This window comes from Pantoea sp. GABEPS69, assembly GCF_045780835.1.
Taxonomy (GTDB): Bacteria; Pseudomonadota; Gammaproteobacteria; order Enterobacterales; family Enterobacteriaceae; genus Pantoea; species Pantoea septica.
This window is the reverse complement of record NZ_CP118618.1, coordinates 3,623,580-3,854,265: the sequence shown is the minus strand read 5'-3', so window position 1 is coordinate 3,854,265 and position 230,686 is coordinate 3,623,580. Positions and strand designations below refer to the sequence as shown.

At 59.1% G+C, this 230,686-nt stretch carries 190 protein-coding genes, 8 tRNA genes, 6 rRNA genes, 1 pseudogene and 2 riboswitches (1 of these 207 running past the window's edge); of the genes and pseudogenes, 135 read left to right on the top strand and 70 right to left on the bottom strand.

The genetic code is table 11. The features are described 5' to 3' along the window. Positions 1–297: 297 nt before the first annotated feature. The 8 genes from PVE98_RS18700 to corA all read left to right on the top strand — a co-directional run bounded on the left by PVE98_RS18700 (position 298) and on the right by corA (position 9,885). Positions 298–2,856, top strand: a complete 2,559-nt coding sequence (locus PVE98_RS18700; protein WP_407568529.1) for a class I adenylate cyclase — start codon at positions 298–300, stop codon at positions 2,854–2,856. A 131-nt stretch (positions 2,857–2,987) separates the two neighbouring features. After that, positions 2,988–3,206: an LPS translocon maturation chaperone LptM gene (gene lptM, locus PVE98_RS18695; RefSeq protein ID WP_033754710.1), complete on the top strand. Its 219-nt coding sequence runs from the start codon at positions 2,988–2,990 to the stop codon at positions 3,204–3,206. 29 nt (positions 3,207–3,235) lie between these two features. Beyond that, entirely contained in the window at positions 3,236–4,060 is an 825-nt protein-coding gene (gene dapF / locus PVE98_RS18690; protein WP_033754713.1) for a diaminopimelate epimerase, read from the top strand. Then, on the top strand, positions 4,057–4,761 hold the full coding sequence (locus PVE98_RS18685) for a DUF484 domain-containing protein (protein ID WP_033754581.1): 705 nt from the start codon (positions 4,057–4,059) through the stop codon (positions 4,759–4,761). The genes dapF and PVE98_RS18685 overlap by 4 nt, the downstream gene beginning before the upstream one ends. After that, complete coding sequence (gene xerC / locus PVE98_RS18680) at positions 4,758–5,660, top strand: tyrosine recombinase XerC (RefSeq protein WP_033754584.1); 903 nt, start codon at positions 4,758–4,760, stop codon at positions 5,658–5,660. The genes PVE98_RS18685 and xerC overlap by 4 nt, the downstream gene beginning before the upstream one ends. After that, a complete protein-coding gene (gene yigB / locus PVE98_RS18675) occupies positions 5,657–6,373 on the top strand; it encodes a 5-amino-6-(5-phospho-D-ribitylamino)uracil phosphatase YigB (RefSeq protein ID WP_096072385.1) in 717 nt (238 codons plus the stop codon). The genes xerC and yigB overlap by 4 nt, the downstream gene beginning before the upstream one ends. Positions 6,374–6,471: 98 nt before the next feature. Beyond that, positions 6,472–8,634 carry a DNA helicase II gene (gene uvrD, locus PVE98_RS18670; RefSeq protein WP_033754590.1) on the top strand — a complete coding sequence of 721 codons (2,163 nt, stop codon included), beginning with the start codon at positions 6,472–6,474 and terminating at the stop codon, positions 8,632–8,634. 297 nt (positions 8,635–8,931) lie between these two features. Then, positions 8,932–9,885, top strand: coding sequence for a magnesium/cobalt transporter CorA (corA, locus tag PVE98_RS18665; protein ID WP_033754593.1), 954 nt, complete (start codon positions 8,932–8,934; stop codon positions 9,883–9,885). A gap of 249 nt (positions 9,886–10,134) precedes the next feature. Here the strand turns inward: corA and rarD are convergent, their stop codons facing one another. Further along, positions 10,135–11,043, bottom strand: coding sequence for an EamA family transporter RarD (gene rarD / locus PVE98_RS18660; RefSeq protein WP_096072387.1), 909 nt, complete (start codon positions 11,041–11,043; stop codon positions 10,135–10,137). 47 nt (positions 11,044–11,090) lie between these two features. Further along, the gene (locus tag PVE98_RS18655; protein ID WP_096072388.1) at positions 11,091–11,561 is read right to left on the bottom strand and encodes a thioesterase family protein; all 471 of its coding nucleotides are present in this window, start codon (positions 11,559–11,561) and stop codon (positions 11,091–11,093) included. Positions 11,562–11,748: 187 nt separating this feature from the next. On the opposite strand from PVE98_RS18655, the gene pldA reads away from it, so the two are divergent. The 3 genes from pldA to rhtC are packed head-to-tail and all read left to right on the top strand — an operon-like array spanning position 11,749 to position 15,112. After that, positions 11,749–12,621 carry a phospholipase A gene (gene pldA / locus PVE98_RS18650; RefSeq protein ID WP_033754601.1) on the top strand — a complete coding sequence of 291 codons (873 nt, stop codon included), beginning with the start codon at positions 11,749–11,751 and terminating at the stop codon, positions 12,619–12,621. A gap of 25 nt (positions 12,622–12,646) precedes the next feature. Further along, positions 12,647–14,476 carry an ATP-dependent DNA helicase RecQ gene (recQ, locus tag PVE98_RS18645; protein WP_033793114.1) on the top strand — a complete coding sequence of 610 codons (1,830 nt, stop codon included), beginning with the start codon at positions 12,647–12,649 and terminating at the stop codon, positions 14,474–14,476. 12 nt (positions 14,477–14,488) lie between these two features. Continuing rightward, positions 14,489–15,112 (top strand): threonine export protein RhtC, encoded by a 624-nt coding sequence (gene rhtC, locus PVE98_RS18640; RefSeq protein ID WP_096072389.1) that lies wholly within the window; start codon positions 14,489–14,491, stop codon positions 15,110–15,112. Positions 15,113–15,324: 212 nt separating this feature from the next. Here rhtC and rhtB read toward each other — a convergent pair whose 3' ends face one another. Continuing rightward, complete coding sequence (gene rhtB / locus PVE98_RS18635) at positions 15,325–15,948, bottom strand: homoserine/homoserine lactone efflux protein (RefSeq protein ID WP_033754609.1); 624 nt, start codon at positions 15,946–15,948, stop codon at positions 15,325–15,327. Between the two features lie 115 nt (positions 15,949–16,063). Here rhtB and pldB point away from each other — a divergent pair, with 115 nt between their 5' ends. Both pldB and yigL read left to right on the top strand, forming a co-directional pair. After that, a complete protein-coding gene (gene pldB / locus PVE98_RS18630) occupies positions 16,064–17,047 on the top strand; it encodes a lysophospholipase L2 (protein ID WP_096072390.1) in 984 nt (327 codons plus the stop codon). Positions 17,048–17,098: 51 nt separating this feature from the next. Beyond that, entirely contained in the window at positions 17,099–17,899 is an 801-nt protein-coding gene (yigL, locus tag PVE98_RS18625; RefSeq protein WP_096072391.1) for a sugar/pyridoxal phosphate phosphatase YigL, read from the top strand. A gap of 33 nt (positions 17,900–17,932) precedes the next feature. Here yigL and glpT read toward each other — a convergent pair whose 3' ends face one another. Beyond that, positions 17,933–19,276: a glycerol-3-phosphate transporter gene (gene glpT, locus PVE98_RS18620; protein WP_033754617.1), complete on the bottom strand. Its 1,344-nt coding sequence runs from the start codon at positions 19,274–19,276 to the stop codon at positions 17,933–17,935. 318 nt (positions 19,277–19,594) lie between these two features. Between glpT and PVE98_RS18615 the strand changes: the two genes are divergently transcribed. Next, positions 19,595–20,449: a carboxylate/amino acid/amine transporter gene (locus PVE98_RS18615; RefSeq protein WP_033754621.1), complete on the top strand. Its 855-nt coding sequence runs from the start codon at positions 19,595–19,597 to the stop codon at positions 20,447–20,449. Positions 20,450–20,629: 180 nt separating this feature from the next. On the opposite strand, the pseudogene PVE98_RS18610 reads toward PVE98_RS18615, so the two are convergent. Both PVE98_RS18610 and metR read right to left on the bottom strand, forming a co-directional pair. Then, a pseudogene (locus PVE98_RS18610) lies at positions 20,630–21,094 on the bottom strand (DUF1456 family protein); the annotation flags it as partial. A gap of 56 nt (positions 21,095–21,150) precedes the next feature. Next, positions 21,151–22,077 (bottom strand): HTH-type transcriptional regulator MetR, encoded by a 927-nt coding sequence (gene metR, locus PVE98_RS18605; protein ID WP_096072393.1) that lies wholly within the window; start codon positions 22,075–22,077, stop codon positions 21,151–21,153. 142 nt (positions 22,078–22,219) lie between these two features. Between metR and metE the strand changes: the two genes are divergently transcribed. Continuing rightward, positions 22,220–24,490 carry a 5-methyltetrahydropteroyltriglutamate--homocysteine S-methyltransferase gene (gene metE, locus PVE98_RS18600; protein ID WP_096072394.1) on the top strand — a complete coding sequence of 757 codons (2,271 nt, stop codon included), beginning with the start codon at positions 22,220–22,222 and terminating at the stop codon, positions 24,488–24,490. Positions 24,491–24,553: 63 nt separating this feature from the next. On the opposite strand, the gene PVE98_RS18595 is transcribed toward metE, so the two are convergent. After that, on the bottom strand, positions 24,554–25,381 hold the full coding sequence (locus tag PVE98_RS18595) for a dienelactone hydrolase family protein (RefSeq protein WP_033754629.1): 828 nt from the start codon (positions 25,379–25,381) through the stop codon (positions 24,554–24,556). 302 nt (positions 25,382–25,683) lie between these two features. Between PVE98_RS18595 and udp the strand changes: the two genes are divergently transcribed. The 10 genes from udp to tatD all read left to right on the top strand — a co-directional run bounded on the left by udp (position 25,684) and on the right by tatD (position 35,004). Beyond that, a complete protein-coding gene (gene udp, locus PVE98_RS18590; RefSeq protein ID WP_033754632.1) occupies positions 25,684–26,439 on the top strand; it encodes a uridine phosphorylase in 756 nt (251 codons plus the stop codon). 63 nt (positions 26,440–26,502) lie between these two features. Continuing rightward, complete coding sequence (locus PVE98_RS18585; protein ID WP_096072395.1) at positions 26,503–27,771, top strand: lipopolysaccharide assembly protein LapB; 1,269 nt, start codon at positions 26,503–26,505, stop codon at positions 27,769–27,771. 95 nt (positions 27,772–27,866) lie between these two features. Then, a complete protein-coding gene (gene rmuC, locus PVE98_RS18580) occupies positions 27,867–29,366 on the top strand; it encodes a DNA recombination protein RmuC (protein WP_096072396.1) in 1,500 nt (499 codons plus the stop codon). A gap of 75 nt (positions 29,367–29,441) precedes the next feature. Continuing rightward, positions 29,442–30,200, top strand: coding sequence for a bifunctional demethylmenaquinone methyltransferase/2-methoxy-6-polyprenyl-1,4-benzoquinol methylase UbiE (ubiE, locus tag PVE98_RS18575; RefSeq protein ID WP_033754641.1), 759 nt, complete (start codon positions 29,442–29,444; stop codon positions 30,198–30,200). Positions 30,201–30,212: 12 nt separating this feature from the next. Next, on the top strand, positions 30,213–30,818 hold the full coding sequence (locus tag PVE98_RS18570) for an SCP2 domain-containing protein (RefSeq protein WP_033754644.1): 606 nt from the start codon (positions 30,213–30,215) through the stop codon (positions 30,816–30,818). Next, positions 30,815–32,452 carry a ubiquinone biosynthesis regulatory protein kinase UbiB gene (gene ubiB / locus PVE98_RS18565; RefSeq protein WP_033754646.1) on the top strand — a complete coding sequence of 546 codons (1,638 nt, stop codon included), beginning with the start codon at positions 30,815–30,817 and terminating at the stop codon, positions 32,450–32,452. Before PVE98_RS18570 ends, ubiB begins: the two co-directional genes overlap by 4 nt. Before the next feature lie 112 nt (positions 32,453–32,564). Continuing rightward, positions 32,565–32,819 (top strand): Sec-independent protein translocase subunit TatA, encoded by a 255-nt coding sequence (gene tatA, locus PVE98_RS18560; RefSeq protein ID WP_033754649.1) that lies wholly within the window; start codon positions 32,565–32,567, stop codon positions 32,817–32,819. Positions 32,820–32,822: 3 nt separating this feature from the next. Continuing rightward, entirely contained in the window at positions 32,823–33,365 is a 543-nt protein-coding gene (gene tatB, locus PVE98_RS18555) for a Sec-independent protein translocase protein TatB (RefSeq protein ID WP_096072397.1), read from the top strand. Between the two features lie 2 nt (positions 33,366–33,367). Continuing rightward, positions 33,368–34,126 carry a Sec-independent protein translocase subunit TatC gene (tatC, locus tag PVE98_RS18550; RefSeq protein WP_033754655.1) on the top strand — a complete coding sequence of 253 codons (759 nt, stop codon included), beginning with the start codon at positions 33,368–33,370 and terminating at the stop codon, positions 34,124–34,126. A gap of 95 nt (positions 34,127–34,221) precedes the next feature. Beyond that, positions 34,222–35,004, top strand: coding sequence for a 3'-5' ssDNA/RNA exonuclease TatD (gene tatD / locus PVE98_RS18545; RefSeq protein WP_096072398.1), 783 nt, complete (start codon positions 34,222–34,224; stop codon positions 35,002–35,004). Here tatD and rfaH read toward each other — a convergent pair. Continuing rightward, positions 35,001–35,489 (bottom strand): transcription/translation regulatory transformer protein RfaH, encoded by a 489-nt coding sequence (gene rfaH, locus PVE98_RS18540; protein ID WP_033754660.1) that lies wholly within the window; start codon positions 35,487–35,489, stop codon positions 35,001–35,003. The genes tatD and rfaH overlap by 4 nt on opposite strands. Positions 35,490–35,686: 197 nt before the next feature. On the opposite strand from rfaH, the gene pepE reads away from it, so the two are divergent. The 3 genes from pepE (at position 35,687) to fre (ending at position 38,719) form a co-directional block, all read left to right on the top strand. After that, positions 35,687–36,412 carry a dipeptidase PepE gene (gene pepE, locus PVE98_RS18535; protein WP_096072399.1) on the top strand — a complete coding sequence of 242 codons (726 nt, stop codon included), beginning with the start codon at positions 35,687–35,689 and terminating at the stop codon, positions 36,410–36,412. Between the two features lie 79 nt (positions 36,413–36,491). Further along, a complete protein-coding gene (gene ubiD / locus PVE98_RS18530; RefSeq protein ID WP_033754664.1) occupies positions 36,492–37,976 on the top strand; it encodes a 4-hydroxy-3-polyprenylbenzoate decarboxylase in 1,485 nt (494 codons plus the stop codon). Between the two features lie 41 nt (positions 37,977–38,017). Continuing rightward, positions 38,018–38,719, top strand: a complete 702-nt coding sequence (fre, locus tag PVE98_RS18525) for an NAD(P)H-flavin reductase (RefSeq protein WP_096072400.1) — start codon at positions 38,018–38,020, stop codon at positions 38,717–38,719. A gap of 64 nt (positions 38,720–38,783) precedes the next feature. Here fre and fadA read toward each other — a convergent pair whose 3' ends face one another. Continuing rightward, positions 38,784–39,947 (bottom strand): acetyl-CoA C-acyltransferase FadA, encoded by a 1,164-nt coding sequence (fadA, locus tag PVE98_RS18520; protein ID WP_048786990.1) that lies wholly within the window; start codon positions 39,945–39,947, stop codon positions 38,784–38,786. Positions 39,948–39,956: 9 nt separating this feature from the next. After that, positions 39,957–42,140 carry a fatty acid oxidation complex subunit alpha FadB gene (fadB, locus tag PVE98_RS18515; RefSeq protein ID WP_096072401.1) on the bottom strand — a complete coding sequence of 728 codons (2,184 nt, stop codon included), beginning with the start codon at positions 42,138–42,140 and terminating at the stop codon, positions 39,957–39,959. Between the two features lie 184 nt (positions 42,141–42,324). On the opposite strand from fadB, the gene pepQ reads away from it, so the two are divergent. The 10 genes from pepQ (at position 42,325) to birA (ending at position 53,900) form a co-directional block, all read left to right on the top strand. Next, the gene (pepQ, locus tag PVE98_RS18510; protein ID WP_096072402.1) at positions 42,325–43,656 is read left to right on the top strand and encodes a Xaa-Pro dipeptidase; all 1,332 of its coding nucleotides are present in this window, start codon (positions 42,325–42,327) and stop codon (positions 43,654–43,656) included. After that, positions 43,656–44,273: an IMPACT family protein gene (locus tag PVE98_RS18505; RefSeq protein WP_033754674.1), complete on the top strand. Its 618-nt coding sequence runs from the start codon at positions 43,656–43,658 to the stop codon at positions 44,271–44,273. Before pepQ ends, PVE98_RS18505 begins: the two co-directional genes overlap by 1 nt. Positions 44,274–44,298: 25 nt before the next feature. After that, positions 44,299–45,750, top strand: coding sequence for a Trk system potassium transporter TrkH (gene trkH / locus PVE98_RS18500; protein ID WP_033754677.1), 1,452 nt, complete (start codon positions 44,299–44,301; stop codon positions 45,748–45,750). Positions 45,751–45,768: 18 nt separating this feature from the next. Next, the gene (hemG, locus tag PVE98_RS18495) at positions 45,769–46,305 is read left to right on the top strand and encodes a menaquinone-dependent protoporphyrinogen IX dehydrogenase (protein ID WP_096072403.1); all 537 of its coding nucleotides are present in this window, start codon (positions 45,769–45,771) and stop codon (positions 46,303–46,305) included. 407 nt (positions 46,306–46,712) lie between these two features. Further along, a 16S ribosomal RNA gene (locus tag PVE98_RS18490) occupies positions 46,713–48,254 on the top strand. Positions 48,255–48,347: 93 nt separating this feature from the next. Then, positions 48,348–48,422, top strand: a tRNA-Glu gene (locus tag PVE98_RS18485). Positions 48,423–48,634: 212 nt separating this feature from the next. Beyond that, a 23S ribosomal RNA gene (locus tag PVE98_RS18480) occupies positions 48,635–51,541 on the top strand. Between the two features lie 91 nt (positions 51,542–51,632). Further along, positions 51,633–51,748: ribosomal RNA gene (gene rrf, locus PVE98_RS18475) — 5S ribosomal RNA — on the top strand. Together the 16S, 23S and 5S rRNA genes with 1 tRNA gene alongside form the textbook arrangement of a ribosomal RNA operon. Before the next feature lie 158 nt (positions 51,749–51,906). After that, positions 51,907–52,944 (top strand): UDP-N-acetylmuramate dehydrogenase, encoded by a 1,038-nt coding sequence (murB, locus tag PVE98_RS18470; protein WP_096072404.1) that lies wholly within the window; start codon positions 51,907–51,909, stop codon positions 52,942–52,944. Beyond that, positions 52,941–53,900 (top strand): bifunctional biotin--[acetyl-CoA-carboxylase] ligase/biotin operon repressor BirA, encoded by a 960-nt coding sequence (birA, locus tag PVE98_RS18465; RefSeq protein WP_033756005.1) that lies wholly within the window; start codon positions 52,941–52,943, stop codon positions 53,898–53,900. The genes murB and birA overlap by 4 nt, the downstream gene beginning before the upstream one ends. Positions 53,901–53,933: 33 nt before the next feature. Here birA and coaA read toward each other — a convergent pair whose 3' ends face one another. Then, positions 53,934–54,884, bottom strand: a complete 951-nt coding sequence (coaA, locus tag PVE98_RS18460) for a type I pantothenate kinase (protein WP_033756003.1) — start codon at positions 54,882–54,884, stop codon at positions 53,934–53,936. Between the two features lie 535 nt (positions 54,885–55,419). Between coaA and PVE98_RS18455 the strand changes: the two genes are divergently transcribed. The 13 genes from PVE98_RS18455 to rpoC all read left to right on the top strand — a co-directional run bounded on the left by PVE98_RS18455 (position 55,420) and on the right by rpoC (position 69,608). Further along, a tRNA-Thr gene (locus PVE98_RS18455) sits at positions 55,420–55,495 on the top strand. A gap of 7 nt (positions 55,496–55,502) precedes the next feature. Further along, positions 55,503–55,587 (top strand) — tRNA-Tyr (locus tag PVE98_RS18450). Between the two features lie 192 nt (positions 55,588–55,779). Beyond that, positions 55,780–55,854 (top strand) — tRNA-Gly (locus PVE98_RS18445). Between the two features lie 5 nt (positions 55,855–55,859). Beyond that, positions 55,860–55,935 (top strand) — tRNA-Thr (locus tag PVE98_RS18440). Between the two features lie 107 nt (positions 55,936–56,042). Further along, entirely contained in the window at positions 56,043–57,227 is a 1,185-nt protein-coding gene (gene tuf / locus PVE98_RS18435) for an elongation factor Tu (protein WP_033752981.1), read from the top strand. Positions 57,228–57,454: 227 nt separating this feature from the next. Continuing rightward, positions 57,455–57,838, top strand: coding sequence for a preprotein translocase subunit SecE (gene secE / locus PVE98_RS18430; protein WP_033755817.1), 384 nt, complete (start codon positions 57,455–57,457; stop codon positions 57,836–57,838). Position 57,839: 1 nt separating this feature from the next. Next, positions 57,840–58,385, top strand: a complete 546-nt coding sequence (nusG, locus tag PVE98_RS18425; RefSeq protein ID WP_012439920.1) for a transcription termination/antitermination protein NusG — start codon at positions 57,840–57,842, stop codon at positions 58,383–58,385. A gap of 147 nt (positions 58,386–58,532) precedes the next feature. Beyond that, positions 58,533–58,961, top strand: a complete 429-nt coding sequence (rplK, locus tag PVE98_RS18420; RefSeq protein ID WP_013507401.1) for a 50S ribosomal protein L11 — start codon at positions 58,533–58,535, stop codon at positions 58,959–58,961. Positions 58,962–58,964: 3 nt separating this feature from the next. Then, complete coding sequence (gene rplA / locus PVE98_RS18415; protein WP_033755823.1) at positions 58,965–59,669, top strand: 50S ribosomal protein L1; 705 nt, start codon at positions 58,965–58,967, stop codon at positions 59,667–59,669. A 352-nt stretch (positions 59,670–60,021) separates the two neighbouring features. Next, the gene (gene rplJ / locus PVE98_RS18410; RefSeq protein ID WP_011091858.1) at positions 60,022–60,519 is read left to right on the top strand and encodes a 50S ribosomal protein L10; all 498 of its coding nucleotides are present in this window, start codon (positions 60,022–60,024) and stop codon (positions 60,517–60,519) included. Positions 60,520–60,585: 66 nt separating this feature from the next. Continuing rightward, positions 60,586–60,948 carry a 50S ribosomal protein L7/L12 gene (gene rplL / locus PVE98_RS18405; RefSeq protein WP_033755825.1) on the top strand — a complete coding sequence of 121 codons (363 nt, stop codon included), beginning with the start codon at positions 60,586–60,588 and terminating at the stop codon, positions 60,946–60,948. Between the two features lie 328 nt (positions 60,949–61,276). Further along, entirely contained in the window at positions 61,277–65,305 is a 4,029-nt protein-coding gene (gene rpoB, locus PVE98_RS18400; RefSeq protein ID WP_033755827.1) for a DNA-directed RNA polymerase subunit beta, read from the top strand. 79 nt (positions 65,306–65,384) lie between these two features. Then, on the top strand, positions 65,385–69,608 hold the full coding sequence (gene rpoC / locus PVE98_RS18395) for a DNA-directed RNA polymerase subunit beta' (RefSeq protein WP_033755829.1): 4,224 nt from the start codon (positions 65,385–65,387) through the stop codon (positions 69,606–69,608). Positions 69,609–69,749: 141 nt separating this feature from the next. Here the strand turns inward: rpoC and PVE98_RS18390 are convergent, their stop codons facing one another. Then, positions 69,750–70,049, bottom strand: coding sequence for a hypothetical protein (locus PVE98_RS18390; RefSeq protein ID WP_127908362.1), 300 nt, complete (start codon positions 70,047–70,049; stop codon positions 69,750–69,752). An 85-nt stretch (positions 70,050–70,134) separates the two neighbouring features. Here PVE98_RS18390 and PVE98_RS18385 point away from each other — a divergent pair, with 85 nt between their 5' ends. Further along, the gene (locus PVE98_RS18385) at positions 70,135–71,070 is read left to right on the top strand and encodes a LysR family transcriptional regulator (protein WP_096072406.1); all 936 of its coding nucleotides are present in this window, start codon (positions 70,135–70,137) and stop codon (positions 71,068–71,070) included. A gap of 96 nt (positions 71,071–71,166) precedes the next feature. On the opposite strand, the gene PVE98_RS18380 is transcribed toward PVE98_RS18385, so the two are convergent. Beyond that, positions 71,167–71,445 (bottom strand): DUF1127 domain-containing protein, encoded by a 279-nt coding sequence (locus PVE98_RS18380; protein ID WP_227741466.1) that lies wholly within the window; start codon positions 71,443–71,445, stop codon positions 71,167–71,169. 86 nt (positions 71,446–71,531) lie between these two features. Between PVE98_RS18380 and PVE98_RS18375 the strand changes: the two genes are divergently transcribed. Next, positions 71,532–73,001: a PLP-dependent aminotransferase family protein gene (locus tag PVE98_RS18375; RefSeq protein ID WP_096072408.1), complete on the top strand. Its 1,470-nt coding sequence runs from the start codon at positions 71,532–71,534 to the stop codon at positions 72,999–73,001. 183 nt (positions 73,002–73,184) lie between these two features. Here the strand turns inward: PVE98_RS18375 and thiE are convergent, their stop codons facing one another. From thiE to PVE98_RS18360, 3 genes are all read right to left on the bottom strand, one after another. Continuing rightward, positions 73,185–73,817 (bottom strand): thiamine phosphate synthase, encoded by a 633-nt coding sequence (gene thiE, locus PVE98_RS18370; RefSeq protein ID WP_096072409.1) that lies wholly within the window; start codon positions 73,815–73,817, stop codon positions 73,185–73,187. Next, positions 73,814–75,739: a phosphomethylpyrimidine synthase ThiC gene (gene thiC / locus PVE98_RS18365; RefSeq protein ID WP_096072410.1), complete on the bottom strand. Its 1,926-nt coding sequence runs from the start codon at positions 75,737–75,739 to the stop codon at positions 73,814–73,816. Before thiC ends, thiE begins: the two co-directional genes overlap by 4 nt. An 86-nt stretch (positions 75,740–75,825) precedes the next feature. Continuing rightward, positions 75,826–75,925, bottom strand: a riboswitch (TPP riboswitch). 243 nt (positions 75,926–76,168) lie between these two features. Continuing rightward, entirely contained in the window at positions 76,169–76,678 is a 510-nt protein-coding gene (locus PVE98_RS18360; RefSeq protein WP_033755838.1) for an Rsd/AlgQ family anti-sigma factor, read from the bottom strand. Positions 76,679–76,830: 152 nt separating this feature from the next. Between PVE98_RS18360 and nudC the strand changes: the two genes are divergently transcribed. The 6 genes from nudC to PVE98_RS18330 all read left to right on the top strand — a co-directional run bounded on the left by nudC (position 76,831) and on the right by PVE98_RS18330 (position 81,226). Beyond that, positions 76,831–77,601, top strand: coding sequence for an NAD(+) diphosphatase (gene nudC, locus PVE98_RS18355; RefSeq protein ID WP_033755840.1), 771 nt, complete (start codon positions 76,831–76,833; stop codon positions 77,599–77,601). A 41-nt stretch (positions 77,602–77,642) separates the two neighbouring features. After that, complete coding sequence (gene hemE / locus PVE98_RS18350; RefSeq protein ID WP_033755842.1) at positions 77,643–78,710, top strand: uroporphyrinogen decarboxylase; 1,068 nt, start codon at positions 77,643–77,645, stop codon at positions 78,708–78,710. Positions 78,711–78,712: 2 nt separating this feature from the next. Continuing rightward, positions 78,713–79,381: a deoxyribonuclease V gene (gene nfi / locus PVE98_RS18345; protein WP_048786702.1), complete on the top strand. Its 669-nt coding sequence runs from the start codon at positions 78,713–78,715 to the stop codon at positions 79,379–79,381. Between the two features lie 62 nt (positions 79,382–79,443). Continuing rightward, positions 79,444–80,034, top strand: coding sequence for a YjaG family protein (locus PVE98_RS18340; protein WP_096072411.1), 591 nt, complete (start codon positions 79,444–79,446; stop codon positions 80,032–80,034). 188 nt (positions 80,035–80,222) lie between these two features. Further along, complete coding sequence (hupA, locus tag PVE98_RS18335) at positions 80,223–80,495, top strand: nucleoid-associated protein HU-alpha (protein WP_033755847.1); 273 nt, start codon at positions 80,223–80,225, stop codon at positions 80,493–80,495. Between the two features lie 68 nt (positions 80,496–80,563). Beyond that, positions 80,564–81,226 (top strand): DUF1481 domain-containing protein, encoded by a 663-nt coding sequence (locus tag PVE98_RS18330; RefSeq protein ID WP_033755849.1) that lies wholly within the window; start codon positions 80,564–80,566, stop codon positions 81,224–81,226. Positions 81,227–81,261: 35 nt separating this feature from the next. Here the strand turns inward: PVE98_RS18330 and purD are convergent, their stop codons facing one another. Both purD and purH read right to left on the bottom strand, forming a co-directional pair. After that, positions 81,262–82,542 carry a phosphoribosylamine--glycine ligase gene (gene purD / locus PVE98_RS18325; RefSeq protein WP_096072412.1) on the bottom strand — a complete coding sequence of 427 codons (1,281 nt, stop codon included), beginning with the start codon at positions 82,540–82,542 and terminating at the stop codon, positions 81,262–81,264. Positions 82,543–82,558: 16 nt separating this feature from the next. After that, entirely contained in the window at positions 82,559–84,148 is a 1,590-nt protein-coding gene (gene purH / locus PVE98_RS18320) for a bifunctional phosphoribosylaminoimidazolecarboxamide formyltransferase/IMP cyclohydrolase (RefSeq protein WP_096072413.1), read from the bottom strand. A 614-nt stretch (positions 84,149–84,762) separates the two neighbouring features. Here purH and PVE98_RS18315 point away from each other — a divergent pair. From PVE98_RS18315 to aceK, 9 genes are all read left to right on the top strand, one after another. Then, positions 84,763–86,304, top strand: a 16S ribosomal RNA gene (locus PVE98_RS18315). A 72-nt stretch (positions 86,305–86,376) separates the two neighbouring features. Beyond that, positions 86,377–86,453, top strand: a tRNA-Ile gene (locus PVE98_RS18310). A 143-nt stretch (positions 86,454–86,596) separates the two neighbouring features. Next, positions 86,597–86,672, top strand: a tRNA-Ala gene (locus PVE98_RS18305). A 194-nt stretch (positions 86,673–86,866) separates the two neighbouring features. Then, positions 86,867–89,773 (top strand): 23S ribosomal RNA (locus tag PVE98_RS18300). Positions 89,774–89,972: 199 nt separating this feature from the next. Further along, positions 89,973–90,088 (top strand): 5S ribosomal RNA (gene rrf / locus PVE98_RS18295). A 232-nt stretch (positions 90,089–90,320) separates the two neighbouring features. Then, a complete protein-coding gene (gene metA, locus PVE98_RS18290; RefSeq protein ID WP_048785049.1) occupies positions 90,321–91,250 on the top strand; it encodes a homoserine O-succinyltransferase in 930 nt (309 codons plus the stop codon). Positions 91,251–91,512: 262 nt separating this feature from the next. Then, on the top strand, positions 91,513–93,084 hold the full coding sequence (gene aceB / locus PVE98_RS18285; protein WP_096072414.1) for a malate synthase A: 1,572 nt from the start codon (positions 91,513–91,515) through the stop codon (positions 93,082–93,084). A gap of 16 nt (positions 93,085–93,100) precedes the next feature. Continuing rightward, positions 93,101–94,402 (top strand): isocitrate lyase, encoded by a 1,302-nt coding sequence (aceA, locus tag PVE98_RS18280; RefSeq protein ID WP_096072415.1) that lies wholly within the window; start codon positions 93,101–93,103, stop codon positions 94,400–94,402. 57 nt (positions 94,403–94,459) lie between these two features. Continuing rightward, positions 94,460–96,178, top strand: a complete 1,719-nt coding sequence (aceK, locus tag PVE98_RS18275; protein ID WP_096072416.1) for a bifunctional isocitrate dehydrogenase kinase/phosphatase — start codon at positions 94,460–94,462, stop codon at positions 96,176–96,178. On the opposite strand, the gene iclR is transcribed toward aceK, so the two are convergent. After that, complete coding sequence (gene iclR / locus PVE98_RS18270; RefSeq protein WP_096072417.1) at positions 96,175–97,002, bottom strand: glyoxylate bypass operon transcriptional repressor IclR; 828 nt, start codon at positions 97,000–97,002, stop codon at positions 96,175–96,177. The two genes, aceK and iclR, sit on opposite strands and share 4 nt — an antisense overlap. Positions 97,003–97,245: 243 nt before the next feature. Between iclR and metH the strand changes: the two genes are divergently transcribed. After that, the gene (metH, locus tag PVE98_RS18265; RefSeq protein WP_407568600.1) at positions 97,246–100,881 is read left to right on the top strand and encodes a methionine synthase; all 3,636 of its coding nucleotides are present in this window, start codon (positions 97,246–97,248) and stop codon (positions 100,879–100,881) included. A gap of 124 nt (positions 100,882–101,005) precedes the next feature. Here the strand turns inward: metH and PVE98_RS18260 are convergent, their stop codons facing one another. The 5 genes from PVE98_RS18260 to pgi form a co-directional block, all read right to left on the bottom strand. Further along, a complete protein-coding gene (locus PVE98_RS18260) occupies positions 101,006–103,096 on the bottom strand; it encodes a YjbH domain-containing protein (protein ID WP_096072419.1) in 2,091 nt (696 codons plus the stop codon). Beyond that, on the bottom strand, positions 103,096–103,833 hold the full coding sequence (locus PVE98_RS18255; RefSeq protein WP_033749133.1) for a capsule biosynthesis GfcC D2 domain-containing protein: 738 nt from the start codon (positions 103,831–103,833) through the stop codon (positions 103,096–103,098). The genes PVE98_RS18260 and PVE98_RS18255 overlap by 1 nt, the downstream gene beginning before the upstream one ends. After that, a complete protein-coding gene (locus PVE98_RS18250; RefSeq protein ID WP_096072420.1) occupies positions 103,830–104,477 on the bottom strand; it encodes a YjbF family lipoprotein in 648 nt (215 codons plus the stop codon). The genes PVE98_RS18255 and PVE98_RS18250 overlap by 4 nt, the downstream gene beginning before the upstream one ends. 73 nt (positions 104,478–104,550) lie before the next feature. After that, positions 104,551–104,799: an exopolysaccharide production protein YjbE gene (gene yjbE, locus PVE98_RS18245; protein WP_096072421.1), complete on the bottom strand. Its 249-nt coding sequence runs from the start codon at positions 104,797–104,799 to the stop codon at positions 104,551–104,553. A 513-nt stretch (positions 104,800–105,312) separates the two neighbouring features. After that, entirely contained in the window at positions 105,313–106,959 is a 1,647-nt protein-coding gene (gene pgi / locus PVE98_RS18240; RefSeq protein WP_096072422.1) for a glucose-6-phosphate isomerase, read from the bottom strand. A 363-nt stretch (positions 106,960–107,322) separates the two neighbouring features. Then, positions 107,323–107,515: riboswitch (Lysine riboswitch) on the top strand. Positions 107,516–107,625: 110 nt separating this feature from the next. Here pgi and lysC point away from each other — a divergent pair. Both lysC and panS read left to right on the top strand, forming a co-directional pair. Then, entirely contained in the window at positions 107,626–108,978 is a 1,353-nt protein-coding gene (lysC, locus tag PVE98_RS18235; protein ID WP_033749137.1) for a lysine-sensitive aspartokinase 3, read from the top strand. 240 nt (positions 108,979–109,218) lie between these two features. Continuing rightward, positions 109,219–110,136 (top strand): ketopantoate/pantoate/pantothenate transporter PanS, encoded by a 918-nt coding sequence (panS, locus tag PVE98_RS18230; RefSeq protein WP_096072423.1) that lies wholly within the window; start codon positions 109,219–109,221, stop codon positions 110,134–110,136. A 26-nt stretch (positions 110,137–110,162) separates the two neighbouring features. On the opposite strand, the gene PVE98_RS18225 is transcribed toward panS, so the two are convergent. Continuing rightward, positions 110,163–111,788 carry a Na/Pi cotransporter family protein gene (locus PVE98_RS18225; protein WP_096072424.1) on the bottom strand — a complete coding sequence of 542 codons (1,626 nt, stop codon included), beginning with the start codon at positions 111,786–111,788 and terminating at the stop codon, positions 110,163–110,165. A 288-nt stretch (positions 111,789–112,076) separates the two neighbouring features. Here PVE98_RS18225 and psiE point away from each other — a divergent pair, with 288 nt between their 5' ends. From psiE to ubiA, 3 genes are all read left to right on the top strand, one after another. Further along, a complete protein-coding gene (gene psiE, locus PVE98_RS18220) occupies positions 112,077–112,487 on the top strand; it encodes a phosphate-starvation-inducible protein PsiE (RefSeq protein ID WP_033749140.1) in 411 nt (136 codons plus the stop codon). A gap of 69 nt (positions 112,488–112,556) precedes the next feature. Next, entirely contained in the window at positions 112,557–113,069 is a 513-nt protein-coding gene (gene ubiC / locus PVE98_RS18215) for a chorismate lyase (protein WP_033749141.1), read from the top strand. A 30-nt stretch (positions 113,070–113,099) separates the two neighbouring features. Next, the gene (gene ubiA, locus PVE98_RS18210; RefSeq protein ID WP_179944787.1) at positions 113,100–113,966 is read left to right on the top strand and encodes a 4-hydroxybenzoate octaprenyltransferase; all 867 of its coding nucleotides are present in this window, start codon (positions 113,100–113,102) and stop codon (positions 113,964–113,966) included. 314 nt (positions 113,967–114,280) lie between these two features. On the opposite strand, the gene plsB is transcribed toward ubiA, so the two are convergent. After that, positions 114,281–116,704 (bottom strand): glycerol-3-phosphate 1-O-acyltransferase PlsB, encoded by a 2,424-nt coding sequence (plsB, locus tag PVE98_RS18205; protein ID WP_033749619.1) that lies wholly within the window; start codon positions 116,702–116,704, stop codon positions 114,281–114,283. A gap of 128 nt (positions 116,705–116,832) precedes the next feature. Here plsB and PVE98_RS18200 point away from each other — a divergent pair, with 128 nt between their 5' ends. The 4 genes from PVE98_RS18200 to PVE98_RS18185 all read left to right on the top strand — a co-directional run bounded on the left by PVE98_RS18200 (position 116,833) and on the right by PVE98_RS18185 (position 119,768). Then, complete coding sequence (locus PVE98_RS18200) at positions 116,833–117,201, top strand: diacylglycerol kinase (protein ID WP_096072425.1); 369 nt, start codon at positions 116,833–116,835, stop codon at positions 117,199–117,201. Positions 117,202–117,307: 106 nt separating this feature from the next. Next, the gene (lexA, locus tag PVE98_RS18195; protein ID WP_033749144.1) at positions 117,308–117,922 is read left to right on the top strand and encodes a transcriptional repressor LexA; all 615 of its coding nucleotides are present in this window, start codon (positions 117,308–117,310) and stop codon (positions 117,920–117,922) included. Between the two features lie 130 nt (positions 117,923–118,052). Then, entirely contained in the window at positions 118,053–119,375 is a 1,323-nt protein-coding gene (gene dinF, locus PVE98_RS18190; protein WP_033749145.1) for an MATE family efflux transporter DinF, read from the top strand. Positions 119,376–119,555: 180 nt separating this feature from the next. After that, on the top strand, positions 119,556–119,768 hold the full coding sequence (locus PVE98_RS18185; protein ID WP_033749146.1) for a CsbD family protein: 213 nt from the start codon (positions 119,556–119,558) through the stop codon (positions 119,766–119,768). Positions 119,769–119,816: 48 nt separating this feature from the next. Here PVE98_RS18185 and zur read toward each other — a convergent pair whose 3' ends face one another. Beyond that, entirely contained in the window at positions 119,817–120,338 is a 522-nt protein-coding gene (zur, locus tag PVE98_RS18180; RefSeq protein ID WP_096072426.1) for a zinc uptake transcriptional repressor Zur, read from the bottom strand. A 445-nt stretch (positions 120,339–120,783) separates the two neighbouring features. Here zur and PVE98_RS18175 point away from each other — a divergent pair, with 445 nt between their 5' ends. From PVE98_RS18175 to pspG, 3 genes are all read left to right on the top strand, one after another. Then, entirely contained in the window at positions 120,784–122,034 is a 1,251-nt protein-coding gene (locus PVE98_RS18175) for a conjugal transfer protein TraF (RefSeq protein ID WP_096072427.1), read from the top strand. A 111-nt stretch (positions 122,035–122,145) separates the two neighbouring features. Beyond that, the gene (gene dusA / locus PVE98_RS18170) at positions 122,146–123,141 is read left to right on the top strand and encodes a tRNA dihydrouridine(20/20a) synthase DusA (RefSeq protein ID WP_096072428.1); all 996 of its coding nucleotides are present in this window, start codon (positions 122,146–122,148) and stop codon (positions 123,139–123,141) included. A gap of 176 nt (positions 123,142–123,317) precedes the next feature. Beyond that, positions 123,318–123,584 (top strand): envelope stress response protein PspG, encoded by a 267-nt coding sequence (gene pspG, locus PVE98_RS18165; RefSeq protein WP_096072429.1) that lies wholly within the window; start codon positions 123,318–123,320, stop codon positions 123,582–123,584. A 189-nt stretch (positions 123,585–123,773) separates the two neighbouring features. Here pspG and PVE98_RS18160 read toward each other — a convergent pair whose 3' ends face one another. Beyond that, the gene (locus tag PVE98_RS18160; RefSeq protein ID WP_407568528.1) at positions 123,774–124,757 is read right to left on the bottom strand and encodes a quinone oxidoreductase; all 984 of its coding nucleotides are present in this window, start codon (positions 124,755–124,757) and stop codon (positions 123,774–123,776) included. 95 nt (positions 124,758–124,852) lie between these two features. Here PVE98_RS18160 and dnaB point away from each other — a divergent pair, with 95 nt between their 5' ends. From dnaB to PVE98_RS18130, 6 genes are all read left to right on the top strand, one after another. Then, a complete protein-coding gene (dnaB, locus tag PVE98_RS18155) occupies positions 124,853–126,259 on the top strand; it encodes a replicative DNA helicase (RefSeq protein WP_048781402.1) in 1,407 nt (468 codons plus the stop codon). A gap of 123 nt (positions 126,260–126,382) precedes the next feature. Next, the gene (locus PVE98_RS18150) at positions 126,383–126,874 is read left to right on the top strand and encodes an Lrp/AsnC family transcriptional regulator (RefSeq protein WP_033749153.1); all 492 of its coding nucleotides are present in this window, start codon (positions 126,383–126,385) and stop codon (positions 126,872–126,874) included. A gap of 240 nt (positions 126,875–127,114) precedes the next feature. Continuing rightward, positions 127,115–127,729, top strand: a complete 615-nt coding sequence (locus PVE98_RS18145; RefSeq protein WP_033749154.1) for a YitT family protein — start codon at positions 127,115–127,117, stop codon at positions 127,727–127,729. A 48-nt stretch (positions 127,730–127,777) separates the two neighbouring features. Next, complete coding sequence (locus tag PVE98_RS18140; protein WP_096073860.1) at positions 127,778–128,971, top strand: amino acid aminotransferase; 1,194 nt, start codon at positions 127,778–127,780, stop codon at positions 128,969–128,971. A 143-nt stretch (positions 128,972–129,114) separates the two neighbouring features. Further along, a complete protein-coding gene (locus PVE98_RS18135; RefSeq protein WP_033749156.1) occupies positions 129,115–129,537 on the top strand; it encodes a secondary thiamine-phosphate synthase enzyme YjbQ in 423 nt (140 codons plus the stop codon). Further along, complete coding sequence (locus tag PVE98_RS18130) at positions 129,534–129,869, top strand: MmcQ/YjbR family DNA-binding protein (protein ID WP_033749157.1); 336 nt, start codon at positions 129,534–129,536, stop codon at positions 129,867–129,869. The genes PVE98_RS18135 and PVE98_RS18130 overlap by 4 nt, the downstream gene beginning before the upstream one ends. A gap of 41 nt (positions 129,870–129,910) precedes the next feature. Here PVE98_RS18130 and PVE98_RS18125 read toward each other — a convergent pair whose 3' ends face one another. Both PVE98_RS18125 and uvrA read right to left on the bottom strand, forming a co-directional pair. Further along, positions 129,911–130,975 carry an NAD(P)-dependent alcohol dehydrogenase gene (locus tag PVE98_RS18125; RefSeq protein WP_033793196.1) on the bottom strand — a complete coding sequence of 355 codons (1,065 nt, stop codon included), beginning with the start codon at positions 130,973–130,975 and terminating at the stop codon, positions 129,911–129,913. A 275-nt stretch (positions 130,976–131,250) separates the two neighbouring features. Further along, positions 131,251–134,088 carry an excinuclease ABC subunit UvrA gene (gene uvrA / locus PVE98_RS18120; RefSeq protein WP_313619318.1) on the bottom strand — a complete coding sequence of 946 codons (2,838 nt, stop codon included), beginning with the start codon at positions 134,086–134,088 and terminating at the stop codon, positions 131,251–131,253. 226 nt (positions 134,089–134,314) lie between these two features. On the opposite strand from uvrA, the gene ssb1 reads away from it, so the two are divergent. The 3 genes from ssb1 to PVE98_RS18105 all read left to right on the top strand — a co-directional run bounded on the left by ssb1 (position 134,315) and on the right by PVE98_RS18105 (position 136,951). Beyond that, entirely contained in the window at positions 134,315–134,869 is a 555-nt protein-coding gene (gene ssb1, locus PVE98_RS18115; protein WP_033749160.1) for a single-stranded DNA-binding protein SSB1, read from the top strand. A gap of 214 nt (positions 134,870–135,083) precedes the next feature. Then, entirely contained in the window at positions 135,084–135,911 is an 828-nt protein-coding gene (locus tag PVE98_RS18110) for an AraC family transcriptional regulator (RefSeq protein ID WP_096073861.1), read from the top strand. A gap of 80 nt (positions 135,912–135,991) precedes the next feature. After that, complete coding sequence (locus tag PVE98_RS18105; RefSeq protein ID WP_033749161.1) at positions 135,992–136,951, top strand: DMT family transporter; 960 nt, start codon at positions 135,992–135,994, stop codon at positions 136,949–136,951. 924 nt (positions 136,952–137,875) lie between these two features. Here PVE98_RS18105 and PVE98_RS18100 read toward each other — a convergent pair. Further along, the gene (locus PVE98_RS18100) at positions 137,876–138,271 is read right to left on the bottom strand and encodes a transposase (RefSeq protein ID WP_033749162.1); all 396 of its coding nucleotides are present in this window, start codon (positions 138,269–138,271) and stop codon (positions 137,876–137,878) included. A 525-nt stretch (positions 138,272–138,796) separates the two neighbouring features. Here PVE98_RS18100 and PVE98_RS18095 point away from each other — a divergent pair. Beyond that, positions 138,797–140,053, top strand: coding sequence for a polysaccharide biosynthesis C-terminal domain-containing protein (locus PVE98_RS18095; RefSeq protein WP_033749163.1), 1,257 nt, complete (start codon positions 138,797–138,799; stop codon positions 140,051–140,053). 8 nt (positions 140,054–140,061) lie between these two features. Next, on the top strand, positions 140,062–141,012 hold the full coding sequence (locus PVE98_RS18090; protein ID WP_033749165.1) for an ATP-grasp fold amidoligase family protein: 951 nt from the start codon (positions 140,062–140,064) through the stop codon (positions 141,010–141,012). 236 nt (positions 141,013–141,248) lie between these two features. On the opposite strand, the gene PVE98_RS18085 is transcribed toward PVE98_RS18090, so the two are convergent. Both PVE98_RS18085 and soxS read right to left on the bottom strand, forming a co-directional pair. Continuing rightward, a complete protein-coding gene (locus tag PVE98_RS18085; RefSeq protein ID WP_033749166.1) occupies positions 141,249–141,530 on the bottom strand; it encodes a YjcB family protein in 282 nt (93 codons plus the stop codon). A 262-nt stretch (positions 141,531–141,792) separates the two neighbouring features. Next, positions 141,793–142,218, bottom strand: a complete 426-nt coding sequence (gene soxS, locus PVE98_RS18080) for a superoxide response transcriptional regulator SoxS (protein ID WP_033749167.1) — start codon at positions 142,216–142,218, stop codon at positions 141,793–141,795. Between the two features lie 83 nt (positions 142,219–142,301). On the opposite strand from soxS, the gene soxR reads away from it, so the two are divergent. The 4 genes from soxR to PVE98_RS18060 all read left to right on the top strand — a co-directional run bounded on the left by soxR (position 142,302) and on the right by PVE98_RS18060 (position 146,961). After that, on the top strand, positions 142,302–142,787 hold the full coding sequence (gene soxR, locus PVE98_RS18075; protein ID WP_033749168.1) for a redox-sensitive transcriptional activator SoxR: 486 nt from the start codon (positions 142,302–142,304) through the stop codon (positions 142,785–142,787). Between the two features lie 47 nt (positions 142,788–142,834). Beyond that, positions 142,835–143,500: a glutathione S-transferase family protein gene (locus PVE98_RS18070; RefSeq protein WP_096072431.1), complete on the top strand. Its 666-nt coding sequence runs from the start codon at positions 142,835–142,837 to the stop codon at positions 143,498–143,500. 311 nt (positions 143,501–143,811) lie between these two features. Continuing rightward, positions 143,812–145,161, top strand: coding sequence for an NCS2 family permease (locus tag PVE98_RS18065; protein ID WP_033749171.1), 1,350 nt, complete (start codon positions 143,812–143,814; stop codon positions 145,159–145,161). A gap of 150 nt (positions 145,162–145,311) precedes the next feature. Beyond that, the gene (locus tag PVE98_RS18060; protein WP_033749173.1) at positions 145,312–146,961 is read left to right on the top strand and encodes a Na+/H+ antiporter; all 1,650 of its coding nucleotides are present in this window, start codon (positions 145,312–145,314) and stop codon (positions 146,959–146,961) included. A gap of 14 nt (positions 146,962–146,975) precedes the next feature. Here the strand turns inward: PVE98_RS18060 and PVE98_RS18055 are convergent, their stop codons facing one another. After that, entirely contained in the window at positions 146,976–147,878 is a 903-nt protein-coding gene (locus tag PVE98_RS18055; protein WP_096072432.1) for a LysR family transcriptional regulator, read from the bottom strand. A gap of 103 nt (positions 147,879–147,981) precedes the next feature. Here PVE98_RS18055 and PVE98_RS18050 point away from each other — a divergent pair, with 103 nt between their 5' ends. The 3 genes from PVE98_RS18050 (at position 147,982) to PVE98_RS18040 (ending at position 149,759) form a co-directional block, all read left to right on the top strand. After that, positions 147,982–148,407, top strand: coding sequence for a CidA/LrgA family protein (locus tag PVE98_RS18050; protein ID WP_033749175.1), 426 nt, complete (start codon positions 147,982–147,984; stop codon positions 148,405–148,407). Continuing rightward, the gene (locus PVE98_RS18045; RefSeq protein ID WP_033749176.1) at positions 148,400–149,095 is read left to right on the top strand and encodes an LrgB family protein; all 696 of its coding nucleotides are present in this window, start codon (positions 148,400–148,402) and stop codon (positions 149,093–149,095) included. The genes PVE98_RS18050 and PVE98_RS18045 overlap by 8 nt, the downstream gene beginning before the upstream one ends. 118 nt (positions 149,096–149,213) lie before the next feature. Next, positions 149,214–149,759 carry a YfaZ family outer membrane protein gene (locus PVE98_RS18040; protein WP_033749177.1) on the top strand — a complete coding sequence of 182 codons (546 nt, stop codon included), beginning with the start codon at positions 149,214–149,216 and terminating at the stop codon, positions 149,757–149,759. Positions 149,760–149,820: 61 nt separating this feature from the next. Here the strand turns inward: PVE98_RS18040 and PVE98_RS18035 are convergent, their stop codons facing one another. The 3 genes from PVE98_RS18035 to acs form a co-directional block, all read right to left on the bottom strand. Further along, on the bottom strand, positions 149,821–151,470 hold the full coding sequence (locus PVE98_RS18035; protein WP_096072433.1) for a cation acetate symporter: 1,650 nt from the start codon (positions 151,468–151,470) through the stop codon (positions 149,821–149,823). Continuing rightward, complete coding sequence (locus PVE98_RS18030; RefSeq protein WP_033749179.1) at positions 151,467–151,796, bottom strand: DUF485 domain-containing protein; 330 nt, start codon at positions 151,794–151,796, stop codon at positions 151,467–151,469. The genes PVE98_RS18035 and PVE98_RS18030 overlap by 4 nt, the downstream gene beginning before the upstream one ends. Before the next feature lie 143 nt (positions 151,797–151,939). After that, a complete protein-coding gene (gene acs, locus PVE98_RS18025) occupies positions 151,940–153,895 on the bottom strand; it encodes an acetate--CoA ligase (RefSeq protein WP_096072434.1) in 1,956 nt (651 codons plus the stop codon). A 549-nt stretch (positions 153,896–154,444) separates the two neighbouring features. Here acs and gltP point away from each other — a divergent pair. The 3 genes from gltP (at position 154,445) to PVE98_RS18010 (ending at position 158,656) form a co-directional block, all read left to right on the top strand. Continuing rightward, entirely contained in the window at positions 154,445–155,746 is a 1,302-nt protein-coding gene (gltP, locus tag PVE98_RS18020; protein WP_033749181.1) for a glutamate/aspartate:proton symporter GltP, read from the top strand. A gap of 276 nt (positions 155,747–156,022) precedes the next feature. After that, the gene (murQ, locus tag PVE98_RS18015) at positions 156,023–156,922 is read left to right on the top strand and encodes an N-acetylmuramic acid 6-phosphate etherase (RefSeq protein ID WP_096072435.1); all 900 of its coding nucleotides are present in this window, start codon (positions 156,023–156,025) and stop codon (positions 156,920–156,922) included. Positions 156,923–157,111: 189 nt separating this feature from the next. Further along, positions 157,112–158,656: a PAS domain-containing methyl-accepting chemotaxis protein gene (locus PVE98_RS18010; RefSeq protein WP_096072436.1), complete on the top strand. Its 1,545-nt coding sequence runs from the start codon at positions 157,112–157,114 to the stop codon at positions 158,654–158,656. On the opposite strand, the gene PVE98_RS18005 is transcribed toward PVE98_RS18010, so the two are convergent. Then, the gene (locus tag PVE98_RS18005; protein WP_048783044.1) at positions 158,653–159,612 is read right to left on the bottom strand and encodes an AraC family transcriptional regulator; all 960 of its coding nucleotides are present in this window, start codon (positions 159,610–159,612) and stop codon (positions 158,653–158,655) included. The genes PVE98_RS18010 and PVE98_RS18005 overlap by 4 nt on opposite strands. Before the next feature lie 105 nt (positions 159,613–159,717). On the opposite strand from PVE98_RS18005, the gene PVE98_RS18000 reads away from it, so the two are divergent. The 4 genes from PVE98_RS18000 to PVE98_RS17985 all read left to right on the top strand — a co-directional run bounded on the left by PVE98_RS18000 (position 159,718) and on the right by PVE98_RS17985 (position 164,328). Next, positions 159,718–160,905: an MFS transporter gene (locus tag PVE98_RS18000; protein ID WP_096072437.1), complete on the top strand. Its 1,188-nt coding sequence runs from the start codon at positions 159,718–159,720 to the stop codon at positions 160,903–160,905. A 215-nt stretch (positions 160,906–161,120) separates the two neighbouring features. Further along, a complete protein-coding gene (locus PVE98_RS17995) occupies positions 161,121–161,330 on the top strand; it encodes a DUF1471 domain-containing protein (RefSeq protein WP_033749187.1) in 210 nt (69 codons plus the stop codon). A 209-nt stretch (positions 161,331–161,539) separates the two neighbouring features. After that, the gene (locus PVE98_RS17990; RefSeq protein ID WP_096072438.1) at positions 161,540–162,580 is read left to right on the top strand and encodes a YncE family protein; all 1,041 of its coding nucleotides are present in this window, start codon (positions 161,540–161,542) and stop codon (positions 162,578–162,580) included. Between the two features lie 107 nt (positions 162,581–162,687). Then, a complete protein-coding gene (locus tag PVE98_RS17985; protein ID WP_096072439.1) occupies positions 162,688–164,328 on the top strand; it encodes a dihydroxyacetone kinase subunit DhaK in 1,641 nt (546 codons plus the stop codon). A gap of 58 nt (positions 164,329–164,386) precedes the next feature. Here the strand turns inward: PVE98_RS17985 and PVE98_RS17980 are convergent, their stop codons facing one another. The 4 genes from PVE98_RS17980 to sbmA all read right to left on the bottom strand — a co-directional run bounded on the left by PVE98_RS17980 (position 164,387) and on the right by sbmA (position 169,195). Next, entirely contained in the window at positions 164,387–165,400 is a 1,014-nt protein-coding gene (locus PVE98_RS17980) for an aldose 1-epimerase family protein (protein ID WP_033749191.1), read from the bottom strand. Then, positions 165,397–166,722 (bottom strand): L-fucose:H+ symporter permease, encoded by a 1,326-nt coding sequence (gene fucP / locus PVE98_RS17975; protein ID WP_096072440.1) that lies wholly within the window; start codon positions 166,720–166,722, stop codon positions 165,397–165,399. Before fucP ends, PVE98_RS17980 begins: the two co-directional genes overlap by 4 nt. A gap of 9 nt (positions 166,723–166,731) precedes the next feature. Next, positions 166,732–167,649, bottom strand: coding sequence for a ribokinase (gene rbsK / locus PVE98_RS17970; RefSeq protein WP_096072441.1), 918 nt, complete (start codon positions 167,647–167,649; stop codon positions 166,732–166,734). Positions 167,650–167,953: 304 nt separating this feature from the next. Continuing rightward, positions 167,954–169,195, bottom strand: coding sequence for a peptide antibiotic transporter SbmA (gene sbmA / locus PVE98_RS17965; protein WP_033749194.1), 1,242 nt, complete (start codon positions 169,193–169,195; stop codon positions 167,954–167,956). A gap of 297 nt (positions 169,196–169,492) precedes the next feature. On the opposite strand from sbmA, the gene PVE98_RS17960 reads away from it, so the two are divergent. The 3 genes from PVE98_RS17960 to PVE98_RS17950 are packed head-to-tail and all read left to right on the top strand — an operon-like array spanning position 169,493 to position 173,338. After that, positions 169,493–170,224 (top strand): gluconate 2-dehydrogenase subunit 3 family protein, encoded by a 732-nt coding sequence (locus PVE98_RS17960; RefSeq protein WP_096072442.1) that lies wholly within the window; start codon positions 169,493–169,495, stop codon positions 170,222–170,224. Positions 170,225–170,226: 2 nt separating this feature from the next. After that, positions 170,227–172,011 carry a GMC family oxidoreductase gene (locus tag PVE98_RS17955; RefSeq protein WP_033749196.1) on the top strand — a complete coding sequence of 595 codons (1,785 nt, stop codon included), beginning with the start codon at positions 170,227–170,229 and terminating at the stop codon, positions 172,009–172,011. A 10-nt stretch (positions 172,012–172,021) separates the two neighbouring features. Further along, a complete protein-coding gene (locus PVE98_RS17950; RefSeq protein ID WP_096072443.1) occupies positions 172,022–173,338 on the top strand; it encodes a cytochrome c in 1,317 nt (438 codons plus the stop codon). 58 nt (positions 173,339–173,396) lie between these two features. Here the strand turns inward: PVE98_RS17950 and PVE98_RS17945 are convergent, their stop codons facing one another. The 4 genes from PVE98_RS17945 to PVE98_RS17930 all read right to left on the bottom strand — a co-directional run bounded on the left by PVE98_RS17945 (position 173,397) and on the right by PVE98_RS17930 (position 179,346). Next, complete coding sequence (locus PVE98_RS17945; RefSeq protein ID WP_096072444.1) at positions 173,397–174,809, bottom strand: MFS transporter; 1,413 nt, start codon at positions 174,807–174,809, stop codon at positions 173,397–173,399. Between the two features lie 186 nt (positions 174,810–174,995). Continuing rightward, the gene (gene abgT / locus PVE98_RS17940; RefSeq protein WP_096072445.1) at positions 174,996–176,516 is read right to left on the bottom strand and encodes a p-aminobenzoyl-glutamate transporter; all 1,521 of its coding nucleotides are present in this window, start codon (positions 176,514–176,516) and stop codon (positions 174,996–174,998) included. A 77-nt stretch (positions 176,517–176,593) separates the two neighbouring features. Beyond that, a complete protein-coding gene (locus PVE98_RS17935) occupies positions 176,594–178,036 on the bottom strand; it encodes a M20 family metallopeptidase (protein ID WP_096072446.1) in 1,443 nt (480 codons plus the stop codon). Next, on the bottom strand, positions 178,033–179,346 hold the full coding sequence (locus PVE98_RS17930; protein ID WP_096072447.1) for an amidohydrolase: 1,314 nt from the start codon (positions 179,344–179,346) through the stop codon (positions 178,033–178,035). The genes PVE98_RS17935 and PVE98_RS17930 overlap by 4 nt, the downstream gene beginning before the upstream one ends. A gap of 104 nt (positions 179,347–179,450) precedes the next feature. Between PVE98_RS17930 and PVE98_RS17925 the strand changes: the two genes are divergently transcribed. Together PVE98_RS17925 and yjdN are read left to right on the top strand one after the other, a co-directional pair. Next, positions 179,451–180,347: a LysR family transcriptional regulator gene (locus PVE98_RS17925; RefSeq protein WP_033749202.1), complete on the top strand. Its 897-nt coding sequence runs from the start codon at positions 179,451–179,453 to the stop codon at positions 180,345–180,347. Between the two features lie 74 nt (positions 180,348–180,421). Continuing rightward, complete coding sequence (gene yjdN / locus PVE98_RS17920; RefSeq protein WP_033749203.1) at positions 180,422–180,859, top strand: VOC family metalloprotein YjdN; 438 nt, start codon at positions 180,422–180,424, stop codon at positions 180,857–180,859. 242 nt (positions 180,860–181,101) lie between these two features. Here yjdN and PVE98_RS17915 read toward each other — a convergent pair whose 3' ends face one another. The 3 genes from PVE98_RS17915 to PVE98_RS17905 form a co-directional block, all read right to left on the bottom strand. Then, on the bottom strand, positions 181,102–181,968 hold the full coding sequence (locus tag PVE98_RS17915; RefSeq protein ID WP_033749621.1) for a nucleoside-specific channel-forming protein Tsx: 867 nt from the start codon (positions 181,966–181,968) through the stop codon (positions 181,102–181,104). Between the two features lie 275 nt (positions 181,969–182,243). Next, positions 182,244–183,599: an ATP-binding protein gene (locus PVE98_RS17910; RefSeq protein WP_333620887.1), complete on the bottom strand. Its 1,356-nt coding sequence runs from the start codon at positions 183,597–183,599 to the stop codon at positions 182,244–182,246. Next, entirely contained in the window at positions 183,596–184,255 is a 660-nt protein-coding gene (locus PVE98_RS17905; protein WP_333620889.1) for a response regulator, read from the bottom strand. The genes PVE98_RS17910 and PVE98_RS17905 overlap by 4 nt, the downstream gene beginning before the upstream one ends. 186 nt (positions 184,256–184,441) lie before the next feature. Here PVE98_RS17905 and PVE98_RS17900 point away from each other — a divergent pair, with 186 nt between their 5' ends. The 3 genes from PVE98_RS17900 to PVE98_RS17890 all read left to right on the top strand — a co-directional run bounded on the left by PVE98_RS17900 (position 184,442) and on the right by PVE98_RS17890 (position 187,079). Then, complete coding sequence (locus PVE98_RS17900; RefSeq protein WP_033749207.1) at positions 184,442–184,810, top strand: helix-turn-helix domain-containing protein; 369 nt, start codon at positions 184,442–184,444, stop codon at positions 184,808–184,810. Positions 184,811–184,878: 68 nt separating this feature from the next. Continuing rightward, a complete protein-coding gene (locus tag PVE98_RS17895; protein ID WP_096072449.1) occupies positions 184,879–185,769 on the top strand; it encodes a LysR family transcriptional regulator in 891 nt (296 codons plus the stop codon). Between the two features lie 107 nt (positions 185,770–185,876). Then, complete coding sequence (locus tag PVE98_RS17890) at positions 185,877–187,079, top strand: MFS transporter (RefSeq protein WP_096072450.1); 1,203 nt, start codon at positions 185,877–185,879, stop codon at positions 187,077–187,079. Positions 187,080–187,153: 74 nt separating this feature from the next. Here the strand turns inward: PVE98_RS17890 and PVE98_RS17885 are convergent, their stop codons facing one another. Beyond that, positions 187,154–189,544: a glucose/quinate/shikimate family membrane-bound PQQ-dependent dehydrogenase gene (locus PVE98_RS17885; RefSeq protein ID WP_033749622.1), complete on the bottom strand. Its 2,391-nt coding sequence runs from the start codon at positions 189,542–189,544 to the stop codon at positions 187,154–187,156. A 283-nt stretch (positions 189,545–189,827) separates the two neighbouring features. After that, positions 189,828–190,406, bottom strand: a complete 579-nt coding sequence (locus PVE98_RS17880) for a hypothetical protein (RefSeq protein ID WP_313619764.1) — start codon at positions 190,404–190,406, stop codon at positions 189,828–189,830. 400 nt (positions 190,407–190,806) lie between these two features. Here PVE98_RS17880 and PVE98_RS17875 point away from each other — a divergent pair, with 400 nt between their 5' ends. The 3 genes from PVE98_RS17875 (at position 190,807) to PVE98_RS17865 (ending at position 194,349) form a co-directional block, all read left to right on the top strand. Then, entirely contained in the window at positions 190,807–192,066 is a 1,260-nt protein-coding gene (locus tag PVE98_RS17875) for an MFS transporter (RefSeq protein ID WP_096072451.1), read from the top strand. Next, on the top strand, positions 192,063–192,917 hold the full coding sequence (locus tag PVE98_RS17870; protein ID WP_033749214.1) for a BadF/BadG/BcrA/BcrD ATPase family protein: 855 nt from the start codon (positions 192,063–192,065) through the stop codon (positions 192,915–192,917). The genes PVE98_RS17875 and PVE98_RS17870 overlap by 4 nt, the downstream gene beginning before the upstream one ends. A 103-nt stretch (positions 192,918–193,020) precedes the next feature. Then, positions 193,021–194,349 carry a glycoside hydrolase family 28 protein gene (locus tag PVE98_RS17865; protein WP_096072452.1) on the top strand — a complete coding sequence of 443 codons (1,329 nt, stop codon included), beginning with the start codon at positions 193,021–193,023 and terminating at the stop codon, positions 194,347–194,349. On the opposite strand, the gene PVE98_RS17860 is transcribed toward PVE98_RS17865, so the two are convergent. After that, the gene (locus PVE98_RS17860) at positions 194,346–195,422 is read right to left on the bottom strand and encodes a tartrate dehydrogenase (RefSeq protein ID WP_033749216.1); all 1,077 of its coding nucleotides are present in this window, start codon (positions 195,420–195,422) and stop codon (positions 194,346–194,348) included. The genes PVE98_RS17865 and PVE98_RS17860 overlap by 4 nt on opposite strands. Before the next feature lie 86 nt (positions 195,423–195,508). Here PVE98_RS17860 and PVE98_RS17855 point away from each other — a divergent pair, with 86 nt between their 5' ends. After that, positions 195,509–196,426 (top strand): LysR family transcriptional regulator, encoded by a 918-nt coding sequence (locus tag PVE98_RS17855; protein ID WP_033749217.1) that lies wholly within the window; start codon positions 195,509–195,511, stop codon positions 196,424–196,426. Positions 196,427–196,552: 126 nt separating this feature from the next. Further along, positions 196,553–197,644 carry a YncE family protein gene (locus PVE98_RS17850; RefSeq protein ID WP_096072453.1) on the top strand — a complete coding sequence of 364 codons (1,092 nt, stop codon included), beginning with the start codon at positions 196,553–196,555 and terminating at the stop codon, positions 197,642–197,644. A gap of 205 nt (positions 197,645–197,849) precedes the next feature. Here PVE98_RS17850 and PVE98_RS17845 read toward each other — a convergent pair whose 3' ends face one another. The 3 genes from PVE98_RS17845 to PVE98_RS17835 form a co-directional block, all read right to left on the bottom strand. Then, positions 197,850–198,143 (bottom strand): DUF1330 domain-containing protein, encoded by a 294-nt coding sequence (locus tag PVE98_RS17845; RefSeq protein WP_033749220.1) that lies wholly within the window; start codon positions 198,141–198,143, stop codon positions 197,850–197,852. 11 nt (positions 198,144–198,154) lie between these two features. Next, positions 198,155–199,021 (bottom strand): glutathione-dependent disulfide-bond oxidoreductase, encoded by an 867-nt coding sequence (gene yghU / locus PVE98_RS17840; RefSeq protein WP_048781794.1) that lies wholly within the window; start codon positions 199,019–199,021, stop codon positions 198,155–198,157. Positions 199,022–199,110: 89 nt separating this feature from the next. Further along, positions 199,111–200,130, bottom strand: a complete 1,020-nt coding sequence (locus PVE98_RS17835) for a LacI family DNA-binding transcriptional regulator (RefSeq protein WP_096072454.1) — start codon at positions 200,128–200,130, stop codon at positions 199,111–199,113. A 98-nt stretch (positions 200,131–200,228) separates the two neighbouring features. Between PVE98_RS17835 and PVE98_RS17830 the strand changes: the two genes are divergently transcribed. Then, positions 200,229–201,242, top strand: a complete 1,014-nt coding sequence (locus PVE98_RS17830) for a Gfo/Idh/MocA family oxidoreductase (RefSeq protein WP_096072455.1) — start codon at positions 200,229–200,231, stop codon at positions 201,240–201,242. Between the two features lie 4 nt (positions 201,243–201,246). Here the strand turns inward: PVE98_RS17830 and PVE98_RS17825 are convergent, their stop codons facing one another. Further along, complete coding sequence (locus tag PVE98_RS17825) at positions 201,247–202,131, bottom strand: sugar phosphate isomerase/epimerase family protein (RefSeq protein ID WP_096072456.1); 885 nt, start codon at positions 202,129–202,131, stop codon at positions 201,247–201,249. A gap of 21 nt (positions 202,132–202,152) precedes the next feature. Next, a complete protein-coding gene (locus tag PVE98_RS17820; protein ID WP_096072457.1) occupies positions 202,153–203,184 on the bottom strand; it encodes a Gfo/Idh/MocA family protein in 1,032 nt (343 codons plus the stop codon). A 340-nt stretch (positions 203,185–203,524) separates the two neighbouring features. On the opposite strand from PVE98_RS17820, the gene PVE98_RS17815 reads away from it, so the two are divergent. The 3 genes from PVE98_RS17815 to PVE98_RS17805 all read left to right on the top strand — a co-directional run bounded on the left by PVE98_RS17815 (position 203,525) and on the right by PVE98_RS17805 (position 206,805). After that, the gene (locus tag PVE98_RS17815) at positions 203,525–204,550 is read left to right on the top strand and encodes a LacI family DNA-binding transcriptional regulator (RefSeq protein WP_096072458.1); all 1,026 of its coding nucleotides are present in this window, start codon (positions 203,525–203,527) and stop codon (positions 204,548–204,550) included. Between the two features lie 151 nt (positions 204,551–204,701). Next, positions 204,702–205,625, top strand: coding sequence for a TIM barrel protein (locus tag PVE98_RS17810; protein ID WP_096072459.1), 924 nt, complete (start codon positions 204,702–204,704; stop codon positions 205,623–205,625). Between the two features lie 10 nt (positions 205,626–205,635). Continuing rightward, positions 205,636–206,805 (top strand): Gfo/Idh/MocA family protein, encoded by a 1,170-nt coding sequence (locus PVE98_RS17805; RefSeq protein WP_096072460.1) that lies wholly within the window; start codon positions 205,636–205,638, stop codon positions 206,803–206,805. Between the two features lie 75 nt (positions 206,806–206,880). Here PVE98_RS17805 and PVE98_RS17800 read toward each other — a convergent pair. The 6 genes from PVE98_RS17800 to aspA form a co-directional block, all read right to left on the bottom strand. Beyond that, a tRNA-Phe gene (locus tag PVE98_RS17800) sits at positions 206,881–206,956 on the bottom strand. A 107-nt stretch (positions 206,957–207,063) separates the two neighbouring features. Then, positions 207,064–207,645: a transcriptional regulator gene (locus PVE98_RS17795; protein WP_096072461.1), complete on the bottom strand. Its 582-nt coding sequence runs from the start codon at positions 207,643–207,645 to the stop codon at positions 207,064–207,066. A 53-nt stretch (positions 207,646–207,698) separates the two neighbouring features. After that, positions 207,699–209,399, bottom strand: coding sequence for a protein-disulfide reductase DsbD (locus PVE98_RS17790; RefSeq protein ID WP_096072462.1), 1,701 nt, complete (start codon positions 209,397–209,399; stop codon positions 207,699–207,701). Further along, positions 209,375–209,689: a divalent cation tolerance protein CutA gene (cutA, locus tag PVE98_RS17785; protein WP_033749239.1), complete on the bottom strand. Its 315-nt coding sequence runs from the start codon at positions 209,687–209,689 to the stop codon at positions 209,375–209,377. Before cutA ends, PVE98_RS17790 begins: the two co-directional genes overlap by 25 nt. A gap of 75 nt (positions 209,690–209,764) precedes the next feature. Then, a complete protein-coding gene (locus tag PVE98_RS17780) occupies positions 209,765–211,066 on the bottom strand; it encodes an anaerobic C4-dicarboxylate transporter (protein WP_096072463.1) in 1,302 nt (433 codons plus the stop codon). A gap of 102 nt (positions 211,067–211,168) precedes the next feature. Continuing rightward, positions 211,169–212,605 (bottom strand): aspartate ammonia-lyase, encoded by a 1,437-nt coding sequence (gene aspA, locus PVE98_RS17775; protein ID WP_033749629.1) that lies wholly within the window; start codon positions 212,603–212,605, stop codon positions 211,169–211,171. A 347-nt stretch (positions 212,606–212,952) separates the two neighbouring features. On the opposite strand from aspA, the gene PVE98_RS17770 reads away from it, so the two are divergent. From PVE98_RS17770 to PVE98_RS17755, 4 genes are all read left to right on the top strand, one after another. Further along, complete coding sequence (locus PVE98_RS17770) at positions 212,953–213,411, top strand: FxsA family protein (protein ID WP_033749241.1); 459 nt, start codon at positions 212,953–212,955, stop codon at positions 213,409–213,411. Between the two features lie 236 nt (positions 213,412–213,647). Continuing rightward, complete coding sequence (locus PVE98_RS17765; protein ID WP_033749242.1) at positions 213,648–213,941, top strand: co-chaperone GroES; 294 nt, start codon at positions 213,648–213,650, stop codon at positions 213,939–213,941. Between the two features lie 45 nt (positions 213,942–213,986). Further along, positions 213,987–215,636: a chaperonin GroEL gene (gene groL / locus PVE98_RS17760; protein ID WP_048784690.1), complete on the top strand. Its 1,650-nt coding sequence runs from the start codon at positions 213,987–213,989 to the stop codon at positions 215,634–215,636. 195 nt (positions 215,637–215,831) lie between these two features. Then, positions 215,832–216,188, top strand: a complete 357-nt coding sequence (locus tag PVE98_RS17755) for a DUF4156 domain-containing protein (RefSeq protein ID WP_033749244.1) — start codon at positions 215,832–215,834, stop codon at positions 216,186–216,188. Between the two features lie 73 nt (positions 216,189–216,261). Here PVE98_RS17755 and epmB read toward each other — a convergent pair whose 3' ends face one another. Continuing rightward, entirely contained in the window at positions 216,262–217,290 is a 1,029-nt protein-coding gene (epmB, locus tag PVE98_RS17750) for an EF-P beta-lysylation protein EpmB (RefSeq protein ID WP_096072464.1), read from the bottom strand. A gap of 41 nt (positions 217,291–217,331) precedes the next feature. On the opposite strand from epmB, the gene efp reads away from it, so the two are divergent. Then, positions 217,332–217,898, top strand: a complete 567-nt coding sequence (gene efp / locus PVE98_RS17745) for an elongation factor P (protein WP_033749246.1) — start codon at positions 217,332–217,334, stop codon at positions 217,896–217,898. A gap of 221 nt (positions 217,899–218,119) precedes the next feature. Further along, the gene (locus PVE98_RS17740) at positions 218,120–218,254 is read left to right on the top strand and encodes an entericidin A/B family lipoprotein (protein ID WP_033749247.1); all 135 of its coding nucleotides are present in this window, start codon (positions 218,120–218,122) and stop codon (positions 218,252–218,254) included. A 33-nt stretch (positions 218,255–218,287) separates the two neighbouring features. Here PVE98_RS17740 and PVE98_RS17735 read toward each other — a convergent pair whose 3' ends face one another. Then, positions 218,288–218,812 carry a lipocalin family protein gene (locus PVE98_RS17735; protein WP_033749248.1) on the bottom strand — a complete coding sequence of 175 codons (525 nt, stop codon included), beginning with the start codon at positions 218,810–218,812 and terminating at the stop codon, positions 218,288–218,290. Positions 218,813–218,946: 134 nt separating this feature from the next. On the opposite strand from PVE98_RS17735, the gene epmA reads away from it, so the two are divergent. After that, complete coding sequence (gene epmA / locus PVE98_RS17730; protein ID WP_096072465.1) at positions 218,947–219,924, top strand: elongation factor P--(R)-beta-lysine ligase; 978 nt, start codon at positions 218,947–218,949, stop codon at positions 219,922–219,924. A 179-nt stretch (positions 219,925–220,103) separates the two neighbouring features. On the opposite strand, the gene degS is transcribed toward epmA, so the two are convergent. From degS to zapG, 3 genes are all read right to left on the bottom strand, one after another. Beyond that, positions 220,104–221,171 carry an outer membrane-stress sensor serine endopeptidase DegS gene (gene degS / locus PVE98_RS17725; RefSeq protein WP_096072466.1) on the bottom strand — a complete coding sequence of 356 codons (1,068 nt, stop codon included), beginning with the start codon at positions 221,169–221,171 and terminating at the stop codon, positions 220,104–220,106. A gap of 92 nt (positions 221,172–221,263) precedes the next feature. After that, the gene (gene degQ, locus PVE98_RS17720; RefSeq protein ID WP_313620619.1) at positions 221,264–222,634 is read right to left on the bottom strand and encodes a serine endoprotease DegQ; all 1,371 of its coding nucleotides are present in this window, start codon (positions 222,632–222,634) and stop codon (positions 221,264–221,266) included. A gap of 110 nt (positions 222,635–222,744) precedes the next feature. After that, positions 222,745–223,146 carry a Z-ring associated protein ZapG gene (gene zapG, locus PVE98_RS17715; RefSeq protein WP_033749631.1) on the bottom strand — a complete coding sequence of 134 codons (402 nt, stop codon included), beginning with the start codon at positions 223,144–223,146 and terminating at the stop codon, positions 222,745–222,747. Positions 223,147–223,322: 176 nt separating this feature from the next. On the opposite strand from zapG, the gene zapE reads away from it, so the two are divergent. From zapE to sspB, 5 genes are all read left to right on the top strand, one after another. Beyond that, on the top strand, positions 223,323–224,450 hold the full coding sequence (gene zapE / locus PVE98_RS17710) for a cell division protein ZapE (RefSeq protein ID WP_096072468.1): 1,128 nt from the start codon (positions 223,323–223,325) through the stop codon (positions 224,448–224,450). 228 nt (positions 224,451–224,678) lie between these two features. Then, on the top strand, positions 224,679–225,107 hold the full coding sequence (gene rplM, locus PVE98_RS17705; RefSeq protein ID WP_033793286.1) for a 50S ribosomal protein L13: 429 nt from the start codon (positions 224,679–224,681) through the stop codon (positions 225,105–225,107). A 15-nt stretch (positions 225,108–225,122) separates the two neighbouring features. Continuing rightward, positions 225,123–225,515: a 30S ribosomal protein S9 gene (gene rpsI / locus PVE98_RS17700; protein ID WP_031375459.1), complete on the top strand. Its 393-nt coding sequence runs from the start codon at positions 225,123–225,125 to the stop codon at positions 225,513–225,515. A 327-nt stretch (positions 225,516–225,842) separates the two neighbouring features. Then, a complete protein-coding gene (gene sspA, locus PVE98_RS17695; protein WP_033749254.1) occupies positions 225,843–226,484 on the top strand; it encodes a stringent starvation protein SspA in 642 nt (213 codons plus the stop codon). A 3-nt stretch (positions 226,485–226,487) separates the two neighbouring features. Further along, a complete protein-coding gene (sspB, locus tag PVE98_RS17690) occupies positions 226,488–226,973 on the top strand; it encodes a ClpXP protease specificity-enhancing factor (protein WP_033749255.1) in 486 nt (161 codons plus the stop codon). Between the two features lie 51 nt (positions 226,974–227,024). Here the strand turns inward: sspB and PVE98_RS17685 are convergent, their stop codons facing one another. Both PVE98_RS17685 and gltB read right to left on the bottom strand, forming a co-directional pair. After that, on the bottom strand, positions 227,025–228,443 hold the full coding sequence (locus PVE98_RS17685) for a glutamate synthase small subunit (RefSeq protein ID WP_096072469.1): 1,419 nt from the start codon (positions 228,441–228,443) through the stop codon (positions 227,025–227,027). Positions 228,444–228,497: 54 nt separating this feature from the next. After that, a protein-coding gene (gltB, locus tag PVE98_RS17680; RefSeq protein WP_033749257.1) for a glutamate synthase large subunit crosses the window boundary here: on the bottom strand, positions 228,498–230,686 show its end. Its footprint extends 2,281 nt past the window's final position; only the last 2,189 of its 4,470 coding nucleotides appear in the window; its start codon lies beyond the right edge, outside the window; the stop codon is at positions 228,498–228,500.

The following is a 230,686-nucleotide window of genomic DNA, read 5'->3' as shown; positions in this document are numbered from 1 at the left end:
TCACCGAATATCCTATCATTGTCGGCTGATGGCTGACAGTTTCAACGAATTATTTGACCGGGCTGGCGGGAGGATTCGCCAGTGAAAAGAGGATGAAGCGGACCGCCGGTGTCCGAAAGCGCAGGAAGCGAACAGGAACGTGCTAAACTGTTAGGTAGCGCAACTTTCTTTACGGTCAATCTGCCAGGTGTTAGATTGATCACGTTTCCAGCAATAATTCGTCCAACTTTTTCGATTACTAAGCGGCGGATTGAGGAAACAGGTTGCTTAAACACTGGGACAATCAGGCGAAACGTCTTGTACCTCTACATTGAGACACTGAAACAGAGACTGGATGCCATTAATCAGCTGCGTGTCGATCGCGCGCTGGCTGCGATGGGACCTGCTTTCCAGCACGTATACAGTCTGCTGCCGACCTTATTACATTATCATCATCCGCTGATGCCGGGTTACTTCGACGGTAACGTTCCCCGCGGCATCAGTTTCTTCACGCCTGAAGAAAATCAGCTTCTGCTAATGCGCGAACTGGCGGGCAGCCGCGAGCTGACGCTGGACGTATCGCCCACCGGCGAAATGCCGATTACCGGCATCTACTCCATGGGCAGCACCTCATCGGTTGGTCAGAACAGCGTCTCCGACCTGGATATCTGGGTCTGCCATCAGTCATGGCTGGATAACGAAGAGCGCCTCAACCTGCAGCGCAAATGCACGCTGCTGCAGAAGTGGTGCGTGTCGATGGGCGTGGAGGTCAGCTTCTTCCTGATTGATGAAAACCGCTTCCGCCATAACGAAAGCGGCAGTCTTGGCGGAGAAGACTGCGGCTCGACGCAGCATATTTTGCTGCTCGACGAGTTCTATCGCACCGCCGTGCGCATGGCGGGCAAACGCATCCTGTGGAATATGGCGCCGTGCGAAGAAGAGCATCACTACGACGACTATGTGATGTCGCTTTACGCACAGGGCGTGCTGACGCCTAACGAGTGGCTCGATCTCGGCGGTCTGGGCACGCTGTCGGCGGAAGAGTACTTCGGCGCCAGCCTGTGGCAGCTCTATAAAAGCATCGACTCGCCCTATAAAGCGGTGCTGAAAACGCTGCTGCTGGAGGCCTACAGCTGGGAGTATCCCAACACCCAACTGCTGGCGATGGATATCAAACAGCGCCTGCACGACGGCGAAATCGTCAGCTTCGGCCTCGATCCCTACTGCATGATGCTGGAGCGTGTGACGCACTATCTGACCAGCGTGGACGATCGGCCGCGCCTCGACCTGGTGCGCCGCTGTTTCTACCTGAAAGTGTGCGAGAAGCTGAGCGCCGACGAAACCAGCAGCCGCTCGGGCTGGCGACGCGAGATCCTGTCGCAGCTGGTAAAAGAGTGGGGCTGGGACGAGGAAAAACTGGCGATTCTCGACAACCGCGGCGGCTGGAAAATCGAACGCGTGCGCGAGGCGCACAACGAACTGCTGGATGCGATGATGCAGAGCTATCGCAACCTGATCCGTTTTGCCCGTCGCAACAATTTAAGCGTCAGCGCGAGTCCGCAGGATATCGGCGTGCTGACGCGTAAACTGTACGCCGCTTTTGAAGCGCTGCCGGGCAAGGTCACGCTGGTCAATCCGCAGATTTCGCCTGACCTCTCGGAAGAGAACCTGACCTTTATTCACGTTCCGGCGGGCCGCGCCAACCGTTCAGGCTGGTATCTCTATAACCAGGCGCCGGACATGAGTTCGATCATCAGCCATCAGCCGCTGGAATATAACCGCTATCTGAATAAGCTGGTGGCCTGGGCGTGGTTCAACGGCCTGTTGACCAGCAAAACGCGGCTGCATATCAAAGGCAACGAGATCTGCGATCTGGCGCGCCTGCAGGAGCTGGTGAACGACGTCTCGTCGCACTTCCCGCTGCGCCTGCCTGCGCCGACGCCGAAAGCGCTCTACAACCCGTGCGAAATCCGCCATCTGGCGATTATCGTCAACCTTGAGCACGATCCGACCTCCGCTTTCCGCAATCAGGTGGTGCACTTCGATTTCCGCAAACTCGACGTCTTTAGCTTCGGCCAGCAGCAGCAGTGCCTGATCGGCAGCATCGATCTGCTCTACCGCAACTCGTGGAACGAAGTGCGCACGCTGCACTTCAGCGGCGAGCAGGCGATGATCGAGGCGTTGAAAACCATTCTGGGCAAAATGCATCAGGACGCTTCGCCGCCGGACACGGTAGAAGTCTTCTGCTACAGCCAGCATCTGCGCGGGCTGATCCGCACGCGCGTTCAGCAGCTGGTTTCCGAATGCATCGAGCTGCGTCTCTCCAGCACGCGTCAGGAGCCGGGCCGCTTTAAAGCGCTGCGCATGGCGGGCCAGACGTGGGGACTGTTCTTCGAGCGCATGAGCGTGTCGGTGCAGAAGCTGGAAAACGCGGTGGAGTTCTACGGTGCCATCTCCAACAACAAGCTGCACGGCCTGTCGATCAAAGTGGAATCGAACCAGACGCCGCTGCCGCCGGTGGTGAACGGCTACGCCAGCGAAGGCATTATTCAGTTCTTCTTCGAAGACACCACCGACGAGCAGGGTTTCAACATCTATATCCTGGATGAAACCAATCGCGTCGAGGTCTATCACCATTGCGAAGGCAGCAAAGAGGAGCTGGTGCGCGACGTCAGCCGCTTTTACTCCTCTTCGCACGATCGCTTTACCTACGGCTCCAGCTTTATCAACTTCAACCTGCCGCAGTTCTACCAGATCGTGAATACCGGCGACCGCTTCCAGGTGATCCCGTTCCGCAGCCAGACGCTGGCCCAGCTTTGCGCCACGCAGCCGGATAACGACAACGGCGACTATCAGCCGCGCTACCAGGTACACTGACGCCGCGCTCGCCGCGCGGCTCTTTCCTTAGAACGTCACCGCGCGCACGCGAATTGCGGGGATTTCCTGTTGCTTTTCCATCTTCAACTGCGATGATAAGCAACCAGGTTAAGGACAAAAGAGCAGAAGAGATGAAGAGAGTAAAAAGCCTGTTGGCAATGGCGCTGGCGCTGACGAGCCTGGCAGGCTGTGGACTAAAAGGACCGCTTTACTTCCCGCCCGCCGACCAGCCAAAAACGCAATCTCCACAGCAAGCTGAGCAGCAGAAAAAGCAGCAGCAACAGCGTGCGGCTCAGGCAGACACGCACGGACTGGTGAGCGGCGGCAACGCCAGCATGTCAGCAGAATAATTGTAATGGCGCACCCGGCGGAGCAAAAAATGCAGTTCTCCAAAATGCACGGACTCGGCAACGATTTCATGGTTGTGGATGCCGTGACGCAAAACGTCTTTTTCTCGCCGGAGCTGATTCGCCGGCTGGCGGATCGCCATCTGGGGATCGGTTTCGATCAGCTGCTGATCGTCGAGCCGCCTTACGATCCCGATCTCGATTTCCACTATCGTATCTTCAATGCCGACGGCAGCGAAGTGGCGCAGTGCGGCAACGGCGCGCGCTGCTTCGCCCGCTTCGTCAGGCTGAAAGGGCTGACCAACAAAAGCGAAATCCGCGTCAGCACGCAAACCGGACGCATGGTATTGAGCGTGACGCCGGACGAACTGGTGCGCGTCAATATGGGCGAGCCCAATTTCGAACCGCAGCAGGTGCCGTTCCGCGCCAATAAAGCGGAAAATCTCTATTTGCTGCGCGTCGCTGAACAGACCGTCATGTTCGGCGCGGTGTCGATGGGCAATCCGCACTGCGTGATCCAGGTCGACAGCGTGCAGACCGCCGCGGTCGAGACCGTCGGCCCGGCGCTGGAAAGCCACGAGCGCTTTCCCGAACGCGTCAACGTCGGCTTTATGGAAGTGGTGTCGGCGGAGCATATTCGCCTGCGCGTCTACGAGCGCGGAGCGGGCGAAACCCAGGCGTGCGGCAGCGGCGCGTGCGCCGCTGTAGCCTGCGGCGTTCAGCAGGGCATTCTGGCGCCGAAGGTGCGCGTCGATCTGCCGGGCGGCACGCTGCATATCGCCTGGAAAGGAGCTGGTCAGCCGCTGTTTATGACCGGACCCGCCACACACGTTTACGATGGGTTTATTCATCTATGAAAAATATCGAAGAGCAGGCTGACAATACGATCCTGCTGGACGATCAGGCCGTTAACGATTATCTGCAGCAAAATCCTGATTTCTTTATCCGCAACGCCCGCCAGGTTGAACAGATGGCGGTGCCGCATCCGGTGCGCGGCAGCGTGTCGCTGGTGGAGTGGCATATGGCGCGTCAGCGCAACCATATCCAGCGGCTGGAAGAGGAGATCACCCTGCTGATGGAGCAGGCCAGCGCCAACCATGAGCTGTTCGATCGGCTGCTGGCGCTGCAGGGCCATCTGGCGTCGGCCGATTCGCTGCAGGAGATGCTGAACCGCCTGCACCGCTGGGCGCGCGATCTCGGGCTGGCAGGCGCCAATCTGCGCCTTTTCGCCGACAAATGGCGGCTGGGCGCGCCCTCGGAATTCGTGCAGCTTAGCCTGTCGCGGCAGGCGTTCGAGCCGCTGCGCATCCAGCGCTTCGGCCAGCAGCACCATTTTCTTGGCAGCCTGAACGGCCCCGAACTGCTGCTGCTGCTGCCGCAGGCTAAAGCGATCGGTTCGGTGGCGATGTCGCTGATGGGCGAGCGCGGCGAGCTGGGCGTGCTGATCTTCAGTAGCCGAGACAGCCAGCACTATCAGGCCGGCATGGGCACGCTGCTGTTGCAGCATCTGGCGCAGATGATGCCGGAGCTGCTGTCGCGCTGGGTGGAACGCGCATGAGCGCGCTGCAGGCCGCCGTCGACGAATTCCTGCGCTACCTCCGGGTGGAGCGTCAGCTCAGCCCGCTGACGCAGGAAAACTACGCGCGCCAGCTGGCGACGCTGAGCGAAATGGCCGAAGAGATGAAGCTGGAGAGCTGGGCGCAGCTGGAGCCGGCTCAGGTGCGCAGCATGGCGTCGCGCAGCCGTCGCGCCGGATTAGGCGCCAGCAGCCTCGCGCTGCGTCTGTCGGCGCTGCGCAGCTTTCTCGACTGGCAGGTCAGCCAGGGCAAACTCTCCGCCAATCCCGCCAAAGGGATCACCACGCCGCGCAACGCGCGCCATCTGCCGAAGAACATCGACGTCGACGAAGTGAATCAGCTGCTGGAGATCGACCTTAACGATCCGCTGGCGGTGCGCGACCGCGCGATGCTGGAGGTGATGTACGGCGGCGGACTGCGCCTGTCGGAGCTGGTGAATATGGACTGCCGCCACGTCGATCTCGATGCGGGCGATGTCTGGGTAGTAGGCAAAGGCAGCAAAGAGCGCCGCGTGCCGATCGGACGCACCGCCGTCACCTGGCTGGAACAGTGGCTGCCGCTGCGCGCCGCTTTTGGCAGCGAGGATGACGCGCTGTTTCTCTCCAGCCGGGGACGCCGCATTTCGGCACGCAACGTGCAAAAGCGCTTCGCTGAATGGGGCGTGAAGCAGGGCGTCGCCAGCCATATTCATCCGCACAAGCTGCGTCACTCGTTCGCCACGCATCTGCTGGAGTCGAGCGGCGATCTGCGCGCGGTGCAGGAGCTGCTGGGCCACGCCAATCTCTCCACCACCCAGATCTATACCCATCTCGACTTCCAGCATCTGGCGACGGTGTATGACGCTGCGCATCCCCGCGCCAAACGAGGAAAGAACGAATGAAGTTTTACCGTCCGCTACGCGCCGTGAAGGCGATGACTTTCGATCTCGACGATACGCTTTACGACAACTATCCGGTGATCCGCAAAACCACCGCCGAATCGCATGCGGCGCTGCAGGCCTATCATCCGTCGCTGCGCGAATTTACGCCGCTCGATTATCAACGGCTGCGCGACGAACTGCTGGCGCGCGAGCCTGATATTTATCACGACGTATCGGAATGGCGTCGACGCTCGGTCGAGCTGGCGCTGCTGAACGCCGGTCTCTCCTTGCAGGAAGCGACGGCGGGCGCTGATGAAATCATGGGCGTCTTTCACCACTGGCGCAGCCAGGTCGAGATGCCGGAAGAGACGCATCAGACCCTGAAGGCGCTGGGCGAAAAAGTGCCGCTGGTGGCGATCACCAACGGTAACGCCCGCCCGGAACAGCTCGGCATCGCCGACTATTTCCAGTTCGCGCTGCGCGCCGGACCGGATGGCCGCGCGAAGCCTTATCAGGATATGTATCATCTCGCCGCGCAGCGGCTCGGCATCGCGCCGGAGCACATTCTGCACGTGGGCGACGACCTGACCACCGACGTGGCCGGCGCGCTGCGCTGCGGCCTGCAGGCGTGCTGGATTAACCTGCGCGGCGGCAACCTGATGCAGGTGGCCGATGCGCGGCTGGTGCCGCACGTAGAAATTTCGCGATTGGCATCCCTGACCTCACTGTTATAATGGCTGTAGATTTATCCAGTCGTGCCCTGAATCATGCCTCTTGCTGCAAGCCGAATGATTCAGGGTTCGCTTTTTGTTTTCTTTAGTGAACGGTGCCTATGGACGTTTCTGATCTGCTCAACGGTTTGAATGACAAACAGCGCGAAGCCGTGGCGGCGCCGCGCGGCAACCTGCTGGTGCTAGCAGGCGCGGGCAGCGGAAAAACGCGCGTCCTGGTGCACCGCATCGCCTGGCTGCTCTCGGTAGAGAACTGCTCGCCCTATTCAATTATGGCGGTGACCTTTACCAACAAAGCGGCGGCGGAGATGCGTCACCGTATCGAGCAGCTAATCGGCACCAGCCAGGGCGGCATGTGGATCGGCACCTTCCACGGCCTCGCCCATCGCCTGCTGCGCGCGCACCATCTTGACGCTGGCCTGCCGCAGGATTTCCAGATCCTCGACAGCGAAGATCAGCTGCGCCTGCTGAAGCGCCTGATCAAGGCGATGAACCTGGATGAGAAGCAGTGGCCTGCGCGTCAGGGCATGTGGTACATCAACGGCAAAAAAGATGAAGGGCTGCGCCCGAAACATATCGAAAGCTACGGCAATCCGGTGGAGCAGACCTGGCTGCGCATCTATCAGGCGTATCAGGAAGCGTGCGACCGCGCCGGACTGGTCGATTTCGCCGAGCTGCTGCTGCGCGCCCATGAGCTGTGGCTGCACAAGCCGCATATTCTCAACCACTATCGCGAACGCTTCAGCAATATTCTGGTGGATGAGTTTCAGGACACCAACAACATCCAGTACGCCTGGATCCGCATGCTGGCGGGCGACAGCGGTCGGGTAATCATCGTCGGCGACGACGATCAGTCGATCTACGGCTGGCGCGGCGCGCAGGTTGAGAACATTCAGCGCTTCCTGCAGGATTTTCCGGCGGCGGAAACTATTCGCCTTGAGCAGAACTACCGCTCTACCAACAATATCCTGAAGTCGGCCAACGCCCTGATCGCTAACAACAACGGCCGTCTCGGCAAAGAGCTGTGGACCGACGGCAGCGACGGCGATCCGATTTCGATCTATTGCGCCTTTAACGAGCTCGACGAAGCGCGCTTTGTGGTCAACCGCATCAAAACCTGGCAGGAGAACGGCAACGCCCTGCAGGATTGCGCCATTCTCTACCGTAGCAACGCCCAGTCGCGCGTGCTGGAAGAGGCGCTGCTGCAGAGCAGCATGCCCTATCGCATTTACGGCGGCATGCGCTTCTTCGAACGCCAGGAGATCAAAGACGCGCTCGCCTATCTGCGCCTGATCGCCAACCGCAACGACGATGCCGCCTTTGAGCGCGTGGTGAATACGCCGACGCGCGGCGTGGGCGATCGTACGCTCGACGTGGTGCGTCAGACCGCCCGCGAACGCCAGATGACGCTGTGGCAGGCGACACGCGAACTGCTGCAAACCAAAGCGCTGGCGGGGCGCGCGGCCTCTGCGCTCCAGCGCTTCTGCGAGCTGGTCGATTCGCTGGCGAGCGAAACTGCCGAGATGCCGCTGCATGTGCAGACCGACCGCGTCATCAAAGATTCCGGCCTGTGGGTGATGTATGAGCAGGAGAAAGGCGAAAAGGGCCAGGCGCGTATCGAAAACCTTGAGGAACTGGTGACGGCGACGCGCCAGTTCAGCTACCAGGACGAAGATGAAGATCTGATGCCGCTGCAGGCGTTCCTGTCGCATGCGGCGCTGGAAGCGGGCGAAGGCCAGGCCGATAAGTGGCAGGATGCGGTGCAGCTGATGACGCTGCACTCGGCGAAGGGTCTGGAGTTTAGCCAGGTCTTTATCGTCGGCATGGAAGAGGGGATGTTCCCAAGCCAGATGTCGATTGATGAAGGCGGCCGTCTGGAAGAGGAGCGGCGTCTTGCCTATGTCGGCGTGACGCGCGCCATGCTGAAGCTGACGCTGACCTACGCCGAGTCGCGGCGGCTCTACGGCAAAGAGGTTTATCATCGGCCGTCGCGCTTTATCGGCGAGCTGCCGGAAGAGTGCATCGAAGAGGTGCGCCTGCGCGCCAGCGTCAGCCGGCCGGTCAGCCATCAGCGCATGGGCGCGCCGATCTCGAAAAGCGACAGCGGTTTTTCGCTGGGCCAGCGCGTGAAGCATGCGAAATTCGGCGAAGGCACCATCATCAACCTGGAAGGCAGCGGCGAGCACAGCCGCGTGCAGGTGGCGTTTCAGGGCCAGGGCATCAAGTGGCTGGTGGCCGCCTATGCGAAGCTGGAAACCGCTTAGTCATCGGTTGACGACTTTTTCGTCTCAGCGTAACATGCGCGCACTATTATCAAGAGAGGACAACGCCTTGGATACGCCCAGTCGATGCTGGCTCAGTCACCTGGTTACCAGGAATAACATCTAAGGCTTCCTCTTTTAGCGGGTAGCCTTAGCGGTTATCAGCGACCTCCCTTTTTTATCCCGTCGCACGAGTCAGCACTGATTCACCTTTTGAACGAGCGTTTCCGTGTTCAGGCGTTGCCGTGGCCGATCGGCCAACGGCCTTGTCCCATTTAGTCTGCAATGGGGAGTATTGCTATGCTGAGCGCATTTAAACTGGATCGCAGCCGCCTGACGCGTCTGGAGCTGGAAGACGAAAACGACAAACTGACCACCTCGGTGTGGGTCGATCTGATTGAGCCGGAAGAGGGCGAGCGCGACCGCGTGCAGAGCGAGCTGGGGCAAAGCCTGGCGACGCGTCCCGAGCTGGAGGATATCGAAGCCTCGGCGCGTTTTTTCGAAGATGAAGACGGTCTGCATATTCACTCTTTCTTCTTTTATGAAGATGCAGAAGATCACGCCGGCAACTCTACCGTGGCTTTCACCATTCGCGAAGGGCGGCTTTATACCCTGCGCGAACGCGAGCTGCCCGCATTTCGCCTTTACCGCATGCGCGCCCGCAATCAAACGCTGATCGACGGCAACGCCTTTGAGCTGCTGCTGGATCTGTTCGAAACCAAAATCGAACAGCTGGCGGATGAGATCGAGAATATCTATAGCGCGCTGGAGAAGCTCAGCCGCGTGATTATGGAAGGGCAGCAGGGCGAAGAGTATGACCAGGCGCTGTCGCGTCTCGCCGAGCTGGAAGATATCGGCTGGAAGGTGCGGCTCTGCTTGATGGATACCCAGCGCGCGCTCAATTTCCTGGTGCGCAAGGCGCGGCTGCCGAACAACCAGCTGGAGCAGGCGCGCGAGATCCTGCGCGATATCGAGTCGTTGCTGCCGCATAACGAATCGCTGTTTCAGAAGGTGAACTTCCTGATGCAGGCGGCGATGGGCTTTATCAACATCGAGCAGAACCGCATTATCAAGATCTTCTCGGTGGTGTCGGTGGTGTTTCTGCCGCCAACGCTGGTGGCCTCCAGCTATGGGATGAACTTCGAGTTTATGCCGGAGCTGAAGTGGAGCTTTGGTTATCCGGCGGCGATTGGCTTGATGATCCTCGCCGGCCTGGCGCCTTATCTCTATTTCAAACGCAAAAACTGGCTGTAACGTCTCAAACCGCACGGCCTAATCTTACAGGCCGCAGAGACGTTAACTAGCGAATGGCATGGCCCGAAGAGCAAAGCGTCCCGCGACAAGGACAAAAACGCCGGGAGCGTTTTTGAACAACGCAAAGCGTTGGCCCGGACACGGGCGCACCTCAGGGATGAGGTGCGTATACGCGCGGGCCGAGCGAGCAGGGATGCCATGGACTTTGCGATCGGGCCAGGCCATGCGCGCAGGCACTAAACTAACAGACTAAGCAGTCCGCTTTATCGCGCATCGACTACGCAGCGTCGCCACCACCGCATCAAAAATAAACACCGCCAGCGCCAGCCAGATAAAAGCGAACGTCACCATCTTGTCGGGCGTAATAGTCTCGCCGTAAAACAGCACCGCTAGCAGGAACATCAGCGTCGGGCCGAGATACTGGAAAAAGCCGACGGTAGAGAGGCGCAGCCGCGTGCAGGCGGCGGCAAACAGCATCAGCGGAATCGTCGTCACGATGCCCGCCGCCACCAGCTTCAGGTTCAGGCTCAGCGGGTTGGCGCTCAGATGGCTGGTCGGCGTGTCGGCCACGCCAAAGAGATAGATCGCCGCCAGCGGAAACAGCCACAGCGTCTCAATCAGCATGCCGCTCTGCGCATCGACCTGAATCTTTTTGCGCACCAGTCCGTAAAAGGCGAAGCTCAGCGCCAGGCCGAGCGCGATCAGCGGCACCGAGCCGAACTGCCACAGCTGCACCAGCACGCCGATGGTCGCCAGCAGCACCGCCAGCCACTGCAGCCGTCGAAAGCGCTCGCGCAGAAACAGCATGCCGAGCACCACGTTAATCAGTGGGTTAATAAAGTAGCCGAGGCTCGCTTCGAGCATATGCTGGTTATTCACCGCCCAGATAAACAGCAGCCAGTTGCCGCCGATCGTCACGGCGGTCAGCGCCAGCAGCAGCACCTTCTTCGGCTGCGCCAGCACGCTGCGCACCTGTGACCAGCTGCGGCTCAGGCTAATCAGCACCAGCATAAAAAGCGCCGACCAGATAACGCGGTGCGTCATGATCTCCGTCGGCGGAACGGTTTTAACCAGCTTGAAATAGGCTGGGGCGATGCCCCAGATAAAGTAGGCACCGAGCGCGAAGCCAATGCCCTGGCGATTTTGTTGCGTATCCATAGAGAGAAAGCGTCCGGAAAAAGTCGATTTTCGCACGGCGTCCGCGATTAACCAATCAAATAGGTCGCCGTCGCCGTGGCAATATAGTCGCCCTGCTGGTTATGCAGCTCGACGCGCGCCACCGCCACCTTGTTTCCGGCGCGCAGCAGGCTGCTGGTGGCGGTAAAGCGCTCGCCGCGGCCGGGCCGCAGATAATCGACACGCATATCAATGGTGCCCATGCGCGACAGGCGCTGACGCAGCTCCTCCTCGCTGATGCTCTCCGCGCGCGTCAGGGCGTTGCTGACGCAGACCATCCCGGCGGCGACGTCCAGCACCGAGGCGATAACGCCGCCGTGCAGGATCTGCTGCGCCGTGTTGCCGACCAGCATAGTTTTGCTGGCGAAGCTGATTTCGGCATAGTCGCTCTCCAGCCGATCCAGCTCCAGGCCGAGCGCCTGATTGAAGGGCATATGGTAAACAAAAATTTCGCCCACCATCTGACGGGCTTCCTGCTGAGACAGCAGCAGTGATGACATAGCGGCAATCCTGCGAATACGCCTTTTAACGGCGCAAAATGTTAACGAGTTGTGTATTCTAAGCCGCGCGCGAGAGGGTTTCCAGTTTCGGAAATCAGCGCTCATCTTCACCGCCTTTTGCGTGTAGAATGGCCTCCTTTTTATGACTCCCCATTCATTTGACACGCAGCCTTCATCGGAGAAAGTTATGCGCAAGCATCGCGCCTTGTTAGCAGCCGCCCTGTTACTCCCTGCGCTCGCGCAGGCAGAGGAAGCCACCGTTAAAGAGGTCCACGATACGCCTCAGGTGCGCGGCAGCATTATCGCCAACCTGCTGGAGAAGCACGATAATCCGTTTGTGCTCTATCCGTATGAGAGCAACTATCTGCTCTATACCTACACCAGCGACATCAATAAAGAGGCGATCTCCTCCTATAACTGGGCGGACAACGCGCGCAAAGATGAAGTGAAATTTCAGCTCAGTCTGGCATTTCCGCTGTGGCGCGGTATTCTGGGTGACAACTCCGTGCTGGCCGCCTCCTATACGCAGCGTTCCTGGTGGCAGCTGTCGAACCGCGGCGAGTCGTCGCCGTTTCGCGAGACCAACTACGAGCCGCAGATTTTCCTTGGCTGGGCCACGGATTACGACTTCGCCGGCTGGACGCTGCGTGATGTGGAAGTGGGCTTTAACCACCAGTCCAACGGCCGCAGCGACCCGACTTCGCGCAGCTGGAACCGCGTCTATGCGCGCCTGATGGCGCAGAACGGCAACTTCCTCGCCGAAGTCAAACCCTGGTACCGCATACCGGACAGCGAAGACGATAACCCGGATATCACCAAATATATGGGCTATTACCGTCTGAAGCTGGGCTATGTCGCCGGCGAGAATATCTTCAGCGTGGAAGGCAACTACAACTGGAATACCGGCTTTGGCGGCGCGACGCTGGGCTGGAGCTATCCGATCAGCGAACACGTCCGTTTCTATACCCAGGTGTTTAGCGGTTATGGCGAGTCGCTTATCGACTATAACCATCGTCAGACGCGTCTTGGCGTCGGCGTCATGCTGAACGATCTGTTCTGACTCTCCGGAAAACAACAGGAATACAGTGGCAATCTCGGTAGTACATAATCAGGAAGCGCTGGCGCAGCAGGTATTGCAGGATACCTTCGGCTATCAGCATTTTCGTCCCGGTCAGCAAACCATCATCAATGCGGCGCTGAGCGGACGGGATTGTCTGGTCGTTATGCCCACCGGCGGCGGCAAATCGCTCTGTTATCAGATCCCCGCGCTGGTGCAGGAAGGCCTGACGCTGGTGGTATCGCCGCTGATTTCGCTGATGAAAGATCAGGTGGATCAGCTGCTGGCGAACGGCGTCGCGGCGGCGTGCCTCAACTCCACCATGACGCGCGAGCAGCAGCAGCAGGTGATGGCGGATTGCCGCACCGGCCGCGTCAGGCTGCTCTATATCGCGCCTGAACGTCTGATGATGGATAACTTCCTTGAGAGCCTGGCGCACTGGCAGCCTGCGATGCTGGCGGTCGACGAAGCGCACTGTATCTCGCAGTGGGGCCACGACTTCCGTCCCGAATATGGCGCGCTGGGCCAGCTGCGTCAGCGGTTCCCGCAGCTGCCGGTAATGGCGCTGACCGCCACCGCCGACGAAACCACGCGCAACGATATCGTTCACCTGCTGGATATGCAGGACCCGCTGATTCAGATCAGCAGCTTCGACCGTCCTAATATTCGCTATACGCTGGTGGAGAAGTTCAAGCCCACCGAGCAGCTGCTGCGCTACGTTCAGGATCAGCGCGGCAAAAGCGGCATTATCTACTGCAACAGCCGCGCCAAGGTGGAAGACACCGCCGCGCGTCTGCAGAGCCGCGGGCTGAGCGTCGGCGCCTATCACGCCGGTATCGACAGCGCGCAGCGTGCCCGGGTGCAGGAGGCGTTTCAGCGCGACGATCTGCAGATCGTGGTCGCGACGGTGGCGTTCGGCATGGGCATCAACAAGCCTAACGTGCGCTTCGTGGTGCACTTCGACATACCGCGCAATATCGAATCCTATTATCAGGAAACCGGTCGCGCCGGACGCGACGGGCTGCCGGCCGAAGCGATGATGCTCTACGACCCGGCGGATATGGCGTGGCTGCGCAAATGTCTGGAAGAGAAAGCGCCCGGCCCGCTGCAGGATATCGAACGCCATAAGCTCAACGCCATGGGCGCCTTCGCCGAAGCGCAAACCTGCCGACGTCTGGTGCTGCTGAACTATTTCGGCGAAGGACGTCAGCAGCCGTGCGACAACTGCGACATCTGTCTCGATCCGCCGAAGCGTTACGATGGCCTGGTGGAAGCGCAGAAAGCGCTCTCCTGCATCTATCGCGTCGGGCAGCGTTTCGGCATGGGCTATGTGGTCGAGGTGCTGCGCGGTGCCAACAACCAGCGCATCCGCGACCAGGGCCATGACAAACTGCCGGTTTACGGCATCGGCCGCGAGCAGAGCCACGAGCACTGGGTCAGCGTGCTGCGTCAGCTTATCCACCTTGGGCTGGTGACGCAGAATATCGCCATGCACTCCGCGCTGCAGCTGACGGAAGCGGCGCGTCCGGTGCTGCGCGGCGAAGTGCCGCTGATGCTGGCGGTACCGCGTCTTAATGCGGCGAAGCCAAAAAGCAGCAGCTCGCCGAAAATTTACGGCGGCAATTACGATCGCAAGCTGTTCGCCAAGCTGCGCAAGCTGCGTAAAGCGATTGCCGACGAAGAGAATATCCCGCCTTACGTGGTGTTTAACGACGCCACGCTGATTGAGATGGCGGAGCAGATGCCGGTAACGGCGTCGGAGATGCTGAGCGTCAACGGCGTCGGCCACCGCAAACTGGAGCGCTTTGGCAAACCCTTCCTGGTGATGATCAAAGAGCATCTTGATGATGAAGAGTAAAGGACACTACCTATGCTGATGTTATTTGCCACGGTCGCGCTGGTGCATCTGGTCGCGTTGATGAGTCCCGGCCCGGACTTCTTTTTTGTTTCGCAAACCGCCGCCAGCCGCTCGCGCAAAGAGGCGATGATGGGCGTGCTCGGCATTACGCTGGGGATCGTTATCTGGGCGGGCGTCGCGCTGATGGGGCTGCACCTGATTCTGGAGAAGATGGCGTGGCTGCATCAGATCATTATGGTCGGCGGCGGTCTCTATCTGCTGTGGATGGGCTGGCAGCTGCTCAGCTCGGCGCGTCAGCGCCATAAGCAGCCGGTACAGGATGCGCCGGTGGTAGAACTGCCGAAAAAGGGCAGAAGCTTTCTTAAAGGTTTTCTTACCAATCTCTCTAACCCGAAAGCGATTATCTATTTCGGCAGCGTCTTCTCGCTGTTCGTCGGCAACGACGTCGGCGCGCTGGAGCGTTGGGGCTTGTTTCTGCTGATCGTTGGCGAGACCTTTGCCTGGTTTACGCTGGTGGCGGCGATTTTCGCGCTGCCGTGGATACGCGATAAGTATCAGCGCGCGGCGAAGTGGGTCGATGGCGTGGCGGGAGTTTTATTCGCCGGTTTCGGCATCCACCTCATCATTTCTCGTTAAGGCCTGGTTTACTTGCCATTTCGGCACCGGGCAGTGCTCATCATCCTCACGTACTGTAGTACGCTCCGGTGACTGCGCGCTGGCCGGCACCGAACTGGCTGCGACACCGACGGCCTTAAGCATCGGTGCGCTTATTCTTTTTCGTTAGAGCGCACTGTCCGCCCGCAATCTGGCTGCGACACCGACGGCCTCAAGCATCGGCGCTTACTGCCTTAAGCGATTCTTCTGGCGCTGGCCAGTAGCGCGCCTACCGCCATAAACAATCCGCCAAAGATCCGGTTCAGCAGCTTCATCTGCTTTGGCCCTTTAATCCAGGCCGCAATGCGCGTCGCCAGCGTGGCGTAGCCGATCATCACGATAATATCGACGACAATAGTGGTGGCGCCCAGCACCAGGTACTGCATCGCCTGCGGCTGGTGCGGCAGGATAAACTGCGGAAACAGCGCGGCGAGAAACACGATGCTTTTCGGATTGGTCAGGTTCACCAGCACCGCGCGCTTGAACAGGCGGCGGCGCGGCGTTGCTTTGGCCACCGCATCGAGATCGATGGCGCCCGCAGAGCGCCACTGCTGAATGCCGAGCCACACCAGATAGGCCGCGCCCGCCCATTTCAACACTTCAAACGCCAGCAGCGACTGGGAAAAGAGCGCGCCCAGCCCGATCCCCACCAGCACGATATGGATCGCCAGGCCAAGCTGCAGGCCGCTGATCGAGGCCGCTGCGCCGCGATAGCCGTGGCTGATGCCGGTGCTCATGGTATTAATCGCGCCGGAACCGGGCGAAAGGCTGAGGATAGTGGTGGTGAGAAGGTAAGTCAGCCACCATTCAGTGGTCATGGGTTGCGCTCCCTGTCTGGGCGGAAATATGACACAATACGCCAGAAACAAGCGTGACGCTACGGGCCGCATGCGCGGCTCGCGACAGGCCTGTCGCGCGTCTGCAGGGGGATTGATGGAACGACATAAAGCGAGCTGGCTCAACCGGGAAAAAGCCTTTGCCGCCTTTGCGCACGGTCCGCTGCTCGACTTCTGGCACCGGCGCGAAGAGCGTGAATTCGTCGGCGTGGAAAACGTCACGCTGCGCTATGTGCGCTTCACCGCGCCGCACCATAAGCGCGTGATTCTTATCGTGCCTGGGCGCATCGAAAGCTACGTCAAATACCCCGAACTGGCGTACGACCTGTTTCACTGCGGCTTTGACGTGGTGATCCTCGACCATCGCGGGCAGGGACGATCCGACCGGCTGCTGCAGGATACCCATCGCGGTCATGTAGTAGAGTTCACGCACTACGTCGACGACTTAGAGACGCTCTATCTGAAAGAGATTGTCGGCGGGCACTACCAGCACCGCTACGCGCTGGCGCATTCGATGGGCGGCGCCATCCTGACGCTGTTTCTGGCGCGCCAGCCGCAGGCGTTTCATGCCGTGACGCTGGTGGCGCCGATGTTCGGCATCGCGCTGCCGATGCCCTCTTTCCTGGCGAACCGTATCCTCGACTGGGCGGAGAAGCGCCCGGCTATACGCGATGGCTATGCGCTCGGCACCGGACGCTGGCGCGCGCATCCGTTCGGCATCAATCGCCTGACGCACAGCGCGGAGCGCTATCGCCGCAGCCTGCGTTTTTACGCTGACGATCCCGCTATCCGCGTCGGCGGACCGACCTATCACTGGGTGCGCGAAGGCATTCACGCCGGGCGCAATATCCTGAGCCTGGCCAGCACCATTACCACGCCGCTTTTGCTGCTGCAGGCGGGCGAGGATCGCGTGGTGGACAACCGTTCGCAGGATCTTTTTTGCGCGGCGATGGCGCAGGCGGGCCATCCTTGCGAGACGCGCGTCATCAAAGAGGCGCGCCACGAAATTCTGTTTGAAAAAGATGGCATGCGCGCCGAAGCGCTGAATGCGCTGATCGATTTCTTCGAGGCGCATCCCTGATTCGAAAAATTATCTTACCGGCTACGGCCTATAACAATACCTGAGGTTTTCATGTTTCAAATCGTCGCATCCGATCTGGATGGCACGCTGCTCTCTCCTGAACATCGGCTAACGCCTTACGCCCACGATATTCTGCAACAGCTGGTGGCGCGCGAGATCCACTTTGTTTTCGCCACCGGCCGTCATTATATCGACGTAGGGCAGATGCGCGACAAGCTGGGCATTCCCGCTTATATGATCACCTCTAACGGCGCGCGCGTGCACAACGCCGAGGGCGAGCTGGTGTTCAGCCATAACCTCGACGAAGATATCGCGCTGGAGCTTTACGGGCTGCACTACGCTAATCCCGCCATCCTGACGCACGTCTATCGCGATGACGAATGGTTTATGAGCCGCACCCATCCGGCGGAGCAGGACTATTTCCGCGAGTCGGTATTCACATATCAGGTCTATGAGCCAGGCATGCTGCCGGGCGACAATATCAGCAAGGTCTTTTTCACCAGCGACGATCCCGAGGCGCTGATCCCGCTCGAACTGGCGCTGCAGGCGCGATGGGGCGATCGCGTGAACGTCAGCTTTTCGCTGCCGACCTGTCTGGAGGTGATGGCGGGCGGGGTGTCGAAGGGGCATGCGCTGGAAGCGGTGGCGAAACAGCTGGGGCACTCGCTCAAGGCGTGCATCGCCTTCGGCGACGGCATGAACGACGTAGAGATGCTGAGCATGGCGGGCAAGGGCTGCATTATGCGCAACGCCCACCAGCGGTTAAAGGATACGCTGCCGGATCTGGAAGTGATCGGCAGCAATGCGGATGATGCCGTGCCGCATACGCTGCGCACGCTGTTTTTATCCTGACGCAAGAGGCCGGCGCGATGCCGGCCTCTTTCTTTATGACGCCAGCTGCTGCTTGTGCTTGCGTTCGTTAATCATGGTCAACAGCAGCAGGATCACCGCCAGCACGCAGCCTACCACCATTACCAGAAAACCGCCGTTCCAGCCGAAGAAATCGACGGTATAGCCGACGATGGCGCTGGCTGCGACCGAACCGCCAAGATAGCCGAACAGGCCGGTAAAGCCTGCGGCGGTGCCCGCCGCTTTTTTCGGCGCCAGCTCCAGCGCATGCAGGCCGATCAGCATCACCGGACCGTAAATCAGAAAGCCGATGATAATCATGCAGGCCATATCCACGCCGGGATTGCCCGCCGGGTTAAACCAGTAGACTACCGTGGCGATGGTCACCAGCGTCATAAAGAAGACGCCGGTCGCGCCGCGATTCCCCTTAAACACCTTGTCCGACATCCAGCCGCACAGCAGCGTGCCGGGAATGCCGGCGTATTCGTACAGGAAGTAGGCCCAGGAAGATTTATCCAGCGTGAAGTGCTTCACCTCTTTCAGGTAGGTGGGCGACCAGTCGAGAATGCCGTAGCGCAGCAGGTAGACGAAGACGTTGGCCAGCGCGATATACCACAGTAGCTTGTTGGGCAGCACATACTGGGTGAAGATCTGCTTCGCCGTCAGCTCCTCTTCGTGCGTGGCGCTGTAGTCCGGCGGATAGTCGTGCTTGTACGCCTCAATAGGCGGCAATCCGCAGGACTGCGGCGTATCGCGCATCAGCGCGAAGGCGATCAGCGCCACGGCGATGGCGGCGAAAGCGGGCATATAGAGCGCCGCTTTCCAGTCGTTGAACCACGCCATGCCGAGCAGGAACAGCAGCGGCGGCAGGCCGCCGCCGACGTTATGCGCGCAGTTCCACACCGAAACGATGCCGCCGCGCTCTTTCTGCGACCACCAGTGCACCATGGTGCGCCCGCAGGGCGGCCAGCCCATGCCCTGAAACCAGCCGCAGGCAAACAGCAGCGCGAACATCACCATAATGCTGGAGGTTGCCCAGGGCACGAAGCCCATAAACAGCATTACCGCGGCGGCGAGGATCAGTCCGGCAGGCAGAAACACGCGCGGATTCGAGCGATCTGAGACCGAACCCATAATAAATTTTGAGAAGCCGTACGCAATCGAGATGCCGGAAAGCGCAAAGCCGAGGTCGCCGCGCGAAAAGCCCTGCTCGACCAGATAGGGCATCGCCAGCGCGAAATTTTTGCGTACCAGATAGTAGGCGGCGTAGCCAAAGAAGATACCGAAGAAGATCTGCCAGCGCAGGCGGCGATATAAAGGATCAACCTGATCTTCCGCCACCTGCGGTCGATGCGGTGCGGGTTTAAAGATGCTCAGCATAGCTGCCCTCCCAGGCGTATTGTCGTTGTAATGGAAATGCGCAGTGCGTTCCAGAGGTCGCCGCGATGTTCCTTTTCGCGTCTATTCTGGCGCTTTTCGCGCATGGCAGCTGTGATAGTTGACACATTTGTTACACTTTTATGACAATAACGGCAGGTTAATTTCACAAAATGGTGTTATTCGCGCATCGCTTATAAAATATCCACCCATGCCCGTACTGAGCGCTGATTTAGTGAGCGCTTGTCAACCAGAAAGCGCCGCGTCGCCGCAGCACATTGATTAAACTAGCCGCCTCTCTTTTTTTGCAGGATCGAAGCTGTGCTGTTACTGATCGTTACCACTATTCTTTGGGCGTTTTCCTTCAGCCTGATTGGAGAATATCTGGCGGGGCAGGTGGATTCCTGGTTCTCCGTTTTAATGCGTCTGGCGCTGGCGGCGCTGGTGTTTTTGCCTTTTCTGCGCTGGCGCGGCTATCGTCCATCGACGCTGCTGCTCTATATGCTGGTAGGGATGCTGCAGCTCGGCATCATGTACCTGATTAGCTTCGAAGCCTATCTCTACCTCAGCGTCTCGGAGTTCCTGCTATTCACCGTCATGACGCCGCTCTATGTCACCCTGATTTATGATGTGATCAGCAAGCGTCCGCTGCGCATCGGCTACGCCTTCAGCGCGCTGCTGGCGGTGGCGGGCGCGGCGATTATTCGCTACGACAAGGTCAGCGATCATTTCTGGTTCGGCCTGCTGCTGGTACAGCTGGCGAATATCTGCTTTGCCGTGGGCATGGTGGGCTATAAACGGCTGCAGGAAACCCGGCCGATGCCGCAGCACACCGCCTTTTCCTGGTTTTATCTCGGCGCGGTGCTGATTGCGATTATCGCCTGGTGCCTGTGGGGCAACCCGGCGAAACTGCCGACCACCTCGCTGCAGTGGGGCATTCTGGTCTGGCTGGGCGTGGCGGCGTCAGGGCTGGGCTACTTTATGTGGAACTACGGCGCCACCCAAGTGGATGCGGGCACGCTGGGCATTATGAACAATATGCATGTCCCGGCGGGGCTGCTGGTAAATCTGGCAATCTGGCAGCAGAAGCCGCACTGGCCCAGTTTTATCGCCGGCGCGCTGGTGATTTTCGCCTCGCTATACGTGCATAAGCGCTGGGTGATACGCAGTCGCTGAGGCGCATATAAGTCATCAGGGCGGCGATTGCCGCCCTGATGGCTGTCGCGCTAAGCGGCGCTACTATTTTCTGTCTTTCGGCGGCTGGGCCGGGCGAGGTTTCGCCGTCTTGGGCGCGGCGGATTTCGCTGCCTGAGTCGGGCTGGTTTTCGTGGCCTGCGACGGCGCGCTTTTCGCCGGCTGCGTCGGGCGCAGCGTCATGGTCAGGCCCTTTAAAAAGTTGCGCATAATCTGATCGCCGCATTCGCGGTAGTTTTTATGATCCGGCTTGCGGAAGATGGCGCCGATTTCCGCCTGAGAAACCGAAAAGTTCGCCTTTTCCAGCACCGCCGGAATATCGGTGGTTTTCAGATCGAACGCGATACGCAGTTTTTTCATAAAAATGTTGTTGTTCATGCGGCGCTCGATCGAGGGCGCTGGCATCTCTTCGCTTTTGCCGCGACGGAAGAAAATCAGGCCGTTGAGAAAATAGCCCATCAGCACGTCCGGCAGCGGTTTAAACGCGGCGTCGTCCTCTTTTTTCAGCCAGGCCTGCACGTCGCTCAGCGCGACTTCACAGTCGGTCAGTGCGAAAATCTCCACCACTTTGGCATCGCTTAAATTCAGCATAAAGCGCACGCTGCGCAAAATATCGTTATTGGTCATGGTGAGATTTTCTCATGGTCGTTTAACAGGCTGCGCATTATAGGGGAATTTGCGGTTCAGCGTTGCAAAATCGCGCCAGGAAGCGCCGCATCGCGCACGAAAGGCAGGTGTTCGCAGGCGTGCTGCCGCGCGAAGCGGGTAAAGGCTTCCAGCACCGGCTGACGCTGCTCGCCGTCGCGCACGGCGGCATAAAGGCGACTCCACAGCCCTTTGCCCAGGGTTTTCGTCACGATTAATCCCTGCTTTTCAAAGCTCTCTACTACCCAGTGCGGCAGCGCGGCGATGCCCATGCGCGCCGCCACCATCTGAATCAGCAGCAGCGTATTGTCCACGCTCTTCAGGGCCGGGCTGACGCCTGCCGGCTGAAGAAAGTGTCGCCAGATATCCAGTCGCTGGCGCTGCACCGGATAGATCATCAACACCTCCTGCGCCAGGTCCTCGGGCGTAATGTGTTCGACCTGCGCCAGCGGATGATCGGGCGCCAGCACCAGACGCACTTCAAAGTCGAACATCGGCGTGTAGTGCAGGCCGCTGCGCGGCAGGATATCGGAAGTCAGCACTACGTCCAGCTCGCCCTGCTGCAGCGCAGGCTGCGGATCGAAGGTCACGCCCGATTTAAAATCCATCACCACCTGCGGCCAGCTCTGACGAAAGTTGTCCAGTGCCGGCGTCAGCCACTGAATGCAGCTGTGGCACTCAATGGCGATGCGCAGCGTCGCCTGATAAGGCTCGTGGCATGCCTGCAGCGCCTGCTGGATTTGCGGCAGCACCTGCTCCGCCAACTGCAGCAGAATTTCGCCCTGCGGCGTGAAGCGCAGCGGCTGGCTTTTGCGTACGAACAGGCGGAATCCCAGCCGCTGCTCGAGATCGCTGAACTGATGCGACAACGCGGATTGCGTCTGATGAAGCTGCGCGGCGGCGGCGGCCAGCGAGCCGGTATTACGCAGAGCCTGAAGCGTCCGCAGGTGCTTAAGTTCGATCATGAGCGTCCTTCACATGGAGATTGAACAATTTGCGCTTGAGGAACATACACTACCCGCAGAATATAGCGGTGTAAACATCTGGACGGCTAAACATCTTTGGCTGCCAGACGAAGCCAAAGAGAAATTATCGGGAGAACAGCATATGACCATTCTGAACCACAGCCTCGGCTTTCCCCGCGTCGGCCTGCGTCGCGAACTGAAAAAGGCGCAGGAGAGCTACTGGGCGGGCAAAGCGACTCAGCAAGAGCTGCTGGCCGCCGGACGCGAACTGCGCGCCCGCCACTGGCAACAGCAGAAAGAGGCGGGCGTGGATCTGCTGCCGGTGGGCGACTTCGCCTGGTACGATCATGTGCTGACCACCAGCCTGATGCTGGGCAACGTTCCGGCGCGCCATCAGAATCAAGACGACACCGTCGACCTCGATACGCTGTTTCGCATTGCGCGCGGTCGGGCGCCGACCGGCGAACCGGCCGCCGCCGCCGAGATGACCAAATGGTTTAACACCAACTATCACTACATCGTGCCGGAGTTCACAAAAGGCCAGACATTTAAACTCGCCTGGACCCAGCTGCTGGACGAAGTGGACGAAGCGCTGGCGCTGGGCCACAAGGTGAAGCCGGTGCTGCTCGGCCCGGTGACCTATATCTGGCTGGGCAAAGTTAAAGGCGAGCCGTTCGACCGCCTGTCGCTGCTGAATGATATTCTGCCGGTTTACCAGCAGGTGCTGGCCGAGCTGAAAAAACGCGACGTCGAGTGGGTGCAGATTGACGAGCCGGCGCTGTCGCTGGAGCTGCCGCAGGCGTGGCGCGAAGCGTTCAGGCCCGCTTACCAGGCGCTGCAGGGCAACGTGAAGCTGCTGCTGACCACCTATTTCGACAGCATCGGCCAGAACCTTGATGTTATTCGCGCGCTGCCGGTGCAGGGGCTGCATGTCGATCTGGTGCACGGCCGCGACGACCTCGCGCAGCTACACCAGCAGTTGCCGGCGGCGTGGCTGCTGTCGCTTGGCGTTATCAACGGCCGCAACGTATGGCGCGCCGACCTGAGCCGCTGGTTCGAACGCCTACAGCCGTTGATTGGCCAGCGTCGCCTGCTGTGGGTCGGCACCTCTTGTTCGCTGCTGCATAGCCCGATCGATCTGCGCGCAGAGACCCGCCTCGATGACGAAGTAAAAAGCTGGTTCGCCTTCGCGCTGCAAAAATGCGGCGAACTGAAGCTGTTAAGCGACGCGCTCAACCATCACGACGCGGCCTCGCTGGAGGCCTGGAGCGCGCCAGTTCGCCATCGCGCCCACTCCAGCCGCGTGCACAACGCGGCGGTCGGCAGGCGTCTGGCGGCGATCTCCGCGCAGGATACCGAGCGCGCCAGTGCTTACGCCGTCCGCGCCCGCGCGCAGCGCAGCCGCTTTAATCTGCCGGCCTGGCCGACCACCACTATCGGCTCCTTCCCGCAGACCACCGAGATCCGCGGCCTGCGGCTCGATTTCAAAAAAGGCAATATCGACGGCGCCAGCTACCGCACCGGCATCGCGCAGCATATCAAACAGGCGATCGCCGAACAGGAGCGTCTGGGCCTCGACGTGCTGGTGCACGGCGAAGCGGAGCGTAACGACATGGTGGAGTATTTCGGCGAAAACCTGGAGGGTTTCGTCTTCACCCAGAACGGCTGGGTGCAGAGTTACGGCTCGCGCTGCGTCAAGCCGCCGGTGATTATCGGCGACGTCAGCCGCCCGCGGCCGATTACCCTGGAGTGGGCGACCTATGCGCAGTCGCTGACCAGCAAGCCGGTGAAAGGAATGCTGACCGGCCCGGTAACCATTCTCTGCTGGTCTTTCCCGCGCGAGGACGTGTCGCGCGAAACCATCGCGAAGCAAATCGCGCTGGCGCTGCGCGACGAGGTCGCGGATCTCGAAGCGGCCGGCATCGGCATTATCCAGATTGACGAGCCGGCGCTGCGCGAAGGCCTGCCGCTGCACCAGTCCGACTGGGCCGCCTACCTGAAGTGGGCGGTCGACGCCTTCCGCCTTAACGCCGCGGTGGCGAAAGACGACACCCAGATCCACACCCACATGTGCTATTGCGAATTCAACGACATCATGGCGTCCATCGCGGCGCTGGATGCCGACGTCATCACCATCGAAACCTCGCGTTCCGATATGGATCTGCTGGAAGCCTTTAAGGCATTTGAGTATCCGAACGAAATCGGCCCCGGCGTTTACGATATTCACTCGCCGAACGTGCCGAGCGTCGAGTGGATAGAGAATCTGCTGCGTAAAGCGGCGCAGCGCATCCCGGAAGCGCGTCTGTGGGTCAACCCGGACTGCGGCCTGAAAACGCGCGGCTGGACGGAAACCCGTCAGGCGCTGGCGAATATGGTGGAGGCGGCGAAGAAACTGCGCGGCGAAAAAGCCTGAGTTGAGGATGTGTTGCTATTGAGGATGGGGCGCTGCGGCGCCCCTTTTTTATTACGTGCGTAATCAGACGACGCCGAACTGCTTAAACCACGTCAGCATACGCGCCCAGCCATCCTGCGCCGATTCGGCGTGATAGCTCGGACGATAGTCGGCGTTGAAGGCGTGGCCCGCGTCGGGATAGACAACAATCTCCGCCTTGGCGTTAGCGGCGTGCAGCGCCTGACGCATCTGCTCCACGCTCTCCAGCGGAATGCCATCGTCCTGGCCGCCGTAGAGGCCCAGCACCGGCGCGCCTAAATCTACGGCGATATCGATCGGATGCTTTTGCTGCTTCATGGTTTTCTCGCCGATGAGGCGACCATACCAGGCGACGGCAGCGCGCAGCTGCGGATTGTGCGCGGCGTAAAGCCAGCTGATGCGGCCGCCCCAGCAGAAGCCGGTAATGCCCATGCGACGGATATCGCCGCCGTTGCGGCCGGCCCAGTTGGCGGCGTGGTCGAGATCGGAAAGCACCTGGCTGTCCGGCACTTTGCTGACCAGCTCGCTAAACAGGGTAGGGATATCGTTGTAATCATTCGGGTCGCCTTCGCGGAAATAGAGTTCCGGCGCCACGGCCAGATAGCCCTCCAGCGCCAGCCGACGGCAGATATCGCGAATATGCTCGTGCACGCCAAAGATCTCCTGCACCACCAGCACCACCGGCAGCGGACCGTTCGCCTCTTTCGGTCTGGCGTAGTAAGCGGGCATATTTTCGCCCTGGCTCGGCACCGAGGTTTCGCCCGCCTGAATATCCTGGCTGTCGGTATGAATCGTGGTTGAGGCGGTCGGCTGTACTGCAGGTGCAAAACCGCCCGTCGATGATTTTTGTGCCATATTGTCTTCGGTTTTCATTTTTTTCTCCGTGCTGGCAGTAGCGCAATCACGTAACTATAGCCTGGCCAGATGACGTCTGGACCAGAGACCGGGAACAGAGTAGGGAGCAAGCAAAAACACTCTCCTCTTTAACATTGCTGCGAAGCCCGACGCACACAGCTTGTAGCAATGGCGTTCTGAATGGCTTGGTTATGTGACCAAGATCGCATTGTTATCTATGTAAAATGTAACATTCATTTTTGATAGTGATTGTTATCACACAAATTTGCGCTGCGCTGACGTAGAGTGGCGCGCTTCACTTCCCTGTTCAGGAGTTTGCTATGTCTGACGTTTTCCACCTTGGCCTGACCAAAGCCGATCTGCAGGGCGCGACCCTGGCTATCGTTCCCGGCGACCCGGAGCGCGTAAAGAAAATTGCCGGACTGATGGCGGACGCTCAGCCGCTGGCGTCGCACCGGGAATTCACCTCATGGCTGGCGAAGCTGGACGGCAAGCCTGTCGTCGTTTGCTCTACCGGCATCGGCGGCCCGTCGACCTCTATCGCGGTAGAGGAGCTGGCGCAGCTTGGCGTGCGCACCTTCCTGCGCGTCGGCACCACCGGCGCTATTCAGCCGCATATTAACGTCGGCGACGTGCTGGTCACCACCGGCGCGGTGCGCCTCGACGGCGCCAGCCAGCACTTCGCGCCGCTGGAATTTCCCGCCGTAGCAGATTTCGCCTGCACCACTGCGCTGGTTGCAGCAGCAGAAGCGAGTGGCGCGACTACCCATATCGGCGTTACCGCGTCGTCCGACACCTTCTATCCAGGTCAGGAGCGTTACGACACCTTCTCCGGCCGCGTGGTCAGCCGCTTTCAGGGCTCGATGAAGGAGTGGCAGCAGATGGGCGTGCTTAACTATGAGATGGAGTCTGCCACGCTGCTGACGATGTGCGCCAGCCAGGGGCTGCGTGCGGGCATGGTAGCGGGCGTCATCGTCAACCGTACCCAGAAAGAGATCCCGGATGCGGCCGCCATGAAGCAGACCGAGAGCGATGCGGTAAAAATTGTGGTCGAAGCGGCGCGCCGTTTGTTATAACGCTTTCAGGCAGCGCCTCTGCGCGCTGCCTCTGCTCTTTACAGCAAAAGCGAGGATCGCCCGATGCGCCACACGCCGCCACGACAGAAATCCGCCTTAACCGCTTCTCCCGCCGCCATGCAGGCGCGCCTTGAAAACGCCGCCGCGCGCTTTCGCCAGCATATGTCACAGCAGGATTACGCCGCCGCCGCCAGCTGCTGCGAAGAGGTGCTGCGCATCATGCCAAATCAGATGCAGGTGCTGAGCGACTACGCGCTCTGTCTGCTGCGGCTCGGCCACTACAGCAAATCTTACCGCGTCTATCAGAAAATCTATCAGGCGCCGCCCGCCGTGCGCGCGACCGCTTCGGAAACCTGGCTGGATGGACTGGCGGAGCTGTGCGGCTGGATGGGCAAGCGAGAGGAGCTGGCGAAATATGGCCTGGAAGCGCTGAACGGCGCAGACGCGCGTTTTCGTCAGGGTCAGCGTTACCCCTTTCCGGCGGCGCGGCCGGAACCGATCGATCTGACGAAACCCGAACAGAACGTGATCGCCTTCAGCCTCTACGGCGGTCAGCCGCGCTACTGCGAAACCCTGATTAAAAACGTCGAGGTGGCGCAGCAACTCTATCCCGGCTGGCGCTGCCGTATTTATCTCGATCAGAGCGTGCCGCAGCACGTGTGGCAGCGTCTCAACCAGCCGCACGTCGAGCTGATCGATATGTCGCAGGAAAAGGCGATCTACCCGACGCTGTGGCGTTTTCTGGTGATGGACGATCCCGGCGTCAAACGCTTTATTATCCGCGACGCCGACTCGCTGCTGTCGGAGCGCGAAGCGGCGGCGGTCGACGCCTGGCTCGCCTCGCCGTACTGGTTCCACCATATGCGCGACTACTTTTCCCATACCGAGCTGCTGCTGGCGGGCATGTGGGGCGGCTGCAACGGCGTCTTTAGCAACATGGCGCAGGCGATGCGCGACTTTATCGCCCGCTACAGCGGCAACGCGCGCTTTACCGATCAATATTTCCTGAAGGCCGCGCTGTGGCCGACGGTGCGCGAAAGCCTGCTGAGCCACGATGAGATTTTTCATTTTCATCAGGCGCAGCCCTGGCCGCCGCACGCGCCGGTGCGCTGGCGCATGGAGAACTTCCACGTCGGCAGCAACGCCGGCTTCGCCAGCATGGCGGGCAAGGCGACGGTGAAAGAGGGGGAGACGCAGTCCGTGGAGCTCACCTGGGGCGGCAACGTCTTTGTTTATCCGGCGCGGGTAAAAGGGGATGAATGGCTAATGCCGATGCCGTTTTTTCTCACCGACGCGTGGAAAGCGGGCGAGCTGCAGGTCAAAGCGCTGTAGCGCCTGCTCTGGGTTGAAAACCGCCCTAAAATAGTCTGGACATTCATACAGGCCGACTTTACCTTTTCCCGAGCAATGCGCGTCGCGAGGGAATCATGGATCAGCAGATTATTATCAGCGCCTGTCTGGCGCTCGCCGGAGTGGGCATCGGCTGGATGCTGGCACAGCTGCGCGCCGGCCATCAGGCCGCCAGCTTTGCCACCGAACGGCGTTTGCAGCAGGAGACGCAGCAGCGTCAGCAGCAGCAGCTTGAACAGCTGCAGCAGCAGCTGCAGCAGCGCGAACAGGAGCTGCGCCAGCTGCACGGCGCGCTGAGCGGCGCGCAGGAGCGGCTGCAACAGCTCGATTACTGGCGCGGCGAATGCGAGCAGCTCAACCGCGAGCTGCGCAACCAGCTAGAGGTCAACAGCGCGCAGGAGGCCGAACTGCGCGAGGTAACCATCCGCCTTGAAGAGACGCGCTTCGCCGCCGAAGAGAAGCAGCGCCTGCTCACCAGCAGCGAGCAGCGCCTCAGCGCGCAGTTCGAAAATCTCGCCAACCGCATCTTCGAAAACAGCGGCCGCCGCGTCGACGAGCAGAACCGCCAGAGCCTGAACAGCCTGATCGCTCCGCTGCGTGAGCAGCTGGACGGTTTTCGCCGCCAGGTGCATGACAGCTTCGGCCAGGAGGCGCGCGAGCGTCACACGCTGGCGCACGAAATCCGCCAGCTACAGCAGCTGAATGCGCAGATGGCGCAGGAGGCGATCAACCTCACCAAAGCGCTGAAAGGCGACAATAAGATTCAGGGCAACTGGGGCGAAGTGGTGCTGAGCCGCGTGCTGGAGGCGTCAGGCCTGCGCGAAGGCCATGAGTATCAGACGCAGGTCAGTTTGCAGTCGGAACAGCAGGGTAGAATGCAACCGGATGTGATCGTACGTCTGCCGCAGGGCAAAGATGTGGTGGTCGACGCCAAGATGACGCTGGTGGCCTACGAGCGCTACTTCAACGCGGAAGATGACGTGACGCGCGAGCAGGCGCTTCAGGAGCATGTCGCCGCGGTGCGCAGCCATATACGCCTGCTGAGCCGTAAAGATTATCAACAACTGGCCGGTTTACGCTCGCTCGATTATGTGTTGATGTTCATTCCGGTCGAGCCGGCCTTTTTGCTGGCGATCGACCGCCAGCCGGAGTTGATCAGCGAGGCGCTGCAGCAGAACATCATGCTGGTGAGCCCGACGACGCTGCTGGTGGCGCTGCGCACCATCAACAACCTGTGGCGCTACGAGCATCAGAGCCGCAACGCGCAGCGCATCGCCGACCGCGCAGCGCGTCTCTATGACAAGATGCGGCTGTTCGTCGATGATATGAGCGGCATCGGCCATAATCTGGATAAGGCGCACAACAGCTACCGCGAGGCGATGAAAAAGCTGGCGGAAGGGCGCGGCAACCTGATCGCGCAGAGCGAGGCGTTTAAATCCCTGGGCGTTGAAGTTAAACGCTCAATCAATCCGCAGTTAGTCGAGCAGGCGATGCCGGAAAAGGCATGGGACGACGAGGAGACGCCTGACGACGTCGCCGACACCCTGGAGGCACGCGTGAGGCGGCTCCACGAATAAGCGGGTCGTCGCGTGCCTGACTACCCTGACTCTGATACACTTCGGGAAGTATTGTTTGTGGAACAGGTAAAACCGATGGCAGATGAATCACAGCAGGAAACTACCCATTTTGGCTTTCAGACGGTCGCCAAAAGCGAAAAAGCTGACAAAGTCGCGGACGTGTTTCACTCCGTAGCGGCGAAATATGACCTGATGAACGATCTGATGTCCTTTGGCATCCATCGCATCTGGAAGCGTTTTACCATCGACAGCAGCGGCGTGCGTCGCGGACAGCGCGTGCTGGATCTGGCGGGCGGCACCGGCGATTTGACGGCGAAATTTTCCCGTCTGGTCGGCGACACCGGTCAGGTGGTGCTGGCGGACATCAACAGCTCCATGCTGAAAATGGGCCGCGACAAGCTGCGCAATCTCGGCGTGGTCGGCAACGTCAGCTACGTACAGGCCAACGCCGAAGCGCTGCCCTTCCCGGATAACTATTTCGACTGCATCACCATCTCATTCGGCCTGCGCAACGTGACCGACAAAGAGAAGGCGCTGGCGTCGATGTTCCGCGTGCTTAAGCCGGGCGGACGCCTGCTGGTGCTGGAGTTCTCCAAACCGGTGCTCGATCCGCTCAGCAAGGCGTACGACGCCTATTCGTTCCATATTCTGCCGCGCGTCGGTCAGCTGGTGGCGCAGGACGCCGAAAGCTATCGCTATCTGGCTGAGTCGATTCGCATGCATCCCGATCAGGAGACCCTGAAGGCGATGATGAACGACGCCGGATTCGAGAACACCACTTATTACAACATGACCGGCGGCATCGTCGCGCTGCATCGTGGATTTAAGTTTTAACCGGATATGGTGATGCGCTTGACGCCCTTGATTACCGCCGGTCTTGAGACCGCGCTAAACCGCATGCTCTATCGCGATCGCAGCCTGAAAGCCGCGCGCCAGCGACTGGTGGGACAGGTGCTGACGCTGCGTCTCGAGGAGCTTTCCCATCCGCTGGTGCTGGTCTTCAGCGAACAGCAGCTCGACGTGCTGAGCGACTGGCAGGACAGCAGCGACTGCACCGTGATTACGCAGCTGAAAACCCTGCCGAAGCTGCGCGATCGCCAGCAGCTGACCAGCCTGATCCGCAGCGGCGAGCTGCAGGTCGAAGGCGATCTGCAGGTGGTACAGCGCTTTTCCGCGCTGATCGATCTGGCGGAGCTGGACCCCGCCGAATATCTCGCGCCCTGGATCGGCGATATCGCCGCGCAGGGCGTCAGCCAGGCGGCGCAGCGCGCCCTGCGGCTGCTACGCGGCGAGGTCGCGCGTCGTCAGGATTATCTGGGGCAGGCATTAACTGAAGAGTGGCGCGTCGCGCCGGGCGCGCTGGAACTGGCGTGGTTTTCTGAGGAGGTAGACGCGATGGAACGTTCGCTTGATGCGCTCACGGCGCGTTTAGCGCAGCTGGAGGCGAAATGACGTTTGGAGAGATTCGCCGTTTATATTTCATCATCAGGATCTTTTTGACTTACGGTCTTGATGAACTGATCCCCCGCATGCGCCTTACCATTCCGCTGCGCCTCTGGCGCCGCACGATTTTCTGGCTGCCTAACCGCCATAAAGACGAAGAGATCGGCGTGCGTATGCGCCTGGCGATGGAGCAGCTCGGTCCGGTCTGGATAAAGTTCGGGCAGATGCTCTCTACGCGTCGCGACCTTTTTCCGCCCGTGATCGCCGACCAGCTCGCTATCCTGCAGGATCGCGTCGCGCCCTTCGATGGCGTAAAGGCCAAAGAGCAGATTGAAAAATCGATCGGCGGCCCGGTAGAAACCTGGTTCGATGATTTCGATATCAAACCGCTGGCGTCGGCGTCGATCGCGCAGGTGCATACCGCCACCCTGAAGGCCACCGGCAAGAAGGTAGTGATTAAGGTGATTCGCCCTGACATTCTGCCGGTGATCCGCGCGGATATGAAGCTTATCTATCGCCTGGCGCGCTGGGTGCCGCGTCTGCTGCCGGACGGGCGTCGTCTGCGTCCCATGGAAGTGGTGCGCGACTACGAGAAGACCCTGATCGACGAGCTAAACCTGCTGCGCGAAGCGGCCAACGCCATTCAGCTGCGCCGTAACTTCGAAGACAGCCCCATGCTTTATGTGCCAGAGGTCTATTCGGACTACTGCAGCGAAACCATGCTGGTGATGGAGCGCATTTACGGCATTCCCATCTCCGATGTGGTCACGCTAGAGCAGCACGGCGTCAACATGAAACTGCTGGCCGAGCGCGGCGTGCAGGTCTTCTTTACCCAGGTGTTCCGCGACAGCTTCTTCCATGCCGATATGCATCCCGGCAATATCTTCGTCAGCTACGACCATCCGGAAGATCCGCAATATATCGGCATCGACTGCGGCATCGTCGGCTCGCTGAACAAAGAGGATAAACGCTATCTGGCGGAAAACTTTATCGCCTTCTTCAACCGCGACTACCGCAAAGTGGCGGAGCTGCATGTTGATTCAGGCTGGGTGCCGCCCGATACCAACGTCGAAGATTTCGAGTTCGCTATCCGTACCGTGTGCGAACCTATCTTCGAGAAGCCGCTGGCGGAGATCTCTTTCGGCCATGTGCTGCTTAACCTGTTCAGCACCGCGCGCCGCTTCAATATGGAAGTGCAGCCGCAGCTGGTGCTGCTGCAAAAAACGCTGCTCTACGTCGAAGGCATCGGCCGTCAGCTCTATCCTCAGCTCGATCTGTGGAAAACCGCTAAGCCGTTCCTGGAAGACTGGATCAAAGATCAGATTGGTCTGCCGGCTATCCTGCGCGCGGTGAAAGAAAAAGCGCCCTTCTGGGCGGAGAAGCTGCCGGAGCTGCCGGAGCTGTTTTATGAAAGCATGCGGCATCATAAACTTTTGCAGCACAGCGTCGATAAGCTGACTAAGGATATGCACGCCCAGCGGACGCAACATCATAAAGCGCGCTATCTGTTCGGCGTCGGCGCGACCCTGCTGCTCAGCGGCACTGCGGTATTGCTGAGCCGCCCGGACTGGGATTTCTTCCCGGCCCTGTTAATGGCGGCGGGTTTCGTCACCTGGCTAATCGGCTGGCGTAAGACAAACTAATTGTCAGCCACGCCTGAATCGCGGTAATGTCGCAGCCTTAAGCCCGGCGTCATCAGGGCTTTTGGCTGACATTACTCTTCTCAATCTCTCGCAACATCAGAGGCACTATCTCATGGGCGGTATCAGTATCTGGCAATTATTAATTATTGCCGTCATCGTTGTACTCCTGTTTGGCACTAATAAGTTAAAAAACCTGGGTTCCGATATCGGTTCCTCTATCAAGGGCTTTAAAAAAGCCATGAGCGATGAGGATGAGAAAAAGGATCATCCAAACCAGCAGGACGCTGATTTCAATGCCAAAACGCTGGCGGATAAACAGCAAACTTCGGCTAACAAAGAAGACGTCAAAAACGACAAGCAGGTGTAAACCGTGTTCGACATTGGTTTTAGTGAACTGGTACTGGTGTTCGTGATCGGGCTGATTGTTCTCGGCCCGCAGCGACTGCCGGTTGCGGTAAAAACCGTAGTGGGCTGGATTCGGGCGATGCGCTCGCTGGCCGCCAACGTACAGCACGAGCTGGCGCAGGAGCTGAAACTGCAGGAGCTGCAGGACAGCCTGAAAAAGGTGGAAGAGGCGAGCCGCGGCGCCATGTCGCCGGAGCTGAAGGAGTCAATGGAAGAGCTGCGCAAGACCGCCGATTCGATGAAGCGTTCGGTTCAGCAGAGCATCGACATCGAAAAAGCCGAGGACGAAGCCAATACCATTCATGCGCCGCAGCAGCGCGCGGCGGAATCTGTGACGCCAGCAACGGCCCACACGCAGGCCAGCGCGCCGGCGCAGGCGCCGGAAGCGGCGGCAGAGGCCGTTGAAACCGCTAAAACCGATGCGAACCCGCAAGCGGCGGTTGTTAATCCTGCGCCGGCCGCGCCGCGTAGTCCGGCAACAACCTCTTCTGCAAGTGATGAACGATAACCATGGCCGTTGAAGATACCCAACCGCTTATCAGCCACTTGATTGAGCTGCGTAAGCGTCTGCTTTACTGCATTGTCGCAGTGTTTGCGATTTTCATGGCGCTGATCTATTTCGCCAACGACATCTATCATATGGTCGCTTCGCCGCTGATCAGCCAGATGCCGGCCGGCGCCAGTATGATCGCCACCGACGTCGCCTCGCCGTTTTTTACGCCGATTAAGCTCACCATCATCGTGTCGGTATTTCTCGCGGTGCCGGTGATCCTCTATCAGGTGTGGGCTTTCGTCGCGCCGGCGCTCTATCGCCATGAACGCAGGCTGGTGATGCCGTTGCTGTTCTCCAGCACCCTGCTGTTTTACGTCGGCGTCGCCTTCGCTTACTTCATCGTCTTTCCGCTGGCGTTCGGCTTCTTCGCCAAAACCGCGCCGCAGGGCGTGACCATCGCAACCGATATCACCAACTATCTCGACTTCGTCATGACGCTGTTTATGGCGTTCGGCGTGGCGTTCGAGGTGCCGGTGGCGATCGTGCTGCTCTGCTGGACCGGCATCACTACACCGGAAGATCTGAAAAAGAAACGCCCCTATATTCTGGTCGGCGCGTTCGTTGTTGGGATGCTGCTCACACCGCCGGACGTTTTCTCGCAAACTTTGCTCGCTATTCCGATGTACTGCCTGTTTGAAGTCGGCGTATTCTTTTCCCGTTACTACGTCGGGAAGGGACGGCGGGCGCAGGAAGAGGAACAGCATACCGATTCCTGACCCGTTATCAGTACGTTTCCCGCGCCTGGCGGGTAGACCCTGTTACCGAACCGCCCATCTGGGCGGTTTTTGTTTAATAAGCTATGGGAAAGATTATGTTTGATATCGGTGTAAACCTGACCAGCACGCAGTTCGCCGCCGACCGCGACAAGGTGGTAAAGCGTGCGCGCGAAGCGGGCGTCACCGGCATGTTAATCACCGGGACCAATGCGCTGGAGAGCCAGCAGGCGCAGCGGCTGGCCGAGCGTCAGCCCGACTTCTGCTGGTCGACGGCGGGCGTGCATCCGCATCACGCCAGCGAATGGTCGAATGAGACGGCCAATACGCTGCGGCGCCTGGCAGAGCGGCCGCAGGTGGTGGCGATTGGCGAGTGCGGCCTCGATTTCAACCGCAACCTTGCCGCGCACGAGCAGCAGGAGTACGCCTTCGACGCGCAGCTGGCGCTGGCCGCCGAGCTGAATATGCCGGTCTTCCTTCACTGTCGCGAAGCGCACGACCGCTTTGCAGCGGTGCTGGCGCCGTGGCTGCCAAAGCTGCCGGGCGCAGTGGTGCACTGCTTTACCGGCACGCGCGACGAGCTGGAAGCCTGTCTGGCGATGGGGCTGTCGGTTGGCATTACCGGCTGGGTCTGCGATGAGCGTCGCGGTATGGCGCTGCGTGAGATGCTGCCGCTAATTCCGGCGGAGCGACTGTTGCTGGAGACGGACGCGCCCTATCTGCTGCCGCGCGATATGCATCCGCGGCCGACGTCGCGACGTAACGAACCCTGTTTTTTGCCGCATATCGTGCAGCAGGTGGCGAAATGGCGTGGAGAAGAGCAGGAGGCACTGGCAGAGCAGGTGGATCGTAACGCGCGCGCGCTGTTCCGACTGCCCTAAAGCTTGCGGAACTGCTTGTTGTCTACGCTGCGCATCACCTGTTTATTCAGCAGGTTAAGCAGCAGCATAGAGCGCGTTTCGCCATCGGGTTCGGCGAAAATGGCGCGCAGGCCTTCAAAGGTCCCTTCGGTGATGATGACCTCATCGCCGACCTGCGGCGTTTCCGGATCGATCAGCGTTTGCGGCACGTCGGTTTGCAGCGCTTCGATAACGGCGGAAGGCACCGTCGCAGGCAGCGTGCCGAAGCGCACGAAGTGGCTGACGCCGCGCGTGCTGCTGATGGTGGTGGTATGAATCGCTTCCGGATCGAATTCGATAAAGAGGTAGTTAGGAAACAGGGGCTCACTCACGGTGGTCCGTTTGCCGCGCACCACTTTTTCCAGAGCGATCATCGGGCTGAGGCAATGCACCTCCTGCCGCTCAAGATGCTCTTTCGCGCGCAACAGCTGTCCACGTTTGCAATAGAGTAAGTACCAGGATTCCATAAATGCTCCCATTGAATGGACGCTAAGAATAGCAAACCTGCTGCCAGAGTTATAGCGCATCGCAGCGTGGAAAGATGCCGAAGCGGACAAAGTGGCCGAGGTTTCCGCAAACTGCCCGACACAAGCGGGAAAATTGACGAGCGGCGGTGCGCTGGTTCAGACTCGGGACTCATAACGTTTGCGAAAAGGATCTGCTGATGGAACTGTTTTTATTAAGCAACGGCAAGCTGGCCGACGATGCGCCGCTGCTTGGCTACGCGCAGCCGCAGCTGCATGCGATGATCGCCCAGCGCGGCATCCGTTCGGCGGTGCTGGTGCCTTACGCCATTATTCGCGGTGACCATCAACAGCGCGCCGCCGAGCTGAGCGCGTCGCTGGGCGTTACCGTGCGCTGCGTACAGGATTTCGCGACGCCGGTGGCGGCCATTGAGCAGGCGGAGCTGATTCTGGTCAGCGGCGGCAATACCTGGCTGCTGAATCAGATGCTGCACGAAAGCGGTCTGATTGTGGCGATCCAGCGCGCCGTACGCGAACGGGCGGTGCCTTACGTCGGATGGAGCGCGGGCTGCAACGTAGCGACGCCCTCGATTCGCACCACCAACGATATGCCGGTGCGCAGCAGCGTAGTGTTGCCTGCGCTGGGCCTGTTTCCGGTTCAGATCAATCCGCACTACCTTGACGCGCACGCCAGCGGACATATGGGCGAAACCCGCGACGAACGCCTGGCGGAGTTTTGCGCCGTTAATCCCGAAGAGTCGGTGATTGCGCTGCGCGAAGGCAGTTTTCTGCATGTGCATGAAAACCAGCTCTCTTACTTCAGCGTGCGCGGCGAGGATTTTAAAGTATTCCGCCATAATCAGCCGATTCAGGCCTGCCGCGACGCCACGGCGCTGCAGGCGCTGGTTCCCTTTCGCTGCGACTGAGGTTGCTGCATAAAATCCAACACGCCTTAAGAATCGGCCCTATAATGGCCGATTCACTTTGGCTGGAAGCGAAGGCCGCATGAAATATCACGATTTACGAGACTTCCTCACGCTGCTGGAACAGCGCGGCGAGTTAAAGCGCATTAGCCACTCTATCGATCCTGAGCTGGAAATGACGGAAATTGCCGACCGCACGCTGCGCGCCGGCGGACCGGCGCTGCTGTTTGAAAATCCCAAAGGCTACGACATGCCGGTGCTGTGCAACCTGTTCGGCACGCCGAAACGCGTGGCGATGGGCATGGGTCAGGAAGAGGTCAGCGCGCTGCGCGAAGTCGGCAAGCTGCTGGCGTTTTTGAAAGAGCCGGAGCCGCCGAAAGGCTTTCGCGATCTGTTCGACAAGATGCCGCAGTTCAAACAGGTGCTGAACATGCCGACCAAACGGCTGCGCAACGCGCCCTGCCAGGAGGTGGTGTTCAGCGGCGATGAGGTCGACCTGTCGCGCATTCCGGTGATGAAGTGCTGGCCTGACGACGCCGCGCCGCTGATTACCTGGGGACTGACCGTCACGCGCGGGCCGCACAAAGAGCGGCAGAATCTGGGCATCTATCGCCAGCAGGTGATTGGCAAAAACCGCCTGATTATGCGCTGGCTCTCCCATCGCGGCGGCGCGCTCGACTATCAGGAGTGGTGCCAGACCCATCCTGGCGAACGCTTCCCGGTTTCCGTCGCTCTCGGCGCCGATCCCGCCACTATTCTCGGCGCGGTAACGCCGGTGCCGGATACGCTGTCGGAGTACGCCTTCGCCGGTCTGCTGCGCGGCAATAAAACCGAAGTGGTGAAGTGCCTCTCTAACGATCTGGAAGTACCCGCCAGCGCGGAGATCGTGCTGGAAGGTTACATCGAGCCGGGCGATATGGCGCCGGAAGGGCCCTATGGCGATCATACGGGCTACTACAATGAAGTGGATAACTTCCCGGTTTTCACCGTCACGCACGTTACGCAGCGGCAGAACGCCATCTATCACTCCACCTATACCGGCCGTCCGCCTGATGAGCCGGCGGTGCTGGGCGTCGCACTGAACGAAGTGCTGGTGCCGATCCTGATTAAGCAGTTCCCGGAGATTGTGGATTTCTATCTGCCGCCGGAGGGCTGCTCTTATCGCCTGGCGGTGGTGACGATGAAAAAACAGTACGCAGGACACGCAAAGCGCGTGATGTTCGGCGTCTGGTCATTCCTGCGGCAGTTCATGTACACCAAATTTGTTATTGTGTGTGACGACGATGTTAACGCACGCGACTGGAACGATGTGATCTGGGCCATTACCACCCGTATGGATCCGGCACGCGACACGGTGCTGGTGGAAAACACGCCTATCGACTATCTGGACTTCGCCTCGCCGGTTTCCGGCCTGGGTTCCAAGATGGGTCTGGACGCCACCAATAAATGGCCGGGCGAAACCCAGCGCGAGTGGGGACGACCGATCGTGAAAGATCCCGCCGTAACGGCGCGCATCGACGCGATCTGGGATGACTTAGGCATCTTTACTCAGCCGCCGCAGCGCTGACGGCGCGCACAACCCTAATGACGACCCGACAGAGGGAACGCATGACGATTTTAAGCTGTAAAGTAACTTCAGTTGAAGCGATTACCGATACCGTATATCGCGTCCGCCTGATACCCGAAGCGGATTTTACCTTTCGCGCCGGGCAGTATTTGATGGTGGTGATGGACGAGCGCGACAAGCGTCCGTTCTCGCTCGCCTCGACACCAATGGAAAAAGAGATTATCGAGCTGCATATCGGCGCCTCCGATCTCAATCTCTACGCCATGGCGGTAATGGATCGCATCCGCGACGACCGGCAGATCACCGTGGATATTCCGCACGGCGACGCCTGGCTGCGGGAAGAGAGCACGCGCCCGATCGTCCTGATCGCTGGCGGTACTGGCTTCTCCTATGCGCGCTCTATCCTGCTGACCGCGCTGGCGCAGCAGCCGGATCGCGAAATCGCTATTTACTGGGGCGGCCGCGAACTGCAGCACCTTTACGATCTTGACGAGCTCAATGCGCTGGCGGTGAAGCACCCTAATCTGCGCGTGGTGCCGGTGGTCGAACAGCCGGAAGAGGGCTGGCAGGGTCGCTCCGGCACGGTGCTGACGGCGGTGATGCAGGATTTCGCCACGCTGGCGGAGCATGATATCTATATCGCCGGCCGCTTTGAGATGGCGAAGATCGCTCGTGACCGCTTCTGCGCCGAGCGCGGCGCAAAAGAAGCGCAGATGTTCGGTGACGCGTTCGCCTTTATTTAAGGCGTCAGGCAGAAAAAACCCGCCCCTGACGGGCGGGAACTGACTTCCAACGTGATCCAACGTATTACAGACGCTCAAATACGGTTGCGATGCCCTGGCCTAAGCCGATGCACATGCTGGCCAGGCCGAACTGGGCATCGCGTCGTTCCATAATGTTCAGCAGCGTAGCGCTGATGCGCGCGCCGGAGCAGCCAAGCGGATGACCGAGCGCGATGGCGCCGCCGTTCAGGTTCACCTTATCGTCCAGCCGATCCAGCAAACCGAGATCTTTAATGCAGGGCAGGGTCTGCGCGGCGAACGCTTCGTTCAGCTCGAATATGTCGATATCCTCCACGCTTAATCCGGCGCGCTTCAGCGCCAGCTTGCTGGCGGGCACCGGACCGTAGCCCATAATCGACGGATCGCAGCCGATGACCGCCATGCTTCTGACGCGCGCGCGCGGCGTCAGCCCCAGTTCGCGCGCGCGGCTTTCGCTCATTACCAGCAACGCGGCGGCGCCGTCGGAGAGCGCCGAAGAGCTGCCCGCCGTGACCGTGCCGTTCACCGGATCGAACGCCGGCTTCAGCGCCGCCAGCCCTTCGAGGCTGGTCTCCTCGCGGATCACCTCGTCAAAATCGTAGCGCTTCAGCACGCCGTCGGCGTCGTGTCCGTAGGTCGGCACGATCTCCCGGCGAAAGTCGCCGCGCTGCGTCGCGGCCCAGGCGCGCTGATGAGAGCGCAGCGCAAAGGCGTCCTGCTGTTCGCGGCCGATATGGTGCATATGCGCCAGCATTTCGGCGGTCAGACCCATCATGCCCGCCGCTTTTGCGACCGTGCGGCCCAGTCCGGGATGAAAATCGACGCCGTGGCTCATCGGCACGTGACCCATATGTTCGACGCCGCCGACCAGGCAGGCGTGCGCGTCGCCGACCATAATGGCGCGCGCCGCATCGTGCAGCGCCTGCATCGACGATCCGCACAGGCGATTGACGGTGGTCGCCGGCACGCGATGGGGTATTTCCGCCAGCAGCGCGGCGTTGCGCGCGATATTAAAGCCCTGCTCCAGCGTCTGCTGCACGCAGCCCCACACGATGTCGTCCAGCGTGGCGGGATTTAGCGCCGGATGGCGGCTTAACAGCTCGCGCATCAGATGCGCAGAGAGATCTTCCGCGCGCACCTGACGAAAGGCGCCGCCTTTGGAACGGCCCATCGGCGTGCGGACCGCGTCAATAATCACCACATTTTCCATCTTCTGTCCTCAGGCGCTTTGCAGCGCCGCTTCGTCGATAGGTTGAACCGCCGGATACCAGCTTTCGCGCTGATGCGCCTTCTGCAGCAGCAGGTCAGGCAGCTGGTAGAGCGCGCCAAGATCGCCGTAGCGTCTGGCCTGATCCACCACGTTGCCGTTGCCGAGCGTGTCGAGATAGCGCAGCGCGCCGCCGCGGAACGGCGGAAAGCCGAGGCCGTAGACCAGCGCCATATCGGCTTCGGCCGGTGAGGCGACGATCTTCTCCTCCAGGCAGCGCACGACTTCGTTCAGCATCGGGATCATCATGCGATTGAGGATCTCTTCATCGCTGAAGACGCGCGTAGCGGCGCAAACAGGGTTAAGCAGCGCATCCACCTCGGGCTCGACCGCTTTTTTCGCTTTGCCTTTGCGATCCGTCTCCCAGCGGTAAAAGCCTTTGCCGTTCTTCTGGCCATAGCGTCCCGCATCGAACAGGACGTCGATAGCGTCGCGGTAATCTTTCTGCATGCGCGTCGGAAATCCTTCCGCCATGACGCGCTGCGCGTGATGCGCGGTATCGATGCCGACTACGTCCAGCAGCCACGCCGGGCCCATCGGCCAGCCGAACTGTTTCTCCATCACTTTATCGATCTGGCGGAAGTCCGCGCCGTCGCGCAGCAGCAGACCGAAGGCGGCGAAGTAGGGAAAGAGCACGCGGTTGACGAAGAAGCCGGGACAGTCATTGACGACGATCGGCGTCTTGCCCATTTTGCTCGCCCAGGCCACCACTTTGCCGATGGTGGCGTCGCTGCTCTTCTCGCCGCGCACCACCTCTACCAGCGGCATACGCGGCACCGGGTTGAAGAAGTGCATGCCGCAGAAATTTTCCGGACGCTGCAGCGCCTGAGCCAGCTGGCTGATGGGGATGGTCGAGGTATTGGAGGCGAGTACCGCATCCGCGCGCAGATGCTGTTCGGTTTCCGCCAGCACTTTCGCTTTAACCTGCGGATTTTCGACCACCGCTTCGACCACGATATCGGCGCGCTCGAAACCGGCATAGTCGAGCGTAGGCTGGATCATAGCGATGGTGCTGGCCAGCTTGCCGCCGTCGATCTTGCCGCGCTCCAGCTGTTTATTCAGCAGCTTGCTCGCCTCGTTCATGCCCAGCGTCAGCGCCTGCGGCTGAATATCCTTCATCTTCACCGGCACGCCTTTCCACGCCGACTGATAGCTGATGCCGCCGCCCATAATGCCCGCGCCCAGCACTGCCGCCTGTTCCGGCGCGCTGCTGGCGCTGGCGTACTTTTTCGCCAGCCCTTTGACATACTGATCGTTAAGGAAAATACCGACCAGCGCCCGCGCTTCATCGCTCTGCGCCAGCGGCACGAAGGCGGCGGTTTCCAGCTTCAGCGCATCGTCGCGCCCCAGCGCGGCGGCGGCCTCAATGGTTTTGACCGCAGCGAGCGGTGCGGGATAGTGTTTGCCTGCGGTTTGCAGCACGACGTTTTTAGCCACGGTAAAGCTCATGGCGGCTTCAATCGGGCTGAGGCGCAGCGGCGCCAGCTTCGGCGCGCGGCGCGCCTGCCAGTCGCCCTGCGCGATAGCCTCCTTCAGCATGGCGAGCGCGGCGGCGCGCAGCTTATCGCTGCTGACCACCGCATCGACCAGCCCGAGCTTAAGCGCGCTGGCGCCGTCGACATCTTTTCCGGCGGCGATAATCTCCAGCGCGGCGTCGGCGCCCAGCAGGCGCGGCAGGCGTACGCTGCCGCCGAAGCCCGGCATAATACCCAGCCGCGTTTCCGGCAGACCGATGCGCGCGCCAGGCGTAGCGACGCGCAGATCGGTCGCCAGAATGCATTCGCACCCGCCACCCAGCGCGTAGCCGTCTATCGCGGCGATGGTCGGCACCGGCAGATCTTCCAGCCGGTTAAAGATGCTGTTGGCGAAAGCGAGCCACTGGCTGAGCTTTTCCGTCGGCGCGTCGAACAGCGAGAGAAATTCGGTAATATCGGCGCCGACGATAAAGGCGGGCTTAGCCGAGCTTAGCAGTACGCCGCGCAGCGAGGTTTGCTGCTCCAGCACGCCAATCGCTTCGCCAAGGCTGGCGACGGTGCGGGTGTCGAGCTTATTGACTGAGCCGGGGGCGTCGAACTGCAGCTCAGCGACGCCGTCTTCGAGCCAGCGCAGGGAAAGGGTATCGCCTTGGTAGAGCATGTGCGTCTCCTGATCGCGAAAGGGGATCTGGTCATACCAGATGATCAGGAGTGTGGGATTCGTGTTAATTTTTTGCAAACCAAAGTTTGCTTATTTGCTAACAGGATCACAGCGTCGGGAACGCGGCGTTCAGGCGGCGGCTGTGCTACACTGCGGCGATTTTCGCGACACGGGAGAGCGAGCAATGGATTCACTGAAAACGCTGTATCAGACGCATATCGCCACGCTGCAACAGCGGGCGCAGCAGGTGCTGGCGCGCAATAAACTGGATGCGATGTTGATTCATTCCGGCGAACTACTGACGGTTTTTCTCGACGATCATGACTATCCCTTTAAGGTGAATCCTCAGTTCAAAGCCTGGGTGCCGGTCACGCAGGTGCCGAACTGCTGGCTCTGGATCGACGGCGTCAATAAGCCGAAACTCTGGTTCTACTCGCCGGTTGATTACTGGCATAACGTCGAGCCGCTGCCGAACAGCTTCTGGACCGAAGCCGTCGACGTGGTCGGGCTGAAAAGCGCCGACGAGATTGGGCAACTGCTGCCCGCGCAGCGCGAGAATGTCGCCTATATCGGGCCGGTGGTGCAGCGCGCCGCGCAGCTCGGCATCAGCGCCGACAACACTAACCCGAAAGCGGTGATCGATTTTCTTCACTACCACCGCAGCATTAAAACCGATTACGAGCTGGCCTGCATGCGCGAGGCGCAAAAGCTCGCCGTCGCCGGACACCGCGCCGCGAAAGAGGCCTTTTTCTCTGGCCTCAGCGAGTTCGACATCAATCAGGCTTACCTGACGGCGACCGGCCATCGCGATATCGACGTGCCCTACGGCAATATCGTCGCCCTTAACGAACATGCCGCCGTGCTGCACTACACCCGGCTTGATCACCAGCCGCCGGCGAAGCGTCATAGCTTCCTGATCGACGCGGGAGCGGAATACCTTGGCTACGCCGCCGATTTAACGCGCAGCTACGCAGCGCAGAAGGATTCGCTTTACGCCAGCCTGGTCGCGGCGATGAACAGCGAAGAGCTGGCGCTGATCGGCACGCTGAAAGCGGGCGTGCGCTACACCGACTACCATCTGCAGATGCATCAGCGCATCGCGAAGCTGCTGCTGAAGTTCGACCTGGCGCAAGGTGTAAGCGAAGAGGCGCTGGTGGCGGAGAACATTACCGGGCCCTTTATGCCGCACGGACTGGGCCACCCGCTCGGGTTGCAGGTTCATGACGTCGCGGGCTTTATGCAGGATGAAGCGGGCACCCATCTCGCGGCGCCGGCGCAGTATCCTTATCTGCGCTGCACGCGCGTGCTGGAACCGGGTATGGTGCTGACCATCGAGCCAGGCTTCTATATCATCGAGTCGCTGCTGGCGCCGCTGCGTGAAGGTCCGTTCAGCCAGTATCTTAACTGGCAGGCGATTGACGCGCTGAAACCTTACGGCGGCATCCGCATTGAAGACAACGTGGTGGTGCATGCCAACCGCATTGAGAACATGACGCGCGATCTGCACCTTGCCTGATGGACGCTTACGATATTCCCGCTGATGCCGTCAGCATCAGCGAGGAGACCATTAAGAAAAGCCGCTTTATTACGCTGCTGGCTCATACCGACGGCGTAGAGGCGGCGCGTGCCTTTGTTCAGCAGGTGAAAAGCGAGCATCCTGACGCGCGCCACCACTGCTGGGCCTGGGTCGCGGGCGCGCCGCACGATTCGCAGCAGCTGGGCTTCTCCGATGACGGCGAACCCTCCGGCACGGCGGGAAAACCGATGCTGGCGCAGCTGATGGGCGCGGATATTGGCGAGATCACCGCGGTGGTGGTGCGTTACTATGGCGGCATCATGCTCGGCACCGGCGGGCTGGTAAAAGCCTACGGCGGCGGCGTACAGCAAGGACTCAGGCAGCTGGCGCGCACGCGCAAAGTGCCGATGAAGCGCTATGCGCTAAAGTGCGACTATGCTCAACTCGGCGATATCGAACGTCTGCTGGGCAGGTTCGACGGCCGCATCGATGAGATTGTCTACCTTGACCACATCGCGCTGACGCTGGCGCTGCCCTATGCGCACATCGAGGCGTTCAAACAAACGCTTTCTGACTTTAGCCGGGGCGCGCTGAGCCTCGACCCATTAACACCCTGACAACTCTTTTCTAAGGAACGGCTGAATGCATTTTCGCGCCATTACTCGCATTGTCGGTCTGCTGGTAATCCTCTTTTCCGTCACCATGATTGTGCCGGGACTGGTGGCTTTGATTTATCGCGACGGCGCCGGGCGCGCGTTTAGCCAGACCTTTTTGATGGCGCTGGCGATTGGCTCGCTGCTGTGGTGGCCGAACCGCAAACAGCGTACCGAGCTGAAGCCGCGTGAAGGCTTCCTGATCGTAGTGCTGTTCTGGACGGTGCTCGGCAGCGTGGGGGCGATGCCTTTTATCTTCGCCGAGCAGCCACATCTCTCCGTGACCGACGCGTTCTTCGAATCCTTTTCCGGCCTGACTACCACCGGCGCGACCACGCTGGTGGGACTCGACAGCATGCCGAAAGCCATTCTCTTTTACCGGCAGATGCTGCAATGGCTGGGCGGGATGGGGATCATCGTGCTGGCAGTGGCGATCCTTCCTATTCTGGGCGTCGGCGGCATGCAGCTCTACCGCGCGGAAATGCCGGGACCGCTAAAAGACAATAAGATGCGCCCGCGAATTGCGGAAACCGCCAAAACGCTGTGGCTGATCTATGTGCTGCTGACGGTCGCCTGCGCGGTGGCGCTCTGGCTGGCGGGCATGCCGCTGTTCGATGCGATAGGGCACAGTTTCTCTACTATTGCCATCGGCGGATTTTCAACGCACGACGCCAGCATCGGCTATTTCAACAGCGGCACCATCAATACCATTATCGCTGTCTTTCTGCTGATCTCCGGCTGTAACTACGGCCTGCACTTTTCGCTGCTCAGCAATCGCAACCTGCGCGTCTACTGGCGCGACCCAGAATTTCGCACCTTTATCGGCGTGCAGCTGACGCTGGTGGTCATCTGCACGCTGGTGCTCTGGTTTCATAACGTTTACGCCAGCGGCTGGCAAACGCTTAATCAGGCTTTCTTCCAGGTGGTTTCGATGGCGACCACGGCGGGATTCACCACCGACAGCATTGCGCGCTGGCCGCTGTTCCTGCCTGTGCTGCTGCTCTGCTCCGCTTTTATCGGCGGCATGGCGGGCTCGACCGGCGGCGGCCTGAAAGTGATTCGCATTCTGCTGCTCTGCAAGCAGGGCTCGCGTGAGCTGAAGCGTCTGGTGCACCCGAACGCGGTCTATACCATTAAGCTCGGCAACCGCGCGCTGCCGGAGCGTATTCTGGAAGCGGTGTGGGGATTCTTCTCGGCCTATGCACTGGTGTTTCTGGTCAGCATGCTGGCGATTATCGCTACCGGCGTCGATGACTTCTCTGCCTTTGCGGCGGTTGCGGCAACGTTGAACAACCTGGGGCCTGGCCTGGGCGTAGTAGCGGATAACTTTACGTCGATGAATGACGTAGCGAAATGGATCTTGATCTCGACCATGCTGTTCGGGCGTCTTGAAGTCTTTACCTTATTAGTCCTCTTTACGCCGACCTTCTGGCGTGAATAAGCAAAACAGGAAGTCACGATGAAAGCGTTAATTCTCTTTTCCAGCCGCGACGGGCAAGCGCGCGAAATCGCCTCTTATATTGCCAATGAGATGAAAGCGCGGCAGGCGTGCGACGTCCTCAATATTTTGCATGCCGATTCGATTGACTGGGCGCAATACGATCGCGTGCTGATCGGCGCCTCAATCCGCTACGGCAATTTCCATCCGGCGGTGACGAAATTCGTTAAGACGCATCTGCGCGAATTGCAGATACGCATAAGCGGCTTCTTTTGCGTGAACCTGACCGCGCGCAAGCCGGAGAAGCGCTCGCCGCAGACCAATGCCTATACGCGCAAGTTTTTACAACAGTCGCCGTGGCAGCCTGACTGCTGCGCGGTGTTCGCCGGCGCGCTGCGCTATCCGCGCTACCGCTGGTTCGACCGGGTGATGATTCAGCTGATTATGCGCATGACCGGTGGGGAAACGGATAAGACGAAAGAGGTGGAGTATACCGACTGGCATCAGGTGGGGCGCTTTGCGCAGGAATTCGCTCAATTGCCCGCCAAATCGGCGTGATTAACAGCGATCTGCTGAAAATTAATGCGAACGAGAATTTTTTTTAAATTAGCACTTGTCAGCCCGGAAGAACTCCCTATAATGCGCCTCCACTGACACGGCACAACGGCTTACGGAATGCGGTGTTCAGGAGATTCGGTTCGCTGAGTCGCCGGATGAAATCCCTGAAGAAAGGGGTTGACTCCGAAGGAGAGTAGCGTAATATACGCCACCTCGCAGCAGCAGGCTCCGCCGCTGACTGCACCGCTCTTTAACAATTTATCAGACAATCTGTGTGGGCACTCGGGAGCAGATATCAAAGCCTTCGGGCTTAAAAAATATCAAGCCTCACGAGTGGACACATAATGACATTCATTATGACGTTTTACAGATGAGCACCGCTTAACTGGTTTAAGCAAATCAAACTTAAATTGAAGAGTTTGATCATGGCTCAGATTGAACGCTGGCGGCAGGCCTAACACATGCAAGTCGAACGGCAGCACAGAAGAGCTTGCTCTTTGGGTGGCGAGTGGCGGACGGGTGAGTAATGTCTGGGAAACTGCCCGATGGAGGGGGATAACTACTGGAAACGGTAGCTAATACCGCATAACGTCGCAAGACCAAAGTGGGGGACCTTCGGGCCTCACACCATCGGATGTGCCCAGATGGGATTAGCTAGTAGGTGGGGTAACGGCTCACCTAGGCGACGATCCCTAGCTGGTCTGAGAGGATGACCAGCCACACTGGAACTGAGACACGGTCCAGACTCCTACGGGAGGCAGCAGTGGGGAATATTGCACAATGGGCGCAAGCCTGATGCAGCCATGCCGCGTGTATGAAGAAGGCCTTCGGGTTGTAAAGTACTTTCAGCGGGGAGGAAGGCGATGCGGTTAATAACCGCGTCGATTGACGTTACCCGCAGAAGAAGCACCGGCTAACTCCGTGCCAGCAGCCGCGGTAATACGGAGGGTGCAAGCGTTAATCGGAATTACTGGGCGTAAAGCGCACGCAGGCGGTCTGTCAAGTCGGATGTGAAATCCCCGGGCTTAACCTGGGAACTGCATTCGAAACTGGCAGGCTAGAGTCTTGTAGAGGGGGGTAGAATTCCAGGTGTAGCGGTGAAATGCGTAGAGATCTGGAGGAATACCGGTGGCGAAGGCGGCCCCCTGGACAAAGACTGACGCTCAGGTGCGAAAGCGTGGGGAGCAAACAGGATTAGATACCCTGGTAGTCCACGCCGTAAACGATGTCGACTTGGAGGCTGTTTCCTTGAGAAGTGGCTTCCGGAGCTAACGCGTTAAGTCGACCGCCTGGGGAGTACGGCCGCAAGGTTAAAACTCAAATGAATTGACGGGGGCCCGCACAAGCGGTGGAGCATGTGGTTTAATTCGATGCAACGCGAAGAACCTTACCTACTCTTGACATCCAGAGAACTTGGCAGAGATGCCTTGGTGCCTTCGGGAACTCTGAGACAGGTGCTGCATGGCTGTCGTCAGCTCGTGTTGTGAAATGTTGGGTTAAGTCCCGCAACGAGCGCAACCCTTATCCTTTGTTGCCAGCGATTCGGTCGGGAACTCAAAGGAGACTGCCGGTGATAAACCGGAGGAAGGTGGGGATGACGTCAAGTCATCATGGCCCTTACGAGTAGGGCTACACACGTGCTACAATGGCGCATACAAAGAGAAGCGACCTCGCGAGAGCAAGCGGACCTCATAAAGTGCGTCGTAGTCCGGATCGGAGTCTGCAACTCGACTCCGTGAAGTCGGAATCGCTAGTAATCGTGGATCAGAATGCCACGGTGAATACGTTCCCGGGCCTTGTACACACCGCCCGTCACACCATGGGAGTGGGTTGCAAAAGAAGTAGGTAGCTTAACCTTCGGGAGGGCGCTTACCACTTTGTGATTCATGACTGGGGTGAAGTCGTAACAAGGTAACCGTAGGGGAACCTGCGGTTGGATCACCTCCTTACCTGAAGATACTGCCTTTCGAAGTGCTCACACAGATTGTCTGATAGAAAAGTAAAGAAGCAAGACGGCTGCGAAGTCGTGACGCATTTTTTGTGTCCCCTTCGTCTAGCGGTTAGGACTCCGCCCTTTCACGGCGGCAACAGGGGTTCGAATCCCCTAGGGGACGCCACTTGCTTGGTGACAGGTGAAAGGTGTCTCCACGAAGTATCTCAAAACTGGCCTCAGGGTCACGTTTGAGATATTGCTCTTTAACAATCCGGAACAAGCTGAAAATTGAAACGACGCGTCGCGTTATTCCTCCGTAATAAGGAATAAAGGCAGCGCGTTCGAGTCTCTCAATTAATCACATCCGCGACGTCGCAAGACGCCTGTGGGTTGTGAGGTTAAGCGACTAAGCGTACACGGTGGATGCCCTGGCAGTCAGAGGCGATGAAGGACGTGCTAATCTGCGAAAAGCGCCGGCAAGGTGATATGAACCGCAACAGCCGGCGATGTCCGAATGGGGAAACCCAGTGTGTTTCGACACACTATCGCAACATGAATACATAGTGTTGCGAGGCGAACCGGGGGAACTGAAACATCTAAGTACCCCGAGGAAAAGAAATCAACCGAGATTCCCCCAGTAGCGGCGAGCGAACGGGGAGCAGCCCAGAGCCTGAATCAGCTTGTGTGTTAGTGGAAGCGTCTGGAAAGTCGCAGGGTACAGGGTGACACTCCCGTACACGAAAACACACATTCTGTGAGCTCGATGAGTAGGGCGGGACACGTGGTATCCTGTCTGAATATGGGGGGACCATCCTCCAAGGCTAAATACTCCTGACTGACCGATAGTGAACCAGTACCGTGAGGGAAAGGCGAAAAGAACCCCGGCGAGGGGAGTGAAACAGAACCTGAAACCGTGTACGTACAAGCAGTGGGAGCCTCTTTTATGGGGTGACTGCGTACCTTTTGTATAATGGGTCAGCGACTTATATTCTGTAGCAAGGTTAACCGTATAGGGGAGCCGCAGGGAAACCGAGTCTTAACTGGGCGTTAAGTTGCAGGGTATAGACCCGAAACCCGGTGATCTAGCCATGGGCAGGTTGAAGGTTGGGTAACACTAACTGGAGGACCGAACCGACTAATGTTGAAAAATTAGCGGATGACCTGTGGCTGGGGGTGAAAGGCCAATCAAACCGGGAGATAGCTGGTTCTCCCCGAAAGCTATTTAGGTAGCGCCTCGTGAACTCATCCTCGGGGGTAGAGCACTGTTTCGGCTAGGGGGCCATCCCGGCTTACCAACCCGATGCAAACTGCGAATACCGAGGAATGTTATCACGGGAGACACACGGCGGGTGCTAACGTCCGTCGTGAAGAGGGAAACAACCCAGACCGCCAGCTAAGGTCCCAAAGTCATGGTTAAGTGGGAAACGATGTGGGAAGGCCCAGACAGCCAGGATGTTGGCTTAGAAGCAGCCATCATTTAAAGAAAGCGTAATAGCTCACTGGTCGAGTCGGCCTGCGCGGAAGATGTAACGGGGCTAAACCATGCACCGAAGCTGCGGCAGCGACGCGCAAGCGTTGTTGGGTAGGGGAGCGTTCTGTAAGCCGTCGAAGGTGTGCTGTGAGGCATGCTGGAGGTATCAGAAGTGCGAATGCTGACATAAGTAACGATAAAGCGGGTGAAAAGCCCGCTCGCCGGAAGACCAAGGGTTCCTGTCCAACGTTAATCGGGGCAGGGTGAGTCGACCCCTAAGGCGAGGCCGAAAGGCGTAGTCGATGGGAAACAGGTTAATATTCCTGTACTTGGTGTTGCTGCGAAGGGGGGACGGAGAAGGCTATGTTGGCCGGGCGACGGTTGTCCCGGTTTAAGCGTGTAGGTGTGTGCTCCAGGCAAATCCGGTGCACTTTACACTGAGGCGTGACGACGAGGCACTACGGTGCTGAAGCAACAAATGCCCTGCTTCCAGGAAAAGCCTCTAAGCTCCAGGCAACACGAAATCGTACCCCAAACCGACACAGGTGGTCAGGTAGAGAATACCAAGGCGCTTGAGAGAACTCGGGTGAAGGAACTAGGCAAAATGGTGCCGTAACTTCGGGAGAAGGCACGCTGGCGCGTAGGTGAAGGGACTTGCTCCCGGAGCCGAGGCCAGTCGAAGATACCAGCTGGCTGCAACTGTTTATTAAAAACACAGCACTGTGCAAACACGAAAGTGGACGTATACGGTGTGACGCCTGCCCGGTGCCGGAAGGTTAATTGATGGGGTTATCCGCAAGGAGAAGCTCTTGATCGAAGCCCCGGTAAACGGCGGCCGTAACTATAACGGTCCTAAGGTAGCGAAATTCCTTGTCGGGTAAGTTCCGACCTGCACGAATGGCGTAATGATGGCCAGGCTGTCTCCACCCGAGACTCAGTGAAATTGAAATCGCTGTGAAGATGCAGTGTACCCGCGGCAAGACGGAAAGACCCCGTGAACCTTTACTACAGCTTGACACTGAACACTGGTCCTTGATGTGTAGGATAGGTGGGAGGCTTTGAAGCGTGGACGCCAGTCTGCGTGGAGCCATCCTTGAAATACCACCCTTTAATGGCTGGTGTTCTAACGTAGGCCCGTTATCCGGGCTGCGGACAGTGTCTGGTGGGTAGTTTGACTGGGGCGGTCTCCTCCCAAAGCGTAACGGAGGAGCACGAAGGTTGGCTAATCCTGGTCGGACATCAGGAGGTTAGTGCAATGGCATAAGCCAGCTTGACTGCGAGAGTGACGGCTCGAGCAGGTGCGAAAGCAGGTCATAGTGATCCGGTGGTTCTGAATGGAAGGGCCATCGCTCAACGGATAAAAGGTACTCCGGGGATAACAGGCTGATACCGCCCAAGAGTTCATATCGACGGCGGTGTTTGGCACCTCGATGTCGGCTCATCACATCCTGGGGCTGAAGTAGGTCCCAAGGGTACGGCTGTTCGCCGTTTAAAGTGGTACGCGAGCTGGGTTTAGAACGTCGTGAGACAGTTCGGTCCCTATCTGCCGTGGGCGCTGGAAAACTGAGGGGGGTTGCTCCTAGTACGAGAGGACCGGAGTGAACGCACCGCTGGTGTTCGGGTTGTCATGCCAATGGCACTGCCCGGTAGCTAAGTGCGGAAGAGATAAGTGCTGAAAGCATCTAAGCACGAAACTTGCCCCGAGATGAGTTTTCCCTGAGCACTTGATGCTCCTGAAGGGACGTTGAAGACGACGACGTTGATAGGCCGGGTGTGTAAGCGCAGCGATGCGTTGAGCTAACCGGTACTAATGACCCGTGAGGCTTAACCTTACAACGCCAGAGGCGTTTTGTGAGACGCGAGATTTTCAGCTTGTGACGGATAATTCTGCGCGGCCTGCGGGCGGCGCGGAGACAGAATTTGCCTGGCGGCCTTAGCGCGGCGGTCCCACCTGACCCCATGCCGAACTCAGAAGTGAAACGCCGTAGCGCCGATGGTAGTGTGGGGTCTCCCCATGCGAGAGTAGGGAACTGCCAGGCATCCAAACAAAAAAGCCCTCTGCTGACGCAGAGGGCTTTTTTACATCTGGCGCTCGGCGAAAAAAGCTCTATTTCCCAGCGCAACGCCATCAAAACTTCCCTACAAGCCTGAACTGATGCGGTAAACTACGCGCAGATAATTTCGTAAAGGCCACATAATGTCCCTCCAGTATCCTTCTCTGCAAGCTGACAACACCCTCGGTCTGGCGATCCACGCACGCGATCGCGTTCTCGCTGAGACGCCGGAAATGATCCTCAATGCCTGGCAAGATGCCAGAGCCGCGCATCAGCCTTTTATTTTGCTGGGCGAAGGCAGCAACGTGCTTTTTCTGGACGATTTTGCCGGTACCGTCGTGCTTAACCGCATCAAAGGCGTCGATATTCAGGAGCAGGACGAGGTCTGGAAGCTGCACGTCGGCGCCGGTGAAAACTGGCACGCCCTTGTAGAGGCGACCCTGAAAAAGGGGATCCCTGGACTAGAAAACCTGGCGTTGATCCCTGGTATGTCAGGCTCGGCGCCGATACAAAATATCGGCGCCTATGGCATCGAGTTCAAAGATGTTTGCGACTATGTCGATGTACTGAACCTCGAGACGGGTGCGACGCAGCGTCTGTCGCGCGAAGCGTGCGCATTCGGTTATCGCGACAGCATCTTTAAGCATCAGTATCAAGAGGGATATGCCATTATCGCCGTGGGGCTTAGTTTGAAAAAAAGCTGGCAGCCGGTGCTAACCTATGGCGATTTAACGCGTCTCAATCCTGCCACGGTAACCGCCTGGGAAGTCTTTCATGCCGTATGCCATATGCGTCAGAGCAAGCTACCCGATCCGCGCGTGACGGGTAATGTTGGCAGCTTCTTCAAAAATCCGCTGATAAGCCGCGAGCAGGCAGAGCAGCTGAAGCTTGCCTATCCGGACATGCCGTTCTATCCGCAGAAAGAGGGCGAGGTAAAACTGGCTGCGGGCTGGTTAATCGATCAGTGTCAGCTGAAAGGTTTTCGCATCGGCGGCGCGGCAGTACATCAGCAGCAGGCGCTGGTGCTGATTAACGCCGAACAGGCCACCTCTCAGGATATCGTCGCGCTGGCGAAAGCCGTACGCGCCCGCGTCGGACAAAAATTTGATGTATGGCTTGAGCCCGAGGTGCGTTTTATCGCGGCACAGGGCGAGTGCAACGCTGTAGAGGCAATCCTATGAAAGACCATAGCATCCCGCTAAAGCTGGTCGAAATACTCTCAGACGGCGAATTTCATTCCGGCGAACAGCTTGGCGAATCACTGGGAATGAGTCGCGCGGCGATCAACAAACATATCCAGACGCTTAAAAGCTGGGGTCTGGATATCTACACGGTCACGGGTAAAGGCTATAGCCTGCCTGCGCCGATGCAGCTGTTGAATGAAGAGGCGATACTGGCGCAGCTGCATCAGCCTAACCTGGCAATCATTCCGGTTATCGACTCAACCAACCAGTACCTGCTGGAGCGGATGAACGAGCTGCAATCAGGCGATGCCTGTATCGCCGAATACCAGCAGGCGGGTCGAGGACGTCGAGGACGGCAATGGTTCTCACCTTTCGGCGCTAATCTCTATATGTCGATGTACTGGCGTCTCGAACAGGGCCCTGCGGCCGCAATGGGGCTGAGTCTGGTTATCGGCATTGTCATCGCCGAAACCCTGCAGCAGCTGGGCGCGCAAGACGTACGCGTGAAGTGGCCTAACGATCTCTACCTACAGGATCGTAAACTGGCGGGCATTCTGGTTGAGCTAACGGGGAAAACAGGCGACGCCGCGCAAATTGTGATGGGTGCCGGTATTAACCTGGCGATGCGCGGCGCGGAAGCGGCGCAGATCAATCAGGGCTGGATCAATCTGCAGGAAGCCGGGATTGCGATTGATCGAAACGATCTGGCTGCAAAGCTGATAAACAGCCTGCGCGAGGCGCTACCGCTCTTTGAACGTGATGGATTAGCACCTTTCACCGAGCGCTGGAAAGCGCTGGATAACTTCTTCAATCGACCCGTTAAGCTATTAATAGGTGAACGCGAGATCCACGGCATCGCGCGCGGCATAGATAAGCAGGGCGGGCTGCTGCTTGAACAGGATGGCGAGGTAAAATCCTGGGTAGGCGGCGAAATATCCCTTCGCCCTCAGTAATAAAAAGCCTGCGCGATGCAGGCTTTTTTAATGCTATTTCCTGAGCCTGACCCGGTCGACGGCATGGTTGCCGCCTTTGGTCATAATCAAACTGGCTCTTTCGCGGGTCGGCAATATGTTCTCTTTTAAATTCAGCCAGTTGATCTCTTTCCACAGCCCAGTGGCGATCTGCACGGCTTCCTCTTCGGAGAGCTGCGCATAGTGGTGAAAATAGGAATCGGGATCGGTGAAAGCGCCCTGACGGAATTTTAAAAAGCGATTGATATACCAGCGCTGTAGCAGATCTTCAGGCGCATCTACATAGATAGAGAAGTCGACGAAGTCCGACACAAAGACGTGGTGTGGATCGTGAGGATAATCCATCCCGCTCTGCAGAACATTCAGGCCTTCGAGAATCAATATATCGGGCTGATGCACGACTTTATCGCCATCCGGGATAACGTCATACACCAGATGAGAATAAACCGGCGCAGTGACCTGACTGGCGCCTGATTTCAGTGCGGAAACGAAGTTAACCAGCCGATGCATATCATAAGACTGAGGGAAGCCTTTCTTCTTCATCAGGCCGCGCTCTTTTAGCACCGCATTAGGATGCAGAAAGCCATCGGTGGTAATGAGCTCTACTTTGCGATGCTCAGGCCAGCGGCTCAGCAGCGCCTGCAAGACGCGCGCGGTGGTGCTTTTCCCCACGGCTACGCTGCCGGCGATGCTGATAATATAAGGGATCTTCTGGCCGTCCGTGCCGAGGAATTGCTCCAGCACTGCCTGACGACGCAGGTTGGAGCTGATATAGAAGTTAAGCAGGCGCGATAAAGGCAGGTAAATCTCTGCGACCTCTTCCAGAGACAAATCTTCATTAATGCCTTTCAGCTGCGCGATCTCCTCTTCCGTTAAGGTCATCGGCACAGAATTACGTAGGGCGGCCCACTGCTTGCGCGTGAACTCTAAATAGGGCGTGGTCAGAGGTGAATTCTTTTTATTCATAAGTATGCGTCTGACTGCAGATTAAGGCTGATTCATATCACGCAGATTAAAAACCTGTAGCGATATGAGAACCATAGCGGCATGTCACAAGGTCTTTACTGAGAACAATGGGCTGGAGGTTAACATCAGTCTGACAATAAAAAGAAGAAAAATGATAAATCCGCGCACGCTTTCGCAAGCGGCTGCGCATAAGCCCGGCTTCAGCACGCCAGGCATCTCACAAACTCGCCCGGCAGAGACCCTGCCTTATACATAACTTTTTTACTGGCCGCGGGAAAAATGCGCAGCCGCGAAAATTTTCTCATTTTTATTCTCGTTAGTGAGCAAAAAAAACCGCGTGGCAGTCGTCAGGCTGGCTGAGTTCATGCGATAAAAACAGGGTCGCAGCTGAATAAAATTCGCTGGAATCGTCTAAATTTCCTTCACTAAAACGCTAAAATGCGAGGATTTGCACAAATAGTAAGCGATAGAGTTATTTCAGTGATTTTTTTGTTGCATCCTGTCCCCGACCTTCCTAGAATGCGCGTCACTTGATGCCGGCTTAGCTCAGTTGGTAGAGCAACTGACTTGTAATCAGTAGGTCACCAGTTCGATTCCGGTAGCCGGCACCATCAAGTAGGTGGGATTCCCGAGCGGCCAAAGGGAGCAGACTGTAAATCTGCCGTCACAGACTTCGAAGGTTCGAATCCTTCTCCCACCACCATCTCAACCTTGTCGGTTGGGAGCAGATAAACAACCTGTTTGTCTGTCGGTGAGTCACTTCTCTCACCCCAAATTCAAACTGCGCTTCGGCACAGTTAAAGTCGGTCAGCAACGCTGGCAGACTTCGAATAGTAGGGGAACATCTCTTATTATTCACAAGCTACAGAAAGAACAGGTAGCCGAGTTCCAGGATGCGGGCATCGTATAATGGCTATTACCTCAGCCTTCCAAGCTGATGATGCGGGTTCGATTCCCGCTGCCCGCTCCAGATGTGCTGATATGGCTCAGTTGGTAGAGCGCACCCTTGGTAAGGGTGAGGTCCCCAGTTCGACTCTGGGTATCAGCACCACTTCCTTTATCTCCTCCCTGATTCTCTCTCTGTAAATCCTGCATTCAGGCAAAGCCTGGTTGATGTGATGATATCTTTGATATATCCGTGTCTTAGAGGGACAAGCGATGGCTAAAGAGCAATTTCAACGTAACAAACTGCACGTAAACGTGGGCACCATCGGTCACGTTGACCACGGTAAAACCACCCTGACTGCAGCAATCACCACCGTTCTGGCTAAAACCTACGGCGGCCAGGCTCGCGCATTCGACCAGATCGATAACGCGCCGGAAGAGAAAGCACGTGGTATCACCATCAACACCTCTCACGTTGAGTATGAAACCCCGTCTCGCCACTACGCGCACGTTGACTGCCCGGGCCACGCCGACTATGTGAAAAACATGATCACCGGTGCGGCGCAGATGGACGGCGCTATCCTGGTTGTTGCTGCGACTGACGGCCCGATGCCGCAGACCCGTGAGCACATCCTGCTGGGTCGTCAGGTTGGCGTTCCGTACATCATCGTGTTCCTGAACAAGTGCGACATGGTTGATGACGAAGAGCTGCTGGAACTGGTTGAGATGGAAGTCCGTGACCTGCTGTCACAGTACGACTTCCCGGGCGACGACACCCCGATCGTTCGCGGTTCTGCGCTGAAAGCGCTGGAAGGCGACGCTGAGTGGGAAGCGAAGATCGTTGAGCTGGCTGGCCACCTGGATACCTACATCCCGGATCCGGTTCGCGCAATCGACCTGCCGTTCCTGCTGCCGATCGAAGACGTATTCTCAATCTCTGGCCGTGGTACCGTTGTTACCGGTCGTGTTGAGCGCGGCATCGTGAAAGTCGGCGACGAAGTTGAAATCGTGGGCATCAAAGACACCGCGAAATCAACCTGTACCGGCGTTGAAATGTTCCGCAAACTGCTGGACCAGGGTCAGGCTGGTGAGAACGTCGGCGTTCTGCTGCGTGGCATCAAGCGTGAAGAAATCGAGCGTGGCCAGGTTCTGGCTAAGCCGGGCTCAATCAAGCCGCACACCACTTTCGTGTCAGAAGTCTACGTTCTGTCCAAAGAAGAAGGCGGTCGTCACACTCCGTTCTTCAAAGGCTACCGTCCGCAGTTCTACTTCCGTACTACTGACGTGACTGGCAACATCGAACTGCCGGAAGGCGTTGAGATGGTAATGCCGGGCGACAACATCAAAATGACCGTTACTCTGATCCATCCGATCGCGATGGACCAGGGTCTGCGCTTCGCAATCCGCGAAGGCGGCCGTACCGTTGGCGCGGGCGTTGTTGCTGAAGTTATCGCTTAATTACGATAACATTTGACGCAATGCATACGGAAAGGGCATCATTTGATGCCCTTTTTGCACGCTGTTATATAGAACCTGGCTCATCAGTGATTTTCGATCATAATCATTGCTGAGACAGGCTCTGTTGCGCGGCGTAGGATACCGAGTTACGCCCAAAAGCTCATTCGGTTTGGATGCCTCGCCTTGCGGGGCAAAATAGTTTCTGAATTATTGTGGCAGGTTGGTTTATGAGTGCGAATACCGAAGCTCAAGGGAGCGGGCGCGGCCTGGAAGCGATAAAGTGGCTGGCTGTTGTTGCGTTGCTGCTGGTAGCCATCGTAGGCAATTATATCTATCGCGACGTGACGCTGCCATTACGCGCACTGGCGGTCGTGGTGCTGATTGCGGCCGCGGGCGGCATTGCGCTGCTGACGGTCAAAGGCAAAGCAACCGTGGCTTTTGCACGTGAAGCACGCACCGAAATGCGTAAGGTCATTTGGCCGACTCGCCAGGAAACGCTGCATACCACGTTAATCGTTGCCGCGGTTACCGCCGTGATGTCACTGATTTTGTGGGGGCTGGATGGTATTCTGGTCCGTCTGGTATCGTTTATCACTGGCCTGAGGTTCTGAGATGTCTGAAGCTCCAAAAAAACGCTGGTACGTCGTGCAGGCGTTTTCCGGCTTTGAAGGCCGCGTAGCACAGTCGCTGCGCGAGCACATCAAATTGCACAACATGGAAGAGCTGTTCGGCGACGTCATGGTTCCTACTGAAGAAGTGGTAGAGATCCGCGGCGGTCAGCGTCGTAAAAGCGAACGCAAATTTTTTCCCGGCTACGTGCTGGTGCAGATGGTGATGAATGACGCCAGCTGGCACCTGGTGCGCAGCGTACCGCGCGTGATGGGTTTCATCGGCGGCACTTCTGACCGCCCAGCGCCGATCAGTGATAAAGAAGTGGATGCGATCATGAACCGCCTGCAGCAGGTGGGTGACAAGCCGCGTCCGAAAACGCTGTTCGAACCGGGCGAAATGGTGCGCGTCAACGATGGCCCGTTTGCCGACTTCAACGGCGTGGTCGAAGAGGTGGATTACGAGAAGAGCCGCCTGAAAGTTTCCGTTTCTATCTTTGGCCGCGCAACGCCGGTCGAACTGGACTTCGGGCAGGTGGAGAAAGGTTAATCACCTTGTTCACATTTTGACTCTTGCAGCAGGCGCGAAATTTAACTATAATTTCGCGCCTTTTGTTTTTATGCGCTGGCAACAGCGTGTGAATTGTTATCACGGGGAGCCTGTTTTTCAGGCGCTATACCCAACTGAGGAAAAATCATGGCCAAGAAAGTACAAGCCTACGTCAAGCTGCAGGTTGCAGCGGGTATGGCTAACCCGAGCCCACCGGTAGGTCCGGCTCTGGGTCAGCAGGGCGTTAACATCATGGAATTCTGTAAGGCGTTCAACGCTAAAACTGAATCCCTGGAGAAAGGTCTGCCTACTCCGGTTGTTATCACCGTATACAGCGACCGTTCTTTCACCTTCGTTACCAAAACTCCGCCGGCCGCCGTTCTGCTGAAAAAAGCAGCGGGCATCAAGTCTGGTTCTGGTAAGCCGAACAAAGATAAAGTCGGTAAAGTAACCCGTGCTCAGGTACGTGAAATCGCAGAAACCAAAGCTGCGGACATGACTGGTGCTGACGTAGAAGCGATGACTCGCTCTATCGAAGGTACCGCTCGTTCCATGGGCCTGGTAGTGGAGGACTAAGAAATGGCTAAGCTGACCAAGCGCATGCGCGTGATCCGTGACAAAGTTGATGCGACCAAACAGTACGACGTTACTGAAGCCGTTGCTCTGCTGAAAGAACTGGCTACCGCTAAGTTTGTAGAGAGCGTGGACGTTGCCGTTAACCTCGGCATCGACGCACGTAAATCTGACCAGAACGTTCGTGGTGCGACCGTTCTGCCGCACGGTACTGGTCGTTCAGTACGCGTTGCCGTCTTTACCCAGGGCGCAAACGCTGAAGCTGCTAAAGCAGCTGGCGCTGAGCTGGTAGGTATGGAAGATCTGGCTGACCAGATCAAAAAAGGCGAAATGAACTTTGACGTGGTTATCGCTTCTCCGGATGCGATGCGCGTTGTTGGCCAGTTGGGCCAGGTTCTGGGTCCGCGCGGCCTGATGCCGAACCCGAAGGTTGGTACCGTAACGCCGAACGTTGCTGAAGCGGTTAAAAACGCTAAAGCGGGTCAGGTTCGTTATCGTAACGACAAAAACGGCATCATCCACACCACCATCGGTAAAGTGGACTTCGACGCTGACAAGCTGAAAGAAAACCTGGAATCTCTGCTGGTTGCGCTGAAAAAAGCGAAACCTGCTCAGGCGAAAGGCGTTTACATCAAGAAAATCAGCCTGTCTACCACCATGGGCGCTGGCGTTGCCATCGACCAGGCGGGTCTGAACGCAGCAGCAAACTAATTGCTGCTTGAAACGGGCGAAAAATTCACCTAGAATCTTACGCCCGTTGTTCTGGTAAAACAGACACTGAATTTATATCCCGCTGTGATTTTCGCCTTCGCTTCGGCGAGGCGACGAAAACGGCGGGGTAGGTTGGAGCCAGGCCTTTCCTGGCCTCCGTCCAAGACCGCAGGCGCGGCCCATCTTCGGATGTGACGCTTAATCCCCTGCGTAGACGGTGACAGAGCCAAAAAGAATTTTTTCTTAACTGGATTCTGCTCACCGTGTTTTAGCGCCTACTTTCCTTTGGGTCGGTAGGTGAAGTGAGTTCCGGAGAAATTCATCTCCGGCCAAAATCCAGGAGCAAAAGCTAATGGCATTAAATCTTCAAGACAAACAAGCGATTGTTGCTGAAGTCAGCGAAGTAGCCAAAGGCGCGCTGTCAGCGGTTGTTGCGGATTCTCGCGGCGTTACCGTTGATAAAATGACCGAACTGCGTAAAGCAGGTCGTGAAGCTGGCGTTTACATGCGTGTTGTTCGTAACACCCTGCTGCGCCGCGTCGTTGAAGGTACTCAGTTCGAGTGCCTGAAAGACACGTTTGTTGGTCCGACCCTGATTGCATACTCTATGGAACACCCGGGCGCTGCTGCTCGTCTGTTCAAAGATTTCGCGAAAGCGAATGCAAAATTTGAGGTCAAAGCTGCAGCCTTTGAAGGTGAGCTGATCCCGGCGGCACAAATTGACCGTCTGGCAACGCTGCCGACTTACGAAGAAGCACTGGCACGTCTGATGTCGACCATGAAAGAAGCCGCTGCTGGCAAACTGGTCCGCACTCTGGCTGCTGTTCGCGATGCAAAAGAAGCGGCTTAAGGCCAAATTCTTTTCTTTCGCACTTGCTAACGTATAAACTTTTTCTGATTCTTAGGAACAATTGTCATGTCTATCACTAAAGACCAAATTCTGGAAGCCGTTGCCGCTATGTCCGTAATGGAAGTAGTTGAGCTGGTTTCTGCTATGGAAGAAAAATTCGGCGTTTCTGCTGCTGCCGCTGTAGCTGTTGCTGCTGGCCCGGCTGAAGCTGTTGAAGAGAAAACTGAATTCGACGTCGTACTGAAATCTGCTGGCGCGAACAAAGTAGCTGTAATCAAAGCCGTTCGTAGCGCAACTGGTCTGGGCCTGAAAGAAGCCAAAGACCTGGTTGAAGCAACTGGCGTGATCAAAGAAGGCATCAGCAAAGACGACGCAGCTGCACTTGAAGCTGCTCTGAAAGAAGCTGGCGCTGACGTTGAAGTTAAGTAAGACAACCTTTGGGTTGCAGCCTGAGTAAAATCAGGCTGATGGCTGGTGACTTTTGGGTCACCAGCCTTTTTGCGCTCAAGAGCCTTGATGGGGTTTCGCACTGTTTGTCCATCGCTGCTCTTCAATATCTTTTTCTATCGACGACTTAATATACTGCTTTCCTGCGCGGGTTCCCTGCCCATGCTAATGCAATGAAATGATTTAAGAGTGATAGAAAGATGTATTGCATGTGGCCTCCGTGTCGCATGAATCAAACAAAATAGTGTTGCATGAACTGTCCTTCAGGACGGACAGCGTGGGTCGACTTGTCAGCTAGCTGAGGAACCCTATGGTTTACTCCTATACCGAGAAAAAACGTATTCGTAAGGATTTTGGTAAACGTCCGCAAGTATTGGACATACCTTATCTCCTTTCTATCCAGCTTGACTCGTTTCAGAAGTTCATCGAGCAAGATTCGGAAGGTCAGTACGGACTGGAAGCAGCCTTCCGTTCCGTCTTCCCCATTCAGAGTTACAGCGGTAACTCAGAGCTGCAATACGTCAGCTACCGTCTGGGCGAACCCGTCTTTGACGTGAAAGAGTGTCAGATTCGTGGCGTGACGTTCTCTGCTCCGCTGCGCGTCAAACTGCGTCTGGTGATCTACGAGCGCGAAGCGCCGGAAGGCACCGTAAAAGACATTAAAGAACAAGAAGTCTACATGGGCGAAATTCCGCTCATGACCGACAACGGTACCTTTGTTATCAACGGTACCGAACGCGTTATCGTTTCTCAGCTGCATCGTAGTCCTGGCGTCTTCTTCGACAGCGATAAAGGTAAAACCCACTCATCGGGTAAAGTGCTCTATAACGCACGTATCATTCCTTATCGCGGTTCATGGCTGGACTTCGAGTTCGACCCGAAAGACAACCTGTTCGTACGTATCGACCGTCGTCGTAAGCTGCCGGCCAGTATCATTCTGCGCGCGCTGAGCTACACCACTGAGCAGATCCTCGATCTGTTCTTCGAGAAAGTGGTGTTCGAGATTCGCGACAACAAGCTGCAGATGGAGCTGGTGCCTGAGCGCCTGCGCGGCGAAACCGCCTCTTTCGACATCGAAGCCAACGGCAACGTCTACGTCGAAAAAGGCCGTCGCATCACTGCGCGCCACATTCGTCAGCTGGAAAAAGATGGCATTCAGCACATCGAAGTGCCGGTCGAGTACATCGCGGGCAAAGTGGTCGCGAAAGATTACATCGACGAGAGCACCGGCGAACTGATCGTTCCGGCGAACATGGAACTCTCCATGGATCTGCTGGCCAAGCTGAGCCAGGCGGGTCACAAGCGCATCGAAACGCTGTTCACCAACGATCTGGATCACGGCCCGTACATCTCCGAGACCCTGCGCGTCGACCCGACCAACGATCGCCTGAGCGCGCTGGTTGAGATCTACCGCATGATGCGTCCTGGCGAGCCGCCAACGCGTGAAGCTGCTGAGAACCTGTTCGAGAACCTGTTCTTCTCAGAAGATCGTTACGATCTGTCGGCTGTCGGCCGCATGAAGTTCAACCGCTCGCTGCTGCGTGATGAAATCGAAGGTTCAGGCATCCTGAGCAAAGAAGACATCATCGAAGTGATGAAGAAGCTGATCGACATCCGTAACGGTAAAGGCGAAGTGGACGATATCGACCACCTCGGCAACCGTCGTATTCGTTCAGTAGGCGAGATGGCGGAAAACCAGTTCCGCGTTGGCCTGGTTCGCGTAGAGCGCGCGGTGAAAGAGCGTCTGTCGCTGGGCGACCTCGACACGCTGATGCCGCAGGACATGATCAACGCCAAGCCGATTTCGGCGGCGGTGAAAGAGTTCTTTGGCTCCAGCCAGCTCTCACAGTTTATGGATCAGAACAACCCGCTGTCTGAGATTACGCACAAACGTCGTATCTCTGCACTCGGCCCAGGCGGCCTGACGCGCGAGCGCGCCGGCTTCGAAGTTCGAGACGTACATCCGACCCACTACGGTCGCGTATGTCCAATCGAAACCCCTGAAGGTCCGAACATCGGTCTGATCAACTCGCTGTCTGTGTACGCGCAGACTAACGAGTACGGTTTCCTGGAAACCCCGTATCGTCGCGTTATCGACGGCGTGGTCTCTGACGAAATCCATTACCTCTCTGCGATTGAAGAGGGTAACTACGTTATCGCTCAGGCGAACGCCCAGCTGGATGATGAAGGTCACTTCGTTGACGATCTCGTCACCTGCCGTAGCAAAGGCGAATCGAGCCTGTTCAGCCGCGATCAGGTTGACTACATGGACGTTTCCACCCAGCAGGTGGTTTCCGTCGGTGCGTCACTGATCCCGTTCCTGGAGCACGACGATGCTAACCGCGCCCTGATGGGTGCGAACATGCAACGTCAGGCCGTACCGACGCTGCGCGCTGACAAGCCGCTGGTGGGTACCGGTATGGAGCGCGCGGTAGCGGTCGACTCCGGCGTTACCGCCGTAGCGAAACGTGGCGGTACCGTACAGTACGTCGACGCATCCCGTATCGTTATCAAAGTTAACGAAGACGAGATGTATCCGGGCGAAGCGGGCATCGACATCTACAACCTGACTAAGTACACCCGTTCTAACCAGAACACCTGCATCAACCAAATGCCGTGTGTGTCGCTGGGCGAGCCGGTCGAGCGCGGCGACGTGCTGGCTGATGGCCCGTCAACCGACCTGGGCGAACTGGCGCTTGGCCAGAACATGCGCGTCGCGTTCATGCCGTGGAACGGTTACAACTTCGAAGACTCCATCCTCGTTTCCGAGCGTGTGGTTCAGGAAGATCGTTTCACCACCATCCATATTCAGGAACTGGCGTGCGTGTCTCGCGACACCAAGCTGGGGCCAGAAGAGATCACCGCTGACATCCCGAACGTGGGTGAAGCTGCGCTTTCTAAACTGGATGAGTCCGGCATCGTTTATATCGGCGCAGAAGTGACCGGCGGCGACATTCTGGTGGGCAAGGTAACGCCGAAAGGTGAAACCCAGCTGACGCCGGAAGAGAAACTGCTGCGCGCTATCTTCGGCGAAAAAGCCTCCGACGTGAAAGATTCGTCGCTGCGCGTGCCGAACGGCGTCTCCGGTACCGTTATCGACGTTCAGGTCTTTACCCGCGATGGCGTGGAAAAAGACAAGCGTGCGCTGGAAATTGAAGAGATGCAGCTGAAGCAGGCGAAGAAAGACCTGTCTGAAGAACTGCAGATCCTCGAAGCGGGCCTGTTCGGCCGTATCCAGGCGGTGCTGATCTCCGGCGGCGTAGAAGCCGACAAGCTCGACAAGCTGCCGCGCGAGCGCTGGCTGGAGCTGGGCCTGACCGACGAAGAGAAGCAGAACGCGCTGGAGCAGCTGGCTGAGCAGTACGACGAACTGAAGCACGAGTTTGAGAAAAAACTCGAAGCCAAGCGTCGTAAGATCACCCAGGGCGACGACCTCGCGCCGGGCGTGCTGAAAATCGTCAAAGTTTATCTGGCCGTTAAACGTCAGATTCAGCCGGGCGACAAGATGGCAGGCCGTCACGGTAACAAAGGTGTTATCTCCAAGATCAACCCGATCGAAGATATGCCTTACGACGAGAACGGCACGCCGGTCGACATCGTACTGAACCCGCTGGGCGTACCGTCACGTATGAACATCGGTCAGATCCTGGAAACGCATCTGGGTATGGCGGCGAAAGGCATCGGCGACAAGATCAACGCCATGCTGAAGCGTCAGGAAGAAGTCGCGAAACTGCGCGAATTCATCCAGCGCGCCTATGACCTGGGCGCGGACGTGCGTCAGCGCGTTGACCTCAACACCTTCTCTGATGACGAAGTGTTGCGTCTGGCTGAGAACCTGAAAAAAGGTATGCCGATCGCGACGCCAGTGTTTGACGGCGCGAAAGAGAGCGAAATCAAAGAGCTGCTGCAGCTTGGCGATTTGCCGACTTCCGGCCAGATCACGCTGTTTGACGGCCGTACCGGCGAGCAGTTCGAGCGTCCGGTCACTGTGGGCTACATGTACATGCTGAAACTCAACCACCTGGTGGATGACAAGATGCATGCGCGTTCAACCGGCTCTTACAGCCTGGTTACTCAGCAGCCGCTGGGTGGTAAAGCACAGTTCGGTGGTCAGCGCTTCGGTGAGATGGAAGTGTGGGCGCTGGAAGCATACGGCGCGGCATACACCCTGCAGGAAATGCTTACCGTTAAGTCTGATGACGTGAATGGTCGTACGAAGATGTATAAAAACATCGTCGACGGCAACCATCAGATGGAACCGGGCATGCCGGAATCCTTCAACGTACTGTTGAAAGAGATTCGCTCGCTGGGCATCAACATCGAGCTGGAAGACGAGTAAGCACTCGCAAGTACTGGTTACGGGGCGCGCAGTTTCGGCTGCGCGCCCCTGAGAGTTCCACTCCGACGGGAGCTAATCCGTGAAAGACTTACTTAAGTTTCTGAAAGCGCAAACTAAGACCGAAGAGTTTGATGCGATCAAAATTGCGCTGGCTTCGCCAGACATGATCCGTTCCTGGTCGTTCGGTGAAGTGAAAAAGCCGGAAACCATCAACTACCGTACCTTCAAGCCTGAGCGTGACGGTCTTTTCTGCGCCCGTATTTTCGGACCGGTAAAAGATTACGAGTGCCTGTGCGGTAAGTACAAGCGCCTGAAACACCGCGGCGTGATCTGTGAGAAGTGCGGCGTCGAAGTGACCCAGACCAAAGTGCGCCGTGAGCGCATGGGCCACATCGAACTGGCTTCTCCGACCGCGCACATCTGGTTCCTGAAGTCGCTGCCGTCCCGTATCGGCCTGCTGCTGGATATGCCGCTGCGCGATATCGAACGCGTGCTCTACTTTGAATCATACGTTGTTGTCGAAGGTGGCATGACCAACCTCGAAAAACGTCAGATTCTGACCGAAGAGCAGTACCTTGACGCGCTGGAAGAGTTCGGTGACGAATTCGACGCGAAAATGGGCGCCGAAGCGATCCAGGCTCTGCTGAAAAATATGGATCTGGAGCAAGAGTGCGAGCAGCTGCGTGAAGAGCTGAACGAAACCAACTCCGAGACCAAGCGTAAGAAGCTGACCAAGCGCATCAAGCTGCTGGAAGCGTTCGTACAGTCCGGCAACAAGCCGGAGTGGATGATCCTGACCGTGCTGCCGGTGCTGCCGCCGGATCTGCGTCCGCTGGTTCCGCTGGACGGCGGTCGTTTCGCTACGTCGGATCTGAACGATCTCTATCGTCGCGTCATCAACCGTAACAACCGTCTGAAGCGTCTGCTGGATCTGGCTGCGCCGGACATCATCGTACGCAACGAAAAACGTATGCTGCAGGAAGCGGTCGACGCCCTGCTGGATAACGGCCGTCGCGGTCGTGCGATCACCGGTTCCAACAAGCGTCCGCTGAAATCTTTGGCCGATATGATCAAAGGTAAGCAGGGTCGTTTCCGTCAGAACCTGCTCGGTAAGCGCGTTGACTACTCCGGTCGTTCTGTTATCACCGTGGGTCCATACCTGCGTCTGCATCAGTGCGGCCTGCCGAAGAAAATGGCGCTGGAGCTGTTCAAACCGTTCATCTACGGCAAGCTTGAGCTGCGTGGCCTGGCCACCACCATCAAAGCCGCGAAGAAAATGGTTGAGCGCGAAGAAGCGGTCGTCTGGGATATCCTGGATGAAGTTATCCGCGAGCACCCGGTTCTGCTGAACCGTGCGCCGACGCTGCACCGTCTGGGTATCCAGGCGTTTGAACCGGTTCTGATCGAAGGTAAAGCTATTCAGCTGCACCCGCTGGTGTGTGCGGCCTATAACGCCGACTTCGATGGTGACCAGATGGCAGTTCACGTACCGCTGACGCTGGAAGCCCAGCTGGAAGCGCGTGCGCTGATGATGTCTACCAACAACATCCTGTCACCTGCGAACGGCGAGCCAATCATCGTTCCTTCTCAGGACGTTGTACTGGGTCTGTACTACATGACCCGCGACTGTGTTAACGCCAAAGGCGAAGGCATGGTGCTGACCGGCCCGAAAGAAGCCGAGCGTGTTTATCGCGCTGGCCTCGCATCGCTGCACGCTCGTGTGAAGGTACGTATTACCGAACACGAGAAAAACGAGCAGGATGAGTGGGTAGCTAAAACCAGCATCATCGACACCACCATCGGCCGCGCCATCCTGTGGATGATCGTGCCGAAAGGTCTGCCGTTCTCTATCGTTAACCAGGCGCTGGGCAAAAAAGCTATCTCCAAAATGCTGAACACCTGTTACCGCATTTTGGGCCTGAAGCCGACTGTGATCTTTGCTGACCAGACCATGTACACCGGTTTCGCTTACGCTGCCCGTTCAGGCGCGTCTGTCGGCATCGACGATATGGTTATCCCAGAGAAGAAAGTGGAAATCATCACCGAAGCGGAAGCAGAAGTGGCTGAGATCCAGGAGCAGTTCCAGTCTGGTCTGGTTACCGCGGGCGAGCGTTACAACAAAGTCATCGATATCTGGGCTGCGGCGAACGAGCGCGTAGCGAAGGCGATGATGGAAAACCTCTCAACTGAAACCGTGATTAACCGTGACGGCGAAGAAGAGAAACAGGTTTCCTTTAACAGCATCTTTATGATGGCTGACTCCGGCGCGCGTGGTTCTGCGGCGCAGATTCGTCAGCTGGCAGGTATGCGTGGTCTGATGGCGAAGCCGGACGGCTCCATCATCGAGACGCCGATTACCGCGAACTTCCGTGAAGGTCTGAACGTACTCCAGTACTTCATCTCGACCCACGGTGCGCGTAAAGGTCTTGCGGATACCGCACTGAAAACCGCGAACTCCGGTTATCTGACGCGTCGTCTGGTTGACGTTGCGCAGGATCTGGTTGTGACCGAAGACGACTGCGGCACCTTCGAAGGCATCATGATGACGCCGGTAATCGAAGGCGGCGACGTTAAAGAGCCGCTGCGCGAGCGCGTACTGGGTCGTGTGACCGCAGAAGACGTGCTGAAGCCGGGCACCGCTGACATCCTGGTTCCGCGTAACACGCTGCTGGATGAGCACTGGTGTGATGTGGTTGAACAGAACTCTGTCGACACCATCAAGGTTCGCTCCGTTGTTAGCTGTGAAACCGATTTTGGCGTATGTGCGCACTGCTACGGTCGCGACCTGGCACGTGGTCACATCATCAACAAAGGTGAAGCGATCGGTGTTATCGCGGCACAGTCCATCGGTGAGCCGGGTACACAGCTGACCATGCGTACGTTCCACATCGGTGGTGCGGCATCGCGTGCGGCAGCTGAATCCAGCATTCAGGTGAAGAACAAAGGTACTATCAAACTGACCAATGCCAAGTCGGTAACCAACTCCGCTGGCAAACTGGTTATTACCTCGCGTAACGTCGAACTGAAAATGATCGATGAGTTTGGCCGTACTAAAGAGAGCTATAAAGTCCCTTACGGCGCGACCATGGCGAAAGGCGACGGCGAACAGGTTGCAGCGGGCGAAACCGTAGCAAACTGGGATCCGCACACCATGCCGGTTATCACCGAAGTAAGCGGCTTCATTCGCTTTACTGACATGATTGATGGCCAGACCATCACGCGTCAGACTGACGAACTGACCGGCCTCTCTTCGCTGGTGGTACTGGATACCGCAGAGCGTACTGCTGGTGGTAAAGACCTGCGTCCGGCGCTGAAAATTGTCGACGAGCAGGGCGAAGACGTTCTGATCCCGGGCACCGACATGCCGGCTCAGTACTTCCTGCCAGGCAAAGCGATCGTGCAGCTGGAAGATGGTAAGAAAATCAGCTCTGGTGACACCCTGGCGCGTGTGCCTCAGGAATCTGGCGGTACCAAGGATATCACCGGTGGTCTGCCGCGCGTTGCCGACCTGTTCGAAGCGCGTCGTCCGAAAGAGCCAGCAATCCTGGCGGAGATCAGCGGCATCATCTCCTTCGGTAAAGAGACCAAAGGTAAACGTCGTCTGGTGATTACGCCGGTTGATGGCAGCGAGCCGTACGAAGAGATGATCCCGAAATGGCGTCAGCTCAACGTGTTTGAAGGCGAGCGCGTAGAACGTGGTGACGTGGTTTCCGACGGTCCGGAATCTCCGCACGACATTCTGCGTCTGCGTGGCGTCCATGCTGTGACCCGTTACATCACTAACGAAGTGCAGGAAGTTTACCGCCTGCAGGGCGTTAAGATTAACGATAAGCACATCGAAGTCATCGTTCGCCAGATGCTGCGTAAAGCAACCATCATGAGCGCGGGAAGCACCGACTTCCTGGAAGGTGAGCAGGCGGAAGTCTCTCGCATCAAGATCTCTAACCGCGATCTCGAAGCGAATGGCAAAATCGGCGCGACCTACATGCGCGATCTGCTGGGTATCACCAAAGCGTCACTGGCAACCGAATCGTTCATCTCGGCAGCCTCGTTCCAGGAGACAACGCGTGTCCTGACCGAAGCCGCTGTTGCAGGCAAGCGCGACGAACTGCGCGGTCTGAAAGAGAACGTGATCGTGGGTCGTCTGATCCCGGCCGGTACCGGTTACGCTTACCATCAGGATCGTATGCGTCGTAAAGCCGCAGGCGAAGCACCGGTAGCGCCGCAGGTTACTGCGGATGAAGCCTCTGCCAGCCTGGCTGAACTGCTGAACGCCGGTCTCGGCGGCAGCGACAACGACTAATCGCTCTTCGCGTAATAAAAACCCTGCCTCGGCAGGGTTTTTTTTTGGCTGTAAAAGAGATAACTGCTACTTCAGGTGAACCGTGAAACATACTTGCGGGTGGTAAGGTCTGAATAAACTCCTGTCTTAACGTCGTGCAGTTCATGCCACGGTGGACGCAAACAGCACTTCGAAGCTGTGCATTGGCCCCATTTCAATAATCTGTACAGAGAGCAAACCGGCCTCGACCATCGGCAAACGCGCCACCAGCGTTTCCAGCTCGTCACGGGCGGAAGTTTCGTAAATAACGCTAACAATCACCGGGCTGGGAGAGAAATAGATCTCCCGCAGCGCGCCAGCCTTATAGTCATGCCATACCGCCTGCATCTCTGCCACTGCATAAGACTTGAACTCTGCTGGATCGCGACCGACAGCGGGTGTGAGTAGAACTAAAAATTTCATATCATGATCTCCTTTAAGAGGCTCAACGTTATCAGCCGTAGTCACGCGCTTGTAGGCAGCCCGGCAGCAAGGAGATATTGACCAGATGGCAACACCGCTCTTTTCATCCAGCCTGACGCAGCTGCTCTGGTTTGCGCGTATCGTTGAAGCCGGATCCTTTGCCGAAGCCGCGCGCCGTGCCGGCACAACCACCTCGGCCGTCTCTAAAGCGTTAAGCCGTTTCGAGAGCCAGCATGGCGTGCGCCTGCTGCACCGCACCACGCACGCGCTGTCGCTCACCGAAGAGGGTGAGAGAATGCTGATGCTGGCGCGCGGGCTGCTGGAGGAGGTTTCTCAGGTTGAAAGCGCACTGAGCGGCATCGAAGGCGAGGGCGCTAGCGGCCGGGTGCGCATCTCCGTGCCGTCCTCTTTTGGACGCGCCTGTATCATGCCAGCGCTGCCGGCCTTCCTTGCCGCGCACCCTGAGATCTCGCTGGAAATGCACTTCAGCGACGCGATGGTAGATTTAGCGAGCGGCGGCTTTGATTTCGTGATCCGTTCCGGCCCGCTGGAAGCCTGGCCGGGTCATTCCGCCCGCAAGCTTTTTAGCTTTCCCTGGGTCGCCTGCGCAACGCCCGGCTATCTGGCGCAGCACGGCGAGCCTGCTACGCCCTTCGAACTCAGCGCGCATAGTCAGATAGGCTTCTGGAATCTTAATAAAGGACGGGCGGACGCCTGGCGCTTTCGTTCGCCTGAGGACGACAGATCGGTGCGCTGGGAACCCGCCTCGCGCTATCTGTTCGACGACGGTCAGGCGGCGTGGCAGATGATTCGTGCCGGGTGCGGCATTGGCTGGGCGCCTGCCTGGCTGGGCGCATCCGATTTCGCCAGCGGCGAAGTGGTTGAGATACTAAAAGAGTGGCGGACGGAGAGAGTGAATATGTGGGTGCTGCGTCTGGAACGGCGATTAACGCCTCGACGAACGCAGACGGTTATCGATTTTTTAACCGGACTTTTCCTGCCCTATGAATCTTTAGTGTAGCCAGCGCGCGTAAAGGCGCTGCTTGCTGGCGGGCAGGAGCTCTCTGCCCGCCAGGGTAACAAGAGAACGAGACGCGCTGCGTAGACCTTCAGCACGCTAGCGTCTTTCGCTTTCAATATCGCCGCGCGTCAGGCCGATATCTTTGAGTTGCGCATCGCTGAGCTGCAGCAGGAGCAGCCGCGTCTTACGCCGCTGGTGGAGCGCCCTCAGGCTGCGCGCGATAGCGCGTAGCAAAGACCAGGGCGTAACTGAAAAAGGTTTTGCCGCACAGTTTTCTTCGTATCCCATTTTGCTTTCCTCATCAGGTGAACTGAGGAATAGTTTCTGCCTGACGACGTAAAGGATACAGACGCAAAATTCGATTTTATTTAACATACAGATTGCCGTAAGCGGCGTCTGAATGGTAAAAAATAAGCCTGTCTGTACTGTTTTTTAACTTCTCAGGCTGACGGGAGCCGAACATGACGCGTTATCAACAGCTGGCGATGCACCTGGCGCAGCGCATTGAACAGGGGCTTTACCGCAGCGGTGAGAAGCTGCCGTCAGTGCGCACGCTGAGCCTTGAACATGGCGTCAGCATTAGCACCGTGCAGCAGGCGTACCATGTGCTGGAGGAGAAGCAGCTGATTACGCCGCAGCCGCGTTCCGGCTATTTCGTCGCAACGCGCAAGGCCGCGCCGCCGGTGCCGGCGCTGACGCGTCCGGTGCAGCGCCCGGTAGAGATTACTCAGTGGGAGTCGGTGCTGGATCTGCTCGAGAGTCGTCAGGAAGGCGATATGCTGCAGCTGGGTAGCGGCATGCCCAACCTCACCCAACCAACCCTGAAACCACTGTGGAAAATTCTCAGCCGACAGGCGCAGCGGCAGGAAACGCAGCTTCTCAGCTACGACAATCTGTATGGCGTAACCGGCTTGCGCGAGCAGGTGGCTCGGCTGGCGATCGACAGCGGCTGTCAGCTGTCGGTTGACGATATCGTCGTTACCACTGGCTGCCATGAGGCGCTGTCGGTTTCGATCCGCGCGGTATGCGAGCCGGGCGATATCATCGCGGTAGAGTCGCCGTCGTTTCACGGCATTATGCAGACCCTGCGCGGCTTCGGCATTCGCGCCATTGAGATCCCTACCGATTCGGTCACCGGCATCAGTCTGGAGGCGCTGGAGCTGGCGTTTGAGCAGTGGCCAATCAAAGCGGTAATGGTGGTGCCTAACTGCAACAATCCGCTGGGTTTTATTATGCCGGAGGCGCGTAAGCGCGCGCTGCTGACGCTGGCGCAGCGTTTTGACGTAGCGGTGATTGAAGACGACGTTTACGGCGAGCTGGCCTGGGAGTATCCGCGGCCCGCCACGTTGAAATCGCTCGATCTGGACGGCCGGGTGCTGCTGTGCAGCTCTTTTTCGAAAACGGTCGCGCCTGGCCTGCGCATCGGCTGGGTTGCGCCGGGACGCTATCGCGATCGCGTGCTGCATATGAAATATATTGCGACTGGTTCCAGCAACACCCTGGCGCAGCATGCGATGGCGGAGTTTATTCGCCAGGGCTACTATCAGCCGCATCTGCGGCGTATGCGTCAGCTTTATCAGCGCAACTACGACTGCTTCAGCTGCTGGGTACGTCACTATTTTCCCTGCGGCATCTGCGTCTCGCGTCCGCAGGGCGGCTTTATGATGTGGGTTGAACTGCCGGAAGCGTTTGACGCCGTGCGGCTTAATCGCGAACTGCGCGATTCGCATATTCAGATTGCGGTCGGCTCGCTTTTTTCCGCGTCGGGAAAATATCGCAACTGCCTGCGACTGAGCTTCGCCGTAACACCGGACGACCGTGTGGAACAGGCGCTGGCAAAAGTCGGTCAGGCGGTCGAGCGCGCGATAGCCGCCTGCGCGGGCGAACACTCTCCACACTCCCTGCAGCATGACACCCTCCTGACTAAATAGTTGAGGCAGGGCCAGAGAGGTGAAGGGGAGGTTCCGGCCCTGGCCGGGCAACAGACCCGGCGAAAGTCACTGTAGCGCAGCAGAATTACGGCGCGAGCGAGAAAGCCTGTCGCTGCGCGCCGTTTTCCACACTTTTTACCGCTGTTGCAGGATGTTGCCGCTTTTTGCGCGGCGCGTCCCGCGTTACGCCTGCGGCGGCTCCGCCAGCGCCAGCAACGCCTGGGTTGCAGCGCGCCAGTCCGGCGCCTGGGTAATGGCGCTGACGACGGCGATACTGCCGACGCCGGTCGCCAGCACCGCCGGCGCGCGCGCCAGGCTGATGCCGCCAATCGCCACGGTTGAGACGCCCTTAAGCCGCGCAATATGCCGCTGAAGCTCGGTCAGCCCCTGCGGCGCGGAGGGCATCGCCTTGGTCTCGGTAGGGAAAATATGTCCCAGCGCGATATAGGAAGGGCGTATCGCCAGCGCGCGATCCAGCTCGTGGTCGTCGTGCGTCGACACGCCCAGCCGCAGGCCCGCCTCGCGAATGGCGTTCAGGTTCGCGACATCCAGATCCTCCTGACCCAGATGCACGCCGTAGGCGCGGTGCTTAACTGCCAGCCGCCAGTAGTCGTTGATAAACAGACGGGCGTTGTAACGCTTGCCGAGCGCGATCGACTCGATAACCGCAGGCTCTACCGCTTCATCCTCCCGATCTTTAATACGCAGCTGGATAGTGCGCACGCCGACCTCCAGCAGTCGCGCAATCCACTCCACGCTGTCGACGACCGGATAGAGCCCTAAGCGCGAGGCGGTAGCAGGGAAAGGGGCGTTCATCGTTTCTCCTCGTTCAGCGCATCGACTGAGTGGTAAAGCTCGCCGCCGCGGCGGCGAAAGGTTTCAGACATCTGCTGCATACCGATGGCGATCGGCTGCGCTTCGGCCTGGCTGGCTGCATAGTCGCGCACTTCCTGGCTGATTTTCATCGAGCAGAATTTGGGGCCGCACATCGAGCAGAAGTGTGCCACTTTACCCGATTCCTGGGGCAGGGTTTCGTCGTGATAGGCGCGCGCGGTATGAGGATCGAGCGCCAGATTGAACTGATCCTCCCAGCGGAATTCAAAGCGCGCTTTGGACATGGCGTTATCGCGGATCTGCGCGCCGGGATGCCCCTTCGCCAGATCCGCCGCGTGGGCGGCGATCTTATAGGTAATCAGCCCCTGCTTAACGTCCTCTTTATTTGGCAGGCCGAGATGCTCTTTGGGCGTAACGTAGCAGAGCATGGCGCAGCCGAACCAGCCGATCATCGCGGCGCCGATGCCGGAGGTGAAGTGATCGTAGCCGGGCGCGATATCCGTGGTTAGCGGGCCGAGCGTATAGAACGGCGCTTCGTGACAGTGCTCCAGCTGCTCGGTCATATTGCGGCGGATCATCTGCATAGGAATATGGCCGGGACCTTCGATCATCACCTGCACGTCATACTCCCAGGCGATCTTCGTCAGCTCGCCCAGCGTGCGCAGCTCGGCGAACTGTGCCTCGTCGTTGGCGTCCTGAATTGAGCCGGGACGCAGGCCGTCGCCAAGCGACAGCGAAACGTCGTAGGCGGCGCAGATTTCGCAAATTTCGCGAAAGTGCGTATAGAGAAAACTTTCGCGGTGATGCGACAGACACCACTTCGCCATAATCGACCCGCCGCGCGATACGATGCCGGTCAGGCGCTTCGCCGTCATCGGCACATAGCGCAGCAGCACGCCGGCGTGGATAGTGAAGTAATCGACGCCTTGCTCCGCCTGCTCCAGCAGCGTGTCGCGAAACACTTCCCAGTCGAGATTTTCCGCAACGCCGTTGACCTTTTCCAGCGCCTGATAGATGGGTACGGTGCCGATGGGCACCGGGCTGTTGCGCAGGATCCACTCGCGCGTTTCATGAATATAGCGCCCGGTGGAGAGATCCATCACAGTATCGGCGCCCCAGCGCGTCGACCAGACCAGTTTCTCCACCTCTTCTTCGATAGAGGAAGTGACCGCCGAGTTGCCGATGTTGGCGTTGACCTTGACCAGAAAATTGCGGCCGATAATCATCGGCTCCGATTCGGGATGGTTGATATTCGCGGGAATAATGGCGCGTCCGGCGGCCACTTCCTGGCGCACGAACTCAGGGGTGATGTTTTCCGGCAGCTGCGCGCCGAAGCCGTGGCCGGCATGCTGCTGACGCAGCACTTCGCTGCGAATGCGTTCGCGGCCCATATTCTCGCGCAGCGCGATAAACTCCATCTCCGGCGTGACGACGCCCTGACGGGCATAGTGAAGCTGGGTGACGCGCCGCCCCGCTTTTGCGCGTCGCGGCTGCGGCAGCCGCTCGAAACGCAGATGATCGAGCCCGTCATCGGCCAGACGCTGCTGCGTATAGCGCGAGCTGGTGTGCGTCAGAACCTCACTATCGTCGCGTGTGGCAATCCAGTCGGCGCGCAGCTTTGCCAGCCCGCGCTGTACGTCGATAACGGCATCGGGATCGCCGTAGGGACCGGCAGTATCGTAGACCGGCACCGCCTCATTCTCTTCATAGCGCGGACGATCTTTATCGCCGCCGAGCAGCGTCGGGCTGAGCTGGATCTCGCGCATCGGCACGCGAATATCGGCGCGGCTGCCCTGGATCCAGATACGTTTCGAGTTGGGAAAGGCGACGCCGCTCTGAAGCGCCTCAATAAAGGCCTGCGCCTGAGCGCGCTGTTCACGTCGGTTGGTTTTGGTCATAGACATAGCAATTTTCCTGTTGAGGGGGAACGTTGCTTGTCCGGAGTTCGGAAGGAGTAACAGAAACGGCAGGCAAAATCGCCAGCGTACTGATGATGTTTACTCTTGTTCCCTTCGCAGGTTCTAACCTGATCAGGTTCCGCGGATCCCGAATTAACGGTCTCAGCCCAGGGGGCACTCCGACAAGATTTCGTTTTACGTTTTAAGCTACTTAGCTTGCCATTTCGCGCACTGGGCAGTGCTCGTGACGGTCACATACTTCAGTATGCTCCCGTCCCTGCGCGCTGTCCGAGCGTGAACTGGCTGCGCACGTTACGCTTAAAACGCCAGTGCATATTGCACAAAAACAAAACGGGTTTTCGACGATAACGTCGAAAACCCGTTCAGCATAGAAGGACCGCTTCAGAATAACAAGCGATTTACAATTGGCTAACCTTAAGCCGGACGCGACAGCTGCGTGCTGTCGTTAGCCACCGGCGCACGCACCAGGCTGTTGTCCCACGCAAGCTGGATCAGCTTATCTTCCAGGGTAAAGCGCGCTTCCAGCACTTCGCCGACTTCCGACAGCGCCAGCTGAAAATCGACGCAGTTATCGTCGTCAATCGACTGCTGCAGATGGCCATCATAGAGCTGCATCAGGCGCTCGGTGTTGGCTTCCAGCGGCGGATAGACCTGCGCAGCGGCAATCATCGGGCTGTCGCCTTCCATCTCGTTGATGATGCGCTCGTAAATGCTGAAGTGACCGGCGGAAAGGTAATCGACCAGGCCGTGACAAAAATTGTCGAGCGCCTGCTCGTCTAACGTCGTGAGCGCCTCTTTGTTAGGCTTCAGCCCAACCAGGTGGTAATAAGAAACAAGAAGCTGGCGACGGGCGTCCAGCCACGTGTCTACCAGTTCGTTGCTGCCACCTACGCGCTCGGTCAGGACGTTTAACTGGTTAAGCATATCTGACTCCATGTAAAGAAGGTTCCCTTCCCGTCACGCTGCGGCTGGCCTGGTGCCGCCTGCAAGCTGGACGATTTAGGGTATAGTTGTTTGTCTACACACTTAACATCAGGACTTCAGCGTATCGATAAGACGCTAAGGATGACGATTAGATGCAACATGAGATCTCAAGCGTAGACGCTGGATGGTGGATTGTCAGCCATGAACAGAAACTTTGGTTGCCGCAAGGCGATCTGCCGCACGGCAGCGCCGCTGCGTTTAAGCTGGCAGGCAGCAAGGCGCAGGCGGTCGGCGAGTGGCAGGGCGAAACGGTATGGCTGGTGTGTGAGAGCCGCGATCGCGACATGTTCTCGGTGCGTCAGCTGATCGATGAAGAGCCAGGGCTGTTTCAGCTTGCCGGGCGCGCCGTGCAGCTGGCAGAGTTTTACCGCTCGCATCGCTTCTGCGGCTACTGCGGCCACGAAATGCATCTGAGCAAACATGAAAATGCCTGCCTCTGCGGACACTGCCGCGAACGCTACTATCCGCAAATCGCGCCCTGCATTATCGTCGCCATCCGACGCGGCGACGAGATATTGCTGGCCAACCATGCGCGTCATCGCAACAGCATCTATACCGTGCTGGCGGGCTTTGTCGAGGTGGGCGAGACGCTGGAGCAGGCGGTCGCGCGCGAGGTGATGGAAGAGAGCAACGTCCGCGTCAAAAACTTACGCTACGTCACGTCGCAGCCCTGGCCCTTCCCGCATTCGCTGATGATGGCCTTTATGGCGGAATATGACGGTGGCGATTTGCAAATCGATAACAAAGAGCTGCTGGACGCTGGCTGGTACCGCTACGACGCGCTGCCGCAGCTGCCGCCGCCGGGCACCGTGGCGCGCCGGCTAATCGAAGATACCGTCGCCATCTGCCGCGGCGAGGCGTAAGAAGTGTTACACTACGCGCCTGAAATTGAGAGAGTCCTGAAATGAGTGAACTGAAGAACGATCGTTATCTGCGCGCCCTGTTACGTCAACCGGTCGATATCACGCCGGTATGGATGATGCGACAAGCCGGGCGTTATTTGCCGGAGTACAAAGCGACGCGCGCCGTAGCCGGTGATTTTATGTCGCTGTGCAAAAACGCCGAACTGGCGTGTGAAGTCACCCTGCAGCCGCTGCGCCGCTACCCGCTTGATGCGGCGATCCTCTTCAGCGATATCCTGACGATCCCCGACGCGATGGGGCTGGGACTCTACTTCGAAACCGGCGAAGGCCCGCGTTTCTCTAATCCGGTTACCTGTCGCGCCGATGTCGATAAACTGCCGGTGCCCGATCCCGAGCAGGAACTCGGCTATGTGATGAATGCGGTACGCACCATTCGCAAAAACCTCAACGGCGAAGTGCCGCTGATCGGATTCTCCGGCAGTCCCTGGACGCTGGCGACCTACATGGTAGAGGGCGGCAGCAGCAAAGCCTTCACGAAAATCAAAAAGATGATGTACGCCGATCCGGCAACGCTGCATGCGATGCTCGACAAGCTGGCGGACAGCGTCATTCTTTATCTCAACGCGCAGATCCGCGCGGGCGCGCAGTCGGTAATGGTGTTCGACACCTGGGGCGGCGTGCTGACCGGACGCGATTACCTGGAGTTCTCGCTCTACTACATGCATAAAATCGTCGACAGCGTGCTGCATGAGAACGAAGGACGCCGCGTGCCGATTACGCTCTTCACTAAGGGCGGCGGACAGTGGCTGGAAGCGATGGCCGCCACCGGCTGCGACGCGCTCGGTCTCGACTGGACCACCGACATCGGCGAAGCGCGTCGTCGCGTCGGCGACAAAGTCGCGCTGCAGGGCAACATGGATCCGTCTATGCTTTATGCGCCAGCTGCGCGTATCGAGCAGGAAGTCGCGGGCATTCTCGACGGCTTCGGCGCGGGCAGCGGTCACGTCTTCAACCTGGGACATGGTATCCATCAGGATGTGCCGCCAGAGCATGCGGGCGTGTTCGTTGAGGCGGTGCACCGTCTCTCAGGCCAATATCATCAGGAGTAAGTATGGACATTGCTGCACTGCGCGCGGAGCAGATTCAGCGCGCTGCAGAGGTGGTGCGGCAGGATGATTTCGACGTTTTGCCGCCGCGTTTTATCGGCGGCGCCGACGTCGGATTCGAGCAGGAAGGGGCCGTGACGCGCGCCGCCCTGGTGATCCTCGAATATCCTTCCCTGAAGCTGGTGGAGCATCGCATCGCGCGCATCGCCACCACCATGCCTTATATTCCCGGCTTCCTCTCTTTTCGCGAATATCCTGCGCTGCTGGCGGCATGGGAAATGCTTGAGCGCAAACCGGATCTTCTTTTCGTCGACGGACACGGCATTTCGCACCCGCGTCGTCTCGGCGTCGCCTCGCACTTTGGCTTAATGGTTGACGTGCCGACGATCGGCGTGGCGAAAAAGCGCCTGTGCGGTCGCTTTGCCGATCTGGGCGCCGAGCCGGGATCGCGCCAGCCGCTGATAGACAAAGGCGAGCAGATCGGCTGGGTATGGCGCAGCAAAGCGCGCTGCAACCCGCTTTTCGTGGCGACCGGACACCGCGTCAGCCTGGATAGCGCGCTGCACTGGGTGGAAAACTGCATGGGCGGCTATCGCCTGCCGGAGCCTACGCGCTGGGCCGACGCCGTCGCCTCCAACCGCACCGCCTTTCAGCGCTGGCAAAGCGCGCTTTAACGCTGTGCGCGCGGCGCTTTTGCGGTACACTGCCGCCAGCTAAACGATGAAGAGCCCTGTTCATGTTACAAAACCCCGTTCACCTGCGTCTGGCTAAGCTGGAAAGCTGGCAGCATCTGACGTTTATGGCTTGCCTGTGCGAGCGTATGTTCCCCAATTACTGGGCATTCTGCCAGCAGACGGAATTCGCCGATCCGGCACTTTATCGCCGCCTTCTCGATCTCATCTGGGAAAGCCTGACGGTCAAAGACGCCAAAATCAATTTTGACAGCCAGCTGGAAAAGCTTGAGGCCGCCATTCCCGACGGCGATGCCTTCGAGGTGTATGGCGTTTATCCCGCTATCGACGCCTGCGTGGCGTTAAGCGAAGTGCTGCACGCGATGCTGAGCGGCGAAACGCTGGAGCATGCGATTGAAGTCAGCAAGACGTCGATCACCACCGTTGCGATGCTGGAAATGACCCAGGCCGGACGCGAAATGAGCGACGAAGAGCTGCGCGAAAACCCGGCCGTTATCGACGAGTGGGACATGCAATGGGAGATTTTCCGCCTGCTTGCCGACTGCGAAGAACGAGACCTTGAATTGATCAAAGGTTTGCGTTTGGACCTGCGGGAGGCGGGAATCAGCAACATCGGTATAAATTTTCAGCAGTAAGGCGGGAAAACGTGACTTCAGGCCCGAATTAGCGCGCCTGGAGGCTTCACATCGGCCCCCTCTCTGGTCTACATTTGGGGGGCTGAAAATTGTGGCTATCGGTGCGTGCAGGCTGAAGAGTGCCAGAATATGGCTTTTCCCTCGCACTCGTTGCTTAGCAAGCGATAAATACACTTTAAGGATAACTTATGAACAAGACTCAACTGATTGATGTGATCGCGGAAAAAGCGGACCTGTCGAAAACCCAGGCTAAAGCGGCTCTGGAATCAACTCTGGCTGCGATCACTGAGTCTCTGAAAGAAGGTGATGCTGTACAACTGGTTGGTTTTGGCACTTTTAAAGTGAACCACCGCGCTGAGCGTACCGGTCGCAACCCGCAAACTGGCAAAGAGATCAAAATCGCTGCGGCAAACGTACCGGCATTCGTGTCTGGTAAAGCGCTGAAAGACTCTGTTAAATAAGACGTCGCACTGCGGTCAGAATTTTAAAAGAAGGGGCGAATTCGCCCCTTTTGTATTAGGGGCCAGCTATGCCGAACCTGCGTTCGCCCTCCTGTTTTGCCCTGCTTGCTCTGCTTCTGCTTTCCGGGTGCGGTTCTACGCCCGACACGCCTCCTTTTAGCGCCAGCGGCTATCTTGCCGATCGCGGCGCGGTGCGCATCTGGCGCAAAAACAGCCACCTTACGATTCATTTGCGCACCCTCTATACGCCTTTTAACGGCGACGCGGCGGAAACTACCGACTATGTGTGGCAAGAGGAGAAGCTGGTCAGCGTAGCGCGCCACGTCAGCGGCAAGCAGCCAGACGATGTCACCCTGCGTTTCGATCAGGACGGCAGCCTGAGCTTTATGCAGCGGCAGCTGGCCGGGCGACGCGAAGCGGTCGATCCGGATACGATAGAGCTCTATAAGTTCGATGCACAGCGGATGCTGGCGCAGAGCAATGCGCTGCTCAGCGGCCGCGTGATGCTGAAGCAGGGCCAGTGGCTGGGCGCGAAGCAGATCGCCCTCTGCGACGGCGGGCGCGAGTCGCCATCCTTCGACGATTACGCGCTGCAGACGCTGGCGCAGCAGCAGAGACGCAGCGCCGCGCCGCTGCTGGTCTCCTGGCTGGAGGCGCCTGAAGGTACGCAGCTGCTGCGCGCGGCGCCGGGAGAAAGCTGTGATTCGCAGCCGAAAGAAGAGGATTTTTAGGGCAGAGAAAAGGGCGCATGGCGCGCCCTTTTTGCTTACTTGCGGTTAATGGCGCGATAGCCGATATCGCGGCGGCAGAAGCTGCCGTTCCAGGAGACAGGCTGAGCCAGCTCATAGGCGCGCTTTTGCGCCGCCGCCACGTCGTCACCCAGCGCGGTAACGCAGAGCACGCGGCCGCCGTTGGTCAGCACCAGATCGTTCTCAAGACGCGTACCGGCATGGAATACCTTGCCGTCGTCAACCTGCTCCAGCGGCAGGCCGTGAATCTGCTCGCCGTTGACGTAGTCGCCCGGATAGCCGCCCGCCGCCAGCACGACGCCGAGCGCCGGGCGCGGATCCCATTTTGAATCCGTCTTATCCAGCGCGCCGTCGCAGGCCGCCAGGCAGAGCTCAACCAAATCCGACTGCAGGCGCAGCATGATCGGCTGGGTTTCGGGATCGCCGAAGCGGCAGTTGAATTCGATGACTTTCGGCTGACCCGACTGATCGATCATCAGACCGGCATACAGGAAGCCGGTATAGACATTGCCTTCCGCCGCCATGCCGCGCACCGTCGGCCAGATCACCTGATCCATAACGCGCTGGTGGATCTCGTCGGTAACCACCGGCGCGGGGGAATAGGCGCCCATGCCGCCCGTGTTCGGACCGGTATCGCCATCGCCGACGCGCTTGTGATCCTGGCTGGTGGCCATCGGCAGCACATGTTCGCCATCAACCATGACGATAAAGCTGGCTTCTTCGCCGTCGAGAAACTCTTCAATCACGATGCGGTGGCCTGCGTCGCCGAAAGCGTTGCCAGCCAGCATATCTTTAACCGCTGCTTCCGCTTCTTCCAGCGTCATCGCGACGATTACGCCTTTACCGGCTGCCAGGCCGTCGGCCTTGATGACGATAGGCGCGCCTTTCTCGCGCAGGTACGCCAGCGCGACTTCGACATCTGTAAAGTTGCGGTACTCCGCGGTAGGAATATGGTGGCGGGCAAGGAAATCTTTGGTAAAGGCTTTAGAGCCTTCCAGCTGCGCGGCGTTTTTGGTTGGGCCGAAAATTTTCAGGCCCGCCGCGCGGAAGGCGTCGACCACGCCGATAACCAGCGGCGCTTCCGGACCGACGATAGTCAGGTCGATCGCTTCGCGCTGGGCGAACGCCAGCAGGGCAGGGATATCGGTTGGGCTGATATCAACATTTTGCAGCGCGGGCTCCAGCGCGGTGCCAGCGTTGCCGGGCGCGACGAATACCGTTTCCGCCAGCGGCGACTGCGCCGCTTTCCAGGCCAGCGCGTGTTCACGGCCGCCGTTGCCAATCACTAAAATTTTCATATTGCTCTCCGGATAATTAATGGCGGAAGTGGCGCATGTCAGTGAAGATCATGGCGATGCCGTGCTCGTCTGCCGCAGCGATAACCTCTTCGTCGCGAATAGAGCCGCCCGGCTGGATAACGCAGGTAACGCCGACAGCGGCCGCGGCATCGATACCGTCGCGGAATGGGAAGAACGCATCAGAAGCCATCGCCGAGCCTTTTACCTCCAGCCCTTCGTCCGCAGCCTTAATGCCGGCAATTTTAGCGGAGTAGACGCGGCTCATCTGGCCGGCGCCGATGCCGATGGTCATATTGTCGCGCGCATAAACGATGGCGTTGGATTTCACGAACTTCGCGACCTTCCAGCAGAAGAGCGCGTCGCGCAGCTCCTGCTCGCTCGGCTGACGCTTGCTGACCACGCGCAGCTGGCTCGCTTCCACCATGCCCAGGTCGCGATCCTGTACCAGCAGGCCGCCGGTAACGCGTTTGAAATCGAGTCCGGCGACGCGTTCCTGCCACTGGCCGCAGATCAGCACGCGAACGTTCTGCTTGGCCGCCGTGACTTTCAGCGCCGCTTCGCTGGCGGAAGGGGCGATGATCACTTCGACAAACTGACGGCTGATAATCGCCTGCGCGGTCGCTTCGTCCAGCTCGCGGTTGAAAGCGATAATGCCGCCGAAGGCCGAGGTCGGGTCGGTCTGATACGCGCGTTCGTAAGCCTCAAGAATTGATGCGCCAGCGGCGACGCCGCAGGGGTTGGCATGCTTAACGATAACGCACGCTGCTTCGCTGAACGCCTTCACGCACTCCAGCGCCGCGTCGGTATCGGCAATATTGTTGTAGGAGAGCGCTTTGCCCTGAACCTGCTGCGCGGTCGCTACCGAAGCTTCCTGCACGTTCTCTTCTATATAGAAGGCGGCGTCCTGATGGCTGTTTTCGCCGTAGCGCATATCCTGCTTCTTAATGAAGTTCAGATTGAGCGTGCGCGGGAAACGGCCAGCGGGTTGATTGCGCTCGCCATGATAGGCAGGAACCAGCGAGCCAAAGTAGTTGGCGATCATGCTGTCATAGGCCGCGGTATGCTCAAACGCTTTAATCGCAAGGTCAAAACGGGTTTCCAGCGTCAACGAGTTTTCGTTGGCGTCCAGCTCGGCCAGTATGGCGTCGTAGTCGCTGCTCTTGACCACAATCGCCACGTCCTTATGGTTCTTGGCCGCTGAACGCACCATGGTCGGGCCGCCGATATCGATATTCTCGACCGCATCTTCCAGCGTGCAGCCTTCGCGCGCAACGGTCTGCGCGAAGGGATAGAGGTTAACCACCACCATGTCGATAGGTTCGATAGCGTGCTGCGCCATAATGGCGTCATCCTGGCCGCGACGGCCCAGAATGCCGCCGTGCACTTTCGGGTGCAGCGTTTTGACGCGTCCATCCATCATTTCCGGGAAGCCGGTGTAGTCAGACACTTCGGTAACGGTGAGACCCGCATCGGCCAGCAGGCGAGCGGTTCCGCCTGTAGAGAGGAGTTCGACGCCGCGGCTGGAGAGCGCCTGAGCAAATTCGAGGATACCTGCTTTGTCTGAGACACTCAGCAGAGCGCGGCGTACAGGACGACGTTGTTGCATGGTGGTTTTATCCCTTGGCTTTGTTTCGCGTAAATAAGAGCGTTACATCAAGCTTAGCGATCTTCTTATGAATAAAAAGAGGCGAAACTTCAGGTAACGCCCCGAAAAGGGGCATCCGTGACGTCGCGGGGCATTGTAGCGAAAACGTTTGCGTGCTGCTCGCAAAAATTCGTTTTGAAATGCATTGTGGATAACTTTGTGGGTAATCACGTATAAGGCGGGCTTTTGCTGTGGAATGCAGCGAACGGTCATTTTTCTGCAATTTAGCTGTTGCGCTCTCTGAACGACTCCCTATAATGCGCCTCCATCGACACGGCACAACGGCTTACGGAATGCGGTGTTGAGGTGATGAAAGTCACCGTCGGTCAGAGCGAAAATAAACGCTTGACTGACACAGAGAGTAGCGTAATATACGCCACCTCGCAGCAGCAGGCTCCGCCGCTGACTGCACCGCTCTTTAACAATTTATCAGACAATCTGTGTGGGCACTCGGGAGCAGATATCAAAGCCTTCGGGCTTAAAAAATATCAAGCCTCACGAGTGGACACATAATGACATTCATTATGACGTTTTACAGATGAGCACCGCTTAACTGGTTTAAGCAAATCAAACTTAAATTGAAGAGTTTGATCATGGCTCAGATTGAACGCTGGCGGCAGGCCTAACACATGCAAGTCGAACGGCAGCACAGAAGAGCTTGCTCTTTGGGTGGCGAGTGGCGGACGGGTGAGTAATGTCTGGGAAACTGCCCGATGGAGGGGGATAACTACTGGAAACGGTAGCTAATACCGCATAACGTCGCAAGACCAAAGTGGGGGACCTTCGGGCCTCACACCATCGGATGTGCCCAGATGGGATTAGCTAGTAGGTGGGGTAACGGCTCACCTAGGCGACGATCCCTAGCTGGTCTGAGAGGATGACCAGCCACACTGGAACTGAGACACGGTCCAGACTCCTACGGGAGGCAGCAGTGGGGAATATTGCACAATGGGCGCAAGCCTGATGCAGCCATGCCGCGTGTATGAAGAAGGCCTTCGGGTTGTAAAGTACTTTCAGCGGGGAGGAAGGCGATGCGGTTAATAACCGCGTCGATTGACGTTACCCGCAGAAGAAGCACCGGCTAACTCCGTGCCAGCAGCCGCGGTAATACGGAGGGTGCAAGCGTTAATCGGAATTACTGGGCGTAAAGCGCACGCAGGCGGTCTGTCAAGTCGGATGTGAAATCCCCGGGCTTAACCTGGGAACTGCATTCGAAACTGGCAGGCTAGAGTCTTGTAGAGGGGGGTAGAATTCCAGGTGTAGCGGTGAAATGCGTAGAGATCTGGAGGAATACCGGTGGCGAAGGCGGCCCCCTGGACAAAGACTGACGCTCAGGTGCGAAAGCGTGGGGAGCAAACAGGATTAGATACCCTGGTAGTCCACGCCGTAAACGATGTCGACTTGGAGGCTGTTCCCCTGAGGAGTGGCTTCCGGAGCTAACGCGTTAAGTCGACCGCCTGGGGAGTACGGCCGCAAGGTTAAAACTCAAATGAATTGACGGGGGCCCGCACAAGCGGTGGAGCATGTGGTTTAATTCGATGCAACGCGAAGAACCTTACCTACTCTTGACATCCAGAGAACTTGGCAGAGATGCCTTGGTGCCTTCGGGAACTCTGAGACAGGTGCTGCATGGCTGTCGTCAGCTCGTGTTGTGAAATGTTGGGTTAAGTCCCGCAACGAGCGCAACCCTTATCCTTTGTTGCCAGCGATTCGGTCGGGAACTCAAAGGAGACTGCCGGTGATAAACCGGAGGAAGGTGGGGATGACGTCAAGTCATCATGGCCCTTACGAGTAGGGCTACACACGTGCTACAATGGCGCATACAAAGAGAAGCGACCTCGCGAGAGCAAGCGGACCTCATAAAGTGCGTCGTAGTCCGGATCGGAGTCTGCAACTCGACTCCGTGAAGTCGGAATCGCTAGTAATCGTGGATCAGAATGCCACGGTGAATACGTTCCCGGGCCTTGTACACACCGCCCGTCACACCATGGGAGTGGGTTGCAAAAGAAGTAGGTAGCTTAACCTTCGGGAGGGCGCTTACCACTTTGTGATTCATGACTGGGGTGAAGTCGTAACAAGGTAACCGTAGGGGAACCTGCGGTTGGATCACCTCCTTACCTGAAGATACTGCCTTCGAAGTGCTCACACAGATTGTCTGATAGAAAAGTAACGAGCAGAAAAACCTCTACAGGCTTGTAGCTCAGGTGGTTAGAGCGCACCCCTGATAAGGGTGAGGTCGGTGGTTCAAGTCCACTCAGGCCTACCAGATTTTCCCTCATGCTGCGTTGTGACGACGGCTCGCATAGTGAACTATGCTTCGCATCGCCACGCCTTGCCTGAGAAAAAATCGCATTCCTCGAACGAAGAATGCCACTCCTGGTATGTAGACGGTCTCTGCAGTAACTGTATGGGGCTATAGCTCAGCTGGGAGAGCGCCTGCCTTGCACGCAGGAGGTCAGCGGTTCGATCCCGCTTAGCTCCACCATACTGTTTTCTGAAATACTTCAGAGCGCGCCGGCAACGGCGGGCTGCGAAGTATTATGCTCTTTAACAATCCGGAACAAGCTGAAAATTGAAACGACGCGTCGCGTTATTCCCCCGTAACAGGGAATAAAGGCAGCGCGTTCGAGTCTCTCAATAATCACATCCGCGACGTCGCAAGACGCCTGTGGGTTGTGAGGTTAAGCGACTAAGCGTACACGGTGGATGCCCTGGCAGTCAGAGGCGATGAAGGACGTGCTAATCTGCGAAAAGCGCCGGCAAGGTGATATGAACCGCAACAGCCGGCGATGTCCGAATGGGGAAACCCAGTGTGTTTCGACACACTATCGCAACATGAATACATAGTGTTGCGAGGCGAACCGGGGGAACTGAAACATCTAAGTACCCCGAGGAAAAGAAATCAACCGAGATTCCCCCAGTAGCGGCGAGCGAACGGGGAGCAGCCCAGAGCCTGAATCAGCTTGTGTGTTAGTGGAAGCGTCTGGAAAGTCGCAGGGTACAGGGTGACACTCCCGTACACGAAAACACACATTCTGTGAGCTCGATGAGTAGGGCGGGACACGTGGTATCCTGTCTGAATATGGGGGGACCATCCTCCAAGGCTAAATACTCCTGACTGACCGATAGTGAACCAGTACCGTGAGGGAAAGGCGAAAAGAACCCCGGCGAGGGGAGTGAAACAGAACCTGAAACCGTGTACGTACAAGCAGTGGGAGCCTCTTTTATGGGGTGACTGCGTACCTTTTGTATAATGGGTCAGCGACTTATATTCTGTAGCAAGGTTAACCGTATAGGGGAGCCGCAGGGAAACCGAGTCTTAACTGGGCGTTAAGTTGCAGGGTATAGACCCGAAACCCGGTGATCTAGCCATGGGCAGGTTGAAGGTTGGGTAACACTAACTGGAGGACCGAACCGACTAATGTTGAAAAATTAGCGGATGACCTGTGGCTGGGGGTGAAAGGCCAATCAAACCGGGAGATAGCTGGTTCTCCCCGAAAGCTATTTAGGTAGCGCCTCGTGAACTCATCCTCGGGGGTAGAGCACTGTTTCGGCTAGGGGGCCATCCCGGCTTACCAACCCGATGCAAACTGCGAATACCGAGGAATGTTATCACGGGAGACACACGGCGGGTGCTAACGTCCGTCGTGAAGAGGGAAACAACCCAGACCGCCAGCTAAGGTCCCAAAGTCATGGTTAAGTGGGAAACGATGTGGGAAGGCCCAGACAGCCAGGATGTTGGCTTAGAAGCAGCCATCATTTAAAGAAAGCGTAATAGCTCACTGGTCGAGTCGGCCTGCGCGGAAGATGTAACGGGGCTAAACCATGCACCGAAGCTGCGGCAGCGACGCGCAAGCGTTGTTGGGTAGGGGAGCGTTCTGTAAGCCGTCGAAGGTGTGCTGTGAGGCATGCTGGAGGTATCAGAAGTGCGAATGCTGACATAAGTAACGATAAAGCGGGTGAAAAGCCCGCTCGCCGGAAGACCAAGGGTTCCTGTCCAACGTTAATCGGGGCAGGGTGAGTCGACCCCTAAGGCGAGGCCGAAAGGCGTAGTCGATGGGAAACAGGTTAATATTCCTGTACTTGGTGTTGCTGCGAAGGGGGGACGGAGAAGGCTATGTTGGCCGGGCGACGGTTGTCCCGGTTTAAGCGTGTAGGTGTGTGCTCCAGGCAAATCCGGTGCACTTTACACTGAGGCGTGACGACGAGGCACTACGGTGCTGAAGCAACAAATGCCCTGCTTCCAGGAAAAGCCTCTAAGCTCCAGGCAACACGAAATCGTACCCCAAACCGACACAGGTGGTCAGGTAGAGAATACCAAGGCGCTTGAGAGAACTCGGGTGAAGGAACTAGGCAAAATGGTGCCGTAACTTCGGGAGAAGGCACGCTGGCGCGTAGGTGAAGGGACTTGCTCCCGGAGCCGAGGCCAGTCGAAGATACCAGCTGGCTGCAACTGTTTATTAAAAACACAGCACTGTGCAAACACGAAAGTGGACGTATACGGTGTGACGCCTGCCCGGTGCCGGAAGGTTAATTGATGGGGTTATCCGCAAGGAGAAGCTCTTGATCGAAGCCCCGGTAAACGGCGGCCGTAACTATAACGGTCCTAAGGTAGCGAAATTCCTTGTCGGGTAAGTTCCGACCTGCACGAATGGCGTAATGATGGCCAGGCTGTCTCCACCCGAGACTCAGTGAAATTGAAATCGCTGTGAAGATGCAGTGTACCCGCGGCAAGACGGAAAGACCCCGTGAACCTTTACTACAGCTTGACACTGAACACTGGTCCTTGATGTGTAGGATAGGTGGGAGGCTTTGAAGCGTGGACGCCAGTCTGCGTGGAGCCATCCTTGAAATACCACCCTTTAATGGCTGGTGTTCTAACGTAGGCCCGTTATCCGGGCTGCGGACAGTGTCTGGTGGGTAGTTTGACTGGGGCGGTCTCCTCCCAAAGCGTAACGGAGGAGCACGAAGGTTGGCTAATCCTGGTCGGACATCAGGAGGTTAGTGCAATGGCATAAGCCAGCTTGACTGCGAGAGTGACGGCTCGAGCAGGTGCGAAAGCAGGTCATAGTGATCCGGTGGTTCTGAATGGAAGGGCCATCGCTCAACGGATAAAAGGTACTCCGGGGATAACAGGCTGATACCGCCCAAGAGTTCATATCGACGGCGGTGTTTGGCACCTCGATGTCGGCTCATCACATCCTGGGGCTGAAGTAGGTCCCAAGGGTACGGCTGTTCGCCGTTTAAAGTGGTACGCGAGCTGGGTTTAGAACGTCGTGAGACAGTTCGGTCCCTATCTGCCGTGGGCGCTGGAAAACTGAGGGGGGTTGCTCCTAGTACGAGAGGACCGGAGTGAACGCACCGCTGGTGTTCGGGTTGTCATGCCAATGGCACTGCCCGGTAGCTAAGTGCGGAAGAGATAAGTGCTGAAAGCATCTAAGCACGAAACTTGCCCCGAGATGAGTTTTCCCTGAGCACTTGATGCTCCTGAAGGGACGTTGAAGACGACGACGTTGATAGGCCGGGTGTGTAAGCGCAGCGATGCGTTGAGCTAACCGGTACTAATGACCCGTGAGGCTTAACCTTACAACGCCAGAGGCGTTTTGTGAGACGCGAGATTTTCAGCTTGTTAACGGATAAAGAATTAGCGGGAACGAAAGATTTTGCGCTGAAGCAAGGCGGCAAGCGCGGTAAAGGAAGGAGCATACTGAGGTATGTGACTGACTTTACGAGAGCAGCCAACGCAGCAGCAGCGTAAAAGATTCGTTCCGTGCACAAGAATTTGCCTGGCGGCCTTAGCGCGGCGGTCCCACCTGACCCCATGCCGAACTCAGAAGTGAAACGCCGTAGCGCCGATGGTAGTGTGGGGCCTCCCCATGCGAGAGTAGGGAACTGCCAGGCATCCAACTGCGATAACCCTGACCTCACGGTCAGGGTTTTTTGCTTTTCAGGCCAGAAAAAAAGATCTCACGTCCTTTCTTTATCATCCTTTTTGCCTTCCTCTTCTTTTTGCCGTTTAAAGCTGAAAGATTTTCATAAATCGCATGAAGACTCGACATCATCAGGCTGCCAGGCTATTGTTGGGCATCTGGATGTCTAAACGTATATACGGTTGTAAAGAGGAAAGTCGCACATGCCAATCAGGGTTCCCGATGAATTACCGGCAGTAAATTTCTTGCGTGATGAAAACGTCTTTGTCATGACTTCGTCGCGCGCCAGTGTTCAGGAAATCCGTCCGTTGAAAGTTCTGGTGCTCAATCTGATGCCGAAAAAGATTGAGACGGAAAACCAGTTCCTGCGTCTGCTGTCCAACTCGCCCTTACAGATCGATATTCAGCTGCTGCGCATCGACAGCCGCGAATCGCGTAATACGCCGACAGAACATCTCAACAACTTCTACTGCAACTTTGACGATATCCAGCACGATAACTTCGACGGGCTGATCGTCACCGGCGCGCCGCTGGGCCTGGTCGATTTTAACGACGTAGCCTACTGGCCGCAGATCCAGCGCGTGCTGCACTGGGCGAAAGAGCACGTTACCTCGACGCTCTTTGTCTGCTGGGCAGTGCAGGCGGCGCTTAATATTCTCTACGGCATCCCTAAACAGACGCGGCAAAACAAACTGTCGGGCGTCTATGAACATCAGATTTTGCATCCGCACGCGCTGCTGACGCGCGGTTTTGACGACAACTTTCTGGCGCCCCATTCGCGCTACGCTGATTTCCCGACGCAGCTCATCACCGACTACACCGATCTGGAGCTGTTCGCCGAATCTGAACAGACCGGCGCCTATCTGATGGCCAGCAAAGACAAGCGTCTGGTTTTCGTTACCGGCCATCCTGAATATGACGCGTTGACCCTGTCAGGCGAATACCATCGGGACTACGAGGCGGGCCTGCAGCCGGAGGTGCCGTTCAACTACTTCCCGCAGGACAACCCGGAGCTGCCGCCACGCGCCACCTGGCGCAGTCACGGCAATCTGCTGTTCTCTAACTGGCTGAATTACTATGTCTACCAGATTACGCCATTCGATCTGCGTCGCATGAATCCCACGCTCGAATAATCGGTTTCCTCGTTTGTCCTTACCGTGCCAGCTGCAAAGCTGTCACGGTTTTTTTATGCCTGTCGCTTTTCGAAAACGCCTCCCTTTAATTAAAGAAGTTTAATTTCATTTTAATCATCAGGTTAATTGAGATATTAAATTAAAATGGAAATAGTTTTTGATTTTGAAAATGGCGAGTATATGCTTGGATCCTGTAGCTCAAAAATTATCCTTTAACCGGATCGCTGTGACAGGATCCGATCGGCGACAGGAGCGATCTCGCATGACCGACACGATAATTCATAGCGATCTTACCTTCACAGAACCCTTCTCCCATGCGGAACAGCAGCTGCTCACTCCAGAGGCGCAGCAGTTCTTGCTTGAACTGGTCACTCATTTCTCCGCCGAGCGCGAAAGGCTGCTTGATCTCAGGCAGCAGCGGCAGCAGCGTTATGACGCTGGTCAGCTTCCCGACTTTGATATGGAAACTGCTTCCATTCGTGAAAGTACCTGGCGTATCGGCACCATACCTGATGACCTGCTGGACAGGCGCGTGGAAATCACCGGGCCGCCAGAACGCAAAATGGTCATTAACGCCCTGAACGCGAACGTGAAGGTGTATATGGCGGATTTTGAAGACTCGCTGACGCCGCAGTGGAGCAAGCTGATGGAGGGGCAGCAAACGCTGCGTGAGGCGGTGAATGGGACGCTCAGCTTTACCAGCGAAAGCGGAAAGATCTACCAGCTGCGCGCCGATCCTGCGGTGCTAATGTGTCGCGTACGGGGTCTGCATCTGGATGAAAAACATGTGCAGTGGCAGGGCAAAGCGATTCCCGGCGGATTATTTGATTTTGCCCTCTACTTTTTCCACAACGTTTCCGCGCTGCTCAGCAAAGGCAGCGGGCCTTACTTCTATCTGCCGAAAAGCGAAAGCTGGCAGGAAGCGGCATGGTGGCGCGAGATCTTTAGCTTCACGGAAGATCGCTTTCAGCTGCCGCGCGGCACCATCAAGGTCACGGTACTGATCGAAACCCTGCCAGCGGTATTCCAGATGGATGAGATCCTGTGGAACCTGCGCGACCATATTGTCGGCCTTAACTGCGGCCGCTGGGATTACATCTTCAGCTATATCAAAACGCTGCGTCAGCATGGCGACCGCATCCTGCCCGATCGACAGTCGATCACCATGGCGCAGCCTTTCCTGGAAGCTTATTCGCGACTGCTGGTGAAAACCTGCCATCGTCGCGGTGCGTTCGCGATGGGCGGTATGTCCGCCTTAATCCCAGCCAAAGAGCGCGCGCGCAATGAATGGGTACAGCAGCGCGTGCGCGAAGATAAACAGCGTGAAGCGGATAACGGTCACGACGGCACCTGGATAGCCCATCCCGGACTGGCTGATACGGCAATGGCCGTCTTCGACGCCGCGCTCGGCGAGCGGCAAAACCAGCTCGACGTGCTGCGCGAAAACGATGCGCCTGTCGACGCCGCACAGCTGCTGGCACCCTGCGCAGGCGAACGCACCGAAGCGGGTATGCGCGCCAATATTCGCGTCGCGCTGCGTTACCTGGAGGCCTGGCTGGGCGGCAACGGCTGCGTGCCGATCGACGGTCTGATGGAAGATGCCGCCACGGCGGAAATTGCTCGTACCTCTATCTGGCAGTGGATTCATCATCAGCAAACTCTGAGCGACGGTCAGCCCGTCAGCGCCGAAAGCTTTTTGCGCATGCTGGATGAAGAACGACGCCAGCTTAACGATACGCGTTACGACGACGCGGCGCGGTTGATGGCGCAAATCACCACTGAAGACGAACTGGTTTCATTTCTTACTCTGCCGGGCTATCGCCTTATCCCCTGAAAAAGGAGCCGTTGCCATGACTCGTACCCAACAGACTCAGCAACTTGAACAAGCCTGGCGCGCACCGCGCTGGGAAGGCATCACGCGTCCCTACAGCGCTGAAGAGGTCGTTAAACTGCGCGGCTCGGTTAATCCTGCCTGCACGCTGGCGCAGCGCGGCGCGGAAAAGCTCTGGACGCTGCTCAACGGCGCAGCGCGCAAAGGCTACATTAACAGCCTCGGCGCACTCACCGGCGGCCAGGCGTTGCAGCAGGCGAAAGCGGGCATTGAAGCGATCTATCTTTCCGGCTGGCAGGTGGCGGCGGATGCCAATCTTGCCGGGCAGATGTATCCCGATCAGTCGCTCTATCCTGTGAACTCGGTGCCGGAAGTGGTACAGCGCATCAATCAGACCTTTCAGCGCGCCGATCAGATCCAGTGGGCGAACGGCGCTGAACCGGGTGATGAGGAGTTCATTGACTATTTCCTGCCGATTGTCGCCGATGCCGAAGCGGGATTTGGCGGCGTGCTCAACGCTTTTGAACTGATGAAAGCGATGATTAGCGCGGGCGCCGCAGCGGTACATTTCGAAGATCAGCTGGCGGCGGTGAAAAAGTGCGGGCATATGGGCGGAAAGGTGCTGGTGCCGACGCAGGAAGCGATACAGAAACTGGTGGCGGCACGGCTGGCGGCTGACGTGATGGATGTGCCGACCATCCTGTTAGCACGCACCGACGCCGATGCGGCCGATCTGATTACTTCCGACTGTGACGACTATGACCGGCCTTTTATTCGCGGCGATCGCACGGCGGAAGGCTTCTTTCGCACGCACGCGGGCATCGAGCAGGCGATCAGCCGCGGGCTGGCCTATGCGCCCTACGCTGATGTGCTGTGGTGCGAAACCTCGACGCCGGATCTGGCGCTGGCGCAGCGCTTCGCCACGGCTATTCACGCACGCTATCCCGGCAAGCTGCTGGCCTATAACTGCTCGCCCTCATTTAACTGGAAAAAGAACCTCGACGACCGCGCCATCGCAGGATTTCAGCAGGCGCTGAGCGAGATGGGCTATCGCTTCCAGTTCATCACTCTGGCGGGCATTCACAGCATGTGGTTCAACATGTTCGACCTGGCGCACGCTTATGCCCAGGGAGAGGGCATGCGCCACTACGTCGAAAAGGTACAGCAGCCGGAGTTTGCGGCGCGCGATAAAGGCTACAGCTTCTCATCTCATCAGCAGGAGGTTGGGACGGGCTATTTCGATCGGGTCACCACGCTGATCCAGGGCGGCCATTCGTCAGTGACGGCGCTGACCGGCTCGACCGAACAGCACCAGTTTTAACCCCGTGTCACATGGCCTGCCCAACGCGTTTGGGCAGGCTTTTGTTGGGAGCTGCCTGTGCCACCACGCGAATCCTTAATTGCTCATACCATTCTGCAAGGCTTTGACGCGCAGTATGGTCGCTTTCTTGATATTACCGCTGGCGCGCAGCAGCGCTTTGAACAGGCTGACTGGCAGGCGGTACAGCAGGCGATGAAAACGCGCATCCACCTTTACGATAGCCACGTCGCGCTGGTGGTGGATCAGCTGCGCATACTCAACGACGCGGCACACTGGGACGATGCGTTCTGGCCACAGGTAAAACAGGATTATGAAGCGCTGCTGCCGGACTATCCGCGTGCGGAAATCGCCGAAAGCTTTTTCAATTCAGTCTACTGTCGTTTGCATGGACATACCCACCTGCAGCCGAAGCGGCTGTTTATCTTCTCCACCCAGCACCACGCCTCACAGCCTGCACGACCGCTGGCGCGTCGCTATCAGCCGCAGCACGGCTGGCAGGCGATGCTGGAGCAGGTGCTGTGCGATACCACGCTGACGCTGCCCTGGCAGGACCGCGCGCGCGACGCCAGTTATATCCTGCGCCATCTGCAACAGCATTTCAGGCTGGATGGCGGCTGGCTGGAGGTGGCCAGCGAGCTCTTTTTCCGTAATAAAACCGCGTGGATCGTAGCGCGTTTGCACCTGCCGCACGCCATTTTTCCCTGTCTGCTACCGGTTCAGCGCACCGCCCAGGGCGAGTTATGGATCGATACCTGCCTGACGGATGCTAACGACGCCAGCATCGTGTTCGGCTTCGCCCGCGCCTACTTTATGGTATACGCGCCGGTGCCCGCTGCGCTGGTGGCGTGGCTCCAGCCGATTCTGCCAGGCAAAACGCTCTCTGAACGCTATATGGCCATCGGCTGCCAGAAGCACGGCAAAACCGAAAGCTATCGCGACTATCTGCATGCGCTGGCGCACAGCGACGCGGCATTCAAAATAGCGCCCGGCGTGCGCGGCATGGTGATGCTAGTCTTTACGCTGCCAGGCTTTGATCGCGTCTTCAAAGTGATCCGCGATCGCTTTGCGCCGCAGAAAGAGGTGACGGAGGCGCAGGTGCGCGCCTGTTATCAGCAGGTCAAAGAGCACGACCGCGTCGGACGTATGGCGGACACGCTGGAGTTCGAGCAGTTTGCGCTACCGCTGGCGCGTATCCCGCCTACGCTGATGGCGGAGTTTCAGGCCAGCATTGCCACGAAGATGCATATCGACGGCGACCGCCTGATTATCCGCCATCTGTGGCTGGAACGGCGTATGCAGCCGCTCAACCTCTATCTGGCGCAGGCGAACAGCGAAGAGCGGCGGCACGCGGTTGAGGAGTATGGCCACGCCATCAAACAGCTGGCGGCGGCCAATATTTTTCCGGGTGATATGCTGTTTAAAAACTTCGGCATGACGCGACATGGACGCGTGGTGTTTTACGACTACGATGAAATCCGGCCCATGGATGAGCTGCACTTCCGCGACGTGCCGCAGGCGCGCTACGACGAAGACGAACTGAGCGCCGAACCCTGGTACAGCGTCGGCCCGGACGATGTCTTTCCCGAAACCTTCCGCTATGCGCTGTGCAGCGAGGCCGCGACCGGCGCGCTGCTGCAACAGCTGCATCCTGAACTCTTCGATGCGGGCTGGTGGCGTGCACAGCAGCAGCGCATCCGGCAGGGGCATGTGGAAGAGGTGATTGCCTGGCGCCAGGCGCAGCGCTTCAGCGTGCGCTACGCCCGCGAACTGGCTTAGCGGCCGCTGTAGGCCAGCGTCACCTGACGCGCCTCGCGGATCACCAGCGCGCCCAGCTCGGTAATGCGATCGTCCGTCATACGCGCGATCGGCCCGGATATCGACAGGGCGGCAAAAGGCTCGCCGTGCTCGTCGTAGATAGGCGCGGCGACGCAGCGCAGTCCCAGCGCATGCTCCTCATCGTCAAAGGCGAAACCGCCTTTGCGTACCTGCGCCAGATTGGCCTTCAGGCTCTGCGGCGACATCAGGGTATTGGGCGTGTAGTGGTGCAGTCCTTTCTGATGCAGCAGCGCGGTGACCTGCTCATCGCTCAGGTGCGCCAGAAAAGCCTTGCCCGCGCCTGAGGCGTGCATCGGCAGCTTGCCGCCAATCGGCGCCGACATGCGCATCAGCTGGGTGCACTGCACCTGATCGATGATCACCGCCTGATAGTCGCTGAGATCCAGCACGGCCAGATTGACCGTTTCGCCAGAGGTTTCCATCAGCGTGCGCAGCACGGGATGAACCAGCGCCAGCAGATTTCGGCTCTGCAAAAAACTGCTGCCGACCACAAAGGCGTGCGCGCCAATCGTCCACAGGCCGAGATCGCCGGTCTGATGCACGAAGCCTTGCTGCTGCATCGTCGTCAGCAAACGGTGCGTGGTGGAGTTAGGCAATCCAGCCTGCTGCGCCAGTTCGGTCAGCGCCACGCTGCCGTGGGAGTCGGCGATCAGCTCCAGCAGATGCAGGCCGCGTTGCAGAGACTGCACCTGACCGCTGGCCGGCGGCGCGGCGGGAGTGCCGCGCGGTTTTTTGCCGCGTTTAGCGGGGACGGGCGTAACCATTGAGGTATCTCCTTGCGCAAAGTGGAAATCATTTTCAGCTTAATTGTGCAATTTGCAAACCCGCGTGTTCTGGTCCGATCTGTTACGCGTTCTGCCTGAAAATGTCTCACCTGCTGCGGCTTTCTCCCCTGCGTAAGTTATGACAGTATGAGGCGCTGGCGTTTTAGCCAGCAAATTGAGCTAAACGAGGCAAGAGTGAGCAACAGAATCGAAGCGCTGCATCAGCAGCTCGCGCAACGCATCATGGTGCTGGACGGCGGCATGGGCACGATGATCCAGAGCTACAGGCTGGACGAGCAGGATTTTCGCGGCAGCCGCTTCGGCGACTGGCCCTGCGACCTCAAAGGCAACAACGATCTGCTGGTGCTCAGCAAGCCTGAGGTGATCCGCGAGATCCACCACGCCTATCTGGAAGCGGGCGCCGATATTCTGGAAACCAATACCTTTAACGCCACCACCATTGCGATGGCGGATTACCAGATGGAAGCGCTCTCGGCGGAGATCAACTTCGAGGCTGCCCGACTGGCGCGCGCCTGCTGCGACGAATGGACGGCGAAAACCCCGCAGCGTCCGCGCTACGTCGCCGGCGTGCTCGGCCCGACCAACCGCACCTGCTCGATCTCGCCGGACGTTAACGATCCCGCTTTCCGCAACGTCACCTTTAGCCAGCTGGTAGAAGCGTATCGCGAATCGACGCGCGCGCTGGTGGAAGGCGGCGCCGATCTCATTATGATCGAAACGGTATTCGACACGCTAAACGCTAAAGCGGCGATTTTCGCGGTGCAGACCGAGATGGAGGCGCTGGGCGTCAACCTGCCGCTGATGATCTCCGGCACCATTACCGACGCCTCTGGCCGCACGCTCTCCGGCCAGACCACGGAAGCTTTCTATAACTCGCTGCGCCACGCCGAACCGCTGTCGTTCGGCCTCAACTGCGCGCTCGGCCCGGACGAGCTGCGTCAGTACGTAGCGGAAATGTCGCGCATCGCTGAATGCTATGTCACCGCGCACCCGAACGCCGGGCTTCCCAACGCCTTCGGCGAATACGATCTCGATGCTGGCGTCATGGCCGAGCAGATTGGCGAATGGGCGCGCGCCGGCTTCCTCAACATCATCGGCGGCTGCTGCGGCACCACACCGCAGCACATCAGGGCGATGGCGGATATCGTCGCCGGGGTGGCGCCGCGCAAACTGCCTGAACTGCCGGTCGCCTGTCGTCTCTCCGGGCTTGAGCCGCTCAATATCAGCGGCGACACGCTGTTCGTCAACGTAGGCGAGCGCACCAACGTCACCGGCTCGGCCAAATTCAAGCGCCTGATTAAAGAAGAGAAATACAACGAGGCGCTGGAAGTGGCGCTGCAGCAGGTGCAGAGCGGCGCGCAGGTTATCGACATCAATATGGATGAGGGCATGCTCGACGCCGAAGCGGCGATGGTGCGCTTTCTTAACCTGATCGCCGGCGAGCCCGATATCGCGCGCGTGCCTGTTATGATCGACTCCTCAAAGTGGGAGGTGATTGAAAAGGGGCTGCAGTGCATCCAGGGCAAAGGCATCGTTAACTCGATCTCGATGAAAGAGGGCGAGGAGACCTTTATCCACCATGCGCGGCTGGTGCGCCGCTACGGCGCGGCGATGGTGGTGATGGCCTTCGACGAAGCGGGCCAGGCGGATACGCGCGCGCGCAAAATCGAGATCTGCCGCCGCGCCTACAAGATCCTCACCGAGCAGGTCGGCTTTCCGCCGGAAGATATTATCTTCGACCCGAATATCTTTGCCGTCGCCACCGGCATCGACGAGCACAATAACTACGCGGTGGACTTTATCGGCGCCTGCGAAGATATCAAGCGCGAGCTGCCGCATGCGATGATCTCCGGCGGCGTCTCTAACGTGTCGTTCTCATTTCGCGGCAACGATCCGGTACGCGAAGCCATCCACGCGGTGTTCCTCTATTACGCCATCCGCAACGGCATGGATATGGGCATCGTCAACGCCGGTCAGCTGGCGATTTACGACGATCTGCCCGCCGAGCTGCGCGAGGCGGTAGAGGACGTTATCCTTAACCGCCGCGACGACGGCACCGAGCGTTTGCTGGCGCTGGCGGAGAAGTACCGCGCCAGCAAAGGCGACGGCACAGAGGATAAGCAGCAGGCGGAATGGCGCAGCTGGGACGTGGTAAAGCGGCTGGAATATTCGCTGGTAAAAGGCATCACCGAGTTTATCGAGCAGGATACCGAAGAGGCGCGTCAGGCGTCGGCGCGGCCGATTGAGGTGATTGAAGGTCCGCTGATGGCGGGCATGAACGTGGTGGGCGACCTGTTCGGCGAAGGAAAGATGTTCCTGCCGCAGGTGGTGAAGTCGGCGCGCGTGATGAAGCAGGCGGTGGCTTACCTTGAACCCTATATTCAGGCCAGCAAAGAGGCGGGCCGCAGCAACGGCAAAATCGTGCTGGCGACGGTAAAAGGCGACGTGCACGACATCGGCAAGAATATCGTCGGCGTAGTGCTACAGTGCAATAACTACGAGATTATCGACCTCGGCGTGATGGTGCCGAGCGACAAAATCCTGAAAACCGCCATCGAACAGCAGGCGGATATTATCGGACTGTCGGGCCTGATTACGCCGTCGCTGGATGAGATGGTCAACGTCGCCAAAGAGATGGAGCGTCAGGGCTTTACGCTGCCGCTGCTGATTGGCGGCGCGACCACGTCAAAGGCGCACACCGCCGTGAAGATCGAGCAGAACTATAGCGGCCCGACGGTCTATGTGCAGAACGCCTCGCGCACCGTGGGCGTGGTATCGTCGCTGCTTTCGTCGACCCTGAAAGCGGATTTCGTGGCGCGCACGCGCAAAGAGTACGAGACCGTGCGCATCCAGCACGCGCGTAAAAAGCCGCGCACGCCGCCGGTGTCGCTGCAGGTTGCGCGCGATAACGCGGTCTCCATCGACTGGGAAAGCTATACGCCGCCGGTGGCGCATCGACTCGGCGTCAGCGAGATAGCGGTCGGCATCGACACGCTGCGCCACTATATCGACTGGACGCCGTTCTTTATGACCTGGTCGCTGGCGGGCAAGTATCCGCGCATTCTGGAAGATGAGGTGGTAGGCGAAGAGGCGAAGCGTCTGTTTGCCGACGCCAACGCGATGCTGGACCAGCTCAGCACGCAAAAAGCGCTGACGCCGCGCGGCGTGGTGGGCATTTTCCCGGCTAACCGCGTCGGGGACGATATTGAGATTTACCGCGACGAGAGCCGCCGCGAGGTGGTTGCTGTCAGTCATCATCTGCGCCAGCAGACGGAGAAAACCGATTTTCCCAACTACTGTCTGGCCGATTATGTCGCGCCGAAAGGGAGCGGCAAGTCGGATTATCTGGGCGCGTTCGCCGTGACCGGCGGCCTGGAAGAGGATGCGCTGGCGGAGGCGTATGACGCGCAGCACGACGACTACAACAAAATCATGGTGAAAGCGGTGGCCGATCGGCTGGCGGAAGCCTTCGCCGAATATCTGCACGAGCGGGTGCGTAAGGTGATCTGGGGCTTTGCCGCCCATGAGAACCTGAGCAAAGAGGAGCTGATCCGCGAAAATTATCAGGGCATTCGTCCCGCGCCGGGCTATCCCGCCTGTCCGGAACATACCGAGAAAGCGGCGATCTGGCAGCTGCTGGATGTGGAAACCCATACCGGCATGAAGCTCACCGAATCCTTCGCCATGTGGCCGGGCGCATCGGTTTCAGGCTGGTACTTCAGTCATCCGGATAGCCGTTACTTCGCGGTGGCGCAGATCCAGCGCGATCAGGTCGAGGATTATGCGGCGCGTAAAGGCATGGCGGTGAGCGAGGTTGAGCGCTGGCTGGCGCCGAATTTAGGGTATGACGCGGATTAAAACCACGGACGGCTTCGAAAGTTAAAAGGCAGGTGGCGCGGGCCGAACGAGCAGGAATGCCTTGAACGACTTTGCGATCTGCATTGACCAATAATAAAGGCGGCCATCAGGCCGCCTTTTTTCATCAATTGAAACGCGCGTCGCGATCGGACGTCAGGTCATAAAGCTGGTACTTGCGTCCCAGCATCTGCCCGCCGTCACGCGTCAGCGGCACCCAGTTCACCTGCGCGCGGCCGCGCGTCGGCGTCACGGTAAAGAGATCCATTGGAATCGACAGATAGAAACCTTTGGTGAAATCGCCTTCGCCGTACTGCTCCGACGACACGTTGGTTTTGGTGGCATAAACGCCCACCATCACGCCGCTGTCGAAGCGCTTCGACACGTCAATCGTCACGCCTTTGTCCTTCGCCAGATATTGTCCGACGCTCGCCTTCACCAGCAGATCCTGCATAAACCACGGACGCCAGTACGCCGTTACATGGCCGGTCGGCGCTTTGTAGTTGGTGAACTGCATCATGTTGTCCCAGTCGCGCTGGCGCACATAGTTGGCGTCGACGCCAACGGCCCAGTTGCTGTCGATGGGACGGTAGAGCATCTCGCCGCCGACGCCGCCGTACATGGTCTCGAGGTAACCGCCGTACATCTGGCCGTAGAAGCCGTTGCCGAGGTAACCCATGTAGTTGGCCTGCAGATCGTTAACGTAGACGTTGTTCTCGACGTAGTCGCGAATATGGGTGCGCACGCGCGGCAGCGTCGAGTCGGCGGGCGCGCCGTTATAGTTGAACTTGTCGTAGTTATTGGCGAGGTTGCCGAACAGGCTGCCGCCCACCAGCAGATGATCGGTAAACCAGTAATCCAGGTTGCCCATCACGCCGACCTGGTACATGTAAAAGCTTTCCGGGCCGCCGACCGACTGGTTTAGCACCGGCGACAGGCTGTAGTTAAGCCGCTCTTTACGAATAAAGAAGCCTTGCTCGGTCTCGCCCGCGTCGACCGGGTTCTCGCGCGTCTGGCGCAGCGGCTGCTCCTGACCGAGCGGATAGCCTGCCAGCTCATTGCGCAGGCTGTTGACGTCGGTACGCGTCGTGACCTGCGGCATATTGAAGCGCGACTCGGTCACCTCGATCGTTTCGATGCCCGCCGGCAGGTTATTCATAATGATGCGGTTGGCGCGATCGACCCCTTCGCGCGTGTCGCGGTATTTGGTCTGCTCGCCGGAGACGAACAGCGTGCTGCCTCGGGTCTGAATGCGCGGCCCGCTCAGCCCGGCGTTGTACTTCAGATCGCTCAGCTGGCTGGCGACCACGGTCGGCTCCAGCATGCTCTCCTGCGGCTGAGGACGGTATTCGGGCTTCGCGCTGTCGATATGCGTCTGGCGCAGATCGTTGAAGTTGGTGCGCACCGTCACGCCGAACATAAAGGTGTTGCCGCGCTCGTAGCTGGCGTTGATATCGGCCCAGTCGGTGACGCGATAAATCGCGCCGACGTTGACCTTGCTGCGCTGCTCGAGCCTGCCGGCGAAGTCATCCTGATAGTTGTTGCCCTCATACTCCAGCTTGAGGCGCAGCGGCTGCCAGGGCGTCTGATACTCCACGCCGCCGAACAGCGCCGACGGGCCGTGAAACATTTGCGAGCCGTTGATCGAGCCCGCTTCGCCGACGCCGGGACGCTGGCAGTAGCTGTCGCTGTAGGAGCAGAAGGGGTTTTTCACCGTGCCGCTGTTGCCGAGATAGCCCCAGCCGAGTCCGAGGGTAAAGTCGAATGGTCCCCAGGCTTTGCTCGCCACCAGATATTCGCTGTCGAACAGGCCGGTGCCGCCAAGATCGCGCGAGCCTAAAGCGACCTCAGGCAGCCAGTAGCTCTCTTGCAGCAGGCGCAGCTTAAGGTCGAACGCCTTGTCTTTGTAGCTCTGGTTACCGCTGAAGCTCTCTACGGCGCTGTAGCGTCGCGTGCGCACGTCGGTATAGCGCACCGTCGTCTCCAGCCAGGGCAGCAGCTGCAGCGAGGCGGAGTAGTAGCGGTACTGATCGTTATCGCGGAAGTTAAGGCTAAACTCGCCCTCGCGCGCCATGCGCGCGGTCGGCACCTGCAACAGGCCGACGCCGCCGAAGTCAGACTGCGACGGACCCACCGGATCGGGAAAGGTATCGGCCTGCGCCTGACATGCGGCGGCCACGGAAACAGCCAGCAGGCTGAAAAGAAGTCGTTTATTCATCACTCTGGCACCCGGTGAGTCAGAACAGAAATCATGCGCTGGTTCAAATCGTCATACGCGTCAGGCAGGCTCCAGGCGGAGAAGCCCAGCCAGATAATGCTGCCGGGCGCGACTTCCCTGTGGCGCTGATTCCAGTAGGCCACCGGCACGCGCTGCGTTTCGCCGGAGGGCGCGATCACCGTGGCGTAGCTGTTCTCCGCGCCGGATAGAGGCTGATGCTGCGCCAGATAGCCGCGCACCGTCTGGCCCGGCTGCCAGCTGACTTTGCCTGCGTCGCGCAGCGCGCCCAGCAGCCATACGCCGTCGGACGGCGGCGTCAGCCAGAGGTCGTAGCGGCCTTCCAGCCGACGGTTGCTCTCGGGATGAAGGCGGATCTGGTCGGGATCGAGCGAAACGAACTGGCGGCCAGCGACCTTGACGGCGCTGAGCTGGCGCAAAACTTCGCCGATGGCGGCGGCGCGATCGCCGCTGCTCTGCGCCTGCCAGGCGCGTAGATCGGCCAGCGTCTGCTGCTGCTGGCGCTGCGCGGCGGCGCTGGCGTTTCGCTCCGCGATAACCGCGCCGCGCCACCAGACGGCGTCCATCAGCGCAGGCTGCGTCGTCAGCTGCGCCAGATCCTGCACGTTTTCGAGCGTGGCGCTGCCCTGCGCGCTATGCACCATAACCTGACCCGCCGCCCACGCGGCGCTGCTGCCGGCCAGCATCAGGGCGGCCAGCAAAGAGAGTGTTGTTTTCATGATTTCGCCGGCTTCAGAAGGGTAGTGGCAACAGGGAAGTCGTCCGCAGCCAGCATCTGGCGCGCCTGCACCACATCGCCGCTGCTGTTATCGATCCAGAAGGTGTTCTCCCACGCGCGGCCGGTGGCCTCGATGCGCGCCTGCTCGATCCAGACGCGGCAGGCGACGCGGCGACCCGCCAGCGTCAGCACCTCGTCAGCGCCGCGCGTAAAGCGCGAGCTCACCGTCGCGGCGCGCGTCTCGCCGTGCTCGGTCCACTGCGCGATGCGCGTCCAGCTGACGCCGTCGCGCAGATGGAGCGCATCCGCCAGCGGATCCTGCGGCAGATTGCTCACTTCTTGCAGGTTATCCGGCAGGCCGAGCGTTTTCACCAGGCGGCCATGCCGGGTCACCAGCATAGCGTTGTCCTGAGTGATCCACTTCTGCTGGCCATTTTCGTTATAGCCCAGCACCACGAAAATCTGCGGGCCTTCATTAATCCGCGCATAGAGGCTGGCGTAGGGAAGGTCGGCGATCTGCTGGCTGGTTTTAATCACGTCATCGGGGCCGGAGACCGCCATCATGACGGTCTGTTCCAGCCCTTTTTGCGTCTGCGTGCAGGCCTGCAGCAGCAGGCAAGCCAGCAACAAAGGAAGTTGGCGCACTGTGTGTCCCTGTAAAAGAAGCCAAAGCAAAAAATAACCACACGGCTGTGTGGTTATGTTTAAAGGTGCTACGTCAACGAGTGGTGCTCGTTGTGGTCGTGGTTGTTGTACCGGTATTCGCGCCGTCACCACCGCCAGAAGCGGCAATGCCGACACCGACTAATGCGCCAAGCACGCCGATACCGACAGCGGTCGAGGTGCCGGCGGAGATTGCTCCCGCCTGCGCGCCCGCTGCGGCACCCGCTTCTTCCGGAGCGGCAAAAGCCACGGAATGCGCTGCGACGTATAGTACGGCTGCTCCGGCAACCATGATTTTTTTCATACAGCTTGTCCTGCATTGAGTGAATGAAGGATGTACCCGTTTTCGGGCGCGTTCAGTATAGGGCAACAAATTACCAGAGTTCAGCGTGGGAAAAAGCGGTCGGAAAGGGCGGTTTATTTTGGCTAAAAAAGGGGCTAAACAGCGATAACCTCCTTTTTATTGGTGAGATTTACCGGAGGTCAGAATTTATTGCTGGTCGAAAATTAAATGCAAAGCGTTTTACGCTTTTTTATTAATAAATGGACCGGAAAAGGAATTATCAGAATTTGCCGGGCTGCCTGAAAATAGAATTGCTTTAAAAAACAAGCGGAAGGAAGTGACTGGTGAATGAATAAGTACCATTTAAAACGCGAGAGAGAGGGGGTTTCTCTCTACATCTTCAGAAGAATCTCATCTTAATTTAAGAATTATCCCGTCTGAATTGCGCATATTCTCTGCGACGGCGCGGTTATTTTGTTCGCAACGGCAAGAAAAAGGCGGCCGCGCGGCCGCCTTTGCAGGATTCAGACTTTATTAACGCCAGGATTTATAGCGATTAATTAAGCCATTAGTGGAACTGTCGTGGCTGGTAATATCGGCGCTGTTTTCCAGCTCCGGCAGAATACGGTTAGCCAGCTGCTTGCCTAACTCTACGCCCCACTGGTCGAAGGTGAAGATATTCAGGATCGCGCCCTGCGTGAAGATTTTGTGCTCGTAAAGCGCAATCAACGCGCCAAGGCTATAGGGCGTGATCTCGCGCAGCAGGATCGAGTTGGTCGGGCGATTGCCTTCAAACACCTTGAACGGCACGATATGCGCGACGGATTCAGCAGACTTGCCGGCATCGGCAAACTCTTTCTCTACCACGTCGCGCGACTTGCCGAACGCCAGCGCTTCGGTCTGGGCGAAGAAGTTAGAGAGCAGCTTCTGGTGATGATCCGCCAGCGCGTTGTGGGTAATGGCCGGCGCGATAAAGTCGCACGGCACCAGCTTGGTGCCCTGATGGATCAGCTGGTAGAACGCGTGCTGGCCGTTGGTGCCCGGCTCGCCCCAGATAATCGGGCCAGTCTGGTAATCCACCGGGTTGCCGTCGCGATCGACGTACTTGCCGTTAGATTCCATATTGCCCTGCTGGAAGTAGGCCGCGAAGCGGTGCATGTACTGATCGTAAGGCAGAATCGCTTCGGTCTCGGCGCCGAAGAAGTTGTTGTACCAGATGCCGATCAGCGCCAGCAGTACCGGCAGGTTCTGCTCGGCTGGCGTGGTGGAGAAGTGCTGGTCCATGGCATGCGCGCCGCTCAGCAGCTGCTCGAAGTTGTCGAAGCCGATAGAGAGGATAATCGACAGACCGATGGCCGACCAGAGCGAGTAGCGGCCGCCGACCCAGTCCCAGAACTCAAACATATTGGCGGTATCGATGCCGAATTCGCCCACCGCTTTCGCATTGGTGGAGAGCGCGGCAAAGTGTTTCGCCACGTGCTGCTGATCGCCGGCGGTTTTCAGGAACCAGTCGCGCGCGCTGTGGGCGTTGGTCATGGTTTCCTGGGTGGTGAAGGTTTTCGACGCCACCAGGAACAGCGTGGTTTCCGGGCTGAGATCTTTCAGGGTTTCCGCGATATGCGTGCCGTCCACGTTGGAGACGAAGTGCATATTGAGGTGGTTTTTATAGGGGCGCAGCGCCTCCGTCACCATAAACGGACCAAGATCCGACCCGCCGATGCCGATATTCACCACGTCGGTGATCGCTTTGCCGGTATAGCCTTTCCACTCGCCGCCGATGATGCGCTCGGAGAAGTGCTTCATCTTCTCCAGCACCGCATTCACTTCCGGCATCACATCTTTGCCGTCTACCAGAATCGGCGTATTGCTGCGGTTGCGCAGCGCGACGTGCAGCACGGCGCGATCTTCGGTGCGGTTGATCTTCTCGCCAGAGAACATCGACTTAATCGCGCCGCTCAGGTCGGTCACTTTCGCCAGCGCCTGCAGCTTGTCCAGCGTCTCCTGGGTAATGCGGTTTTTCGAAAAATCCACCAGCATCTGATCGTCAAAGGTGGCGGAGAATTTAGCAAAACGATCGGCATCCTGGGCGAACAGCTCGGCGATAGTCACCGATTTCATCTGTTCAAAATGCTGTTGCAGCGCTTTCCAGGCTGCGGTTTGGGTCGGATTGATATTTTTCATGGCAACACTCTTGTTGATTTAAGAACCGTCATTCCATCGTGGGCAACCACACCCGTATAGCGTTTCAGTATGACAATAGTGTCCGCTGAAAGGAAAAATTTTGTCGGCGTCGTCACCTTTGCGGCAGGGGGCAGCGGAACGCGCGCCGGAAACCGCGCGCCGTTTTAGCCTGTCGCCGCGGGCGATTTACCGTTCAGGCGGCGCGTATTGTGCCGCTAATGCCGTCGCCGAACCTTGTGCCGAATCAGAATAAACCGGTCTGAAGGAGGCCATTTAGCTCTGCGGGCGCAGCAAATCGCCGACAGACGTAGACAGCAACCTTATGACCCGGTATTTTTATGCGGCTACTTGCGCACCCGTGCGCAAGCCAGAAGAGGCGCGTCGCCCAGGCAGTGTGTTGGAGGAACCGTATCCGGGGATAACACATCAGGGGGAGCGACGCCGAGGTGGTCAACACACGGAGTGTTGCCTGTCGGCTGCAGGGGCTGAATCCCCTGGGTTGTCACCAGAGGCGTCCACAGTCGGTCGCTTCGCAAGGTGAAGTGCTTCTGGGTGACTCGTCTCCTGATCTTGTCTGCCCAATTCTGCTCTTCCCTTGTGCCAAGGCTGATACAATGTCTCCCGTCCCATAAACGCGGGAGAAGATAACCTGACACGAGGTCGTACATGTCTCAAACTCTGATCGTGGCGAAATTCGGCGGCACCAGCGTTGCCGATTTCGATGCTATGAACCGCAGCGCCGATGTGGTGCTGGCCAATGCCAACACGCGTCTGGTGGTGCTCTCCGCCTCAGCGGGCGTGACCAACCTGCTGGTCTCGCTGGCGGAAGGCCAGGAGCAGGCGCAGCGCGCTTACCTGCTGGACGAAATTCGCCGCATCCAGTATGCGATTGTCGAACGCCTGCAAAATCCGGCCGTTATCCGTGATGAAATCGACCGCATGATCGAAAACATCACCATGCTTTCCGACGCCGCCTCGCTGGCGACCTCCAACGCGCTTACCGACGAACTGGTCAGCCATGGCGAGCTGATGTCCACGCTGCTGTTCGTGGAGATTCTGCGCGAGCGTCAGGTAGAGGCGGAGTGGTTCGACGTGCGTAAAGTGATGCGCACCAACGACCGTTTCGGCCGCGCCGAGCCGGAAATCGCGACGCTGGCTGAACAGGCTGCCGCGCTGCTGACGCCGCGTCTGGCGCAGTCGCTGGTGATTACCCAGGGCTTTATCGGCAGCGAGCAAAAGGGCCGTACCACCACGCTGGGACGCGGCGGCAGCGACTATACCGCCGCGCTGCTGGGCGAGGCGCTGAAAGCGGCGCGCGTCGATATCTGGACCGACGTGGCGGGCATCTACACCACCGACCCGCGCGTGGTGCCGTCCGCGAAGCGTATCGACGACATCACCTTCGAAGAGGCGACCGAAATGGCGATCTTCGGCGCCAAGGTGCTGCATCCGGCGACGCTGCTGCCGGCGGTGCGCAGCGACATTCCTGTGTTTGTCGGCTCAAGCAAAGATCCAGCCGCCGGCGGCACGCGCGTGCATCGCGAAACCGCCAACCCGCCGCTGTTCCGCGCGCTGGCGCTGCGTCGTCGGCAGACGCTGCTGACGCTGCACAGCCTCAACATGCTGCACTCGCGCGGCTTCCTCGTCGAAGTGTTCACTATTCTGGCGCGCCATAATATCTCCGTGGATCTGATTACCACCTCGGAAGTGAGCGTGGCGCTGACGCTCGACACCACTGGCTCGACCTCTACCGGCGACAGCCTGCTGACCCAGGCGCTGCTGACGGAGCTGTCGTCGCTCTGCCGCGTTGAAGTGGAAGAGAACCTGGCGCTGGTGGCAATCATCGGCAACAACCTCTCCCGCGCGCGCGGCGTCGGCAAAGAGGTGTTCGGCACGCTTGAGCCGTTTAACCTGCGCCTGATCTGCTACGGCGCCAGCAGCTACAACCTCTGCTTCCTGGTGCCGGGCGAAGATGCAGAAAGCGTGGTGCGCGCGCTGCATAAAAACCTGTTCGAGTAAGGATCCGCCCGGCCGGATCGGATCCGGCTGGTGCGATCGACCGCTTTTTAGCGTAAAAGCCAGCGTATTTCTGGCCCTGTCTGGCGGATCGGCAGCAGTCGATCCCCATTTTCCCTTCTGGCCTCACCTTGCGATAACGAAATGTTATGATCCCGCCCCGCTGGCGCACCCGTTCCTGCGTCGCGTTTCTCTGTGGCAAATTCGCGAAAAAACACAACATTCAAAGAAGGAAGTCTGGCTATGCTCGCCAAATTAACCCGCCTGTTCCCGCTGTGGGCCGTGCTGCTCTCAGTTGCCGCCTACTACTCGCCCGGCACTTTTCTCGGCATCGGACCCTGGGTCTCCTGGCTGCTGATGCTGATTATGTTTGGTATGGGCGTCACGCTGAATATCGACGATTTCAAACGCGTGCTGGTGCGCCCGGCGCCGGTGATCGCCGGCACCTTTCTGCACTATCTGGTGATGCCGCTCGCCGCCTGGGCGCTGGCGAAGCTATTCCAGATGCCGCCGGATCTCGCCGCGGGCATGATCCTGGTGGGCAGCGTGGCCAGCGGCACCGCCTCGAACGTAATGATCTATCTGGCGAAGGGCGACGTCGCGCTGTCGGTGACCATCTCCTCAGTTTCTGCGCTGGTGGGCGTGTTCGCGACGCCGCTACTGACGCGCTTCTACGTCGATACGCATATTCAGGTGGACGTAGTGGGCATGCTGCTCAGCATCGTGAAGATCGTAGCGATCCCGATTAGCCTGGGGCTGATCGTCCATCACAGCTTTAACGGTCTGGTGCGCCGGATCGAGCCTTACCTGCCGGCTTTCTCTATGGTGTGCATTCTGTTGATCATCAGCGCTGTAGTGGCGGGCAGCCAGGGCTTTATCGGATCGGTCGGCCTGATGGTGATCGCCGCCGTGGTGATGCATAACGCCATCGGCCTGCTGGGCGGCTACTGGGGCGGCAAGCTGTTCGGCTTCGACGAGTCGACCTGCCGCACGCTGGCGCTGGAGGTCGGCATGCAGAACTCCGGACTGGCGGCGACGCTGGGCAAGCTCTACTTCTCGCCGCTGGCCGCGCTGCCGGGCGCGCTCTTTTCGGTCTGGCACAATCTCTCTGGCTCGCTGCTGGCTGGCTACTGGTCAGGCAAACCGGTCGACAAGCAGTAACAGAGCGGGGGCCGTGCGCCCCCGCTTCACTCCTCGTCCCGCCCATCGTCCGGCTGCTCCAGCAGCGTATAGGCCACGCTGCACAGCAGCGAATTCAGGCGCTTCATATCCCCCAGCAGACCGAGATGCAGCGAGCTGGTTTCAATGCTCTGGACGTTCTTTTGATGCAGTCGCTCGACATGCGCATGCGAAAAGCGGCGAATCAGAATGCGGAAGCGATGCTTGGCGCGGCGCAGCCGTTTCGCGCTGGTGACGTCGCGCGAGAGAAACACCGACAGGCTAAGGCGCAGGTTCGCCAGCAGCTGCTCATGCAGCGTCTCTAACTCCTTGATGCCCTCCGCCGAGAAGGCGCGGCGCGGCGTCAGCGCCTTATCCGCTACGTCGCCGCTCATGCGTTCGATGATGTCGCCCGCCTGCTCAAGATTCAGCGACATCTCGATAATTTCACCCCAGCGTCGCGAATCCTCTTCCGACAGATCCTCTTTCGGCATGCGCGCCAGATAGAGCTTGATAGCGGTATAAAGCACGTCTACGTCGTCGTCCAGCCGCCGCACCGTGCGCTCTTCGCGCACTTCGCCGTGCACCACTTTATTGAACGCCTCCAGCATCATTTCCAGCACGTCGCCGATGCGCAGCGTCTCGCGCGCGGCGTTGACCAGCGCCAGCGTCGGCGTATCCAGCGCGCTGCGGTCGAGATGGCGAGGCTTCATCGCCATATCCGCCTCGGCATCGTCGCCGATAAGGCGGGTGCAGAGCCGCGCCATCGGATCGGCGAAGGGCACCATAATCAGGCAGCGGATCAGGTTGTAGAAGACGTGGAAGAAGATCACCAGCTCTTCGTCGTTAACCGGCATCTTATCCAGCCAGGGCGCCAGCAGGTTGATAAAGGGCAGGACCGCCAGCGAGCCGAGCAGTTTGAACAGCAGGCTGCCGAGCGCCACCCGCTTGCCGGCGGCGTTGGAGCCGCTGGCGTTCAGCATCGCCAGCAGGCCGCTGCCGAGGTTGGCGCCGATTACCAGACAGAGCGCCACTTTAAACGAGATCACGCCCGCGGCGGTCAGCGTGGCGGTAATCAGCACCGCCGCCAGGCTGGAGTAGCTGATAATGGCGAAGACCGCGCCGATGAGCGCATCCAGCAGAATATCGCCGGTCAGGCTGGAGAAGAGCACCTGCACACCCGACGCCTGCGTAATCGGCCGGGCGGCGCTGACGATTAGCTGCAGCGCCAGCAAAATCAGCCCCAGGCCAATGCTGGCGCGGCCCATCTGGCCGACGCGCGTCTGCTTGCGCGACAGGAAGAAGACTACGCCGAAAAAGATAAACAGCGGCGACAGCCAGGAGAGATCGAAAGTAAGAATACGCGCCATGATGGCGGTGCCGACGTCGGCGCCGAGCACCACCACCAGCGCAGGCGTCAGGCCCATCAGCTTCTGCGCCACAAACGAAGTCGCCAGCAACGTGGTGGCGTTACTGCTCTGCACCAGCGTGGTTACGCCGATGCCCGCCAGGAAAGCCATGGGTTTCTTTTCGATGCTGCGGCTGAGCACGCGGCGCAGGTCGGCGCCGAAGACGCGCATAATGCCGGAGCGCACGATATGAGTGCCCCAGACCAGCAGGGCGACGGCGGAAAGAAGATTAAGCAGGGTCAACACGTCATGCCACTCCGTAACCGTCAGGCTAAAAAGCAGCAGAGAGCCAGCCTGACGGAAAGAGCAATCTGCAAAAGGAACGGCCGGAAGAACGCAATTTTTTCTGAATTTTAAGCGACCTGCGCGCGCTGCCGACCTTTTAACTGTAGACCAGTTCGCTGAGACGAGAAGGAGATCGATGTCGGATTTTTGTCCGCAGCGGCGAGCGGCATACTGCCGGTATCTTGTGATCTATATCACATTACAGCATGATGGCGATCCTTTACTAAAAAGCCATTATCGAGGCAAATCATGAACGTTAAACCCACCGGCGGTCAGTACATCGCATTGGCGCTGCAATGGGTGCTAAATCTGGGACTGCTGGCGCTGGCGGTTATTCTGGCGGTGTTTCTGGGCAAAGAGACGCTGCACCTTGCCAACGTGCTGCTGAATGTTGGAGAACAGGCCTCCTCTTATCTGTTGATTGAGGGGATCGTTATCTATTTCCTCTACTTCGAATTTATCGCGCTGATTGTTAAATACTTCCAGTCTGGCTATCACTTCCCGCTGCGCTATTTTGTCTATATCGGCATTACGGCGATTATTCGACTGATTATCGTCGACCATAAAAATCCCTTCGATACGCTCTGCTACTCCGGCGCCATCCTGATTCTGGTGGTGACCCTGTGGCTGGCGAACAGCAACCGCCTGAAGCGCGAATAACTGCCGCCAGGTGTGCCCGTCGCGCCTCTGCGCTACACTGTTGCCCTCAAAATTGACGGGAGTGGTGATATGTCGCAAGAGGCGCTCAGCTTATTACGCGCGCTCAACTGGCTGCCATCTACGCATCCGACGCTGACCGCGCCGCTGCTGGACTGGCTGATGGAGGAAGACTCCATGACGCGCCGTTTCGAGCAGCACTGTCGGCAGGTGACGGTGCGGCCGATGCGCGAAGGCTTTATCAACGCCGATGAACTCACCGATGAAAGGGCGCTTCTGCCGGATGATGCGCGCTTCTGGCTGCGCGAGATCGTGCTGTGCGGCGATGACGAACCCTGGCTTATCGGCCGCACGCTGGTGCCGGAAAGCACGCTCAACGGCCCGGAACAGATGCTGCAACAGCTAGGGACGCGCCCGCTTGGCCGCTATCTTTTCTCCTCTTCGACCTTAAGCCGCGACTTTATCGAACCGGGCAGCGTCGGCGCGCTCTGGGGACGCCGCTCGCGCCTGCGGCTGTCGGGCAAGCCGCTGCTGCTGACCGAACTGTTTTTACCCGCCTCGCCGCTCTATCGCGACCTGGCCTGAGGACGATTAAACGTGGAAAAAAGCGTACAGATGAGTAAGTTTCAGGCCTATAGCCGCCTGATGCGTATTGATAAACCGATCGGCACGCTACTGCTGCTGTGGCCGACGCTGTGGGCGCTCTGGCTGTCGGATATGGGCGTGCCGCCGCTGTCGGTGCTGGTGGTGTTTGTGCTCGGCGTGTTTGTGATGCGCGCGGCGGGCTGCGTGATTAACGATTTCGCCGACCGCAAGGTCGACGGCTTCGTGAAGCGTACCGCCGGCCGTCCGCTGCCCAGCGGCGCGGTCAGCGAGAAAGAGGCGAAAATCCTGTTTGTGCTGCTGGGCTTGCTGGCGTTCGCGCTGGTGCTCACCATGAACCTGATGACGATTCTGCTTTCGCTCGGCGGGCTGGCGCTGGCCTGGTGCTATCCCTTTATGAAGCGCTATACCCATCTGCCACAGGTGGTGTTAGGCGCGGCGTTCGGCTGGGCTATTCCCATGGCCTGGGCTGCGGTTAGTGAGTCCTTACCATTAGAATGCTGGCTGGTGTTCCTGGCAAACATCTGCTGGACCGTCGCCTATGATACGCAGTACGCCATGGTGGATCGCGATGACGATATCAAGATCGGCGTCAAATCGACGGCGATTTTGTTTGGTCGCTACGACAAGCTGATTATCGGCCTGCTGCAGCTCGCAACGCTGGGTCTGTTGGCGCTGGTGGGACTGCTGATGCAGCTTAACGCTTTCTTTTACTGGTCGCTGCTCGGCGCCGCCGCGCTGTTTCTCTACCAGCAAAAGCTGATCGTTCGCCGCGAGCGCGACGCCTGCTTCCAGGGGTTTCTTAATAACAACTATGTCGGCCTGGTGGTGTTTATTGGCGTAGTGCTGAATACGCCGCCGTTTAGCCAGCTTTTTTAACAGCAAAAAGGCGACAAATTTGTCGCCTTTTGCGTCTGCTGGCAAGGTGCCAGCGCGGGAGAGAGGGCCCGATCGCAAAGACGCAAAAAGCGGCATCCCTGCCGGCTCGGCCCGCGCGTATATGCCCCTCATCCCTGAAGGGCACCCGTAAACGGGCCAACGCGTTGCGTTGTTCAAAAACGTTCCCGACGTTTTTATCCTTGTCGCAGGACGCTTTGCTCTTCGGTCCCTCTCTCCCGCTTATCAACCCGTGGAGCTGCCTGAAAAAAAGGGCGACATCTCTGTCGCCCTTGGTTTTTGCTGTCCGCGGCGGGCTACTCGTGCGCCACCGCGCTTTCGATAGTCAGCCGCACATCGCTGGTCACCAAATCGGCCAGAATATGCCAGGTAGCCTGCGTACGCTCGACGTCAGCGTCGCCAGTGTCGCTGATATAACCCTCATCGCGCAGCGTCAGCACCAGCGTGGTAAACACCGCCTTATCGAAAAACTCCGGCGCATTAATGCCGTGCAGCACCGAAAGACGCTGCGCCAGCATACGGCTCTCTTTCTCCAGCGTGCCGCGGTTGATGGTCGGCTTCGCGCTGAGGATCGAGAAGGTGATGGCGAAACGCTGCAGGGTCTCGCGGATGCCGGCGGCCAGCAGCTGCAGCGTGCGATAACGCGCGGCGGTGTGGCGCAGCTGTCCATCCTGCAGAGTAATCAGCCCCTGACGCGCCAGCTCCTGACAGAGGGCGCTCAGCAGCGCCGGCAGCGCGTCGATTTCCCAGCGCAGAAATAGCTCGCTTTTCAGCATCGGGTAAATCAGACGCACCTGGCGCAGCAGTTCGGCTTCGCTCAGGTTCGGGTGCTGCTGAATAATCGCGGCGATCAGCGACGGCATCACCAGCATATGGTGAATATTGTTGCGGTAATAGGTCATCAGCACCGCCTGCTCGCGCGGCAGAATGATGATGTCGCCGATATTGTCCTGCTCGGTTTCGAACTTATTCATGCTCATGGCATGGTTCAGCAGCGCTTCCGCTGAAAGCGGCGGCACCGTCGATTCCGGCGAATAGGGCACGTTGCGCAGCAGTTCGGTATAGCACTCAAGCTGCTCGATCAGCTGCTCGCGAGTTAGCGAACGCTGACGCGAGGCGAGCAGCGCGGTCACGCACAGGTTCATGGCGTTGGCGGCGCCCGCTTCGTTGATGCGCACCATCAGACGCGCCGCGATATCGTTTACAGTCGGCGTCAGCCAGCTGGGACGCTGCGGTTCAATCGGATCGATGGCGTCGCGCCACTCCGGCACCTGCTTGTTGAGGTAGTTCACCAGCGGCAGCGGTTCGCCGAAGTTAACGTAGCCCTGGCCCAGATTGCGCAGCTTACGCAGGCCGCGCACCATCTGCATAAAGCCTTCTTTCTCTTTCGCCGCGCCGCGCAGCTCTTTGGCGTAAGTGCCCACTTCCATAACGTGCTCATAGCCGATATAGATTGGCACCAGCGTAATCGGTCGCTTGCCGCCGCGCAGCATCGCCTGTAGCGTCATCGCCAGCGTGCCGGTTTTCGGATCGAGCAAACGGCCGGTACGTGAGCGCCCACCTTCAACAAAATACTCGACCGAGTAGCCGCGACTGAACAGCTCGCCGAGATATTCGCGGAACACGGTGGCGTAGAGTTTGTTGCCTTTGAAGGTGCGGCGAATAAAGAATGCGCCCAGACGGCGGAAAATCGGGCCGGCTGGCCAGAAGTTCAGGTTGATGCCTGCGGCGATATGCGGCGGCACCAGACCCTGGTGATAAAGCACGTAGGAGAGCAGCAGATAATCCATGTGGCTGCGGTGGCAGGGTACATAGACGATCTCATGGCCATCTTCCGCCAGCTGGCGCACGCGTTCGCCGCCGTTGACGTTGATGCCCTGATAGAGACGGCTCCACAGCCAGCCCATCACGCGATCGGTGACGCGGATCGCTTCATAGGAGAAGTCGGCGGCGATCTCTTCCATCATCTCGACGGCGTTCTGCTGCGCCTTCTCATGGGAAAGCTTTTTACTGCGCGCCTCTTCTTCCACCGCTTTTTCAATCGCCTTGGACTGCAGCAGCTTGTTGAAGAGATCCTGACGCGCCGGCAGACGCGGGCCGACCGCGGCTAAACGCTGGCGTGCGAAATGAATGCGCGCCACGCGCGCCAGTTTCTGCGCGATCGATTTATCGGTGCCGTGCTGCGTCGCCATCCAGCGCAGCGAAACCGTGGGGGAAAAGCGCACAAAGCTGTCGCGGCCGTGCCAGATGATAGCGAAGAACTTCTCAACCCCGTTAAGCTCGCGCAGGTGCGGCGTATCGTCGCCCTGAACCTCGCGGCCAGGCGCGCGCCCGAACATCACCGAGACCGGCAGCATCTGGATATCGAGCTGAGGATTGTTGCGGTGCAGATCGAGATACTCGTGGAAAATTTTCACCGATTCCGTATTCGGCCCGAAATGGGGGAATACGCGCGGGCCATCGTGGATAAACACGTGGCGCGGCAGCAGCGCGCCGTCGATTTCCAGCGGCGACAGCGGATCGGGCAAATTATGCTTCAGACACTGCTGGCGCAGCGTCAGCAAATCCGCCTTGGAATCGTATGGCAGCACGTACATAATCGGCCGCGTCGGATCGAGTCCATGTTCGGAGACGGGATCGCCCGGAATAGCCTTCGTTTTTACCAGAATGGAAAGTGGTAAATTCAACAATTTATAATAAAGTTTACGCCAACCTGACATAGACAACATGAAGCCTCTTGTTAGCAAAGCGCCGCAAGCATATCAGAAAGTGCTGCGAAGATCTGTGGTGGTGCCAAACGCACCTGGCCCAGACATTGACGTCAAACAACTAAAAGGGTTCCCTCGCAATGGCAAGTAATACCACCGGTTTACTCAGGATAGTGAAAGCGGCAGGCTACTCGTGGCAGGGGCTACGCGCCGCCTGGCAGCATGAGGCCGCGTTTCGTCAGGAAGCCACGGCCGCCATCGTCGCCATCGTCATCGCCTGCTGGCTGGATGTCGACTCCGTCGCGCGCATCCTGATGATCGGATCGGTGGTGCTGGTGATCATCGTCGAGATCCTTAACAGCGCCATTGAGGCGGTGGTCGACCGCATCGGCCAGGAGCGGCATCCGCTGGCGGGGCGGGCGAAAGATATGGGTTCCGCCGCCGTCTTGCTCGCTATCATACTGGCGCTGTTTGTCTGGATCGCGCTGCTCTGGACCCATTTGCGATAGCCTTTCCAGAATTGCCCAAACGGCTGTTATTTCCCTGGGTTTTGGTTTTCATTTCGCCAATACCTGTATATACTCACAGCGACTGTATAAACAACCAGGGGGCGGGATGAAAGCATTAACCACCAGGCAGCAACAGGTTTATGACCTGATTCGCGACCATATCAACCAGACGGGCATGCCGCCAACGCGTGCGGAGATCGCCTCGCAGCTGGGGTTCCGTTCCCCCAACGCCGCCGAAGAGCACCTTAAAGCGCTGGCGCGTAAAGGTGTTATCGAGATCGTTTCCGGCGCATCACGCGGCATTCGCCTGCTGATGGAAGAGGAAGAGTCCAACGGACTGCCGCTAATCGGCCGCGTCGCCGCCGGCGAGCCGCTACTGGCGCAGGAACATATTGAAACGCACTACAAAGTCGATCCCGACCTGTTTAAGCCCTCTGCTGACTTCCTGCTGCGCGTCGCCGGTATGTCGATGAAAGATATCGGCATTATGGATGGCGATCTGCTGGCTGTGCATAAAACGCAGGATGTGCGTAACGGTCAGGTCGTCGTGGCGCGCATCGATGACGAAGTCACGGTAAAGCGCTGGAAAAAGCAGGGCACCGTGGTTCATCTGCTGCCGGAAAACAACGACTTCGAGCCGATTATCGTCGACACCCGCACGCAGTCGCTGACCGTCGAAGGTCTGGCGGTAGGCGTGGTGCGCAACGGCGAGTGGCTCTGACCGCTGGCCTTCAGACGCCTGCATCCCTTCGTCAGGCGTCTGTACGATAATCTTTTCACGCGCCTCCTGCGGCTAATGTCGCGCCGGGGCCGCCTCGCTTCTTTTTACGTTTTCAGGCATGGACCGGCTGATGCGTCTCTTCTCTGCTGACGACCGACAACTCTGGCGGCTGGCGCTGCCGATGATCCTCTCCAATATCACCGTACCGCTGCTTGGCCTAGTGGACACCGCCGTTATCGGCCATCTCGACAGTCCGGTTTACCTTGGCGGCGTAGCGATTGGCGCGACCGCGACCAGCTTCGTCTTTATGCTTTTACTCTTTCTGCGCATGAGCACCACCGGCATCACCGCGCAGGCCTTTGGCGCACGCGATACGCAGGCGCTGGCGCGCGCCCTGACGCAGCCGCTACTGATGGCGCTGCTGGCGGGCCTGCTGTTTATCCTGCTGCGCGAGCCGCTCAGCGCGCTGACAGGTCGGCTGGCGGGCGGCGATCCGCAGGTGCAGGAGCAGGCCGCGATCTTTATTGATATCCGCTGGCTCAGCGCGCCGGCGACGCTGGCTAACATGGTGATCCTCGGCTGGCTGCTGGGCGTGCAGTATGCACGCGCGCCGGTTGTGCTGCTGGTGGTGGGCAACGCGGTCAATATTCTGCTCGACCTGTGGCTGGTGCTCGGTCTGAAGTGGGGCGTGGCAGGAGCGGCGAGCGCCACGGCGCTGGCGGAATATGTCACGCTGGCGGTTGGGCTGGCGATGGTGTGGCGCGTACTGAAGCTACGCGGCATCTCGATAGCGATGCTGAAAGAGAGCTGGCGCGGCGATATCAGCCGCCTGCTGCGCCTCAATCGCGACATTATGCTGCGTTCGCTGCTGCTGCAGCTCTGCTTTGCATCGCTGACGCTTATCGGCGCGCGACTGGGGCCGGAGATTGTCGCCGCTAACGCCGTACTGCTGATGTTTATCACCTTTACCGCCTATGCGCTCGACGGCTTCGCCTACGCGGTGGAAGCCGTCTCTGGCGAGGCCTACGGCGCGCGCGACGGAGAGCGACTGCTGTCGGTGTGGCACGCCGCCTGCCGACAGGCGGGCATGGTCGCGCTGGCCTTTGCGCTCATCTACGCGGCGAGCGGCGACGCTATTGTGTCGATGCTGACTTCGCTAGAGTCGCTACGGCAGCTGGTGGATCGCTATCTCATCTGGCAGATCGTTCTGCCGCTGGCGGGCGTATGGTGCTATCTGCTGGACGGCCTGTTTATCGGCGCGACGCGCGGACGCGAAATGCGCAACAGTATGGCGATGGCCGCGCTTGGCTACTTCCTGACGTTGCTGACTCTTCCCTGGTTAGGCAATCACGGCTTATGGCTGGCGGTCACGGTGTTTCTTGCGCTGCGCGGCGTTTCGCTTTGGCTGATCTGGCGGCGCGAATGGCGCTTAAATCGCTGGTTTCAAAGTTAATTTACGCGTGCTGCGTCAACCGTAAAACGCAGCGCCTGACGGATTATTCTGTATTTATCCGCCAGTTGCCGATTCGTCTACTACAATTACCTTACAACAGCGCGACACAGCAGCGCTTTGTATTGTCGTACTGCCAATGTGTGGTGGTATGTAAAACTAAGGATGACGTGGAGGTCTGACATGAATAAAGACGAAGCGAGCGGTAACTGGAAGCAGTTCAAAGGCAAATTCAAAGAAAAATGGGGCAAGCTGACCGACGATGACATGCAGGTTATCGAAGGCAAACGCGATCAGCTTGTCGGCAAAATTCAGGAACGCTACGGTTACGCTAAGGATGAGGCAGAGAAAGAAGTCTCAGACTGGGAAACCCAGAATAAAGATTACCGCTGGTAATCTCCTCGCTCAGGATTGACCTGAGCGACCGGCACAGGGAAGTGCCGCTTAGCCTCTTTTTCCGCGCTTTTTCCCTTCAGACTCATGATCGTGACTACAGCTATCCTGATGCGTACAGGCTTCGACTTCCGCACAGCTGGTGCAGAGTCCATGCGCCTCAATCACGCTATGCCGTAGCGTAAAGCGCGCCTCGCCAGCCAAATCGGCAATGATATTTTCGACGCCCTGCGCCTGTTTTTCAGTGACTGCCGCGCAGCGATCGCATACCAGCATCACCGAGGTATGCGCCGGTGCCTCAAAATGATGACAAACCACGTAGCTGTTGTTTGATTCCACGCGATGGATAAAACCCTGTTCCAGCAAAAAATCGAGCGCGCGATAAACCGTCGGCGGCTTCGCCTGCGGCTCGCTGGCGCGTAGCTGATCCAGCAGGTCATAAGCGCTAATCGATCCATGCTGCGCCGCCATCAGACGTAACACCTCAGCGCGCTGCGCGGTCAGACGCACTCCGCGTTGCAGGCAGAGCTTTTCCGCCTGAGTCATGATTTTTTCTGGCGTCATTGTCGACATGGTGATTCTCCGCTAAAAACGAGATGTTATCTTATCACAGCAGACGCGCTTGCGCTTAAGTTGCGCGCTTTCAGTACAATCCCTGTCATGGTCTATTAATATCAATGCATTAGACCGGTATCCGGTTGATGAAGTTGTTCCTGTAATGCTAATCAGTGCCAACATCTTTGAGACATAAAATAACAAAATTATAGTTTTGCTTTACAACTCACTAGGTTAAGCACTAATGTTCATGAGGCCTTAAGCAACTGCTGGCCTTAATATCCTTTTTGACTACCCCGCTAAATAATAAAAGCGCCGATTTGTAGCTAAAACATCCAATCCGGCGAATAACAGTGCTGTTACGACTGAATTCACAGCAATGAACCGTTAGCCGAGATTCACAATAGCGCTAACGACAAATTCCGATGATGAATGTTTTCCTGATCAAGGTGATGGCAGACAAATGGCGAACAAAACCACCCGGCGCTCTGCGCTTTTATATCCTGCTGTTTTAAACGCGCTCTTTATCTCTTCTTCCGCTATGGCCGCGGGGACCTGGTATGACGCGCGCAACGACGCGATGGGCGGTACAGGCGTTGCGTCCTCTACGTGGAGCTCCGCCGTGCTGGCGAACCCGGCGCTGATGACGCGCGCGCAGCCGGACGATAACGTCGGCATTATTTTTCCTTCTGCTGGCCTGCAGATTACCGATAAAGACAAGATGGTCGATAAAGTCGATGACATCAGCGATACCGTCGATCGCTATCGTGGCGTAATCAATGGCCTGACCTTCCGCGACTATCTTAACGGCTATCCGCAGCTGAAAACGGCGTCGCGAGACGTGGCGAACCAGCTACGCGACCTGCGCGGCAACAAGGCCAACGGCACGGCGGGCGTCGCGCTGGCGGTGACCGTTCCCAACGAAACGCTGCCCTTCGCCTTTATCACTAAGGCGTATGGCACGGTGCATCTGCGCGCCAACGTGGCGCAGAGCGACATCGCCTATCTCGACGGCGTGGCAAACGGCACCGTTACTCCCGTTCCGGGCGACCAGAATAACCTGCGTTCCAGCGCAAACGGACTGGCGGCGCTGGTCACCGACTACGGCATCGCCGTCGCGCACGAGTTCAGCGTGGCGGGGCATCCGGTTTCGATCGGCGTCACGCCGAAGATCCAGAAAACCTGGCTCTATAACTACACCGCCAGCATCTACAACTACGATAAAAACGACCTCAACGGCAGCCGCTACCGCAACGATAATACCGGTTTCAACATCGACGCCGGTTTAGCGACGCCGCTGAGTGACAACTGGACGCTGGGCGTCACCGGACAGAACCTGGTGTCGCGCGATCTGAAAACCAAAGAGACCAACGGCTATCGCGACACCTACCAGATCCGTCCGCTGGTGACCTCTGGCCTGTCGTGGAACGGCGGACCCTTTACCGCGGCGCTGGATGTGGATCTTACCGAAACGAAACGCTTTAAATCGGAAGAGAGCAGCCAGTACGCCGGCGTCGGCGGCGAATACCGCGTGCTGGACTGGCTGGCGCTGCGCGCCGGTTACCGCGCGGATATGAAATCCAACGATGAAAATGTCTTTACCGCCGGTTTCGGCGTGTCGCCGTTCAACAAAGCGGTGCATCTGGATCTGGCGGGTTCGGTAGGCGACAACAACACCTGGGGCGCGATGATGCAGCTCGGGTTTAACTTCTAATCGGTGATTCGCAGCCGTCTTTAGGCCGGGCGATGCAGAGTCGCCCGGCACCTTGTTAATGTGCTATCATTGCGCAGATTATCATCACCCTTAACGGATTTTCTGCGCTTCATGAGCAATTCTTTCTCCTCGCAACGTTTTTCCATCGCGCCGATGCTCGACTGGACCGACCGACACTGTCGCTATTTCCACCGTCAGCTGACTGGCGACGCGCTGCTCTACACCGAAATGGTGACCACCGGCGCCATTATTCACGGCAAGGGCGACTACCTGGCCTACAGCGAGGCGGAACATCCGGTCGCGCTGCAGCTTGGCGGCAGCGATCCGGCGGCGCTGGCGCAGTGCGCGAAGCTGGCGGAAGAGCGTGGCTATGATGAGGTAAACCTCAACGTCGGCTGTCCCTCCGATCGCGTCCAGAACGGGCGCTTCGGCGCCTGTCTGATGGCGGAAGCGTCGCTGGTGGCCGAGTGCATCGACGCCATGCGTCAGGTGGTTTCGATTCCGGTGACGGTAAAAACCCGTATCGGCATCGACCAACAGGACAGCTACGCCTTTTTGACCGATTTTGTCGGCACCGTCGCGCAGCGCGGCGGCTGCGACACCTTTATCATCCATGCGCGTAAAGCCTGGCTTTCCGGCCTGAGCCCGAAAGAGAACCGCGAAATTCCGCCGCTCGACTATCCGCGCGTCTATCAGCTAAAGCGTGATTTTCCCCAGCTGACTATCGCCATTAACGGCGGCGTCAAGTCGCTGGAAGAGGCCAAAACGCACCTGCAGCATCTTGATGGCGTGATGATGGGACGCGAGGCCTACCAGAATCCTGGCCTGCTGGCGCAGGTCGATCGCGAGCTGTTCGGCCGTGACGCGCCGGTTGCGGATCCGGTAGCGGTGGTGCGCAGCATGTATCCCTATATAGAGGCGGAACTGGCGAAGGGCACCTACCTCGGCCACGTCACGCGTCATATGCTCGGCCTGTTCCAGGGCATTCCCGGCGCGCGTCAGTGGCGTCGTCATCTGAGTGAAAACGCCCATAAGCCGGGCGCAGACGTACGCGTGCTGGAAGCCGCGCTGGCGCTGGTAGCGGATAAGATCCCGCAGGAAGCCTGACCACCTGCGGCAGCGGAAAAAAACCAGCCTGAGGGCTGGTTTTTTTTACGCCAAAAATAGATGAAATTCGCCACTGTTATGGCGGTCGTTATAGGTATTTTCTTTTCTATTCAAACAGATAAATTCTGGCACGCTTCTTGTAATAAAGCTGTAGAACTAATAAGAGGAGTAACAACGTGGAAATTCTATTTGTGCTGGGCTTTTTCCTGATGCTCCTGGTCACAGGCGTTTCGCTGCTGGGCGTGCTGGCGGCGCTAGTGGTCGCGACGGCGGTGATGTTTATCGGCGGCCTGTTTGCACTTGTAATCAAATTGTTGCCGTGGCTGGTGCTGGCGCTGGTTGCTGCCTGGATGTATCGCGCCTTTTGTGGCGATAGCCGCGAACGGGCGCGCCGTAAGCTGCGTCGTAAAATCAGCAAGTTAGAACGGCGTCGCGGCTATTAATTGCGGGTGCGATCACAGACTGACAGATTGCTTATGCCAGTTTCGCAATTAAACATATTTTTTACTTATGTTTTCTGTCAGGATAATCGCCGTTGAGTCGACATGAATTCATCGCCGCTGTCCCTACACCAGCGCGAACGATAAAAAGAAAAGGGGCTTCCTACGGGAAGCCCCGTTTGCATTCAGGCATCAGGGAATAAGCAGGCTGGATCCCTGGGTGCTGCGGCTTTCTAGCGTGCGATGCGCTCGCTCCGCCTCTTTCAGCGGGAACTTCTGCTGTTCCGGCACTTCGACCTTGATTGCGCCGCTGGCGAGCAGCGAGAAGAGATCGTTGCTCGCCTGCTCCAGCTCTTCGCGGTTGGTGATATAACCGTAGAGCGAAGGGCGCGTGACAAACAGCGAGCCTTTCTGGTTGAGAATGCTCAAATCCACGCCGGTAACCGGCCCGGAAGCATTACCAAAACTCACCATCAGCCCCTGACGGCGCAGCGAATCCAGCGACGCTTCCCAGGTATCTTTGCCCACCGAGTCATACACCACCGCGACTTTTTTGCCGTCGGTCAGCTGGCTGACGCGTTCAGCGATATTCTCTTCCCGGTAGTTGATGGTCGCCCAGGCACCCGCCGCTTTCGCCAGCTTCGCCTTTTCCGCCGACCCGACGGTGCCGATAAGATGCGCGCTGAGCGCTTTGGCCCACTGGCAGGCAATCAGGCCAACGCCGCCCGCCGCCGCATGGAACAGAAAGGTCTCGTCCGGCTTCACCTGATAGGTCTGGCGCAGCAGATAGTGCACGGTGAGCCCCTTCAGAAAGCTGGCGGCAGCCTGTTCGAAGCTGATGGCGTCCGGCAACAGCATCAGGCGATCTTCCGCCACGTTGTGCAGCTCGCTGTAGGCGCCCAGCGTCGCCTGGCAATAGACCACGCGATCGCCCGGCTTAAAGCGTGTGACCGCGCTGCCGACGCGCTTCACCACGCCCGCCGCTTCGGTGCCGAGGCCAGAGGGCAGCGTGGGAACCGGATAAAGGCCGCCGCGCACGTAGGTATCGATATAGTTAATGCCGATAGCGCGGTTCTCTACCTGCACTTCGCGTTCAGCAGGATCGGCAGGATCGACATCTACCCATTGCAATACCTCAGGCCCGCCCTGCGCGGTGAACTGAATACGCTTTGCCATTTTTACTCCTGTGATTGTTCAACATGAGGCGTGAGAGGCGCGCCGCCATAAGGTATACTGGCGCGTCCCCTCAGAAGATCGGTATTGCATTCACTATGGCAGGAAATAAACCCACCAACAAATCGAACGACACGCCCGACCGGCAGCTGGAAGGTATTAAAATGCCGCCGCATTCGATTGAAGCGGAGCAGTCGGTGCTGGGTGGGTTGATGCTGGATAACGAACGCTGGGACAACGTCTCCGAGCGCGTCGTGGCGGAAGATTTCTTCAACCGCTCGCACCGTCTGATCTTTTCCGAGATGCAGCGTCTGCTGGAAGCGGGCCAGCCCATCGACCTGATCACGCTCTCCGAGTCGCTGGAAACGCGCGGCGAGCTGGAGATGGCGGGCGGGTTCGCCTATCTGGCGGAGCTGGCGAAAAACACCCCTAGCGCGGCAAACATCGGCGCCTATGCGGATATCGTGCGCGAACGCGCGGTCGTGCGCGAAATGATCTCGGTCGCGAATCAGATCGCCGACGCCGGTTACGATCCGCAGGGACGCAACAGCGACGAACTGCTCGACTTCGCCGAGTCCAACGTCTTTAAAATCGCCGAGTCGCGCGCCAGCAAAGATGAAGGGCCGAAGAACATTCAGGAGGTGCTGGAAGCCACGGTTTCGCGCATCGAATCCCTGGTCTCGACGCCGCACGACGGCGTGACCGGCGTCGACACCGGCTATCAGGACCTGAATAAAAAGACCGCCGGTCTTCAGCCTTCGGATCTGATTATCGTCGCGGCGCGTCCGTCGATGGGTAAAACCACCTTCGCCATGAACCTGTGCGAAAACGCCGCCATGCTGCACGACAAGCCGGTGCTGATCTTCAGTCTGGAGATGCCCAGCGAGCAGATTATGATGCGTATGCTGGCGTCGCTGTCGCGCGTGGATCAGACGCGCATCCGTACCGGCCAGCTTGACGACGAAGACTGGGCGCGTATCTCCGGCACCATGGGCATCCTGCTGGAGAAGAAGAATATGTATATCGACGACTCCTCCGGCCTGACGCCGACCGAAGTGCGCTCGCGCGCGCGACGCGTCTTCCGTGAAAACGGCGGACTGAGCATGATCATGATCGACTACCTGCAGCTGATGCGCGTGCCGGCGCTCTCTGACAACCGTACGCTGGAGATTGCCGAAATCTCTCGCTCGCTCAAGGCGCTGGCGAAAGAGCTTAACGTGCCGGTAGTGGCGCTGTCGCAGCTCAACCGCTCGCTGGAGCAGCGCGCCGATAAGCGTCCGGTCAACTCCGACCTGCGTGAATCCGGCTCTATTGAGCAGGACGCCGACCTGATTATGTTTATCTACCGCGACGAGGTTTACCATGAAAACAGCGATCTCAAAGGCATCGCCGAGATTATTCTGGGTAAACAGCGTAACGGTCCTATCGGTACGGTGCGCCTGACCTTCAACGGTCAGTGGTCGCGCTTCGACAACTATGCCGGTCCGGCGTACGACGACGAATAACTCTCTCTCCCGGCATGCACGATCTGTGCATGCCGCCTCGCATCATCAGAAAATAGTGTTGGACAACCTCGCCGTTAATCGGGTTATCTGTATCACAGCGCACGTTTACGCACTGGAAGCAGCATGACTCACGTAGATGATTACGACCTGAAAATACTGACTTTATTACAATCTAACGGCCGCCTGACCAACCAGGAGCTGAGCGATTTAGTGGGCCTGTCGGCATCGCAATGTTCGCGCCGCCGCATCAACCTTGAACAGGCGAATTTGATCCTCGGCTATCATGCGCGTCTGTCGCCTGATGCGATCGGTCTGGGCATGGTTGGTCTGATTGAGGTGCGGCTGATTAATCACACCGCCGAATACGTTGACAGCTTTCACCGCATGGTGGAGCAGGAAGAGGCGATCGTCGACGCCTACAAAACCACCGGCGACGCAGATTATCTGTTGAAAGTCGCCGTAGCGGATCTCGCTTCGCTGAGCGCGCTGATAAGCCAGCTGGTAGCGGGCCATCAAAGCGTGTCGCATGTGAAAACCTCGGTGGTGCTGGGTCGCCTGAAAGAGAACGGCCTGATGATGGCACCCGCGCACAAAATGCGCCAAAAGAGTGCATGATGTGCTTAATTGGTGCAATAGCTCGCCAGATAATGCAAAAGATATGCGTCAGAATTCGAATTTGTGCATGAATTGACGGTTTTCCCGCAAGGCGTGCGCAAAAACAAGCAACAAAAGCGCCTTAGTTATCAAATGGATAATCACTGGCACCTGCCGAAAGCGACCATAAGCCGACGGTATGGTGCGTTTTTTGCATCTTAACGCCATGCTTTTTCCGCTTAGAGTGCAATAAGATTACCTATGGATAACGTCGTAGAACCTACCCGCATTCCCCATTCCCGAATTGAAGACGCGCTGGCAATAGTGCTCGGCACGCTGATGGTCTCTTTCGGCGTCATTATGCTGAAGCAGGCGGGCGCGCTCACCGGCAGCACCGCCGGTATCGCCTTCCTGATTAGCTACCTGTCGCCGCTCTCGTTCGGCAGCGCCTTTTTCCTGATCAACCTGCCGTTTTACTGGCTGGCGGTACGCCGCATGGGATGGGAATTCACGCTGAAAACCTTTTGCGCGGTGGGGCTGGTGTCGCTCTTCACCCATCTGCATCCGCTCTTTGTCCACTTTTCCGCGCTCAATCCCTTTTATGCGACACTGTTCGGTAACGTGATCATGGGCATTGGGTTTATAGTATTGTTTCGTCATAAAGCCAGCCTGGGCGGGATCAATATCCTGGCGCTGTGGCTGCAGGATCGCACTGGGCTGCGCGCCGGCAAACTGCAAATGGCCGTCGATACCTGCGTCGTGCTGGCGTCGCTGTTCGTCGTCAGCGGGCCGATGCTGCTGGCGTCGGTCGCGGGCGCAGTGATCCTTAACCTGATTATCGCCATGAACCATCGTCCCGGACGGTACATGGTTTAATGCTGCATACACCTCTGATTCTTACGACCACACATGGAGATCTGCACCGTGTTTCAAAACGTTGATGCCTACGCCGGCGATCCGATTCTGTCGCTGATGGAAACCTTTAAACAGGATCCGCGCACGAATAAAGTGAATCTCAGCATCGGCCTCTACTACGACGAGCAGGGCATTATTCCTCAGCTGCAAGCGGTCGCCGCCGCAGAAGAACAGCTCAAGGCCGAGCCGCAGCAGGCATCGCTCTATCTGCCGATGGAAGGCCTCAACGCGTACCGCAACGCCATTGCGCCGCTGCTGTTCGGCGCCGATCACCCTATGCTGAAGGCGGGCCGTATCGCGTCGATTCAGACGCTGGGCGGCTCCGGCGCGCTGAAAGTCGGCGCGGATTTCCTCAAGCGTTACTTCCCAAACTCCGGCGTATGGGTCAGCGATCCGACCTGGGATAACCACGTGGCGATCTTCAACGGCGCGGGTTTCGAGGTGAAGAGCTATCCGTGGTACGACGCAGAGACCAACGGCGTAAAATTCGACGCCTTCCTCGCCGCGCTGAAAGCACTGCCGAAGCAGAGCATCGTGCTGCTGCACCCCTGCTGCCATAACCCAACCGGCGCCGACCTCACTGACGCGCAGTGGGATCAAACCGTTGAGGTGCTGAAGGCGCAGGAGCTGATTCCGTTCCTTGATATCGCCTATCAGGGCTTCGGCGCGGGAATGGAAGCGGACGCCTATGCCATTCGCGCTATCGCCGCCGCTGGCCTGCCGGCGCTGGTCAGCAACTCCTTCTCGAAAATTTTCTCGCTGTATGGCGAACGCGTCGGCGGCCTCTCTATCGTGTGCGACAGCACCGAAGAGGCGGGACGCGTGCTGGGCCAGCTGAAAGCCACGGTGCGCCGCAACTACTCCAGCCCGCCGAACTTCGGCGCGCAGGTGGTGGCGCGCGTGCTCAACGACGACGCGCTGAAAGCGAACTGGCTGGCGGAAGTCGAGGCGATGCGCCTGCGTATTATCGCCATGCGCAAAACCCTGGTGGACGTGCTCAGCACGGCGCTGCCCGGCAAAAACTTTGACTACCTGCTGAAGCAGCGCGGCATGTTCAGCTACACCGGCCTGAGCGCGCAGCAGGTCGATCGACTGCGTGAAGAGTTCGGCATCTATCTGGTGGGCAGCGGTCGTATCTGCGTCGCCGGGCTTAACAGCAATAACGTGCAGCAGGTCGCGCAGGCGTTTGCCGCCGTCATGTGATGTAGCGGATTCTGTCATCCGCGTCCCTGGCTTGCTCCAGATACAAACCGTCCGCTCAGGCTGACGGTTTTTTTTCGCCTTCAGGTTTACCTTTCCGCGACTTATTGCACACTTAAACGGTGTAACTAACTCAGGAACAAGGCATGTGGCATCAACAAACGCTCACGCTCGGTGAGAAATCACGCGGTTTTCATCTGGTCACTGACGAGATCGTCGGCCAAATTCCGGCGCTGGCTCAGGTGCAGACCGGCCTGTTGCATCTGCTGCTGCAGCACACTTCAGCGTCGCTGACGCTGAATGAAAACTGCGATCCCACGGTGCGCAGCGATATGGAAAACCATTTTATGCGTCAGGTTCCGGAAGCGGCGCCTTACCAGCACGACTATGAAGGCCGCGACGATATGCCGGCCCATATCAAATCCTCCACGCTGGGCGTATCGCTGCTGCTGCCGGTTCAGCGCGGCAGGCTGATGCTGGGCACCTGGCAGGGCATCTGGTTAGGGGAACACCGCATTCACGGCGGCGCGCGGCGCATTGTCGCCACTTTACAAGGGGAGTCGAAATGAATACGTCAGATCTGCTGACTTACTGCATGAGCAAACCGGACGCGGAGCAGAGCGTGCACAGCGACTGGAAAGCGACGCAAATTAAAAGCGGCGGCGTGCTGTTCGCCATGGTGCATGAGGTTGAGGGGCGTCCGGCGGTGTCGCTCAAAACGACGCCTGCGCTGGCGGACTTGCTGCGTGAGGAGCACAGCGACGTCTTTCCCAGCGAGCATCTCAATAAGACGCACTGGAGCACGCTGCTGCTGGACGGATCGCTGAAAGATTCGCAGATCTACTATCTGGTGGATGCCTCTTATCAGCAGGCTGGCGCGACCCGCGCGGCGGGCGTCTGAGAGAAGAAGCGCGCGGCCTGAAGCCGCGCGCCGGGTGTTGCTTACGCCGCCGCTTCGTCGCGCAGCGTATTGATATCGATAACAAAGCGGTACTTCACGTCGCTTTTCAGCATACGCTCGTAGGCTTCGTTGATCTGATTCATCGCAATCAGTTCAATATCGGAAGTAATGCCGTGCTTGCCGCAGAAATCGAGCATCTCCTGTGTTTCGGCGATGCCGCCGATCAGCGAGCCGGCAATGCTGCGGCGTTTCATGATCAGGTTAAATACCTGCGGCGCCGGGTGATCGTGCTCCGGCGCGCCGACCAGCGTCATATTGCCGTCGCGCTTCAGCAGGGCGATAAACGGGTTGAGATCGTGCTGCGCCGCCACGGTATTCAGGATGAAATCGAAGCTGTTGGCGTGCTGCGCCATCTGATCCGCATCTTTCGAGATCACCACTTCATCCGCGCCCAGGCGCTTGCCGTCTTCAATTTTCGACGGCGAGGTGGTGAACAGCACCACATGCGCGCCCATCGCGTGCGCAATTTTCACGCCCATATGGCCCAGGCCGCCCAGGCCGACGATACCAACTTTTTTGCCCGGACCGACGTTCCAGTGGCGCAGCGGCGAGTAGGTGGTGATGCCTGCGCACAGCAGCGGCGCGACGCCCGCCAGATCCAGATTTTCCGGCACGCGCAGCACGAAGTTCTCATCGACGACCACCGCCGTTGAGTAACCGCCGTAGGTGACGTCGCCGGTTTCGCGATCCTGGCCGTTATAGGTGCCGACGAAGCCGACTTCGCAATACTGCTCCAGCCCTTCCTGGCAGCTTGGACAGCTGCGGCAGGAGTCGACCATGCAGCCGACGCCAACCAGATCGCCGACTTTGTATTTGCTGGCATGGCCGCCGACAGCGGTCACGCGGCCGACGATTTCATGTCCCGGCACGACCGGAAAAAGGGTGTTTTTCCACTCGTTGCGGGCCTGATGCAGGTCAGAGTGACAAACGCCACAGAACAACACTTCAATCTGTACATCATGCGCGCGCAGCTCGCGCGGTTTGTAATCGAACGGCGCCAGCGGGGATTTCGCGTCCTGAGCAGCGTAGGCGTGCGTAATATTCATGGTGTCTCCAGGTTCGTTGTGTCGTGAATAGAGTCTTGAGTTCGGCGCGCAGGGCGCCGTGATAAGAGGGCGCAGCCAACAGAGCGCGCTAATGAGGAACGTTAAAAGGATAGTCACAGAAGGTCAGCGCGGCTATGCCTATACATGCCTGAATCTTGCCTGATTCTGTTTTTATCGGAGGAAATATGCAGCAAAAAAAGGCCCGCCTGCGGCGGGCCTGAGAGGACCTTTATGGACTAACGCGGCTGGCGCCAGCCGCTTGTAGGAAATGAGCGCTAGGCGCTCTTTTTCACCAGCAGTGGCTTCAGGAAGCGCGCGGTATGCGATTTCTCGCACTCCGCTACGGTTTCCGGCGTACCTGCGACGAGGATTTCACCGCCGCCGCTGCCGCCTTCCGGGCCAAGATCGACAATCCAGTCCGCCGTTTTGATCACGTCAAGGTTATGCTCAATCACCACGATGGTGTTGCCCTGATTGCGCAGCTGATGCAGCACCTCCAGCAGCTGGGCGATATCGGCGAAGTGCAGGCCGGTGGTCGGCTCATCCAGAATATAGAGCGTCTGGCCGGTGCCGCGTTTCGACAGCTCGCGCGCCAGCTTGACGCGCTGCGCCTCGCCGCCGGAAAGGGTCGTCGCCGACTGGCCGAGACGAATATAGGAGAGGCCGACATCCATCAGGGTCTGCAGCTTGCGCGCCAGCGCCGGGACGGCGTCAAAGAACTCGCGCGCCTCTTCGATGGTCATCTCCAGCACTTCATGGATGCTCTTGCCTTTGTACTTAATCTCCAGCGTCTCGCGGTTATAGCGCTTACCTTTGCACTGGTCGCAGGGCACGTAGATATCGGGCAGGAAGTGCATTTCAACCTTCAGCACGCCGTCGCCCTGGCAGGCCTCGCAGCGGCCGCCGCGCACGTTAAAGCTGAAGCGGCCCGGATTGTAGCCGCGCGAACGCGCTTCCGGCACGCCTGCGAACAGCTCGCGCACCGGCGTAAAGATGCCGGTGTAGGTCGCCGGGTTGGAGCGCGGCGTGCGGCCGATTGGGCTCTGGTCGATATCGATCACTTTATCGAAGTGCTCAAGCCCGCTGATCTCGCGATAGGGCGCCGCTTCGCCGGTGGTCGCGCCGTTCAGATGACGCTGCGCGATCGGGAACAGCGTATCGTTAATCAGCGTCGATTTACCTGAGCCGGAGACGCCGGTGATACAGGTGAACAGGCCGACCGGCAGCGTCAGCGTCACGTCTTTCAGGTTGTTGCCGCGCGCGCCGCTGAGCTTCAGCGTTTTGGTGGGATCGCCTTTCACGCGCTCCTGCGGCACCGCGATCTCGCGCTTGCCGCTAAGGAACTGGCCGGTCAGCGACTCTTCCACCGCCATGATTTCGTGCACCGTGCCTTCCGCCACGATCTGGCCGCCGTGCACGCCGGCGCCGGGGCCGATATCGATCACGTGGTCCGCCGCGCGGATGGCGTCTTCATCATGCTCGACCACAATCACGGTGTTGCCGAGATCGCGCAGGTGAATCAGGGTGCTGAGCAGGCGCTCGTTGTCGCGCTGATGCAGGCCGATTGACGGCTCATCCAGCACATACATCACGCCCACCAGTCCGGCGCCGATCTGGCTCGCCAGGCGGATACGCTGCGCTTCGCCGCCGGAGAGCGTCTCTGCGGAGCGCGACATCGACAGGTAGTTCAGGCCGACGTTCACCAGGAAGCTCAGACGGTCGCCAATCTCCTTCAGCACTTTCTCCGCGATTTTGGCGCGCTGGCCGCTCAGCTTAAGGTTGCGGAAGAAATCCATCGCATGGCCGATGCTCATATCGGAGATGGTCGGCAGATTGGTGTTCTCCACAAACACGTGGCGCGCTTCGCGACGCAGGCGGGTGCCTTCGCAGCTGGCGCAGGCGCGGTTGCTGATGAACTTCGCCAGATCCTCGCGCACTGCATTGGATTCCGTCTCTTTATAGCGGCGCTCCATATTGTGCAGCACGCCTTCGAACGGATGACGACGCACCGAGGTGTCGCCGCGATCGTTGATGTACTTGAACTCAATATTCTCTTTGCCGGAACCGTAGAGAATGACCTGACGCGCTTTCTCGCTCAGGGTGTTGAACGGCGCTTCGACGTCAAAGTTAAGATGCTCGGCCAGCGAGCGCAGCATCTGGAAATAATAGAAGTTGCGGCGATCCCAGCCGCGGATCGCGCCACCGGCCAGCGACAGCTCGCCGTTCTGCACCACGCGGTCAGGATCGAAATATTGCTGCACGCCCAGACCGTCGCAGGTCGGGCAGGCGCCAGCCGGGTTGTTGAACGAAAAGAGACGCGGCTCCAGTTCGCGCATGCTGTAGCCGCAGATCGGGCAGGCGAAATTGGCGGAGAAGAGCAGCTCTTCCGCGTCCGCGTCGTCCATATCGGCGACGATCGCTGTCCCGCCGGAAAGATCCAGCGCGGTTTCAAGGGACTCGGCGAGACGCGTCGCCAGATCCTCGCGCACCTTGAAGCGATCGATGACGACTTCGATGGTGTGCTTTTTCTGCAGCTCCAGCTTCGGCGGATCGGAGAGATCGCATACTTCGCCGTCGATACGCGCGCGGATGTAGCCCTGCGCCGCAAGGTTTTCCAGCGTTTTGGTGTGTTCGCCCTTGCGATCTTTCACCACCGGCGCCAGCAGCATCAGGCGTCGGCCCTCTTCCTGCGCCAGCACGTTGTCCACCATCTGGCTTACGGTCTGCGCCGCCAGCGGCACGTCATGATCCGGGCAGCGCGGTTCGCCTACGCGGGCGAACAGCAGACGCAGATAGTCGTGGATCTCGGTGATCGTGCCGACCGTAGAGCGCGGGTTGTGTGAAGTGGACTTCTGCTCGATAGAGATAGCGGGCGACAGACCTTCGATATGGTCGACGTCCGGCTTCTCCATCAGAGAAAGAAACTGACGCGCATAGGCAGAGAGCGACTCTACGTAGCGGCGCTGACCTTCCGCATAGAGCGTATCAAACGCCAGAGAGGACTTACCGGAGCCTGACAGGCCGGTGACCACTATGAGTTTGTCGCGAGGGATGATCAGGTTGATGTTTTTCAAATTATGGGTGCGGGCACCACGAACTTCGATCTTATCCATTCACCTTTCCCGGATTGAGCAGCACGCCCCGTGTCTTGCGGACACGATTAGCGTAAACAGGGTATTATGGCACAAAAAATAGACTGATTAAATATCCAGTATTTTTTGCTTTTTGGGTGTAAAATGAGCGCCTCTGCGAGGCGGCTCGAAAGTGGGAACGCTTAGCAGGACGTGGTAGAATTGATCGTTTAGACTCTTAAGTAACAACTCATCGGGAGAGAGCAACATGGCCAGTCGTGGCGTAAATAAAGTGATTCTTGTCGGGAATCTGGGTCAGGATCCGGAAGTGCGCTACATGCCGAATGGTGGCGCGGTTGCCAACATTACGCTGGCCACCTCGGAAAGCTGGCGTGACAAGCAGACCGGTGAAAACAAAGAGATCACCGAGTGGCACCGCGTTGTGCTGTTCGGCAAGCTGGCGGAAGTCGCCGGCGAATATCTGCGTAAAGGTTCGCAGGTCTATATCGAAGGCCAGCTGCGCACCCGCAAATGGCAGGACCAGGGCGGCCAGGATCGCTATACCACGGAAGTGGTGGTCAACGTCGGCGGCACCATGCAGATGCTGGGCGGCCGTCAGCAGGGCGGCGCCAGCGCAGGCGGCGCGCCGATGGGCGGCGGCCAGCAGAGCGGCGGCAACAACAACGGCTGGGGCCAGCCGCAGCAGCCGCAGGGTGGAAACCAGTTCAGCGGCGGCGCGCAGTCGCGTCCGCAGCCGCAGAGCGCCCCGGCGAGCAACAACAACGAACCGCCGATGGATTTCGACGACGATATCCCGTTCTGATTGTTGCGCCATCGCATCACGATCTCAGGCCCCGTTTATGCGGGGCTTTTTTTCGTCTGGTGTTAATGAAATACGCTGCCTTACGCTGCGTCAGCACGGCTTGTCAAAAATGCGCGCTGCGCGCGCCGGCCGTCGCGAAAACCCAAAACTCTTTTGCAATTCGCCAGCTGTCGCTGGCATGCTGAAAGCCTGTCTGGTTAACGAGGAGATCGAGGTGGAGGGCGTTCCGGCTATTTTTCCCTGCGAAAAAGATCGCGCGCAGTTTCGCCAGTTTGCCGAGCTGCCAGGCGTAGAACTCTATCAGGCGCATATTACCCGCTATGCGTTTGAGCCGCATACGCATGAGGCTTTCGGCATCGGCACTATCGAATCGGGCGCGCAGCGATTTCGCTATCGCGGTGCGCAGTACACGGCGCCGACCCATTCGCTGGTCATGATGAATCCCGACGAGCTACACACCGGCGAGTCCGCCTGTGATGAGGGCTGGCGTTATCAGATGATCTATATCCAGCCAAATGAGATGGCGCAGCTTACCGGCGACCGCGGCTGGTGGTTCAGCGACGCGCTGCGCACCGACTCGCATCTGGCGCTGCCGCTATCGCAGGCGCTGTCGGCGCTGTGGCTGGCCGACAGCCCGCTGGCGCGGCAAAGCCTGATGGGCGAAGTGCTGGCGCAGCTAAGGCCGCTGGCGCGCATGGCACATAAAGGCAAAGAAGAGGGGCGTCACCGCTTCGACCAGGTGCGCGATTACCTGCGCGACAATCTGGCCGAGTCGGTAAGGCTGGAAGAGCTGGCTTCGCTGGCGGGGCTCTCGCCGTGGCATTTTCTGCGCGCCTTCCGCGCCCACTTTCACGTTACGCCGCATCAGATGCTGATGGCATATCGGCTATATGAAGCCAAGCTGCTGCTGGCGCGCGGGTTGTCGGCCGCCAGCGTGGCGGCGAGCGTCGGCCTGAGTGACCAGGCGCATCTCACCCGCGCTTTCGCCCAGCGTTACGGCATTACGCCGGTGCGCTATCAAAAACAGGTGCGCGGCGCTTAGGGCGAACCGCAATCTGCTACAAGATTTTTCCCTGCTTTTTCCGCCACACTTCCTTACGCACTTTAATAAAGGAAGAGATGATGTTAGCTGGCGTGTTTTTTGCCCTTGCCGCAGGGCTGATGTGGGGACTGATTTTCGTTGGGCCGCTGCTGGTGCCGGACTATCCTGGCGCGCTGCAGTCTGCCGGACGCTATGTCGCGTTCGGCCTGATCGCGCTGCCGCTCGCCTGGCTGGATCGCCGTCGCCTGCGTAAGCTGCTGCCGGCTGACTGGCGCGAGGCGCTAAAACTGTCGCTGGTGGGCAACCTTCTTTATTACACCTTTCTCGCCAGCGCGATTCAGCGCACCGGCGCGCCGGTATCCACCATGATTATCGGCACGCTGCCGGTGGTGATGGCGATTACCGCCAATCTCCTTTACGGCCATCTTGAAGGACGCCTGGCCTGGCGTCGGCTGACGCCTGCGCTGCTGGCGATCGGCGCCGGTCTGGCGTGCGTCAATATCGCCGAACTGCGCGGGCAGGAGGGCGAATGGGATGTAGCCCGCTACCTGAGCGGCATCGCGCTGGCGGTGCTGGCGGTCGCATGCTGGACCTGGTATCCGCTGCGCAACGCGCGCTGGCTGCGCACCCATCCGCAGCACAAGCCCGCCACCTGGGCGACGGCGCAGGGGATCGTGACGCTGCCGCTGGCGCTGGTGATGTATGCGCTGGTGGGGGCTCAACTGGCGTGGCAGCAGCCGAACTTCGCGCTGCCGTTTGGCCCGCAACCGCAGCTGTTTCTGCCGCTGATGCTGATGATTGGCCTGCTCTGCTCCTGGCTCGGCACCCTGTGCTGGAATGCCGCCAGCCAGCGACTGCCGACGGTGTTTATGGGACCGCTTATCGTATTTGAAACGTTGTCCGGCCTGCTGTGGACCTTTCTGTGGCGACAAAGCTGGCCGCCGCTGCTGACGCTGGCCGGTATTCTCTGCCTGATCTTCGGCGTGCTCTGGGCGATGCGCATCAAGCCTGAGCCGCTGCTGACCTCGATTGAGCATTAATTCCTCCGGCCAGCACCTTATTTAACAGGCGCTGACCCGCTGATTTCACACCGTTTTAAGAATAATACGCAGAGCGGAGCGGCAAAATTTGCCGCTCTTTTGCTATTAAATCGCTAAGGGCGGGGTGAGAAGCGTAATAAAAAGCGATCGCGATCGCATTTTTTCCTCGCTTTAAACAGCGCTTAACCTCAATCGCAGGCCGTAATTACCTCTTCAGACGGCTCATATTCCATCCCAGACAGGCATTAAGACCTGAGCAATGGCGATCAATTCGCCATTTTGCTGCATATTTATCGTCTGCCGGTGCGTTTTTATTGGCATTTGGCCCTGAGAATAGCGTCTGATAAACCACCTTTTTTTCCAGAAAGGAGCTGGCTATTAAGAATAATTCCCAATGAGAAAATTTACGAAACTTTAGCTTCGACGATCTTTATGCTGAATAATCTTATATGAGTTAGCACCCGAATATGAAAAGCGATAAGCATTGATAAACCATTCAGCCAGGAAAATTCCTGGCATTTTTTTACCGCTCCGGTTATTTGAAGTTGATTAAATATTCTCCACTGGATGCAAACTTAGTGCCAGGCTATGTTGAAGTAAAAATGGCTTCTCTTAGAAAAGCTGTTCAGCGCAGCTTAATGGAAGGAGAGCGTTTTAGCGCCGTGCATTAACATGCCTGATGTAAAGCAGAAAGCACCAATCTCATCGAAATGAGATTGGGCGAGAGGAGAAGTAGCGAGAAATGCGAGACTTTTGCTGGTGCTTATCAATATTACCGCAAAAAATGAAAATCGATCCGGCTGCAAACCCATCAGGAATGCATGGAACGAAAATTAAAGCCACGAATGGTATCTTAAAGTGTCATCATCTCTTCTGGTAAGAACAATCTCAGCGCTAAGTCAGTTTAGGGCAGTATTATTGGTTTTATCGATTTTCCGAGCCTGACGGATAGTGATAAACGCTGCGGCTAATATCGAGCAGGCGGCAGCTGCGGCGCGTGCCGATGTCGAACGTGCTCTGCAGGAAGTTGACCGCCTGACGCTTCTCGTTGGTAGTAAAGAAGTTCTTCAATACGCTTTGCAGCATCTCCTTATCTGAGTTGAGCGTTTGCAGCTCACGGGTAAGTGTTTGTAGTTTATCTTCTAACTCCTTGATTCTTCTTCCTTCCTCTGAAGAGAGGCCGGAGAACTTCTTCTTCCAGCTATAGAAGGTGGCCTCAGAGATCCCCAGCTCGTCACAAATCTCCCTGACTTTAACCCCTGATTCAGAAGCTTTAATGGCATTTGTGATTTGCTCTTCGCTATATCGTGACTTTCTCATAAATGCTCTTACCTTTCTTATCGATTAATGGATGAGATGTACTGTATTAATATCTGGCACTGTAAATAAACTATTAATGCAGTATTAAAGTGCGCGATTAGAATTGCGTGGGTTAAATTAAGATATTTAGAATAAATATCATCATGGGATAAATCTTATTTTATTCTTATCGGATGGGCGCACCTTCCTGGCCAGGGATTTTTGTTATAGATTCTTCCCATCCCAAATACGAAAAATTTCTACGTACATTTGATATTTAGCATAACGTGCTTGCTAAATTCGCAGGGAAATGGCTTGCGAATGGGTTCTGTTTTCATCGTGAAATCGATTCCAGATTTGCCATTCTGAGCCAAATTTAATCAGAATTATCCTGAAAATATTCACCGAATCGTGTTCTGATTCTCATTTTTCGGACCAGCCTGGTTTGAAATCTTTAAATAACGCCAGGCCCACTGAGCGCTTGTTAATTCGTTACAGGGACGTTGTACCGAAGCGGTTGAAGTAAGTAATGCAAAGGATGAGTCAATGAAATTAAGCGTAATGTCTAATGCCGCCTGGATGATGTCTGAGAAGATCGTCTCGGTTTTTGGCGTCATATTTGTGACCTCCTACGTGGCGAAATCATTCGGGCCAACCGTATTTGGCCAGATGGCGTTTTCTACCTCTTTATTTTCAATGGTCCAGACCGTCGCCATCTTCGGTACCGAAACTATCTTGTTTAAGCGGATCAGCAAAAGCGCGCCGAAAGGGCTGCGCCTGATGAATGTGGCGCGCACGCTGCGCATGATTTTACTGCTGGTCACCGCAGCGCCGGTGCTGGCCTGGGTGTGGTTCACCATGCCGCAAAACTTTCTGGCGTTCACGCTGGCGTCGTTCGTCGCCTCGGTATTCGTGACGCAGGACACCTTCAGCGTTTACAACAACGCGCGCCTCGCCTCCCGGCTCAATACCGTTGCGAACTCGCTCGGCATGCTGCTGAGCTTTACCATCAGCTTCGTGATCGCCTGGCTGCGCCTGAATCCGGCATGGCTGACGCTCTCTATCGTGGCCGTGACGCTGGTGCCTTACGTTATCAAGCGATACAACTTTTACCGCGAAACGCAGGATATTGCTCCGCCGCAGGAGAAACGTAGCGCCTATCTGCGCTATTTGATGTACGCCGGTCTGCCGCTGGCGATCTCCAGCATTTTTATTTCAGTGCAGGTTAAAGCTGCGCAGATGTTTTTAGCCGGCATCGCGTCGGCAAGCGATCTCGGGCTGTTTGCGGCGGCCAACACTATCGCGGCTTCGTGGATTTTCATCCCCGTGGCGCTCATAACTTCATGCTTCACTGAAATCTTCAGGGAACGCGGCGAAGTGGCTATTAAGCTGGCAGCGCGGCTTAACGGCTATGTCATGGGAGTTTCACTGATGATGTTGCTGGTCATCGCGCTGTTCGGCGAGAAAATCATCATCGCTTTGTACGGTTCAGAATACACACAGTCAGGAAGTCTCATTACGTTGTTGTCAATGGCGACCTGTTTCTCCGCTATGGGCACCGTAGCCTACCGCTACATGGTGAAAGAGGGTGGTTTCAACTATCTGTTGAAGAAAATCATCTGCCTGATGGTCATCAGCCTGCCGCTTTCATGGTGGCTGATCCAGGGCTACGGCATTATGGGCGCCGCATGGAGCGTCTTCGTGTCGGAACTCTTGTCCCTTACCGTAATGAATTACTTCTTCAAAAACGGCGTCATTCAAAGAATTCAGGTTTCCTCACTCAACTACAAAACCTACAAATGAGGTCAGATATGTTTAAGTTGAAAGATGAACTCAGAAGAAGTGTGCAGTACTTCATTAAGAAGATGCCCTGGGCGTACCAGGACCGCATTTACTACTTCCACAAGTTCAAAAAATTGCCCAATTTGCGTCAACCCAAGGTCTTCAACGAAAAGGTGCTGTACCGCAAGTTCGTCTATGGCGACTACCAGATTTACGGCCGCCTTTCGGATAAGTATTCGGTGCGCGACTATATCGCCGAGAAGATTGGCAACGAATACCTGATTCCGCTGGTGCATGAGTCGACCGATCCGGCATCGTTGAACAGTCTGCAATGCTGGAAGGGCACGGTGATCAAGCCGAACCACGCTTCCAACATGGTAGAGATCCTGCTGGAAGAGCCGGACGCGCTGCGCAAGCAGCAGATTATCAACAGCTGCTATAAGTGGCTGAAGACCGACTTCGCCAACGAGGCGCGCGAGATCCACTATCGCTATATCAAGCCGCGTATTCTGGTTGAAAAGTATATTGGCGACGGCAAAACGGCACCGATCGATTACAAGTTTCATATGTTCAACAAGCGCGACGGCCGCTTTGAATATGTGCTGCAGGTGATCTACAACCGCTGCCAGCCGCAGCTGTCGATGAACTTTTACGTCAATAATCTGACCGAAGCGTTCCACAAGATTCGCGACACCGGCCTCGACGTGACGAAAATCGCCGATTCGCTGCAGCACGCGCTCGATCTGAGCAAGAAGCTGGCGAGCGATTTCGACTATGTGCGCGTGGACTGGTATATCCATGAAGGCCGCATCTATTTCGGCGAGCTGACCTTTACGCCGGGCGCAGGTCTGGTGACAGGGCTGGATCGCGGACTTAACCAGATGATGGGAGATATGTGGATTCAGGATCGCCGCGGCACGCAGATACCGGGCGTTTCGGTGCAGGACGTGAATATCCCTGCGCTGTTGAAGAAAGTTTGAGTCACACAGCAAAATAAAAAACCCCGCTATGCGGGGTTTTTTATTGGCTTTAAGCAATGTGCTAGCGCGGCAGGCATGGCCCGATCGCAAAGTCGCTTAACGCATCCATGCTCGCTCGGCCCGCGCCGTCCCTGGCGCGGGACGCTTTGCTCTTCGGGCCATGCCTGCCACTTTCAGCTACATAAACCGCCTGTAATAAAAAACCCCGCTATGCGGGGTTTTTTATTGGCTAACGATTAAGGCATTGGCCAGTCGGGCGGGGTCTGGCTCATCACCTGAATAAAGGTATCTTTGGTCACCAGCATAAAGTGATGCACGTTTTCCATGCTCAGCGAGATGCCCAGCAGCCCCATCACGAACCAGCAGGTCATCCCGAGACCAACGCCGCCGCACATAAACGCCATCACGTGATGGCTGCTCTGACGGAATTTAATTTTAAGGGTGCTGGCAAAAAACATCATGATTGCGCTGAGCAGTTCCCAACGCATGACAATCAAGCTGGTGGTTATGGTCGCCATCGACTTAAGCCTCTGAATCTAAGTGATTATCCCTGACGGTTACCGGACATCACTGGCGACGAAAAGCGTGGTCAGGGAAAGGCTTTTCGCCGTCATAAAGGGTGTAATATGTGAGCTGGGTCACATTATATCACTGGATTTGATTTTTTGAACAAAATTTGTACCTGGTATGGTAGAAATTTTTTTATCGAAATGTTGTCCGGAAAATCAGGGCATTAGGCGAGGAAAGCGGGAAGGTGCGCCCGTAAAGGGCGCCAGAGGCTTAGCGAACTGGACAGCATTCCCCGGTGGTGCGCTGGGTATAGCTTGCCGCAGGTTCGCTACAGTCGAAGCTCAGCATACGTGGACGCTGAATCGCCTGGCGACGCATAAAGTGGCGATAGGCGGTCGGCGTCTGCGAAAACTGACGGCGGAAGACGCGGGAAAAGGTCTGCTGCGAGTCATAGCCGTACTGCATCGCGATATCAAATACCGGACGCTGCGTCTGACGCAGCGCTTCCGCCGCCAGCGTCAGGCGACGTTCGCGAATGTAGCCGCCTAGCGTCTGTTTCGTCACGGTGCGGAACATACGCTGCAGGTGCCATTTTGAATAGCCGGACCTGGCCGCCACTTCATCGATAGAGAGCGTCTTATCCAGGTTTTGGTCGATCCAGCGCGTCAGGGAGTGAATGATCTCTTCTTGCATCATAATCTCGTCCTTTAGTCCTGAGGGATTCGTTATTTGACGGAGGCGAGTATAATTCCTCAAGTTAACTTGAGGTAAAGAGCCAGATGAAAAAAGATCGCAACTACCCGAAACCGGTTTTGACGCCGGGCGAAGTCGCGCGCCGCAGCGGCGTAGCGGTCTCCGCGCTGCACTTTTATGAAAGCAAAGGGCTCATCTCCAGCACGCGCAACGGCGGCAATCAGCGCCGCTACAGCCGTGACGTGCTGCGGCGCGTCGCCATTATCAAAATCGCCCAGCGCATCGGCATCCCGCTCGCCACCGTCAGCGACAGCCTGATGCATATTCCCGCCAACAAGCGCATGTCGACCCACGAGTGGGACGCCCTGACGCAGCACTGGCGCGAGGAGCTGGATAAGCGCATCGAAACCCTGACGCGCCTGCGCAACGACCTCGACGGCTGCATCGGCTGCGGCTGCCTGTCGATGCGCGACTGTCCGCTGCGCAACCCCGGCGACCGGCTGGCGCAGCAGGGTTCCGGCGCGGTGCTGCTCGATCCCGAACAGGACGATAAAGGCGAGCCGCCGCGCTAAAGAGGATGAGCGCTATACTTGCCTGAGGTCCATAACAGGAATTCACTATGATTACCGTCCACCATCTCGAGCAGTCGCGCTCGCATCGCGTGCTGTGGCTGCTGGAAGAGCTGGAAGTGCCTTACCAAATCAAACGCTATCAGCGCGAGGCGTCGATGCTGGCGCCGGACGCGCTGAAAAAGGTTCATCCGCTCGGCAAGTCGCCGGTGATTACCGACGGTAATCAGGTGGTGGCAGAATCGGGCGCCATCCTTTCTTATCTGGAAGGCAAATATGACAGCGAACAGCGCTTAACCTCTCTCGACGAGCAGGCGCGTCTGCAGGCGAACTACTGGCTGCACTACGCCGAAGGGTCGCTGATGCCGCTGCTGGTGATGAAGCTGGTCTTTGGCCGCCTCGGCAAGGCGCCGGTGCCCTGGCTGCTGCGTCCGGCGGGCGCGGCGCTGGGCAAGGGCATGCAAAAGGCCTGGCTTGATAAGCAGCTGGTGCCGCATCGTCAGATGATCGAGCAGCATCTGGCCGCTCAGCCCTGGTTCGCGGGCAAGCGCTTCAGCATTGCCGATATCCAGATGAGTTTTCCTCTGCTGGCGCTGCAGTCGCGTGGCGGCCTGGAGGATATGCCCGCTACGGCGGCGTGGCTGAATACCGTGCAGCAGCGCGCCGCCTGGCAGCGCGCCGTCCAGCAGGGCGGCGAGGTGATGCCAGGCGGCTAAGCGACGAAAAAAGGCCGCGGCATCAGCAAGTAACGCGGCGACGGCCCTGGCGCCGACGCCGCACAAGCCTTCAGCAACCCTGTTACACACTTTTCTTTATCCTGAATTAAGGCGAGGAAGCAGTTGAAAATCTGCTGCCAAACGCCGGATAATCCCTTGCCTTTTATCTGTCCGCATAGCGGAGAGTTATCCGCCGCGAAGTAAACGTTTGCCTGCCGTCTGGCGCGCCATTGCGCCGGGTCGATAACCAGGGATTTTGCAGGCAGCGACGCAGGGCGTTTCACACAACAAAAAATTCTTGAGGCTCAACTATGTCATACGAATCACGCTCGTCCGCTGGCAAGCTGGACGCCTGGTTCTCTGTTTCTGCACGCGGCAGCAGCGTCCGGCAGGAAATTCTGGCGGGACTGACCACCTTCCTGGCGATGGTCTACTCGGTGATTGTGGTTCCCGGCATGCTGGGTAAAGCGGGCTTTTCGCCCACGGCAGTCTTCGTCGCCACCTGTCTGGTCGCCAGCGTCGGCTCTATCGTGATGGGACTATGGGCCAACCTGCCGATGGCCATCGGCTGCGCCATCTCGCTCACCGCCTTTACCGCCTTTAGCCTGGTGCTCGGCCAGCATATCAGCGTGCCAGTAGCGCTCGGCGCGGTATTTCTGATGGGGCTGCTGTTCACCGTTATCTCCGTAACCGGCATCCGCGCCTGGATCTTGCGTAATCTGCCGATGGGCGTAGCGCACGGCACCGGCGTGGGCATCGGCCTGTTTCTGCTGCTGATCGCCGCCGACGGTATCGGGCTGGTGGTGAAGAACCCCGCGGCCGGCATGCCGGTGGCGCTGGGCCACTTCACCTCGTTTCCGGTGATGATGTCGCTGCTGGGACTGGCGGCGATCGTCGGGCTGGAGAAGCGTCGGGTGCCGGGCGGCATTCTGCTCACCATTATCGCCATCTCGATTCTCGGGCTGATCTTCGATCCGGCAGTGAAGTTTCAGGGATTGTTCGCCTTGCCTAGCCTGCGCGACAGCCAGGGCGAGTCGCTGCTGTTCAGCCTGGATATTATGGGCGCGCTACAGCCGGTGGTGCTGCCGAGCGTGCTGGCGCTGGTGATGACGGCGGTGTTCGACGCCACCGGCACCATCCGCGCGGTGGCGGGGCAGGCGAACCTGCTGGATGAGAAGGGCCAGATCATCAACGGCGGACGCGCCCTGACCACCGATTCGGTCAGCAGCCTGTTCGCCGGCCTGGTCGGCGCGTCGCCTGCGGCGGTTTATATCGAATCCGCGGCCGGCACGGCGGCGGGCGGCAAGACTGGCCTGACGGCGATTGTGGTCGGACTGCTGTTCCTGGCGATTCTGTTTATGTCGCCGCTCGCTTATCTGGTACCCGCCTACGCCACCGCGCCCGCGCTGATGTATGTCGGCCTGCTGATGCTGAGCAACGTGGCGAAAATCGACTTCGGCGACTTCGTCGATGCGATGTCCGGCCTGGTGACCGCGGTCTTTATCGTGCTGACCTGCAATATCGTCACCGGCATTATGCTCGGTTTCGCCACGCTGGTGGTGGGGCGCCTGTTTGCCGGCGAGTGGCGCAGGCTGAACGTCGGCACGGTGGTGATAGCGGCCGCGCTGGTGATTTTCTACGCTGGCGGCTGGGCGATCTAGCTGTAAAACCGGGCGAGCGCCGTCTCGCCCGGCATGTTCTCCTGATTTTTCGCCGCGCCGCACGCGTGACTTGTCATTCTCTGCGCACTTTGCTTTACACTTTAGCGCTCACAACATTTTTTCTGACTTTACGATTCGCCTAAGGAAAGCATGGAAATCTTCTTCACTATTCTCATTATGACGCTGGTGGTGTCGCTCTCCGGGGTGGCCGCTCGCATCTTGCCGTTCCAGATCCCGTTGCCGCTGGTGCAGATCCTCGCCGGCGCGCTGCTCGCCTGGCCGACCTTCGGCCTGCATGTCGATTTCGACCCGGAACTCTTCCTGGTGCTGTTTATTCCGCCGCTGCTGTTTGCCGACGGCTGGAAGACGCCGATCAGCGAGTTCCTGCACCATGGCCGGGAAATTATCGGCCTGGCGCTGGTGCTGGTGCTGATTACCGTGGTCGGCATCGGCTACCTCATCTACTGGATGGTGCCGGGTATTCCGCTGATCCCCGCCTTCGCGCTGGCGGCGGTGCTGTCGCCGACGGACGCCGTGGCGCTCTCCGGCATCGTCGGCGAGGGACGCATTCCGAAGAAAATCATGTCGATCGTGCAGGGCGAGGCGCTGATGAACGACGCCTCCGGCCTGGTCTCGCTGAAGTTCGCCGTTGCGGTGGCGATGGGCACCATGGTGTTTACCTGGGGCGGCGCCAGCGTCGAGTTCCTTAAGGTCGCGATCGGCGGCCTGATTGCGGGCGTGGCGGTCTGCTGGCTCTATGGTAAATCGCTGCGTCTGCTGAGCCGCTGGAGCGGCGACGATCCGGCGACGCAAACCGTGCTGCTGCTGCTGCTGCCGTTCGCCTCCTACCTGATTGCCGAACATCTCGGCGTCTCCGGCATTCTGGCGGCGGTTGCGGCTGGCATGACCATTACCCGCTCCGGCATTATCCGCCAGGCGCCGCTGGCGATGCGCCTGCGCGCCAACAGCGTCTGGCAGATGCTGGAGTTCGTCTTCAACGGCATGGTGTTCCTGATGCTCGGCCTGCAGCTGCCGGACATTATCGGCACCTCGATTGACGCCGCCAACGCCGATCCCAACGTCGAGCTCTGGATGCTGTTTACCGACATTATCCTGGTCTACGCCGCACTGATGGTGGTGCGCTTCGGCTGGCTCTGGATTATGCAGCGTCTCAGCAAGCGCGTGCTGAAGAAGAAGCCGATGGAGTTCGCCAACTACTCGCTGCGCGAGCTGCTGATCGCTACCTTTGCCGGCGTGCGCGGCGCCATTACCCTGGCGGGCGTGCTCTCTATCCCGCTGTTCCTGACCTCCGGCGAGCCGTTTCCGGCGCGCTATGAGCTGGTCTTTATCGCGACCGGCGTGATCCTGTTTTCGCTGCTGGTAGGCGTGGTGCTGTTGCCGCTGCTGCTGCGCGGCGTGGACGGCATCGATAAAGCCGGACACCGCCGCGAGCTGCAAAACGCCCGCGCGGTGATGGCGAGCGTGGCGATCGAAAGCCTGCATAAAATGGAAGAGCGGCTGGAGAACAGCAGCGAAGAGAATATCGATCCTGAGCTGCTCAAAGAGGTCAGCCTGCGCGTTATCGGCAATCTGCGTCGCCGCGCCGACGGCAAAAGCGATCTGGAACAGGCGCTGTTCGCCGAGAATCTGGAGCGTCGCTTCCGCCTGACCGCGCTACGCGCCGAGCGCGCCGAAGTCTATCACCTGCGCGCGACCCAGCAGATTTCCGATGAGAGCATGCAGCGGCTGCTGCGCGATCTTGACCTGCTGGAAGCGCTGCTGATCGAGAAAGAAGAGTAAGCCGCGCGCCGCGCCTATACCGACAGGCGCGGCGCTTCATCCGGCCAGTGTTCGCGGCAGCAGGCGATCCACGCCTGCGCGCTGCGCGACAGATAGCTTCCCTCGCGCCAGATCAACCCCAGACTCCACATTAGCTCCGACTCCAGCGGCAGCCACAGCAGCGACTGCTTATCCAGCCGCTGACAGATCGGCTCCGGCAGGATCGCCAGCCCCATCTCCGCCTGAACCATCGCCGCCAGAAAATCCCACTGTCCGCTGCGCACCGCAATATGCGGCGTGACGCCAAGCCGCTGAAACGCCTTCATCAGCTGGCGGTTCAGCGAGAACTCCTCGTTGAAAATCAGCAGCGGATGCGCCGCCAGTTCCGTCAGCGCGATATGGCTGCGGTTAAGCCAGGCGGGCTGGCGCGGCACCAGCACGCAGAGCGGATGGTGCATCAGGGGAAGCGTGTTCAGCGGCAGATGGGGATCGACCGGCAGGGCGGTGAGCGCGATATCCAGGCTGCCCGCCAGCACCGCCTGTTGCACCGTGAGGCCGCCAAATTCGGAGATGTTCAGGGTGACGCCGGGATAGCGGCGGCGAAACGCCGAGATTGAGCCGGCGATCTGCATGCCGACCATCGGCGGAATGCCGAGGCGCAGCTCGCCGGTTTTCAGCTGGTTAATATCGCCGATCTCCGCCTCGAGCTGGTGAAACTCCTGCAGAATGGCCAGCCCGCGCTGGTAGACCGCCTGGCCGCTGTCGGTCAGATGCAGCTTGCGGCCGTCGCGCAGCAGCAGGGTGCAGCCCAGCTCTTCTTCGAGCTGGCGCAGCATTTTGCTGATGGTGGGCTGGGTCACGTAGAGCTTCTGCGCAGCGCGGGTAAAACTCTGCTGGCGCACCACCTCGGTGAAGTAGCGTAACGCACGGACGTCCATAACTATTCCCTTTTGGCATGATTGGGATAATTTTAATTCATTTTTTTCACCTTCTGTCGCGGATTTATACTAAGCACCGAATCTGGTGAAGGGAGAAAAGAAAATGGCGTTAGCGCTCAGCCCGCAGCGCGTGGGCAGGCTGCAACGACTCTGGTTGCCGCTGCAGCTGCTGCTGTACATCGGCATGTTTATCGCCAGCGATCGTCTGGTGAGCTGGCTGCACCTGCCGCTGCCCGCCAATATCGTCGGCATGCTGCTGCTGCTGGCGCTGATCGTCACGCGCGTGCTGCCGCTGCGCTGGGTCAGGGCGGGCTCGCGCTGGCTGCTGGCCGAAATGCTGCTGTTCTTTATTCCAGCGGTGGTGGCGGTGGTGAACTACGGCGACCTGCTGCGCGTCGACGGCTGGCGTATCTGCGTGGTGATTGCGCTAAGCACCGTGCTGGTGCTCGCCTCCACCGCGCTGGTGGTCGATCGCCTCTACCGCTATGAAGTGGCGCGCGCGGCGCGCAGGGAACAGCGCGATGCGTGATTTTATCCTGAGCCTGCTTTGTCTGGCGGTCACGCTGCTGATCTACTTTCTCAACAAGCGTCTCTATCGCCGCTGGCGCACGCTGCTGCTGATGCCGCTGGTGGCGACGCCCGTGCTGCTGGTGGCGCTGCTGCTGATTACGCACGTTTCCTGGCAGGACTATATTGCTGAAAGCCACTGGCTGCTCTGGCTGCTCGGCCCGGCAACGCTGGCCTTCGCCGTACCGGTGTATGAAAACATGACGATTATTCGCCGTCACTGGCTCTCGCTGAGCGCAGGGGTGCTGACCGCTACGCTGGTGGCGGTGTGCAGTTCAGTGTGGCTGGCGCGGCTGCTGACGCTGCCTGAGTCGATCCAGCGCAGCCTGGCGGTGCGCTCCATCACCACGCCTTTCGCGCTGGCGGCGGCGAAGCCCATCGGCGGCCAGCCCGATCTGGTGGCGCTGTTCGTGGTGATCACCGGCGTGTTCGGCATGGCGATCGGCGACGTGCTGTTTTTGCGCATCGCTATCCGCCAGGGCGTGGCGAAAGGGGCGGGCTTCGGCGCGGCGTCGCACGGAGCAGGCACGGCGCGCGCCTACCAGCTCGGCGAGCAGGAGGGCGTGGTCGCCAGCCTGGTGATGATGCTTTCCGGCGTGGTGACGGTGGTGCTGGCGCCGCTTATCGGCCACCTGATGTGGGCAGCCTGACAACAAAATTTGCCGATCGACATGTCTGTTTACGTAAAGGTTGCCAAATAGAGTTGTCAGAGGATTTCAGGCTGTTAACCTTTGCGCCGAAATAATTGTCCTTTCATGGAGTGGAATCATGTTTAAGCAACTTGTTACCGGGAGCGCACTGGGTCTGGTACTGCTGAGCGGCGCGGCGCAGGCTATCGAAGGCAGCGTAGATGTCGGCGAGCACAACACTAATCTGAACGTCGGTCTGGGCACCACCTCGCCTGGCCTGTTCCTAAAAGGCAACTGGCTGCGCAGCGATCACGACGGCAGCACCTACGGCCTGGGACTGGGTTACAACGTTGATATCGGCGGACTGCGTCTGGCGCCGACCGCCAAGACCATTTTCACCCATCCGGAAGATGGTAAAGATGGCTTCGCCGTGGCGCTGGGCGGCGGCGCGCAGTACAGCTTCAACAGCATGTGGGGCCTGTACGGCGAGTACTACTACGCGCCAGAAGGTCTGACCGACCATCTCGACAGCTATCAGGAAGCCGCTGGCGGCCTGAGCTTCACGCCGATTTCACTGCTGAACCTGCGCGTAGGCTATCAGTATATCGAGCTGAACAACAAAGGCGGTCGTAAAGACAACGTGCTGGTCGACGGCCCGTACGTCGGCGCTTCGCTGCGTTTCTGATTCGATCGGATAAAAAAAGGCGGCTTATCAGCCGCCTTTTTTATTTTGCCGCGCCGTAAGATTAGTGCGACTTGCCCTGCGAGATGCCGATACCGGTCTGCGAGCGGATAAACTGCGCCCGGAAGCGGCCGCGCTCCTGCGCGCCCTGCGGCGAATGGTCGGTAACGGAGAAGAACCAGGTGCCCACAAAGGCGACGATCATCGAGAAGAGCGCCGGATACTCATAGGGATAAACCGGGGAGGCGTGTCCCAGCACCTGCACCCAGACCGTCGGGCCGAGGATCATCAGCACCACCGCCGTGATCAGCCCAAGCCAGCCGCCAATCATCGCGCCGCGCGTGGTCAGCTTCGACCAGTACATCGACAGCAGAATGATCGGGAAGTTACAGCTGGCGGCGATTGAGAACGCCAGGCCGACCATAAAAGCGATGTTCTGCTTCTCAAACAGAATGCCCAGCGCAATCGCCACCACGCCCAGTACCAGTACGGTAATTTTCGACACGCGCAGCTCTTCGCGCTCGGTCGCCTGGCCTTTGCGAATAACGCTGGCGTAAAGGTCGTGCGATACCGCCGACGCGCCTGCCAGCGTCAGCCCGGCGACCACCGCCAGAATGGTGGCGAAGGCCACGGCAGAGATAAAGCCGAGGAAGGTGCTGCCGCCCACCGCGTTCGCCAGATGCACCGCCGCCATATTGGTGCCGCCGATCAGCGCGCCGCTGGCATCTTTAAAGGCGGGATTTGCCCCGACCAGCAGAATCGCCCCGAAGCCGATAATAAAGGTCAGGAAGTAGAAGTAGCCCATAAAGCCGGTGGCCCAGAAGACGCTTTTACGCGCCTCGCGGGCGTCCGCCACGGTAAAGAAGCGCATCAGAATATGCGGCAATCCGGCGGTGCCGAACATCAGCCCCAGCCCGAGCGAGAGCGCGGAAATGGGATCTTTCACCAGCCCGCCCGGCTGCATGATGGCCGCGCCTTTCGGGTGCACCGCCATCGCCTGGGTAAAGAGGTTATTGAAGCTGAAGCCGGTCGCCTTCATCACCATGATCGCCATAAAAGAGGCGCCGAACAGCAGCAGCACCGCTTTGATAATCTGCACCCAGGTGGTCGCCAGCATGCCGCCGAACAGCACGTAGAGCACCATCAGAATGCCCACCAGCACCACGGCGATATGATAGTCGAGGCCGAACAGCAGCTGGATCAGCTTGCCCGCGCCCACCATCTGCGCAATCAGGTAGAGCGCCACCACCACCAGCGAGCCGCAGGCGGAGAGGGTGCGAATCGGCTTCTGCTGCAGGCGATAGGAGGCGACGTCGGCGAAGGTGTAGCGGCCCAGGTTGCGCAGGCGCTCGGCGATCAGAAAAAGGATCATCGGCCAGCCCACCAGGAAGCCGAGCGAGTAGATCAGCCCGTCGTAGCCGGAGGTATAAACCAGCGCAGAGATGCCGAGAAAGGAGGCGGCGGACATAAAGTCGCCCGCCATCGCCAGGCCGTTCTGGAAGCCGGTAATATTGCCGCCGGCGGTATAGTAGTCGTTGCGCGAGCGGGTGCGCTTCGACGCCCAGTACGTAATGCCCAGCGTGGCGGCGACGAACACCACGAACATGCCAATCGCCTGATAGTTGGTGGCCTGCTGCTGCACCGCGCCGGTCAGCGCGTCCGCCAGCGCGGAGGCGGGCAGCAGCGCCAGCAGCCAGAGAGAAAGACGCTTCATGGTTTTACCTCGCTGAGGATCTGCTTCGTCAGGCGATCGAATTCGCCGTTGGCGCGCCAGACGTAAACGCCGGTCAGCACAAAAGAAATCACAATCAGGCCTACGCCGATGGGAATGCCGCGCGTCACGCTGGTGCCGTCATGCAGCGGCGTGCCGAGCCAGCCGGGCGCGAAAGCGATCAGCAGAATAAAGCCGACGTAGAGCACCAGCATAATCAGCGACAGCACCAGGGCGAACCGCTGGCGCTTATGCACCAGCTCCTGAAAGCGCGGATGACGCTCAATTCGTTGATTGAGCGCCTCCTGAGTGGAAAGGGCGTCGTTCATCACAGTTTCTCCAGAGGTTATGCAGGCGGCAGCCTCACGCGCCGCGCGAGAAAGGCCTGGTCAGATATTGTTATGTGACTTCAGAAACACACTGCGTAAGGAAAGGGCGGCGGGAAGAAGAGACCTCCCGCCGGTAAGACGGTTTACGGCATACGAATCGCCTGCTTCTCCTCCAGCAGTTTATCCACGACGCCCGGATCGGCCAGCGTTGAGGTATCGCCTAAATTGCTGGTGTCGCCCGCGGCGATCTTGCGCAGAATGCGGCGCATTATCTTGCCGGAGCGGGTTTTCGGCAGCGAGTCGGTCCAGTGCAGGATATCGGGCGTGGCGATGGCGCCGATCTCTTTCCGCACCCAGCTGCGCACTTCGGTATAGAGCTCCGGCGACGGCTCTTCGCCATGGTTCAGCGTGATATAGGCGTAGATCGCCTGGCCTTTGATGCTGTGCGGAATGCCCACCACCGCCGCTTCGGCGATTTTGGGATGCGACACCAGCGCAGATTCGATCTCGGCGGTGCCGAGACGGTGGCCGGAGACGTTGAGCACGTCGTCGACGCGGCCGGTGATCCAGTAGTAGCCATCTTCGTCGCGGCGCGCGCCGTCGCCGCTGAAATAGCAATTTTTGAAGGTAGAGAAGTAGGTCTGTTCAAAGCGGTCATGATCGCCGAACAACGTACGCGCCTGGCCCGGCCAGGAGTCGGTGATCACCAGATTGCCTTCCGCCGCGCCCTCCTGCGGATTGCCTTCGTTATCCACCAGCGCAGGCTGCACGCCGAAGAAAGGTTTGGTCGCGGAGCCCGCTTTCAGCTCGATGGCGCCCGGCAGCGGCGCAATCATAAAGCCGCCGGTTTCGGTCTGCCACCAGGTATCGACAATCGGACAGCGGCCGTCGCCAATCTTGTTGTAGTACCACTCCCAGGCTTCCGGGTTAATGGGTTCGCCCACCGAGCCCATGATGCGCAGGCTCTGACGGCTGGTGCCCTCAATCGCCTTGTCGCCTTCCGCCATCAGGGCGCGGATCGCCGTCGGCGCGGTATAGAGCAGGGTCACTTTGTGTTTATCCACTACTTCCGCCATGCGGCTCGGCTTTGGCCAGTTAGGCACGCCCTCGAACATCAGGGTGGTGGCGCCGCACGCCAGCGGTCCGTAAAGCAGATAGCTGTGACCGGTGACCCAGCCGACGTCGGCGGTACACCAGTAGATATCTTCCGGGTGATAATCGAAAACATATTTGAAGGTGGTCGCCGCATAAACCAGGTAGCCGCCGGTGGTGTGCAGCACCCCTTTCGGCTTGCCGGTAGAGCCAGAGGTATAAAGGATAAAAAGCGGATCTTCCGCCTGCATCTCGGCGGGCGCGTGCTGCTCGCTCGCCTTATCCATTAACTCGGACCACCAGAGATCGCGGCCATCCTGCCAGTCAATCGACCCGCCGGTGCGCTTCAACACCACCACATTTTTCACGCTGTTGACGGTGGGATTGTTCAGCGCGTCGTCGACGTTTTTCTTCAGCGGGATAGGGCGTCCGGCGCGCACGCCTTCATCCGCGGTGATCACCAGTTTCGCGCTGGAGTCCACCACGCGGCCCGCCACCGCTTCCGGCGAAAAGCCGCCGAAAATCACCGAATGCACCGCGCCGATGCGCGCGCAGGCCAGCATCGCCACCGCCGCTTCGGGCACCATCGGCATATAAATCGCCACCACGTCGCCTTTTTTCACCCCCAGCGACAGCAGCACGTTGGCGAAGCGGCACACCTGGTTATGCAGCTGGCGAAAGGTCAGGGTCTTGCTTTCGCTGGCGTCGTCGCCTTCCCAGATAATGGCGGGATGGTCGCCGCGCTTTTCCAGATGGCGATCGAGGCAGTTGGCCGCCAGATTGAGCGTGCCGCCCTCATACCAGCGAATAGAAATATTGCCCGGCGCGAAAGAGCTGTTTTTCACTTTGCTGTAGGGCTTGATCCAGTCGAGGATTTTCCCCTGTTCGCCCCAGAACGCATCCGGGTCGCTGACGGACTGCTGATACATCGTCTGATACTGCTCGGCAGTGATCAGGGCATTCGCGGCAATGGCGGCAGGTATCGGGTGTTTATATTGTTGGCTCATGGCGGATCTCCTTGAAGATGTTAATAATATGTCAATCAAAGGTTAAGTGAAGCCTGAGCCCGTGCTTTGTTTCTTTTTTGCGCCTTAGATCACGAGAGCGCGCGCCCGCTGGTTATCCCTTGCAAAACCATCGATCATGCGCCGCAATCTGCCCCTGCGGCTGGCGAAAAATGCAGCAAACGAACCCGCCGCCTTTTTGTGCAGCGCTGCATAGCTATGCGGATGTTTTAATAACTATTACTTTTTATAACAGCAGGTTAGGGTTTTTATAACTAAACAGCATTTTATGCTAGAAGAGTGGCTAATCTTTAATCGAACGCGCCAGGGGTTGCATTTACCACAGTGAAAATGGTACTTATCTCGCCCCTGCTCAGCAGGACTCAACCAGACGGCGTCTGAAAAAAGTACGGGAATTTTCGCATTTTCGTCGAGGACGCTGTCCTCAATAACCCTCTAATTTACCGGGCTTTTGCTCACTTCCCTGTGTGTATCCTTCTCTGCACCTTCGCAGCGTAGCAATAGGGGTTTTGACTGAGGAAATAACGCGTTATGAAAGGTTTTAAAATAAGCCTGGCCTGGCAGATTCTGATTGCGCTGGTGCTCGGCATCGTTGTCGGTTCAGTGCTGCATAATCAGCCAGACGATCGTGAATGGTTAATCACCAACATTCTCAGCCCGGCGGGCGATATCTTTATTCATCTGATCAAGATGATCGTTGTGCCTATCGTGATTTCATCGCTGATTGTCGGCATCGCTGGCGTGGGCGATGCCAAGAAACTGGGGCGAATTGGCGTCAAAACCATCGTCTATTTCGAAGTGATCACCACCCTTGCCATTGTGGTCGGCATTACGCTGGCTAACGTGTTTCAACCCGGCACCGGCATTGATATGTCAACGCTGGCAACGGTGGACATCTCTAAGTATGAAGCCACGACCGAAGCGGTGCAGAACGGGCCTCACAGCCTGGTCGCCACCATTCTGTCGCTGATCCCGCAGAACATCTTCGCCTCGCTGGTGAAGGGCGACATGCTGCCGATTATCTTCTTCTCGGTGCTGTTCGGCATGGGCCTGTCGGCGCTGCCGTCGGAGCAGCGCGATCCGCTGGTCAACATCTTCCGCAGCGTGTCGGAAACCATGTTTAAAGTAACGCACATGATTATGCGTTACGCGCCGGTGGGCGTCTTCGCGCTGATCGCCGTGACCATCGCCAACTTCGGCTTCACCTCGCTGTGGCCGCTGGCGAAGCTGGTGCTGCTGGTTTACGCCGCGATTCTCTTCTTCGCGTTCGTTATCCTCGGCGGCGTGGCGCGCTTCTGTAAGCTGCGCATCACCACCCTGATGCGTATCCTGAAAGATGAGCTGATCCTCTCTTACTCGACCTCCAGTTCGGAAACCGTACTGCCGCGCATCATGCAGAAGATGGAGGCCTACGGCGCGCCGAAGGCGATCACCAGCTTCGTGGTGCCGACCGGCTACTCCTTTAACCTGGACGGCTCAACCCTGTATCAGAGCATCGCCGCCATCTTTATCGCGCAGCTTTACGGCATCGATCTGTCGCTGACCGATGAGATCATTCTGGTGCTGACGCTGATGGTGACCTCAAAAGGCATCGCAGGCGTGCCTGGCGTGTCATTTGTGGTGCTGCTGGCGACGCTGGGCAGCGTCGGCATTCCGCTGGAAGGCCTGGCCTTTATCGCGGGCGTTGACCGCATCATGGATATGGCGCGCACCGCGCTTAACGTCATCGGCAACGCGCTGGCGGTGCTGGTTATTGCCCGCTGGGAGAACCAGTTCGACGCCGAGCAGGCGAAAGCCTACGAGCTAAAGCTGCGCGCACAAACGGCGAGCTAACCCTTCTTTTGACCTGACCATCAGGCGGCATCTAATGCCTGCAAGCGGGAGAGGGGGGCCGAAGAGCAAAGCGTCCCGCAACATGGATGTTGCGGGCCGAGCTGCCAGGGATGGCGCTTTTTGCGTCTTTGCGATCGGCCCCCCTCTCCCGCGTTGGCTCCTGGCTAACAAGCGTTGCGCCTAAAACATCAGGGTTCAGACCTCGTCTGAACCCTTTTTTTATCCCGCAAATATGTTAAAACCGGGCCTGGATAAATCATGCCCGGAGCACGCCCCATGACAATCGACCTCAGCCAGCTCATCACCGAAGGCCGCAACCCGGCCAGCCAGAACATCGACGAGCTCTCCACCGACGCCATGCTGCGCGTCATCAACAACGAAGATAAAAAAGTGGCGCTGGCGGTCGAAGCGATCGTGCCGCAAATCGCCCAAACGGTTGACGCCATCGTCGCCGCCTTCGCGCAGGGCGGCCGACTGATCTACAGCGGCGCGGGCACCTCTGGGCGGCTCGGCATCCTCGACGCCAGCGAATGCCCGCCGACCTTCGGTACGCCGCGCGGCCAGGTGGTAGGGCTCATCGCCGGCGGGCACAAGGCGATACTGCAGGCGGTAGAAAACGCGGAAGACGACCGCGAGCAGGGCGCGCAGGATCTGCGTGACATCCAGTTCAGCGCGAAAGATGTGCTGGTGGGCATCGCCGCCAGCGGCCGTACTCCCTACGTGCTGGGTGCGCTGGAATATGCCCGCACGCTTGGCGCCACCACGGCGGCGCTCACCTGCAACCCCAACAGCGCCATGGCGCAGGCGGCGGAAATCGCGCTCACGCCTGTGGTCGGACCGGAAGTGGTCACCGGATCCTCGCGCATGAAAGCGGGTACCGCCCAGAAACTGGTGCTCAACATGCTCACCACCGGCGCGATGATCCGCAGCGGCAAAGTCTACGGCAACCTGATGGTCGACGTAGAAGCCACCAACCAGAAACTGGTGCAGCGCCAGATCAACATCGTCATGCAGGCCACCGACAGCGACGAAGCGAACGCCAGGCGCGCGCTGGCGGCCTGCGACGGCCACTGCAAAACCGCCATCCTGATGCTGCTGGCCGACATCGACGTCGAAGAAGCCCGCGAGCGGCTCAACCGGCATCAGGGCTTTATCCGCCGCGCGCTGCAGGGCTGAAAAACGCGATTATTAAAAAGGGCTAACGGATGATGATTAAGCGGCTGGCGGGTCAAATGCTCGCCAGTCCGCTTTTTTAGCGGGGAAAATTTATTACCGCCTCTAAAGCCCGGGTCTTTCGCTGCCGAAAATATAAAAAAACATAACTGATAATCTCCCTACCTTCAGCAGCCCTTTCAAGGACCCGCCATGCGTAACAATCAGCCAGTCACCCAGCGCGAATTCGTGTTTGACGATGACGCGACGTTAATGTCGACCACCGATATCAACAGCTACATCACCTACGCCAACGACGCCTTTATCGAGGTCAGCGGCTTTACGCCGGAAGAGGTCAACGGCCAGCCGCACAATATGGTGCGCCATCCCGACATGCCGCCCGAGGCGTTTGCCGACATGTGGGCGACGCTGAAGCAGGGCGAACCCTGGACGGCGCTGGTGAAAAATCGCCGCAAAAACGGCGACCACTACTGGGTGCGCGCCAATGCTGTGCCGGTAGTGCGCGACGGCAAGGTGCAGGGATTTATGTCGGTGCGCACCAAACCCGGCGAAGCGGAAATTCGCGCCACTGAAGCGCTCTACCGCGATTTTCGCGAAGGGCGGACGAAAAGGCGGCGCTTCCATAAAGGGCTGATCGTCCGCACCGGCTGGCGTCGCGTCGGGTCACTGCTGAAAACGCTGCCGCTGCGCTGGCGCATCCGCCTGCCGCTGATTGCGCTGCTGCCGCTGGCGGCGCTCAGCGCCGCGCTGCTCGGCATGACGCCCGCCTCGCTGGGCTGCTTTAGCGGCGGCATGGCGCTCCTGCTGCTGCTGACCAGCCTGTGGATGGAACAGCAAATCTCGCGCCCCATCGAACGCATGTGCCAGCAGGCGCTTAGCGTGGCCACCGGCGCCAGTCATAAAGTAGAGCAAATCGATCGCGTCGATGAGGTGGGGATGACGCAGCGCGCGATCGGCCAGCTCGGCCTGATGTTCCGCTGGCTGGTGGATGACGTCAGCGGGCAGGCGATTAACGTCCTGAGCGCCAGCGACGCCATCGCCAGCAGCAACAGCGAGCTGAGCCGTCGCACCGAACAGGCGGCGGCTAACGTGCAGCAGACTGCCGCCACCATGAATGAGATGACCGCCACGGTGAAAAGCAACACCGAAACGGCGGGCGAGGTAAATACGCTCTCGGCGCGCACCAGCCAGGCGGCGAGCAAGGGCGGCGACGTGATGCAGGAGATGGTAGGGATGATGGCGGAAATCGCCGAAAGCTCGCAGCGCATCGCCAACATCACCAGCGTGATCGACGGCATCGCCTTCCAGACCAATATCCTCGCGCTCAACGCGGCGGTGGAAGCGGCGCGCGCGGGCGAGCAGGGCAAAGGCTTTGCGGTGGTGGCAGGAGAAGTCCGCAGCCTGGCGCAGCGCAGCGCGAAGGCCGCCAGCGAAATCAAAAGCCTGGTGGAAACCAGCGCCAGCCGCGTTCAGCTCGGCAGCCGGCACGCCGATGCGGCGGGACGCACCATGCAGGACATCGTCGCGCAGGTGCAGAACGTCTCCTCGCTAATCGCGCAGATCAGCGCCGCTACCGCCGAGCAGTCCACCGCGCTGAGCGAAGTCTCTACGGCGGTCGAGGATCTCGACAATATCACCCACCGCAACGCGGCGCGCGTGCAGGAGAGCGCCGAGGCGTCCGGCCGCATGACGCATCAGGCCAACCGCCTGGTGGAAGCAATCAGCGTCTTCCGCTAGGAGGCGCGCGCCTCTTCCCGCCCGGCGCGCAGCGCGCCGGGCGGCTGACCAACAATGCGCTTAAAGGCGCGGCTAAAAGCGGCGAGCGAGCCGTAGCCGAGCTGAAAAGCGACCACTTCCACCGCTTCGCCGTTATTGACGATGCGCTGCACCGCCAGCCGCATGCGCAGCTCGGTGAGATAGCGCAGCGGCGTCATGGTGGTGGCGTTCTGAAAGCGTTCGGCAAACACCGACCGCGAGCAGCCCGCCACGCGCGCCAGCCTTTCTACCGTCCAGTTCTCTCCCGGTTCGCGGTGCATCGCGGCGATCGCCTTGCTCAGGCGCGGATCGCGCATCGCCTGCACCAGCCCGCTGCCCTGACCGCAGCCGTTCTCTACCCAGCCGCGCACGATCAGCGCCGCCACCACGTCCGCCAGCCGCGACAAAATACCGGCGAAGCCGGCGTGGCGCGTGCGCGACTCGCGCTCCATGGCGTCGAGAATCGGCTGGATCTCCGGATACTGCGACAGCAGGGTGCTCACCAGCATGATATCCGGCATGGTGTTGATCAGCGGCTGCATGCCGCCCAGCTCGAACTTCATGCAGGCGCTGAACAGGATCACGCTCTCCTCGTCGTCGCAGGCGTCGGCGGGCGCGCCGATGGCGCAGACGCTGTCGCAGATCGGCTTGCTGCTGAAGGCGGCGATATTCTCGCAGTCGGCGTCGGGCGAGGAGAGCAGGCTGTGGGGTTTGCCATGCGGGATCAGCAGCGCGTCGCCGGTATTAAGCGTAAAAATTGCGCCCGACGCGCCGCGCACCAGCAGCGGGCCGCGCCCGACGAAGTGAAACTGCGCGCGGCCCGGCGCATGCTCATAGCGCAGCCCGAAGGGCGCGGCGAGCTGAATGCGCTGATAGGTCACGCCGTGCAGCCGCATGCCCATCAGCAGTTCGCTGGTCAGATCTTCATAGTGGCTCATTGCATTCCAGACGAATTATCAATAATGAAGGTGTTGCCATCATAGATCGTCTTGCCCGCTGCCTCTATGCTCCAGCCTTAATAAATTTTTTTATGGAGAAGCTGCATGAGTCTGAGTACAGAAGTGGCTGATGAGGTTTCCGTACCCGCGCGTCCAGCCTGGGGCGCGGTCTTTGCCATGGCGTTTGGGGTATTCGGCCTCATTACCGCCGAATTTCTGCCGGTCAGTCTGCTGACGCCGATCGCCGCCTCGCTGCAGGTGTCGGAAGGACAGGCGGGACAAACGGTAACGGTGACCGCGCTGGTGGCGCTGCTGACCAGTCTGGTGGTGGGCAGCGTTACGCGGCGGCTCGATCGCCGCGTGGTGATGCTCGCCTTTACGCTGCTGCTGGTCGCCTCGGCGCTGCTGGTGGCGCTGGCGAGCAACCTGACGCTGATCCTGCTGGCGCGCGTGCTGCTCGGCATGGCGATTGGCGGCTTCTGGACGCTCTCGACCGCCATCACCATGCGCCTGGTGCCCAGCGATCAGGTGCCGCGCGCGCTGTCGATCGTCTTCAGCGGCATTTCGCTGGCGACCATTATCGCCGCGCCGCTCGGCAGCTATCTCGGCGGCCTGATCGGCTGGCGCAATATTTTTATGCTGACCGCCGGTCTGGGCGTGCTGGCGCTGATCTGGCAGAGTTTTACCCTGCCGGCGATGCCGCCGGAGAACAAAGCGCGCGGCGGCGGCGTGCTCGACCTGCTGCGCAGCGGGCTGATGCGCTGGGGCATGCTGGCGGTAATTATGATGTTTACCGGCCACTTCGCCTTCTTTACCTACCTGCGTCCGTTCCTGGAGAGCAGCGCGCAGCTTAATCTCAACCAGCTTTCTCTGGTGCTGCTGGCGTTTGGCGTGGCTAACTTTTTCGGCACCTCGCTGGCAGGCTATCTGGTGACGCGCAGCGTATCGCTGACGCTGAGCGCGATGGCGCTGGTGATGAGCGCCACCGCACTGCTGCTGGTGAGCTTTGTCGACGTCTCCTGGCTGGTCGCAGCGGGCGTGGCGCTCTGGGGCCTGGCGTTTGGTTCGATGCCAACCGGCTGGTCCACCTGGATCTCGCGCGCGGTGCCGGACGACGCCGAATCGGGCGGCGGCCTGCTGGTGGCCACCATCCAGCTGGCGATTACTGCCGGCGCGGCGGCGGGCGGCTGGATGTTCGACCTGCAGGGCGCCGGCGGCGTCTTCCTCGCCAGCGGCGTGCTGATGCTGCTCGCCTCGCTCACCATCTTCACTCGCGTGCGACATCACGGCTAACAGGCCAGAGGGCAGCGGAATATGCTGCCCTTTTTATTTCTGCCAGCGAGTTAACCTTTTGCGGCGTCGCTACACCCAATGTGCGATTTGATTGTCAGTAAATTTGATAAAGAACGGCAATTATCTCCGCTATCAGCAGTGTCATCCTCGGTCTATTATTCATATCAACAAGGCGAAACGCCTTACCTGACTAAACATCTACCGAGGAATTGACCATGAAAACTATCAAAACTTTTGCTGCTGTTATCGCTCTCTCTGTTCTTCCGCTGACCAGCTTCGCGCAGAGCGTGACCGCTACCGACGCTACCCTTGACGGCGCGGAAGCAAAAATCGCGGCGCAGGCGAAAGAAGCGGGCGCCTCATACAAAGTGACCGAAGCCTACACCAACAACGGCGTGCACATGACGGCTGAACTGCTGAAATAAGTCCGACCGGCTGTTGCTGACAGGACGCCTCCGGGCGTCCTGGCGGCGTTTAAGCGGGTGAAACCGCTTCCCTTTCGGCGATAAATCCTTATGATCTGCCAAAAAAATTGTCTCTGCTGGCCTTAAGGCCCTTTCGCTTTTTTGTTCGGTTTGCAATGTGAGCTTTCCAGCACTGCCTGACGGCGGTGAATTTTTGCTATGGAGAGATCATGAAATCCTTATCCTCTGCGCTGCGCGTGACGTTGCTCGCCACCGCGCTCTTTTCCGCTTCCGGCATGCTGGCGCATGCGGACCCACTTACCCAGCCGGTCAGCAAGGGCGCTTATGAACTCGCCTTTAGCCCCAGCGACAATACGCTGTTCCTCGCCGCGTCGCAGGGCAGCGATGCGCCGGGCGGCGCGGTGTTCCGCCTCGATCCGCAAAACCTGGCGATTAAACAAACCATTCCTACCGAGCTGAAAAGCTTTGGCGCGGCCATCAATCCGCAAACCAACGTGCTCTATATCGGCAACACCCTGAACGGCGCGCTGACCGCTATCGACGCCGTCAGCGGCAAAGTGCTCAACACGCTGGTGCTGGACGGCCGCAAGCGCGGCGACAGCGTGCGTCCGCTGCAGCCGCGCGAAATCGCCGTCGATGTGAAAACCAACCGCGTCTACGTCACCGGGCTGGGGCCGCAGAGCGTGGTATGGGTGGTGGACGGCAAAACCCTGCAGCCGATCAGCGTGGTGCCGAACACCGGCAAAATGGCTACCGGCCTGGCGGTCGACAGCGAGCGGCAGAAACTCTACGTCACCAACGCCGACGGCGAACTCATCACCATCAATACCCGCACCAACGCCATTGAAAAACGCCAGAAAATCGGCGACGACAAAGCGCATTTCTTCCTGAATATCGCGCTCGACGCTCAGGGCCAGCGCGCCTTCCTCAGCGACTCGAAACAGCCGCAGGTGCTGGTGGTCGATCTGCGCGATCAGAAGGTGATCCAGATGATCGCCGCGCCAGAGTCGCTGGCGGTGCTGTTCAACCCGCAGCGCGACGAGCTCTACGTCACTCACCGTAAAGCGGGCGAGGTCAGCATCATCGACGCCAGCAGCTATAAAGTGAAACGCACGGTGAAAACGGCGGGCCTGCCTAACAGCCTTGCGCTCTCCGCCGACGGCAAGGCGCTCTACGTCAGCGTTAAACAGCCGGGATCGCGCAAAGCGCCGCCGAAAAACCCCGACAGCGTGATGCGCATCGCGCTTTGATTTCCCCCGCAGCCTCAGGGGCGGCCATCGGCCGCCCTTTGCATTTCTTCGGCTACCTTTAAAGCGTGCCGCTGCCTGGCGGCATCAACACCATTGGAGAGGATGCAATGAGCCAGTTCCTGATGAATGAAAAAAATAATCTGGTTAATGAAGCGATCGAGGGGGTGCTGCTGAGCACGCCGTGGCACAACCTTAGCCGCCTCGACTTAGGCGACGACATTCGGGTGGTGGTGCGCAACGACTGGGATAAAAGCAAGGTGGCGCTGATTTCGGGCGGCGGCTCGGGGCATGAACCTGCGCACGCCGGTTTTGTCGGCAAAGGGATGCTGACCGCCGCAGTCTGCGGCGATATTTTCGCTTCGCCCAGCGTCGACGCGGTGCTGAGCGCCATTATCAACGTTACCGGCGACGCGGGCTGCCTGCTGATCGTGAAAAACTACACCGGCGACCGCCTTAATTTCGGACTGGCGGCGGAGAAGGCGCGCGCGCTGGGCTACAAGGTCGAGATGGTAATGGTGCAGGACGATATCGCCCTGCCGGACAATCCCCAGCCGCGCGGCATCGCCGGCACCGCTCTGATCCATAAAATCGCCGGCTACGCCGCAGAGCAGGGACAGTCGCTGACGCAGGTAAAAACCCTGGCGCAGCGCGCCATTAAGGGCACGGCGAGCATCGGCGTCGCCTTTTCGACCTGCCATATTCCTGGTGAGAGGCGCGACAATCGCGTGAAAGAGGGCGAGAGCGAGCTGGGCATGGGCATTCACGGCGAGCCGGGCGTCATCACGCTGGACACGCAAAACAGCCAGCAGCTGGTGAGCATCATGACGGAGAAGCTGGCCAACAGCCTCTCTTCCGGCACCCGCGCGGTGCTGCTGGTAAACAATCTCGGCGGCTTCTCGATGCTGGAGCTGGCGCTGGTGACGCGCGACGTGCTGAAAAGCCCGCTGGCGGCGCAGATCAGCCATCTGATCGGTCCGGCGACGCTGGTGAGCGCGCTCGATATGAAAGGCTTCTCGCTGACGGTGCTGCAGGTAGAGGCGGCGTTTCTCGAAGCGCTGAAAGCGCCGGTCGAGGTGCTGGGCTGGGCGCCGATCCATGCGGTGGAGCCGGTCACGACGCTGAGCAGCCAGCGTGTGGTGAGCAAGCTCGAGTTTACGCCTTCTCAGGACGAGCGGACGGCGCAGGTGGTTGGGCGCGTAGCGCAGACGCTGATCGATCTTGAAGCCGAGCTGAACGCGCTGGACGCGAAAGTTGGCGACGGCGACACCGGCTCGACCTTCGCCGCCGGCGCGCGCAAGGTGAAGAGCGCGCTGGAAGCGCAGCAGCTGCCGCTGGCGGATCTGCCGTCGCTGTTCGCGCTGGTGGGCGAGCAGCTGGCGACGGTGATGGGCGGTTCGAGCGGCGTACTGATGTCGATCCTCTTTACCGCGGCGGGCCAGCGGCTGGCGCAGGGCGGTACGCTGCCAGAGGCGCTGACGCAGGGACTGGAGCAGATGAAGCACTACGGCGGCGCGCAGATTGGCCACCGCACGCTGGTCGATGCGCTGGAGCCAGCGCTGGAGGCGCTGTCGGCGGGCAGATCGCTGGCGGAGGCGGCAGAGGCGGCGGCCCAGGGCGCCGATTCCACCGCGCAGATGCAGAGCGCCAGAGCGGGGCGCTCATCCTACCTGAATCAGCAGACGCTGGATGGGGTGAAAGATCCCGGCGCTTACGCCGTGGAGAAGGTTTTCGCCGCGCTGGCGGGTTAACCCTCGTCCGCCGCATGGCCGTCTGGCGACCCTGAAGGGGTCGCCATCCTGCACGACGTTACAATATGCCCGTTTCGACGCTGAAATGGCGCTGTTCGCCCGGCGCCAGCGACAGCAGCGTGCCGGCACGCTGCGCGGCGCTGAAACCCTCCGGCCGGCAGGTGGCCGGCAGAATATAAGCCGCCACCTGCTGATCGCGGTTGTGCAGCATCCAGCGCGTGGCGTGCGGAAACTGCCGGCTGCTGAAGCGCGTCATCAGCGCGAAACCCTGCGGCGAATGCAGTTCGAACTGCACCTCGTCGCCATACTGCGGCAGGTCGTCGGCGAAGAAGACGATCTCCGGATCGCACATTTCCGGCCGATCCAGCCGCTGAAACGCCTGCGGATCGCGCGCCAGGGCGGCGGTGTAGCTCTGCCACTGCGGCGTCGGCTTCACGTGCGCCGGCACCGAAGTGCGCAGCTGAAAAGCCTGCTGCGGGATCGACTGCTTAAACTCGCCGCCATCAATCCATGCGCTGTTCAGATGACACATATACTGCAGCGGCATCGGCGCGCCCGCCAGGTTGGTCACGTTCATCTCGATATGCAGGCGCGGCTGGCCAGCCTCGACCCGCACCGCCGGCGCCGCCAGATAGTGATGGCCAAAACCTTTTACATACTCGGTTTCGCCCTCAAGCGACAGGCGATCCGCCTCCAGCACCAGCCACGCGCTGTCCATGCGCGCGCAGGCCATTTCGCCATGCAGAGCATGATCGTCATCCTCGGCCGGACAGCCGTTTGCCAGCAATCCAGAGTGGAAGGCAAAGCAGCCGTAGGTGTCGATAATCGAACTGCCCGGCAGCGGCTGCTTAAAGCTGTGGCCCATGGTCAGCGTACGGCCGTCGAAACAGGCGTCCCAAATCATCTGACCGTAAAAGGGCAGCACCGTCACCGTGCCGCGCTGATTGCTGATACGCACCGCTTCGATCCCGGCCGGATAGCGGAAAAGCTCGACGTGGAACTCGGCGTTTTGCAGCAGCGTGGTCGGCGTGGCGTGAAACTGTTCGCGACAGAGCGGCAGACGGGTTTTCATGGCATCTCCTCGACTAAACGGCCGGTTTGCAGCGCCTGCTTTTTATGACGCAGCTCGCCCCAGAAATAGAAACCCACCCAGGCAAAGCAGAGCAGCGAGACGCCAAACGCCAGCTGCATCGAGCCCAGATGATCGGAGGCGAATCCCTGGATTGCCGGGATAAAGGCGGCGCCGACAATCGACATCACGATAAACGCGCCCGCCACTTCGGTGTACTTGTTGTCGACGGTCGTCAGGGTGCCGGCATAAATCGTCGCCCAGCAGGGGCCGAACAGCACGCTGACAAACACCGCCGCATAGACCGCGGTAAAGTTCGGCACGAACATCACCCACGCCAGGGTCAGCACGCCGAGCGCCGAATAGGCAATCAGCACCTTCTCGGCGCGGAAGCGCGTCATCAGGAAATTGGCGACGAACTTGCCGATAAAGAAGCAGATAAAGCTGTAGATCATAAAGTTAGAGGCGTGACGCTCGTTCGCGGCGCCCAGCGTAAGCGCCAGACGGATCGTGAACGACCATACCGCTACCTGCATGCCGACATAGAGGAACTGCGCCACGATGCCGCGCTTAAAGTGGCGGTTGCCGGCCAGATAGCGCAGCGTTTCGCCGAGCGACGGCAGGGATTTCTCGTTCGACGCCGGTTTGCAGCGCGGATAGCGCGTAAACAGAAACAGCAGCATCACCACCACCAGCACCATCACCAGATATTTATAGGGCTCCAGCGTATGCTCCAGCATGCTGAGGCGGAAAGCATGCGCCTGTTCCGCGTTCATTCCGGCCAGCTGGCTCTCAAGGCTGTCGCCTTCCTGGAACACCAGATATTTGCCCAGCACGATGCCCATCAGCGCGCCGACGGGGTAGAAGGTCTGGCTAATATTGAGGCGCAGCGTGGCGCGATCGCGGTGGCCAATCATCGAGCTATAGGTGTTGGCGGCGGTTTCCAGAAAGCTCAGGCCGATGGCGATAGCGAAAATGGCCGCGAGAAACATGGTGTAGGTAGCCATATGCGAGGCGGGATAGAACAGCACGCAACCGGCAATATAGAGCGCCAGCCCCATCAGGATCGCCAGCTTATAGCTCGCTCTGCGGATCACCAGCGAAGCCGGAATGGCAATGAGAAAGTAGCCGCCGTAAAAGGCGCTCTGCACCAGCGCGCTGGCGAAGTCGCTGAGGGCGAAAACGCTTTTGAACTGGGTGATCAGGATGTCGTTCAGGCTTGCGGCGCAGCCCCACAGCGGGAAGAGGCACGAGAGCAAAATGAACTGGAACAGCGGCGTTTTATTTAAGTAGCCGTCGGGTTGCTGAACAATGTTCTGCTGCATAGCTCGACCTCAGTTAACGTTAAGAAAACGCTGGAAGGTTTCCGCGTCGGGATAGGAGCGCTGCGTGCCGCGGCCGGTCACGCTGCAGGCGGCGTAGGCAGAGGCTTGCGCCATCGCCGCCGCGATATCGCCGCTTTGCACCAGCGCCTGGGCGAAACAGCCGATAAACGCATCGCCCGCGCCGCTGGTATCGACCGCTTTCACCGCCGTCGGCGCCACCTGGTGCAGGCTGTCGCCGCTCATCCACAGCGAGCCGCGCGCCCCCATGGTGATGATCAAGTTTTTCAGCCCGCGCTTGAGCAGCGTCTGGCCCGCCAGTTTGACCTCTTCATCAGTGGCGACCGGCATGCCGGTCAGGATCTCCAGTTCGGTTTCGTTGGGCATAAAAAAGTCGCACTTGCAGGCGTAAGCGATATCGAGATTTTCCACCGCCGGTGCCGGATTAAGGATCACTTTGATGCCGTGCTGACGGGCGAAATCGATGGCGTAATAGACGGTTTCCAGCGGGATCTCCAGCTGCAGGATAATCAGCTGGCACGCTTTCAGCGCCTCGGCGGCGGCGTCGATATCGGCCGCGCTAAGCTGCTGGTTGGCTCCTTTGATAATCAGAATGCGGTTCTGCGACTGCTCATCGACAAAGATCGGCGCCACGCCGCTCGAGGTTCCCGGCGCGGTGGTGACGTAGCGCGTATCCACGCCCTGACGCTGCAGGTTGGCGACGGTTTCCGGCGCGAAGAGGTCGTCGCCGACCTTGCTAACCATCATCACGCGTCCGCCCATCTTTGCGGCCGCAACCGCCTGATTCGCGCCTTTTCCGCCGCAGCCAATGGCAAAATCCGGCGCTTCCAGCGTTTCGCCCGCTTTAGGCAACTGACTGGTATAGGTAATAAGGTCAACCATGTTTGACCCGATAACCGCGATGTCCATTGTTTGCTCCCAGGTGAATTTACTCTGTTTTAATGTTATTAAAATCACATTATCAGCTTGTTAAAGTTAATGATGTGACAAATTTCACAACCTGAATTCGCGATGCAAACGGTTAAATCGCCTTTTAAAGGTAACGGGGAATGTGATTATTTTAACAATGCTAAAGGGTTTTGAGAGCGGTGGGCGTGGTATTGCTGGCGGCAAGAATGTGAAACGTGCAAAGGGGAAGGGGATGAAGGCGCAGTTAACAGCCCGTGTCAGGCGCAGCGCCCTGTTGCGCTGCGCCTGGGCTGAGTTTGCTGCTTTACTCGTTTTCCGCCGCTTCGCGCAGCATCTCCTGATGCGGAACATCCTGCAGGATCTGCTCGAAACTGCGCAGACGTTTGTAGATCGACATCAGTTCCACCAGCGTCGACCAGGAGGTGATCAGATACTGGAACGATGAGCGCACCTGGTCGAACGCGTTAGTAATGCGGTTTAACAAACCGAAGGTAATCGTGCCCGCCACGATTGACGGGAACAGCACAAAGAGACCGAAAACATTATCAACCTGCAAATAGAGAATGCGGGTGATATTAAAGTAGAGATAGTGAAAGTAGAGGCGGAAGTAGTTAAAACGCACGCGGCTGAACAGCGCCTGTACCGTCGGCGGCGTCGCGCGATCGGCATGATCCTCGCCGTAGACCAGCTCTTTACGATAGGCCGCCTCGACCTGCTGGTTACGGAACTCCAGCCCCGGCAGCTTGATGCCCACCAGCGCCAGCAGCGCCGTACCGAACAGCGACCAGAGCAGCGCGATGATCACCAGCGCATAGGGAATATTGCCGAGCAGCGGCACATCCTTAACGTGATGCGACAAACTGATCAGCACCGGCAAAAAGGCCACTAGCGTCATTAGCGCCTGAAGGAAACTAACGCCCCAGTCCTCCAGCGTGCTGGCGAAGCGCATAGTGTCTTCCTGCACACGCTGCGCCGCGCCTTCGACCTTACGCAGGCGCTGCCAGTTATGCATGTAATAGTTGTTCATCGCGGTGCGCCAGCGGAACACCCAATGACTAATGAAAAAGGAATTCGTGACGCCAACGACTACCGAAATCAGGGCGATGCCAAGAAAATCGCCTATGCCGCTGTAAAAACGGCTAATCGGCACCGAACCCGCTTTGGTCAGCGCCTGCTGGATGAGATCGTAGAACGGGCCGTACCAGGCGTTGACGCCGACGCCGACCTGCACGCCGAACCAGGTGACGAAGATGATCAGCGCCGATCCCCATACCGACCAACGCTGCCACGGATGGTTATCAATAACGCGCCAGGCCAGGGCGAATATCGCTACCACTATCCAGTAATAGCCATAAAACCAGAGCTGGCTGGGGGCGATAAAGCGCGCGGCCGTGGTCGGCAGCGGCTGCTGCATGGCAGCATGCAGCGCTGGCCAGCGGGACGGCAGGTCATCGGCAAAGCCGAACCAGGCAAAAATTGCGATCAGACTCCAGATCGCCGCCGAGCTGAAAAACAGCGCTGGCCGGGGGAAAAAGGACTTAAACATAGGCTCTCCGCTGTTGTGTGCACTCTTTTATAACGTCTTTTAGCGTTACCTGTCTGTTGAGTGTTGTTTCTGGTGGTGACAGTTATCGTCCGCGCCAGGTAAAGCATTGCGACGAGATGTTAATGAATTTGTGCGAATTTGTTTCGACGAACTAAATGTTTCACCACAACGGTGTTACACTAGCGCCCGCTGTTACCGGTAACAGTACTGCTGTAACCCTTAATCCGCATAAAAAAACCATTACAACGCAACTGTTTAACTTTCATGCCGCATTATAAGCGGTACTGAGGCAATGTCATGTCAGAACAAAAACGTGGGCAGACGCGCAGGGATTTTCTGTTAAAGACCATCGCGCTGGCGCCAGCTATGGCGGCGGGCAGCGCCGTCGTCGGCGGCTTCAGCATGGCGCCTGCGGTGCAGGCTGCCGATCCCGCTGCGGCGCAGCCGGCGCGCGACTACCAGCCCAGCTGGTTTACCGCTGAAGAATTCGCCTTTATCAAGGCTGCCGTCGCCCGCCTGATCCCTAATGACGAGCGCGGCCCAGGCGCGCTGGAAGCGGGCGTGCCGGAATTTATCGACCGCCAGATGAATACCCCTTACGCCACCGGCGCCAACTGGTATATGCAGGGACCGTTCAATCCGGACCTGCCGAAAGAGCTGGGCTATCAGCTGCCGCTGGTGCCGCAGCAGATCTACCGTCTGGGGCTGGCGGACGCCGACGACTACAGCAAGCGCCAGCACGGCAAGGTGTTCGCCGATCTCAGCGGCGAGCAGCAGGATGCGCTGCTGCAGGCGATGGAGAGCGGCCAGGCCGATTTCCGTCAGCTGCCCGCGAAAACTTTCTTCGCCTTTCTGATCCAGAACACCCGCGAAGGCTTCTTTAGCGACCCGATTCACGGCGGCAACCAGAATATGGTGGGCTGGAAGCTGATCGGCTTCCCAGGCGCGCGCGCCGACTTTATGGACTGGGTTGAACGCGGCGAACGCTATCCGTTCCCGTCAGTATCTATTCGCGGGGAGCGCACGTAATCATGGCAAACGAGATGAAAAAAGCAGACGCGGTAATCGTCGGTTTCGGCTGGGCCGGCGCGATTATGGCGAAAGAGCTGACCGAAGCCGGTCTTAACGTGGTCGCGCTGGAGCGCGGCCCGCATCGCGACACCTATCCAGACGGATCCTATCCGCAGTCAATCGACGAGCTGACCTATAACATCCGCAAAAAGCTCTTCCAGGATCTGTCGAAAAGCACCGTCACTATCCGTCACGACGCCTCGCAGACGGCGGTTCCCTATCGCCAGCTGGCGGCGTTTCTGCCGGGCACCGGCACCGGCGGCGCAGGGCTGCACTGGTCTGGCGTACATTTCCGCGTCGACCCGACCGAGCTGCGCCAGCGCAGCCACTATGAAGAGCGCTACGGCAAAAACTTTATTCCGGAAGGGATGACGATTCAGGATTTCGGCGTCACCTATGACGAACTGGAGCCGTTCTTCGACAAGGCGGAAAAGGTCTTCGGCACCTCCGGCACGCCGTGGAGCATTAAAGGTCAGGTGGTCGGCAAAGAGAGCGGCGGCAACCCGTTCGCGCCGGATCGCTCCGACAAATTCCCGCTGCCGGCGCAGAAGCGCACTTACTCGGCGCAGCTCTTTGCCGAGGCGGCGAAATCAGTAGGCTATCACCCCTACGATCTGCCGTCGGCCAACACTTCCGGCCCCTACACCAACCCCTACGGCGCGCAGATGGGGCCGTGCAACTTCTGCGGCTACTGCAGCGGCTACGCTTGCTACATGTACTCGAAAGCTTCGCCGAACGTAAACATCCTGCCCGCGCTGCGCCAGGAGCCGAAGTTCGAGCTGCGCAACAACTCATACGTGCTGCGCGTCAACCTGACCGACGACAAAAAGCGCGCCACCGGCGTCACCTACGTCGATGCGCAGGGGCGTGAAGTGGTGCAGCCAGCGGATCTGGTGATCCTGTCGGCGTTCCAGTTCCACAACGTGCACCTGATGCTGCTTTCCGGCATCGGCAAGCCCTATAACCCGATCACCAACGAAGGCACCGTCGGCCGCAACTTCGCCTATCAGAATATCTCGACCCTGAAGGCGCTGTTCGACAAAAACACCACCACCAACCCGTTTATCGGCGCGGGCGGTGCGGGCGTCGGCGTCGACGACTTCAATGCCGACAACTTCGACCACGGGCCGCACGGCTTCGTCGGCGGTTCGCCGTTCTGGGTCAACCAGGCAGGCACCAAGCCAATCTCCGGTCTGCCGACGCCGACCGGCACGCCGAACTGGGGCAGTAAATGGAAGGCGGCGGTGGCGGATACCTACACGCACCATATCTCTATGGACGCCCACGGCGCGCATCAGTCCTACCGCGCGAACTATCTCGACCTCGATCCCAACTACAAAGATGCCCATGGTCAGCCGCTGCTGCGCATGACCTTTGACTGGCAGGATAACGACATCAAGATGGCGCAGTTTATGGTCGGCAAGATGCATAAGATCGCCGAAGCGATGAGTCCGAAGATGATTATCGGCGGCGCGAAAAAGCCGGGCAGCCATTTCGACACCACGGTTTATCAGACCACGCACATCAGCGGCGGCGCCATTATGGGCGACCATCCCGCCACCAGCGCGGTGAACCGCTATCTGCAGAGCTGGGACGTGCCGAACGTCTTTGTGCCGGGCGCCTCCGCTTTCCCGCAGGGACTGGGCTACAACCCGACGGGCATGGTGGCAGCGCTGACCTACTGGTCGGCGAAAGCGATCCGCGAACAGTATCTGAAAAACCCGGGTCCACTGGTGCAGGCATAAGGAAATGGCGATGAAAAACGGCTTACTGGCCCTGATGCTGGGCACGATGACCTTTGCCGCGCTGGCGGACGATAACGGCGGCGATCGGGTAAAACGCGGCGAGTATCTGGCGCGCGCGGGCGACTGCGTCGCCTGTCATACCAGCAAAGATGGCAAACCCTTTGCCGGCGGCCTGCCGATGGCGACGCCGATCGGCACCATCTACTCCACCAATATCACGCCGGACAAAGAAACCGGCATCGGCGACTACAGCTACGACGACTTCCAGAAGGCGGTACGTCACGGCGTGGCGAAGAACGGCGATACCCTCTATCCGGCGATGCCTTACCCTTCCTACGCGGTGGTGAGCGACGAGGATATGCAGGCGCTCTACGCCTACTTTATGAACGGCGTCGCGCCGGTCGAGCAGGCTAACCACAAAAGCGATATCCCCTGGCCGCTGTCGATGCGCTGGCCGCTGGCGATCTGGCGCTCGATGTTCGCGCCGGATGTAAAAGCGTTTCAGCCGATGGCGCAGGAAGATCCTGAGCTGGCGCGCGGCCGCTATCTGGTGGAAGGCCTGGGCCACTGCGGCGCCTGCCATACGCCGCGCAGCATCACCATGCAGGAAAAAGCGCTGAACAACAGCGAAGGCAATGACTATCTGGCGGGCAGCAGCGCGCCGATTGACGGCTGGACCGCCAGCAACCTGCGCGGCGATAACCGCGACGGACTGGGACGCTGGAGCGAAGAGGATCTGCGCCAGTTCCTGCGCTACGGCCGCAACGATCATACCGCCGCGTTCGGCGGTATGACCGACGTGGTGGAACACAGCCTGCAGCATCTCAGCGATGAGGATATCGCGGCGATCGCCCACTATCTGAAGTCGCTCGGCGCGAAAGATCCGAGCCAGGCGGCGTTTAGCGTCGATGACGCCACGGCGAAAGCGCTGTGGAAAGGCGACGACAGCGCGACCGGCGCATCGGTCTATGTTGATAGCTGCGCGGCCTGTCATAAAACTGACGGCAGCGGCTATCAGCGCTTTTTCCCGGCGCTGCGCGGCAACCCGGTAGTGATGGCAGAGGATCCGACTTCGCTGATCCATATCGTGCTGGCGGGCGGCACTTTGCCGGGCGTGAAAGGCGCGCCGACCACCATCACCATGCCGGCGTTCGGCTGGCGGCTTAACGATCAGCAGGTGGCGGACGTGGTGAACTTTATCCGCACCAGCTGGGGCAACGGCGGCAAGGCGGACGTTACGGCGAAGGATGTTGCGAAGCTGCGTAAAGATAAGACCATCCAGCCTTATCAGGGCAGCGCGGATATCCATCAGCTCGAAAATCAGTAACTCTCTAAACAGGCCCGGCTGACACCGGGCCTCTTTTGCTGTGGCTTGCGCCTCTCCCTTAAATATTCTCCAGATCGATACCGCGCGTCTTCGGTCCGTAAATCCCAACCGACAGCATCACCATCAGCATGCTCGCCACGATAAAGGCGATGACCCCCTGGCTACCCGCATACTGCAAAATCAGGCCGATCAAAATACTGCTGAACACCGTCGAGAGGCGGCTGAATGAGTAGCAAAAGCCGACCGCGCGGGCGCGAATATGCGTGGGAAAAATTTCCGTCTGGTAAGCGTGATAGCTAAAGGTCAGCCAGGCGTTGGAGTAAGTGATCAGAAAGCCGCAGAGGATCAGCAGCACCGGGTTGGTCTGAAACGCGAACAGCGTGCCGAACACCACCGTCATCAGGCAGGAGAAAACGATCTGCCATTTGTTCTCAAACTTATCGGCGTAGCGGCTGCAAATCAGCGAGCCGAGCGGGTAGGCGAGGGTGATAAAAAAAGCGTAGAGCAGGCTGTGGGTGACGGTCGTGCCTTTGCCTGACAGCAGCGCGGGCAGCCAGTTGCCAAAGCCGAAAAAACCGATCGCCTGAAAGAAGTTCATCACCACCAGCATCAAGGTGCGCTTGCGGTAGGCCGGCGACCAGATTTCGCTGAACCGGCCGCGTTTCGGCAGCTGCGCCGCCGCGTCATCCGGCGGGAAGTCTGCGCCGGGCGCCACGCCGCAGCGTTTCTCCATCGCGCTCAGCACCTGATGCGCCTCCTGATGACGACCCTGCTGCGCCAGCCAGCGCGCCGACTCCGGCAAATCCTTACGAATAAACCAGATAATCAGCGAACAGAGCGCGCCCGCGATCACCACCCAGCGCCAGCCTTCAAGGCTTAACAGCGTCTGCGGCACCAGCCACCAGGACATCAGCGCCACCGTCGGCACGGAGAGAAACTGCACGAAAAACGAAAAGGCGAAGGCGCGGCTGCGCAGATGCGTGGGCACCCACTCCGAGAGGTAGGTGTCGATGGTAACCAGTTCGATGCCGAGGCCGATGCCCACCAGAAAGCGAAACAGAATAATCATCTCCGCGCTCTGCTGAAAGGCCATCAGCAGCGAGAAAATGCCATACCACGCCAGCGCGCACATAAAGGTCAGGCGTCGGCCGAAGCGGTCGGCATAAGGCGCGAGCAGGCTGGCGCCGACAAACAGGCCGAGAAAGGTGGCGGAGGCGAAGGCGGCCTGATCGGCGATGCCGAACACGCCCGCGCTGCCGGTGTGAAAGACGCCGGCGGCCAGCAGCCCGGAGCTGATATAGCCGGTCTCAAACAGATCGTAGAGTTCGAAGAAGCCGCCGAGCGCGAGCAGCGTAATAAAACGCCACAGTCCGCGCGATGAAGGCAGCGCGTCGATGCGCCCCGCTAAGCTGTTGTTCGGCGTCGGCGCAGCGAACCCCGGCGCCATCCCTGGAGAGCAGGTGGTTGTCATTATTTTATAAACCTCGGTGTGACGGTGTTTGCCTGTCTCGCTAACGGCGTGGCGATGTTGTAAAAATAGTGACCGTTAGCAAGCGAAGAGAGTGCAGAATAATCAATTCGGCGATCCTTGCCGAGAGGGTTGTTGGTGAGTTTTTAGCAACGTACGTTGCACTTTTCGCCGTCCCTGGCGAGACCGCTACGGCATCTGCGGCCAGACGCCCGGTCCGATAGGCAGGCCCAGCGCATACCAGGCGAGCAGCAGCGCAATCCAGGTGATGAAGAAGACCACCGGATAGGGGAAGATCAGCACGTAATAGGTACCGAGCTGGGCATCTTTCTGGTAGCGCTGCAGGAAAGAGAGGAACAGCGGCAGAAAGGGCGACATCGGCGCCAGCGGCAGCACCGCCGAGTCGGCGATGCGGAAAATCATCTGCGCGAAGGCGGGGTGAAAGCCGAGCAGCATAAACATTGGCACGAACACCGGCGCGAGAATCGACCAGATCGCCGAGCCGCTGGCGATAAACATGCAGAGAAACGCCGACAGGAACATCAGGCCGAGAAAGGCGGGCGCGCCGCTGATGCCTGCGCTCTCCAGCACGTCGGTCAGCCCGATGGCCATAAACTTGCCCATGTTGCTCCAGTTGAAGAAGGCCACGAACTGCGAGAGCGGAAACACCATTACGATAAAGCCCGCCATGCTCTTCATCGGCTCAACCAGCAGCTGCGGAATATCGTCCGGGCGGCGAATTTGCTTCGTGACCGCGCCGTAAACGATCGCTACCACAAAGAAAAACAGGATGATGATCGGCACGATGCCCCTGATGAAGGGCGACGGCACGATGCCGCCGGTCTTAGGATCGCGCAGCGGCGCATGCTCCGGCACCACCAGCAGCGCCATCACGCCGATAAACAGCAGCGCCGCAATGCCCGCCGCGCGCAGGCCGCGATTCTCCAGCGGCGTCAGGGCCGCCAGCCGCTCGCTGCTTCCCTCTTTCCACTGCGGCAGGCGCGGCTCGATAAATTTGTCGGTGAGAATGGCGCCGGCCACGGTCAGCACGATCACTGAGGTGGCCATAAAGAACCAGTTATCAATCACGCTGACGTGCACCGTGTCGCTGACCGCCTTCGCCGCTTCGGTGCTGATGCCGGAGAGCAGCACGTCGGTGGTGACAATCAGCAGGTTGGCGGTAAAGCCGGAGGCGACGCCGGCGATCGCCGCCAGCAGGCCCGCCACCGGATGGCGACCCACAGCGAGGAAGATCAGCGCGCCGAGCGGCGGCATCACCACCAGCGCGGCATCGGAAGAGATATGGCTGAAAAAGGCGATAAACAGCACCATGTAGCTGGCGTAGCGGCGGCTGACGCGCGTCGCCATCTTCACCATCAGCGACTGCAACAGACCCACTTTTTCCGCCAGGCCGGCGCCGAGCACCAGCGCCAGAATCGAGCCGAGCGGCGTAAAGCCGCTGAAGTTTTTGATGATGTTGGGCAGGATCCACTGCAGGCCCGCGACGCTCAGCAGATTGTTGACGCGCACCATCTCGCCGCTGACCGGGTTTTTCACTGCCAGATCGAGAGTGCTGATAATGGCGGTCGCCACCATCAGCACCACAATCAGATAAACAAACAGCAGGAAAGGATTGGGGACTTTGTTGCCGACCCGCTCGATCCAGCCGAACACTTTCCCAGGGCTGCGATTCTCCGACATTACGGTCATGATATTCCTCGTCTTGTATGGTCGTGTTTGCGTTTTTTTATTGTGTTATCGGTCCGCGCCTGAGGCGCGGCCGCGGCTCAGTTGGCCAGTTTTGAAGGCGCGACGCCTTCGGGAATCGGGCATGTATAGGGCTGCGCGCGGCGCGCGCGGTCGAACTCGGCGCGGCAGCGCGCCAGCGCCTGTTCGTCGGTCAGCAGCTCCAGCACGCTGGCGGCCATCACTTTGGCCGCCAGCAGCATGCCCTTGTGCGCGATAGTGGTGCGCCCCTGCGCCACCAGCTGCCAGGTGTGCAGCGGCGTGCCGAAGGCAAAGCAGGGCGCGAAACACTGCGCGACCGGCGTGACCCAGCTGACGTCGCCGACGTCGGTGGAGCCGTAGAGCAGCTCGCGCGTCGCCGCGCAGGGCGCCACCTCGTCCATCAGCAGCTTATCGCCGTGCGCCTCAATCCACGCCGCGCCCGCCTCGCCGCCGGTGCGTGCCGCATTGAGCCGCGCGGTGCGCAGATCCTCCTCGCTCAGCGTGGCGCGGATCTCGGCAGCGAAAGCGCGCTCTTCCTCGCTGTAATGCGGCAAACCGAAGTGATGCAAATAACGCTCCATCACCGCTTCCAGCGCGCGATTCGGCACGTAGTTGGAACACGCCTTGTCGAAGCGCACCGTCACCTGGGTGTCGGTCATCAGCGCCGCGCCCTGGGCGATATTGATCACGCGCTGGTAGATCTCTTGCGCCTGCGGCAGCTCGGGCGCGCGGATCAGGTAGAGCACTTCGGCGTCGGCCTGCACCACGTTGGGCGAGACGCCGCCGCTGTTGGTCACCGCATAGTGCAGCCTCGCTTCCTGCACGATGTGCTCGCGCAAAAAGTTGGCGCCGGTATTCATCAGCGTCACTGCATCGAGGGCGCTGCGCCCGAGATGGGGCGAGGTCGCGGCGTGCGCCGCTACCCCTTTAAAGCGAAAGGCCGCCTGGATATTGGCGAGTGTGCTGAGGTTGAACAGGCCGCTAAAACCTTCGGGATGCCAGGTGACGGCGGCGTCGACATCGTCGAACAATCCTTCGCGCACCATAAAGGTTTTGCCGGATCCGCCCTCTTCGCCGGGACAGCCGTAGAAGCGCACCGTGCCGCGCCCGCCGTGCTGCGCCATCCACGCCTTCAGCGCGAACGCCGCCGCCACGCCGGCAGTGCCGAGCAGATTATGGCCGCAGCCGTGACCGTTGCCGTTCTCTTCCAGCGGCTCCGGCCGCGCGCAGCCCGCTCGCTGGCTGAGTCCGGCCAGCGCGTCGAACTCGCCGAGAATGGCGATCACCGGCTGGCCTTCGCCCGCGCTGGCGACAAAGGCGGTTTCGATATTGCCGACGCCGCGCGTCACGGCGAAGCCTTCCTGCTCCAGCGCGTCGGCCAGCAGCGCGCTGGAGCGCGTTTCGGCGAAGCGGGTTTCCGGCGTGTCCCAGATGGCGTCGCTAAGGGCGGTAAAGCGCGCCTGATGGGCGTCGATATAGTCGGCCAGGAAGTCAGCGTTCATCGGCCGCCTCCGAACTGCGCCTGATTGAGCGCCAGCGTCGCCAGCATCTGCACCGCTTTGCCCATTACGCTTTCGTCAAAGTCGAAGCGGGCGTTATGGTGGCCCGCCGCCAGATCGCAGCCGAAGATGGCGTAGGTCGCCTGGCCGCCGCGCTGTTTAACGCGCTCCATCATGTAGGTGGCGTCTTCCGATCCGGCAGCCTGCGCCTTGCGATCCACCACCGAGTCGAAGATGCCGAGCGCCTCCGCCTGCTGGTGGAGGAAATCGACCCAGGGCTGGGTCGGCGTGCAGCTGCGCGCCGCGCCCATTAGCCTGACCTCATACTCCACGCCGTACATCGCCGCTGCGCCAGCGATGACGCGCAGCGCCTGCTGGTAAATGTCATCGTTAACCTGGTTGCTGACGCCGCGCGTCTCGACCTTCATCAGCGCGGTGTCGGCCACCACGTTGCGGCCGGTGCCCGCCTGCAGCACGCCGACGTTGACGCGCGCGACGCCGCCGCTGTGCTGCGGCAGCCCGTGCAGTCCCAGCGTGGCCTGCGCCGCCGCCAGCAGCGCGTTGCGCCCCTCTTCAGGCCTGCCGCCCGCATGCGCGCCGACGCCGGTAAAATGCACGTCCAGCTTGGTGGTGGCGAGGAAGCTGTCGCTGCCGCACACCAGCTCGCCGGCGGGCACGCCGGTGCCGAGATGGATAGCGGTAAAGAGATCGACATCGTCTACCACGCCCGCCTCCACCATCGCCTTCGCACCGCGCACGCCCTCCTCGGCAGGCTGGAAAATCAGCTTGATAGTGCCGCTCAGCTGCGACTTCATCGCCATCAGCACGCTGGCGAGCGCCAGCCCGATAGTGGTATGGCCGTCATGGCCGCAGGCGTGCATCATGCCGGGATTGCAGGAGACGAAACCCTCGCGCTGCGGCAGGTGATCGGGCGCCTGGCTCTCGTTAAGATCGAGCGCGTCCATATCGACGCGGAATCCCATCACCGGGCCGGGACGACCGGTCTCCAGCGTGGCGACGACGCCGCAAAAGCCGCCGGAGAAATAGGGCAGCCACTGCGGCAGCGCGCCCTGCTGCAGCGCACGCGCCTCCTGCTGTTTCAGAACCTCAGCGTTGGGAAGTCCCATACGCGCCTCGGCGTTAATCACCTCGCGACCCAGCTGCAGTTGATAACCCAGTTTATGCAGCGCGTCGGCCACCCGCGTCGCGGTGCGGAATTCCAGCCAGCCGGATTCGGCAAACTGATGAAGATCGCGTCGCCAGCTTTGCATCTGCGGCACCAGCGCCTGAACCTGCTCAGAGAGGGTTGTCATAGGAGATCCTTATTGATGGTTTTTTATGCATACGGTCGAATTTACACAAGCTGTGCAGGCCGCATAAGATGCGAATATCTTTCTCCTGATAAACAGTGGTTATCATGCCGTCACAGTTAAAGTTGCATCAGCTGCGCGCCTTCGTTGCGGTTGCGCGCCAGGGCAGTATTCGCGCCGCGAGCCGTCTTTCCGGGCTTTCTCAGCCGGCGCTGACCAAAGCGATTCAGGAACTGGAGCAGGTTTTAGGCGCAAAATTGTTTGTTCGCCGTCAGCAAGGTGTGGTGCTGACCGACGTGGGTGATAACTTTTTTCGCCATGCCAGTCTGGTTTTGGAAGAATTACGTGTGGCGCAGGAGGATATTCAGCAGCGGCTTGGACTGGCAGGCGGCCAGGTGAATATCGGCGTCGGCGGCAGCGTGGCGCGCACCATCATGCCGCAGGTGATCACCCAGTTTCATCGCGAGTATCCGCTGGTCAAGGTGCGTATTGTTGAAGGCCAGCTGGTGTCGATGATCCCAGAGCTGCGCCAGGGCGAACTCGATTTCACTATTAATACCTATGACCAGAGCCATCTCGACCAGGAGCTGAGTTTTGAGAAAATGATGCAGCGCGACTACAAAGTGGTGGTGCGCAAGGGGCACCCGATGGAAAAGGCGCGATCGCTTGAGGCGCTCCAGCAGTGCGACTGGACAATGCCGACGCCGAAGGGCAGCTACTATCGCCTGCTGCACGATCTCTTTGCCGAGCGCGGCATGGCGCCCAAAATCGTGGTGTCATGCGAAACCTTTATGGCCTGCACCAGTCTGGTCGCGCAGAGCGACTTTGTCAGTATTCTGTCGGTCGATGTCATCAACGATGCGGTACTCGGCCAGCAGCTGGTGGCGCTGGATCTGGACGATCCCTTACCGAAAGCGACCTTCTATTTGATCCAGCGAAAGGAGACGGCGCTGACGCCAATGAGCGCTTACATGGCGCAGCTCTTTCGTCGTTATTGCCAGTAAAAACAAAGGATAAAGTCGATCGTCTACACTGTTAGGGTACTGTAAGAAATCCAACCGACAATATAGAGGTGAAGATGCAAGTCAGTCCTTATCTGTTTCTCTATGGCCGTTGTGAAGAGGCTATCGACTTTTACCTGCAGGCTACCGAGGGAGAGTTGCTCTATAAAATGACGTTCGGTGATATGCCGGATCAGGGCGAGCAGGTGGGCGATCAATCTGCGCCGCCGCTACCGCCGGAAAAGATTATGCATGCCCAGCTGCGTATCGGCGAAGGGGAGCTGATGCTGAGCGACGGCAATACCGAGAAGCCGCCGGCATCGGAGCACGCCGGTTACGCGGTCAGCCTGTCGACCACCGACGTGGAACAGGGTAAAGCCTGGTTCGAGAAACTGTCGGCGGGCGGGAAAGTGACGACGCCGTGGCAGGAGACCTTCTGGTCCAACGGCTTCGCGATGTTTATCGATAAGTTCGGCATTCCGTGGCGCATCAACGTCGAGAAGCCACAGGAATAAGTTAGGTTCAGGCAGGTAAAGCGCTTACGTAGTGAGTCTGATCCGATCGCAAAGTCGCTCAAGGCATCCTTGCTTGCTCGGCCCGCGCGGATACGCACCTCATCCTTGAGGTGCGCCCGTAAACGGGCCAACGCGCTGGGTTGTTCAAAAACGCTCCCGGCGTTTTTGTCCTTGCCGCGGGACGCTTTGCTCTTCGGCTCAGGCTCACCGCTTTATAAGATCGGTGCTATTAGCCCGCTTTATCAGAAGTTATAACCCGCCACCAGGTAGTAACCCCAGCCGGTTGATTTCACTTCAAACGGTCCACGACCAAAGTTCAGCTCCTGACCATCCGCCCACTGACCGCCGTTATGGAAGTAACGCGCCACGGCGGAAATATGCCAGTGGTCGTAGCCCAGCGACAGAATATGACTGGAGGCGACAGAGTTGCTGGTGCGCGATGCGTCTGACTTGTCGCGCAGATCGGAACCCCAGTCGAAGTTGGTAAAGCCGATATAGCTCAGGTTGCCGCCCCACAGCGTGGTAATCGGCACCATATATTTCACCTTGAAGCGATAGCCATCCCAGCTGTTCTCGTTCGCCGCGCCGTAGTTCTCCCACTGATATTTGGCGTAGACGTTAAGCGACAGGCCGACGTCGCTGTGCGTGTCGATGTCGGTGCCGAGACCCATATACCAGGTGTTCTGACGGTTATCGCTGTTGCGGCCCATATCGTAGATATAGTTGTTGGCGAAGTACCACTCTTTGAACGGACCGAAGGCCAGACTGGTGCCGGTCAGCTTATCGATAGAGAAACGCGGCTCGATTTCCATGAACATCGGCGAACCATGGTCGAAAATGCCGTTGGCGTTGCTGTTGCCCATGCCGAAGAAGTTGGTCAGATCGAGGTAGCCGTAAAAATCGAACCAGTCTTTTTTCGCGAAGGCTTCATATTCCAGATAAACGTCGTTATTGAACTGCGGTCCGAAGCGAGTGTGATAGCTGCCCACCACGTTAACGCTCTGGTGCCACCAGTCGGAGAGATATTGCGGATCGCTTTCGGCGGCCTGCGCGCCGCTGCTCAGGGAGGTTGCCAGCAAGGCGCCTGCTATCAAGGTTTTAAATTTCATTATCATTAACCACATGCTTTTGACCGCGCAGCGACGCAGTCAGAGTGAAATCGATCCCAGAGTGGGGCGGCGAAGATGTAACCGTTTTTTACAGCCGGTTTTTGACCTGCGTAGCCTGACCGTTACAGGGCGATAGAAAATAGATTTTGCTCACGTTTGTCAAAATGTGTTGCATTGCATTTACGTGAAAATGTGAAGTGTGTCACGAAAATAAGCGGCGGCGAACGGAACGCCGCAACCGTTTACGTTGTCGGCATCGCGCACGAACGTGAAAATCAGGGCAGGGTGACGCGAACCTGCAGACCGCAGATGGCGCCCTGCGGATTGAGGCAGTTGGAGAGGGAAACCTGGATATGGTGTTTTTGCGCCACGCTGCGCACGATCGACAACCCTAAACCGCTGCCCTGCGCCTTCACGGTCGGCGACCGGGTAAAGCGATCAAAGGCGCGATCGATAAAGGCTCCCGGCATGCCGGGACCGTTATCGACGATATCGACCACCGTGCGATCGCCGACGCGATGCAGCAAGACGTCCACCAGGCTGCCTTCCGGCGTATGCAGCATGGCGTTGCCGATCAGATTATCGAACAGGCTGCGCAGCTCGGAACGGCTCGCCTGCAAATGATAGTGCGTCGAGCCGTTAAAGCCGATATCGATGCCGCGCTTGTCGGCCACCACCATCAGCTGCTCGATGCTCTCTTTCAGCAGATCCTCCAGCTCGATATTTTCTACCGAAGCGACCACGGTTTTATCTTCCTGGCGCGAAATATTGAGCAGCTGCGTCACCAGATGGCGCGTGCGCGTCACGCCCGCTTCCAGCTGATCGAACTGGCGGCTCGCTTCGCCCGGCTGAATATGCTGGCGCAGGTTCTCCAGCTGCAGCGTCACCGCCGTCACCGGCGTGCGCAGCTCGTGCGCCGCGTCCTCCAGGAACTGGCGCTGCGACGACCAGGCGGCGCGCAGCTTGTTGAGCAGCGAGTTGTAGGCCTCGACCAGCGGCAGGATCTCGTCCGGCAGCCCTTCAGGCGACACCAGATGAGGATGCAGCGTCTCCTGCGCGGCGATTTCGCGCGAGGCGACGCGCAGATCGCGGGTGATCTTGCGCACCACCAGCCAGATCACCAGCAGCGAAAGCGGCATCATCAAAATCATGGGGATAATCGCCGCCAGCGCGCGCTGTACCATCACCGAGCGCATATAGCTCAGGTTATGCATCACCTGAATGGTTTTGATCTCGCTGCCCGGCTCCCCGGGCCGGGTATAGACACGCCAGGCGCATTCGTCGCAGTCACCGACGTCGATATCGTGCCACCCTTTTTGCGCCTGCAGCGGCGCGTGCAACTCCGGCCAGGAGCTGGCGCGCAGCTTGCCGTCGCTGTCCCAGAGCTGCACGACGTAGGCGCTTTTCACCTTGTCGGCATGCAGCATCAGCGGCATCAGCGCCGGGATCTCTTTGTTGGTCGCCCAGGCGTCGGCGATTTTCGACAGCTGGTCATCCTTCATGGTGCCGATCATGTCGCCGTAACAGCTGAAGAAATACCAGGTGACGCCGCCGATCATCAGCAGATGGATAATCAGCAGCGTGCTCAGTAGCTTATTACGCAGGGAGCGCATAAAGGTGAAAGGTTTCATAACGCGGGCACGCGCCAGCCGAGCCCGCGCACGTTGCGGATGGCGTCATTGTCGAGCTTGCGGCGCATGCCGTGGATCAGCACATCCACCGCATTGCTGGTGACCTCTTCGCCCCAGCCGTAGATGCGGTTCTCCAGGTGTTCGCGCGACAGGATGGCGCCGGGACGCTCCAGCAGTGCGTAAAGCAGCGCATATTCGCGCGCGGTAAGCTGCTCGCGCTGGCCCTTATAGAGCACTTCGCGCGTCATCATATCCAGCTGGACGTCGCCGCTGCCAAGCAGCGAGTCCGCCGCGCCGTGGCGACGTCGGGTTATTGCACGCATGCGCGCCAGCACCTCTTGCAGGTCGAAAGGTTTCAGAAGATAGTCGTCGGCGCCGCTGTCGAGTCCCTGTACGCGCTGCGCTACCGTGTCGCGCGCCGTTAAAATCAGCACCGGCGTGGTATCGCCGCGTCCGCGCGCGCGCTTCAGCACCTGCAGCCCGTCGTCGCGCGGCAGGCCGAGGTCGAGCAGCACGCAGGTGTAGTCGCCTTCATTCCAGGCGTGATGGGCGAAGACGCCGTCGCGTGCCCAGTCAACCGACCAGCCTGCGGCTTCCAGCGCCTGCTGCAGATTGGCGCCGATCATTTCATCATCTTCAACCAAAAGTACGCGCATGGAAAATCGCCTCGTCAGTGATTAGCCGCAGTTTACGCCGGGATTATTAGCACAGAATTAAAGTCGCCGCACGGCGTTGCCTGCCAGACGCGATGCTAATTCTGCGCTAATTTTCCGCTAATTAAGGGATAAATTTTCCGCGCTAAAGTGGGTTCACTGAACATCATGCCGTATCGGGAGGAACTCATGAATCAGCGCGAATTTATTCGTAGTCTGCTGCAGTGGATTGAAAGCAACTTAGGCCAGGACCTGCATCTGGATGAGGTGTCGCGTCGCTCGGGCTATTCCCGCTGGCATCTGCAGCGTTTGTTTCGCCAGCATACCGGTTTTTCGCTGGCGGAATATATTCGTCAGCGCCGCCTGACGGAGTCTGCGCTGCTGCTGCTGAACAGCAACGAGGCGATTCTGCAGGTGGCGATGAACTACGGTTTCGACACTCAGCAGGCTTATACGCGCACCTTTAAAAACTATTTCCGCGTCACGCCGGGGCAGCTGCGCCGTCAGCGCCGCGTCGAGCCGGACAGGCTGCTTTTTCCGCTGGCGATGGCGAGCTGACGCCAGCAAACAGATGTAACCGGTAGCGAAATTGTTTAGTCTGCTTTTTTGCGGCGGACCAGACGATCATGGATAACAGCGAAAACTTAACGGCGATGATGATGTTCGCCCGCGTGGTGGAGTGCAGAAGCTTCAGCGAGGCCGCGCGCGCGCTCGGCCTGTCGAAATCCCACGTCAGCCGGGAGATCGCCCGGCTTGAGGTACGGCTCGGCTTTAAGCTGTTGCACCGCACCACGCGCCATATGGCGCTGACCGAGCTGGGGCAGGCCTACTATCCTTTCTGCACCCGCATGCTGGCGGAGATGCATCGTGCCGACGCCTTTGTGCAGCAGCTGCATCAGAACGTCGCAGGCAACGTGCGGCTGCAGGCGCCGGTCACCTACGGCTGCCAGTGCGTGGCGCCCGCGCTTAATCCCTTTCTGCGTCGCCATATCCATATCAACGTCGATCTCGACCTGACCGATCGCGGCGGCGATGAGCTGGAAAACCAGGTCGATATCGTCGTAGCGATCCGCGCTCGCGCGCCGCAGGGCGCACACGTCCGGCTGTTAGGCGATATCGAATGGGGACTCTACGCCGCGCCGGACTACCTGGCGCAGCGCCCGCCGGTGACCCATCCCGATATGCTGCCGCGTCACGATCTGCTGATGTTTCACGGACCGGCACACACCGCCGCACTGCCTTTTCGCCGCGATAAGCAGCGGCTGGCGGTCGACGTGCGCAGCCGCTTTCGCGCCAATAACAGTATGGCCTTGCTCAACGCCGCGCAGGCGGGCAGCGGCATCGCCTATCTGCCGTCCTATATGGCGCAGGCGGCGCTGGCGCGCGGCGAGATTACCCAGCTGCTGGCGGAGTGGCAGATGGATCGCCTGCAAAGCTATCTGCTGCTGAAAGAGGCGCAGCCCGCCGCGCCGGTCAGCCTGTTGTGCGACGCGCTGGTCGCCGCGCTGAGCGGCTGATTGTTGCCGTCTGGCAACAACCGGCGGCGCTGAGTAATTATCTCGCCGGGACTGTTGTTGCGGTGTCAACGACGCTAGCCTGAAAGCCAGACAAAAAGGAGGGCTTGATGGAAGCGATCGCCGCGCCAGACGCGCAAATCTGGAAACGCAACTTATGGGTATGCGTGCTGGGCTCGTTCAGCACTATCGTGGCGATGACGCTGCTGCTGCCCTTTCTGCCGCTCTATGTGCGACAGCTCGGCGTGACGGAACCGGCGGCGATTGCGCGCTGGTCCGGGCTGGCCTACGGGGCGACCTTCTTCAGCGCCGCGCTGACCGCGCCGCTCTGGGGCAGGCTGGCGGATCGCTATGGTCGCAAGCTGATGCTGATCCGCGCCAGCCTCGGCATGGCGGTGGCGATGGCGCTGATCGGCATGGCGACCGCGCCCTGGCAGCTGGTGGCGCTGCGACTGCTGGCGGGGCTGCTCGGCGGCTACGCCTCTGGCTCGACCATTCTGGTGGCGGCACAGACGCCGAAGGCGCAGACCGGCTGGGCGCTCGGCGTGCTCTCTTCCGGCATCATGGCGGGCAACGTCGTCGGTCCGCTGCTGGGCGGCGTGCTGCCGCCGCTGATCGGCATCCGCCACACCTTCTGGCTGACCGGCGGCGTGATTTTCCTCGCCTTTCTGGCCACCACCTTTCTGCTGAAAGAACAGCCGCGTCCGCCTGCGGCAACGCGCGCCGCTGGCGATGCGTCCGGCACCGTTAATCGCGGCGTAGTGAAGCTGATGTGGCTGTCGGGTATGCTGCTGATTTTCGCCAATATGTCGATTGAACCGATTATTACGCTCTATATCGCGCAGTTCGTCGCGGGGGATCGGGCGATGACCGTCACCGCCGGTCTGGTGATGGCCGCTGCCGCGCTGGGCAGCATTCTTTCCGCGCCGCGGCTGGGCAAGCTGGCCGACCGCATCGGCCACTGGCGCGTGCTGAGCGGCGGTCTGCTGATGTGCGCGGCGCTGCTGATCCCGCAGGCGTTTATCACCGCCGCATGGCAGCTGGTGGCGCTGCGCTTTCTGATGGGGATGGCGCTTGGCGGACTGTTGCCCTGTATTACGGCGATTATTCGCCATAGCGTGCCGGAAGGGCAGGTCGGGCGCATGCTTGGCTACTCAACTTCCGCGCAGTATATCGGCCAGGTAACCGGCCCGCTGTTTGGCGGCTTTATCGGCGGCGCGTTCGGCATGCGGCCGGTGTTTTTGCTGACGGCGGCGGTGATGTTGTTGTGCGGGGCAGTGAACTGGCGGAAAAGCCGGAAAGTGCGGCGGTAGGCAAGCGAGCCAGGCTGGCGCGTTGCCAATAAAAAAGCGGACCGAAGTCCGCTTTTTATTTACCTCGAGGAGGCTTATTTCTCGTCCGGCAGCGCGTAGGCGATCACATAGTCGCCCAGCTTGGTGCCGAAGGAGCCGTGACCGCCCGCCGCGATGACAATGTACTGCTTGCCGTTCGCTTCATAGGTCATCGGCGTCGCCTGGCCGCCAGCCGGCAGACGTGCCTGCCACAGCTGCTCGCCGGTTTCGGTGCTGAACGCGCGCAGATAGTTGTCTGCGGTCGCGCCGATAAAGAACACCTTGCCCGCCGTCGCGATCGGGCCGCCCAGCATCGGCATACCCATCTTGAACGGCAGCGGAACCGGCGCGCTGTCGCGCGTGGTGCCGATACGTTTCTTCCAGACAACTTCATTGGTTTTCAGGTCGACGGCAGAAACGTAGCCCCAGGCCGGCTGCTTACACGGCAGGCCAAACGGCGACAGGAACGGGTTCAGCTCAACGCCGTACGGCACGCCGTACTGCGGCTGGATGCCGGTCTCGGTGCCTGAACCGCCGCTCGCGCCTTCAGGCGGCTCGATCGGATTGCCCGGGCCGCGCGGCACCAGTTTAGAGACGAACGGCAGGGCCATCGGGTTGGCGATGGCGATCTGACGATGCGGATCGACCGCGATGCCGCCCCATTCGAACATGCCCAGGTTGCCCGGGAATACCAGCGTGCCCTGTTCGGACGGCGGCGTGAACGGACCTTCGTAGCGCAGACGCTTGAAGATTACGCGACACACCAGCTGGTCATACAGGGTCGCGCCCCACATATCCTTGTCGGTAAGATTCTGCTTCGGACGGTAGGTCAGCTCGGAGTAAGGCTGCGTCGGCGAAACGTGATCGCCTTTCGCGGCACCCTGCGGAACCGGGGTCTCCGGCGCAGGCACGACCGGCTTACCGGTACGACGATCCAGCACAAAGATGTTGCCGGTTTTCGCCGGGGCGTAGATCACCGGAACGGTATTGCCGTCTTTATCGGTGATATCAGCCAGCGTCGGCTGCGACGGCAGATCCATATCCCACAGGTCGTGATGCACGGTCTGATAAGACCACACCAGTTTACCGGTGGTGGCGTTCAGCGCCAGCACGCTGCTCGCGTAGCGCTCCTGCTCCGGCGTGCGGTTGCCGCCCCAGATATCCGGGGTAGAAACGCCCATCGGCAGGTAAACGGTATCCAGTTTCGGATCGTAGACCGCCGGCGCCCAGGAGTTAGGCGAGTTCATGGTGAAGGTGTGTTCATCAGCCGGAATCGCGTTAGGATCTTTCGCGCCCGGATCGAAGACCCACAGCAGTTTGCCGGTGTTAACGTCGAAGCCGCGAATCACGCCAGACGGCTCGCGCGTCGAGTAGTTATCGGTTACCGCGCCCGCCATGACAATGGTGGTATCGGTAATAACCGGCGGCGACGTCGGCTCATACTGACCCGGCGTGGTGACCGGCTGCTTGTGCTGCAGATCCAGCTCGCCGTTGTTGCCGAAGGCAGGGCAGCGCGCGCCGGTTTCCGCATCCAGCGCGAACAGGCGGCCGTCGTTTACCGGCAGGTAAATGCGGCGCGAGCAGAGCGCAGGCTGGCTGTTAGCGGCATCGGCCGCCGCAGGCACTTCGTGGTAAGAGACGCCACGGCAGGTAACATGCTGGAAGGTCGGATTCGGCTTCATGCCCGGATCGAATTTCCACTTCTGCTTGCCGGTAGTCGCGTCGAGCGCGAACAGAATCTGGTGCGGTGAGCAGAGGTAGACCGTGTCGCGGACCTTAATCGGCGTCACTTCATCGGTGATTTCGCCCGGATCGTTCGCGGTCTTGAGATCGCCGGTCTGGAACTGCCAGGCAACCTGCAGGTTTTTCACGTTCTCTTCGTTGATCTGCTTCAGCGGCGAGAAACGCGTACCCTGCTGATCGCGCGCATAGGCTGGCCAGTCTGCGTCATCGATATTGCTCAGCGGCTGCGCCGGCGCGGCGTTCTGCGCGGTTTCCGGCAGCTTGCCGTTCACCGTCTGCGGATCGTTAAATACCGCATAGGCCAGCACCAGGGCGCTGGCGATCAGCGCGACGGCCATGCTGCCCAGCGCGGCTTTGCTGCCGGCGTTTACGCTACGGTAAACAAAAGGCAGGATCAGCCAGACGCCGAAAATCACCAGCACGTCGGTGCGCGGCGCCAGGGCCCAGAAGTCGGTGCCGACTTCCCACACGCCCCAGATCAGGGTGCCGATCAGCAGCAGCGCATAGAGAACCAGCGCGGTGCTTTTGCGACGTGACAGCAGCCAGGCGGTGATAAGCATAACCACACCGCCGATAACGTAATACCAGGAACCTCCGATAGCGGCTAACCAACCACCGCCAATCAGCATAAACGCGCCCGTCAGGAATGCGAACAGCACCGTCAGGAAACGAATTACGCCAAAAGATGAGGAACTTTTCCCCATAATGTCGACCTCGTTTTTTTGCCATAAAAACACAGAAAACAACGCATTAGGCTGTTTTCACGTTATATAAAGTACGTAAGAAAGCAGGTGTTCAATGCTGCTCTTCCCGTGAGCATCGCAATCCGTGTGAGTTAAATTTTATAGTAAAAACGTTAAGAGGTTTGATTTTTTTAGCGCTTTGCGCTTAAGCGCGCAATTAGTACGACATTTTATGAGGTTTACGCTGCGTTATGGCGCTCAGGCTACGCTCACAACGCTAGCGTTTGGTTTTTTCCTCGGTATTTCAGCTGATAAGGCTGCCTGGGCGGCATTGCTGCTGCCATCCCGATATATTGAGCGCCTTCATCACCTCGGCGGGCGGCGCTGGCTGAGCGCTGCGAACAATAACCTTAATTTCTCTTTCAGCAAATGAAGATAATAAGAAAGGGAAGGTAAATTTTTGATAATTAGCGTTAAAGAAATCTTCGCTTAACACGATGCCGGAAAAGGGGAAAGATTCAATCAGCCGCCAGTCAGCGCCGGGCGGAGCGAAATCGAGCATCCAGAACTGAAAAACATTTGTTATTTCAGGTAAAGCGAGGCGGCACTCTTTCAGCGCGTCATAGTTAATGGCCAGGCGAACCCGTGAATGTTGCCAGCAAAGATATTGATCCGGCGCAGCAATGATTTGTTTAAGCTGCTTCACGGCGACGGGAATAATCATTAATGCCGCTTCATTTGCACAATGATTTTTCCATGCAACTATATCGTCATTATTATTGGTTTCCTCTTCGTCATCCAGTAAGTAAGGTTTCGAATAACAAAAACCCAGCAGCGTGCCTGCGGGGCTAAGAATATTTTCAGTAACATATGGATTGTACAAGCTATTTTCCATGCATCTCTGGTTAAAAGAACAAGTCGAACAAAATTATAAGTGTTTCTCTGGGTAACGCTCAGGTTACTGCTGGACTCAATATAAAACGGAATTAATAAAGACGTCACCCTTTTTATGCGCCTTGTTGCGCGGCTATTAAGGTGCATCATAAAGTATACTTTAATAATTAAATGGTCCTAATTTTACCTTTCTGGAAATAAATAGTCTGATAATAGTCAATAATAATTGTGCCGTTGCCTGCTGCATTTTAGCGACGCGCTAAAGCACATCCCAGCATTGCCAGCCGACGAGAAATCAAGCACGCTGTGCTGCGCGTTCGCCTGCGCAGATTAAAAAAGAGAGGTTCGCGCTATGACGTGAACCGGCAGAACAATTAACGGGATAAATTATGGATTCTATGGAACAGGCAGCGGATGAATCGCTGTTAAAGCATCGGGCGTTTGTCGCGTTCTGGCTGGCGCGCACCTGCTCATCGTTTGGTTTTCAGATGTTCTCCGTCGCCATCAGCTGGCAGATTTATGCTATTACCAACAGCGCGATGGCGCTGGGTATTATCGGCCTGATGCAATTTTTGCCGTCGGTGCTGCTGGCGCTGCCCGCCGGCCATCTGGCCGATCAGCTCGACCGGCGCCGCATCGTGTTGCTGGGCCAGCTGATCGAGTGCGCCGCGCTGGTGGCGCTGCTGTTTTTAACCCTGTTCAACTGGGCTGGCAAAGTAGAAATCTGGGGGCTGGTGTTTCTCATTTCCGTGGCGAAAGCGCTGGAGTGGCCCGCCATTACCTCGATGCTGCCTTCGCTGGTGCCGCCCGCCATTCTCGCGCGCGCCATGGCCTCGACCTCGGTCGGCAGCCAGGCGGCGGTTATCGTCGGCCCTACGCTGGGCGGCCTGCTTTATGTCGCCGGTCCGGACGTGGTCTATGGCGTCTCCGCCGCCTTTTATCTGCTGTCGCTTTTCCTGGTAGCTCGCTTGCGCTATGAGCGCCCGCCGCAGCCGCGTCTGCCGATGAATCTGCCGAATCTTTTCGCCGGCGTGCGTTTTATCCGCGATCGCAAAGATGTGCTCGGCGTTATCTCGCTCGATCTTTTCGCCGTGCTGCTCGGCGGCGCGACGGCGCTGCTGCCGATTTTCGCTCAGGATATTCTGCATACCGGTCCCTGGGGACTCGGCCTGCTGCGCGGCGCGCCGTCGGTAGGCGCGCTGCTGGTAGGGCTGTGGCTGAGCCGCAACAAACTGGAAAAGCATGTCGGCATGATCATGTTCGGCTCGGTGGCGGGATTTGGCATCGCGACGCTGGTGTTTGCGCTCTCGACTCAGCTCTGGCTCTCCCTGCTGGCGCTGGCCGCGCTCGGCGGATTCGATATGGTAAGCATGGTGATCCGCGGCGCGCTGGTGCAGCTCGATACGCCGGACGATATGCGCGGCCGCGTCAACGCGGTTAATGCCATTTTTATCAATACTTCGAACCAGCTTGGGGAGTTCGAATCGGGGATGCTGGCTGCCTGGTTCGGCGCGGTGCCCGCCGCGGCGATTGGCGGCATCGGCACGCTGGTGGTGGTGGGCGTGTGGATGGCGCTGTTTCCGCATTTACGTAAGCGGCAGAAACTGGAAAATGATCCCCAACATGAAGCGACGCGGAATAAAGCATGAGTTCTCTCTACTATCTTGGCATTGACGGCGGCGGCACCCGCTGTCGCGCTCGACTCATTGATGCGCAGGGCAAGGTGCTGGCGCAGGCCGAAGGCGGCCCGGCCAACGTCTTTTCCGCCTGGGACGCCGCAATCGGTACGCTTGACGCGCTGATCGCACAGATTGCCGACCAGGCGCAGCTGCCTGCCACGGCGATGCGCATTGTCGCCGGTCTGGCGGGAGCGAATGTGCCTTCGGTTCAGCGGCGTCTCGCCGACTGGCGGCCGCGCTGTGCCGCGCTGCGCGTCGTCACCGACGTGGAGATCGCCTGCATCGGCGCGCACGGCGGTGCGCCGGGCGCGGTATTTATCGTCGGCACGGGCAGCCAGGGCGCCTGCTGGGACGGCGACAGCTTTACGCTGCTCGGCGGATGGGGCTTCGCGCTTTCCGATCTCGGTTCCGGCGCCGTGCTGGGACAGCGTGCGCTGCGGCTGGCGCTGCTGGCGCATGAAGCGGTTGTGCCCGCCTCGTCGCTGACGCAGCGGCTGATGGCCCGTTTCGCGCAGGATGCTGAAACCCTGCTGCTCTGGTCGCAGCGGGCGACCACCGCCGACTGGGGCAGCGTGGTGCCGGAGGTGTTTGCCGCCGCGCAGCAGGGCGACGCGCATGGCCTGACGCTGGTGCGGCAGAGCGCTGAGGAGATCGCCCTGATGGCGCAGCCGCTGCTGGCGCGTCAGAGTGGTAAGCTGGCGCTGATGGGCGGCCTGGCGCAACCCATCGAGCCCTATCTGCCGGAATCGCTGCGGCGCGTGCTGACGGCGCCGCAGGGCGACGCGCTTAGCGGCGCGCTGGCGCTGGCCCGCCTCGGCTGATTTTGCGAGGCGCCTCACAAAGCGGCGAGGTGGCGGTCAGATAAAGGTTTCCCCGCGCTGGACGCGCTGAAATAGCGGCTTCTCTTTAACCAGGAGCCGCACCATGCACCTTTCCCTTGCTGATTTTCATCCCGCCGCCGACGGTGAAACCCTGGACACGGCGGTATTACAACGCGCTATCGACCAGATCGCCGCCGCGGGCGGCGGCCGCCTGACGGTGCCCGCCGGGCGTTACCGCAGCGGCTGCCTGAATCTGCCTTCCCATTTTGAGCTGCACCTTGAAGCGGGCGCGGTGCTGCTCGCCAGTCAGCGGCGAGCCGATTATCAGCGGTTTCAGACGCTGAGCAGCGCCGAGAAGTCGCATAACGTCCTGCTCTACGCCCTTGGCCAGCGCAATCTGACCATCAGCGGCAAGGGCTGCATCGACGGCGACGGCGAAATCTGGTTTGCCGCCGAGCGCGACGCGCAGGGCTACCGGCTGCCGCGCCCCGACAGGCCGCGCATCATCGTATTCGAAGCGTGCGAGCAGGTGACGCTGGAGGGGTTCACCATCGTACAGGCGCCGATGTGGACGGTGCATCTGGTGAGCTGCCGCCATGTGCATATCGATCGCCTCACCATCGATAACGCCATGACGATGCCCAATACCGACGCGCTCGACATCGACAGCTGCGAGGCGGTGTTCGTCAGCAACAGCTACCTCAGCGCGGCGGATGACGCCATTTGCATCAAAACCACCCTGAAGCCCGACGCGCTACGGCGCCCCGCGCGTCAGATCGCCATCAGCAACTGCCTGCTGCGCTCTTACAGCTGCGCCTTCAAGATCGGCACCGAAACCTTCGACGATATCGAGGACGTCACCGTCACCAACTGCACCCTGTTCGACTCCAACCGCGGCATCGGCATTTTGTCGCGCGACGGCGGCGCGATGCGGCGGCTGCTCTTCAGCCATCTGACTTTTGTCTGCCACTACGCGCCGCCGTGCCACTGGGGCAAGGCCGATCCGCTGTTTGTGTCGGTGCGTCCGCGCGATCCGGCGGTGCGGCCGGGGCGGGTCGAGCAGCTGCAGTTCACCCAGGCGAGCGGCGTAGCGGAAGGAGCGATCAACCTGCACGCCGCGCGTCCGGGCGATATTCGCGACGTGTTGATCGCCGATGTGCAGCTGCGCCAGGTGGTTAGCCACGATAGCGCGCAGGGGCAGTTTGATATCCGGCCGCCGTGCAACCCGGACGCGCCGACCGGCATGGGGCTGGATAACGCCTATAAGCTCGATCCTGCGACCGGGGAGGCGTTCGGCGTCGAGCGCTATCCCGGCGGCCTGCCTGCACTTTTTGCGCGCGGCGTCGAGAATCTGCGCTGGCATCACCTGGCGGTTGAGCGGCCGGAACCGCTGCCGCCAGGCTGGAATCCAGAGCTTTTCGCGATCGACTAGGCGCTGAGCGCTGCGGCGATCGCCGCGCCGAGCGTTTCGGTGCTGGCTTCGCCGCCAAGATCGCGCGTCAGGCATTCGCCCTGCGCCAGCGTGCGTTCGATGGCGTCGAGCACCGCGTCGCCTGCCGCTTTATAGCCCAGATGCTCCAGCATCATCGCGCCGCACCAGATCTGGCCGATGGGGTTCGCTACGCCTTTACCGGCGATGTCGGGCGCGGAGCCGTGCACCGGCTCGAACAGGCTAGGGAAGGTGCGGTCGGGATTGATGTTGGCCGAGGGCGCGATACCGATGGTGCCGGTACAGGCCGGGCCGAGGTCGGAGAGGATATCGCCGAACAGGTTACTGGCGACCACCACGTCGAACCAGTCGGGATGCAGCACGAAATTAGCCGTAAGAATATCGATGTGGTACTTGTCGACGTTCACCTCAGGATAGTGCTCGCCCATCGCCTCGACGCGCTGGTCCCAGTACGGCATGGTGATGGCGATGCCGTTGGATTTGGTGGCGGAGGTGAGATGCTTTTTCGGGCGACTGTTGGCCAGCTCGTAGGCGAACTTCAAAATGCGGTCGACGCCGATGCGCGTCATCACGGTCTCCTGAATCACCACTTCGCGTTCGGTGCCGGGGAACATGGTGCCGCCGACGCTGGAGTATTCTCCTTCGGTATTTTCACGCACAACGTAAAAGTCGATGTCGCCCGGCTTGCGGTTCGCCAGCGGCGCTTTAACGCCCGGCATTAAACGCACCGGCCGCAGGTTGACGTACTGATCGAACTCGCGACGGAACTGCAGCAGGGATCCCCATAGCGAGACGTGATCCGGCACAATCGCCGGCCAGCCCACCGCGCCGAAATAGATCGCATCAAAGGTTTTCAGCTGCGCGAACCAGTCGTCGGGCAGCATCTTGCCATGTTGCTGCCAGTACTCGGCGCTGGCGAAGTCGAACCACTCCCAGCGCAGCGCGATGCCGAACTTTTCGGCTGCCGCGTTCATTACGCGAATGCCTTCCGGCATCACCTCTTTACCGATACCGTCGCCGGGGATAACGGCAATACGATGGATTTTTTCAGACACAGAGCACCTCACAGGGTTGATGTTCGAATTGTCTGCGCAGTATAACTTTGCATCACCGGGAAATAATTAGCCTGAAACGCAAGCCAATGTTGAATCAAAGTAAAGAATCCCGCACGTCTACCGACGATCTCGCCTTCTTTGTGCGCATCGCCACTCTCGGCAGCCTGACGGCGGCGGCGCGCGATCTCGGCCTGTCGCTGGCGGCGGTCAGCAAGCGTCTCAGCCAGCTTGAGCGCCGGCTCGGCGTACAGCTGCTGAAGCGCACCACGCGGCGGCTGGAGTTGACGGCGGAGGGGCGGCGCTATCTGGAAGGAGCGCGTCCGCTGCTGGACCAGCTGGCGGCGCTGGAAGAGGCGGTGAGCGGCCAGACCGAGGTGCTGCGCGGCACGCTGAATATCAACGCGTCGTTCGGCTTTGGCCGCCGCCACGTCGCGCCCTGCGTGTCGGCGTTTGCGGCGCTGCATCCCGAGCTGGCGCTGTCGCTGCAGCTCAGCAGCCAGCCGCTCAATTTTCTCGATGCTAACGTCGACATTGACGTGCGCGTCGGGGAACCGCCCGATTCGCGGCTGGTGGCGCGTCGGCTGCGCGCCAACCCGCGCATTCTCTGCTGTTCACCCGCCTATGCCGAGCGCTGCGGCCTGCCGGCCGATATCCATGCGCTGGCGCAGCACAACTGCATTTTGCTGCGCCAGCATGAAGGGGATTTCACCCTGTGGCGCTTTGTGAAGGGCAGCGAGAGCGTCAGCCAGAAGGTGCGCGGCAGCCTGCTCACCAACGACGGCGAGGTGGCGATGCGCATGGCGCTGGACGGTCACGGCATCCTGCTGCGCTCGTGGTGGGATGCGCGGCACGCCGTCGAGCGCGGCGATCTGCTGCACGTGCTCCCGGAATGGCAGGCGCCCGACGGCGATATTTTCGCAGTATGGCAGGCGCAGCGGCAGCTTCCCGCGCGCATTACCGCCTTCGTGGATTTTTTACAGGCGCGCTTAAAGAGGGAGACGTAAAGGGCGCCGCCGCAGCGGACAACATTTACACACTGATTGTTAATGAGTATGATTCTCATTCTTTTTGAGCGCTAGCTGCGGCGGCTGAGCCGAGCGGCGGCGCATCATTTCCCAAGGGAGTCATGCATGAAATCTCTGTTCAGTCCGCGCAACGCCGCGCTTGCTCTGGCGGTCGCCGCCGCTTTCGGCCTGACGGCCTGTCAGGCGCCGGCGAAAAAAGCCGAGGCGCCGGCCGCTGCCGCTGCCGCAAAGCCTGCCGCCTCTGCGGTGAAACAGCGCGAACTCGGCTTCGGCCTGTATGAGATGGCTTACGTGCCGGGCGCAAACGCGCTCTACGTCGCCAGCGCCGACGCCTTTAAGGATGTCAGCGGCGGCGTGATCTATCGCCTCGATCCCGCCACGCTGGAGACCACCGGCAAAGGCTACACCGATCTGAAAAACTTCGGCATGACCATGAACAGCGACGGTAGCCTGCTTTACGTGACCAACTCGCTGGACGGCGGCGTCTCGAAGATCGATCCGGTGAAAGGCAAAGTGCTGGCGCGTACCCTGTTCAGCGAGCGCAACGAGAAGGGCTTCCCGTTCGGCGCGCGCGAGATTTTCCTGCATAACGACCAGCTCTATATCGGCGGCGTGGGCGATCCGGGCGTGATCTGGGTGGTAGACGCGCAGACCATGAAGCTGAAGACGCGCATTAAAAACGCCGGCAAATGGGTCACCGGCATTATCTATTCGCCGGTTACCGATCGTATTTACGCCGCAAACGGCGGCGGCGAGATCCTGGTGATCAATCCGCGCAGCCATAAGATCGAGAAGCGTCTGACCCCTGGCGACGGCAAAGCCTATCTGCTGCTGAATATGGCGGAAGATCCGGCGACCGGCCGCCTGTTCGTTACCGACAACTCGAAAGCGAAAACCACCCTGGTGTTCGATGAGCGCAGCGGCAAGGTAATCAAACGCATCGACGGCGACGCGCTGGGCATTAAATTCAACGCGAAACGCAACGAGATCTATATCAGCCAGCGTGAGTCGCAGAAGGTGCTGCAGCTTGACGCCACCACCTATGCGGTGAAAAACAGCTGGTCGTTCGAGGGGCATCCCAACAGCCTGCTGGTGACGCCGGATGGTCAGACGCTCTACGTCACCATTAAGCAGGGCTTCAATAAAGACCATAGCAGTAAAGGGCCAGACAGCGTGGCGCGCATTCAGCTGAATTAAGGCGAAGCGGAGTGGTTTTTATTTCATAGCGGGCACAAATCGTAAAACGCGGGTTGCATGGACCGGGGAGCAAAGCGTCCCGCGACAGGGATGTCGCGGGCCGAGCTGGCAGGGATGCCGCTTTTTGCGTCTTTGCGATCGGGCCATGCAACCCGCGTCGGCACGCTGCCAGATTTTAAAGGAACGCCGAACGGCGTCCCTTTTATTACTGCTCGACGCCCTGCACCAGCACCACGCGGTACTCCGCGCCTTTCAGGCGGTGCTGTTTCGCTTCCTGATATTCCGGGCTGTCATACCAGCCGTGCGCCGCTTCTACCGTCGGGAACTCCAGCACCACGACGCCGTCCGCTTCCGGCCCTTCCAGCGTCTCCAGCTGACCATAAAACGCCAGCGGCGTTATCGGGTGGTCACCGCGCGCTTTGCCCGCCTTTTCGCCGTAAATAGCGAACTCTTCTGGGTTGGTAATTTTGTCGCGAATAAAGATGACATATGCGCTCATTGTTAGCTCCTTTACGCCTGGCGTTTATCTTCAGTGTTGGTGTCAAAATCGGATGCGTCGTGGCGCTCGTGCAGCTGATCGGCCGGATCGCCCATCACACGGTTCACTTTGCGCCCGCGGATCACCGCCGGACGCTCGGCGATCTCCTGCGCCCAGCGCGCCACGTTTTTATAGGATTTCGCGTCGAGGAACTCGGTCGCGCCATACTGGTTGCTCAGCACCAGGCCGCCGAACCAGGGCCAGGTGGCGATATCGGCGATGGTATAAGCGTCGCCGCCAAGGAAGCGGCTCTCCGCCAGACGGCGATCCAGCACATCGAGCAGGCGCTTGGTCTCCAGCGTATAGCGGTTAATGGCGTATTCGATTTTCTCCGGCGCGTAGTGGTAGAAGTGGCCGAAACCGCCGCCGACGAAGGGCGCGGCGCCCTGCAGCCAGAAGAGCCAGTTCAGGGCTTCGGTACGGCCCGCCGGATCGTCCGGCAGGAAGTGGCCGAACTTGTCTGCCAGATAGAGCAGAATACTGCCGGATTCGAACACGCGCTGCGGCGGATTCACCGAATGGTCGCTGAGTGCCGGGATCTTGGAGTTAGGGTTGATATCAACAAAGCCGCTGCCGAACTGATCGCCGTCGCCGATGCGGATCAGCCAGGCGTCATACTCCGCCTCTTTGACGCCGACCGCCAGCAGCTCCTCCAGCAGGATCGTCACTTTCTGGCCGTTGGGCGTGCCGAGCGAGTAGAGCTGCAGCGGATGTTTGCCGACCGGCAGCGCTTTTTCATGGGTCGCGCCTGCGACAGGACGGTTGGTTTTTGCGCCGTTGCCTTTGGCTTCCGGATCCCATTTCCAGACTGTTGCGGGCTGATAACTGTTTTCCGACATAGTGTGAGTTCGCCTTGTTGATGAGAGTGTGTCAGACGTCTTTGAGTGTAGCAGGGCGAATAATTGCGGTTTAACCCTGCTGGCGTTCGCTAATCGACGTTCTCCTGGGTGTAGAGCATAAAATCGACGCGCCCATCGGCATACATAGAAAAATCGCCGCCCTTTTCCAGCTTTTGCAACAGCAGGTTCAGCGCCAGCTGGGCATGGCGCTGGGTATTCTGGTCGAGCGTCAGGGTAAGCGTGCGCTGCTGTAGCAGGCGGCGCGTGGTGGCGTAAAGCTCATGCGTAATGTAAACCACGTCGCGTTCGCGGCGGTGGCGCGCCAGCGCCTCGGAGATCTCGCGGTTGCCAAGGCCGGTATTGTAGACGCCGACAATAGACGGGGAGGTCACCAGCGCCTTCTCCAGCAGCTTGCTGATGCGCGAACGATCTTCCAGGCCGGCCAGCGCTTCGCGCAGCGCCAGATGGGGAAAGCGCTGCTGCAGCACGTCGCGGAATCCCTCGATGCGCTGACGGTGCGCGCGATAGTCGACGCGGCCGCTGATCGTCAGCACCTCGCCCGCGCGCGCCAGCATGCTGCCCATCATCAGCCCGGCGGTGCGCCCGGCCTGCAGCTGATTGATGCCCACGTGCAGCAGCCGATCGGCGTCGGGCAGATCGGAAACCAGGGTGATCACCGGCACGCCGCGTGCTTTGCAGTCGCTCAGCGCCTGATAAATCGCGGGATGTTCATGCGCGAAGACCATTAGCCCGTCCATTCTGCGGCTGCTGGCGAGAATATGCGCCGCCAGTTTCTCCGGCGCGTTCTCGGCGATAAAGGTGCGCTGCAGGCGCAGGCGGCGATAGCCGAGCGCGTCGGCCAGCTGCTGAAAATCCTGCGCCAGCTGCTGAAAGAAAAAAGCGTCGGTGCTGCTGAGGATCACTTCGATTTGCCACGGCTGGCGATGCTCTTCCGGCAAAATGCGGTTAAGCCCCGCCGCACGCGCCGCCTCCAGCACCTTTCTGGTCATCGCTGGCGACACGCCGCCGCGATCGTTAAGCACCCGGTCTACGGTCGCCACGCCGACGCCGGCGGCGTGCGCCAGCTTACTGAGCGTCATTCGCTTCATGCTGAGTGAATTCCATCAATTTCTGCGTTCAGCCAGCCTGACAGAACGGGCTATTTTGACAAGGTCAGCTATCCCGAACTGTGAAGAGGAGATCGCAAATGTCCCCCGTAACTCAACGCGTTGCCCTGATCGGCAGCGGTTTTATCGGCCAGGTGCACGCCGCGAATCTGGCGGCGCATCCAGGCGCGCATCTGGCGCTGGTGTGCGACCTTGATGCGGCGCGCGCCGAGGCGCTGGCGCAGCGATATGGCGCGCGCGCAGGCCGCGTTAGCGAGGCGCTTAACCGCGACGATATTGATATGGTGCTGATCGCCAGCTCGACGCCGACGCACGCTGATTTTCTGGCACAGGCGGCAAATGCCGGCAAAGCGATCTACTGCGAAAAGCCCATCGATCTGTCGCTGGCGAAGGCGCGCGCGGTGGTGGAAAGTCTTGCGCCGCTGAAGGTGCCGGTCACCGTCGGCTTTAACCGGCGCTTCGACCGCAGCCACCAGCAGCTGAAGCAGCAGCTTCAGCAGGGCGCTATCGGCGCGCCGGAGCTGATCCAGATGGTGTGTCGCGCCTCTGAGATGCCGCCCCTCGACTATCTGCGCGCGTCAGGCGGACAGATGCGCGACCAGGCCATTCACTTTTTCGATCTGCTGCGTTTTCTGACCAACGACGAAGTTGAAACGGTCGGCGCGCTGGGCGCGGCGCTGGCGCAGCCTGCGCTGCGCGACTTCGGCGATGTCGACACCTCGGTGCTGATTATGCAGCTGAAAAACGGCGCGCTGGCGCAGCTCGATAACACCCGCCGTACCGCATACGGCTATGATGAACGCATCAGCGTGGTGGGATCGCGAGGCATGCTGGCGTCGGAGCCGCAGGCGATGCGCGGCGCGACGCTCTATCAGCAAAGCGGCATCACTCAGCCCGGCCTGTTTCCGGACTGGTTCAGCCGCGTGCGCGACACGTACTACGCTCATCTGGACGCCTTCCTGCGCTGTCTTGGCGGCGAAACGGTGGCAGATCTGCCTGGCCTGATGGATGGACTGCAGGCGCAGGCGATTGCCGAAGCGGCGTGCGAGTCGTTGACCAGCGGACGCTTCGTTCAGGTCGAGCGGCTGGCGTAGTCTCTTATCGACTCAGCAGCTCGCGCTCGATCAGCTCGCGCGTCTCGACCGCCTGCGTCTTCATCTTCTCCGGATAGCCGAACAGGGCGGACGCGATAATGGATTCGCCGCCCACTTTATAAGTGCGACTGGCGAAGTCCATCTCGCGCAGCGTCTGGAACAGCGTGTCGAAATCGACCTCGCCTTCGCCGACGCCGACATGCTGGTGGATAGTGGCGTCCACGCCCGGCGGATTGACGATATAACGGCAGTGCTTGGTGTGGTTCATGGTATCGGCGATCAGCACATGGGAGAGATCCTCGCCGGCATACTCCAGCATCGGCCGAACGTCGCCCTTGCCGTTGTCGTAGAAAAAGGTGTGCGGCACGCTGTAAACATATTTCACGTTGTCGCTGCGGAACGACTTCACCATATCGGCGGTTTCGTTGCTGTTCTCGCAAAAATCCCACGGATGCGACTGGATTTCGACGCGGATATTTTCGCGCTCAAACAGGGGCAGCAGCTCTTCCATCGAGCGGTAGAACATTTCTTCGCAAATCTCCGGCTCGTTGGGGTTGCCGGAGAGCTCGGTGTTGATCACCTGCACGCCCATCTCCACGGCAATCTCAATCATGCGTTTCCAGTTTTTTACCGCCGCCTGACGACGCAGCTCGTCCGGACCGGACCAGCGATAAACCACGATAAACGACGAGATCTGCACGCCGGTGGCATTCAGCGCGTTTTTATATTCGCGCATAATTTCGCGGCTGGCCTTCGGGTGCTTATAGAATGGGTTAATCTGTGGATGAGGCGACTGCTCGATATAGTTGTATCCCCATTCGGCCACCTGATGCACCATGCGGGTAATGCCCATATCTCTGATTACATCCACGTCAAAAGCGATTTTCATCTTCACGACTCCTGGCTTTAGTTAGCGTTCTTCGTTGAATACCACACCGATCTGCCGACGTACTTCATCCATCGCGCGCAGCGTCTGCAACGAGGTCGCCAGCGAGCGCACCGGCGAATCAGCGAGGCTCTGGCCAACGCACCAGGCGAAGTGGTCAATCTCATGGCTGAGCTGCTGATAGCGATTCGCTGGCTCTTCCCAGTGCAGCGTGCGGCGCTTATCGCTGGAGACCAGGCGAAAATTGCCCGGCGCGTAGAACTGGCCGTCGAGGTAGAGCGTGGCGTCGCGTCCTGCGATCACCGCCGTGCCCGGCGTATTGCTGAAAAGCGTGGTGTGCAGCACTGACTGCATGCCACGCGCATGGGTAAAGAGCATTGCGGTCTGGCCGTTGACGCCGCCCGGCGCAGGTTCGCCCTGCGCGACGATACGTTCAGGCGCGCCGCCCACCAGGATGCTGAAAGCGACCAGATAGCTGCCGAGATCGAGCATCGGTCCGCCAGCGAGATCGGGATTAAAAATGCGGTGATCCGGGGTAAAAAATTCGCCGTGATCGGCGATCAGGCTGTGTACGTCGCCCAGCGCGCCATCTGCCAGCAGCTGACGGATCACGTCATATTTCGGCGCAAAGTCGCACCACATCGCCTCCATACAGAGCCGCTGTGCGCGCCGCGCCGCCTGCTGCAGCGCTTCGCCCTGATGCGCATTGAGCGCCAGCGGCTTTTCGATGAGCACATGTTTGCCCGCCTGCAGCGCGCGCAGGCCGTCAGGGAAATGGTGGTTATGCGGCGTAGCGATATAGATCGCGTCAACATCATCGCGCGCCAGCAGGGCATCAATGCCGCCGCACGCATGGGGAATCGACCATTTGTCGGCAAACGCCTGCGCCTTATCAAGGCTACGCGATGAAACCGCGGTCAGCTGCTGATGGGTGTGATGACATAAGGCGCTGGCGAAACGATCGGCGATCCAGCCAGGGCCAATGATGCCCCAGCGCAGCGCCGGGATCTGGTGCGCATCGGGCAGGCGCGGAGCAGGCAGGGTAGAGAGAAACATAACAACTCCATACTTATTAGTCTGTTAATGGCCAGCTGCGGCGTGCCGCTGCCTCCGTCAGGCTTTCACTATAGAAAGCCTGAGGCTGCCCTCTCTAACCTTTTGCTGATGGAATTCCATCAGCCTTTCCGCGGACGGATTGAGGAAAATTTCTAGCAAATGTTTTTTCCGAATGAAAATCATTTAGAAATAAATGTTTCGTTATGCGAAGAGGATCAAATTTATGCGCGCTCTGTTTTATCAAACGATCGGGCAGGCGCGCTTGAGCGGTTAGGATAGCGAAAGCGCGAGGTCGCTCGCGGCCGGGCAACGGCGTTACCGTCACAGGAGGCAACAGAGAATGACGAAAGTCACCATGAGCGCTATCGCGCGCGAAGCGGGGGTCGGCGTGGCGACGGTGGATCGCGTGCTGAATCAGCGCGCCCCGGTGCGCGGCGCAACCGAACAAAGGGTGCTGGCGGCGGCCAGCCGGTTAGGCTATCGCCATGCGCAATCCCGGCTACTGCATCCCGGCGCGCCGCCGACGGCGACGCTACGCATGGGATTTCTGCTGCTTTCCACCGACTATTCGCTCTACCGGCAGCTGAGCGAGGCGCTGCGCGAGCAGGCCATGCCGCACCATCCCGCTGGCGTCGAGCCGCTTTTCGTCACCCACGGCATCGACGAGGTTGAGCAGGCGGCGCAATCGCTACGCGCGCTGGCGACGCGCGTCGACGTGATTGGCGTGGTGGCGCTCGATCATCCGCTGATCCGCCATGCCATTCAGGCGGTATCGCGTCAGGGCGTGCGGGTCTACGCGCTCTTCTCTGACTTTTCGCCCTGCGGTCAGGCGGGCTATATCGGCGTGGATAATCAGAAGGCGGGGCGCACCGCCGCCTGGATGGCGCAGCATCTGCTGCGTCGGCCCGGCAGCGTCGGCGTGCTGCTCGGCGACCACCGCTTTACCTGCCAGGAGAGCTGCGAAATCAGCTTTCGCTCCGGGATGCGGGAATATGGGGCGACGCAGCGCGTGCTCGAGCCGCTCAACACCCGCGAAAGCGTCGAAGGCGGCTATCGCGCCGCGCAGGCGCTGCTGGACGGGCATGCCGATTTGCAGCTGATCTATGCGCCGTGCGGCGGTATCGAAGGCGTGGTGCGCGCGCTGCGCGAACAGGCGCAGCGCGGGGTCATGCTGGTGTGTCACGGGCCGGTGCAGGAGGGCGAACTGGCCCTTATCGACGGCAGCATCACCCTGATGCTGCGTCATAACATCGAGACGATGGCCGCCGCCGTGATGCAGCTCAGCACTGAGCGCCAGAGCGAGCGCGACGCGCGATATGAGCAGGTGATTCTGCCTTTCGAGATTATCACCAGAGAAAATATGTAAATCAGTTAATTACTGATTTAAATGATAATTTTCTATCATTTTTATGATAAGAATAATTATGATCGCTATCAAAGAATAAAACTTTCACTGTTGTTTGATGTGGAAAATATGTTCGATACTCGCGGCAAATGTGCCTGCCTGGAGAGCTATCGTGACCATCCATATCGCCAACGCGCCCTGTAGCTGGGGCGTCGATAATCCCGACAACCCCTTTCTGCCGCCGTGGCAGACGGTGCTGCGCGAAGCGGCGCAGGCGGGCTACCGCAGCATCGAGCTAGGCCCGTGGCGCTATCTGCCTGGCGACCCTGACGAACTCAGCGGCGCGCTGAACCAGCACGGCCTGTCGATCGTCGCCGCCACGCTGTTCGACGATCTGGTCAGCGAGGCCCATTTCCCGACGATGGTCGAGCTGACGCACAAGTTGTGCCGCACCCTGTCCCGCATTCCCACCGCTGAGAAGACGCATGGTGACAACGCGCCCGCGCCCTATCTGGTGATCATCGACTTCGGCAACCCCGAGCGCGCCCGGCTGGCCGGTCAGTCTGAACGCGCGCCCCGCCTCGGGGCGGCTGACTGGCAGCGCCTGATGCGCCATATCACGCAAATCAGCGAGATCGCCTGGCGCGACTACGGCGTACGGCCGGTGATCCACCCGCACGCGGGCGGCAGCATCGAGTTCGCCGACGAACTGGCGCAGCTGGCGCAGGATATTCCGTATGAGGTCGCCGGGCTCTGCCTCGATACGGGGCATCTTTACTATGCGGGCATGGATCCCATCGCCGCGCTGCGGCACTACTGGCGCCGCATCGACTATCTCCATTTCAAAGACGTCAACGATGCGGTGTGGCGCGATGTGCTGGCGCGCGGCCTCGACTTCTTTAGCGCCTGCGCCGAAGGGGTAATGTGCCCGATCGGGCAGGGCGCAATCGACTATCCGGCGGTGCGCGCCTTTCTGGCCGAACAGGGCTACCAGGGCTGGATCACGCTGGAACAGGAGCGCGATCCGCGCCAGGCCGACACCAGCCTGCGCGACGTCAGCGCCAGCCTGACCTATCTCAAATCCGTGGGTTTTTAAGGAGAAGACGATGATTAACGGTACAAAAGCGGTAGATCGCGCCCTGCGCTGGGGCATGGTCGGGGGCGGCGGCACCAGCCAGATCGGTTATATTCACCGCTCGGCAGCGCTGCGCGACAATAACTTTCAGCTGCTGGCGGGCGCGTTTGATATTGATGCCGAGCGCGGCCGCGCCTTCGGCACCTCGCTGGGCGTGGCGGCCGAACGCTGCTATCCCGACTACGAGACGCTATTTGCCGCCGAAGCGGCGCGCGAGGACGGCATCGAAGCGGTTTCCGTCGCCACGCCCAATAATACCCACTTCGCCATCTGCCGCGCGGCGCTCAACGCCGGGCTACACGTGGTCTGTGAAAAGCCGCTCTGTTTTACCACCCAGGAGGCGGACGAGCTGGAACGGCTATGCGCGGAGAAAAACAAGCTGATCGGCGTGACCTATGGCTATGCCGGACATCAGCTGATCCAGCAGGCGCGGGAGATGATTGCGCAGGGGATGCTGGGCGAGATTCGCATCGTCAACATGCAGTTCGCCCACGGCTTTCACCATGAGGCGGTAGAGCTGCAAAATGCCAGCACGCGCTGGCGCGTCGATCCTCGCTTCGTCGGCCCCAGCTATGTGCTGGGCGATCTGGCGACCCATCCGCTGTTCCTTGCCGAGACCATGGCGCCGCAGCTAAAAGTTAAACGGCTGCTCTGCGCCCGCCAGAGCTTTGTCGCCACGCGCGCGCCGCTGGAAGATAACGCGTTTGTGATGATGGAGTATGACAACGGCGCGGTCGGCACGCTCTGGGCCTCGGCGGTGAACTGCGGGTCGATGCACGGCCAGAAGATCCGTATCGTCGGCGCGAAGGCGAGTCTGGAGTGGTGGGACGAACAGCCCAACCAGCTGCGCTACGAAGTGCAGGGCGAACCGGTGCGCATTCTTGAGCGCGGCATGCCTTACCTGGCGCCGCGCGCGCTGGAAGAGGATCGCATCGGCGGCGGTCATACCGAAGGGCTGTTCGACGCCTGGTCGAATCTCTATCGCCGCTTCGCGCAGGCATTCGCCGCCAGCGATCGCGGCGACGCCGCCTTCCTGCAAAGCTTCTGGTATCCCGACGTCCATGCCGGGCTGGCGGGCGTGCGCTGGGTGGAACAGTGCGTCAAGTCGGCGGAGTCGGGCGCGGTCTGGGTCGAGTGTTAGCGATATGAGAAGGTGACATAAGTTAAAAAGAGCACAAAAGCAAAAACCCAGCCATAGGCTGGGTTCTTTAATTTGTGGTGCCCGAACCCGGAATCGAACCAGGGACACGGGGATTTTCAATCCCCTGCTCTACCGACTGAGCTATTCGGGCAACGGGGCGCATTAAACCGTAATGGCCGCTTCGCGTCAACGCCTTTCCGGTAAAAAAGCGGGAAAACGTGACTGATTGCCTGCTTTTCAGGCAGAAGCGGCAAAACCCTAGGCCAGCGCGCCGTTAGCGCGGCACAGCGCGATGCGCAGCACATCTTCCGCCAGACGTTTGGCTGTCGCCACGTCCTGCACGTTCCGCTTCACCAGCAGCTTGCTGAGGCAGCCCTCCAGAATCAGCTCAAGCTGATCCGCCACCATCGTCGGGTTATCCAGCCCGAGTTCCACCAGAATGCTGTGCGTGAAGTGCCAGGAAGCCTGTTTCTGCTGTTCGGCAATCTGATGCACCGGCTGATCCGGCTGCGGATAAAAGCTGCAGGCGGCGATAAACAGGCAGCCGGGAAAGCGGCCTTTCTGCACCTGTTCGCTCAGCACATGATAGCGCGCCAGCAGTTTCTGCTCGCCGTCGAGCTGCTCGCTGAGCAAAACCTGACGCCGCCAGCTGTCGATCTGCTGCCCGTGATAGCGCAGCACATCGTAAAGCATGGCGTCGCTGTCGGGCCAGAGCGCTTCCAGCTGCGTCAGCGTCATGTCACAGCTGGCAGCCAGCTGCGGTAATAATGACGTCGTCGCCGCCAGTCCATTTTTTTCGAGCACATTCAACGCATGCTCGAGTACCTGTTCACGCTGCAAATGACGTCTCCTCTCTGTACGAGTCCGCCTGAGGCGGGGGATTCCAGTGTCGTTCAACGCGCCCGATTCTGCAAATGCGTGCGGAAATCCTCTGCGTTAAGGAAGCCCGTCACGCGCGAGCCGGGGATCTCGCGGCCCTGCGCATCGAAAAACAGAATGGTCGGCAGGCCGAGCACCTGAAGATGCTGCAACAGGGCGTTATCCGTGGCGTTATTCGCGGTGACGTTAGCCTGCAACAGCTGGTAACGGCTAAGTGCCTCACGCACGCCTGGATCGCTAAAGGTATATTTTTCGAATTCTTTGCAGGCTACGCACCAGTCGGCGTAAAGATCGACCATGGTGACGCGGCCGTTGGCCTGCCGCAGCGCCTCGTCCAGCTGCGGCGCGGAGGCGATACGCTGAAAGGGAAGCTGCGCCGCCGTCTGCGCCGTGGCGGGCGCGGCCCAGACCCATTCCTGCAGGGGACGCGCGCTAATAAGCGCCGCGGCCAGCATCGCTATCTGCACGAGGCGCCATTTGCCGCCCTGGCCGCGCAGGCTGCTGCAAAAGGCCCAGGCGAAACAGGCGACGCCCAGTGCGCTCCAGAGCCGCATTCCCCACACATCGCCCAGCACGCGCTCCAGCAAAAATACCGGCAGCGCAAGGATAACGAAGCCGAAACCCTGCTTGACCGTCTGCATCCATGGCCCGCTTTTCGGCAGCAGGCGGTTGCCGAACAGGGTGACCACAATCAGCGGCAGCCCCATGCCCATGGCGTAGAGCCACAGCGTGCCTGCGCCGGCCCAGAGATTACCGCTCTGGGCGATGTAGAGCAGAATGGCGCTGAGCGGCGCGGTGGTGCAGGGCGAGCAGATTAACCCCGCCAGCGCGCCCATCAGGAAAACGCCGGGTAGCGATCCGCCCTGCTGGCGATTGCTCCATAACGTCAGTCGCGTCTGGACGCTGGCGGGAAACTGCAGCTGGAACAGGCCGAACATCGACAGCGCCAGCAGAGTGAAGATCAGCGACAAACCGATCAGCACATAGGGATGCTGTAGCGCCGCCTGAAAGCGCAGGCCCGCCGCCGCGACCACCACGCCCAGCAGCGTATAGGTGAGCGCCATGCCCAGCACGTAGATCAAGGCGAGGCTAAACAGGCGCAGCAGAGAGCCGCTGCGCTGGCCGCCGAGGATAATTCCGGCGATCAGCGGATACATCGGCAGCACGCAGGGGGTAAAGGCGACGCCGATACCGATCAGCAGCGCCCAGAGCGGCGAGAAGGGCAGCGGCGCGGCTGGCGCGGGCTGGACGCTGACCGCGGGCGACGTCGCGCCGGCGGCCACCGGCGTGAGCGGAATGGTGCGCGTCTCGGGCGGATAGCAGAAGCCCGCCGCCGCGCAGCCCTGATAGGTTACGCTGAGGCTGCCGCCGTTGGCGGCCTGGCGCAGCTGCACCGGCACCTGAAGATCCTGGGAATAGATTTCGCTTTTGCCGTAGAACTCATCTTCATGCGGCTGCCCTGGCGGCAGCGCCAACGGCGCGATTTGCGCCTGCTGCGCGCTGACATGAATCTGCTGGCGGTAAAGGTAGTAGCCCTCTTTAACCTTCCAGCTGAGCGTCAGCTGTCGGCCCTGCTGGCTGAAATCGAAAGCAAACGCCTGGTCCACGGGGACAAAGCGGCTGCTGGCATTAGGGGAGAAAATCGACGCCTGCGTCGGCAGCGTGATAAACAGCGCCAGCGTAAAGGCGATCAGGCAAGAGATGCGTGCAGCCATGACAAGTATTCACTGTCTCCATGTTGAACCGGTAGCGCCAGCAGTTCGGGCACCTCAAAGGGATGTTCGCGCTTCAGCAGATCCATCAGCGCCTGCTGATGCGTCGTACTGCTTTTTAACAGCAGCTGAACTTCGCTGGCCTGTTCCAGCGTGCCCTGCCAGACGTACAGAGAAGTCGCGCCGGGCAGCAGCGTGACGCAGGCGGCGAGCTTCGCCTCCAGCGCGAGGGCGGCGAGCCTGCGCGCGCAGGCTTCATCCGGCGCGGTACAAAGAATCACAACGGCGTTCATCGCGTGGCTCCTGTTGCGGAAAGCGACGATGATAGCACGCTCGCCGCGCCTCAGGCTTTACCGGTTGTAACAGCCCTACAGCACCAGGCCACCGATCAAAAAGCCGAACAGCACCGACAGCGCGATCGCCAGCACGCCCGGCACGATAAAGGCGTGGTTAAAGACATATTTGCCGATGCGCGTCGAGCCGGTATCGTCCATTTCCACCGCCGCCAGCAGCGTCGGATAGGTTGGCAGCACGAACAGCGCGGAAACGGCGGCGAAGGAGGCGATGGCGGTATGCGGCGACACGCCCAGCAGCAGCGCGGCGGGCATTAGCGCCTTGGCGGTGGCCGCCTGCGAGTAGAGCAGCATCGAGGCGAAAAAGAGCGCCACCGCCAGCAGCCACGGCGCCTGCTGCAGCAAGTCGCCCGCCAGCTGCTGGATCTCGCCGATATGCGCTTTGACGAAGGTATCGCCGAGCCAGGCGACACCCATTACGCAGACGCAGGCGCTCATGCCCGACTTAAAGGTGCTGGCGCTGAGGATGGCGCTGGTGTCGATTTTGCAGCTCAGCGAGATCAGCGTGGCGATGGTCAGCATAAACACCACAATCGCCTCGTTGCGCGGCAGCGGCGGATCGGCAATCAGGCCCACGCCGTCGCTGATAGCGGTGGCGTAGAGCACTACGGCGGCGATACCGACCAGAAACAGCAATACCGACCGTCTGGCGCCGGGCTTCTCTTCATAGCGGCTTGCGCCGCGTAGCTTCACTTCGCCTTTGGCGAGGCGCGCCTGATAGACCTCGTCTTCATGCAGCTCTTTGCCGAGGAAGTTGGTGACCAGCGCGGCGAGAAACAGGCCGATCATCGTCGAGGGAATGGCGATCGCCAGCAGGGCGATATAACCGACGCCGCGCGGTTCCAGCAGCGAAGCGAAGAAAACCACCGCGGCGGAGAGCGGCGAGGCAGTAATGGCGATTTGCGAGGCGACCACGGCGATAGAGAGCGGGCGCGACGGGCGCACGCCTTGTTCTTTCGCCACTTCGGCAATCACCGGCAGCGTCGAGAAGGCGGTATGGCCGGTGCCCGCCAGCAGCGTCATCATATAGGTTACCAGCGGCGCCAGCAGCGTGACGTAGCGCGGGTGGCGGCGTAGCAGCCGTTCCGCCAGGCTGACCAGATAATCCATGCCGCCCGCGACCTGCATCGCGGCGATAGCGGCGATCACCGCCATAATAATTTCAATCACGTCAAAGGGGATGGCGCCGGGCTTCAGCCCGCAGATCAGCGTCAGCGCCAGCACGCCCAGCCCGCCCGCGAATCCAATACCGATACCGCCCAGACGCGCGCCCAACCAGATCGCCAGCAGGACGATCGCTAATTCAACGACGATCATTCGTCACCTCATGAGAGTGAGAAAAAGAGCCGGTTATGTACCAAATAAAAAGGCGCGCCGTGTTGATCGCGGCGCGCCTTTTTTATCATTGTGAAAATTGACCTACTGTTCGTTTTCGTCAGTGTAGCGACGCGCCTTGTAGACCGGGTACATCAGGTTCTGCACCGAGAAGATGTCGTCCAGCTCGCTTTCGGTCAGCAGGCCGCGCTCCAGCACCACTTCGCGCACGCTTTTACCGGTCTCCGCGCAAATCTTGCCGACGATATCGCCGTTGTGATGGCCAATGTACGGGTTGAGGTAGGTCACGATGCCGATAGAGTTGAAAACGTAGGCTTCGCACACCGCTTTATTGGCGGTGATGCCGTTAACGCATTTCTCCAGCAGGTTGTAGCAGGCGTTGGTCAGGATGCTGATCGACTCGAACAGCGCCTGGCCGATTACCGGCTCCATCACGTTGAGCTGCAGCTGACCCGCCTCCGCTGCCATGGTTAAGGTGGTGTCGTTGCCGATCACCTTGAAGCAAACCTGGTTCACCACTTCCGGCACCACCGGATTGACCTTGGCGGGCATAATCGAGGAGCCTGCCTGCAGCTCCGGCAGGTTGATCTCGTTAAGACCCGCGCGCGGGCCGGAAGAGAGCAGGCGCAGGTCGTTGCAGATCTTCGACAGCTTCACCGCCAGCCGCTTCAGCGACGAGTGCACCATCACATAGGCGCCGCAGTCGGAGGTCGCTTCGATCAAATCTTCCGCCGGCACCACCGGCAGGTTGCTCACTTCGGCGAGACGCTGAACCGCCAGCTGCTGATAGCCGTCCGGCGTGTTAAGACGCGTGCCGATCGCCGTGGCGCCCAGGTTCACCTCCAGCAGCAGCTCGGCGGTGCGCAGAATGCTGCGCGTCTCTTCGTTCAGCAGCACGTGGAAAGCGTGGAACTCCTGGCCGAGCGTCATCGGCACCGCGTCCTGCAGCTGGGTGCGGCCCATCTTGAGAATGGTCTCGAACTCCGCCGCCTTGCGCTCAAAGCCTTCGCCCAGCTCTTTGATCGCGTCCAGCAGCTTCAGAATCGAGCTGTAGACCGCAATGCGGAAGCCGGTGGGATAGGCGTCGTTAGTGGACTGGCACTTATTGACGTGATCGTTCGGGTTGAGGAACTGGTATTCGCCTTTCTGATGGCCCATCAGCTCCAGCCCGATATTGGCCAGCACTTCGTTGGTGTTCATGTTGACCGAGGTGCCCGCGCCGCCCTGATAGACGTCGACTGGAAACTGATCCATGCATTTGCCGTTGTTCAGCACCTCGTCACAGGCCTGAATAATGGTGTTGGCGATAGTGCGCGGAATGGTTTGCAGCTCTTTATTGGCGAGCGCGGCGGCTTTTTTCACCATCACCATGCCGCGGACGAATTCGGGGATGTCGCTGATTTTACTGTTGCTGATACGGAAGTTTTCAATCGCACGCAGAGTATGAACGCCGTAGTAGGCATCGGCGGGGACTTCACGCATGCCTAGCAGGTCTTCTTCGATACGAATGTTGTTCGCCATGATAACCTTCTTGTTATTGGCCGCTTGCGCTGGCGCCATCCATCACAGGTGATGTGTTGATTTGTCGTGGAAAGCCGGAGCCGACAGTGTATCCGCCTCGTCACCGGCGCGCACGATCATATGCTGCCGCCGGGCTAAAGCGCGAGTCTGGATACGTATCCATGCATCAATTATCGCTGCAATAACCACGATATGTGAGATGACGCACAAATTTAACCCCACTGTAAATATTTGAAAACAGCGGTTGAATTAGCGTCGCGGCAGGCCCATCTCATGGCTATGCCGTCTAATAGGGCGTTTTTCGCTGCCTGCCTGACGCAGAGCAGCCCGACTAAAAGGAGAATACGGTGCGCTGGTTACCGTTAATCATTATTTTTGCGCTCGCCTGGATTGAGATCACCCTGTTTATTCAGGTGGCTCACGCGCTGGGCGTATTGCTGACCATGCTGCTGGTGATTTTCACCTCGGCGATCGGCGTGTCGCTGGTGAAAAACCAGGGCATGAAAAACTTTATGCTGATGCAGGAGAAGCTGGCGCGCAACGAGAGCCCGGCCGAAGAGATGATCAAAAGCGTGTCGCTGATCATCGCGGGCTTTCTGCTGCTGCTGCCCGGCTTCTTTACCGACTTCCTCGGCCTGCTGCTGCTGCTGCCGCCGGTGCAAAAACATCTGACCCTGAAGCTGATGCCGCATCTGCGCGTCTGGCGCGGGCCAGGTGCCGGCCCGGACAGCGGATTTACCGTCGATGGCGAGTATGAACGCAAGGACAGCGATCGCATCGGCCATGACGATCGCCACGATCGCTAAGCGCGGCGCAGAAGAGAAGCGTGACCTGAGCGTCGCGCTTTTTTTATGGCCGAGGCGAAAGCGGCCTTTCGCGCAAAAAATGGGCAGTTGTCATCGTCAGGTAAAAAAATTGTCCTTTTGCCCCTTGAAAGCCATTTTAACCGACCCTATCTCTTGCACCACGAGGCCGGAAGCCCTGCAGCCCGGCGTTCAACCCAAAAACTGAATGATTGGACTTCTCAAAGGAGAGCTATCTAATGAAAATTCGTCCGTTGCACGATCGCGTTATCGTCAAGCGTAAAGAAGTTGAAGCTAAATCTGCTGGCGGCATCGTTCTGACCGGCTCTGCAGCAGGCAAATCAACCCGTGGCGAAGTTCTGGCCGTGGGCAATGGTCGCATCCTGGAAAATGGTGAAGTGAAGCCGCTGGACGTTAAAGTTGGCGATCTGGTGATCTTTAGCGAAGGCTACGGCGCGAAAACCGAAAAGATCGACAACGAAGAAGTGCTGATCATCTCTGAAAGCGACATTCTGGCGATTGTTGAAGCGTAATTACGCGGAACTCACTGAACGAAACGAATTTAAGGGACAATTGAAATGGCAGCTAAAGACGTAAAATTCGGTAATGACGCTCGCGTAAAAATGCTGCGCGGCGTGAACGTACTGGCAGATGCAGTAAAAGTTACCCTGGGCCCGAAAGGCCGTAACGTGGTTCTGGATAAATCTTTTGGTGCACCGACCATCACTAAAGATGGCGTGTCCGTAGCGCGTGAGATCGAACTGGAAGACAAGTTCGAAAACATGGGCGCGCAGATGGTGAAAGAAGTTGCCTCTAAAGCGAACGACGCAGCAGGCGACGGCACCACCACCGCAACCGTACTGGCTCAGTCAATCATCACCGAAGGCCTGAAAGCTGTGGCTGCGGGTATGAACCCGATGGATCTGAAGCGCGGTATCGACCAGGCCGTTATCGCGGCGGTTGAGCAGCTGAAAGCGCTGTCCGTTCCTTGCTCAGACTCTAAAGCTATCGCCCAGGTCGGCACCATTTCCGCTAACTCCGATGAGAGCGTCGGCACCCTGATCGCCCAGGCGATGGAAAAAGTGGGTAAAGAAGGCGTTATCACCGTTGAAGAAGGCACCGGTCTGCAGGACGAGCTGGACGTGGTTGAAGGTATGCAGTTCGACCGCGGCTACCTCTCTCCGTACTTCATCAACAAGCCGGAAACTGGCGCAGTTGAACTGGAATCGCCGTTCATCCTGCTGGCTGACAAGAAAATCTCCAACATCCGCGAAATGCTGCCGGTGCTGGAAGCCGTTGCTAAAGCAGGCAAACCGCTGCTGATCGTCGCTGAAGACGTTGAAGGCGAAGCGCTGGCGACGCTGGTGGTCAACACCATGCGCGGCATCGTGAAAGTCGCTGCGGTGAAAGCGCCGGGCTTCGGCGATCGTCGTAAAGCGATGCTGCAGGATATCGCTATCCTGACTGGCGGTACCGTTATCTCTGAAGAGATCGGTATGGAGCTGGAAAAAGCGGCGCTGGAAGATCTGGGCCAGGCAAAACGCGTTGTGATCAACAAAGACACCACCACCATCATCGACGGTGTGGGTGAAGAGGCGACGATTCAGGGCCGCGTAACCCAGATTCGTCAGCAGATCGAAGAAGCGACCTCTGACTACGACAAAGAAAAACTGCAGGAGCGCGTAGCGAAACTGGCAGGCGGCGTGGCCGTTCTGAAAGTGGGCGCAGCAACTGAAGTTGAAATGAAAGAGAAGAAAGCCCGCGTTGAAGATGCCCTGCACGCGACCCGTGCTGCGGTAGAAGAAGGCGTGGTAGCTGGCGGCGGCGTAGCGCTGGTTCGCGTTGCAGCACAGCTGGCCGATCTGCGTGGTCAGAACGAAGATCAGAACGTCGGTATTAAAGTTGCGCTGCGCGCAATGGAAGCGCCGCTGCGTCAGATCGTTTCTAACGCCGGCGAAGAGCCGTCTGTTGTCGCTAACAACGTGAAAGCGGGCGACGGCAACTACGGTTATAACGCGCAGACTGAAGAATACGGCAACATGATCGACTTCGGTATTCTGGACCCAACCAAAGTGACCCGTTCTGCGCTGCAGTACGCGGCCTCTGTTGCTGGTCTGATGATCACTACCGAGTGCATGGTGACCGACCTGCCGAAAGGCGACGCGCCTGATTTAGGTGCTGGCGCTGGCGGCATGGGTGGCATGGGCGGTATGGGCGGCATGATGTAATTGCCCTGACGCTTTTGCTATCTGAAAAACCCCCGATCGGAAACGGTCGGGGGTTTTTCTTTTGCAGATGAAAAGGGTATAAGTAAGGGCGCAATACTTCGGCTTTGCGGGTTCAGGGCAATGAATGTTCAGAAAAAAGAGATACTTTTCTGCTACGCTGCCGCCCGATACTGATGATAATAAATGGGGATTACAATGCGGATTAACCTCTTGCTCGGACTGGCGGTCGGTACCTTGTTGCTGGCGGGATGCAGCAGCTCTCACCAGCTGAGCGCTGGCGGCGAACGTGTCACCTTCACCGATCAACAACCGGGCAGCGACTGTCAGCTTCTGGGTAATGTCACCGGTTCACAAAGTAACTGGCTGAGCGGCTCCGGCGGCGAGGGCAGCTCGCTGCGCGGCGCGGCTAACGATCTGCGCAACCGCGCGGCGGAAATGGGCGGCAATGTGATTTACGGCGCGACCAGTCCGACGCAAAACCTGTGGTCCGCTTTCGCGCCTCTGGACAGCAAAATGAACGGGCAGGTCTATAAATGCCCGGCGAAAGCCTGATCGCGTACGCCATCCTGTTGATAACGGCCGGTTTATACCGGCCGTTAATTTTTGTGGGCGGAATGTTGGCTCGCTACTCCTGGCGCAGCTGCAGGTCGAGCGGCGTTTTGCTCGGCTCGCCGCCAATCTCTCGCGCCAGCTTCGGCACCATATAGCCGGACACCTGCGTCAGCAGCGTGCGCACCAGCGCGCGCGCCTCTTCATCGGAGACGTAAAAGTGCGCCGCGCCCTGCACCTTATCCAGCACGTGCAGGTAGTAGGGCAGAATGCCCGCGTCGAACAGCGCGTTGCTAAGATCGGCGAGCGCCTGGGCGTGGTTATTGATGCCGCGCAGCAGCACGCTCTGGTTAAGCAAGGTCACGCCGGCGCGCTTCAGCTGCTGCATCGCGGCCGCCAGCGATGCGTCGATCTCCTGCGCATGATTGATATGGGTCACCATCAATACCTGCAGGCGCGTTTCCGCCAGCATCCGGCACAGTTCATCGGTAATGCGCGCCGGAATAACCACCGGCAGGCGGCTGTGAATACGCAGTCGTTTCAGATGGGGGATCTGCGCCAGTGCCTCAATCAGCCACGCCAGCTCATGATCCTTCGCCATTAGCGGATCGCCGCCGGAGAAGATGATTTCGTCCAGTTCAGGATGGGCGGCGATATAGTCGATAGCCGTCTGCCAGCTGCGCTTGTTGCCGGGGTTATCCTGATAGGGAAAGTGTCGGCGGAAGCAGTAGCGGCAGTTGACCGCGCAGCCGCCTTTGACCAGCAGCAGCGCGCGGTTTCTGTACTTATGCAATAAGCCGGGCACCACGCTGCTCTGCTCGTCAAGCGGATCGGCGCTGTAGCCAGGCGCCTGGATAAACTCCTCGCGCTGGGTAAGCACCTGCAGCAGCAGTGGATCCTGCGCGTCGCCCGGCTTCATGCGCGCGATAAAGGCGCGCGGCACGCGCAGCGCGAAAAGCTGACGGGCGTCGCGGCCAGCGGCCAGTTCCGCATGGTGTTCAAGGCCTAAAAGTCGCAGTAATTCATCAGGTTCGGTGACAACATCAGCAAGTTGCTGCAACCAATCTTCTCTGGAAGGGGTTTTTAGGGTTACAATGTGTGCCATTTTTTTGGCTATTACCAGTTCAATATTTACAGAGGGCCTTTATGGCGACTTATCTTAGCAACGATTTTCGTTCCGGTCTTAAAATCATGTTCGAAGGCGAACCTTACGCCATCGAATCCAGTGAGTTCGTTAAGCCAGGTAAAGGCCAGGCATTCGCACGCGTTAAAATGCGTCGTCTGCTGACCGGCACGCGCGTTGAGAAAACCTTCAAGTCTACCGACTCAGCTGAAGGCGCGGACGTTGTTGATATGACGCTGCAGTACTCTTACAACGACGGCGACTTCTTCTACTTTATGCACCCGGAAACTTTCGAGCAGTATCAGGTTGAATCGAAAGTACTGGAAGACGTGCAGAAATGGCTGCAGGACAACGCAGAGTGTATCGTTACTCTGTGGAACAACAAAGCCATCGCCGTTCAGGCGCCGAACTTTATCGAAGCGGAAGTGATTGAAACCGATCCGGGCCTGAAAGGCGATACCGCCGGCACCGGCGGCAAGCCTGCTAAACTGGCGACCGGCGCAGTGGTTAAAGTGCCGCTGTTCGTTCAGATCGGCGAAGTGGTGAAAGTCGATACCCGCTCCGGCGAATACGTTTCACGCGTAAAATAAGTGCGAAGGCGCATCCCGGGATGCGCCTTTTTCATCTCATCGCGCCTGTAATACCTTTCATGGCTGCGGCGAAGATGTTCCCCACCCTGGCGGCGCCACTCCGCGCGCGGCAAAACAATCCCGCTCGATAACCTTTTTTCGCTGCGTTTCAGTACGTTTGGCCATAAGCGGTCTATGCTTAAAGCGCTGTACTTGACTGCAACCACAAAAAGGATATTGCCATGTTAAAGAAAAGTATTGTTGCGATTTTCTCAGTGCTGGTGCTCTCTTCTCTGCTGTCCGCCTGTAACACCACGCGTGGTGTCGGCGAAGACGTAGAAGCGGGCGGCCAGGCTATTCAGCGTACTGCGCAGTAATATCTTCAAGCCGGTACGATTCTGTCGTACCGGTTATTTCTGCTTAACCCAAATCAGATCTTCGACCGGGAAACCGGCCTGCCGCGCCTGTTCCACCAGCTTCTGCTTTACGCCTTCATCCAGCTGCGGCGTGCGCGATAATATCCACAGATAGTGACGATTCGGACCGCATACCAGCGCATAGCGGTAATCCTTGTCCAGCGCGATCACGTTGTAGCCGCCGTAGAAGGGACCAAAGAACGAGACTTTTAACGCGGCGCGCTGCGGGTCGCCGGTGAAGTACGCCTTGCCTACGCTCTCCTGCCATTTCTGCTTCTGCGGCTTATAGCCGCGGTTGATGACCTTGAGGCCGCCGTCGTCGCGCGGGCTATAGGTCGCCGTGACCTGTTCCAGGCCGCGCTCGAAGCGGTGGTCGAGGCGCGCGATTTCATACCAGGTGCCGAGATAGCGCTGGCTGTCGAACCCTTCGACGACGGTAACGTTTTTCGGCGGCGTGGTAGAGCAGGCTACTGAAAGCATCGAGCCCAGGCCTGCGATAAAGGTTTTCCATGGGGACATAAGCGATTCCTTTTTGGTTGAACAGATTAAGTATAGTTGCCGCTGCGATTTTTCTCTGGCTTCGGACGGCTGATTGTCTGCCGGAGGCAATGCAGGTAGACTTCCACCCCTTATTTGTATAAGGAGTCATCACCATGAGCGAAACGGCAAGCTGGCAGCCGAGCGCACCCATTGCCAATTTGTTGAAACGTGCCGCTATCCTCGCGGAAATCCGACGTTTCTTTGCCGATCGCGGCGTGCTGGAGGTCGATACGCCGGCGATGAGCCAGGCGACCGTCACCGATATCCATCTGGTGCCCTTTCAGACGCGCTTTGTCGGTCCCGGCGCGACGCAGGGACGCGATCTCTGGCTGATGACCAGCCCGGAATACCATATGAAGCGCCTGCTCGCGGCGGGCAGCGGACCTATCTATCAGATGAGCCGCTGTTTCCGCAACGAAGAGGCGGGGCGCCACCATAATCCTGAATTCACCATGCTGGAGTGGTATCGCCCGCACTACGATATGTATCGGCTGATGAACGAGGTCGACGATCTGCTGCAGCAGGTGCTGGAGTGCGACAGCGCGGAATCGCTCTCCTACCAGCAGGCGTTTATTCGCCATCTCGATCTCGACCCGCTGTCAGCGGATAAAGCGCAGCTGCGCGAAGCGGCGGAGAAGCTGGGCGAGGGCGAACTGGCGAATCGCGAAGAGGATCGCGATACCCTGCTGATGCTGCTGTTTATGCTGGGCGTGGAGCCGAAGATCGGCATTGATAAGCCAACCTTCGTTTACCATTTCCCTGCCAGCCAGGCGGCACTGGCCGAAATCAGCACGGAAGATCACCGCGTTGCGGAGCGTTTCGAGGTCTACTACAAAGGCGTGGAGCTGGCGAACGGTTTCCGCGAGCTGACCGACAGCCGCGAGCAGCGTCAGCGCTTCGAGCAGGATAACCGGCGGCGCACGGCGCGCGGGCTGCCGCAGCATCCGGTCGATACCTATCTGCTGGATGCGCTGGCGCACGGCATGCCCGCCTGTTCCGGCGTGGCGCTGGGGGTGGATCGTTTGATTATGCTGGCGCTGAAGGCGGATTCGCTGAGCGAGGTTATCGCGTTTCCGGTGGATCGCAGCTAAACAAGATAGCGGGACGCTTTCTTCTGGGCAGGGCGATCACGCGAGTAGCGGGAACCGATCGCAAAGTCGCTCAAGGCATCCATGCGCGCTCGGCCCGCGACATCCCTGTCGCGGGACGCTTTGCTCTTCAGTTCCCGCTACACGCGTTTTAATGCCGGTGCGGCCGGAAAGACGTTCGGTTAATTCCCGCTGTCGGGAAACTCCTGAATGGTCACCGGCAGCGTCAGCTTCCGATCGTTGCGCAGCACTTCGACTTTAATCACTGAGCCAGGACGGATCTCCGCAACCTGATCCATCGTCTCCTGTGCGGAAATAGCCGGTTTGCCGTTAACGCTCAGCAGCACGTCGTTGACCTGCACGCCCGCTTTCTCCGCTGGTCCGTCCGGCGTCACCACGCTGACGATAATGCCCTGCACGTGATCGATGCCGCTGCCCTGATTGTGTAGCGCAGGCAGCTCGCGTCCGGTGATACCGATATAGCCGCGGATAACGCGGCCGTCGCGGATCAGCTTATCCATAATCTTGCTCGCCAGCGCGGTAGGGATCGCAAAGCCAATGCCTTCCGGCGTCTCGCCGTCGTTGCTTTTATCAAAGGTCAGGGTATTTATGCCCATCAGCTCGCCCAGCGAGTTAATCAGCGCGCCGCCGGAGTTGCCCTGGTTGATAGAGGCGTCGGTTTGCAGGAAGTTCTGACGTCCGGATGAGCTCAGGCCGACGCGGCCCGTGGCGCTGATAATGCCCTGCGTAACGGTTTGCCCGAGGTTATAAGGGTTGCCGATCGCCATCACCACATCGCCGATATGCGGCACGCGGTGCGGGTTAATCGGGATCACCGGCAGGCTGGATGCGGTGATCTTCAGCACAGCCAGATCGGTCATGGCGTCGGATCCGACCAGATTGGCTTCAAAGAAGCGGCCATCCTGCAGCGCGACGATAATCTGATCGGCGTTATTGATCACGTGCTTGTTGGTCAGGATGTAGCCTTTGGCGTTCATGATGACGCCGGAACCGAGTGTGGTAATGCCGCGATTGTTATTGCCGCCGTGGGCGCTGCGGTTGTAGACGTTGACCACCGCAGGCACGGCGCGGCGGACGCCGGCGTTAAAGCTGAAAGGCGTCTGGTCTTCGCTGTCGTCACGGTTGAGAAGGGCGCTGGTGCTGCCCATACGCAGTGCGGGCAGGGCCGCAAGCAAAATGCCGGCGACAATCAGGCCCAACACCACTGAACGCAAAAGTTTAGGAAACATGGTGTTAACTTACGCCAGGGGGAGATCGCAGGGCAGAATAGCACGAGAAAGGCGAACAAACACGCGCTTGTGTTGTTCGCCTGTAGCAGGGATTAACGCAGCAGGAGGTAAATAGACTCGTCGCCGCGCACCACGTTCAGCGCCAGCACCGGCGGTTTGCCTTCCAGCACTTTGCGCATCTCGGCAAGGCTGGTAACGCGCGTGCGGTTAACGCCGACAATGACATCATCTTTTTGCAGACCAACCTGCTCAGCCGGGGTGCCTTTTTCGATGCTGTCGATCTTCACGCCCTTGTCGCCGGTTTTGGTCGCGCCGTCGCTCAGCATCGCGCCCTGCAGCGCAGGAGACATCAGCTGCGCGCTGGCCGTGGTCTGCGCGCTTTGCTCCAGCGTCACCTCTACCGAAAGCGGCTTGCCGTCGCGCAACAGGCCGAGCTTCACTTTCTCGCCCGGCGCGGTCGTGCCCACTTTCACGCGCAGTTCGGCAAAGCTGGTGATCGGCTTGTCGTTAATCGAGGTGATAATATCGCCTGACTTAATGCCCGCTTTCTGCGCCGCAGACTGCGGCAGCACTTCAGAGACGAACGCGCCGCGCTGCGCATCGACGTTAAACGCCTTGGCGATGTCCGCCGTCATCTCGGTGCCTTTAATGCCGAGCTGACCGCGCTTCACTTCGCCATATTTAATCAACTGCTGCGCCAGGTTCATCGCCATGTCGCTCGGGATAGCGAAGCCGATACCGATATTGCCGCCGCTCGACGCCAGAATCGCGGTGTTGATGCCGATCAGTTCGCCGTTGAGATTAACCAGCGCGCCGCCGGAGTTGCCGCGGTTAATCGCCGCGTCGGTCTGGATAAAGTTTTCCAGCCCTTCGAGGTTAAGTCCGCTGCGCCCCAGCGCAGAGATAATGCCGGAGGTCGCGGTCTGACCCAGCCCGAACGGGTTGCCGATCGCCACGGCGAAGTCGCCCACTTTGAGCTGATCGGAGTCGGCGATTTTCACCTGCGTCAGGTTCTTCGCGCCTTCGACCTGAATCAGCGCGATGTCGGTCTGTTCGTCATGGCCGATTAGCTTCGCGTCATATTCGCTGCCGTCGCCAAGCTGCACGCTGATCTTGTCCGCGCCGTTGACCACGTGGTTATTGGTCAGGATGTAGCCCTTAGCGGCGTCGATAATCACGCCGGAGCCTAAGCCCTCGAACGGCTGCGCCTGATCGCCGCCAGGCCCCTGGCCGAAGAAGCGTTTCAACGGCTCGGGAATATCCTGCGCCTGGCTGGCGGTTTCCGTGCCTTCAACATGGACGCTGACCACCGCCGGCAACACTTTTTCCAGCATCGGCGCCAGGCTGGGTAGCGGCTGGCCCTGAATCTGCGCGGGCAGGGTCGCGATCGCCGCAGGCGTTGCGGCCAGGCTCATTCCGATACTCAAGGCTAATGCGCTTAACAGACGTGCTTGTTTTTTCATTGCTAGAACGCTCTCGCTGCGAAAAGTGGGGGAGTAAACGTATGTGACAGCTGATTCAGGGTCTGGGTTCGCAAAAATGCGGGGCGCAACCGGGTTACGCCCCAATAAGACTAGTCGCGCGCGGCGCGTTCGCCACGCAGCAGGCCGGAAGCGCCTTCGGAGTAGTCGCGCGGGATCTGGACCGGCGCCTGATCGTTATCCGCTTCCGCTTCAGTCAGCTGATAGGCAAAGGGGTTTTTCTCGCCCGGCAGGTTCGGCAGCAGATCGTTCGATCCTTTCGCCATGTGCTGATAGAGCTGGCGATAGTCGCGCGCCATGTTGTCCAGCAGCTCGGCGCTCTGCGCAAAGTGGTTGGTCAGCTCTTCGCGGTAGTCCGCCAGCTCTGCTTTAGACTTCTCCAGCTCGTACTGCATGCTGCGCTGCTCGCGCAGTTTTTTGTTACCGAAACGCATGGCAACCGCGCCGACAATAATGCCAATTACTAAACCAATTAACCCGTATTCCCAGGTCATAATGACTCCCATGTAATTTCCGTTGTTTGTAGGGCATCCACCATTTCAATAGTAGTCACTATACCCGTTAATCTTATGGATGTGGAACTCTGAGGCGGCATGCCTTAGTGTAGAGCGGCCTTTTTTTCATCAACCGAACTGTGAATAAGACCTTTTCAGGGATTCTGAGAGAACCAATGCAAACCTCATCTCCGCTTGCGCGCTATGAGCAGGCGCTGTCGCAGGGCGACTTTAAACCCGATGATGTACAACGCGACGCCATCACCCGACTGGACGCCGTTCAGCGGGCCTTACTCGCGCGTCAGCCCGAGCCGCCCGCCAGCGGCAAAGGATTATTCGGCCGCCTCTCCCGACTGATGGGCAAAGAGAAAACCGACGCGCAGGCGCCGGTGCGCGGCCTCTATATGTGGGGCGGCGTAGGACGCGGCAAAACCTGGGTCATGGATTTGTTTTTTCAGTCTATTCCTGGCAACCGCAAGCTGCGTCTGCACTTCCATCGCTTTATGCTGCGCGTGCATGAAGAGCTAACCCAGCTGCAGGGACAGAGCGATCCGCTGCTGATCATCGCCGACCGCTTTAAAGCTGAAACCGATATTCTCTGCTTCGATGAGTTTTTCGTCTCCGACATTACCGACGCCATGCTGCTCGGCACTCTGATGGAGGCGCTGTTCGCCCGCGGCATTACGCTGGTGGCGACCTCGAACATTCCGCCAGACGAGCTCTATCGCAACGGCCTGCAGCGCGCGCGTTTCCTGCCGGCGATTGAGCAAATTAAACAGCACTGCGACGTGATGAACGTCGATGCCGGCATCGACTACCGGCTGCGCACCCTGACTTCGGCGCATCTGTGGAACTCGCCGCTGAACGAGGCGACGCATGCTGAAATGGAGCGCATGTTCAAGGCGCTGGCAGGCAGCGCGCGCGACGACGCGCCGGTGCTGGAGATTAACCACCGCCAGATGGCGACGCTGGGCGTCAGCGAAGGGGTGCTGGCGATCGACTTCCTGACGCTGTGCGGAGAAGGGCGCAGCCAGCATGACTATATCGAGCTGTCGCGCCGCTTCCACAGCGTGCTGCTCTACGACGTGCCGGTGATGATTTATAAAACCGAAGATCAGGCGCGCCGCTTTCTCGCGCTGGTGGATGAATTCTACGAGCGTCACGTCAAACTGGTGGTCGCGGCGGAAACCTCGCTGTTCGAAATCTACCAGGGCACGCGGCTGAAATTCGAGTATCAGCGCTGCCTGTCGCGCCTGCAGGAAATGCAGAGCGAAGAGTATCTGCGGCTGCCGCATCTGCCTTGAGGGCGCGCAAGAAAAAGATCAAATAGGGTTCGATTTTTGCAATCGACTTCTCTATAATCTTGCGACCCCACGTTACAGCAACTGGATTTATTTCCCGAATCCGTTGTGCTCCGGTAACTCTATCCGAAGGGGTGGGCTTGCTGGTCAAAATGGTCGTGTGAGCCTCAACCGTTTACTTAAGCGTTTGGGTTTTCACCAACGTGTAACTTAATTTGGGTAAGCTTTTCGATGAAAACTTTTACAGCTAAACCAGAAACCGTACAGCGTGACTGGTATGTTGTTGACGCAACTGGCAAAACCTTGGGTCGCCTGGCGACTGAACTGGCGCGCCGTCTGCGTGGTAAGCATAAAGCGGAATATACTCCGCACGTTGATACTGGTGATTACATCATCGTTCTGAACGCTGACAAAGTCGCCGTTACCGGCAACAAGCGTACTGACAAGATTTACTATCACCACACTGGCCACATCGGTGGTATCAAACAGGCGACCTTTGAAGAGATGATTGCTCGCCGTCCTGAGCGTGTGATTGAAATCGCGGTTAAAGGCATGCTGCCGAAGGGCCCGCTGGGCCGTGCAATGTTCCGTAAGCTGAAAGTTTACGCGGGCAACGAGCACACCCATGCGGCACAGCAACCGCAAGTTCTTGACATTTAATCGGGATTACAGGCAATGGCTGAAACTCAAAACTACGGCACTGGTCGCCGCAAAAGCTCCACCGCTCGCGTATTTATCAAGCCGGGCAGTGGCAACATCGTTATCAACCAACGTTCTCTGGAACAGTATTTCGGTCGCGAAACTGCCCGCATGGTAGTTCGTCAGCCGCTGGAGCTGCTGGACCTGGTTGGTAAATTCGATCTGTACGTCACCGTTAAAGGTGGTGGTATTTCTGGTCAGGCAGGTGCGATCCGTCACGGCATCACCCGCGCTCTGATGGAGTACGACGAATCTCTGCGTGCTGAACTGCGTAAAGCGGGCTTCGTTACCCGTGACGCACGTCAGGTTGAACGTAAGAAAGTCGGTCTGCGTAAAGCACGCCGTCGTCCGCAGTTCTCCAAGCGTTAATTGTTTGCGGCTTCGGCTGCTGCGATTGGCACAAAAAACCCGCTTCGGCGGGTTTTTTATTTTCTACCCCGTCGCGTCAAAAAACGCGTAAAACCCCCGCGCTGCTCGCAAATTCCCCGCAAATCTCGAATCCTCGCCCACAAGCTGCCCAAAATCTGGTAAACTCTGTGTCACTTTGCGCCCATAAGTCGGCGTGTGATGTCGGTCAACCCTCAGGATGGCGGAAAGACAGATCTAACGCGGGCTGTGAGCGAACGATTGAGCAGGTGAGTCGCCGTGTGGTTGGCTATTCGCAGTAACTTTTTGTGAACAAACTTGGAGGTTTTCATGGCTGTCGCTGCCAACAAACGTTCGGTAATGACGCTGTTTTCCGGTCCTACTGACATTTTCAGCCATCAGGTACGCATCGTACTGGCTGAAAAAGGCGTTAGTGTAGAGATCGAGCAGGTCGAAATGGATAACCTGCCGCAGGATCTGATTGACCTCAACCCGTATCGCACTGTGCCGACGCTGGTAGATCGCGAACTGACGCTGTATGAATCCCGTATCATCATGGAGTACCTGGACGAACGCTTCCCGCATCCGCCGCTGATGCCGGTCTATCCGGTTGCGCGTGGCGAAAGCCGTCTGATGATGCACCGCGTCGAGCAGGACTGGTACAGCCTGATGCACACCATTGAAAAAAGCAGCGGCCAGGAAGCGGAAGCCGCGCGCAAACAGCTGCGCGAAGAGCTGCTGGCGATTGCGCCGCTGTTCGCCCGCACGCCGTTCTTTATGAGCGAAGAGTTTAGCCTGGTGGACTGCTACCTGGCGCCGCTGCTGTGGCGTCTGCCGTCAATGGGCATCGATCTGGCTGGCGCCGGTTCGAAAGAGCTGAAAGGCTATATGAATCGCGTATTTGAGCGTGACTCTTTCCTCGCTTCACTGACGGAAGCGGAACGTGAAATGCGCCTGCAAGCCCGGGGCTAACCTATGGAAATGTCGCAACTCTCAGCCCGCCGTCCTTACCTGCTGCGCGCGTTCTATGACTGGCTGCTCGACAACCAGCTAACGCCGCATCTGGTGGTCGACATCAATCTGGAAGGGGTTCAGGTGCCGCTGGAATATGCGCGCGATGGACAGATTGTGCTGAACATTGCGCCGCGTGCGGTCGGCAATCTGGAGCTTGGCAACGACGAAGTGCGCTTTAACGCGCGTTTCGGCGGCGTGCCGCGCCAGGTCTCCGTGCCGATGGCCGCTATTCTGGCGATCTACGCGCGTGAAAACGGCGCGGGCACGATGTTCGAGCCGGAACCCGCCTACGAGCTGGGCGCGCAGGAGGCCGAAGAGACGCCGGTCGATCCTGTGATGTCAGTGATCGATGGCGACCGCCCGGACGACGCCAGCGAAGACGATCCCTCGCCGGATGACGATCCGCCGCCGCGCGGCAATCGCCCGTCGCTGCGGGTAGTGAAATAGCACATAAAAAAGCCGGCTGCGATAGCCGGCTTTTTTGTCGCTGCGCGAACCTTATACTTCCAGATAATCCATGATGCCTTCGGCAGCTTTACGCCCTTCGGCAATCGCCGTCACCACCAAATCCGAACCGCGCACCGCATCGCCGCCGGCGAAGATTTTCGGGTTGCTGGTCTGGAAGGCGCTTTCAGCCTGTTCCGGCGCGATAATGCGTCCCTGACCGTCCAGCTCTACGCTGAAGTCGGCCAGCCACTCCATTTTGTGCGGACGGAAGCCGAACGCCATAACTACGGCATCAGCAGGCAGCACATGCTCGGAGCCAGGCACGATTTCCGCGCGGCGACGTCCTGCCGCATCCGGCTGGCCCAATTCGGTGCGCGCCACTTTGACGCCGCTGACGCGACCGCTGGCGTTGATTTCGACGCCCAGCGGCTGCACGTTGAACTGAAACTCCACGCCCTCTTCACGCGCGTTTTTCACCTCGCGTTTCGAACCCGGCATGTTGGCTTCGTCGCGGCGGTAGGCGCAGGTAACGTGCGTCGCGCCCTGACGGATAGAGGTGCGTACGCAGTCCATCGCAGTATCGCCGCCGCCCAGCACCACGACGCGCTTGCCTTCCATACTGATATAAGGCTGTTCGTCCTGCTGCGCAAAGCCCATCGTGTGCTTAGTGTTGGCGATCAGGAACGGCAGCGCGTCGTAGACGCCCGGCGCATCCTCGTTCTCCAGTCCGCCGCGCATCGACTGATAGGTGCCGACGCCCAGAAAGACCGCGTCATAGGCGTTCAGCAGGTCGCTCATCTGCACGTCGCGGCCAACTTCCGTATTCAGCTGAAACTCAATGCCCATTCCGGTAAAGAGTTCGCGGCGCTTGATCATCACCTCTTTTTCCAGCTTGAACGACGGAATGCCGAAGGTCAGCAGGCCGCCGATTTCCGGATGGCGATCGTAAACCACCGCCTTGACGCCGTTGCGCGTCAGCACGTCCGCGCAGGCGAGGCCCGCCGGACCCGCGCCGATAATCGCCACGCGCTTGCCGGTCGGTTTCACGTGCGACATATCTGGACGCCAGCCCATCTCCATCGCTTTATCGTTGATGTAGCGCTCGATATTGCCGATGGTGACCGCGCCGAACTCGTCGTTCAGGGTGCAGGAGCCTTCGCACAGGCGATCCTGCGGGCAAACGCGTCCGCACACTTCCGGCAGGCTGTTGGTCTGATGCGACAGCTCCGCCGCTTCGATAATGCGGCCTTCGTTCGCCAGCTTCAGCCAGTTAGGAATGTAGTTGTGAACCGGACACTTCCACTCGCAGTAAGGGTTGCCGCACGAGAGACAGCGATCGGCCTGCGCCTTCACCTGGCTGTCAGAGAAGGGCTCATAAATTTCGACAAACTCAATTTTACGAATTTTCAGCGGCTTCTTTGGCGGGTCAACGCGCTGCAGGTCGATAAATTGATATACGTTTTGACTCATCGTAACCTCTTACGGCTATCCCGTCCGGCGGGCCGCGCCGGACGGGGCAAACTATTACTGTGCCTGCACGCGCAGCTCTGCTGCGGAACGACTGCGGTGACCCAGCAACGCTTTGACGTCGCTGGACTTCGGTTTAACCAGCGCGAAGCGCGACGACCAGAGCGGCCAGTTGGCGAGGATCTCTTCGCCGCGGCTGGAGCCGGTGTGCTGTACATGCTCGGTGATCAGGCCGCGCAGGTGTTCCTCATGGATCGCCAGCTCGTCGACGTTGAGCACTTCCACCAGCTCCGGGTTGACGCGCTTGCGGAACTCGCCGTCTTCATCCAGCACGTAGGCGAAGCCGCCCGTCATGCCGGCGCCGAAGTTGACGCCGGTGCGGCCCAGCACGCAGACGATGCCGCCGGTCATATATTCGCATCCGTTGTCGCCGATCCCTTCTACCACCGTAATCGCGCCCGAGTTGCGCACTGCGAAACGCTCGCCCGCGCGGCCTGCGGCAAACAGTTTGCCGCCCGTCGCGCCGTAGAGGCAGGTGTTGCCCGCAATGGTCGCTTCGTGGCTGCGGAACGCGGAGCCGACCGGCGGACGGATTGCCAGCATGCCGCCTGCCATCCCTTTGCCGACATAGTCGTTGGCGTCGCCGGTCAGCGTCAGCTCAACGCCGCCTGCGTTCCATACGCCGAAGCTCTGACCGGCGGTGCCGGAGAAGTGCGCGCGGATCGGATCCGCCGCCAGCCCCTGATCGCCGTGGATCGCCGCGATAGCGCCAGAGAGCGTCGCGCCGACAGAGCGGTCGGTGTTGCGAATGTCGAAGAAGAAGGTCTTGCTCTGTCTCGCTTCTACAAACGGCATCGCCTGGTCGTGCAGCGCTTTATTCAGCTCGCCTTTGTCAAATGGCGGGTTGCTGCCTTCGGTGCAGTGCAGCGCCTTGCCCGGCATCGGCGTGGCGGTTTTCAGCAGCGACGAGAGATCCAGGTTCTGCTGCTTGGCGGTGAAGCCGTCCAGCTCTTTCAGCAGGTCGGTGCGGCCGATCAGGTCAGTCAGGCGTTTCACGCCCAGGCTGGCCATCAGCTCGCGGGTTTCACGCGCGATGAACTCAAAGTAGTTGGTTACCTTGAAGGGCAGGCCGTGATAGTGATTCTTACGCAGCTTGTCGTCCTGGGTTGCTACGCCGGTCGCGCAGTTGTTCAGGTGACAGATACGCAGGTATTTACAGCCCAGCGCCACCATCGGACCGGTGCCGAAGCCGAAGCTTTCCGCGCCGAGGATCGCCGCCTTGATAATGTCGAGGCCGGTTTTCAGGCCGCCGTCGACCTGCAGACGGATCTTATGACGCAGACCGTTGGAGACCAGCGCCTGCTGGGTTTCCACCAGACCGAGCTCCCATGGGCAGCCTGCATATTTCACCGAGCTTAACGGGCTGGCGCCGGTGCCGCCGTCATAGCCGGCGATAGTGATCAGGTCGGCATAGGCTTTCGCCACGCCGGTCGCGATGGTGCCGACGCCTGGTTCGGAAACCAGCTTCACCGAAATCATCGCTTTAGGATTCACCTGCTTCAGGTCGAAAATCAGCTGCGCCAGATCTTCGATCGAGTAGATGTCGTGATGCGGTGGCGGGGAGATCAGCGTGACGCCCGGCACGGAGTAGCGCAGCTTCGCGATATACGGGGTGACTTTGTCGCCCGGCAGCTGGCCGCCTTCGCCCGGCTTCGCACCCTGCGCCACTTTAATCTGAATGACGTCGGCATTGACCAGATAGGCTGGCGTCACGCCGAAGCGGCCCGAAGCGACCTGCTTGATGCGCGAGACTTTATTGGTGCCGTAGCGCGCCGGATCTTCGCCGCCTTCGCCGGAGTTGGAGCAGCCGCCGAGCGAGTTCATCGCTTCGGCCAGCGCCTCATGCGCCTCCGGGCTGAGCGCGCCGATAGACATCGCCGCGGTGTCAAAACGCTTAAACAGCTCGCTGGCCGGCTCGACGTCGTCGATATGGACCGATTCGGTGCCAGGCTGCAGCGCCAGCAGATCGCGCAGCGTCGCCACTGGACGCTCGTTCACCAGCTTCGCATAGGCCTGATAGTCGCTGTATTCGCCGCTCTCTACGGCGCGTTGCAGGGTACCCACCACGTCCGGGTTATAGGCGTGATACTCGCCGCCGTGCACATACTTCAGCAGGCCGCCCTGGTCCAGCGGCTTGCGCTGCAGCCAGGCGCGTTTCGCCAGATTGGTGAGATCCTGCTGGAAGT

Excerpts from the sequence above, each read along its gene's own strand:
- lptM (WP_033754710.1), top strand. The coding sequence starts at position 2,988 with ATGAAGAGAGTAAAAAGCCTGTTGGCAATGGCGCTGGCGCTGACGAGC.
- dapF (WP_033754713.1), top strand. The coding sequence starts at position 3,236 with ATGCAGTTCTCCAAAATGCACGGACTCGGCAACGATTTCATGGTTGTG.
- PVE98_RS18685 (WP_033754581.1), top strand. The coding sequence starts at position 4,057 with ATGAAAAATATCGAAGAGCAGGCTGACAATACGATCCTGCTGGACGAT.
- xerC (WP_033754584.1), top strand. The coding sequence starts at position 4,758 with ATGAGCGCGCTGCAGGCCGCCGTCGACGAATTCCTGCGCTACCTCCGG.
- yigB (WP_096072385.1), top strand. The coding sequence starts at position 5,657 with ATGAAGTTTTACCGTCCGCTACGCGCCGTGAAGGCGATGACTTTCGAT.
- uvrD (WP_033754590.1), top strand. The coding sequence starts at position 6,472 with ATGGACGTTTCTGATCTGCTCAACGGTTTGAATGACAAACAGCGCGAA.
- corA (WP_033754593.1), top strand. The coding sequence starts at position 8,932 with ATGCTGAGCGCATTTAAACTGGATCGCAGCCGCCTGACGCGTCTGGAG.
- rarD (WP_096072387.1), bottom strand. The coding sequence starts at position 11,043 with ATGGATACGCAACAAAATCGCCAGGGCATTGGCTTCGCGCTCGGTGCC.
- PVE98_RS18655 (WP_096072388.1), bottom strand. The coding sequence starts at position 11,561 with ATGTCATCACTGCTGCTGTCTCAGCAGGAAGCCCGTCAGATGGTGGGC.
- pldA (WP_033754601.1), top strand. The coding sequence starts at position 11,749 with ATGCGCAAGCATCGCGCCTTGTTAGCAGCCGCCCTGTTACTCCCTGCG.
- rhtC (WP_096072389.1), top strand. The coding sequence starts at position 14,489 with ATGCTGATGTTATTTGCCACGGTCGCGCTGGTGCATCTGGTCGCGTTG.
- rhtB (WP_033754609.1), bottom strand. The coding sequence starts at position 15,948 with ATGACCACTGAATGGTGGCTGACTTACCTTCTCACCACCACTATCCTC.
- pldB (WP_096072390.1), top strand. The coding sequence starts at position 16,064 with ATGGAACGACATAAAGCGAGCTGGCTCAACCGGGAAAAAGCCTTTGCC.
- yigL (WP_096072391.1), top strand. The coding sequence starts at position 17,099 with ATGTTTCAAATCGTCGCATCCGATCTGGATGGCACGCTGCTCTCTCCT.
- glpT (WP_033754617.1), bottom strand. The coding sequence starts at position 19,276 with ATGCTGAGCATCTTTAAACCCGCACCGCATCGACCGCAGGTGGCGGAA.
- metR (WP_096072393.1), bottom strand. The coding sequence starts at position 22,077 with ATGATCGAACTTAAGCACCTGCGGACGCTTCAGGCTCTGCGTAATACC.
- metE (WP_096072394.1), top strand. The coding sequence starts at position 22,220 with ATGACCATTCTGAACCACAGCCTCGGCTTTCCCCGCGTCGGCCTGCGT.
- PVE98_RS18595 (WP_033754629.1), bottom strand. The coding sequence starts at position 25,381 with ATGAAAACCGAAGACAATATGGCACAAAAATCATCGACGGGCGGTTTT.
- udp (WP_033754632.1), top strand. The coding sequence starts at position 25,684 with ATGTCTGACGTTTTCCACCTTGGCCTGACCAAAGCCGATCTGCAGGGC.
- PVE98_RS18585 (WP_096072395.1), top strand. The coding sequence starts at position 26,503 with ATGCGCCACACGCCGCCACGACAGAAATCCGCCTTAACCGCTTCTCCC.
- rmuC (WP_096072396.1), top strand. The coding sequence starts at position 27,867 with ATGGATCAGCAGATTATTATCAGCGCCTGTCTGGCGCTCGCCGGAGTG.
- ubiE (WP_033754641.1), top strand. The coding sequence starts at position 29,442 with ATGGCAGATGAATCACAGCAGGAAACTACCCATTTTGGCTTTCAGACG.
- PVE98_RS18570 (WP_033754644.1), top strand. The coding sequence starts at position 30,213 with ATGCGCTTGACGCCCTTGATTACCGCCGGTCTTGAGACCGCGCTAAAC.
- ubiB (WP_033754646.1), top strand. The coding sequence starts at position 30,815 with ATGACGTTTGGAGAGATTCGCCGTTTATATTTCATCATCAGGATCTTT.
- tatA (WP_033754649.1), top strand. The coding sequence starts at position 32,565 with ATGGGCGGTATCAGTATCTGGCAATTATTAATTATTGCCGTCATCGTT.
- tatC (WP_033754655.1), top strand. The coding sequence starts at position 33,368 with ATGGCCGTTGAAGATACCCAACCGCTTATCAGCCACTTGATTGAGCTG.
- tatD (WP_096072398.1), top strand. The coding sequence starts at position 34,222 with ATGTTTGATATCGGTGTAAACCTGACCAGCACGCAGTTCGCCGCCGAC.
- rfaH (WP_033754660.1), bottom strand. The coding sequence starts at position 35,489 with ATGGAATCCTGGTACTTACTCTATTGCAAACGTGGACAGCTGTTGCGC.
- pepE (WP_096072399.1), top strand. The coding sequence starts at position 35,687 with ATGGAACTGTTTTTATTAAGCAACGGCAAGCTGGCCGACGATGCGCCG.
- ubiD (WP_033754664.1), top strand. The coding sequence starts at position 36,492 with ATGAAATATCACGATTTACGAGACTTCCTCACGCTGCTGGAACAGCGC.
- fre (WP_096072400.1), top strand. The coding sequence starts at position 38,018 with ATGACGATTTTAAGCTGTAAAGTAACTTCAGTTGAAGCGATTACCGAT.
- fadA (WP_048786990.1), bottom strand. The coding sequence starts at position 39,947 with ATGGAAAATGTGGTGATTATTGACGCGGTCCGCACGCCGATGGGCCGT.
- fadB (WP_096072401.1), bottom strand. The coding sequence starts at position 42,140 with ATGCTCTACCAAGGCGATACCCTTTCCCTGCGCTGGCTCGAAGACGGC.
- pepQ (WP_096072402.1), top strand. The coding sequence starts at position 42,325 with ATGGATTCACTGAAAACGCTGTATCAGACGCATATCGCCACGCTGCAA.
- PVE98_RS18505 (WP_033754674.1), top strand. The coding sequence starts at position 43,656 with ATGGACGCTTACGATATTCCCGCTGATGCCGTCAGCATCAGCGAGGAG.
- trkH (WP_033754677.1), top strand. The coding sequence starts at position 44,299 with ATGCATTTTCGCGCCATTACTCGCATTGTCGGTCTGCTGGTAATCCTC.
- hemG (WP_096072403.1), top strand. The coding sequence starts at position 45,769 with ATGAAAGCGTTAATTCTCTTTTCCAGCCGCGACGGGCAAGCGCGCGAA.
- murB (WP_096072404.1), top strand. The coding sequence starts at position 51,907 with ATGTCCCTCCAGTATCCTTCTCTGCAAGCTGACAACACCCTCGGTCTG.
- birA (WP_033756005.1), top strand. The coding sequence starts at position 52,941 with ATGAAAGACCATAGCATCCCGCTAAAGCTGGTCGAAATACTCTCAGAC.
- coaA (WP_033756003.1), bottom strand. The coding sequence starts at position 54,884 with ATGAATAAAAAGAATTCACCTCTGACCACGCCCTATTTAGAGTTCACG.
- tuf (WP_033752981.1), top strand. The coding sequence starts at position 56,043 with ATGGCTAAAGAGCAATTTCAACGTAACAAACTGCACGTAAACGTGGGC.
- secE (WP_033755817.1), top strand. The coding sequence starts at position 57,455 with ATGAGTGCGAATACCGAAGCTCAAGGGAGCGGGCGCGGCCTGGAAGCG.
- nusG (WP_012439920.1), top strand. The coding sequence starts at position 57,840 with ATGTCTGAAGCTCCAAAAAAACGCTGGTACGTCGTGCAGGCGTTTTCC.
- rplK (WP_013507401.1), top strand. The coding sequence starts at position 58,533 with ATGGCCAAGAAAGTACAAGCCTACGTCAAGCTGCAGGTTGCAGCGGGT.
- rplA (WP_033755823.1), top strand. The coding sequence starts at position 58,965 with ATGGCTAAGCTGACCAAGCGCATGCGCGTGATCCGTGACAAAGTTGAT.
- rplJ (WP_011091858.1), top strand. The coding sequence starts at position 60,022 with ATGGCATTAAATCTTCAAGACAAACAAGCGATTGTTGCTGAAGTCAGC.
- rplL (WP_033755825.1), top strand. The coding sequence starts at position 60,586 with ATGTCTATCACTAAAGACCAAATTCTGGAAGCCGTTGCCGCTATGTCC.
- rpoB (WP_033755827.1), top strand. The coding sequence starts at position 61,277 with ATGGTTTACTCCTATACCGAGAAAAAACGTATTCGTAAGGATTTTGGT.
- PVE98_RS18390 (WP_127908362.1), bottom strand. The coding sequence starts at position 70,049 with ATGAAATTTTTAGTTCTACTCACACCCGCTGTCGGTCGCGATCCAGCA.
- PVE98_RS18385 (WP_096072406.1), top strand. The coding sequence starts at position 70,135 with ATGGCAACACCGCTCTTTTCATCCAGCCTGACGCAGCTGCTCTGGTTT.
- PVE98_RS18380 (WP_227741466.1), bottom strand. The coding sequence starts at position 71,445 with ATGTTAAATAAAATCGAATTTTGCGTCTGTATCCTTTACGTCGTCAGG.
- PVE98_RS18375 (WP_096072408.1), top strand. The coding sequence starts at position 71,532 with ATGACGCGTTATCAACAGCTGGCGATGCACCTGGCGCAGCGCATTGAA.
- thiE (WP_096072409.1), bottom strand. The coding sequence starts at position 73,817 with ATGAACGCCCCTTTCCCTGCTACCGCCTCGCGCTTAGGGCTCTATCCG.
- thiC (WP_096072410.1), bottom strand. The coding sequence starts at position 75,739 with ATGTCTATGACCAAAACCAACCGACGTGAACAGCGCGCTCAGGCGCAG.
- PVE98_RS18360 (WP_033755838.1), bottom strand. The coding sequence starts at position 76,678 with ATGCTTAACCAGTTAAACGTCCTGACCGAGCGCGTAGGTGGCAGCAAC.
- nudC (WP_033755840.1), top strand. The coding sequence starts at position 76,831 with ATGCAACATGAGATCTCAAGCGTAGACGCTGGATGGTGGATTGTCAGC.
- hemE (WP_033755842.1), top strand. The coding sequence starts at position 77,643 with ATGAGTGAACTGAAGAACGATCGTTATCTGCGCGCCCTGTTACGTCAA.
- nfi (WP_048786702.1), top strand. The coding sequence starts at position 78,713 with ATGGACATTGCTGCACTGCGCGCGGAGCAGATTCAGCGCGCTGCAGAG.
- PVE98_RS18340 (WP_096072411.1), top strand. The coding sequence starts at position 79,444 with ATGTTACAAAACCCCGTTCACCTGCGTCTGGCTAAGCTGGAAAGCTGG.
- hupA (WP_033755847.1), top strand. The coding sequence starts at position 80,223 with ATGAACAAGACTCAACTGATTGATGTGATCGCGGAAAAAGCGGACCTG.
- PVE98_RS18330 (WP_033755849.1), top strand. The coding sequence starts at position 80,564 with ATGCCGAACCTGCGTTCGCCCTCCTGTTTTGCCCTGCTTGCTCTGCTT.
- purD (WP_096072412.1), bottom strand. The coding sequence starts at position 82,542 with ATGAAAATTTTAGTGATTGGCAACGGCGGCCGTGAACACGCGCTGGCC.
- purH (WP_096072413.1), bottom strand. The coding sequence starts at position 84,148 with ATGCAACAACGTCGTCCTGTACGCCGCGCTCTGCTGAGTGTCTCAGAC.
- metA (WP_048785049.1), top strand. The coding sequence starts at position 90,321 with ATGCCAATCAGGGTTCCCGATGAATTACCGGCAGTAAATTTCTTGCGT.
- aceB (WP_096072414.1), top strand. The coding sequence starts at position 91,513 with ATGACCGACACGATAATTCATAGCGATCTTACCTTCACAGAACCCTTC.
- aceA (WP_096072415.1), top strand. The coding sequence starts at position 93,101 with ATGACTCGTACCCAACAGACTCAGCAACTTGAACAAGCCTGGCGCGCA.
- iclR (WP_096072417.1), bottom strand. The coding sequence starts at position 97,002 with ATGGTTACGCCCGTCCCCGCTAAACGCGGCAAAAAACCGCGCGGCACT.
- metH (WP_407568600.1), top strand. The coding sequence starts at position 97,246 with ATGGTGCTGGACGGCGGCATGGGCACGATGATCCAGAGCTACAGGCTG.
- PVE98_RS18260 (WP_096072419.1), bottom strand. The coding sequence starts at position 103,096 with ATGAATAAACGACTTCTTTTCAGCCTGCTGGCTGTTTCCGTGGCCGCC.
- PVE98_RS18255 (WP_033749133.1), bottom strand. The coding sequence starts at position 103,833 with ATGAAAACAACACTCTCTTTGCTGGCCGCCCTGATGCTGGCCGGCAGC.
- yjbE (WP_096072421.1), bottom strand. The coding sequence starts at position 104,799 with ATGAAAAAAATCATGGTTGCCGGAGCAGCCGTACTATACGTCGCAGCG.
- pgi (WP_096072422.1), bottom strand. The coding sequence starts at position 106,959 with ATGAAAAATATCAATCCGACCCAAACCGCAGCCTGGAAAGCGCTGCAA.
- lysC (WP_033749137.1), top strand. The coding sequence starts at position 107,626 with ATGTCTCAAACTCTGATCGTGGCGAAATTCGGCGGCACCAGCGTTGCC.
- panS (WP_096072423.1), top strand. The coding sequence starts at position 109,219 with ATGCTCGCCAAATTAACCCGCCTGTTCCCGCTGTGGGCCGTGCTGCTC.
- psiE (WP_033749140.1), top strand. The coding sequence starts at position 112,077 with ATGAACGTTAAACCCACCGGCGGTCAGTACATCGCATTGGCGCTGCAA.
- ubiC (WP_033749141.1), top strand. The coding sequence starts at position 112,557 with ATGTCGCAAGAGGCGCTCAGCTTATTACGCGCGCTCAACTGGCTGCCA.
- ubiA (WP_179944787.1), top strand. The coding sequence starts at position 113,100 with ATGAGTAAGTTTCAGGCCTATAGCCGCCTGATGCGTATTGATAAACCG.
- plsB (WP_033749619.1), bottom strand. The coding sequence starts at position 116,704 with ATGTCAGGTTGGCGTAAACTTTATTATAAATTGTTGAATTTACCACTT.
- PVE98_RS18200 (WP_096072425.1), top strand. The coding sequence starts at position 116,833 with ATGGCAAGTAATACCACCGGTTTACTCAGGATAGTGAAAGCGGCAGGC.
- lexA (WP_033749144.1), top strand. The coding sequence starts at position 117,308 with ATGAAAGCATTAACCACCAGGCAGCAACAGGTTTATGACCTGATTCGC.
- dinF (WP_033749145.1), top strand. The coding sequence starts at position 118,053 with ATGCGTCTCTTCTCTGCTGACGACCGACAACTCTGGCGGCTGGCGCTG.
- PVE98_RS18185 (WP_033749146.1), top strand. The coding sequence starts at position 119,556 with ATGAATAAAGACGAAGCGAGCGGTAACTGGAAGCAGTTCAAAGGCAAA.
- zur (WP_096072426.1), bottom strand. The coding sequence starts at position 120,338 with ATGTCGACAATGACGCCAGAAAAAATCATGACTCAGGCGGAAAAGCTC.
- PVE98_RS18175 (WP_096072427.1), top strand. The coding sequence starts at position 120,784 with ATGGCGAACAAAACCACCCGGCGCTCTGCGCTTTTATATCCTGCTGTT.
- dusA (WP_096072428.1), top strand. The coding sequence starts at position 122,146 with ATGAGCAATTCTTTCTCCTCGCAACGTTTTTCCATCGCGCCGATGCTC.
- PVE98_RS18160 (WP_407568528.1), bottom strand. The coding sequence starts at position 124,757 with ATGGCAAAGCGTATTCAGTTCACCGCGCAGGGCGGGCCTGAGGTATTG.
- dnaB (WP_048781402.1), top strand. The coding sequence starts at position 124,853 with ATGGCAGGAAATAAACCCACCAACAAATCGAACGACACGCCCGACCGG.
- PVE98_RS18150 (WP_033749153.1), top strand. The coding sequence starts at position 126,383 with ATGACTCACGTAGATGATTACGACCTGAAAATACTGACTTTATTACAA.
- PVE98_RS18145 (WP_033749154.1), top strand. The coding sequence starts at position 127,115 with ATGGATAACGTCGTAGAACCTACCCGCATTCCCCATTCCCGAATTGAA.
- PVE98_RS18135 (WP_033749156.1), top strand. The coding sequence starts at position 129,115 with ATGTGGCATCAACAAACGCTCACGCTCGGTGAGAAATCACGCGGTTTT.
- PVE98_RS18130 (WP_033749157.1), top strand. The coding sequence starts at position 129,534 with ATGAATACGTCAGATCTGCTGACTTACTGCATGAGCAAACCGGACGCG.
- PVE98_RS18125 (WP_033793196.1), bottom strand. The coding sequence starts at position 130,975 with ATGAATATTACGCACGCCTACGCTGCTCAGGACGCGAAATCCCCGCTG.
- uvrA (WP_313619318.1), bottom strand. The coding sequence starts at position 134,088 with ATGGATAAGATCGAAGTTCGTGGTGCCCGCACCCATAATTTGAAAAAC.
- ssb1 (WP_033749160.1), top strand. The coding sequence starts at position 134,315 with ATGGCCAGTCGTGGCGTAAATAAAGTGATTCTTGTCGGGAATCTGGGT.
- PVE98_RS18105 (WP_033749161.1), top strand. The coding sequence starts at position 135,992 with ATGTTAGCTGGCGTGTTTTTTGCCCTTGCCGCAGGGCTGATGTGGGGA.
- PVE98_RS18100 (WP_033749162.1), bottom strand. The coding sequence starts at position 138,271 with ATGAGAAAGTCACGATATAGCGAAGAGCAAATCACAAATGCCATTAAA.
- PVE98_RS18095 (WP_033749163.1), top strand. The coding sequence starts at position 138,797 with ATGAAATTAAGCGTAATGTCTAATGCCGCCTGGATGATGTCTGAGAAG.
- PVE98_RS18090 (WP_033749165.1), top strand. The coding sequence starts at position 140,062 with ATGTTTAAGTTGAAAGATGAACTCAGAAGAAGTGTGCAGTACTTCATT.
- PVE98_RS18085 (WP_033749166.1), bottom strand. The coding sequence starts at position 141,530 with ATGGCGACCATAACCACCAGCTTGATTGTCATGCGTTGGGAACTGCTC.
- soxS (WP_033749167.1), bottom strand. The coding sequence starts at position 142,218 with ATGATGCAAGAAGAGATCATTCACTCCCTGACGCGCTGGATCGACCAA.
- soxR (WP_033749168.1), top strand. The coding sequence starts at position 142,302 with ATGAAAAAAGATCGCAACTACCCGAAACCGGTTTTGACGCCGGGCGAA.
- PVE98_RS18070 (WP_096072431.1), top strand. The coding sequence starts at position 142,835 with ATGATTACCGTCCACCATCTCGAGCAGTCGCGCTCGCATCGCGTGCTG.
- PVE98_RS18065 (WP_033749171.1), top strand. The coding sequence starts at position 143,812 with ATGTCATACGAATCACGCTCGTCCGCTGGCAAGCTGGACGCCTGGTTC.
- PVE98_RS18060 (WP_033749173.1), top strand. The coding sequence starts at position 145,312 with ATGGAAATCTTCTTCACTATTCTCATTATGACGCTGGTGGTGTCGCTC.
- PVE98_RS18055 (WP_096072432.1), bottom strand. The coding sequence starts at position 147,878 with ATGGACGTCCGTGCGTTACGCTACTTCACCGAGGTGGTGCGCCAGCAG.
- PVE98_RS18050 (WP_033749175.1), top strand. The coding sequence starts at position 147,982 with ATGGCGTTAGCGCTCAGCCCGCAGCGCGTGGGCAGGCTGCAACGACTC.
- PVE98_RS18045 (WP_033749176.1), top strand. The coding sequence starts at position 148,400 with ATGCGTGATTTTATCCTGAGCCTGCTTTGTCTGGCGGTCACGCTGCTG.
- PVE98_RS18040 (WP_033749177.1), top strand. The coding sequence starts at position 149,214 with ATGTTTAAGCAACTTGTTACCGGGAGCGCACTGGGTCTGGTACTGCTG.
- PVE98_RS18035 (WP_096072433.1), bottom strand. The coding sequence starts at position 151,470 with ATGAAGCGTCTTTCTCTCTGGCTGCTGGCGCTGCTGCCCGCCTCCGCG.
- PVE98_RS18030 (WP_033749179.1), bottom strand. The coding sequence starts at position 151,796 with ATGAACGACGCCCTTTCCACTCAGGAGGCGCTCAATCAACGAATTGAG.
- acs (WP_096072434.1), bottom strand. The coding sequence starts at position 153,895 with ATGAGCCAACAATATAAACACCCGATACCTGCCGCCATTGCCGCGAAT.
- gltP (WP_033749181.1), top strand. The coding sequence starts at position 154,445 with ATGAAAGGTTTTAAAATAAGCCTGGCCTGGCAGATTCTGATTGCGCTG.
- murQ (WP_096072435.1), top strand. The coding sequence starts at position 156,023 with ATGACAATCGACCTCAGCCAGCTCATCACCGAAGGCCGCAACCCGGCC.
- PVE98_RS18010 (WP_096072436.1), top strand. The coding sequence starts at position 157,112 with ATGCGTAACAATCAGCCAGTCACCCAGCGCGAATTCGTGTTTGACGAT.
- PVE98_RS18005 (WP_048783044.1), bottom strand. The coding sequence starts at position 159,612 with ATGAGCCACTATGAAGATCTGACCAGCGAACTGCTGATGGGCATGCGG.
- PVE98_RS18000 (WP_096072437.1), top strand. The coding sequence starts at position 159,718 with ATGAGTCTGAGTACAGAAGTGGCTGATGAGGTTTCCGTACCCGCGCGT.
- PVE98_RS17995 (WP_033749187.1), top strand. The coding sequence starts at position 161,121 with ATGAAAACTATCAAAACTTTTGCTGCTGTTATCGCTCTCTCTGTTCTT.
- PVE98_RS17990 (WP_096072438.1), top strand. The coding sequence starts at position 161,540 with ATGAAATCCTTATCCTCTGCGCTGCGCGTGACGTTGCTCGCCACCGCG.
- PVE98_RS17985 (WP_096072439.1), top strand. The coding sequence starts at position 162,688 with ATGAGCCAGTTCCTGATGAATGAAAAAAATAATCTGGTTAATGAAGCG.
- PVE98_RS17980 (WP_033749191.1), bottom strand. The coding sequence starts at position 165,400 with ATGAAAACCCGTCTGCCGCTCTGTCGCGAACAGTTTCACGCCACGCCG.
- fucP (WP_096072440.1), bottom strand. The coding sequence starts at position 166,722 with ATGCAGCAGAACATTGTTCAGCAACCCGACGGCTACTTAAATAAAACG.
- rbsK (WP_096072441.1), bottom strand. The coding sequence starts at position 167,649 with ATGGACATCGCGGTTATCGGGTCAAACATGGTTGACCTTATTACCTAT.
- sbmA (WP_033749194.1), bottom strand. The coding sequence starts at position 169,195 with ATGTTTAAGTCCTTTTTCCCCCGGCCAGCGCTGTTTTTCAGCTCGGCG.
- PVE98_RS17960 (WP_096072442.1), top strand. The coding sequence starts at position 169,493 with ATGTCAGAACAAAAACGTGGGCAGACGCGCAGGGATTTTCTGTTAAAG.
- PVE98_RS17955 (WP_033749196.1), top strand. The coding sequence starts at position 170,227 with ATGGCAAACGAGATGAAAAAAGCAGACGCGGTAATCGTCGGTTTCGGC.
- PVE98_RS17950 (WP_096072443.1), top strand. The coding sequence starts at position 172,022 with ATGAAAAACGGCTTACTGGCCCTGATGCTGGGCACGATGACCTTTGCC.
- PVE98_RS17945 (WP_096072444.1), bottom strand. The coding sequence starts at position 174,809 with ATGACAACCACCTGCTCTCCAGGGATGGCGCCGGGGTTCGCTGCGCCG.
- abgT (WP_096072445.1), bottom strand. The coding sequence starts at position 176,516 with ATGACCGTAATGTCGGAGAATCGCAGCCCTGGGAAAGTGTTCGGCTGG.
- PVE98_RS17935 (WP_096072446.1), bottom strand. The coding sequence starts at position 178,036 with ATGAACGCTGACTTCCTGGCCGACTATATCGACGCCCATCAGGCGCGC.
- PVE98_RS17930 (WP_096072447.1), bottom strand. The coding sequence starts at position 179,346 with ATGACAACCCTCTCTGAGCAGGTTCAGGCGCTGGTGCCGCAGATGCAA.
- PVE98_RS17925 (WP_033749202.1), top strand. The coding sequence starts at position 179,451 with ATGCCGTCACAGTTAAAGTTGCATCAGCTGCGCGCCTTCGTTGCGGTT.
- yjdN (WP_033749203.1), top strand. The coding sequence starts at position 180,422 with ATGCAAGTCAGTCCTTATCTGTTTCTCTATGGCCGTTGTGAAGAGGCT.
- PVE98_RS17915 (WP_033749621.1), bottom strand. The coding sequence starts at position 181,968 with ATGAAATTTAAAACCTTGATAGCAGGCGCCTTGCTGGCAACCTCCCTG.
- PVE98_RS17910 (WP_333620887.1), bottom strand. The coding sequence starts at position 183,599 with ATGAAACCTTTCACCTTTATGCGCTCCCTGCGTAATAAGCTACTGAGC.
- PVE98_RS17905 (WP_333620889.1), bottom strand. The coding sequence starts at position 184,255 with ATGCGCGTACTTTTGGTTGAAGATGATGAAATGATCGGCGCCAATCTG.
- PVE98_RS17900 (WP_033749207.1), top strand. The coding sequence starts at position 184,442 with ATGAATCAGCGCGAATTTATTCGTAGTCTGCTGCAGTGGATTGAAAGC.
- PVE98_RS17895 (WP_096072449.1), top strand. The coding sequence starts at position 184,879 with ATGGATAACAGCGAAAACTTAACGGCGATGATGATGTTCGCCCGCGTG.
- PVE98_RS17890 (WP_096072450.1), top strand. The coding sequence starts at position 185,877 with ATGGAAGCGATCGCCGCGCCAGACGCGCAAATCTGGAAACGCAACTTA.
- PVE98_RS17885 (WP_033749622.1), bottom strand. The coding sequence starts at position 189,544 with ATGGGGAAAAGTTCCTCATCTTTTGGCGTAATTCGTTTCCTGACGGTG.
- PVE98_RS17875 (WP_096072451.1), top strand. The coding sequence starts at position 190,807 with ATGGATTCTATGGAACAGGCAGCGGATGAATCGCTGTTAAAGCATCGG.
- PVE98_RS17870 (WP_033749214.1), top strand. The coding sequence starts at position 192,063 with ATGAGTTCTCTCTACTATCTTGGCATTGACGGCGGCGGCACCCGCTGT.
- PVE98_RS17865 (WP_096072452.1), top strand. The coding sequence starts at position 193,021 with ATGCACCTTTCCCTTGCTGATTTTCATCCCGCCGCCGACGGTGAAACC.
- PVE98_RS17855 (WP_033749217.1), top strand. The coding sequence starts at position 195,509 with ATGTTGAATCAAAGTAAAGAATCCCGCACGTCTACCGACGATCTCGCC.
- PVE98_RS17850 (WP_096072453.1), top strand. The coding sequence starts at position 196,553 with ATGAAATCTCTGTTCAGTCCGCGCAACGCCGCGCTTGCTCTGGCGGTC.
- PVE98_RS17845 (WP_033749220.1), bottom strand. The coding sequence starts at position 198,143 with ATGAGCGCATATGTCATCTTTATTCGCGACAAAATTACCAACCCAGAA.
- yghU (WP_048781794.1), bottom strand. The coding sequence starts at position 199,021 with ATGTCGGAAAACAGTTATCAGCCCGCAACAGTCTGGAAATGGGATCCG.
- PVE98_RS17835 (WP_096072454.1), bottom strand. The coding sequence starts at position 200,130 with ATGAAGCGAATGACGCTCAGTAAGCTGGCGCACGCCGCCGGCGTCGGC.
- PVE98_RS17830 (WP_096072455.1), top strand. The coding sequence starts at position 200,229 with ATGTCCCCCGTAACTCAACGCGTTGCCCTGATCGGCAGCGGTTTTATC.
- PVE98_RS17825 (WP_096072456.1), bottom strand. The coding sequence starts at position 202,131 with ATGAAAATCGCTTTTGACGTGGATGTAATCAGAGATATGGGCATTACC.
- PVE98_RS17820 (WP_096072457.1), bottom strand. The coding sequence starts at position 203,184 with ATGTTTCTCTCTACCCTGCCTGCTCCGCGCCTGCCCGATGCGCACCAG.
- PVE98_RS17815 (WP_096072458.1), top strand. The coding sequence starts at position 203,525 with ATGACGAAAGTCACCATGAGCGCTATCGCGCGCGAAGCGGGGGTCGGC.
- PVE98_RS17805 (WP_096072460.1), top strand. The coding sequence starts at position 205,636 with ATGATTAACGGTACAAAAGCGGTAGATCGCGCCCTGCGCTGGGGCATG.
- PVE98_RS17790 (WP_096072462.1), bottom strand. The coding sequence starts at position 209,399 with ATGGCTGCACGCATCTCTTGCCTGATCGCCTTTACGCTGGCGCTGTTT.
- cutA (WP_033749239.1), bottom strand. The coding sequence starts at position 209,689 with ATGAACGCCGTTGTGATTCTTTGTACCGCGCCGGATGAAGCCTGCGCG.
- PVE98_RS17780 (WP_096072463.1), bottom strand. The coding sequence starts at position 211,066 with ATGATCGTCGTTGAATTAGCGATCGTCCTGCTGGCGATCTGGTTGGGC.
- aspA (WP_033749629.1), bottom strand. The coding sequence starts at position 212,605 with ATGGCGAACAACATTCGTATCGAAGAAGACCTGCTAGGCATGCGTGAA.
- PVE98_RS17765 (WP_033749242.1), top strand. The coding sequence starts at position 213,648 with ATGAAAATTCGTCCGTTGCACGATCGCGTTATCGTCAAGCGTAAAGAA.
- groL (WP_048784690.1), top strand. The coding sequence starts at position 213,987 with ATGGCAGCTAAAGACGTAAAATTCGGTAATGACGCTCGCGTAAAAATG.
- PVE98_RS17755 (WP_033749244.1), top strand. The coding sequence starts at position 215,832 with ATGCGGATTAACCTCTTGCTCGGACTGGCGGTCGGTACCTTGTTGCTG.
- epmB (WP_096072464.1), bottom strand. The coding sequence starts at position 217,290 with ATGGCACACATTGTAACCCTAAAAACCCCTTCCAGAGAAGATTGGTTG.
- efp (WP_033749246.1), top strand. The coding sequence starts at position 217,332 with ATGGCGACTTATCTTAGCAACGATTTTCGTTCCGGTCTTAAAATCATG.
- PVE98_RS17740 (WP_033749247.1), top strand. The coding sequence starts at position 218,120 with ATGTTAAAGAAAAGTATTGTTGCGATTTTCTCAGTGCTGGTGCTCTCT.
- PVE98_RS17735 (WP_033749248.1), bottom strand. The coding sequence starts at position 218,812 with ATGTCCCCATGGAAAACCTTTATCGCAGGCCTGGGCTCGATGCTTTCA.
- epmA (WP_096072465.1), top strand. The coding sequence starts at position 218,947 with ATGAGCGAAACGGCAAGCTGGCAGCCGAGCGCACCCATTGCCAATTTG.
- degS (WP_096072466.1), bottom strand. The coding sequence starts at position 221,171 with ATGTTTCCTAAACTTTTGCGTTCAGTGGTGTTGGGCCTGATTGTCGCC.
- degQ (WP_313620619.1), bottom strand. The coding sequence starts at position 222,634 with ATGAAAAAACAAGCACGTCTGTTAAGCGCATTAGCCTTGAGTATCGGA.
- zapG (WP_033749631.1), bottom strand. The coding sequence starts at position 223,146 with ATGACCTGGGAATACGGGTTAATTGGTTTAGTAATTGGCATTATTGTC.
- zapE (WP_096072468.1), top strand. The coding sequence starts at position 223,323 with ATGCAAACCTCATCTCCGCTTGCGCGCTATGAGCAGGCGCTGTCGCAG.
- rplM (WP_033793286.1), top strand. The coding sequence starts at position 224,679 with ATGAAAACTTTTACAGCTAAACCAGAAACCGTACAGCGTGACTGGTAT.
- rpsI (WP_031375459.1), top strand. The coding sequence starts at position 225,123 with ATGGCTGAAACTCAAAACTACGGCACTGGTCGCCGCAAAAGCTCCACC.
- sspA (WP_033749254.1), top strand. The coding sequence starts at position 225,843 with ATGGCTGTCGCTGCCAACAAACGTTCGGTAATGACGCTGTTTTCCGGT.
- sspB (WP_033749255.1), top strand. The coding sequence starts at position 226,488 with ATGGAAATGTCGCAACTCTCAGCCCGCCGTCCTTACCTGCTGCGCGCG.
- PVE98_RS17685 (WP_096072469.1), bottom strand. The coding sequence starts at position 228,443 with ATGAGTCAAAACGTATATCAATTTATCGACCTGCAGCGCGTTGACCCG.